The 230,686-nt window shown below is 38.1% G+C and carries 191 protein-coding genes and 9 pseudogenes (2 of these 200 cut by a window edge); 85 read left to right on the forward strand and 115 right to left on the reverse strand.

Annotated elements, in window-relative coordinates; all coding sequences use genetic code 11:
- Both ACU5DF_RS04495 and ACU5DF_RS04500 read left to right on the forward strand, forming a co-directional pair.
- A pseudogene (locus tag ACU5DF_RS04495) lies at positions 1-483 on the forward strand (IS3 family transposase); its annotated part reaches 396 nt to the left of the window's first position; the annotation flags it as partial.
- A gap of 205 nt (positions 484-688) precedes the next feature.
- A complete protein-coding gene (locus ACU5DF_RS04500; protein ID WP_446711945.1) occupies positions 689-1,348 on the forward strand; it encodes a nitroreductase family protein in 660 nt (219 codons plus the stop codon).
- A 64-nt stretch (positions 1,349-1,412) separates the two neighbouring features.
- Here the strand turns inward: ACU5DF_RS04500 and ACU5DF_RS04505 are convergent, their stop codons facing one another.
- From ACU5DF_RS04505 to ACU5DF_RS04525, 5 genes are all read right to left on the reverse strand, one after another.
- Positions 1,413-2,369, reverse strand: a complete 957-nt coding sequence (locus ACU5DF_RS04505) for a LysR family transcriptional regulator (RefSeq protein WP_446711946.1) — start codon at positions 2,367-2,369, stop codon at positions 1,413-1,415.
- Positions 2,370-2,462: 93 nt separating this feature from the next.
- Positions 2,463-3,290: a CPBP family intramembrane glutamic endopeptidase gene (locus ACU5DF_RS04510; protein WP_446711947.1), complete on the reverse strand. Its 828-nt coding sequence runs from the start codon at positions 3,288-3,290 to the stop codon at positions 2,463-2,465.
- A 137-nt stretch (positions 3,291-3,427) separates the two neighbouring features.
- On the reverse strand, positions 3,428-4,357 hold the full coding sequence (locus ACU5DF_RS04515) for a Gfo/Idh/MocA family protein (RefSeq protein ID WP_446711948.1): 930 nt from the start codon (positions 4,355-4,357) through the stop codon (positions 3,428-3,430).
- A 112-nt stretch (positions 4,358-4,469) separates the two neighbouring features.
- On the reverse strand, positions 4,470-5,006 hold the full coding sequence (locus ACU5DF_RS04520) for a GNAT family N-acetyltransferase (RefSeq protein WP_446711949.1): 537 nt from the start codon (positions 5,004-5,006) through the stop codon (positions 4,470-4,472).
- Positions 5,007-5,010: 4 nt separating this feature from the next.
- Positions 5,011-6,189: a MerR family transcriptional regulator gene (locus tag ACU5DF_RS04525; protein ID WP_446711950.1), complete on the reverse strand. Its 1,179-nt coding sequence runs from the start codon at positions 6,187-6,189 to the stop codon at positions 5,011-5,013.
- Between the two features lie 134 nt (positions 6,190-6,323).
- On the opposite strand from ACU5DF_RS04525, the pseudogene ACU5DF_RS04530 reads away from it, so the two are divergent.
- The 3 genes and pseudogenes from ACU5DF_RS04530 (at position 6,324) to ACU5DF_RS04540 (ending at position 11,162) form a co-directional block, all read left to right on the forward strand.
- A pseudogene (locus tag ACU5DF_RS04530) lies at positions 6,324-7,014 on the forward strand (DNA-3-methyladenine glycosylase I).
- 378 nt (positions 7,015-7,392) lie between these two features.
- Positions 7,393-9,174 (forward strand): methyl-accepting chemotaxis protein, encoded by a 1,782-nt coding sequence (locus tag ACU5DF_RS04535; protein WP_446711951.1) that lies wholly within the window; start codon positions 7,393-7,395, stop codon positions 9,172-9,174.
- A gap of 260 nt (positions 9,175-9,434) precedes the next feature.
- Entirely contained in the window at positions 9,435-11,162 is a 1,728-nt protein-coding gene (locus ACU5DF_RS04540) for a methyl-accepting chemotaxis protein (protein ID WP_446711952.1), read from the forward strand.
- 69 nt (positions 11,163-11,231) lie between these two features.
- On the opposite strand, the gene ACU5DF_RS04545 is transcribed toward ACU5DF_RS04540, so the two are convergent.
- The 8 genes and pseudogenes from ACU5DF_RS04545 to ACU5DF_RS04580 form a co-directional block, all read right to left on the reverse strand.
- Positions 11,232-11,354 carry a hypothetical protein gene (locus ACU5DF_RS04545; RefSeq protein WP_446711953.1) on the reverse strand — a complete coding sequence of 41 codons (123 nt, stop codon included), beginning with the start codon at positions 11,352-11,354 and terminating at the stop codon, positions 11,232-11,234.
- Between the two features lie 452 nt (positions 11,355-11,806).
- On the reverse strand, positions 11,807-12,241 hold the full coding sequence (locus ACU5DF_RS04550) for a hypothetical protein (protein ID WP_446711954.1): 435 nt from the start codon (positions 12,239-12,241) through the stop codon (positions 11,807-11,809).
- A gap of 13 nt (positions 12,242-12,254) precedes the next feature.
- Positions 12,255-12,539, reverse strand: coding sequence for a hypothetical protein (locus tag ACU5DF_RS04555; protein ID WP_446711955.1), 285 nt, complete (start codon positions 12,537-12,539; stop codon positions 12,255-12,257).
- Positions 12,540-12,808: 269 nt separating this feature from the next.
- Positions 12,809-14,692, reverse strand: coding sequence for a methyl-accepting chemotaxis protein (locus ACU5DF_RS04560; RefSeq protein ID WP_446711956.1), 1,884 nt, complete (start codon positions 14,690-14,692; stop codon positions 12,809-12,811).
- A gap of 220 nt (positions 14,693-14,912) precedes the next feature.
- Positions 14,913-15,089 (reverse strand): nucleotidyl cyclase domain-containing protein, encoded by a 177-nt coding sequence (locus ACU5DF_RS04565; RefSeq protein WP_446712478.1) that lies wholly within the window; start codon positions 15,087-15,089, stop codon positions 14,913-14,915.
- Positions 15,064-15,414: pseudogene (locus ACU5DF_RS04570) on the reverse strand (GGDEF domain-containing protein); the annotation flags it as partial. The gene ACU5DF_RS04565 and the pseudogene ACU5DF_RS04570, both read right to left, overlap by 26 nt.
- Positions 15,415-15,426: 12 nt before the next feature.
- Complete coding sequence (locus ACU5DF_RS04575) at positions 15,427-17,016, reverse strand: GAF domain-containing protein (RefSeq protein WP_446711957.1); 1,590 nt, start codon at positions 17,014-17,016, stop codon at positions 15,427-15,429.
- Positions 17,017-17,116: 100 nt separating this feature from the next.
- Positions 17,117-18,079, reverse strand: a complete 963-nt coding sequence (locus ACU5DF_RS04580; protein ID WP_446711958.1) for a DUF3187 family protein — start codon at positions 18,077-18,079, stop codon at positions 17,117-17,119.
- A 291-nt stretch (positions 18,080-18,370) separates the two neighbouring features.
- On the opposite strand from ACU5DF_RS04580, the gene ACU5DF_RS04585 reads away from it, so the two are divergent.
- On the forward strand, positions 18,371-19,927 hold the full coding sequence (locus ACU5DF_RS04585) for a methyl-accepting chemotaxis protein (protein WP_446711959.1): 1,557 nt from the start codon (positions 18,371-18,373) through the stop codon (positions 19,925-19,927).
- A 93-nt stretch (positions 19,928-20,020) separates the two neighbouring features.
- Here the strand turns inward: ACU5DF_RS04585 and ACU5DF_RS04590 are convergent, their stop codons facing one another.
- The gene (locus ACU5DF_RS04590) at positions 20,021-20,941 is read right to left on the reverse strand and encodes a LysR family transcriptional regulator (protein ID WP_446711960.1); all 921 of its coding nucleotides are present in this window, start codon (positions 20,939-20,941) and stop codon (positions 20,021-20,023) included.
- A gap of 142 nt (positions 20,942-21,083) precedes the next feature.
- Between ACU5DF_RS04590 and ACU5DF_RS04595 the strand changes: the two genes are divergently transcribed.
- The 4 genes from ACU5DF_RS04595 to ACU5DF_RS04610 all read left to right on the forward strand — a co-directional run bounded on the left by ACU5DF_RS04595 (position 21,084) and on the right by ACU5DF_RS04610 (position 24,742).
- Positions 21,084-21,773, forward strand: coding sequence for a type 1 glutamine amidotransferase domain-containing protein (locus tag ACU5DF_RS04595; RefSeq protein ID WP_182699162.1), 690 nt, complete (start codon positions 21,084-21,086; stop codon positions 21,771-21,773).
- A gap of 41 nt (positions 21,774-21,814) precedes the next feature.
- Positions 21,815-22,426 (forward strand): glutathione S-transferase family protein, encoded by a 612-nt coding sequence (locus ACU5DF_RS04600; protein ID WP_446711961.1) that lies wholly within the window; start codon positions 21,815-21,817, stop codon positions 22,424-22,426.
- Between the two features lie 194 nt (positions 22,427-22,620).
- Positions 22,621-22,764: a hypothetical protein gene (locus ACU5DF_RS04605; RefSeq protein ID WP_446711962.1), complete on the forward strand. Its 144-nt coding sequence runs from the start codon at positions 22,621-22,623 to the stop codon at positions 22,762-22,764.
- Between the two features lie 130 nt (positions 22,765-22,894).
- A complete protein-coding gene (locus ACU5DF_RS04610; protein ID WP_446711963.1) occupies positions 22,895-24,742 on the forward strand; it encodes a M3 family metallopeptidase in 1,848 nt (615 codons plus the stop codon).
- Between the two features lie 33 nt (positions 24,743-24,775).
- On the opposite strand, the gene ACU5DF_RS04615 is transcribed toward ACU5DF_RS04610, so the two are convergent.
- A complete protein-coding gene (locus tag ACU5DF_RS04615) occupies positions 24,776-25,777 on the reverse strand; it encodes an esterase/lipase family protein (RefSeq protein WP_446711964.1) in 1,002 nt (333 codons plus the stop codon).
- 679 nt (positions 25,778-26,456) lie between these two features.
- Between ACU5DF_RS04615 and ACU5DF_RS04620 the strand changes: the two genes are divergently transcribed.
- The 8 genes from ACU5DF_RS04620 to ACU5DF_RS04655 all read left to right on the forward strand — a co-directional run bounded on the left by ACU5DF_RS04620 (position 26,457) and on the right by ACU5DF_RS04655 (position 35,148).
- Positions 26,457-26,984 carry a prepilin-type N-terminal cleavage/methylation domain-containing protein gene (locus ACU5DF_RS04620; protein WP_446711965.1) on the forward strand — a complete coding sequence of 176 codons (528 nt, stop codon included), beginning with the start codon at positions 26,457-26,459 and terminating at the stop codon, positions 26,982-26,984.
- A complete protein-coding gene (locus ACU5DF_RS04625; RefSeq protein WP_446711966.1) occupies positions 26,974-27,510 on the forward strand; it encodes a type IV pilus modification PilV family protein in 537 nt (178 codons plus the stop codon). The genes ACU5DF_RS04620 and ACU5DF_RS04625 overlap by 11 nt, the downstream gene beginning before the upstream one ends.
- Complete coding sequence (locus ACU5DF_RS04630; RefSeq protein WP_446711967.1) at positions 27,510-28,313, forward strand: PulJ/GspJ family protein; 804 nt, start codon at positions 27,510-27,512, stop codon at positions 28,311-28,313. The genes ACU5DF_RS04625 and ACU5DF_RS04630 overlap by 1 nt, the downstream gene beginning before the upstream one ends.
- Entirely contained in the window at positions 28,285-28,713 is a 429-nt protein-coding gene (locus tag ACU5DF_RS04635) for an MSHA biogenesis protein MshP (protein ID WP_446711968.1), read from the forward strand. Before ACU5DF_RS04630 ends, ACU5DF_RS04635 begins: the two co-directional genes overlap by 29 nt.
- Positions 28,703-29,647, forward strand: a complete 945-nt coding sequence (locus tag ACU5DF_RS04640; protein ID WP_446711969.1) for a DUF7305 domain-containing protein — start codon at positions 28,703-28,705, stop codon at positions 29,645-29,647. Before ACU5DF_RS04635 ends, ACU5DF_RS04640 begins: the two co-directional genes overlap by 11 nt.
- Before the next feature lie 85 nt (positions 29,648-29,732).
- On the forward strand, positions 29,733-32,411 hold the full coding sequence (locus tag ACU5DF_RS04645; RefSeq protein ID WP_446711970.1) for a DUF8613 domain-containing protein: 2,679 nt from the start codon (positions 29,733-29,735) through the stop codon (positions 32,409-32,411).
- A 32-nt stretch (positions 32,412-32,443) separates the two neighbouring features.
- On the forward strand, positions 32,444-33,367 hold the full coding sequence (locus ACU5DF_RS04650; protein ID WP_446711971.1) for a M14 family metallopeptidase: 924 nt from the start codon (positions 32,444-32,446) through the stop codon (positions 33,365-33,367).
- A 305-nt stretch (positions 33,368-33,672) separates the two neighbouring features.
- Complete coding sequence (locus ACU5DF_RS04655) at positions 33,673-35,148, forward strand: peptide MFS transporter (RefSeq protein ID WP_446711972.1); 1,476 nt, start codon at positions 33,673-33,675, stop codon at positions 35,146-35,148.
- A gap of 131 nt (positions 35,149-35,279) precedes the next feature.
- On the opposite strand, the gene ACU5DF_RS04660 is transcribed toward ACU5DF_RS04655, so the two are convergent.
- The 5 genes from ACU5DF_RS04660 to ACU5DF_RS04680 all read right to left on the reverse strand — a co-directional run bounded on the left by ACU5DF_RS04660 (position 35,280) and on the right by ACU5DF_RS04680 (position 41,348).
- The gene (locus tag ACU5DF_RS04660) at positions 35,280-35,720 is read right to left on the reverse strand and encodes a serine protease external chaperone (RefSeq protein ID WP_446711973.1); all 441 of its coding nucleotides are present in this window, start codon (positions 35,718-35,720) and stop codon (positions 35,280-35,282) included.
- Between the two features lie 23 nt (positions 35,721-35,743).
- Complete coding sequence (locus ACU5DF_RS04665) at positions 35,744-37,624, reverse strand: S8 family serine peptidase (RefSeq protein ID WP_446711974.1); 1,881 nt, start codon at positions 37,622-37,624, stop codon at positions 35,744-35,746.
- A gap of 398 nt (positions 37,625-38,022) precedes the next feature.
- Positions 38,023-38,958, reverse strand: a complete 936-nt coding sequence (locus ACU5DF_RS04670) for a sensor domain-containing diguanylate cyclase (protein ID WP_446711975.1) — start codon at positions 38,956-38,958, stop codon at positions 38,023-38,025.
- Positions 38,959-39,062: 104 nt separating this feature from the next.
- Positions 39,063-40,799: an ATP-binding protein gene (locus ACU5DF_RS04675; RefSeq protein ID WP_446711976.1), complete on the reverse strand. Its 1,737-nt coding sequence runs from the start codon at positions 40,797-40,799 to the stop codon at positions 39,063-39,065.
- Between the two features lie 12 nt (positions 40,800-40,811).
- On the reverse strand, positions 40,812-41,348 hold the full coding sequence (locus tag ACU5DF_RS04680; protein ID WP_045103511.1) for a heme NO-binding domain-containing protein: 537 nt from the start codon (positions 41,346-41,348) through the stop codon (positions 40,812-40,814).
- Between the two features lie 217 nt (positions 41,349-41,565).
- On the opposite strand from ACU5DF_RS04680, the gene ACU5DF_RS04685 reads away from it, so the two are divergent.
- From ACU5DF_RS04685 to ACU5DF_RS04705, 5 genes are all read left to right on the forward strand, one after another.
- Positions 41,566-43,692 (forward strand): tetratricopeptide repeat-containing diguanylate cyclase, encoded by a 2,127-nt coding sequence (locus ACU5DF_RS04685; RefSeq protein ID WP_446711977.1) that lies wholly within the window; start codon positions 41,566-41,568, stop codon positions 43,690-43,692.
- Positions 43,693-43,841: 149 nt separating this feature from the next.
- Positions 43,842-44,300 carry a hypothetical protein gene (locus ACU5DF_RS04690; RefSeq protein ID WP_446711978.1) on the forward strand — a complete coding sequence of 153 codons (459 nt, stop codon included), beginning with the start codon at positions 43,842-43,844 and terminating at the stop codon, positions 44,298-44,300.
- Between the two features lie 153 nt (positions 44,301-44,453).
- A complete protein-coding gene (locus ACU5DF_RS04695) occupies positions 44,454-46,637 on the forward strand; it encodes a TonB-dependent receptor plug domain-containing protein (RefSeq protein WP_446711979.1) in 2,184 nt (727 codons plus the stop codon).
- Between the two features lie 2 nt (positions 46,638-46,639).
- On the forward strand, positions 46,640-47,236 hold the full coding sequence (locus ACU5DF_RS04700; RefSeq protein ID WP_446711980.1) for a YfiR family protein: 597 nt from the start codon (positions 46,640-46,642) through the stop codon (positions 47,234-47,236).
- A complete protein-coding gene (locus ACU5DF_RS04705; RefSeq protein WP_446711981.1) occupies positions 47,233-49,218 on the forward strand; it encodes a diguanylate cyclase domain-containing protein in 1,986 nt (661 codons plus the stop codon). Before ACU5DF_RS04700 ends, ACU5DF_RS04705 begins: the two co-directional genes overlap by 4 nt.
- On the opposite strand, the gene ACU5DF_RS04710 is transcribed toward ACU5DF_RS04705, so the two are convergent.
- Both ACU5DF_RS04710 and ACU5DF_RS04715 read right to left on the reverse strand, forming a co-directional pair.
- Positions 49,215-50,516, reverse strand: a complete 1,302-nt coding sequence (locus ACU5DF_RS04710; protein ID WP_446711982.1) for a CHASE3 domain-containing protein — start codon at positions 50,514-50,516, stop codon at positions 49,215-49,217. The genes ACU5DF_RS04705 and ACU5DF_RS04710 overlap by 4 nt on opposite strands.
- Before the next feature lie 108 nt (positions 50,517-50,624).
- Positions 50,625-51,518 (reverse strand): LysR family transcriptional regulator, encoded by an 894-nt coding sequence (locus ACU5DF_RS04715; protein ID WP_446711983.1) that lies wholly within the window; start codon positions 51,516-51,518, stop codon positions 50,625-50,627.
- A 164-nt stretch (positions 51,519-51,682) separates the two neighbouring features.
- On the opposite strand from ACU5DF_RS04715, the gene ACU5DF_RS04720 reads away from it, so the two are divergent.
- Positions 51,683-52,402, forward strand: a complete 720-nt coding sequence (locus tag ACU5DF_RS04720) for an SDR family oxidoreductase (RefSeq protein WP_446711984.1) — start codon at positions 51,683-51,685, stop codon at positions 52,400-52,402.
- Between the two features lie 150 nt (positions 52,403-52,552).
- Here ACU5DF_RS04720 and ACU5DF_RS04725 read toward each other — a convergent pair whose 3' ends face one another.
- The 5 genes from ACU5DF_RS04725 to ACU5DF_RS04745 form a co-directional block, all read right to left on the reverse strand.
- Complete coding sequence (locus ACU5DF_RS04725; RefSeq protein WP_446711985.1) at positions 52,553-52,966, reverse strand: VF530 family protein; 414 nt, start codon at positions 52,964-52,966, stop codon at positions 52,553-52,555.
- 177 nt (positions 52,967-53,143) lie between these two features.
- Positions 53,144-53,692: a DUF2799 domain-containing protein gene (locus tag ACU5DF_RS04730; protein WP_105063624.1), complete on the reverse strand. Its 549-nt coding sequence runs from the start codon at positions 53,690-53,692 to the stop codon at positions 53,144-53,146.
- 215 nt (positions 53,693-53,907) lie between these two features.
- Positions 53,908-56,970 carry an efflux RND transporter permease subunit gene (locus ACU5DF_RS04735; RefSeq protein WP_446711986.1) on the reverse strand — a complete coding sequence of 1,021 codons (3,063 nt, stop codon included), beginning with the start codon at positions 56,968-56,970 and terminating at the stop codon, positions 53,908-53,910.
- Positions 56,970-58,031, reverse strand: coding sequence for an efflux RND transporter periplasmic adaptor subunit (locus tag ACU5DF_RS04740; protein WP_446711987.1), 1,062 nt, complete (start codon positions 58,029-58,031; stop codon positions 56,970-56,972). The genes ACU5DF_RS04735 and ACU5DF_RS04740 overlap by 1 nt, the downstream gene beginning before the upstream one ends.
- Complete coding sequence (locus ACU5DF_RS04745) at positions 58,031-59,104, reverse strand: efflux RND transporter periplasmic adaptor subunit (protein ID WP_446711988.1); 1,074 nt, start codon at positions 59,102-59,104, stop codon at positions 58,031-58,033. Before ACU5DF_RS04745 ends, ACU5DF_RS04740 begins: the two co-directional genes overlap by 1 nt.
- A 245-nt stretch (positions 59,105-59,349) precedes the next feature.
- Here ACU5DF_RS04745 and ACU5DF_RS04750 point away from each other — a divergent pair, with 245 nt between their 5' ends.
- A complete protein-coding gene (locus tag ACU5DF_RS04750; RefSeq protein ID WP_446711989.1) occupies positions 59,350-60,090 on the forward strand; it encodes a TetR/AcrR family transcriptional regulator in 741 nt (246 codons plus the stop codon).
- Between the two features lie 60 nt (positions 60,091-60,150).
- Here ACU5DF_RS04750 and ACU5DF_RS04755 read toward each other — a convergent pair whose 3' ends face one another.
- Together ACU5DF_RS04755 and ACU5DF_RS04760 are read right to left on the reverse strand one after the other, a co-directional pair.
- Positions 60,151-60,315, reverse strand: coding sequence for a CCGSCS motif protein (locus ACU5DF_RS04755; RefSeq protein WP_446711990.1), 165 nt, complete (start codon positions 60,313-60,315; stop codon positions 60,151-60,153).
- A gap of 240 nt (positions 60,316-60,555) precedes the next feature.
- Positions 60,556-60,951: a VOC family protein gene (locus ACU5DF_RS04760; protein WP_045103497.1), complete on the reverse strand. Its 396-nt coding sequence runs from the start codon at positions 60,949-60,951 to the stop codon at positions 60,556-60,558.
- 290 nt (positions 60,952-61,241) lie between these two features.
- On the opposite strand from ACU5DF_RS04760, the gene ACU5DF_RS04765 reads away from it, so the two are divergent.
- Positions 61,242-62,165 carry a hypothetical protein gene (locus tag ACU5DF_RS04765; protein ID WP_446711991.1) on the forward strand — a complete coding sequence of 308 codons (924 nt, stop codon included), beginning with the start codon at positions 61,242-61,244 and terminating at the stop codon, positions 62,163-62,165.
- A gap of 54 nt (positions 62,166-62,219) precedes the next feature.
- Here ACU5DF_RS04765 and ACU5DF_RS04770 read toward each other — a convergent pair whose 3' ends face one another.
- Positions 62,220-62,510, reverse strand: a complete 291-nt coding sequence (locus ACU5DF_RS04770; RefSeq protein WP_045103495.1) for a putative quinol monooxygenase — start codon at positions 62,508-62,510, stop codon at positions 62,220-62,222.
- A gap of 170 nt (positions 62,511-62,680) precedes the next feature.
- Positions 62,681-62,989: a ribbon-helix-helix domain-containing protein gene (locus ACU5DF_RS04775; RefSeq protein ID WP_045103494.1), complete on the reverse strand. Its 309-nt coding sequence runs from the start codon at positions 62,987-62,989 to the stop codon at positions 62,681-62,683.
- A 355-nt stretch (positions 62,990-63,344) separates the two neighbouring features.
- Here ACU5DF_RS04775 and uhpT point away from each other — a divergent pair, with 355 nt between their 5' ends.
- The 5 genes and pseudogenes from uhpT to manA all read left to right on the forward strand — a co-directional run bounded on the left by uhpT (position 63,345) and on the right by manA (position 69,835).
- Positions 63,345-64,739 carry a hexose-6-phosphate:phosphate antiporter UhpT gene (gene uhpT, locus ACU5DF_RS04780; protein ID WP_446711992.1) on the forward strand — a complete coding sequence of 465 codons (1,395 nt, stop codon included), beginning with the start codon at positions 63,345-63,347 and terminating at the stop codon, positions 64,737-64,739.
- Between the two features lie 153 nt (positions 64,740-64,892).
- Positions 64,893-65,501 (forward strand): response regulator transcription factor UhpA, encoded by a 609-nt coding sequence (uhpA, locus tag ACU5DF_RS04785; RefSeq protein WP_446711993.1) that lies wholly within the window; start codon positions 64,893-64,895, stop codon positions 65,499-65,501.
- Positions 65,502-65,539: 38 nt separating this feature from the next.
- A pseudogene (uhpB, locus tag ACU5DF_RS04790) lies at positions 65,540-66,998 on the forward strand (signal transduction histidine-protein kinase/phosphatase UhpB).
- An 8-nt stretch (positions 66,999-67,006) separates the two neighbouring features.
- On the forward strand, positions 67,007-68,347 hold the full coding sequence (locus ACU5DF_RS04795; protein WP_446711994.1) for an MFS transporter: 1,341 nt from the start codon (positions 67,007-67,009) through the stop codon (positions 68,345-68,347).
- Positions 68,348-68,629: 282 nt separating this feature from the next.
- The gene (gene manA, locus ACU5DF_RS04800) at positions 68,630-69,835 is read left to right on the forward strand and encodes a mannose-6-phosphate isomerase, class I (RefSeq protein WP_446711995.1); all 1,206 of its coding nucleotides are present in this window, start codon (positions 68,630-68,632) and stop codon (positions 69,833-69,835) included.
- A 43-nt stretch (positions 69,836-69,878) separates the two neighbouring features.
- Here the strand turns inward: manA and ACU5DF_RS04805 are convergent, their stop codons facing one another.
- The gene (locus ACU5DF_RS04805) at positions 69,879-70,769 is read right to left on the reverse strand and encodes a helix-turn-helix transcriptional regulator (RefSeq protein WP_446711996.1); all 891 of its coding nucleotides are present in this window, start codon (positions 70,767-70,769) and stop codon (positions 69,879-69,881) included.
- 190 nt (positions 70,770-70,959) lie between these two features.
- Between ACU5DF_RS04805 and ACU5DF_RS04810 the strand changes: the two genes are divergently transcribed.
- Positions 70,960-72,165 (forward strand): sugar efflux transporter, encoded by a 1,206-nt coding sequence (locus tag ACU5DF_RS04810; RefSeq protein ID WP_446711997.1) that lies wholly within the window; start codon positions 70,960-70,962, stop codon positions 72,163-72,165.
- Positions 72,166-72,294: 129 nt separating this feature from the next.
- Here the strand turns inward: ACU5DF_RS04810 and ACU5DF_RS04815 are convergent, their stop codons facing one another.
- Complete coding sequence (locus ACU5DF_RS04815; RefSeq protein ID WP_446711998.1) at positions 72,295-72,621, reverse strand: winged helix-turn-helix transcriptional regulator; 327 nt, start codon at positions 72,619-72,621, stop codon at positions 72,295-72,297.
- A gap of 162 nt (positions 72,622-72,783) precedes the next feature.
- On the opposite strand from ACU5DF_RS04815, the gene ACU5DF_RS04820 reads away from it, so the two are divergent.
- Positions 72,784-73,197 (forward strand): YybH family protein, encoded by a 414-nt coding sequence (locus tag ACU5DF_RS04820; RefSeq protein ID WP_446711999.1) that lies wholly within the window; start codon positions 72,784-72,786, stop codon positions 73,195-73,197.
- A 49-nt stretch (positions 73,198-73,246) separates the two neighbouring features.
- On the forward strand, positions 73,247-74,221 hold the full coding sequence (locus ACU5DF_RS04825; protein ID WP_446712000.1) for a quinone oxidoreductase family protein: 975 nt from the start codon (positions 73,247-73,249) through the stop codon (positions 74,219-74,221).
- Between the two features lie 92 nt (positions 74,222-74,313).
- Here ACU5DF_RS04825 and ACU5DF_RS04830 read toward each other — a convergent pair.
- From ACU5DF_RS04830 to ACU5DF_RS04855, 6 genes and pseudogenes are all read right to left on the reverse strand, one after another.
- Positions 74,314-74,726 (reverse strand): annotated as a pseudogene (locus ACU5DF_RS04830) (alkyl sulfatase C-terminal domain-containing protein); the annotation flags it as partial.
- Between the two features lie 14 nt (positions 74,727-74,740).
- Complete coding sequence (gene ugpC, locus ACU5DF_RS04835; protein ID WP_446712001.1) at positions 74,741-75,823, reverse strand: sn-glycerol-3-phosphate ABC transporter ATP-binding protein UgpC; 1,083 nt, start codon at positions 75,821-75,823, stop codon at positions 74,741-74,743.
- A gap of 59 nt (positions 75,824-75,882) precedes the next feature.
- Positions 75,883-76,725, reverse strand: a complete 843-nt coding sequence (gene ugpE, locus ACU5DF_RS04840) for a sn-glycerol-3-phosphate ABC transporter permease UgpE (protein ID WP_446712002.1) — start codon at positions 76,723-76,725, stop codon at positions 75,883-75,885.
- Positions 76,726-76,770: 45 nt separating this feature from the next.
- Positions 76,771-77,652: an ABC transporter permease subunit gene (locus ACU5DF_RS04845; RefSeq protein ID WP_446712003.1), complete on the reverse strand. Its 882-nt coding sequence runs from the start codon at positions 77,650-77,652 to the stop codon at positions 76,771-76,773.
- Positions 77,653-77,724: 72 nt separating this feature from the next.
- Entirely contained in the window at positions 77,725-79,017 is a 1,293-nt protein-coding gene (locus ACU5DF_RS04850; RefSeq protein ID WP_446712004.1) for an extracellular solute-binding protein, read from the reverse strand.
- A 242-nt stretch (positions 79,018-79,259) separates the two neighbouring features.
- The gene (locus tag ACU5DF_RS04855) at positions 79,260-79,817 is read right to left on the reverse strand and encodes a hypothetical protein (RefSeq protein WP_446712005.1); all 558 of its coding nucleotides are present in this window, start codon (positions 79,815-79,817) and stop codon (positions 79,260-79,262) included.
- A gap of 267 nt (positions 79,818-80,084) precedes the next feature.
- Between ACU5DF_RS04855 and ACU5DF_RS04860 the strand changes: the two genes are divergently transcribed.
- Complete coding sequence (locus ACU5DF_RS04860) at positions 80,085-80,459, forward strand: hypothetical protein (protein ID WP_446702074.1); 375 nt, start codon at positions 80,085-80,087, stop codon at positions 80,457-80,459.
- Positions 80,460-80,581: 122 nt separating this feature from the next.
- On the opposite strand, the gene ACU5DF_RS04865 is transcribed toward ACU5DF_RS04860, so the two are convergent.
- Both ACU5DF_RS04865 and ACU5DF_RS04870 read right to left on the reverse strand, forming a co-directional pair.
- Positions 80,582-81,139 (reverse strand): PIN domain-containing protein, encoded by a 558-nt coding sequence (locus ACU5DF_RS04865; RefSeq protein WP_446712006.1) that lies wholly within the window; start codon positions 81,137-81,139, stop codon positions 80,582-80,584.
- Entirely contained in the window at positions 81,139-81,591 is a 453-nt protein-coding gene (locus ACU5DF_RS04870; protein WP_446712007.1) for a helix-turn-helix domain-containing protein, read from the reverse strand. Before ACU5DF_RS04870 ends, ACU5DF_RS04865 begins: the two co-directional genes overlap by 1 nt.
- A gap of 247 nt (positions 81,592-81,838) precedes the next feature.
- Between ACU5DF_RS04870 and ACU5DF_RS04875 the strand changes: the two are divergent.
- Positions 81,839-82,475: pseudogene (locus ACU5DF_RS04875) on the forward strand (CatB-related O-acetyltransferase).
- An 89-nt stretch (positions 82,476-82,564) separates the two neighbouring features.
- Here ACU5DF_RS04875 and ACU5DF_RS04880 read toward each other — a convergent pair.
- Positions 82,565-82,927 (reverse strand): DoxX family protein, encoded by a 363-nt coding sequence (locus ACU5DF_RS04880; protein ID WP_446712008.1) that lies wholly within the window; start codon positions 82,925-82,927, stop codon positions 82,565-82,567.
- Between the two features lie 99 nt (positions 82,928-83,026).
- Here ACU5DF_RS04880 and ACU5DF_RS04885 point away from each other — a divergent pair, with 99 nt between their 5' ends.
- Positions 83,027-83,905 carry a LysR family transcriptional regulator gene (locus tag ACU5DF_RS04885; protein WP_446712009.1) on the forward strand — a complete coding sequence of 293 codons (879 nt, stop codon included), beginning with the start codon at positions 83,027-83,029 and terminating at the stop codon, positions 83,903-83,905.
- A 222-nt stretch (positions 83,906-84,127) separates the two neighbouring features.
- Here ACU5DF_RS04885 and ACU5DF_RS04890 read toward each other — a convergent pair whose 3' ends face one another.
- From ACU5DF_RS04890 to ACU5DF_RS04905, 4 genes are all read right to left on the reverse strand, one after another.
- Complete coding sequence (locus ACU5DF_RS04890; RefSeq protein WP_446712010.1) at positions 84,128-85,165, reverse strand: type II toxin-antitoxin system HipA family toxin; 1,038 nt, start codon at positions 85,163-85,165, stop codon at positions 84,128-84,130.
- Positions 85,165-85,476, reverse strand: a complete 312-nt coding sequence (locus tag ACU5DF_RS04895) for a HipA N-terminal domain-containing protein (RefSeq protein WP_446712011.1) — start codon at positions 85,474-85,476, stop codon at positions 85,165-85,167. Before ACU5DF_RS04895 ends, ACU5DF_RS04890 begins: the two co-directional genes overlap by 1 nt.
- Positions 85,461-85,772 carry a helix-turn-helix domain-containing protein gene (locus tag ACU5DF_RS04900; protein WP_446712012.1) on the reverse strand — a complete coding sequence of 104 codons (312 nt, stop codon included), beginning with the start codon at positions 85,770-85,772 and terminating at the stop codon, positions 85,461-85,463. The genes ACU5DF_RS04895 and ACU5DF_RS04900 overlap by 16 nt, the downstream gene beginning before the upstream one ends.
- Positions 85,773-85,939: 167 nt before the next feature.
- On the reverse strand, positions 85,940-86,851 hold the full coding sequence (locus ACU5DF_RS04905) for a DMT family transporter (RefSeq protein WP_446712013.1): 912 nt from the start codon (positions 86,849-86,851) through the stop codon (positions 85,940-85,942).
- A gap of 298 nt (positions 86,852-87,149) precedes the next feature.
- Between ACU5DF_RS04905 and ACU5DF_RS04910 the strand changes: the two genes are divergently transcribed.
- The 3 genes from ACU5DF_RS04910 to ACU5DF_RS04920 all read left to right on the forward strand — a co-directional run bounded on the left by ACU5DF_RS04910 (position 87,150) and on the right by ACU5DF_RS04920 (position 90,543).
- Complete coding sequence (locus tag ACU5DF_RS04910; protein ID WP_446712014.1) at positions 87,150-88,259, forward strand: alkene reductase; 1,110 nt, start codon at positions 87,150-87,152, stop codon at positions 88,257-88,259.
- A gap of 104 nt (positions 88,260-88,363) precedes the next feature.
- Entirely contained in the window at positions 88,364-89,215 is an 852-nt protein-coding gene (locus tag ACU5DF_RS04915) for a DMT family transporter (RefSeq protein ID WP_446712015.1), read from the forward strand.
- 83 nt (positions 89,216-89,298) lie between these two features.
- Positions 89,299-90,543, forward strand: coding sequence for an NADH:flavin oxidoreductase/NADH oxidase family protein (locus ACU5DF_RS04920; RefSeq protein WP_446712016.1), 1,245 nt, complete (start codon positions 89,299-89,301; stop codon positions 90,541-90,543).
- A gap of 76 nt (positions 90,544-90,619) precedes the next feature.
- Here ACU5DF_RS04920 and ACU5DF_RS04925 read toward each other — a convergent pair whose 3' ends face one another.
- Entirely contained in the window at positions 90,620-90,958 is a 339-nt protein-coding gene (locus ACU5DF_RS04925) for a cytosolic protein (protein WP_446712017.1), read from the reverse strand.
- 192 nt (positions 90,959-91,150) lie between these two features.
- The gene (locus tag ACU5DF_RS04930) at positions 91,151-91,774 is read right to left on the reverse strand and encodes a TetR/AcrR family transcriptional regulator (protein WP_446712018.1); all 624 of its coding nucleotides are present in this window, start codon (positions 91,772-91,774) and stop codon (positions 91,151-91,153) included.
- Positions 91,775-91,906: 132 nt separating this feature from the next.
- On the opposite strand from ACU5DF_RS04930, the gene ACU5DF_RS04935 reads away from it, so the two are divergent.
- Positions 91,907-92,974 carry an MBL fold metallo-hydrolase gene (locus ACU5DF_RS04935; protein WP_446712019.1) on the forward strand — a complete coding sequence of 356 codons (1,068 nt, stop codon included), beginning with the start codon at positions 91,907-91,909 and terminating at the stop codon, positions 92,972-92,974.
- A 27-nt stretch (positions 92,975-93,001) separates the two neighbouring features.
- On the opposite strand, the gene ACU5DF_RS04940 is transcribed toward ACU5DF_RS04935, so the two are convergent.
- The 4 genes from ACU5DF_RS04940 to ACU5DF_RS04955 all read right to left on the reverse strand — a co-directional run bounded on the left by ACU5DF_RS04940 (position 93,002) and on the right by ACU5DF_RS04955 (position 95,543).
- Positions 93,002-93,607 (reverse strand): LysR substrate-binding domain-containing protein, encoded by a 606-nt coding sequence (locus ACU5DF_RS04940; protein ID WP_446712020.1) that lies wholly within the window; start codon positions 93,605-93,607, stop codon positions 93,002-93,004.
- Entirely contained in the window at positions 93,591-93,950 is a 360-nt protein-coding gene (locus ACU5DF_RS04945) for a LysR family transcriptional regulator (RefSeq protein ID WP_446712021.1), read from the reverse strand. The genes ACU5DF_RS04940 and ACU5DF_RS04945 overlap by 17 nt, the downstream gene beginning before the upstream one ends.
- A 21-nt stretch (positions 93,951-93,971) precedes the next feature.
- On the reverse strand, positions 93,972-94,454 hold the full coding sequence (locus ACU5DF_RS04950; RefSeq protein ID WP_105063585.1) for a GNAT family N-acetyltransferase: 483 nt from the start codon (positions 94,452-94,454) through the stop codon (positions 93,972-93,974).
- A gap of 138 nt (positions 94,455-94,592) precedes the next feature.
- Positions 94,593-95,543, reverse strand: a complete 951-nt coding sequence (locus tag ACU5DF_RS04955) for a LysR family transcriptional regulator (RefSeq protein ID WP_446712022.1) — start codon at positions 95,541-95,543, stop codon at positions 94,593-94,595.
- 177 nt (positions 95,544-95,720) lie between these two features.
- On the opposite strand from ACU5DF_RS04955, the gene ACU5DF_RS04960 reads away from it, so the two are divergent.
- Complete coding sequence (locus ACU5DF_RS04960) at positions 95,721-96,533, forward strand: enoyl-CoA hydratase/isomerase family protein (protein WP_446712023.1); 813 nt, start codon at positions 95,721-95,723, stop codon at positions 96,531-96,533.
- Between the two features lie 41 nt (positions 96,534-96,574).
- Here the strand turns inward: ACU5DF_RS04960 and ACU5DF_RS04965 are convergent, their stop codons facing one another.
- Entirely contained in the window at positions 96,575-97,462 is an 888-nt protein-coding gene (locus ACU5DF_RS04965) for a LysR family transcriptional regulator (protein WP_446712024.1), read from the reverse strand.
- A 160-nt stretch (positions 97,463-97,622) separates the two neighbouring features.
- On the opposite strand from ACU5DF_RS04965, the gene ACU5DF_RS04970 reads away from it, so the two are divergent.
- From ACU5DF_RS04970 to ACU5DF_RS04980, 3 genes are all read left to right on the forward strand, one after another.
- A complete protein-coding gene (locus ACU5DF_RS04970) occupies positions 97,623-98,537 on the forward strand; it encodes an aldo/keto reductase (RefSeq protein WP_105063583.1) in 915 nt (304 codons plus the stop codon).
- 290 nt (positions 98,538-98,827) lie between these two features.
- Positions 98,828-100,006, forward strand: a complete 1,179-nt coding sequence (locus ACU5DF_RS04975; RefSeq protein ID WP_446712025.1) for a polymorphic toxin type 15 domain-containing protein — start codon at positions 98,828-98,830, stop codon at positions 100,004-100,006.
- A gap of 1 nt (position 100,007) precedes the next feature.
- Positions 100,008-100,679, forward strand: coding sequence for a GAD-like domain-containing protein (locus tag ACU5DF_RS04980; RefSeq protein ID WP_446712026.1), 672 nt, complete (start codon positions 100,008-100,010; stop codon positions 100,677-100,679).
- A gap of 135 nt (positions 100,680-100,814) precedes the next feature.
- Here ACU5DF_RS04980 and ACU5DF_RS04985 read toward each other — a convergent pair whose 3' ends face one another.
- The 14 genes from ACU5DF_RS04985 to ACU5DF_RS05050 form a co-directional block, all read right to left on the reverse strand.
- Positions 100,815-101,627 carry an EAL domain-containing protein gene (locus tag ACU5DF_RS04985; RefSeq protein WP_446712027.1) on the reverse strand — a complete coding sequence of 271 codons (813 nt, stop codon included), beginning with the start codon at positions 101,625-101,627 and terminating at the stop codon, positions 100,815-100,817.
- Between the two features lie 315 nt (positions 101,628-101,942).
- Positions 101,943-102,242: a hypothetical protein gene (locus ACU5DF_RS04990; protein WP_446712028.1), complete on the reverse strand. Its 300-nt coding sequence runs from the start codon at positions 102,240-102,242 to the stop codon at positions 101,943-101,945.
- Positions 102,243-102,253: 11 nt separating this feature from the next.
- Positions 102,254-102,850, reverse strand: coding sequence for a hypothetical protein (locus ACU5DF_RS04995; protein ID WP_446712029.1), 597 nt, complete (start codon positions 102,848-102,850; stop codon positions 102,254-102,256).
- A 64-nt stretch (positions 102,851-102,914) separates the two neighbouring features.
- Complete coding sequence (locus ACU5DF_RS05000; protein WP_446712030.1) at positions 102,915-103,451, reverse strand: hypothetical protein; 537 nt, start codon at positions 103,449-103,451, stop codon at positions 102,915-102,917.
- An 11-nt stretch (positions 103,452-103,462) separates the two neighbouring features.
- Positions 103,463-104,068, reverse strand: coding sequence for a hypothetical protein (locus tag ACU5DF_RS05005; protein ID WP_446712031.1), 606 nt, complete (start codon positions 104,066-104,068; stop codon positions 103,463-103,465).
- A 64-nt stretch (positions 104,069-104,132) separates the two neighbouring features.
- Positions 104,133-104,669, reverse strand: a complete 537-nt coding sequence (locus ACU5DF_RS05010; RefSeq protein WP_446712032.1) for a hypothetical protein — start codon at positions 104,667-104,669, stop codon at positions 104,133-104,135.
- An 11-nt stretch (positions 104,670-104,680) separates the two neighbouring features.
- Positions 104,681-105,283 carry a hypothetical protein gene (locus ACU5DF_RS05015; RefSeq protein WP_446712033.1) on the reverse strand — a complete coding sequence of 201 codons (603 nt, stop codon included), beginning with the start codon at positions 105,281-105,283 and terminating at the stop codon, positions 104,681-104,683.
- Between the two features lie 64 nt (positions 105,284-105,347).
- The gene (locus ACU5DF_RS05020; RefSeq protein ID WP_446712034.1) at positions 105,348-105,614 is read right to left on the reverse strand and encodes a hypothetical protein; all 267 of its coding nucleotides are present in this window, start codon (positions 105,612-105,614) and stop codon (positions 105,348-105,350) included.
- Positions 105,571-105,885: a hypothetical protein gene (locus tag ACU5DF_RS05025; protein ID WP_446712035.1), complete on the reverse strand. Its 315-nt coding sequence runs from the start codon at positions 105,883-105,885 to the stop codon at positions 105,571-105,573. Before ACU5DF_RS05025 ends, ACU5DF_RS05020 begins: the two co-directional genes overlap by 44 nt.
- Positions 105,886-105,896: 11 nt before the next feature.
- Positions 105,897-106,502 (reverse strand): hypothetical protein, encoded by a 606-nt coding sequence (locus tag ACU5DF_RS05030; RefSeq protein WP_446712036.1) that lies wholly within the window; start codon positions 106,500-106,502, stop codon positions 105,897-105,899.
- A 64-nt stretch (positions 106,503-106,566) separates the two neighbouring features.
- Complete coding sequence (locus tag ACU5DF_RS05035; protein ID WP_446712037.1) at positions 106,567-107,103, reverse strand: hypothetical protein; 537 nt, start codon at positions 107,101-107,103, stop codon at positions 106,567-106,569.
- A gap of 11 nt (positions 107,104-107,114) precedes the next feature.
- Positions 107,115-107,705 (reverse strand): hypothetical protein, encoded by a 591-nt coding sequence (locus tag ACU5DF_RS05040; RefSeq protein WP_446712038.1) that lies wholly within the window; start codon positions 107,703-107,705, stop codon positions 107,115-107,117.
- A 2-nt stretch (positions 107,706-107,707) separates the two neighbouring features.
- Positions 107,708-109,912 carry a PAAR-like domain-containing protein gene (locus ACU5DF_RS05045; RefSeq protein WP_446712039.1) on the reverse strand — a complete coding sequence of 735 codons (2,205 nt, stop codon included), beginning with the start codon at positions 109,910-109,912 and terminating at the stop codon, positions 107,708-107,710.
- A gap of 249 nt (positions 109,913-110,161) precedes the next feature.
- The gene (locus tag ACU5DF_RS05050; protein WP_446712040.1) at positions 110,162-111,028 is read right to left on the reverse strand and encodes an MBL fold metallo-hydrolase; all 867 of its coding nucleotides are present in this window, start codon (positions 111,026-111,028) and stop codon (positions 110,162-110,164) included.
- A 112-nt stretch (positions 111,029-111,140) separates the two neighbouring features.
- Here ACU5DF_RS05050 and ACU5DF_RS05055 point away from each other — a divergent pair, with 112 nt between their 5' ends.
- Both ACU5DF_RS05055 and ACU5DF_RS05060 read left to right on the forward strand, forming a co-directional pair.
- Positions 111,141-112,034, forward strand: coding sequence for a LysR family transcriptional regulator (locus tag ACU5DF_RS05055; RefSeq protein ID WP_446712041.1), 894 nt, complete (start codon positions 111,141-111,143; stop codon positions 112,032-112,034).
- Between the two features lie 145 nt (positions 112,035-112,179).
- Entirely contained in the window at positions 112,180-112,641 is a 462-nt protein-coding gene (locus ACU5DF_RS05060) for a chemotaxis protein CheX (protein ID WP_045103423.1), read from the forward strand.
- Positions 112,642-112,896: 255 nt separating this feature from the next.
- On the opposite strand, the gene ACU5DF_RS05065 is transcribed toward ACU5DF_RS05060, so the two are convergent.
- Positions 112,897-114,426 (reverse strand): peptide MFS transporter, encoded by a 1,530-nt coding sequence (locus ACU5DF_RS05065; RefSeq protein WP_446712042.1) that lies wholly within the window; start codon positions 114,424-114,426, stop codon positions 112,897-112,899.
- Positions 114,427-115,191: 765 nt separating this feature from the next.
- On the opposite strand from ACU5DF_RS05065, the gene mepA reads away from it, so the two are divergent.
- Positions 115,192-115,998 carry a penicillin-insensitive murein endopeptidase gene (gene mepA / locus ACU5DF_RS05070; protein WP_446712043.1) on the forward strand — a complete coding sequence of 269 codons (807 nt, stop codon included), beginning with the start codon at positions 115,192-115,194 and terminating at the stop codon, positions 115,996-115,998.
- A 58-nt stretch (positions 115,999-116,056) separates the two neighbouring features.
- On the opposite strand, the gene ACU5DF_RS05075 is transcribed toward mepA, so the two are convergent.
- Complete coding sequence (locus ACU5DF_RS05075) at positions 116,057-116,242, reverse strand: hypothetical protein (RefSeq protein ID WP_446712044.1); 186 nt, start codon at positions 116,240-116,242, stop codon at positions 116,057-116,059.
- 254 nt (positions 116,243-116,496) lie between these two features.
- Positions 116,497-117,495, reverse strand: coding sequence for an NADP-dependent oxidoreductase (locus ACU5DF_RS05080; protein ID WP_446712045.1), 999 nt, complete (start codon positions 117,493-117,495; stop codon positions 116,497-116,499).
- A gap of 121 nt (positions 117,496-117,616) precedes the next feature.
- Here ACU5DF_RS05080 and ACU5DF_RS05085 point away from each other — a divergent pair, with 121 nt between their 5' ends.
- The gene (locus ACU5DF_RS05085; protein WP_446712046.1) at positions 117,617-118,540 is read left to right on the forward strand and encodes a LysR family transcriptional regulator; all 924 of its coding nucleotides are present in this window, start codon (positions 117,617-117,619) and stop codon (positions 118,538-118,540) included.
- A 21-nt stretch (positions 118,541-118,561) separates the two neighbouring features.
- Here the strand turns inward: ACU5DF_RS05085 and ACU5DF_RS05090 are convergent, their stop codons facing one another.
- Both ACU5DF_RS05090 and ACU5DF_RS05095 read right to left on the reverse strand, forming a co-directional pair.
- Complete coding sequence (locus ACU5DF_RS05090; RefSeq protein WP_446712047.1) at positions 118,562-120,367, reverse strand: thrombospondin type 3 repeat-containing protein; 1,806 nt, start codon at positions 120,365-120,367, stop codon at positions 118,562-118,564.
- A gap of 68 nt (positions 120,368-120,435) precedes the next feature.
- Positions 120,436-120,690, reverse strand: coding sequence for a hypothetical protein (locus tag ACU5DF_RS05095; protein WP_446712048.1), 255 nt, complete (start codon positions 120,688-120,690; stop codon positions 120,436-120,438).
- Positions 120,691-121,171: 481 nt separating this feature from the next.
- On the opposite strand from ACU5DF_RS05095, the gene ACU5DF_RS05100 reads away from it, so the two are divergent.
- The 3 genes from ACU5DF_RS05100 to ACU5DF_RS05110 all read left to right on the forward strand — a co-directional run bounded on the left by ACU5DF_RS05100 (position 121,172) and on the right by ACU5DF_RS05110 (position 126,276).
- Positions 121,172-124,009: a M66 family metalloprotease gene (locus tag ACU5DF_RS05100; protein ID WP_446712049.1), complete on the forward strand. Its 2,838-nt coding sequence runs from the start codon at positions 121,172-121,174 to the stop codon at positions 124,007-124,009.
- 488 nt (positions 124,010-124,497) lie between these two features.
- Entirely contained in the window at positions 124,498-125,619 is a 1,122-nt protein-coding gene (locus ACU5DF_RS05105; protein WP_446711344.1) for an ISAs1 family transposase, read from the forward strand.
- Between the two features lie 414 nt (positions 125,620-126,033).
- Complete coding sequence (locus tag ACU5DF_RS05110) at positions 126,034-126,276, forward strand: hypothetical protein (RefSeq protein WP_045103413.1); 243 nt, start codon at positions 126,034-126,036, stop codon at positions 126,274-126,276.
- Positions 126,277-126,388: 112 nt separating this feature from the next.
- Here the strand turns inward: ACU5DF_RS05110 and ACU5DF_RS05115 are convergent, their stop codons facing one another.
- The 15 genes from ACU5DF_RS05115 to ACU5DF_RS05185 form a co-directional block, all read right to left on the reverse strand.
- Positions 126,389-127,153, reverse strand: a complete 765-nt coding sequence (locus ACU5DF_RS05115; protein WP_446712050.1) for a transporter substrate-binding domain-containing protein — start codon at positions 127,151-127,153, stop codon at positions 126,389-126,391.
- 134 nt (positions 127,154-127,287) lie between these two features.
- Positions 127,288-128,184, reverse strand: a complete 897-nt coding sequence (locus ACU5DF_RS05120) for a substrate-binding periplasmic protein (RefSeq protein ID WP_446712051.1) — start codon at positions 128,182-128,184, stop codon at positions 127,288-127,290.
- Between the two features lie 344 nt (positions 128,185-128,528).
- The gene (locus tag ACU5DF_RS05125) at positions 128,529-128,780 is read right to left on the reverse strand and encodes a hypothetical protein (RefSeq protein ID WP_446712052.1); all 252 of its coding nucleotides are present in this window, start codon (positions 128,778-128,780) and stop codon (positions 128,529-128,531) included.
- Between the two features lie 97 nt (positions 128,781-128,877).
- Positions 128,878-130,062 carry a methyl-accepting chemotaxis protein gene (locus ACU5DF_RS05130; RefSeq protein ID WP_446712053.1) on the reverse strand — a complete coding sequence of 395 codons (1,185 nt, stop codon included), beginning with the start codon at positions 130,060-130,062 and terminating at the stop codon, positions 128,878-128,880.
- 291 nt (positions 130,063-130,353) lie between these two features.
- Positions 130,354-130,797: a redox-sensitive transcriptional activator SoxR gene (soxR, locus tag ACU5DF_RS05135; RefSeq protein WP_446712054.1), complete on the reverse strand. Its 444-nt coding sequence runs from the start codon at positions 130,795-130,797 to the stop codon at positions 130,354-130,356.
- Positions 130,798-130,924: 127 nt separating this feature from the next.
- On the reverse strand, positions 130,925-131,050 hold the full coding sequence (locus ACU5DF_RS05140; RefSeq protein ID WP_446712055.1) for a hypothetical protein: 126 nt from the start codon (positions 131,048-131,050) through the stop codon (positions 130,925-130,927).
- A 49-nt stretch (positions 131,051-131,099) separates the two neighbouring features.
- Positions 131,100-131,468: an outer membrane beta-barrel protein gene (locus tag ACU5DF_RS05145; RefSeq protein WP_446712056.1), complete on the reverse strand. Its 369-nt coding sequence runs from the start codon at positions 131,466-131,468 to the stop codon at positions 131,100-131,102.
- An 81-nt stretch (positions 131,469-131,549) separates the two neighbouring features.
- Positions 131,550-131,966: a YMGG-like glycine zipper-containing protein gene (locus tag ACU5DF_RS05150; protein ID WP_274417715.1), complete on the reverse strand. Its 417-nt coding sequence runs from the start codon at positions 131,964-131,966 to the stop codon at positions 131,550-131,552.
- Between the two features lie 192 nt (positions 131,967-132,158).
- Positions 132,159-133,220: a ribosome small subunit-dependent GTPase A gene (gene rsgA, locus ACU5DF_RS05155; protein WP_446712057.1), complete on the reverse strand. Its 1,062-nt coding sequence runs from the start codon at positions 133,218-133,220 to the stop codon at positions 132,159-132,161.
- Positions 133,221-133,690: 470 nt separating this feature from the next.
- A complete protein-coding gene (locus tag ACU5DF_RS05160; protein WP_446712058.1) occupies positions 133,691-134,869 on the reverse strand; it encodes a tetratricopeptide repeat protein in 1,179 nt (392 codons plus the stop codon).
- A gap of 3 nt (positions 134,870-134,872) precedes the next feature.
- Positions 134,873-135,532, reverse strand: coding sequence for an energy transducer TonB (locus tag ACU5DF_RS05165; RefSeq protein ID WP_446712059.1), 660 nt, complete (start codon positions 135,530-135,532; stop codon positions 134,873-134,875).
- Positions 135,504-135,893 carry an ExbD/TolR family protein gene (locus tag ACU5DF_RS05170; protein ID WP_446712060.1) on the reverse strand — a complete coding sequence of 130 codons (390 nt, stop codon included), beginning with the start codon at positions 135,891-135,893 and terminating at the stop codon, positions 135,504-135,506. Before ACU5DF_RS05170 ends, ACU5DF_RS05165 begins: the two co-directional genes overlap by 29 nt.
- A 7-nt stretch (positions 135,894-135,900) precedes the next feature.
- On the reverse strand, positions 135,901-136,410 hold the full coding sequence (locus tag ACU5DF_RS05175; protein WP_446712061.1) for a MotA/TolQ/ExbB proton channel family protein: 510 nt from the start codon (positions 136,408-136,410) through the stop codon (positions 135,901-135,903).
- Entirely contained in the window at positions 136,404-137,708 is a 1,305-nt protein-coding gene (locus tag ACU5DF_RS05180) for a MotA/TolQ/ExbB proton channel family protein (protein WP_446712062.1), read from the reverse strand. The genes ACU5DF_RS05175 and ACU5DF_RS05180 overlap by 7 nt, the downstream gene beginning before the upstream one ends.
- A gap of 5 nt (positions 137,709-137,713) precedes the next feature.
- On the reverse strand, positions 137,714-138,478 hold the full coding sequence (locus tag ACU5DF_RS05185; protein WP_446712063.1) for a DUF3450 domain-containing protein: 765 nt from the start codon (positions 138,476-138,478) through the stop codon (positions 137,714-137,716).
- Between the two features lie 486 nt (positions 138,479-138,964).
- Here ACU5DF_RS05185 and ACU5DF_RS05190 point away from each other — a divergent pair, with 486 nt between their 5' ends.
- From ACU5DF_RS05190 to ACU5DF_RS05205, 4 genes are all read left to right on the forward strand, one after another.
- Positions 138,965-141,319, forward strand: coding sequence for a TonB-dependent receptor plug domain-containing protein (locus ACU5DF_RS05190; protein WP_446712064.1), 2,355 nt, complete (start codon positions 138,965-138,967; stop codon positions 141,317-141,319).
- 109 nt (positions 141,320-141,428) lie between these two features.
- The gene (locus ACU5DF_RS05195) at positions 141,429-143,135 is read left to right on the forward strand and encodes an ABC transporter ATP-binding protein/permease (RefSeq protein WP_446712065.1); all 1,707 of its coding nucleotides are present in this window, start codon (positions 141,429-141,431) and stop codon (positions 143,133-143,135) included.
- On the forward strand, positions 143,132-145,912 hold the full coding sequence (locus tag ACU5DF_RS05200) for a M16 family metallopeptidase (protein ID WP_446712066.1): 2,781 nt from the start codon (positions 143,132-143,134) through the stop codon (positions 145,910-145,912). Before ACU5DF_RS05195 ends, ACU5DF_RS05200 begins: the two co-directional genes overlap by 4 nt.
- A gap of 82 nt (positions 145,913-145,994) precedes the next feature.
- Complete coding sequence (locus ACU5DF_RS05205) at positions 145,995-146,480, forward strand: hypothetical protein (RefSeq protein WP_446712067.1); 486 nt, start codon at positions 145,995-145,997, stop codon at positions 146,478-146,480.
- 87 nt (positions 146,481-146,567) lie between these two features.
- Here the strand turns inward: ACU5DF_RS05205 and ACU5DF_RS05210 are convergent, their stop codons facing one another.
- From ACU5DF_RS05210 to ACU5DF_RS05225, 4 genes are all read right to left on the reverse strand, one after another.
- Positions 146,568-148,535, reverse strand: coding sequence for an alkyl/aryl-sulfatase (locus ACU5DF_RS05210; RefSeq protein WP_446712068.1), 1,968 nt, complete (start codon positions 148,533-148,535; stop codon positions 146,568-146,570).
- 141 nt (positions 148,536-148,676) lie between these two features.
- Positions 148,677-149,588 carry a LysR family transcriptional regulator gene (locus ACU5DF_RS05215; protein WP_446712479.1) on the reverse strand — a complete coding sequence of 304 codons (912 nt, stop codon included), beginning with the start codon at positions 149,586-149,588 and terminating at the stop codon, positions 148,677-148,679.
- An 82-nt stretch (positions 149,589-149,670) separates the two neighbouring features.
- A complete protein-coding gene (locus ACU5DF_RS05220) occupies positions 149,671-150,309 on the reverse strand; it encodes a 3'-5' exonuclease (RefSeq protein WP_446712069.1) in 639 nt (212 codons plus the stop codon).
- Positions 150,310-150,456: 147 nt separating this feature from the next.
- Positions 150,457-152,070, reverse strand: coding sequence for an ABC-F family ATPase (locus ACU5DF_RS05225; protein ID WP_446712070.1), 1,614 nt, complete (start codon positions 152,068-152,070; stop codon positions 150,457-150,459).
- Between the two features lie 326 nt (positions 152,071-152,396).
- Here ACU5DF_RS05225 and ACU5DF_RS05230 point away from each other — a divergent pair, with 326 nt between their 5' ends.
- Positions 152,397-152,543 (forward strand): hypothetical protein, encoded by a 147-nt coding sequence (locus ACU5DF_RS05230; protein WP_446712071.1) that lies wholly within the window; start codon positions 152,397-152,399, stop codon positions 152,541-152,543.
- 150 nt (positions 152,544-152,693) lie between these two features.
- The gene (locus ACU5DF_RS05235; protein ID WP_446712072.1) at positions 152,694-154,334 is read left to right on the forward strand and encodes a methyl-accepting chemotaxis protein; all 1,641 of its coding nucleotides are present in this window, start codon (positions 152,694-152,696) and stop codon (positions 154,332-154,334) included.
- A gap of 104 nt (positions 154,335-154,438) precedes the next feature.
- On the opposite strand, the gene ACU5DF_RS05240 is transcribed toward ACU5DF_RS05235, so the two are convergent.
- The 7 genes from ACU5DF_RS05240 to ACU5DF_RS05270 form a co-directional block, all read right to left on the reverse strand.
- Complete coding sequence (locus ACU5DF_RS05240; RefSeq protein ID WP_446712073.1) at positions 154,439-154,882, reverse strand: TetR/AcrR family transcriptional regulator; 444 nt, start codon at positions 154,880-154,882, stop codon at positions 154,439-154,441.
- Positions 154,883-155,002: 120 nt separating this feature from the next.
- Entirely contained in the window at positions 155,003-155,983 is a 981-nt protein-coding gene (trhO, locus tag ACU5DF_RS05245; RefSeq protein WP_446712074.1) for an oxygen-dependent tRNA uridine(34) hydroxylase TrhO, read from the reverse strand.
- A gap of 202 nt (positions 155,984-156,185) precedes the next feature.
- A complete protein-coding gene (gene katE2, locus ACU5DF_RS05250; RefSeq protein ID WP_446712075.1) occupies positions 156,186-157,637 on the reverse strand; it encodes a catalase KatE2 in 1,452 nt (483 codons plus the stop codon).
- A gap of 62 nt (positions 157,638-157,699) precedes the next feature.
- A complete protein-coding gene (locus tag ACU5DF_RS05255) occupies positions 157,700-158,572 on the reverse strand; it encodes a patatin-like phospholipase family protein (protein ID WP_446712076.1) in 873 nt (290 codons plus the stop codon).
- A gap of 217 nt (positions 158,573-158,789) precedes the next feature.
- Positions 158,790-159,572 carry a substrate-binding periplasmic protein gene (locus tag ACU5DF_RS05260; RefSeq protein ID WP_446712077.1) on the reverse strand — a complete coding sequence of 261 codons (783 nt, stop codon included), beginning with the start codon at positions 159,570-159,572 and terminating at the stop codon, positions 158,790-158,792.
- Between the two features lie 326 nt (positions 159,573-159,898).
- Positions 159,899-160,438 carry a hypothetical protein gene (locus tag ACU5DF_RS05265; RefSeq protein WP_045103386.1) on the reverse strand — a complete coding sequence of 180 codons (540 nt, stop codon included), beginning with the start codon at positions 160,436-160,438 and terminating at the stop codon, positions 159,899-159,901.
- A gap of 225 nt (positions 160,439-160,663) precedes the next feature.
- The gene (locus ACU5DF_RS05270) at positions 160,664-160,795 is read right to left on the reverse strand and encodes a hypothetical protein (RefSeq protein ID WP_446712078.1); all 132 of its coding nucleotides are present in this window, start codon (positions 160,793-160,795) and stop codon (positions 160,664-160,666) included.
- Positions 160,796-160,836: 41 nt separating this feature from the next.
- Here ACU5DF_RS05270 and ACU5DF_RS05275 point away from each other — a divergent pair, with 41 nt between their 5' ends.
- Complete coding sequence (locus ACU5DF_RS05275) at positions 160,837-161,505, forward strand: Rossmann-fold NAD(P)-binding domain-containing protein (RefSeq protein WP_446712079.1); 669 nt, start codon at positions 160,837-160,839, stop codon at positions 161,503-161,505.
- A gap of 42 nt (positions 161,506-161,547) precedes the next feature.
- Here the strand turns inward: ACU5DF_RS05275 and ACU5DF_RS05280 are convergent, their stop codons facing one another.
- The 6 genes and pseudogenes from ACU5DF_RS05280 to msrB all read right to left on the reverse strand — a co-directional run bounded on the left by ACU5DF_RS05280 (position 161,548) and on the right by msrB (position 169,823).
- Positions 161,548-161,763 (reverse strand): hypothetical protein, encoded by a 216-nt coding sequence (locus ACU5DF_RS05280; RefSeq protein ID WP_045103384.1) that lies wholly within the window; start codon positions 161,761-161,763, stop codon positions 161,548-161,550.
- 214 nt (positions 161,764-161,977) lie between these two features.
- Positions 161,978-165,088 (reverse strand): annotated as a pseudogene (locus ACU5DF_RS05285) (efflux RND transporter permease subunit).
- A 3-nt stretch (positions 165,089-165,091) separates the two neighbouring features.
- A complete protein-coding gene (locus tag ACU5DF_RS05290) occupies positions 165,092-166,261 on the reverse strand; it encodes an efflux RND transporter periplasmic adaptor subunit (RefSeq protein ID WP_446712480.1) in 1,170 nt (389 codons plus the stop codon).
- 255 nt (positions 166,262-166,516) lie between these two features.
- Positions 166,517-167,800, reverse strand: coding sequence for a sensor histidine kinase (locus ACU5DF_RS05295; RefSeq protein ID WP_446712481.1), 1,284 nt, complete (start codon positions 167,798-167,800; stop codon positions 166,517-166,519).
- A 2-nt stretch (positions 167,801-167,802) separates the two neighbouring features.
- Complete coding sequence (locus tag ACU5DF_RS05300; protein WP_446712080.1) at positions 167,803-168,489, reverse strand: response regulator transcription factor; 687 nt, start codon at positions 168,487-168,489, stop codon at positions 167,803-167,805.
- 188 nt (positions 168,490-168,677) lie between these two features.
- Entirely contained in the window at positions 168,678-169,823 is a 1,146-nt protein-coding gene (gene msrB, locus ACU5DF_RS05305) for a peptide-methionine (R)-S-oxide reductase MsrB (RefSeq protein ID WP_446712081.1), read from the reverse strand.
- Between the two features lie 228 nt (positions 169,824-170,051).
- On the opposite strand from msrB, the gene ACU5DF_RS05310 reads away from it, so the two are divergent.
- The 3 genes from ACU5DF_RS05310 (at position 170,052) to gltS (ending at position 173,413) form a co-directional block, all read left to right on the forward strand.
- Entirely contained in the window at positions 170,052-171,158 is a 1,107-nt protein-coding gene (locus tag ACU5DF_RS05310) for a M20/M25/M40 family metallo-hydrolase (protein ID WP_446712082.1), read from the forward strand.
- A gap of 245 nt (positions 171,159-171,403) precedes the next feature.
- Positions 171,404-171,955, forward strand: a complete 552-nt coding sequence (locus ACU5DF_RS05315) for a prepilin-type N-terminal cleavage/methylation domain-containing protein (protein WP_446712083.1) — start codon at positions 171,404-171,406, stop codon at positions 171,953-171,955.
- A 234-nt stretch (positions 171,956-172,189) separates the two neighbouring features.
- Positions 172,190-173,413 carry a sodium/glutamate symporter gene (gltS, locus tag ACU5DF_RS05320; protein ID WP_446712084.1) on the forward strand — a complete coding sequence of 408 codons (1,224 nt, stop codon included), beginning with the start codon at positions 172,190-172,192 and terminating at the stop codon, positions 173,411-173,413.
- A gap of 79 nt (positions 173,414-173,492) precedes the next feature.
- On the opposite strand, the gene ACU5DF_RS05325 is transcribed toward gltS, so the two are convergent.
- A complete protein-coding gene (locus ACU5DF_RS05325; protein WP_045103380.1) occupies positions 173,493-174,014 on the reverse strand; it encodes a YqhA family protein in 522 nt (173 codons plus the stop codon).
- 221 nt (positions 174,015-174,235) lie between these two features.
- Here ACU5DF_RS05325 and ACU5DF_RS05330 point away from each other — a divergent pair, with 221 nt between their 5' ends.
- The 6 genes from ACU5DF_RS05330 (at position 174,236) to ACU5DF_RS05360 (ending at position 181,636) form a co-directional block, all read left to right on the forward strand.
- Positions 174,236-175,384 (forward strand): GGDEF domain-containing protein, encoded by a 1,149-nt coding sequence (locus ACU5DF_RS05330; RefSeq protein ID WP_446712085.1) that lies wholly within the window; start codon positions 174,236-174,238, stop codon positions 175,382-175,384.
- Between the two features lie 79 nt (positions 175,385-175,463).
- Positions 175,464-176,231 carry a DUF4344 domain-containing metallopeptidase gene (locus tag ACU5DF_RS05335; RefSeq protein WP_446712086.1) on the forward strand — a complete coding sequence of 256 codons (768 nt, stop codon included), beginning with the start codon at positions 175,464-175,466 and terminating at the stop codon, positions 176,229-176,231.
- Between the two features lie 77 nt (positions 176,232-176,308).
- Complete coding sequence (locus ACU5DF_RS05340) at positions 176,309-177,769, forward strand: ATP-binding protein (protein WP_446712087.1); 1,461 nt, start codon at positions 176,309-176,311, stop codon at positions 177,767-177,769.
- On the forward strand, positions 177,766-178,419 hold the full coding sequence (locus ACU5DF_RS05345; protein WP_045103378.1) for a response regulator transcription factor: 654 nt from the start codon (positions 177,766-177,768) through the stop codon (positions 178,417-178,419). The genes ACU5DF_RS05340 and ACU5DF_RS05345 overlap by 4 nt, the downstream gene beginning before the upstream one ends.
- Complete coding sequence (locus tag ACU5DF_RS05350) at positions 178,412-179,230, forward strand: DUF2861 family protein (RefSeq protein ID WP_446712088.1); 819 nt, start codon at positions 178,412-178,414, stop codon at positions 179,228-179,230. Before ACU5DF_RS05345 ends, ACU5DF_RS05350 begins: the two co-directional genes overlap by 8 nt.
- Before the next feature lie 105 nt (positions 179,231-179,335).
- A complete protein-coding gene (locus ACU5DF_RS05360; RefSeq protein ID WP_446712089.1) occupies positions 179,336-181,636 on the forward strand; it encodes a glycoside hydrolase in 2,301 nt (766 codons plus the stop codon).
- An 83-nt stretch (positions 181,637-181,719) separates the two neighbouring features.
- Here the strand turns inward: ACU5DF_RS05360 and ACU5DF_RS05365 are convergent, their stop codons facing one another.
- From ACU5DF_RS05365 to ACU5DF_RS05375, 3 genes are all read right to left on the reverse strand, one after another.
- Positions 181,720-183,045, reverse strand: a complete 1,326-nt coding sequence (locus ACU5DF_RS05365; RefSeq protein ID WP_446712090.1) for an alpha/beta fold hydrolase — start codon at positions 183,043-183,045, stop codon at positions 181,720-181,722.
- A gap of 114 nt (positions 183,046-183,159) precedes the next feature.
- Positions 183,160-183,507, reverse strand: a complete 348-nt coding sequence (locus ACU5DF_RS05370) for a RidA family protein (RefSeq protein WP_045103374.1) — start codon at positions 183,505-183,507, stop codon at positions 183,160-183,162.
- 354 nt (positions 183,508-183,861) lie between these two features.
- On the reverse strand, positions 183,862-185,847 hold the full coding sequence (locus tag ACU5DF_RS05375; protein WP_446712091.1) for a replication initiator protein RctB domain-containing protein: 1,986 nt from the start codon (positions 185,845-185,847) through the stop codon (positions 183,862-183,864).
- 1,081 nt (positions 185,848-186,928) lie between these two features.
- Here ACU5DF_RS05375 and ACU5DF_RS05380 point away from each other — a divergent pair.
- A complete protein-coding gene (locus ACU5DF_RS05380) occupies positions 186,929-188,152 on the forward strand; it encodes a ParA family protein (RefSeq protein ID WP_045104490.1) in 1,224 nt (407 codons plus the stop codon).
- A 3-nt stretch (positions 188,153-188,155) separates the two neighbouring features.
- Positions 188,156-189,131 (forward strand): annotated as a pseudogene (locus tag ACU5DF_RS05385) (ParB/RepB/Spo0J family partition protein).
- Between the two features lie 126 nt (positions 189,132-189,257).
- Here the strand turns inward: ACU5DF_RS05385 and ACU5DF_RS05390 are convergent.
- Positions 189,258-189,830 carry a nucleoside triphosphate pyrophosphohydrolase family protein gene (locus ACU5DF_RS05390; RefSeq protein WP_045104488.1) on the reverse strand — a complete coding sequence of 191 codons (573 nt, stop codon included), beginning with the start codon at positions 189,828-189,830 and terminating at the stop codon, positions 189,258-189,260.
- Positions 189,831-189,938: 108 nt separating this feature from the next.
- On the opposite strand from ACU5DF_RS05390, the gene ACU5DF_RS05395 reads away from it, so the two are divergent.
- The 5 genes from ACU5DF_RS05395 (at position 189,939) to ACU5DF_RS05415 (ending at position 198,485) form a co-directional block, all read left to right on the forward strand.
- Entirely contained in the window at positions 189,939-192,095 is a 2,157-nt protein-coding gene (locus ACU5DF_RS05395; protein WP_446712092.1) for a tRNA(Met) cytidine acetyltransferase TmcA domain-containing protein, read from the forward strand.
- Positions 192,096-192,348: 253 nt separating this feature from the next.
- Positions 192,349-193,740, forward strand: coding sequence for an HlyD family type I secretion periplasmic adaptor subunit (locus ACU5DF_RS05400; protein WP_446712093.1), 1,392 nt, complete (start codon positions 192,349-192,351; stop codon positions 193,738-193,740).
- A gap of 29 nt (positions 193,741-193,769) precedes the next feature.
- Positions 193,770-194,435: a transglutaminase-like cysteine peptidase gene (locus ACU5DF_RS05405; protein ID WP_045104485.1), complete on the forward strand. Its 666-nt coding sequence runs from the start codon at positions 193,770-193,772 to the stop codon at positions 194,433-194,435.
- 10 nt (positions 194,436-194,445) lie between these two features.
- Entirely contained in the window at positions 194,446-196,371 is a 1,926-nt protein-coding gene (locus ACU5DF_RS05410; RefSeq protein ID WP_045104484.1) for a bifunctional diguanylate cyclase/phosphodiesterase, read from the forward strand.
- Positions 196,371-198,485, forward strand: a complete 2,115-nt coding sequence (locus ACU5DF_RS05415) for a type I secretion system permease/ATPase (RefSeq protein WP_446712094.1) — start codon at positions 196,371-196,373, stop codon at positions 198,483-198,485. Before ACU5DF_RS05410 ends, ACU5DF_RS05415 begins: the two co-directional genes overlap by 1 nt.
- An 86-nt stretch (positions 198,486-198,571) precedes the next feature.
- On the opposite strand, the gene ACU5DF_RS05420 is transcribed toward ACU5DF_RS05415, so the two are convergent.
- Positions 198,572-199,177: an OmpA family protein gene (locus tag ACU5DF_RS05420; protein WP_045104482.1), complete on the reverse strand. Its 606-nt coding sequence runs from the start codon at positions 199,175-199,177 to the stop codon at positions 198,572-198,574.
- A 2-nt stretch (positions 199,178-199,179) separates the two neighbouring features.
- Positions 199,180-200,487: a TolC family outer membrane protein gene (locus ACU5DF_RS05425; protein WP_446712483.1), complete on the reverse strand. Its 1,308-nt coding sequence runs from the start codon at positions 200,485-200,487 to the stop codon at positions 199,180-199,182.
- 529 nt (positions 200,488-201,016) lie between these two features.
- On the opposite strand from ACU5DF_RS05425, the gene ACU5DF_RS05430 reads away from it, so the two are divergent.
- The 4 genes from ACU5DF_RS05430 to pdxH all read left to right on the forward strand — a co-directional run bounded on the left by ACU5DF_RS05430 (position 201,017) and on the right by pdxH (position 220,268).
- Positions 201,017-214,108: a cadherin domain-containing protein gene (locus tag ACU5DF_RS05430; protein WP_446712095.1), complete on the forward strand. Its 13,092-nt coding sequence runs from the start codon at positions 201,017-201,019 to the stop codon at positions 214,106-214,108.
- Positions 214,109-214,110: 2 nt separating this feature from the next.
- Entirely contained in the window at positions 214,111-215,619 is a 1,509-nt protein-coding gene (locus ACU5DF_RS05435; RefSeq protein ID WP_446712096.1) for a beta strand repeat-containing protein, read from the forward strand.
- A 40-nt stretch (positions 215,620-215,659) separates the two neighbouring features.
- Positions 215,660-219,499, forward strand: coding sequence for a cadherin-like domain-containing protein (locus ACU5DF_RS05440; protein ID WP_446712097.1), 3,840 nt, complete (start codon positions 215,660-215,662; stop codon positions 219,497-219,499).
- A gap of 133 nt (positions 219,500-219,632) precedes the next feature.
- Positions 219,633-220,268, forward strand: a complete 636-nt coding sequence (gene pdxH, locus ACU5DF_RS05445) for a pyridoxamine 5'-phosphate oxidase (protein WP_446712098.1) — start codon at positions 219,633-219,635, stop codon at positions 220,266-220,268.
- 57 nt (positions 220,269-220,325) lie between these two features.
- On the opposite strand, the gene punR is transcribed toward pdxH, so the two are convergent.
- On the reverse strand, positions 220,326-221,234 hold the full coding sequence (gene punR, locus ACU5DF_RS05450; protein WP_045104478.1) for a DNA-binding transcriptional activator PunR: 909 nt from the start codon (positions 221,232-221,234) through the stop codon (positions 220,326-220,328).
- Between the two features lie 132 nt (positions 221,235-221,366).
- Between punR and punC the strand changes: the two genes are divergently transcribed.
- From punC to ACU5DF_RS05465, 3 genes and pseudogenes are all read left to right on the forward strand, one after another.
- Positions 221,367-222,560 carry a purine nucleoside transporter PunC gene (punC, locus tag ACU5DF_RS05455; protein WP_446712099.1) on the forward strand — a complete coding sequence of 398 codons (1,194 nt, stop codon included), beginning with the start codon at positions 221,367-221,369 and terminating at the stop codon, positions 222,558-222,560.
- A gap of 911 nt (positions 222,561-223,471) precedes the next feature.
- Positions 223,472-223,724, forward strand: a pseudogene (locus ACU5DF_RS05460) (IS1595 family transposase); the annotation flags it as partial.
- A gap of 205 nt (positions 223,725-223,929) precedes the next feature.
- Positions 223,930-224,514, forward strand: a complete 585-nt coding sequence (locus ACU5DF_RS05465; protein WP_446712100.1) for a hypothetical protein — start codon at positions 223,930-223,932, stop codon at positions 224,512-224,514.
- A gap of 54 nt (positions 224,515-224,568) precedes the next feature.
- Here the strand turns inward: ACU5DF_RS05465 and ACU5DF_RS05470 are convergent, their stop codons facing one another.
- From ACU5DF_RS05470 to arfB, 3 genes are all read right to left on the reverse strand, one after another.
- Positions 224,569-226,212 (reverse strand): flagellar assembly protein A, encoded by a 1,644-nt coding sequence (locus ACU5DF_RS05470; RefSeq protein ID WP_446712101.1) that lies wholly within the window; start codon positions 226,210-226,212, stop codon positions 224,569-224,571.
- A gap of 113 nt (positions 226,213-226,325) precedes the next feature.
- Positions 226,326-228,245: a RecQ family ATP-dependent DNA helicase gene (locus ACU5DF_RS05475; protein WP_446712102.1), complete on the reverse strand. Its 1,920-nt coding sequence runs from the start codon at positions 228,243-228,245 to the stop codon at positions 226,326-226,328.
- Positions 228,245-228,658: an alternative ribosome rescue aminoacyl-tRNA hydrolase ArfB gene (arfB, locus tag ACU5DF_RS05480; protein ID WP_446712103.1), complete on the reverse strand. Its 414-nt coding sequence runs from the start codon at positions 228,656-228,658 to the stop codon at positions 228,245-228,247. The genes ACU5DF_RS05475 and arfB overlap by 1 nt, the downstream gene beginning before the upstream one ends.
- A gap of 86 nt (positions 228,659-228,744) precedes the next feature.
- Between arfB and ACU5DF_RS05485 the strand changes: the two genes are divergently transcribed.
- From ACU5DF_RS05485 to ACU5DF_RS05495, 3 genes are all read left to right on the forward strand, one after another.
- The gene (locus ACU5DF_RS05485) at positions 228,745-229,101 is read left to right on the forward strand and encodes a YibL family ribosome-associated protein (RefSeq protein ID WP_446712104.1); all 357 of its coding nucleotides are present in this window, start codon (positions 228,745-228,747) and stop codon (positions 229,099-229,101) included.
- A gap of 203 nt (positions 229,102-229,304) precedes the next feature.
- Entirely contained in the window at positions 229,305-229,583 is a 279-nt protein-coding gene (locus tag ACU5DF_RS05490) for a hypothetical protein (protein WP_446712105.1), read from the forward strand.
- A 102-nt stretch (positions 229,584-229,685) separates the two neighbouring features.
- Positions 229,686-230,686: the 5' portion of a sensor domain-containing diguanylate cyclase gene (locus tag ACU5DF_RS05495; RefSeq protein ID WP_446712106.1), read on the forward strand. Its footprint extends 103 nt past the window's final position; 1,001 of the gene's 1,104 nt are visible here — the first part of the coding sequence; the start codon lies at positions 229,686-229,688; the stop codon falls past the right edge of the window.

Genomic DNA, 230,686 nt, shown 5'->3' on the forward strand with positions numbered 1-230,686 from the left:
GAGAAATGGGTAACCGATGTAACAGAATTTAAAGTTAACGGACAAAAAGTTTACCTATCGCCAGTGGTTGATTTATTCAATCAAGAAGTTATCGCTTATAAAGTGACAAAGAATGCACGTTTACCGCTAGTCACGGATATGCTTAAAGAAGCAATAGGCAAACTAAGTAAGGGCTCGAAGCCAATTTTACACAGTGATCAAGGTTGGCAATATCGACATAAGACTTATCAACAGGAACTTGTAAAGCATAGGCTTCAACAAAGTATGTCTAGAAAAGGAAACTGCTTAGATAATGCAGTAGCTGAAAATTTCTTTGGTTTACTTAAAACTGAAATGTATCATGGATACATCTTCAAGGATGCAGATGAGTTAATAGAAAAGATCGAAGAATATATCGAGTATTACAATACGAAGCGGATTAAGGTAAAACTAAAAGGCCTGACTCCGATAGAATATCGAAACCAGGCCTTACAAGCCGCTTAACTAAAATGTCCAACTTAACGGGGTCACTTCAATCTCCTACCCTGATCTTGGCTTTTTTAATTTATTATTATGGACATTTTATTCCATAGTCATTGGCTATATCTGCTATTTCTCTTTCGAACGCTTTTGGTTATCTTACCCACATCAACAACGCACAGACAGGTATTCTCTCTGATGTTTTTGTTCTCTATATTAGGAAATTGATATGACTCACCCAATTATTGCCGATTTAAACACTCGTTACACAGCAAAAAAATACGATGCTACTAAACGTATCTCAACAGAAGATATGGATGTGATTAAAGAAGCAATCCGTCTATCTGCTTCTTCTATTAACTCTCAACCATGGAAATTCATTGTTCTTGAGAGTGATGAAGCAAAAGAGCGTTTCCACGGTACGTTTGCTAATATGTTCCAGTTTAATCAACCGCACGCAAAAGAAGCATCACATACAATTTTGTTTGCACATAACCCTAAATTTGATAAAGACCAATACCGTAAAGTGGTTGATGCAGAAGTAAGTTCTGGTCACCTTCCAGCTGAGCGTTACAACGACATGCTTGATGGTGCATTTGGTTTTGTTGAACTAAATACTGATGAATCTGGCTTTAACGGTAACTGGACTAAAGCTCAATCTTACATTGCACTAGGTAACACACTGCATACGCTTGCTCGTATGGGTATTGCTTCTACTTCTATGGAAGGCGTTGATGCTGCATTAATTGGCGAAGAGTTTAAAGATGAGCTTGATGGCTATGTTTGTGATTTTGCACTAGCGCTGGGCTACCACAAAGAAATTGAAGATTATAACCACGGTCTTCCAAAAGCACGTTTAGCAATGGAAGATGTGATTACGGTTCTTTAAGATCTAAATTTTAAAGTCCTATATTTGTTAAAGTAACCCTATTCTTTTTGAGTGGGGTTATTTTTTATTTATTGATTTGATACATACGTTCGAAGTTCGGAATATGTTGCTCCCAACGAGGTGACTCGCCTATATAATCCTGTACTGCTGCAATAAACTCTCTTACTAATGCAGTCTGTTTTCTGTGTGGATATAAGGCATAAAGCGCAAGCCCTTTATTACAAATGGCATAATTAGTAAGCAGTGGTTTTAATCCCATCTCTTCTATCGAACACGCCAAATTTGAGGAAGCAATTGCCGCATAACCTAAACCATCTTTTACACCTTCAAGTAGTGTCCTTACATCATTAATCTTATAGCTCCCCTTCATTTTGTAGTTTTTAAACTGCTTTGAATCAGGGGTTTCACTAAACCTAAGTGTATCAACCGTTATTGCTCCATTACTATAGATAACAGATGGCAGGCTAACCAGTTCCTCTGGTGTAACAGGCTCTCCATAGTGCTCAATAAACTCTTGTGACGCTAATACTACAGCTCGAATATCTGCTATTTTTTTAGCAATTAAGTTTGAATCATCCAACCGACCTAATCGAAAAGCGACATCAAAATGATCGGAAATAATATCTGTTCTTCTATCATCTAAAAATAATACAATTTCAACATCTGGATAAGTTTTCATGAATTTACTGATCACAGGCTGTAGGTATTGTTGTCCAATATGCACAGGAGCGGTAATTCGAATCCGGCCTTTTGGCTCTGCATGATAAGAATCAGCGATGGTTTGCACATGACCAATGGTATTAACCAGTTGATGAGCTTGCTCTAAGATCTCTTCACCGGCAGGAGTTAAAGAAAATGAGCGAGTGGAGCGATTGAGTAGTTGCACTCCAAGCTCAGTCTCTAATTTTTTAATCTGCTTGGAGAGGGTCGAATTATCCATATCATGCAGCGCAGCGGCTTTGGTAAACGAGCCTTGTTGTACAACATCAATAAAGAGTGAAAGCTGATTAACCAGTGACATGGCGGATCCTTTGTTTAAATAGAGAGGCGTTAACTAATGACATTATAAATCATTAACTAATGCCTATCATACTGGTCTAAATGTAAGATGATATCAACGCATTAATGGGTAAGTAAAAAATATCAAATGGAAAAAATTAAACAAGAAGTGGAAGATAATCGCGACCCATAAACGATTGCTGTAATGAAACGCTAAACCATACCCAACACCTGCTAAGGTAGCAAAAGCAACGAGTAACCAACCACCGCCAATATGGGCTAAGCCAAACAATACACTTGCTACTGCTATACCTAAAACCCAACCAAAACGTTTCCCTAACTCTTGTTGAATAAAACCACGGAAAAAGGCCTCTTCTGCAACACAAGTCAGTAATAAGTTATTTAATGCAAATACCCACCACCAACTTGGGATTGTAAACTCTGGCTTTAATGCTCCTAATCCCCACGCAAGAGGCAGCAAAGCAAATAGGGGAACAGCAATAAGCATTAATGCTTGTTTGTTGAAGGTGTCTTTTTTACCTAATAGAACAGGATAAGCCAGTAATAATCCAAAAAATATAAGCGGCTTATCTAAATTCAAATACATCGTAAATGGAATACTTAACGGTCCAGAAACGACAGAATCTAAAACTTTAGCATTATTAAAACCGGGGATAAAATGTAGGAATAACGCAATCGACCAAATAAAAATAAAAGCATAAGCGCCATATTGCCACTTACGATCTAAACTTGGTGTTTTATAAGCAATGACTAAGCCAGCTATCACCCCAGCTAATCCTATAAAATTTAATCTCTGCTCTATAATTGCACCGATTAAACTTATTCCTAGTAAAATAAAGCTCGCTTTCATTTGTTGGACAAAAGCCAGAACAATAGCTAAAGCAAGTGATATCCAAATCCACATCGAAAAATCAAAGACCAAAATAACTCCTATAACACAACAATAAAAATTGATGGAAATAATACAGGGTAATAGACTTCATATAAAGACAAATGAATATCATTATCATCAATGTATTTAACGGTTAATATATGTTTATAGTTATCTTTTTCTTTATGCTACTTATACTTACCAAGGATCTTTTGATAAATGCGTTCTGCCAATTGGTGACTGGCAATATTACGATCTACCGTTGCAGTGACTAACTTTCCTTTCTCTACAACACTAATCCAATCTTGGATCATATGGTCAAACCCTTTACTGGTAAGCATTGGAGTCCAATCTTTAAGGGAAAGCTTTTGCTCAGTACTGTTATGCCAAATTTTACCTTCAACAAAAGAACCAAACTCGAAAGCTTGATTCTTATAACTTGCAGACACTCGCTCTGTCGTAATACCAAAATGACGATCCATTGAGGCATGCAGTAAAGTTTCTCCAACTTGCCATTGCACATCTAATCTTGCTAGTTGATTGTCTTGCATTTGATGGGTGATATACAGATCATCTATCGTTGCCTGAGCGTTTAAGTTGATACTGTCTAATGGATGGATAAAATCATCAAAAATAAAGGTTCGAAGATCACCCGGTAAAGCATGGCGGTGTTTTTCCCAACGCAGTGAGCGTAGCTTGCCAGCTTCACCATTTGCCAATTCTGGTAAGTATTGGTTATACAGCGGTATGTGACGGCGATTAAAACCAACATAAAGTGGTTGATTATACTTGGCAGCAATCGCGTAAAGTTGCTCAACCTCTTCTGCTGAATCAGCCAACGGCTTATCTACAAAGGTAGGTACTCCGTTTTTAAGAAAGAAGGAGGCGATGTCAAAATGCACGCGAGTGGCCGCATGGATCATTACCGCGTCGACTCTCATCGTTAATAGCTCTTGGTAATCTTCACAATATTGATCCACACGATACTTCTGTGCCAATTGTTTAAGTACCTCTGGATTACGAGTGCAAAAAACAGGCTGAACATTCTCAAGCTGCGTGATGATAGGCAGGTACGCTTTTTGAGCAATATCACCCAAGCCAATGATTCCAATTTTCATGCTGATCCTTGTTTAAACACGATAGATATACTGCAACGCTATCACAACTTTATCGGCCTGCCATCATTTATCAAATAAGAAAATTAACGCTAACGAATAACAAAAACTACAATCACCAAAGTTCAGGTTTATTAAACGCAGGAACGCATGATGAATCACCATCAATCCCTACTAACTCTTGACCATTTAAAGACTGTGCTAACCATCCATGAGGATAACTAAGTGTAAGTGGCGCTTTAAATTGCGCTTCTGTTATTGGTTGGAAAGCCACTTTTGAGTAAAAGCTTGGATCACCATAAGTAAACGCTAATTCGACACCCTCTTTTTTCATTTCTTGAAGGCCAAAATTAATCAGTTCCTGACCAAACCCTTTACCTTGATAATCAGTATGAACAGCAACAGGCGCAAGTAAGAAGACGCAAATATCGGCCTCAAATGTCAGCCTAGTGAATAAAATACTGCCTATGATTTTCTCGTTTTCTGTTGCGACAAATACATACAAGTCTTCAGCTTTAGTGGTTCCAATAAGATCTTCTACTAACTGACCAATTAACTCACCTTCTTTCTCTCCTTCTGAGTCAGAAAAAGTTTTGGTAAATAGTGTTTTAATCTCGTTTGTTTGTGTTGCTGTATATAAAGAATATTTCATTGTCTTATCCTATCTTTGAATTTTTTAATATAAACATTTGGTAATCATACTCACCGGCTCTTTGGTGAAAGATTGCGATTTCGCGCTCGATATCAGCCAACACAGAAGAACCATATAATTCTTCTTTTAGCTCGTTTAATCTTGCTTCTAATGGACGGTAATAAGCTTGCCAAGCTTCTTCACTGAGTGAGAAAGTATCAATCAATTCATAACCCGCATCTTCTGCCTGCTTGATGCGTATTTCTACCGTCGTCATATCTGAATATTCGTTTTGCCAAAACGCTAACGTCTCTTTATGTGGGTTATCTACACTCCACACGGCATCACTTAACACAAGAACTCCATCTTCTTTCAATAACGGTTTCCACGCTTTTAGTGCCGCTTCAACTCCCATGATATAAGCACTGCCCTCTGACCAAATAAGATCAAAACTTGCAGGCTCACAAGGCAGGCTTGTCATGTTGGCGCAAAGAGTAGAAATTCTATTATCCAGCCCTTTTGCTTTCATTTTTTGCATTAACGCGTCTAGGGCAAACTCTTCATTATCTACCGCTGTAATTGTCGCTTGAGTATTCTCCGCTAATATCTGAGTCGCGATACCTTGCCCGCAACCAATTTCCAGTATGGTATCAATTTGGTTCGGTACTATATTTAATGCTTTCAACCTGTCAGCTTTACTGCCTGGCCCCCACGTTTCTAACGCTTCAAATACCAAGTTAAAATCTTGCATATAACGATCGTGTTCATTCATATCTTTTGATAACCACTTTAGTCTCATGGCTTGTTTTTCATCAAACCCTTGTTTTATTAGCCATTCTAAATGTGCTGAAGGCGCTTGTTGTTCAATGGTTTGATGCCACTCTCTCATTGAATTCATACCAAGCATTGAGGATAGAAGCTCTCTCGCTTTTTGTTTCTTTGCGATTTCATCATCTAGTACATCTAATCTATGCAGCAACTTCTCTCTGTCTATTTTGGCTTCTAAACAAGCCTGACACTCTTTTAGTGATAAGCCTCCTGCTTGTAGTTGCTGCAATAACACTAGACGCTGAAGATCGTTTTCTGAATAGCTGCGATAGCCATTGGCTTGTCGCTTGGCTGAAATCAGGCCTAGCTTTTCGTAATACAACAGGGTTGAACGGCTTAACCCTACGTGCTGCGCTAACTCAGAAATACGATACATAAACTCTTTCCTCTTGGTTGATAACAAATACTATAAACTATGAAGCTTTAGACAGGTCAAGCATTCACTCTTTTTAATACAAAAATAGATTAATTTATGTTTCAATTCCTTATGCTTTTAAATCAGAGACAATCATGACTATTGAAAAATTTGAATCCATTTATCAACGAGCGGCGCAGCGTAAAGGTGGAGAAGCACAATTAGAACAGCTATTACATAAACCTTTATCTTCACAAGAATTAGCCGCCATTCCTGATGACCGTTGGCTAGCAGTATTTACTGAAAAAGTTTTTCAGTGTGGCATTTCATGGAATGTAGTTCGTAAAAAATGGCCTGAATTTGAAGAGGTGTTCTTCCAATTTCGCATTCAGCCTCTATTACTCCAACCAGATGAAACTTGGGAAGAGAAAGCCAAAGAACCCACGTATTATCCGTCATTTAACTAAAGTTATGACCATTCCTGCTAATGCACTGATGATCAATATGGCAAGCTTAAGGTATGGCTCATTTGGCAAGATGGTAGCAAATTGGCCTAGTGATGATATTACGGGTTTATGGGGGTATCTTAAAAAACACGGAAAGCGCTTAGGTGGTAATACGGGAGCTTATGCACTACGCCAAATGGGAGTCGATACCTTTATTTTATCTTCTGATGTTGAATGGTATTTACGTCATTGCGATATTATTGACAGTGGCCGAGATACAAAGCGAGCCCTTCAAGCTGCAACTCAGGCATTTAATCACTGGAAAACAGAGTCAGGACGATCGTTGTCTGAAATTAGCCAAATAATTGCTTATAGCTGTGGAGATAACCGCACAATTTAAACATACGCCCAGCCTAACTAACATTCAATTGCTTTCATTTTCATACCAAATTCAGAAGCAATACCTGATAAGTGGATATCCGGTTCTTTTTATTCCCTGATGAAAATAAAATACCACAAGGGAAAAAATAATAAGCCATCCACTTTATCTTCTAAGAACTGTATAAGTTATATAATTAAATCGAATGATAATTTATATTCTTATATTTATCAGAGCTCAATGAGTAAATTTCATAAAATAAACGCCTCCTTTTTCTTGTATAAAACAAATAATCACAATTGATAAGGTTATTTTTACAATGTCTTAATTATGATATTGATAGTTAAAATAGTTAGGTCTATGTTTATAAAACAGGTGATATTATGGACATATATAATTATGAAAATTAAACACATACTATATACTTTATGCCTTGTTGGTGTACTCGGTATGCTACTTATTCTTGGCTATGCCTATAAAACAGCTCAAGACGCAGATCACTTAAACCAAGCCCGACTTGAGCTAGCACAATTAGAAATTAACCTACTTAATATGCGCCGTAATGAAAAAGATTTTATGGCACGAATGAACCTTAAGTACCTTACTACTTTTGAAGAAAATTCAAAAAAATTCATAAATAATAGTCAAAAAATCTCTCTTATTTTTGATGAATTTGGCATCGTTCTTGAACGAAAAGAGGTGATTAAGAGTGAGTTAAAAGAGTATTTAAACGTCTTCAATAACTTAGTTAATGCCTATAAAGAGCTAGGGCTCTCAGAAAAAGATGGCTTATTAGGTAGTTATTTCCAAACACGAGAATCTTTATTTACTCAAGCCTTTCGACAACATGACGTAACACTCCTTGAAGGAATTGTTACTTTTGATAATGGTATAGTAAAAGGTAAGCTAATACCTACTAATGACTATAATGGTGAGCTATTTGCTCTAGCAACTAAAGCCAATGCTGTTATTCAACAAAAATCTAAATTAGGATTAAAGTATAATCAAGGACTAAAAGGCGAAGCTCGCTTACAATCTTCTAGAGTAGAAAAGAACTTTTCTCTGTTAGCCAAAGAACTAGACGAAAAAGTACAGGAACATCTTGATTATTTAGATTTCCAAAAATATCTTGTCTCAGGTTTTTTAATCTTATCATTAGTAGCCTTATCTGTGACATTATCTGCACGAGTTGTACGACGTATTTCAGAGCAATCAGATGTGTTCACTGAGATTACACAAACCAATAATATTGCTTTGCGTACTCAGCATATTGGGACTGATGAGATCAGCCATATCGGATCCAGCTTTAATTTGCTTTTAGATAAGATCCAACACTTGGTTGGTGATTCACAACACAAATCAGTGCAATTAGCCGATAGTGCATCTGAAATGAGAACTCAATTAGAAGGCGTCCTTAGAGATTTTGATATGCAGTCACAGCATACGATGATGATGGCAACTGCTGTTAATGAAATGAGCCTTACTGTCGCTGAAATAGCGAACAATACAGAAGCTGCGGCTACCAATGCCACCAAGTCTCACCATAATGCTACCGAAGGACAAAAAACGCTACAAGCTGCCTCTGGCGAAATTTCACTACTATCAACCACATTAGCATCTAGTCAAACTGACATATCTTATCTAAGTGAACTTGTTGGGCAAGTTGGCAGCGTTGTTGAAATGATTCAAAGCATCGCAGAACAAACAAACCTATTAGCATTAAATGCTGCAATTGAAGCTGCTCGTGCCGGTGAGCAAGGACGTGGTTTTGCAGTTGTTGCTGATGAGGTGCGCTCACTGGCAACTCGTACTCAATCGTCAACAGAAGAAATCCGAGCCATTATTGAATCAATTCAAACGCAAACAAATAAAGTCGTTACCAATATTGAACAATGCAGCACCCAAGGGGGAAATGCGGTAAATAAAGCGAGTGATGCCGAAGTTATCCTCAATCAGATTATTATTGATATGGCCACTATCTCTGACTCTTCGACTCAAATAGCCTCTGCAATTGAAGAACAAAATACGACAACCAATGAAGTAAGCCAAACCATTACAGAATTAAATGACTTAACTGAAAGCAATATTAGTTCAGCTCAAGCATGTCTTAGTGAGATCCAACAAGTGACGGAGCAAGCCGAAGAGATGAAAATCCAAGTGTCGCAATTTAAAACCCATTGATACCTAATTATAAATAACGCATTTAAAACATCGAACTTTTTCAAGTCCCTTGTTATTACCATTAATTTATTATTTAAAGCTCTTTATTATTAAGTATTTTTATAAAAGTAAGTATCTGTCCAATAAATTAACAGAACTTAATCAATATATTGATAAGTATATTTAAACTAAGTATCGTTTATCTAGTTAATATTATGGACAAAAAACAAATGAAAATTAAACATTTACTTTATTTACTATGCCTTATAGGCGTACTGGGAATGACTTTCACTCTCGGTTATGCCTATAAAATAACCAAAGATTCAGATCAGCTAAATCAAGCCCGCCTCAATTTAGCCCAATTAGAAACTAGCTTATTGAATATGCGTCGTAATGAAAAAGATTTTATGGCAAGAATGGACTTAAAGTACTTAGATAAATTTAAGAACAACTCACAAAAATTCATCGATATAAGCCAAGATATCTCTCAAATTTTTGATAATTTCGACATTAAATTGAATCGTAAAGAGGTTATAAGAAAGGAACTAGAAGAGTACCAATCTACCTTTTCAAACTTAGTTTCAGCTTACCAACAGTTAGGATTAACTCAACAAGATGGCTTGCAAGGAAGTTATTATAACCTTCGAAAATTATTATTTTCTCTAGCATTTAATCAGCATGATGTAAAGCTATTAGAAGGGATCCTACTTTTTGATGAAAGCATTATAAAAGGTACCACTATCCCTACTGATAACTATACCAATGAGCTTTATACTCTAGTCTCTTATGCGAATGCTATCATTCAACAAAAAAGTATTTTAGGGCTAAAGTATAATGAGGGGCTAAAAGGGGAAACTCGTCAACAGTCTTCAGAAGTAGAACAAAATTTTTCATTGCTTGCCCAAGAGTTAGCTGAAAAAGTAGATGAATATATTTCCTACTTAACATGGCAGAAATACATTGTCTCTACGATCTTAATGATTTCATTAATCGCACTCTCTTTCTCTTTATCACTTATTATTGTTCGCCGGATCTCTAAACAAGCAAATGTCATTAAAGAGATCACTGATACAAATAACATCGCCCTGCGTACAGAAAATATTGAAAATGATGAGATCAGCCAAATTGGCTTAAGCTTTAATCAATTACTAGATAACATTCAATCTCTCGTTGGTGATTCACAAGATAAATCAATTCAACTGGCAGGTAGTGCATCAGAAATACGTAGCCAACTAGAAGATGTACTACGTGATTTTGACCTGCAATCACAACATACTCTGATGATGGCAACAGCAGTGAATGAAATGAGTTTAACGGTTGCAGAAATTGCAAGTAATACAGAAGCAGCAGCTAGTAATGCCACACTATCGCATCAACATGCGACTGAAGGACAAGAAACACTTCGCGCTGCCTCTCAAGAGATTTCTAATTTATCAAATACATTGACCTTAAGCCAAGAAGATATTTCTCATTTAAATGGGTTAGTCGGTAAAGTCGGTAGTGTAGTTGAAATGATCCAAGGCATTGCAGAGCAAACAAACCTGCTAGCACTTAATGCTGCGATTGAAGCTGCTCGAGCAGGTGAACAAGGTCGTGGGTTTGCCGTGGTTGCAGATGAAGTCCGCTCCCTTGCAACTAGAACTCAAACGTCAACAGAAGAAATTCGTTCAATTATTGAATCTATTCAAACTCAAACAAGCAAAGTCGTCACTAATATTGAAAAATGTAGTGAACAAGGAGAAAACTCAGTAGTAAAAGCAAACAGCGCAGAAGAGAGCCTAAATAAAATTATTGCTGATATCGCAACAATTTCTGACTCTTCAACTCAAATTGCCTCTGCCATTGAAGAGCAGAATACGACTACCAATGAAGTTAGCCAGGCCATTACAGAACTTAATGATTTAACTGACAGTAATGTAGCTGCCGCACAAGCTTGCCTAACAGAACTACAAAATGTAGCAGAGCAAGCTGAAGATATGAAAGAACAAGTATCACAATTTAAAACTTAATAACATCTTTCATAAAATCAACAAACGCATAAGCATCACTCGTAAGTTTACGTTCCTTATGCGTTTGTTTTATTCTTTTTTTGTAAATTCAATAAAAATACCAACGGCCATTACCGCAATGATAATCATCACAGCATAACTAATCCAAATTACTAACTCAGTTAACGGATTTAGTCCTTCATGTATAAACATTCCGACCTCCTAAAAAACATCAATTTCCTGTACTTCATACTAAACAGAACATTGTAAACATAACGTGATTCCAGTCAAAATAATGACCTTCTAGAGGCTGACAAGCCAAAAAAACATCGCCTTTGTTACTGTTAATTTTAACAATTACATTAAAACTCAATCCACCTCTAAATGAGACTAATAAGCTCAAATATTGGTTTGAAAATATTCATTTCAATTCCATACTAAATATGAATCTTATAATAATAATGAGGGTTTATGAATAAATTAACTTGCCCATGCTGTCAGCAACATCAAGAATGGTTTTATAGTGAAGTACGTTGTGTTTGGCTTTGTATTTGCGGTGAAGTGATTTTTATCGCTTAATGCTTAATACCAATTCCACTAACTATCTGATTGGTATATGCCTATACAGCCACACATTGAGAGTGCGCTGTATAGGCATAGATTCATTATTTTCTATGTTTTTTCGCTTGCACAAAAACGCTAAGCAACGCGTCAAATGTTGAACGTTGTATGCTTTTTCCTATAGTGCCTTTATTTCCACTAACGTGTTCTAATTCTAATGTGTAACCTTTGCGAGACAGGTAACCTACCACACTAAAAAAAATGAAAACGAGTGAAGTAATACCTTCAACTAAATAAGAAGGTATATTCCCATCACCACTCAATGCATCAAGCACTGGAAGTACTAAAAACCAGCTTATGGTATAAAACATAATGACGCTAAATACTCCTAGCCCCATACTATATTTAATGCGATCAGTCTTACTCCACTCAATAATATTTAAACTGGCTATATTGTCCAATTTCTCTTGATAACCTTGATAATGAAATGTCTCTTCTGTCAGAGTATATTCTTTAGATGTAAATAATACCTTATCCATCAAATTATCCTTTTTATGCTTTTTTCTTGAAGATCATTTTATAAATCGACTGAATAAATACAGCAAAGCCATAGCTAGCATCTGATTTACCATACTCATCAACAGCATAAATAAAATTGGATTTAAATTGATCTACAGCTTCTTCGGGATTATCTGCGTAGATAACATCATCTTCGACTTCAAAGCCTTGCTTTAAAATCGCGGATTTCTCTTGTAAAAACGAGGTTGATGCCATATCAAGAAAGGTATATTGCTTGCGATCACTATTAGGGATGCAAAAAAATTGGTATTTCGCCATATTGATTTCCTCTATTAAATAAAACGTCTCAAAAATGATTAAAAATTGGATGCGATATTTTATTACTAGAGGTAAGAGGCTTTATAAAACCTATGAATAAATCTATTTGTTTTTCATGAATCCATCAATGCTTTAAGTGAAAAGCTATGATTGAGATCACATTAGTGATAACAATTAGATACAAAAACACCTCTTTATCATCTTATATCTAACAAAAGTATAAGTAACAAAGAGGTGTTGGTTATATAGTAAGTTCTACTTGAGTATTTCTAGTATTTAAATAAGTTTACGTGAGTATTTAACTGAGTAGCGATTTCACGTAATTCCTCTGACAATTGTTGTGAATTACTCGCTTCATTTGACATCTGATCCGAGACATCACTTGCTGATTGAATGTTTTCACTGACTTCATCAGTTACTGTTCTCTGCTCTGCCGCCGCATTTGAAATTTGCATTGCCATGTCAGATATTTGCTGGATAGAGATTGAAATCTCTTCTAACGCAGTTGTCGCATTGTTAGCATCATCAACACTTGATTGAGCAAACTTCTTACTCTCATCCATGCTATGAACCGCACTGTTAGTATTGCGCTGTAGCGTTTCGATCATATTACGGATTTCATCTGTTGAGCTGTGCGTGCGTTGAGAAAGTACACGTACCTCATCAGCAACTACCGCAAAGCCTCGCCCTTGTTCACCTGCTCGTGCAGCCTCAATCGCTGCATTTAAAGCAAGTAAGTTAGTTTGCTCAGCAATATCACGAATAGTAGAGAGAATCATATTAATCTGCTGTGCGTTGTTTTCAAGCTCTTGAATGATACCTGAAGCATTATCAACTTGGTTTGCTAAATTGGTGATCGACTCCTGATTACGGATAATAACTTGCTTACCTTGCTCACAGTTCTCAGTAGAGCTAATTGCAGACTCTGCTGTTAGTTGAGCATTATTCGCAACTTCTTGTGCTGTTGCTGACATCTCATGAACTGCTGCTGCAATCTGAGTAATCTCATTTACTTGAATAGTTAAACCTTCACTGGTTTTACAAGCGACTTGAGTACTCACTTTAGATTGAGAATTTAGTTCTGATGACGATGCCGCAATGTCTTTAATAATGCTGTGTAATTTTTCAATAAACGCATTAACGTGACAAGCTAACTGGCCAATTTCATCAGTAGAATTAACTGCAATACGTTGGGTTAGGTCTCCCTCTCCTTTTGAAAGGTCTTCCATTGCTTTACTTAGAATATTTAATGGTGCTAATGCCTTTTTGATTAAGAACATAGCTAACCCTGCAATAATTACTAGCTGCAATAACACCATAAATGCAGAGTCTCGTACAACACTACGAACAGAAGTAAACGCAAGATCTTTATCAACCACAGCAATAAAGAACCAACCTGAGCGTTCTTCTTTTGCTGCTGTTATAAAGGCTTCTTTACCATTCACAATGCCTTCTGATTGCTCATGACGTTGAGCTAGTTGTTGAATCTTTGCAATATTAAAATCATCCCCTAATACAGAGACTGATTTTTGCAGCATATTACGATCTTGATGGGCAACAAATTTACCTTCACTATCAATTAAATATGCAGAAACACCATCTTGATTTATTGACAATATATCATCAATAATTGATTGAATGCTGATATCTGCACCAATTACACCAGAATATCCATTCGTATTAAATGCATCTGCAATTGTAACAACAAGATTACCCGTTCCTGCATCAACATAAGGGCTAGTTACTATTGCTTGGGAGCTGCTTTTTGCTTTGATATACCAATCACGAACTCGTGGATCATAACCATTAGGCACTGGTAGTTTTTTACTTTGATAAAATTCACCTGTCGATAATCCTGCGTAGGTGATATCAAATTTACCTGAATGCTCAGATTGAGAGAAATAGCTAACTGGCTCTGCTGAATAGTTAAAAGCTTGTTCGGTAGCTTGTAGTATTTGTACCTTCCCATCAATCCACTTTTCAACCCCCGATACACTTGATTTAGTAATCGCTGCTGAAAATTGGTTAACAGAACGGTAAGTTTCTTCCATTAACTGCTTACCTGTCATGTAAGTTTGAAGTGATGCCATGACCGATATGACAGCCACAAACATAATAGTCAGTTTATTTTTTATTGAAATATTTTTGTGCATGAGTAATCCAGTTATAATTTCTATTTACACTTCTTTTTATGACTATTTTCAGACTAAAAGTAAGTGTTCTATTAACAGCAAAATATAACAGAATATGATACTACTTAATTGGAACATATAGAATGGTATTTTGGAAATGATTTTAAAGATGCTATAAAATTACAATACTCGTCAAAATAATGAATTTACAACTTGAATTATATAAAAACCTTAATACTACTTACGAGCGATTGATAAATAAGCCATTTCGCCCTTTGTTTTTTATAGAATAAAGGGCTTCATCTGCTTTATGAATCAATTCATTTATACTTAAACCCATCATTTCACAAGGAAAAAATTGATACCCTCCTATAGATAATGTAATTACATCACTACATAGCGATCCTTTGTGGGCTATTTCTTGTTCCTGAACATGGAGATCGGAGTTGAATAAATAGCTCTACAAGTTTCATATGTTCTTCTCCATGAATAAGCACTAAAAACTCATCACCACCGTATCGAAATACTTTATGAGTATCTAAATAGAAATGAGATTTCAGCAATGCTGAAAAGCGAACTAAGATCTCATCTCCTTTAATGTGACCATATAAGTCATTAAATTGTTTATAATAATCAATATCAATCAATAGAATAGTAAGATTCTCAGATGAAGAGCTCCACTCTTTAATCGATGAAAATAACGACTTTCGATTCAATAATCCCGTCAATGGGTCAATATTAGCTAAACGATTTAGCTATTTTTTCTGCTCAATCAACTGTTGCTTCTGTTGTTTGTTTCTAATGTCTATTGCTAAATAGGAAGCAAGCTGCTTTACAAGAGAAAATTGATATCCTTGATAGGCATGATGTTTAAAAGTTTGAATCGAGAAAATACCAATGACCTCTCCTTCTAAAATCAGCGGTAACATCATAATAGATGGGTAAGATTCATCTGTATTTCCAACAAACGCTTGCTCCGTATGCTGCCCAAGCAGATCAATCAGTAGCTGAGAAGAAAAATCACCATGCAAAAATGGCTTTTTCTGCTGAATACAATATGAACTCAAGGTTATTTCATTATTACAATCAATGACAAATGGCTCCAGAGGTACGCCAAGATCAAGGAAATGGTCATAATGTAGTTGAGCTGTCTGGTTATCATATAAGCCTATGGATAGACAGTCTAATGGCATTACTTGTTTTAAATCATCATACAATTTAAAAGTTATTTCATCTAAGCTACTATGACTATTTAGGTACTCACCAAAAGAAGTCACTAATTCTAGGTTCTGCTCTAAGGATTTTGCATTTTCTAATTCAGGCCGCTCTGAATGCAATCGATATAACTCAGTAATTGAGCCTTGGTTATTGTTTGAGTGCAATTCAAGCGCACGACTTTGTAATTCATACGCTTGTTTCATCAGAATAACTTGCTGCTCTGTAGCTGCATATTTATCGCTTAAGTACATTAGTGTATCAGAAAAGTAGCTGATGCTTGATGGCGTGCCATAGTCTTTAATTAACAATAGAGCATCACTAACATACCCTATAACCTTATCATCTAAACCATACTTTATCGCACAAACACAATATTCTTTTAATGCATCTAATTGATAAAAATAGTCATTAAGTTCAATACTTAACTCAATTGCTTTATCAAAACTTGCTAGTGCTAACTTAGGCTCTTCTTGGAGATCATAGAATGAACCTTTAGAGTTATATAAAAAGAAACCTCCAAGAGTGCTTGGCTTATTCTTTAACTCATTCTCCATCTTACAATACAGCTCAGCAGCTTCTTCAAATTTCCCCACTAATGCGTTTGCATAGGCGTAGTTGGTTAAAAAAGGTGAACTCGATAGTACGGTATTATCCGTTATGTAATCACGTGCTAAGGTAAAATAGGCATAAGCTTGTTCGTGATCATTCGATAAAAGAAATACAATACCTATATTATTATAAGTACGAAAGATAATCTCTTCTTGTCTAGCGTAGTTTTTGATCTTTAGTGTTTTTGTCAATGAAGAAACTGCATCAGAAAATTGACTTAAGCGTATAAATACCACTCCCATACCATATTCAATATAATAACGGAGGTATCTTAATTGGTTATGCTTATTTAAATGACTTAAACTTTTTGAAAAAAACTCTAACGCCTCTTCATATCTTGACTCTTTTAACTTAATGTAGCCATACAAAAAGAACTTATAAGAGACAGGTACAGTAAGATTATCCTTTTTCGCTCTTTCTTCAATGAGCTTGACTGCATAATGAATATCACTACTAGTGGCAGCACTAATGACAACAACAAGCTGTTGTTCTAGAAATGAGTTAAAGCGTCTAGGCATAAAGAGTTCTTTAAATGAAATTTTATTGTATAGCAGCTTATATAAAATAAACACTGCCGTCGATAACTCTTTTTGATAAAATCGTCTAAAATTACGTCATTTAAAGCTGATAACGTAAACCAATAGTAAATCCAATATCTAAGCTATTATCCATGTTGATGTAATTTTCTATCATGGCAAGTTCAAGTGCCGCTTTCTCCATTAAATAACGGTAACCAAGCGTAAATTCGTAACTCAAATCACTAAATTGATCACTCGTTACTCCCTCATTTAATGCTCCTTCAAAAATGGAAGTCTCAACGATTAGACGATGATTCTTAGCAAGTGCATAATTATAGCCCGCTCCGAACATCCACCGAGTTTTACGGTAATCTTTTACATCAGTAAGAAAAGGCTCTTCATTAAAAGAGATACCTAATGAGGTATAAAATTGCTGCATACTATCCGCATAACCATAATTTAACTGGATTGCTTGTTCAAACACTTGCCGCTCAAACTCTCCTTCGTTCACCGAGTTATAATACAATGAAGCACCAATGGTTAAACTAGAGTGAGACCAAGCTAGCATCTGATAATCAGTATACAGGGTAATTGCTTGGCTTAAGGTTTCTCCTTCAAAGTCCTCAATATCACCATAAGGGGTATGGATATTAAACTCATCATATTCGACTTCATCACGGCCATTTTGTCCGATCCCAAATAGCTCATGAAAACCATAAGTTATAGGATCTAAATTATTATCGCTTGCATTTATTCCTTGATATTTTAGCTCTACATTTAAACGTGGATTAACTTGAAAAAGCCCACCGACTGTTGCTTGGTTTTGATAATAATCCATTTTATAGTTTGAACTTTCAATCCATGCACTACCGCTATTAAGGCTGGCAAAAAATTCAGTATTTCCACTGTATAAACCAGAACGTAATTTAGGTGTCAGGCTATTTGCTTGAAAAGGCGACTGGGCATTTACTTGCAGAGCACCAAAAGGATCGTTTGCTACGGCATAGAGCGGCATAGACCCTATAATCAAAAATGTGCTTAATTGTCTTATCGTTCGATTCATACTTTTACCTAAAGATCATACGTTTCTACTTACTTTATAGCATATTTAAAGCATGTGTTTTACAAAATATATATATAACACTGGTAACATTCTCATTTTGAAAAGATAAAAACAAAATATAAAAAAATCACACTGTAAATCATAAGTGAAAGTAATAATTAGAGCATAATTAATAAAACTTTATAAACTAATGATGTAAGTCAATCATTCAAATTATCAGTAATGATAGGTTCTCGCGTAACATTTTCTTACATTTAAGAAAGAAACTCACCTTTATTAAAAGATATATACATGAATACACCACAATCTAACAATAAAGAAGTTCTATTTCCTAAAGAATATAACTTACTCTCCATTACTTCTCCTTCAAGCTATATCACTTATGCAAGTAAAGAGTTTTGCGAAATCTCTGGATTTAATTCCAATGAATTGCTTTCTCAACCACATAATATTGTCCGCCATCAAGATATGCCAAGTGATGCATTTAAAAATATGTGGTCCCACTTACAAGATAAGAAATCTTGGATGGGGCTAGTAAAAAATCGTTGTAAGAATGGTAATTATTATTGGGTCGATGCCTTTGTGTCACCTATCATTAACGATAATAAAATCAAAGAATATCAATCTGTTCGTTTATGCCCGTCTCGTGAACACGTTAAAAATGCTGAGAACGTATATAAGCAAATAAAAAATGGGAAAAAACCATTAAAATTATCACTTCCAAGAACTCGTTTATGGCAACGTTTTATGTTAACCCTGCTTCCTACCTTTACTGTATCTGCAATAGTTAATCAGTTTTCACCATTACTTAGTTTAATCGCTATGTCAGGTCTATCTCTTATCAGTATTTTTGTTTTAACACGCCGTTTAGAAGCGTTATCAAAAAAAGCTAGAGACATATTTGATAATCCATTAATGGAGCTTGTTTATACCAATAATGTCGATGACCTAGCAGAAATCGAACTTGCTTTTAAAATGCGTCAATCTGAAATTAACGCCGTGGTGGGACGTATTCAAGACTCCAATAAAGAGATTGAATCCTTAGCGACCTCTTCTACTAATAATTGCCAAAATACAGTCAATAATATCAGTATTCAAAGTAAAGAAACTATTGAAGTCGCTAACGCAATACAAGAAATGAATGCCTCTGTCAGTGATATTGCAGCCAGCGTCCAAGCCACAGCATCAGTAACTGAAGAGGCCCATAAAATCACTTCAGAAGGAATGCTTGCAGTTACTGAGACCGTTACCTCTATTGAAGAATTGTCTGTGAAATTAACCAATGCTTCAGAGGTAATTAGTACTCTAGAAGAGCACGGGAATACAATTGGATCTGTACTAACCGTTATTCAATCTCTTGCAGAGCAAACAAATTTGCTAGCATTAAATGCGGCGATTGAAGCTGCTAGAGCTGGTGAACAAGGAAGAGGATTTGCTGTCGTTGCTGATGAGGTTAGAAATTTGGCTCAACGAAGCCAAGGCTCAACAAAAGAAATTCAAGAGATAATTTCATTAATCCAAGTAAGCACTCAAGATGCCGTTAGAGCCATGAATGATGGAAAAGAGTTATCAGAGGTATGCGTTAAGAACTCAAATCAATCAGGAAATAAACTGCGGGAATCATTAGATCAAGTCACTAATATTTCAGCGCAAAACACCCAGATTTCTGTTGCAGTAGAACAAATGGTAAAAGTAGCAGACGAGATGAATATCAATATTCAATTAATTAATAATGTCTGTTTAGAAACAAATAGTATTGCAAATGGAACAATGGAGCAATGCCAAACACTTTCAAAAACTATTCACTCTCAAGGTGATTTAGTATCTCAATTCAGGACGTTAAACTAAAGTAAGAGCCTCTACACAAAATCCGTTCATCATCATAACAATGATAAACGGATTGCTCTGCTGCGTATTTACAATTAAGGGACATGTGAAATATTACCCCAACAACATTGAACTTCTAGGGTGTGTACTATCAAAATATTGAATTAAGAAATCCAACAATAAACGCACTTTTTTAGAATCCGTAGCCCCCGGTGGATATACGCCATACACATCAATATCTGCCAGTTCATAATCATCTAACACCGTTTGTAGAGTACCCTCTTTAATTTTAGGCATCGCATCATACACGGGGATCCGTCCTAAGCCATGTCCACCTTCAACAAAAGCGGTTCGTGCTGCGGCATTATTAGTTGTAATGTCACCACTCATTTTAATGCGATACGATCTTGTCCCTTTCGTCAGATCTAGCGTTGGCGTTCCTAATTTATACATGACCCAATTGTGCTGTTCTAATTCAGCAGGAGTAAACGGTTTACCACAGCGAGTTAAATAACTTGGGGACGCACATAAGCAAGTAGGTAAAGAAGAGAGCTTACGTGCTTTTAAGCCAGAATCAGGCAATGCAGCTCCTCGAATCGCCAAATCAATGCCTTCTTGAATGATATTAACCACCTCATCAGACAACATGATATCTAACTCAATCTTAGGAAATTGGGTTTTAAACACGTTCAATGCAGGTACAATTACTTGCAATCCCATGTTCACCGGACAGGTAATTTTTAATACCCCTTCAGGCTCATTTTTATAGTTTTCCATTTTCTGATTCGCAAATTGCGCTTGATCTGAGATCAACCGACAGCTGCTGTAAAATTCAATTCCCGCATCAGTGAGTGACAAACTTCGCGTCGAGCGATTGATTAATGTCACTCCTAAGTTCGTTTCTAATTTCTTAATGTGATAACTGACCACCGTACGTGATAATTCCAACTGTTTTGCTGCCGCACTAAAGCTGCCCTGATCCACCACATGCGTGAATACCACCATGCTTTTTAGTTGTTCAAACGACAATTTCATTGTTATCTCACTTTATTAGTCGAATTATTGAATCAATGTAATCAAATTAATCTGCATTGTCTAACTGGGGTTTACACTCTATATTTTATCCATGCCTTGATTCATCTCTTCAAGGATCACTAATAATTAAAGGAATAGAATAATGACTACACCTAAAAAACGAATTTTAATGGTTCTTACTTCACATTCTGATCTTGGAAATACTGGCGAGAAAACAGGATTTTGGATTGAAGAGTTTGCGGCACCTTATTACGTATTTCTTGATGCAGGCATTGACATCACACTAGCCTCTCCGCTAGGTGGACAACCGCCTATCGATCCAAACAGTGAATTAGAAAATTTTCAAACGGACGCCACTCGTCGTTTTGATAATGATGAATCAGCACAACAGACGTTAGCAAGCACTCACACGCTAAGCGACATCAAGGCTGACGATTATGATGCTGTATTCTACCCAGGTGGTCACGGGCCATTATGGGATCTGGTTGATGATAAAAACTCAATCGCTCTTATTGAAACGCTATTAAATAGCAATAAACCCGTTGCTGCTGTCTGTCACGCCGGTGCGGTATTATTGAATGCAAAAGACACCGCAGGTCAATCAATAGTAAAAGATAAAGCAGTAACAGGGTTCAGTAACACAGAAGAAGCAGCCGTTGCCTTAACTGACATCGTGCCGTTCTTATTAGAAGATGAGCTTAAGAAACAAGGCGGTGACTATCAAAAAGTCAGTGATTGGGCACCCTTTGTTATTCAAGATGGCCTTATCATTACAGGACAAAACCCAGCAAGTTCTGAAAGCACGGCTGAAAAGTTGTTACTTGCTCTATAGAGTCCAATAATTACCACGATTAAAAAAGATAGGACATCCACATGATCACATTGCACCACCTGAATAAATCACGCTCAAAACGCATTATCTGGTTACTAGAAGAGTTGGCCATAGATTATCAGATTAAAGGCTATCAAAGAGATGAAGTCACTCAACTTGCACCACAGGAGTTGAAAGATATTCATCCACTTGGTAAGTCCCCTGTCATTGAAGATAATGGATTAATTATTGCGGAGTCGGGTGCCATTACTGAATATTTAATTAATAAATACAATACTCAGCTAGCACCAAAAGCAGGCAGTAATGACTATGTTGAATATTCACAATGGATGCACTTTGCTGAAAGCTCAGCCATGCTTCCACTGTTACTGACTCTTTTTGTAGAAAAAGACGGCGCTGAAATGAACTTCTTGCCGGCTTATGCCAGTGCAGAAACGAGTAAGGTGCTTAACTATTTTGAATCTTCACTCACCAATAAACGCTACCTTGTTGGTGATACCTTATCTGGTGCAGATATCATGATGTCGTTCATTGTTGATATTCTAAAGCAACGTGGACAGCTTGGTTCGTTTCCTAATATCAGAGCTTATTCTGAACAATTAGAGACACATCCCGCACTTAATAAAGCCGATCAATTAGAAGCACAATACTAGTCTTATTTTATGAAGCTCAATCTGTTATAGACTGAGCTTTCTAATTTAATCTTCTCATTTACATCATCACATCACATCCACATTAAAATCAAGAAATAAACTGCAAGAATCACTAGACCAAGTCAGTAGTATTTCAGAGCAAAACACCCAAATCTCGGTTGCTGTAGAACAAATGGTAAAACATAGCTGACGAAATGAACACCAACATTCAATTAATTAATAGTGTCTGTTTAGAAACAAATAGTATTGCAAATGGAACAATGGAAGAGTGCCAAACACTTTCAACCACCATTCATTCTCAAGGATCTTTAGTGGCTCAGTTCAGAACATTAAGCTAACTAACTCAATTATTAAGCCCAATCTATAAATGGTTAGGCTTTTGATATCAACGTCACTATCTCTCTTCAATTTATGTCATAATCCCAAGGTATGGGCTTTGCCCTAAGGACTTAATGTAAAGGGAAGAAAATGACTGCCACCACTTACCTAAATGATTTAAATCAACGCTATCTCTCTATTCATCGCACCAAAGAAAACTTCTTTTGGGATACCTATATGGGTTTAAGCGATGATCATCAAGGCTCTACTGAAGCTGAAACTGCATGGACTAATTTTTTAAGTAATGCAGAACAAATCTCTGCAATTAAAAAACAAATCACACTGGCTGAATCAATCACTGATAATGAAGAAAAAAAACAAACCTTGATTGGATTAAAAGGATGGTTAGCGACATTTGAATCTCATGCTATTGAATCAGAACAAGCTCAAAATTTAAAAACCGAGCTGATCAAATTTGAAGCCGGTTTATTTGAGAAAAAACAAAACCACACAATGACGTATGTAAACGAAGAAGGTGAAACGGTTGAAGGCTCTCTTCCTGTACTCGCTTCTATTGTTCGCACTAGTGCTAATGCCGCAACACGTCAATCAGCACACCAAGCGTTTCTTGGTTTAGAGCAATGGCTGCTGCAAAATGGGTTTATTGAATTAATCAAACTGCGTAATAAATTTGCCCGCTCTCAAGGGTTTGATACTTTCTTTGATTATTCAGTCACTAAAAAAGAGAAAATGAGCGCAGATGAGCTGTTTACTATTTTGGATGACTTTGAAAAACGCACACGCGATTGTCATCAAAACAGCTTAAACCAACTAGCTACGGACAAAGGCAATGAGTCACTACTCGCGCATAATTTTGTCTTCTCGTTTGCTGGCGATGTAATGCGAGAGTTAGATCCATACGTGCCGTTCTCAAAATCACTGCGCCGTTGGATTGAATCGTTCGGTCGTTTGAATATTGAATTCTCAGGCGCAGAGTTAACCCTTGATTTATTGGATCGTAAAGGCAAATACCCAAATGGTTTTTGTCATGGCCCTATTCCTTCTTTTTATAATCAAGACCAATGGGTTGCCGCTAAAGTTAACTTTACTAGCAACGCAAAACCAGACCAAGTTGGCAGTGGTTATGACGGTATGAACACCTTATTCCATGAAGGGGGCCACGCTGCGCATTTCTCCAATGTAAAAATGAACGCTCCGTGTTTCTCACAAGAGTTTGCACCAACATCAATGGCCTATGCTGAAACACAATCCATGTTTTGTGATAGCTTATTAACCGATGCCGATTGGCTAAAACAATACGCGTTAGACGCGGATGGAAAGCCAGTATCGGACGCTATTATCAAAGTGATGATCGACAGCAAACAACCATTTAAAGCCTACCAAGAGCGCAGTATTTTAGTCGTTCCGTATTTTGAACGCGCTTTATACCAATTAAATGATGACCAACTGACGCCAGAAAACATTACGGCATTAGCTCGTCAATCAGAGAAGAACATTCTTGGTTTAGAGTGTAGTCCTCGTCCATTAATGGCAATACCTCATCTTGTTTCTGATGAAGCCTCATGTGCTTATCATGGTTATTTATTGGCTCACATGGCGGTATACCAAACCCGTGCGTATTTCACTGAGAAATTTGGCTTCTTAGCAGATAACCCTAAAATCGGACCTCTACTTGCCAAACATTATTGGAATGCAGGCAACAGCGTAAATCACAATGATTCTATTGTTGCCCTAACAGGTGAAGGTTTTAATGCGAAATACTTAGCGGATGAATGTAATTTATCTGTAGAAGACGCTTGGAAAGCAGAGCAGCTAAAAATAGCTGAGATGAACGCCCGAACTCAAGCCGATGTCATGCCATTACAAGCAAAAATCACCATTATTGATGGACCAAAAACATTAGCAAGTAATGCAAAATCAAATGCTGATATGTGTGATGAGTTTGAAGCCTATATTATGGAGACTTACGGACGCTAAACTGATTTCAGGGTGGTATTTATGCCACCCTGTTTATTTTAATATAGATGAATTAGAATTCTCTTCTTGAAAATAAAGCAGTTCAATTAAACGCGCTTGCTCTAACTGGTCAATTTTTCCGTTATCAATCAGCAATTGTTGGTCTTTTAAAATATCAATCAAATCTGTTGGCACCGAATCACCATTGCCGACAATTTCAACATGGCCTGCTTTCACCGTTATTGGGTTCGCATTAACGATGTCATCCACTTCTTGATTTGACTGCTCATTAACACTAAAAACGTAATCATCTTCAACGCATATTCCGTCATCATTGGTTCTTCTGCATGTATTGCGTTCATCCGTTTTAATCACTAGATGCTGAGAAACAGCAGGAACAAGATCTCCAGGTTGTTCAATAAAATCCGCGTTCGGTGGGATCTGCTGGTATTTTTCTCCTGTCACGGCATAACAAATTAAATCTACAATGCCGAGTGAAAGAATACGTAAAGAAGTCATCCCACAATGTGACGATATTTCAATGCCATTAAATGGAGAAGAGACGGTGGTAAGTTGCAGTTGTTTTGTCGCGACTTTTTTCTCATCGTCTCTATTAGCCGTAAGTGCCCGACGAGCCACTAAACCACCTTGGCTATGGCCAATCACATGCAAAGATTGATTGGGGTTTTCATTTGATAATTTATTGAGCGCAGAAACAAGTTCGCCAGAGGTTTCTTCTAAACTTTTTCTGTCATCATATTCAAAGCAAATAGCTTGTTGATCATATAAACCATAAACATCCGCTAAGGTTTTAAATTGACCCGCAGAAGCGAAGCAGCCATGAACAATAATGGTTAATGGTTCATCTGGATTTAAATGAATACTACTATCATCGTAATTGTTGCAGTGCTTTAGCCCATCAATATTCAGGGTTTGCTTAGTCAACATCGTTGGATCTTCAACCTTATCAATATCATTGACAGAGTTTGACGAGCAGCCAACAAGACCGAAAAGTACTCCTACACTGGCACATCGCAAATAGTCCATTTGATTCATTAAGGTTCATCCATAAACACAATATAAAACCATCATAGAGTATTTCTTACACCATTATTACCCCGAAGTGGCAATCAAATGAATATATCAATGATTGCTCTAAGAAAATAAACTAGTATCCAATCATAAATCAGACAGTGATATGTGTGATGATTTTGAAGCCTATATTATGAATACTTACAGCCGGTAATTAAAAAACCTCAGTGATATAGATAATTATCATTATTTATATCACTGAAAAATCTTTAATAATTAAATACTTGCTGAATAAACATAATTTCTTCAATGGTTAAGTATTGATACCACTCTTCCATAATAACTCTCCGACAGGGTAACAAAGATATTTATAAAGTAATACTAGCAGCTTTTTTACAGGATGAGTACCTGTTACTGATATAAATCTTTTTTGTTCCCGTTTTTTTAACCATTTACCTTATTTTCCTTCCATACACAACATCGCTAGCTAATTTATACTAAGATGATCGAAAGAATAAATTATATAAATCACTAATTTGCCCTTTTTTTACTTCTAATAAAAACTTTTCGTCGTAGAATGAATTATCTTTACTTCAATGTGGGTAAATGATTTACCTGATAAATAGTTACTCTATATACATAATTTAACTCATAAGAATGAACAGGTAATAACTAGAATTAGTATTCATTGTAGGAAATTATTATGTCATCAGCTAGGCTACACGGATTTACTCTCATTGAGCTAATTACCGTGATTATACTCCTCTCTATTATCTCCTTAAGTGCGAGCAGCTATTTTTCTGGTGTTAGCAGTTTATCTACACAAACGTTACAAACGGAATTACTCCGTTCTTTACGACTCACTCAAATTAGAGCGATGAATAGAAATGGCTATTGTAATCGTTGGCTTATTGATAAACAAAGAGCTCAACAAGTTAGCTTAGAGCAACCTTCCGAAGCTTGTTCGACAGCATTTCCTACGACACAAACAAATAATGCCTATCTTGAAAATGAAGATACAAGCTATGTAGCTATATTATCAAATCAACAAGCCTCTTTTTCCTTAGTTGCTAATGTAACTAACATTGATCTTAGCACTCCTTACGCTTTTGATTTTGATGGTTTAGGTCGTATAGCACAATGTCGAACAGCCAAATGTGAAATTACTATTACTGGCCAATCACAAGAAAAGATATGCATTGAGAAAGAGGGGTATATTCATGCCTGTTAAGCATCGGCAAGGGTTTAGTTTGATTTCGATTGTACTATCAATCGTCTTAATTAGTTTCGCACTATTAACGGTAACGACCTCTTTAATCCCTAAATCTCAACATAATGTTGAACTTATCTACTCAACAAAAGCGGCTGAATTAGGCTCAGCAATTATGGATGAAATATTAGGCCGTCAATTTGATCAAAATAGCGGGCCAAATGGTGGCGTTCCTGAATGTAATAGCCCCACAGGGCTTCTTTGTACTCTTCCTAATGACTTAGGTCCAGATACCGATGAAACTGATCGAACGTTATATAATGATGTTGATGACTTTCACGGCTTAACCGGATCGGTTGGTGATGTACTTGGTAACGATTTAGCCACCATTTACCCTAACTTTTCCATTTCAATTCGTGTTTTTTATGATGCTAACTTAGATGGTGTTGCTGATCTCGTTGCAGGTAACAGCAAGCGGATTATTGTCGATGTGGTAGATCCTAGCGGCCAACACTACGTTTTCGCAGTGATAAGAGGTAATTTCTAATGCTATATAGAAAGAAATTAATAGGGTTTACCTTATTAGAAATGATCGTCTCTATCGTTTTGTTGGCTGTGGTTGGTCTCTCTCTTAGTGCTATCATTCAACATAGTATGACTATCTACACCGATACGACTACTCGTGAAGAATTATTGCTTCAAGGTCGATTTGTCACTGATAGAATGCATAAAGAAATACGCGATGCCGTCCCTAACAGTGTGCAAGTTAACGCCACTAGTCGCTGTATAGAATGGTTACCGATCACTAATACCGCGGTCTATGAGGCCTTGCCTTTAGCACCTGAAAAATCTAATACCATGAGTGTATTACCAGAACATGGTTTTACTCAATCAGAACGCGTGGTTATTATGCCAATCAATGCTCAAGACTTACTTGATGATATACCAAGCAACGGATTAGATCGTGTCGCTGAAATAAAAAAGAACATCGATTTTACACCAGGTCCCCTAGCCACCACTGTAGATATTGAGTTTACTCAAAACACCAGTTTTACAGCAAACTCTCCAGCCCATCGCTTATTTGCTTATAAAACGCCTGTTGCCTACTGCCTAGAGAACAACCAACTATATCGTTATTCTGATTATCCATTAACTCGTAACTCGCTTGCTCCCGCAGATTTAACTGCTGGCACCCGTGAATTAATGGCTGAAAAAATTAAAAGTCTCCAATTTGATATTGAACAGGCATCATTAGTGCGTAATGGCTTAGTGAAATTGCAATTCATCTTTACGGATAATAATGAAGAAGTGAGGTTGGATCATGATGTCCTTATCGTCAACACGCCCTAAACGCCAAGGTGGATCTGCACTTATACTTACAATATTCGTGATCATTGTCATTGGATTTCTTGCTCTAATGGCAAATAAAAACCAACAAAAAATGAGTACTCATGTGGTTACTTCTATCATGGGAACTCGTACTAATATGGCTGCTCAATCCGCTATCCAAATGCAGATCAGTGAGTTTTACATGCAAAATTCTGGTAGTTGTTATAACGCTGATAATCGTGCTAGTTATAATTTTAGTGGAGAAGGATTGTCTCAATGCACAGCCAGTGTTGAGTGTAAAATCATAGGAAAATTAGATTCCGGCCTTATTGTACGCCAGTTAATCAGTACCGCACAGTGTCAGTTTGGCACAACAACATTACAACGTATTATTGAAGTAGGTATTCGTCATGAAAATTAATCACTCTAATATTTACTTAGCCACTTTGGCTTTTCTACTGCCTTGTATCGTATTTGCGGAAACGCCTATTTATGAACGAAATACTTATTTTCCTGGCGTAGCGCAAGGACACTCAAGAAGCTGTACGCCACAAAGTTCACCTCAATTAACCATGTATAATAATACTAAAATTAAGGGAACAAATGGAACATCTTTACATTTTTGTGCTACCAATAAAAATGATTTTCCTATTGATGGCTGTGAGGATACTGATGGAAGTTATACTACATGCTCTATAACCAAAACTAACAGTTTAGATATTCCTTTACTGACTTTTAAAAAATCATCTTCAAAAAATTCATCTAAATGCAATAACGGTGGCAGTTATACTTTTAACAATTCATCTTATAAGGATATTTCATCAAATAAATCTAACTGTTCTTTTATCATGAATAACTCAGAGCAGCGTATTAAAAAACTCGCATTAAATGGTGGTACGCTCACCATTCACTCTGGTGACTATTGGGTTGAAAGTTTACACATAAACTCCACTTCTCAAATTTATATTGAAGGTGATGTTCGTTTATTTGTAAAAAATGGGTTAGGTATTTATAACAACTCATTTATTAAAAAAAATACAGGCTCAAGTTTTTCACTTTATTCTTATAATAATATTCATCTTTCATCAGATGCCTCAATTGAAGGTGATGTATATGCATCAAATAATCTTGTTTTAGATAATACTAGCCATATTATTGGCCGTACACTCAGTGAAGACTTACGATTAAATAGCAGTGCTTATATCGAAGACAGTGATTCAACCCCCTTACCTCCAGTAAGAGAGTGTAATAATGATGAATTTAATAATGCCGATTTAACTGGACGCTGGATAACATCAAGCAGTAGCGGAACCTTCAATACCACATGTTGTAAATGGGCGCTTACAATTAACTGAAGCTAAAAAAAATCAATCGACTGCATCGTCGTTTCAGTATCGTTTTCCTTCTGCAGGAAATAAGATTGAAATTGAATTTGATTATATGGCACATGGAGGCGGAACTACAGGCGCAGATGGCCTTGCCATTGTATTCTCTGATTTCAAAAAAACACCACAAGCCGGAGCCTTTGGTGGCCCGCTTGGCTATGGCTTTAAACAATACGAAAATAAACCAGGCTTCAATGGTGGGTGGTTAGGCGTCGGCTTAGATGAATACGGTAACTATTCTCGTGAAGGGGGAAGTAAAAATCATACTCCAGGCTCATCCACAGCCCAATCAATTGTTTTAAGAGGTTCTGGTGACCAATTCTCTGGGTTTAACTATATCGAAGGGAAAAAAGTTAACACTGACATTGACAATAATACAGGGAAAAATAAAGTACATCGCTATCGTATTACTATTGATTCTACAAAAAATAATAAAGCAAACGTCACCGTAGAAAGAAGTATAGTCAATAAAGGCAAAGACCCTGTATTTGCAAAAGTTATTGGTCCAATCAATGTATTGAAAAATCAATATAATCAAGCTGATGTACCTGAAAATTTCTTACTATCGTTAACTGGTTCAACAGGTAGCGCAACCAATATCCACGAAATAGATAACTTCAAAGTTTGTGCGCTTGAGATGAAGCCTGTTGGTAAGCAAATCGACCATTTTGAGTTTGATCATTCCGCTATTGGTTCTACTTGTAATACATCAGATATCACACTTAGAGCCTGTGCAGATCCTACTTGTAGCACCCTCTTCACTGATGACATTAGTGTCACTTTAAATAGTAACACTCTGGGAGGAGATGGCTTTTGGGAAGGCGGTAATCAAATCATGATGCGTAATGGTATTGCAGGCTTATCACTTGGAAAATCAACGGCAGGCACAGCTAACTTAGATGTATCTGGATCGATTCCTTCAACAAAACCATTCAGTCATACTTTATGCAGAATAAATGGAAAAAACCCGAGTGTAAATAACTGTACTATCGAATTTAAAGAAGACGGATTAACGTTAAAAATACCTGATAAATTAGCAAATAAACCAGTAACAGCAACACTTCAAGGCTGTTCCCAGTATAGCTATACTGGCTTTCGAGCTATTGAGGTCACATCCAATTACATTACACCTACAAAAGGGGAGTTAAAGAGTAATACCAATGGTGAAAAACCTCAAGTCACCGTATTTGATGGCTCTACATGGTTACCTATTGATGCAACAACCCCGGCAAAATTATCATTAAATTTTACAAATAATCAGGCTCAGTTTCAGGTGAACTACCCTGATGCGGGAAAACTTCAACTCAATGCCAAAGACACACAAAGCTACTCTCAACCTGTTGGCTTTGGTAGTTTTGTCAGTTTCCCAATAGGATTAAGTGTATCTGTAACCGATAGTTCTGGTTCAAGTTCAAACAGTTTATGTTCATCAGAAGACATTACTTGCTCTATCTTTGCCCGTGCTGGTGAAATCTTCTTACTGAATGTAAAAGCACACGCTTGGGTTAGTGATACCGATATCAATATATCAAATAACCTAGTCACCTCTAATTACGCACAAAATTCACTTACTCTTAATCATACTCTGGTTGCACCTTCTCAACGTCTTGGAGGTAACAGTGGTACTCTGCTTGCCAATACTTACAACCACAAAGCAATAAAAAGTAGCATTAATACAATTAATCAAAGTATTAGTGAGGTTGGTGTATTTAATGTTTCGGTAACCCCCCCATCAAATTATTTAGGCAGTAATACATTTCAAATTAAAGCTGCCAATACTGCCTCTATTGGTCGATTCATTCCTGCCTATTTTGGATTATCGGCACCACAACCGACGATCACTAATGCTTGTGGTTCATATACCTATATGGGACAAACCTTCGAATTTAATTCCAAACCGACACTAGAGCTAATTCCGCTTTCTTATACTGGTGAACAAATTAAAAACTACAGTATTGGCTCATGGTGGCGTTATAACAATACCTGGGATCTTAGAACATACTCAGCACTGCCTTCTAAAATAGATGTTATAGATGCAGATACCACTTCTATACTAGGGAAACGTTCAGGCTTTGCGGTTTCAGGCAATGTTGTGAAACTGACTGGGGAAAATAAAGTGCAATTACAAAATGCTGAATTACGCTACCGTAAACCATTTTCCCCAATATCACCAACCTCAGATACTATAACGTTGACACTAAATGCAGATGATTTAAAAGATCAGGATAATGTGTGTTACAAAACGAGTATCAATGGTAATTGTCTTCCATATCCTTTCCCTATCACGCCAGAACATCGCCAAGAGTGGGGCCGCATAACAATGGAAGATGCGTATGGTTCAGAGTTAAACTCCCTAACGTCTCGAATTCAGACTGAATCTTATATTGGTAGTCATTTCATCCGCAACACTGACTCTTGTACAACACTCGCCATGTCTAATTTCAGTTTTGATGTAGGAAATGACGCTTCTGAGTTACCCGTTGGAGAGCAAACTACAGCAGCGAGCTTAGCCGATACTTCAGTGAGTAATGGAGTAACAAGCATGGATTTCACTGCTCCGGGGACTGGTGGGCAAGGGCAAGTAGTTCCTACCTTGTCACTACTTAACCTACCTTGGCTACAACAAGACCAAGACAATAATAATTCTTTTGAAGATTCGATAAAAGCCACCATTCATTTTGGGATTTACCGAGGAAGTGATCGTATTATATGGAGCCACGAACAAAATAATTAAATTTGTGTTGGGCTAAAATAAAGGAAATTATAATGAAAAACGATTACAGCTACCCAATTGGAACAAAAGGTCAACCTTGGGGCGAAGCAGAAAAAGCGGCTTGGCTTGCTACCATGACAGTAAAACGCTCATACCAAGAAGAGGTTGTTAGTAAAATCCAAGCATTAGCTGGACGCTTTGATGTATCACAATATGGGGCGCTCTCTTATGACAAAGAACGTTTTCCTTTGTTATCAATTAAAACCAAACAGTGGGATAGCAATAAACCAACATTATTAGTCAGTGGTGGCGTCCATGGTTATGAGACCTCTGGCGTTCACGGTGCTCTTCAATTTGTAGAGACTAAGGCCGAACATTACAGCCAATGGTTTAATATTGTCGTAGCTCCTTGCGTCAGCCCTTGGGGCTATGAAGTCATTAATCGCTGGAATCCAACAGCAACGGACCCAAACCGTTCTTTTTATGCTGACAGTCCTGCTGAAGAATCGGCAGCATTAATGGCACTCGTCACCTCACTTAAGACACCTATTTTTGCACATATTGACCTACATGAAACGACAGACAGTGATGAAACCGAATTTCGTCCCGCACTCGCTGCTCGTGATGGGTTAGCCTATATTGAAGGCTATATTCCTGATGGCTTCTACACGGTTGGTGATACAGAGAAACCAGCAACGGCCTTTCAAAAAGCAATCATCGATTCAGTTCGCACGGTTACTCATATCGCACCACCCGATACAAACAACCAGATCATTGGCTCAGATGTAGTGCAAGAAGGTGTTATTGAATACCCAACTAAAAAACTAGGTCTATGTGCAGGTCTAACTAATGCCGATTTTGTATCGACAACAGAGGTATATCCAGATAGTGATAAAGTGATCTCTCAAGAATGTAATGATGCACAAGTTGCCGCCATTGTTGGTGCTCTAAATTACCTATTCGCGCAAACAAAATAAAAACAATACCGTACGCATAATTAAATTATGCGTACGTAATGCTACGAAAACGATTCCGTTCTAATTATGACTAAAAAGCAGAATCCGCTTTTTTGAAAGGTTACTCTGCTTTACCCTCTCTAAATCCATCATATAACCATACGCAATTAGAACATAAACCCAACAATAAATAAAAATTCGAAACAATTAACTAATAAATATCCACATATATAGAACTAAAGTACTGCTTTTTGATAAAAGTCGTACTTTGTTACATTCTTTTAATGTTAAAATCACTAATAGATAATCTAATTAAGAGAATTGTTATGTGGAATAAACTCAATAAGTCCATGATGTTTTGCCAAATGATGTTTGGCTTATCATTCTATGGTGTAATGATCATTTTAACTCGCTTCTTCCTTGAAGAATTAAACTACAGTGAAGCCGATACCATGATGGTGGTTGGTGCTTTTTCATCCATAGGCCCTCTATTTGCGATCGCTGGTGGTTTCATTGCCGATAAATTTTTAGGTGCTTACCGCTCATTAACCATTAGTTACCTTGGTTTCTCTGTTGGTTACGCTTTACTTGTCTTAGGCTCTTACACAACCAATGTTCCAATGGCACTATGCGGTATAGCTCTAGCAAGTTATGGTCGTGGTTTAATGTCACCATCTTACCCAAGCCTTTATAAACGAACTTTTGATACTCAAGAGCACTTTGAAAACTGCTACCCTGTAAACTATTCAATTAATAATATTGGGGCGTTATTAGGTCAATACCTATTCCCTATGTTTGTTCTGGTATTAGGTTTCCACGGCAGTTTCTTATTATCTTCAATACTTGCATTCTTTGCGTTAGCAACCTTGGTGATTTTCCGTAAATCACTATTAACTGTTGGTGCAGATATTGATAAAGAGCCTGTAAGTACTAAAAACTGGGCTGCATTTTTAGTTACTTCTGCTGCTATGATTGGGCTTGTATTCTTTATGTTCTCTAACATGGATATTGGTCAAAACATTGTTTACGCAATTGGTCTTGCTGCTATTGGTTACTTCATTTTCTTAATGATAAAATCTGAGAAGTCAGATGCATTAAAGATGGGAACTATTCTTATTGTTACAGCGCTAACCACTGCTTTCTTTGTGTACTACGGTCAGATGATGACATCAATGACAATGGTAACCATTAACACTATGCGTGGTGATCTGTTCAACCTTATCCCTATCGCACCAGAAGCATCAATGGCAATGAATCCATTATGGTGTATTGCAGCTGGTCCTATCATTGCAATGACATTCTCTGCACTTGAGAAGCGTAATATTCACTTCTCAACAGCAACAAAAATTGGATTTGCTTTCATTCTAACTGCAATTGCTTTTGGTATTTTAACCATGGCTGTGATGAGTGTGGGTGAAGATGTGATTATTCGTCCTGAAGTGTTCCTACTTATTCACTTCTTCCAAGCATTTGCTGAAGTTATTGTGGGTAGTTTAGTTGTTGCATTCATTTTGTCTGTTGCACCTAAACACATCGAGGGCTTCTCTGTTAGTTTGTTCTCTGTGGCAATGGCATTGAGTGGTATTATTGGTGCCGTGTTCTCAACGTCTATCGCTCAAGAAAAAGGCCAAGTGATTACACAAGAGTTTGTACAAACTGTTTACGGTGATTATTTCCAACTACTAACGATTCTTGCCGTTGTTATGGTTGCTGTAGCATTTATAGCGTCGTTCGTTATTCGTAAAATGCTTGAAAATAGTAAACAAACTGAAGTGGCAACACTAACAGAACAAAAAGCGTAATATATCTACCGTTTCACTTTTGTATAAAAGCCCTGCTTTAGTTTAAAGCAGGGCTTTTTATTTTAATCATAATTATTTAAATAAATTGCTAAAAACTCACTAAACTTAGCAAAATTTGAAGATAACTACGATTAATTAGGCATTATATTCTGAAGGTTTAACTCTACTCGTACCGGAGTATCTACCTTAGTATTTAACGCCTTTTCTAGCTCGATAATATCAGTGCCTTCTTCAGCATTAAGTAATGCTAAACCATCAATATAGCCGATAAATTCAAGATTGAATTGCTCTGCAATATCTTTAGCTTTTTGCTCAGATACTTCAACTTCAATAGAGCCTGTAATCATTAAAGCTCTGTCATCTTGACTACTTACGACCTTATCACCAACACGTACAGAAGAAGTATTAACCTCGCCACTCTGACCGTGCCCTGCCGATGAAGCTCTAACAACCTCTTTACTATTTAACACCTTATATGACTGACCGTTAAGAACTACATCCTCAGCCAATGCTGAGAAAGAGATCAATGAACCCATAGCTAGAGAAAACAGTACATTATTTATTTTTTTCATGTGATTATTCCTTTCAATTATGCTTAGTGACCAAAGATTCGAAGTGACCAATTTTCTAACTGTCCATTTTCACGATTATTTGCCATTGGTATATTGCTAGTTCCATTTTCGTCCGTTTTATACGTAAATGAACGTGATTCACCACTGGTATCCGTAATGTGTAATATCCAGTTACCATCGCTGTTCTCACCATAGAACTTATGAGTTAGCATTGGGTGATCTCTGAAACCTGAGGCACCCTGTCCGATCGCATGTCCAACCATCCCATTACGTGGAGACATCAGGATGCTCTTAGTCCCTGCTGGAGACTCTAATTCAATCAATAAATCAGACATGCGTTGATGATCAATATTCAATCTTACTTGAACAGACTCAACAGTTTTATTACCTTGCTTAATGATGGTGCTATTGGTTGCTGTCTCACCTGCGTCTTGAATGACTAATGGCTCAACAAGTCGACTAGAAACCCAATTACCAACATCTAAAGCAGGAAGTTGCTCATAAGTTTCTGCGGCTTTTAATGCGGCATTTACATTAATTAAGCCAAAGCCATAATATGGGCTAAACCATCGACCTACACCATTTTGCTGCCAGCCTTCTAACCCTGTAAGAGTTTTTGATTTTCGTTTATCTGTTGTATAAGTTAACGAAATATCACCATAATTTTCATCAACTTGGGTTGCTGTCGTTGCTAACAAGTGACGAATATCACGTTGGGTTAAATTAGGGTATGCAGACATAATTAATGCAAACGCACCTGACGTATTAGGAGCCGCTGACGAGGTTCCATTCATGGTGCTATTATAATCACAAGTAGGATCTAGCTCGGTTCTCCCATGCAACAGATGATTTGGATGAGGATCACCCCTAAATCGGCTATTGTAACCCATATCACAACCAGTTAAATCCGTTGTAATATGTGCAGGAGAGTTATTACCAAATTCACCGCCGAGCGCCGTTAAAAATACACTACTACCAACAGTAGAGTAAGATGAACGTTCACCATCAGCATTAAGCGCACTTACTACTATATTCCAATAGTTTGCATTATCTCCTGCTTGGTTACTGTTTTGCCAAGGTAAACCAAAATTATTCCCTCTAGGAGCAATGTAATCACTACCTCCCATACCAATGCTGTTATAGCCATTACCTGCTGATTTAATAAACGCAGCACCTAATCCATTGTTAGAATTCATCGACATATCACGATAAACTCTCTCATTAAAATTGTTACTATAATCTGAAGATGTGATCCCACCAATGCCATAACTTTGGTTAAAGATACGAACATCATCAGAAAGCCCAGGTCGACCATGGCTGATATACCAATTTGTACCTGTTTGAGCCCCTCGTCTTAGAAAATTAAAACCTCGTAATTGAGCTTCAGGTGCCACGCCTTGCCCACCCATACCATTATCTCTTACCGCAGCAATAATTCCGGCTACCGATGTACCATGAGCATCATTTCGTGAAGTTGGCGTAGGATCTCGATCTCGACCTATAAAATCATACGACGCATTCGGAGTTATATTCGCCGCAAGATCAGGATGGCCAATTTCCAAACCATCATCGACAACTGCAACGTTAACGCCTTCGCCATAAATACCTCGACGATGTGCCCACCATAAATTCAGATCATTACCTGCAACTCCACCCCTTAAAGCAAAGCCATCTTGACCTGTATTCATTAAATGCCATTGTTGATCGGTAAAAGGGTCATCACCGGTAAGGCAACGAGATGCACTATTTCTAGAGATATCAATTGATTCACTTCCATCTAAAACAGCACATTCTTGCACTGGAGCATTTTCCAATATGCTTGTCGAAACGCCTGCTTGTACGATGAAAGAACAAGAACCTAGTATTGCACTTATAGATAATGCAACTGATGTTGATTTAAACATAATTATATACATCCTTATTATTATTAGCCTGAGTAATATCAAGCAAATAAATAATAGAATAAAGACTCTAAAAATAAATGGCATACATTCTATTTTGTGACATTGTTTCACATAATAGATATACAAAATTATATTTTTAATTTAAAAACAACTGAAATTAAATATACAAACCATCATTGCATAAAATTTTAAATAAAAATAAAGATATACAAAACGATAGCTTAAAATTATTACAAAAATCAAAAGGTAATATAATACGCCATGCTAAATTAGATATTAAAAATTGAAATTAATATAACATGAAGTATCGATACCATATCCACAACAGTGGGAAGGGCTCAATCAATATAATAACTCTCAAATAATTATTATATTGAGAAATAAAATCAGGAAAGTTATTAGTGTATATTCAATTTAATCGTATTTCTGTTATTACTCTTGGCAGTAAATAATGCTTTATCTGCAAACTGTACTAAATCTTCCAACGTCCAGTGCATTTCAACTCTCTCTTTATATTCAATGCCAATAGTAATGGTAAGTTTCCCCTTTAAAGGCGAACGACTATTTTCTAATAATAATGCTGCAATCCCATTTTGTATTTCATTAGCAATCTGCTTTATTTCTTCTAGTGAAGAATGTGTAATAAACAATAAAAACTCATCACCTCCATATCGAAAGCATTTCCCTTTATTACCAATAATTGTCTTTAAACACTGAGAAACGGCAACTAATGCTTGATCACCATAAACATGACCATAGCAATCATTCAACTGTTTAAAGTAATCAATATCAATCATAAAAAGCGCTACGCTTGCATAATCTTGCTTTGCTATTAATAGTGCATTAGGTAGCTGTAACTCTAAAGCATAACGATTATAAACTTGAGTGAGGTGATCAAGATTCGTAAGTTTTTCTAATTGCTCAGCTTGTTCTTCTAACTTAATTAAATTTAATTTTAATTCAGTGATATTTCGTACTGACCACAACACTTTTTCTTCATCATTAAAAGGGGTTATAAAACTACTAAAATATTGCAATTCATTTGGGCCATCAGTACCTGAAAGCAAATAAACATCACTCGGGTTAATTGAGTACTCTATTGTTTGTGGTATTTTTGTTCTAGATACTTCTTTTATGACATCCATGAATCGATTTGCTAATTTTTCATCAAAAATGTCATAGTTAGTTAACCCAACCATACGTTGTAGATTATGATGAAGCTTGCGATCTTTTCCGCCCCATATTTGAATATACCGACCATTAATATCTAAGAGAAAGGACGGCTCAGGTAAAGAAGAAAGTGTCTGATTTACTAAGTAATAATCACAAATCATATTTTATCCAGTCCAATATCAATTTTACTTATAAAAACCTCAATAACAACAAAATAGCATACTAAAAAATGGAACTCTCTCGATTAGGAAAAGTTATCATACTGTTAATTTAATGATGCAGCTTGAGCGCCCCATACTTTTAACATTAACTCTAATTCTTCTGCTTTATAAGGTTTATTCAACGTATCATCCATTCCGGCATTAATACAGGCCTCCACCTCTATAGAGGTTGTCCCAGCAGTTAAGGCTAAAATCGGTTTACTATACCCTTTCTCTCGCAATCGCTTCGTTGTCTCAAAACCATCAAGAACCGGCATACGACAGTCCATTAAAATAATATCGACGGTGTTTCTTTCTAAATACTTCAAAGCTTGTAGCCCGTTTTCAGCAAAATCAGGACTAACTCCCAACTTTGCCAACATCATTTTTAAGATAACTCGATTCATTTTAATGTCTTCAACAGCAAGTACCGATAATTGCTCAATAGGAAAATCAATATAAGCATTTATTATTTCTTCGCTTTTCTTATACTCCGAGCTCAAAGGTATACAAACTGTAAATTCACAACCTTCCCCTTCTTCACTTTTAACACTTAACCTTCCTTGCATTTCTTTTACTAAAAACTTACAGATAGATAAACCTAGCCCTGTCCCTTCAAACTGCCTCTGGCTTGAATTATCAACTTGTACAAAAGGATCAAACAAGCTCGATTGTTTATCTATAGGGATCCCACACCCAGTATCAGAAACGACAAATTCTAGAGTGCTTTCTTTCCAAGAGGTCGTGAGCGTTATGCTTCCTTTCTCCGTAAACTTAATAGCATTGCCTATTAGGTTCACCAATATCTGCTGAATTCTATCTACATCTCCTTGTAACCGTAAGGGGATCGCATCATCAATATTAATAATAAACTCTAACTTTTTTTCCTCAACTTGAAGAAAGAAGATCTTCTCAATCATATTAAATAATAAACGTGGTTCAAAACTGTCTATTTTTAACTCCAACATTCCAGCACTCATTTTACTGAAATCCAATAAATCGTTAATAATCACTCTAAGCATTTCACCAGATTGATGAATCGTACTAAGCAATATTTGCTGATACTCTGTTATCTTTGTGTCTTCCATCAAGTCAGCTGAACCTAACAATCCATTTAATGGGGTTCTTAATTCATGATTAATCATTGCCACAAAGTCTCGGGTAGCTTGCTCAGATTTCTCTGCTCTCAATTTTTCTTTTAATGCATTTTCTAATAACTGCTGTTGCTTAAATGCGGCGCTGATCATTTCAGCAAATAATTGACATTGCTTTTCAATTGTCTCATGCCATTCCACATTAGGTGCGTAAGAAAAAACAAATTGTAAGATCCCACACTGCCGAGTATTTTGATGGAGATAAACAACAAGTTGAGTGCTATCAGAACTCCATTCCACGTTATTCTGTAGATTTTTAAAGTTGGAAAATACAACCTTATTTTTATCACAAAATATTTGAATATCTTGCTCTTGCGTAGCTACCGTTGAAGATAAATATATTGCCTGTATCGGCTCAATTTTGACTAAATCCTCTAATAATTTAGTCAAAAGCTGTTTACTGGGTTTTTCCTGTAATAAACGCTGACTATAATCCAATAAAATAGAATCAAGATAACTTTTAAACGTTAATAATACAGTGTCATTGTCAGCTTGTTCTTGCACCATCAATAACGTCTTTTCTACTAATTTTTTTGCGGTATAAAGCTCATGACTTTTTTTCTCAAGCAACTCTTCTGCTGCCCTACGTGCTGATTTTTCTCGCTGCACTTTACGGTTTAATAATTCAATCATCTTCTCATTGTCCATTTTATTTCCTCATCAATCCTTTTTAGTCAAAGTAAAGCGAACTTGAGAGCCATCTTGTTGAATTGGTATCATTTGAATATCAATACTCTCATTAAAGTGAGCAGCACAGCCTTGAATTAAGCCAAGACAAACATGAGAAAAACAACGAGCAGATAAATAATCCATGACCATTTCTGACTCTGTATTCGAAATGAATTTGAATTTTGGAGGGCTTGCTTCCGCATAAAGTTTTTTTACTTCAAGGTGGATATAACTTTCAACCTGCTTAATAAAATCAAATGTATCCGAACTTTTTCCTTCTAAACTAGGCATACTGCGATAGAGGGTTTGAAATACTGATTTGCCATAAACCTGCTGCAACTCCTCAATGCTTACCCCTGTTAATTTACTTAATGATACGATGAGCTTCACTAGATCTTTATGGTCATAGGTTCCAACTCTGGTATAAGCGCCTTCATCACCACTGTTATCTAGCATTTTCTGGCATACATCTAGACCAAAAGTATCTTCAACTAGATCTAAAAACTCTGAAAATATAATCCCTTTCATACTCATTCCTTTACTTACTTTCCCTAGACTTAAAGTTTAGGTAGAAAAAGCCAATAAAGACATTTTTACTACAGACTTTTTGCCATCAATTCGATAATAACGGTTATTGGTGAGAAAATACTCACCTTCATTTGCAAATTGCTCATATAGCAATGTGACCGTTTGATATCAGGTAGTTATCCCGCTAAAATAATGAGTCAATATCTGAGGGCGCTATATGAGTGATAACGTTTATTCTCAATTAATGGGAATAATAACTAGAATGCAAAACTATCCGGGTTTGTCTGGATTAGAAAAGGTAAAACAAAAAGTAGAACGCATCTGTCAAGATCATCACTACACTTGCCCTACATCTATTGAATTAATTTTAACCGCTTATACCTATGATCGTCATGATCTGATAGATAATGCGATCGAAGCCTATAAAGCTTGTTTATCATCTTTAACTCACGATGAAATACAATTACGGGTTTATACTAATGGGCTTTTAGCCTCTATCTATATTGATGCCGAGAACTACACCGCGGCCTATGCTCTTTATAAAGAAATATTAGAGAATATTCATTTACTTGATGACAATGTTCGATCTCTTATTTACTGTAATATCAGTGATATGTATTTATGCTTGGAGCGTTATAGCCAAGCAATTGAGTACGCATCTCAAGGGATTCAAGCCTCACAAAATGCCAATAATATACTTAATAAAGCTATCTCATTGCTCAATTTAGGTTATGCCTATGGCCACCTCTCGCAATTTAATGAGGCTATTTATCACATCCATCAAGCAAAAAACATAGCCAAAGAAAAAGGCAACGAACGTATTCTTGCCCTCTCATATGGTTATTTAGCTCAGGTCATGGCAAGACAACCAGACGCTAATAAAGAAAAGGTCATTAATTATTTTGAAAAGGCAGAAGTAATTTATGCCAATATTCATGATAAACATAACAGGCTAGAAAACTGTGTATTCCTTGCTAAATATCTTGAACATATTGATCACGATGATGAAGCATTAAGCTTATGTAAGCAGTTAGAGACTAAAGTAGATGCCGAAAACAATTACGGTTTTTATAGTACCTATGCACAAGTGCTTGCTAAGATATATGAAAAAAAACAACAATGGTCTTTACTTATTGCACATCAGAAACAACATCTACAAAAAGCAGAACGTTGCTTAAATGAATGCAAATTACAACAAAACAAAACCTTAATTCAGAATGTAGATGCGATTCAGGACAACCAGCAACAACAAGTCTTAAGCGATATACAAGAACATATGGACTCTATCACCGAAATTGGTCAATATATCGCAACAACAACCAATTTAGATGCCTCTCTTTGTGATATTTTAACCAAAATTAATACTATTTTACCTACATTTGAATTTGGTATTGCTTTATATGATAAAGAAACACACGACTTAAACTATCGCTATTTTGTTGATGCTAATGGACTCGTTCCTCATTTAACAATCAATTGCCAACAGCATAAAACGGTTGGTACTTATGTCATCAAGCACCGAGCCACGGTTCATCTTAATACAGTTAATAATGATGCTCTTGCTCCCTTTGTTGACAATGAACAACGTAAAGAGAAAGACTTAGTTATACGACAAAACAGTCGAGCAGTTCACTCAATTATTCTGACACCAATTATACTTAAAGATGATGTATTAGGCATGTTATCAGTTCAACATCACGCCGCTAATCAATATCAACAACACCATCGTCAATTAATTGAACACTTAGCCAGCTTTATTGCCGTTTCACTAGAAAATCAAAAGCAAAGACAACGGTTACAAAATGCTAATGATATTTTAGACCTCTTATCAAAAACAGAGCCTTTAACTGGTTTATATAACCGTTATCAGCTTGATAGTATTGCTCCAAAATTAATCGAACGAGCATCTAAAGAACATAAGCATCTCGCTATTCTAATGTTAGATCTTGATGATTATAAGATGTATAACGATGCACACGGCCACCTTCAAGGTGATGAGGCCTTAAAAACGATCAGCCGTTTAATGCAAATTGCGTTTTATCATACTAATGATTATTTATTTCGATATGGTGGCGATGAATTTTTAATTATCGCCTTTGCTCAAAATGATGAAGAAGTTGAAAAAAAGATTGTTCAATTACGTAATGAATTACACTCCTGTAATTTAAGTAGCCCTAAGTCACGCTACTCAGATCGCCTAAGCTTATCGATTGGAGGTGTTAATACTCGATTAGATGAAAACTCTATTATTACTGACTTTAATCAGCTTAATCACATTGCAGACGAACAACTGTATAAAGTAAAAGCTGCAGGACGCAATCACTACTCTTTAGTTAGCTCTTAATATCAACACGGAAACTAGGGTGTCTCAGCACTTTTCACTAAGAGTTTCCGTGATCTTTATTGCATTTTTATTAAAATAGAGACAACTTAAGCTAACTAAATCCTGTATAGTGAGAATTCTATCAATAAAGTTCAGCTAGAGCATACGTTATGAAAATCATACTTCCTTTACTATTATCTATAATTCTACTTGGAGGTTGCCAGATTGATAAAAACATAGAACCAACAGTATGCAATAGCCAACAATACCTACTTTCATTACCTAAAGATATTCCAAGTTATCGAAACTTGATGGCAAAATTCTCACAAGAGGGAGGGGAAAACCCTCTTAACACTGTTGAATTTGTGAGTAAGTGCATTGACAAATCTTCATTTAAAACTCTCGCAGAGCAAAGCGCTAAAGAAATATTACCGCCAAGCCATAAAACTTCAGGCAGAGTGACGCACTTTAAAATTAGAAAAAATGTTGCTTATGTTGAACTTGCGGCACACAAGAATGGATGGCCCGGAGTATCTGCATCATTAAGTGCAATTAACCCGATTATTATCAGAAATTTATTTTTAAATAGTAAAGTAGAAGATGTTGTCGTTGGTAAGATTGGTAACTAGAAAACACCGCGCGATAAAGAAGAAATAAACTACATAGAATCCATGCTATTTATCTAAACTAATTTCCAATAAATATCTTAAATACGAGAACTAGTACAAAATATCAATAATGGTTGTTTACTTTTAAATAAATTATATATTGAGCTAATTGTAATGTCACTTTCTTCTCGCTCTTCATTATTCTGTATTCTAGGTTCCTTGATCTCTCCTTTTGCAATTGCGGACATAGATGAAGGATTGGGGAATTTAGACCGCTTATTTAATATGCCACTTGACTCTTTAACAGAGACTAAAGTTGTTACAGCCACAAAAACATCTCTAAGCTTGTCAGATGTACCTGCTTCGGTTCATGTAATCACCTCTAAAGAGATTGAACGCTCTACTGCTCGCTCTATTGCCGATATCCTCATTCTTGCTCCTGGTCTACACGTCTCCAAATATTCAGATTATGATTGGACTGTTTCTGCACGCAGTAAAAATCAAGGTGAAAACAATACTCTGCTTGTGATGGTTGATGGACGAAGTGCTATTAACCCAATGTATTCGGGCATTAACTGGGACACCTTACCGGTGAGCTTAGATAATATTGACCGTATCGAAGTGGTTCTTGGTCCTGTTGGTACTATGTGGGGAGGAAACGCGGTAAATGGTGTTGTTAACATAATCACTAAAGATGCAGAAAGTGCTCCTAAAGCTCAAGTTAGTGCCTCAGCGGGTAATTATGATTATAAAGAGTTTAAAGCCCATCATAGCGGTCAACTCAATGAATATACCCACTTATCTGGCTACATTGAATCATTACAACATTCACCATTTACTGATGAAGATCCTCATTTTGATGAGCTTCGTCATTTAAAAGTATTAACCGAACGCTTTGGTATGCGTGCTGATTACCAAAACCAACAAAATACCCTCTCATTACAGTTTGGTGGTATCCGCTCGCGTGAAGACTATCAATGGTTGCAGTACACACCTGCTTTTTTAGATACGATATCACATCAAAATGATTATGATTCTTTTTTCACTGAAATGAACTCACAAGAGTTGTTTACTGGTATTCAATATTTACACGATAAATATGATGGCGACCAATGGGAAAGCCAAATATGGATAACTCATAGTGAATCAGACAGTACTAATGAACCAGCTAGTTTTACTCGCTTAGATTTAGATACTCGATACTCTTTTAACACTCAAGATTGGGGTAACTTAACTGTTGGCGCTAATGCTCGCATTATTGACGAAAAATACGCAACATTCACAAAAGAAGAACAGTATTTTTCTCCTTATATCCGCACAATCGAAGAACATGAATTCTTAAATCAAAGTTACGGTTTATATATAAATTGGGCAGTTCATGTTACTGACACCACAGAGATAACATTAGGTAATCGGATCCAATATGCGAATATAACTGAGAAATGGTACTCACAGCCACAAGTTCGCGCCTTACAAAAGCTAACAGAAAATCAACGTTTATGGATGGGATGGGGCCGTGCTGTCATTACCCCTTCTCGCTTAGAACTAGATACACAATTCCAAGAAAACAGTTATTGCAGTAGTTGTATTTATACTGAAGACGCTAACGGTAACCGTGATTACTATGACTATATGATGTCTTATCATTATTTAGGCAACCGCGATCTAAAAATGGAGTCAGTTGATACCTATGAAGTGGGTTACCGTTACTGGCAAGGTAATCAATTTCAACTTAGTTTGAGTTTATTCTACAGCCAACATGATAATGTTAGAGCTTATCAAGGTCTAGATGGCTACAGATACTTCGTACCTGATGGTTCAGAAGGCTCTAATGGCACTATCATTGATGATATATATGCCCAACTTATTGACCCTCTCTCTCAAGATACAATCGGAGGAGAGATCAGTGCTCAATGGAAGCCAATAAATACATTGCAAATTAATGCCAATTACAGCTATAAAACTATTAAAGGGGATTGTACTGGATCAATTTGTGGCTCTAATAAACTGCCAATTTTAGATTTAGAAAATACCCCAAACCATTATGCTACTTTACATATTATGTGGGATATCCACCCAACGGTTTGGGTATCATCTGTTGTTAACTATGTTTCAGCATCAGACCCTGATAAAGCGCTTATTGCAGCCTATAAAGACTATGGTAATGACTACCTTGTATCGCCCGAAATTGTGACCTTAGACATGTCGGTTAATTGGCAACATAAACCAACATGGCCAAATATCAAACTCAGTGCTGAAAACCTAAGCAATAACCAAGTAAAGGAATACTCAAAGCAATTTAATCCTTTTGCTAATGGGACTCAATACTATGCAGAACTAAGCTGGAGCTTCATATAGCTATGCTCAATTCCCATCTTGTTCACCCAGTTATATCGACTCAGACAATTTATGATTCATACCGTAAGTTGATTGAATGCTTTTCGCTCTTTATATTTTTATTAAGCCTCTGCTTTCCTCTAAATGCCAATGAAAACAGTATTCAGGATCATAATTTAAAAGCCGTTTATTTGTTCCGTTTTGTATTATTAACCAACTGGGGTGAATTCAAACCTCAAGATAATAAATACCATTTATGCACTCAAGGATCTCCTAAAGTCACAGAGGCCCTCAATCAACTTGTCATAAAACAGCCAAACCGTGCCAAAGTTATTTCCTTTAAATCAATAGAAAAGATAGCGGTATCCTCATGCCATCTTATTTATACCACAACTCAAAAGCCTAAATTACTCGCTCATCTTAAAACCTTATACCCACATGCACTATTGATCGGTGAAAGTGCGGCATTTATTCATGCGGGTGGAAGCATTGCATTTATTAAAGAGAATAATCGTATTAAACCTCTAATCAGTTTGAATAATTTAGTACCAACAGGGCTTTCTCTACGATCACAATTACTCTCGGTCTCAGCTCTTGCAGACAATAAGGTGGCTCAATGATTGCTCGTTGGTTTAGTGCATTACCGCTACGTAAAAAAGTGATTTACCCTATCTGGGTACTAATAACACTTAGCACCTTAATTTTAGGAGCAAGCATTGCTCACCTCTTTGGTATTACTCACAGCGCTAACTTGCACACGCGAACTTCTATTTTAACTCAAGGTATTGCAAGTAATTTATCAGGAGCCCTTATTTTCAATGATAAAATGACAGGTTTAGATCAAATGGAAGCTCTTTCATTTGACCCCGAAGTGATTGCTGCTTATGTTGAAAATATAGACAACAAATTATTTGCTAAACTAGATAACTTACCTGATAACTGCCAATGGACTAAGCGTACTATTCATTGCAGTGATTCTATTTTCTTTTCGGTTACGCATCCAATTACCTTAGGTAATGAATATTTAGGTGAACTAACGGTATGGACATCAAAAGATAATATGTTCAAACAGCGTAATCAGATCATCACTGTTTTCTTATTAACGACACTCGCGTTATCAATATTAGCGTTATTTTTTGCTCATCGTTTACATAAACTGATCGCAACGCCTTTATTATCTATTTTTAACTCAATGCAAAGCGTAATAAAAAAAGGTGTAACCAACCAACGCTTAGACATAATACATCCAGATGAACTAGGAATGGTGACTCGCTGCTTTAATGATATGCTCGATAACTTAAGTCATCGAGACAGCTTATTATCTCAAGTATTTCAACATTTAGAAGATAAAAATCACTATATAAACCAAGTACTTGATTCTCTTGAACAGGGTTTATTAGTCGTATCTTCAAATCAAGACCTGATTTATTATAATCCTGCAGCAAAACAACTATTACCACATATTAAGCCAAATAAATACGATAAAGCCTTAGGCAAAAGATCCCAAGTGATCGATGAAATATTAATAGACTTTGAACCTAGTAATCGAATGATTGCCTTACAAACACATATAGAACAGCATCAGCGCTTAGAGCCAATCATACTTCGCCATCAGGTAAGTGGGCAGCTATTTAAAGTTTCAGCCTATCCAATTGCGGATGATAGAAATGTATTAATCCATATAGAAGACATCAGTGAACGCTATCTTTCTGAACAACGACAACGTCTGGCTGAGATGATTTTTGACCAAAACCCAAGCTCTGTAATTGTATTAACTAGAGCATTAGAAATCGAGATTAAAAACAATGCATTTATACGCAATTTTGGAGAAATTAGCACTCTTAATGACCTTTATTTGCGTCAAGTGATTGAGTTTAATTTCACTCTATGTAGACAGCTACTTACTCATGGATTTCTTAAAATTCAAACCGATGTTTCCAGTGCTGAGTTATCAAACCAAAAAGAAGATAATGCGGCTTGGTTGCCATGTTTAGTCACTATCAAAACCATTAAAAACAGTGATAATAAAGTAGAATCGTTTATCGTATCAATTAGCGATCAAAGTCAGGAACGAGAGCTTAAACGATTACATTTTGAAGCTAACCATGATGCATTAACAGGTCTAGCCAATAGACAGAATGCATACAAATCACTATTACAAGCACACAAAAAAAATAAATCTATCCACCTTCTTTTTGTAGACCTAGATGGGTTTAAAGCGGTAAATGATAACTATGGACATCAATGTGGGGACGAACTTCTTAAAGTGATTGCTCAGAGATTAACACACAGCGTGTATCAACACGATTTAGTGGCACGATTATCTGGAGATGAGTTTTTACTTGGCGTATTTTTATCAAAAAATGAATCGGCCCAACACAATGATATCTACAAAATATTGCAACGTATTTTAGCCGCGATCAATCAACCAATTATGATTAACGGTAATACCCCAAGTGTCTCAGCCAGCATTGGGGTTTATTATTGGGAAGCTCAGAGTAAAACTTCGCTAGAAAGTGCGTTACAGAAAGCCGACAAAGCTATGTACCAAGCTAAACTTTCAGGAAAGAATCAATATCACTTAAATAAAAAATTCAATTAATCGCCGTCTCTTTTAAGAAGTGAGGGCTTAAATTCACAGCAGGTATTGCCTTGTTCTTTTTTCGCTTCATACATAGCAATATCTGCAAATTTAATCAATTCTTCACCATTCAAACTATCATTTGGATAGCTTGCAACCCCAATACTTAAAGAAATAGGTAATCTTTTCCCTTTTATCAGTATCGGTGAAGAGAATTTTTCGATAATCTTTAACGTTAGTCTATCGATACCAGATTGATGACTTATATCTTGAGCTATAATTAAAAATTCATCACCACCTAATCGAAATATATCATCTCTAGAACGAACGGTTTCTGTCAAAATACGAGCAGTTTGGATCAATACTTCATCACCAACATCGTGGCCTAAAGTATCATTAATATCCTTAAATTTATTTAAGTCTAAAAAATATACTGCAATCTTGGTTTCAACTTTTCCACTGCGATTAATGGCATCTTGTAACTCTGAATACACCATACTGCGATTTTTCAAACCAGTCAGTTCATCGTGATGAGCTTTGTAAGCAAGTACTTCTGTCTTTTCATGTACGATTTCATTCATTTTAAAAAAAGCGGTTAATAAATCACCCATTTCATTTTTCTCAACGACATCCGTGATATCTAACTTCTCTCCTTTTTGCATTTTTTTTGTACTAAGAAGTAAAAGGTTTAATGGATCAAATAAATTACGCTTCATAAAAAAGATTGTTGCAATAGCCAGAAATATCAACAGAGCAATTTGCATTTTGATCAAGGTGATTAGTTGGGTTCGATTTTCTTTAAAGTCACCTTTGCGTGCCTCTAATAAAAGAAGCTCTATATTTATGAATTCATTAAGATCCACTCTTAGATCATCCATATATGCTTTACCTCTATCTTCTTTTACCACTTTAAGTGCTTGAGATAAGTTATCATATTCAACAAGTTCAACAGTTAATGCAAGCTCATCAAATTTTGACTTCATCGCTTCATTAATATGATCTAATGCTGTTTGCTGCTCTCGGTTATCTTTAGTTAGCACTCTTAATTCTTTAAAAATCTGCTGTGCATTCGACATACCAGTATAATAAGGCTCTAAATAGGTAACTTCTTGAGTTAATAAATATCCTCTCTGGCCCGTTTCAGCGTCTTTCATACTGCTTAGTAATCGTTCTGAATTGGTAATCACATCATGAGTATGTATTACCCAGATTAGTTTCTCCTCACCATATGATTCTAATTTAAAAGAGAGGATAGAACTGGCAATTGAAATTGAAAATAATACCAATAAAAATAAAGCTAACTTAACCCGAACGCCCATACAACCCCAAAATATCCATTTAAAATACGTCTTTATTTATGTTAGCTTTTTTTTACTTAACTTCCACTTTTTATCTCTATACAGAGCTAAATATCAACATTTCTTACTTTATTTTTCTCTACAAGCTTGATTTATAAATTCAATGAAGGTTTTTAACCTTTTAGGTTGATATCGATCTCGATGATAAAGGGCTGAAAAATCAACACTAGGAATGGTCCATTTATCAAACACGGGTTCTAACTGTTTCGTCGTAATTTCTTGTTCACAATAAATCTTCGGCACTCGAATAATACCATTACCAGCAATGGCTCCTGCCACCAGTACTCGTCCATTTTTACACTGTAAATTACCTTTTACTGAAATATCAATTTGCTCATTATCTATAATTGATTGAAAGTGCCATTTACGAACCGAACCTGTTAAACAATGATGTAAAGCAAGCTCCTTAGGATGCAGGGGGCGTCCATACTTGGCTAAATAAGAGGGGCTCGCCAAGGTTTCCATTTCAATATCAAGCAGTTTTTTTGCGATAAATCCTGAGTCCTCTAACGCTCCCATACGGAACGCAATATCAAATTCCTCTTCAATTAAATCCACACGATTACTGCTAAAATCTAAACTCACAGAAATCTCTGGGTATTGCTGCATAAAAGCATTTACAATATCAGCAATAAATACCTCTCCTAAGTATCCCCCAACACAGTTTACCTTTATCTCGCCTTGTACCTTTTCTACATCATCAACCGCAGAGAGAAGCGCTTGGTCTATCGTATGAAGGGCTTGTTCACATTGTTGATAGAAATGCTTACCCGCTTCGGTCATTCTTAAAGTACGTGTTGTGCGGATTAATAGTGTTACGCCCATCTGCTTTTCTAAGCTGCTTATTTGACGCGAAACGTGCGAGCGCGAAACATCTAAGGTTTCAGCGGCCTTAGTAAAGTTGCCTAAACGAGCAATAAGCACAAAAGATCGGATATCGGTAAGGTTGATATGATTAATCATAAGTTATACACCATAAAATAAAGATCCCCTATTGTTGCAGTACGGCAACAGAGTTTCAAGTAAATGACTATATATCAACAATAAAGTTCTCAATAATATACCTCCATCGCAACGAAGCAGGGTTCTGGTTCGATTGTTTATTGAATTTATTGAGGAAATAGAAGATGAAAAAATTAGTTGTTATTACAGGTGCAAGTTCTGGTATTGGTGAAGCAATCGCACGTCGTTTAAGCGATGAAGGTCACCCTCTACTTCTTCTTGCTCGTCGTATTGACCGCCTTGAAGCCTTAAACCTTCCAAACTCTTTATCTGTAAAAGTAGACGTTACTGACAAGGCCTCTTTTGATGCTGCAATCGCTCAAGGTGAAGCGAAATTTGGTCCTGTTGATGCGCTAATCAACAATGCTGGCGCCATGCTTCTTGGTCAAATCGACACACAAGATGCACAAGAGTGGAAGACAATGTTTGATGTAAACGTTATTGGCCTTCTAAACGGTATGCAAGCGGTTCTAGCACCTATGATGGAACGCAACACGGGTACTATCATCAACATCAGCTCTATCGCTGGTAAGAAAACATTCCCAAGCCATGCGGCTTACTGTGGTACTAAGTTTGCGGTTCACGCTATCTCTGAAAACGTACGTGAAGAAGTGGCAGCATCAAACGTTCGCGTTACAACGATTGCACCTGGTGCAGTTGAAACTGAGCTTCTTTCTCATACCTCTTCTCAAGAAATCAAAGACGGTTACGGCGAATGGAAAGAAAGCATGGGTGGCGTACTAGCTGCTGATGATATTGCGCGTGCAGTTTCTTTTGCTTACCAACAGCCTCAAAACGTGTGTATCCGTGAGATTGCGCTTGCTCCAACTAAGCAACAGCCGTAGTAGGTACTGACTTACGTAACATCATAGGTGCAATAACGCATAAAATGAACAGCACAAAAAAGCCAAGCTTGGGTTACCTCGCTTGGCTTTTTTATATTAAACGATTAGATAAACGTTCAGTTAGTGACAATTCACTTAACGACGATTCTCTTAACGACGATAGTTACCACCACGGTTTTGAGAACGAGCTTGATGCGCTGACGCTGATTTCGCTTGAGAAAGCAAAATTGATTCAATCGTCAATTCCATTGGCTCACGAGGCTCAAGACCATGAGCGAATGTGCGTGAACGTGGAGGCATTTCATATTCAAGATCAGACGCTTTAGGCATACGTTTGAAACGGTATAAATAGAAGTTTTCAACCTTCTCTCTTGCCCATTGTGTTTTCTTTAAATATTTAACACTACTCGCCATTGACGGGTTTGTGTTGAAACAGTTTAAACGCATCGCGGTATCTAGAATTTCCCATCCGTAATGATCAACCAACTCTTGCAGTAAGATTTCTAACTTAAGACCGTGTAGTGGGTTGTTTTGTTGCAGTTCAATTCTTTCTTCTTCAGTCATAAGGAATTCCTAGGTATTGGTTATTCAAACAAGGTAAATAGGCGGCGGATTATACAGGGTTATCACGCAAAATATAGCTTTTACTCTTGAAATATTCTCACTCATCATGCTCATGATTTTATCATCATAAAGCACTATTCTAAAAAATACCGCTGATTTCAGCGGCATTGACTATACTTAGTAGAACTCAAATGAAAAGCCATATTGAGGCTTCGCTAGCCGAGTTTTTTCAAACATGAGTCCTATCCGCTTCATATCTAAACGCTTACGTTCTTCTTTTAACTGTTTGCGTTTATCTTTTTCTTTTGAATCAAGAGCATCTAACTGCCAATTTATCTGCTGGAGTTCTGATTCTACTTCAGAGATCTCTTTTTCAATTTGATACGTTTTATAACCAAGATTATATTGCTCTACAAATTCTCCATTTGCACAAACGCCATTATAGTGGTTTCCTGCAAGCCCGACACGATAGCCATTATCAGGTAAACAATAGAGCCTTAACCCTGATTTTTGGCCAACAAACCACTCTTTCTGATCGACACTAATTCCTGCTTCTTTGCACTCTTCTACATATGTTTGAAGTAGACTGTAATCAGAGCCATTCTTTCCATCTTGATAGCCAATGGCTTGCCAGTTTGCATTCTGACACTCTTCTGGTGTCATTGTAGTGCAACCTGTAACTAAAGTAGCACTTAGTAGTAGTGCTACTGTTAGGGTTTTATTCATAATATATATCCAAGCGGTTTTATAAAAATCTTAGTTATATTATCAATGGATAGCTTAGGAAGATACCCTTGCTTTAACACCGTCTTCTTAACGAATACCAATTCAAATAAAATAATATTCCTGTCATTGAGGAAAATTAGATATAAAAAAACCAACCACAATAAACTCTAAAGCCATTGTGGTTGGTGAGAAATATTACTCAAGGGCAGTATTTTCTATGTGTGACTTTGTGTTGGGTGCACTTTAAACAAAATCGCAAATATTACAGGTACTACAATCAGTGTCAGAATGGTCGCAAAACCTAAACCCGCCATGATAGTGATCGCCATTGAGCTAAAGAACGCATCAAACAATAATGGGATAAGCCCTAGTATTGTCGTTAACGCCGCCATACTCACTGGGCGCACACGGCTGATCGCACTGTCTACTATCGCTATGTATGGGTCTTTTCCTGATGCTAATTCAAGGTTGATTTGATCAAGCAATACAATGCCATTTTTCAAAATCATACCGCTCAAGCTTAATAAGCCTAAGAACGCGGTAAAGCTAAACGGCATATTAGTACTCAATAAACCAAACGAAACACCAATAATAGAAAGCGGAACTGTAAACCAAATCACTAGCGGCTTTTTAAAGGAGTTAAACAGCAACATTGTAATGATAAACATGAACAAGTAGCCCATCGGCAGCGAACCAAATAAAGACTCTTGTGCATCTTTTGATGATTCATATTCACCACCCCATGTGATCTCATACCCTTCAGGCAATGGCATTTCCATTACTTTCGGTTGAACTCGCGCGAATAAACTTGCAGGAGTGTCGTTACTTAATAAGTCATGATCAGCCATTACCGTAATAGTGCGTTTTCTGTCACGGCGCTGAATAAGAGGCTCACTCCAATCCAAGTTTACACCATCGATCACTTGATCAACTGGAATATAGGTTTGCAGTGACGGGCTCCAGATCTTCACATTTTGTAGTGATTCAAAGTCCACACGCTCTGATTCAGGTAAACGAGTTACAATCGGCAGTGTATGTGTACCGTCACGTAGCATACCTAGCGTTGAACCACCAAATGCCATTTGCAATGTGTTGGATAAATCTTCTTTTGAAATCCCTAAACGACGTGCTTTTGATTCGTTAAATTCAGGTGTTAGCTCTTTTGTTCGTTCACGCCAATCGTGTCGAATATTACGTGCACCAGAGTCGGTTAATAATATATCTTCAACATTCGTTGCTAGCTCACGCAGTATTTGTGGATCAGGCCCCGAGATGCGCACTTCTATTTTAGAAGCTGGCGATGGACCAAATTCCATCATTTTGAATTGGAATGTCGGCTTATCAAACGTTTTATCTAATGAGTTAGTCAGGCTTTCTAACAAGCTGAACATCGATTCACGATCAGTTGAACGGATCTGGAATTGCGCATAGGCTTCGTAGCTTTTTTCTGGCTGATACGTCAGAGCAAAACGCTGCATACCTTGGCCAATAGAGGCTGACACAAACTCAATATTACTTTCTTTATTGATATAGCTTTCGACGGCCTCTGCTTGCAGAATAGTTTCACGAATATCTGTACCTTCTGGCATCCACATATCTACATAAAACATTGGCGTGTTTGATGCGGGAAAGAATTGCTGCTTCACATTACCAAAAGCAATCACCGCAACCACAAGTAGACCAACCAATGACGCTACGGTTAACCAACGAAAGCGCAGAGCAAACTTCAGTGAAGAACCAAACACCGTGAATAAGAATCCTTTATATGCTTCCTCTTCTTCTCCAATATTTTTATCTTCTTCTTTCAGTAATAAATTAGCTAAGAATGGCGTAATTGTAATTGCTGTTACCCAACTTAAAAATAGCGAATAACACAGCACCCAATACAAATCGCCCATGAACTCGCCAGTGGCATCTTCAGACAGACCAATCGGAGCAAATGCCGCAATGGCAATCACGGTTGCACCTAATAAAGGCCACTGCGTTTGTTTTACAATATCTGCTGCTGCTTGAACTTTAGTACCTCCTTTTTTCAAGCCAACTAAAATACCTTCCACCACCACAATAGCGTTATCTACCAACATGCCTAATGCAATGATCAAAGCACCTAGTGAGATACGGTGAAGTTCAATATTGTTGTAACTCATTAAAATGAAGGTGCCAAAAACGGTGAGCAGCAAGACAACACCAATAATGAAGCCGCTTCGCATTCCCATTGCAAATAGTAAAACCACAATAACAATCGCTACAGCTTCCACGAGACTGATAATAAAATCACTAACCGAGGTATCAACTTCTTGCGCTTGATTATAGAAATAACTTAACTCAAGGCCCGCAGGTTTAATTGATTCTAAATAGGTAAGTTCTTCTTGAACACGTTGACCTACTTCAACCACATTAACACCAGATGCGAACGATAAACCGATATTTAGTGCATTTTTACCATTAAATCGAATAATATTATTTGGCTTTTCTTGCAGCTCACGAGTAATGGTCGCCACATCTTTTAAACGAATAAGATTACCAGTATCACGACCATGAATGATCAAATCTCCCAGAGATTCTACTGTCGTTAATGTTCCGCTAGGTCGAATGGTTAAGCTCTCACCATTCACCATCACTTCACCCGCTTTCACCACGTTATTCTGCTGGTTAAGTAAACCTGCGATCACATTCATATCTAAATTTAGAGCAGAGAGACGATCAAGTGATATTTCTACAAATAACATTTCTTGCTGATCACCAGCGATAGATACTTTACCAACACCTTCTATCAACTCTAACTCACGAGTTAAGGTATCTGCGTAACGCTTCAGCTCAACATAGTCATAATCGTCTCCTGTAAGCATCATCATTACACCAAATACATCACCAAAGTCATCCATAATCTGTAACGATTGGACACCTTGAGGCAACGTTGGTTTGAGATCATTAATCTTACGACGCATCTCATCCCAAATCTGTGGTAATTCATCTGGACCATAGTCCATCTTCATACTTACCATCATTTGAGACATACCGTTTGATGAAGTCGACGTTATTTTATCGATATACGGCAGCTTACGGATCGCTTTCTCTAACGGGTAGGTTAACTCTTCTTCTACTTCTTTTGAGGTTGCTCCCGGATAAGTAGATATGATCATGGCATCTTTAATAGTAAAAGCAGGATCTTCTAAACGACCTAAATCCAAAAATGAAGTGATGCCACCAACGGTTAAAATGACGATAAACAGCCAACTCATGACTTTGTTTTTTATTGAATATTCAGCAATGTTCATTATTTTTTGCTCTCCATAAGCACCACAGTTTTCCCATCACGTAACTTACGTAAATTTGAATTAGCAAGCACATCACCTTGAGTAATGCCCGAAGAAATAATTGCGCCCTCTCCATTTATTTGGCTAATTGCTACTGGTACTTTTGTTACCTGATTATCACGTATCGTCCAGACATAAAAATGCCCTTCTTTTTGCCCTGCTTGCAACGCTGTGACTGGTATTTGGTAGCCATCAATCGATGTGATCCCTGCCTTCACCATATCCACATTCACAGTGGCGCTAGTCCCTGGTAATATCTCATTGCTTAGCTGCGGCATAACTAGGTACATTTGATAAGTTTGGCTTTGTTCATTAGGTTCACTAGAATGTTCTAGATACTCCATTGAATATTCACCAGACAAGCCGACAAAAGTGGTGATTGGTTGATAAGCATCACGGTTATTTTCTGGATTTATCATGGCTAATACGTTGTCAGATAAATCGATTCGAACATACACTTTGTCATTTTGATATAAATTCAATATTGGCTCACCTGCTGCAGTACGCTCAAACACTTCTTTATTCACATCAAGTACTTTACCGTTAAATGGGGCAACAAGGCGCGTATAAGAAAGTTGGTTCTTAGCCGATTGATAAGATGCAAAAGTCAGCTCTTTATTAGCAAGCAATTCATCTAACTCTGATTGTGATACCATTTCGCGAGCATTTAACTCTTTACCACGTTGGTATTGTTTTAAGGCTAATGAATATTGTGCTTTTGCATCATTCACTGCTTGTTTGGCTTTATTATCATCTAATTTAGCCAGTAATTGGCCTTGTTTAACCTTATCACCCGCTCGAATCAATACTTCCCTAATTTCACCCGTAACTCGAAACGCCATTGGTACTTGCTCTGCTGGTATCACTTGTCCTTTAAATGAACGAAAAGCTTGTGTAACAGGAGCATCAATAACAAATGAAGAAATATACAGTGGAGATACTTTCGCAACCACTTCTTCTTTTTGGCAACCAAATAAAGCAAACATACTCAGCAATAACACTGAAAATAATGAACGACTCATTAAATACCTTCCTCACGTTGCCACGCTTTTACAGTTTGGCCTTCAACTAAACTCTCTACACCAGCAACAACAATGTAATCATTGGCATGTAGCCCCGATATCACATAACCTTTGTTATTAAGCGGTAAAGTCACTTTATTCACTGTATTTGTTTCATTATTAAGCAACCACACTTGCCCTTGTTTATCGGTTTTATTGACCCAAGCAGTTTGCGGTAATGCCATATATTCAGAAACATCCTGCTTTGGAATGAAGACTTGACCAGTCATGCCTGTGAGTAAATTCCGACCTTTTGGACGAGCTATAGTCACTATCGCTTCGTAACTATTGGTATCTAAATTCGGTTGCGTTGAGATCTCTTTAAATTGCCCTTTTATTTTATTGTTAGGCTCACTATCCATAGTGATCCACATTATGCTATTGGATAAAGAAGGAATAGAAATTGAATCCACATAGCTAATAGGCAGCGTCACAGACACATCTAAAGTAGAGTTATCAATCAGATTAATAATGTCTTGTTTTTCACCGACGATTTGATAAGGCTTTACATAGGTATAAGAAATCATTCCTGAAAATGGCGCATGAATCTCGGTATAACTCAGATCGGTTTTAGCTTGCTCATAGTTCGCTAATGCCGCCTTATATTGAGTCTCACGTTGATCGTACTCATTCGTACTAATCAATCTTTTCTTATATAAGCTTTCTGCACGGTTCCACTGTGTGTTTGCCAACGAAAACTTAGCCTTAGCTGCATCAACTGCAATTTGAAAATCTTGTGGATCCAATACTGCTAATAACTGACCTTTTTCAACTTCTTGTCCCATTCGAACTTTCATTTCAATCACTTCACCACCAACCTGAAATGATAAACTCGCTCGATATGTAGCATCAATCCTTGCTAAAAACGCATCAGAATCAGCATGTTCAAGATCTTTTACTGATAACAGTTTCACAGGCTTAACTGTCATATCTGCGGTTTCAGATATTGCTTTATTGCACCCTGTTAACATACCCGACAAGCCTAATATCACTACAGCTCCTAGGAATGTGCGCTTTATATTTAGTTTTCGCACAAGCATCTCCAATTCATAAATTTATTTATTACACACTTGTGCAGTATAGTTTCAATTTGAAAGAGATCAATATATTTTACACCTGTGCAGTAAAATAAGTGAAAAGCGTATTTTTAAGTTCGCGTTAGGCGCTGAACTTGGTATGCTTAGGCCATCAATACGCATTAAGCTGTTCAGAAATCAAAGGGATTAGCAATACTTAATCGTATATATTGGTAATTAAGAGCACAAACTAAGGGTGAATAATGACAGAGAAAAAGCAGGGAAAAAGAAGTACCGAAGCTGCTGAACAAACAAAATGTCAAATCTTAATGGTTGCGGCAACTATGTTTGGCGAGCTAGGTTACGAGCGTGTATCACTGCGTAATATCAGTGAAAAAGCGGGCGTTTCTCACAGTCTTATTCGTCATCACTTTGGTAGTAAAGATATGATTTGGAAGGAAATTAGTGATGCGTGCGATGCTCACATGCAAAACTACCTTCATGCTATTATTGCTTCTCTTCCCGAAGATAAAACACCAAGCTATCGCATCTATTTGTTTATCGTAAAATTGTCTGCATTTACATTAATTAATCCGCAGCCTATCCAAATGATAGCTGATGCAATTCGTCAAGATGACAATGCATTATTGGAATATTTTTTAAAAACAAAATGTGAATTTGAAGCTATCTTTGAAGGGCTATTTGAAGAGTACAATCAAGCAAACCCAGAGGTTAAGCTCGATATTTGGGAAACAAAATGGCAAATGCTGATCTTTGCTCATGGTGCATCAAGTCTAACACCAATGATGGCAGAAACTTGGCCACTATTTGCAGGAGATCATGAGAAGCTGTTACTACAACACTGGAATCTATTTAACCAGATCATGGCTGCTAAGTTTTCAATTGAAAAAGAAGAAACGCTAAACCCTAAGTATCTAAAAGACTTACTGATTGATGTAAAATGCCCTTTAGAGAATAAAAATATTCTAAATTCAGATAAGTAAAACAGAAACCCTTCTCGTAATCTTTTCTAATTGATATTACATGAAGGGTTTATTTTTATATTATGAGCATGAACCACAACAAACACCTGGTTCTCCGTGTTTTTTCTCTGCCTTTGCTTTACTATCAACAAGCTTCTGTTCATCTGACATTGGTTGCTGTACTAACTTCTCACCTGTTGATTCAGTCTCTTTTTTCTTAAAAATTTTGGTAAATGAAAGTGCCATGGGTATTCCTCAATTTAAGTAATTTATAACATGTATTTTTTATGCATGTTATAGCAGAGATCGTAAAGAGTCAATTATTACAATTGATGATATTCAGGATTTAATCGAGGTTAATTTACATTCAAGCGCTGAAATAGAGTACCGCTGTTCTTAATCAAGCAAAAATAAGGCACCTTATATTGAGTACTTTATTATTAAGTACTCATTTATGAATGCCAATTCTCCATTAAATTTACCTGACTAAATATATCGACCTCTGCGCTGAATAAATTCAATTTTATACCCATCAGGGTCGGTAATAAAAAAGAAAATCGCTAATGAAATATTATTGTGATTCAATGACTTAATATCTGATACATCAATTCCATGCTGAATCAAATTTTGATGCGTTTTTTCTATGCATTCAACACTTACCGCAAGATGTCCATACATATTACCATGAACATATGGTTCAGTTTGATTATGATTATAGGTCAATTCAAGTTCAAAACCAGTTTCAGAATTTGCAAGATAAGCAAGTGTAAAGTCATTAAACTGATACTGTTCAACCACTTCAATTTCTAGTGCTTTACGGTAGAAGTCAATTGAGTTCTGTAGATTAGTCACCCTTATCATACTGTGAATTAATTTAGCCATATATACTCCTTTATTATAATAAAAGGAGAATACCCTGAGAAATAAAACTAATGGTAGTACCTGAGTATGACAATAGTATTTGATAAAATACTTGCGGTATTGATTGCCTTTTTCGCCAAAAGAAATACTACATACCCTAGTTTCAAAGCATATAACAATTAATCCCACCAGAAGAATAGGAAATTACAGCATATATTCTTTTAAAAAATGGAACCATTGTAGAACTATCAACTACCGTCATATTTTGAACTCTGCTACTATTTTATAAAAACCAATTAGGGAAGATGAATATGAAATTACCATGGCAACTAGATGAAGCAACGGTCTGTTATGAAATGAACGGATGTACCTCAGACAAAAGAATGGGGATAGCGGTTCGAGGTTCACTACCAATTAGAAACTTACATAAACCGGCTTATGATGTGTCAGTAAAAGATATGTTTATGTCTGGTGTTATTGAATCTGTAATTGCAGAACTTAATCACATTGAAACTAAACAAGATAAGTATCTTTATGTCACAAATAGATATCAAAGCATTAAAATTTGGATCAATCGCAGTAGTAAGGAACTGAATAGTATTACAGCCTACCCTCTAGCTAATGCCGCAATAAATAATGTGGGTCATCTAGTAATGATAGGGGCAACCGCTGGTTTCGCAAATACGACTGTTCCAGTATTAAAGAATGCATTGAACGGGTCTATCGGTAGCAATAACGCTGAACTGTTTGGTAAAGCTGCAAATACTCTCTTAGAAAAAGGGGCAAGCCAATTCTCCCCACTTGCTAAAAATAAATCCGCAGCAACCAGTAGTGATGCTACAGGCTTTAGTTTAGTTAAAGGACTTACCACAGATGCTATTGCGTTGGGAAGCCACATAAAAGCGGCAACACAAAAGTCAGACTGTGATATTAGTTTTGTCAATGTACCAGTTCAAACCGCTATTTTTAGAGATAAAACCAAACGTAAAAATCAAGTCCGCTCATTATTACAACGTGTAAAGCAGCTTATTAGCCCTGATAAATTAATTATTCGAGTTGGTTCAGATTTTAATCGGCATCATGCTGGTTGCGTAATCGATTTAGGTGTAAGAGCTATTTCAATGCATGAACTTATTGATTTTCTCGTTGTTTATACTGAAAAAAATAAACTAATTAACTGTTTTCATGATCGTTCCAATGAACCTCAACTCTTGGGAAAAGTGAACGTTATTTAAATCGGTTTAATTTATGTATTAAATTAAGGCGCTCTATGTGAACGCCTTTGTCCTTTAAACTTCTATACTTTGATAGAAAGTAATACTAGGTTCTTCTTCAATCACCCCATTCAAGTTTTCAAGTAAGCTAATAAAATGCGCTTCTTTACAATGTTCATCAAAGGCTGCTTGGTCTGAAAATTGCTCTTGAAATAAAAATTTTCGATTATCCGCTTGATCTTGGAACAAGCAATAGCGAATACAACCAGTTTCATTTCGTGTTGGTATAAGCATTGCACTAAGTAATTGATGCAATTTTTCTTCTTGTCCTACTTTTGCATAAAATTGTGCTGTTAAATTGATCATTTTCTATTCTCTAAGAGTGTATCCATCAGGACAATTATAGAAAGAAAACTACCAACAAAATTGATACCAATCGGAGCTGATATCAACCGTAGTATTTCCTTCATGGGAGCTAAGGAGAATACCCTAAGAAAGAAACTAAATGGTAGTACCTGAGTACAACAATACACATTTTACAAAACACTCTGATTTCGTTGTTGCGCCGCCATATCCAATACATATTGTGGGTTACGAGAATAAAGTAAACAAGCACACCTAAGCAAAGAGGCGAAATTGGCTATTTCACCATTATGCTCTAAAGCTTCCTTATGTATTGTGGAAATAAAACGAGGAACGGTCAGATCTTGATAACGAGCAATCTCTTCAAGGATCAGCCAAAAACTTACTTCAAGCTTTACACTGGTTACATGTCCATCAAGTCGAATCGAACGAGTAACAAGCTGATAATTTTCTGTTGATTGTTGAGAAAAGATTGCGCACATAGAAGGTATATTGATAAATGGATAGTTAATGCATTTTGTCTGTGAATGTATTGAGAATCAATCTCAAAGTAAAAAACTTATACCTTTAGTCCAATATTTAACCTTATTATGAATAAATCAGCCAATTAACCTACTTCAATGACGTTAACAATGACTTTTTCCTATACAACTATTTACAATGTGACTCTTTTCACGCTTTCAATACACTTATCTTATATCTAGGAATTTTTCCTAGTCATTCTAAGACCCTCTCTCATGTGCCTTTTTCTTTAGAACTCTATTATTTCAATATAACAAGAGAGCATTATTGGTTAACCCCTCATGCATCCCCTCATACATTATAAGAGAGTTCACAATGTTAAAGTTCTTAGAGCAGGTTAGAAAACCGACGCTAGATCTTCCGGTAGAAGTCAGAAGAAAGATGTGGTTTAAACCTTTCCTACAATCTTACTTAGTCGTGTTTATTGGTTATCTAACCATGTATTTAATTCGTAAGAACTTCAATGTCGCACAAAACGACATGATTTCAACTTACGGTTTATCGATGACAGAACTTGGCTTAATTGGTCTTGGATTTTCAATCACTTACGGTATTGGTAAAACCGTTGTGTCCTATTATGCCGATGGTAAAAACACCAAACAATTCTTGCCTTTCATGCTTATTCTTTCTGGTTTAGCGATGCTAGGTTTCAGCTTCAGCATGGGCGGTGGCAGTGCCAGTTTATTCATGATGGTTGCCTTTTACGCTCTGAGCGGTTTCTTCCAAAGTACGGGTGGCCCATCAAGTTATTCCACCATCACTAAATGGACGCCACGTAATAAACGCGGTTCATATTTAGGCCTGTGGAACATGTCCCATAATGTCGGTGGTGCTGGTGCTGCTGGTGTCGCTCTATTTGGTGCTAACTACTTTTTTAATGGCAGCGTTGTTGGTATGTTCGTTTTTCCTTCTATTATCGCGATCATCGTTGGTTTTATTGGGATGCGCTTTGGTAATGATTCTCCAGAAGCTTACGGTTTAGGTACGGTAGAAGAGCTTTTTGACGAAGAAATCAGTGAAGAAGATACCATCGCTGAAGAAAACCACATGACGAAAAAAGAGATCTTTGTTGAGTACGTACTTAAAAACAAAGTGATCTGGTTACTCTGCTTCGCTAACATTTTCTTATACATTGTTCGTATCGGTATCGATCAATGGTCAACCGTGTACGCATACCAAGAACTTGGCCTATCAAAAGAAACCGCTATCACAGGCTTCACTTTGTTTGAAGTTGGAGCACTTGTTGGTACGCTAATGTGGGGCTATTTATCCGATCTCGCTAATGGCCGCCGTGCTTTGGTGGCTTGTGTCTCTCTTGGTCTTATCATTGTATCGCTTGAGTTCTATCAAAATGCGACGAGCGAATTCATGTACCTTGGTTCACTCTTTATTCTTGGTTTCTTAGTGTTTGGTCCTCAATTATTGATTGGTGTTGCTGCTGTTGGTTTTGTTCCTAAAAAAGCGATCAGTGTTGCTGATGGTGTTAAAGGCACCTTCGCTTACTTAATTGGTGACAGCTTTGCAAAACTAGGCCTTGGTATGATTGCCGATGGCACGCCTATCTTCGGCTTAACTGGCTGGGAAGGTACTTTCGCCGCATTAGATACCTCCGCCGCGATTTGTATTGTCTTACTTCTTTTCGTTGCTATCGCTGAAGAGAAAAAGATCCGTCACGCTAAAAAACTGCACTTAGCTGCACAACAAGCGTAATCAATTTTCGCGCGCTTAACTCACGTAAAGCGCGCGAGATCATACAAATCACCCTTTCAATTAAGTATCATTATTCTGTCTTAATATTGATTCTATTATCACTCCTATCGCTGGAGTTTATTTCGTTTCTCACTCTACACTCTGGTTAATATCATGATTAATGTTGCACTTGTTGATGACCACGTCATTGTCCGTTCTGGTTTCGCCCAATTACTCAGCCTAGAATCTGATATCTCTGTGGTTGGTGAATTCAGCTCTGCTGCAGAAGCTCGTTTCGGACTACCAAGTTGTCATCCAGACGTCGTTATCCTAGATATTTCAATGCAGGATGAAAGTGGTTTAAGCCTGCTCGAAGATATTCCCTCTGGCATCGCCAGTATTATGCTCAGTGTTCATGACTCTCCCGCTATGGTTGAAAAGTCTTTAGAACTGGGAGCAAAAGGCTATTTAAGTAAACGTTGCAGCCCTGATGAGCTAATCCAAGCGGTTCGAACAGGAGCAAACGGGGGATGTTATCTTACTCCTGACATTGCAATAAAACTCGCAACACCAGTAAAAAGAAACACATCACTCAGCCAGTTAACTCGTCGAGAAAACGAAGTATGTCAATTACTTGCTAATGGGTTAGATGTTAAGTCTATCGCAACAGAATTGGGGCTAAGCCATAAAACCGTCCATGTGCACCGTGCCAACGCGATGGATAAACTGAGCGTTAAAAACAACGTTGAGTTAGCCAAACTATTCTCTCAAGACGCTTACTAATGCGAACTTATTTAGCCACTTCTGTTTGTGGCATTTTTATGGCTGGTTGTTCATGGTTTTGCTTGTGGGTCATTGCCTACTATTTCATTAACGATCCTGAACTGGCTATTTTGTTGTTTCCTTTTTCTTTACGATTAGGGATGACACTGCACACACGAACAAGATACTGGCCTGCCATTTACATTGCGGAGTGGGGCCTGACGATTGCTCTCGCTCTTTTACTTAATGAGCCTCAGTGGTTAACCGTCCTCATTGCCAGTGCATTAAGTATCCCTGTGACCTTATTGGCCAAACGTTATTACTACGGTGATCAAAATCGCCATCTATTAGTCATGACAAGCGTTATCATTATCATGGCTTTTATTAATCTTTCTGCCGTTGGTTTCCATGTCTCTTCGATTTATATGGTGTGGTTAGTCAGTATCACTGGTGGTCTTATGTTAGTCCCTATGTGTTATTTAGTCTGGAATTACCTCTTCCAAAACAAATGGGTGCCACTAAGTTCTTACTTAATAAATACCGTTGTTGAATTTAAAATTCGTCATATTGCGCTGTATAGCCTGTTATTTATTGCCAGTATTGTTATACAGACGAGCTTGCCTGAAGAAGTTAAGACGCTTTGCTCCTTTTTGTATGGCGATCCCTATTATATTGCTTGCTGTTCGTTACGGTTGGCAAGGTGCATTATTAGCCACACTCTTCAATAGCGTCGCATTAATAGCAGCTCATAGTGGCGTATCTAAATTAGAAATTACCGACTTACTATTATCTCTTTCTGCACAAACCATTACAGGTATATTGCTTGGTTTAGCGGTGCAGAAACAAAAAGATTTAAACCATAAACTACGCAGTGAGCTTTCACGCAATCAAAACCTCTCTCGCCAATTAATTACCGCTGAAGAATCGGTACGTCGTGATATTGCTCGTGAATTACATGATGAAATTGGTCAGAATATTACCGCAATACGAACTCAGGCAAACATCATAAAACGTATTGATGCCGCCGAGATGAGTGTTCGTTGTGCTGATACGATAGAAACACTTTCCTTAAATGTATATGACACCACTAAACGATTATTAACGAAACTAAGACCAAAGATGTTGGATGATCTCGATCTCAAAGAATCTGTTGAGCAGCTTATTCGAGAAATGGAATTTTCTGATCATGGTATTGATATCAACTTGAATTGGCAGGGTGATTACATGTGTTTAAGTGACACACTCAAAGTCACCATTTTTCGTTTATGCCAAGAGTCATTAAACAACGCTTATAAATATGCAGAGGCCAGTGAGATCCATATTACGCTCACTCTTGATAATCAAGTCACGCTTTTAATTTCTGATAATGGCATTGGTTTTAAAGCACAAGACTTAATGAAAGGAATGGGCGTTCGCGGTATGCAAGAACGTGTTCAAGCTCTTGGAGGAAAAATGCTAATTAACTCAAACACCCCGCTTTCTGGTACTAAAATCAGTATTGCATTACCTAAAGTGTGAGTATAGATATGTTTGGATTTTTACGCTCAACCACCTCAAATACCGCACAACTAAGTGAAGAAAAGGTTAATCAAAGCTATCGTTACTGGCGTTTGCATATCATGCTAGGGATGTACGTTGGGTATGCCGGATTTTACTTTACCCGTAAAACCTTTAACTATGCCGCCCCTGCAATGATCACCGATCTAGGTTTAGATAAAGGGGATATAGGCTTAATTGGCACCCTTTTCTATATCACTTATGGTCTTTCAAAATTTATCTCTGGTACGATTTCTGATCGCTCAAACCCGCGCTATTTTATGGGTATCGGCTTAATAGCGACAGGGATAATTAATATCGCTTTTGGTTTTTCTAGCTCTTTAATGGCCTTTATCTCTCTTTGGATGCTGAATGCATGGTTTCAAGGCTGGGGATGGCCCTCATGTTCCAAACTTCTAACTACTTGGTATTCACGATCAGAGCGTGGGTTTCGCTGGGCAACATGGAACACTGCACATAATATTGGTGGTGCGCTTATCCCAATTTTGGTTGGTTATCTTACTTTGCACTATAGCTGGCGAGCGGGCTTTATTTGGCCCGGTATCATAGGCATTATTATTGGGTTAATTGTGTGTTGGCGTTTACGCGATAAACCAACAACGATGGGATTACCTAGCGTAGGAAAGTGGCGAAATGATCCTTTAGAATTAGCCCAAGAAAATCATGGGCAAGGGCTAAGTTATCGAGAAATATTAAAAACCTATGTATTTAGTAATAAGTACATTTGGTTACTCGCTTTTAGTTATGTGTTGGTTTATATCGTGAGAACTGCTGTTAATGATTGGGGAAATTTATATTTAACCGAAGAGCATAACTACAGTTTAATCAATGCTAACGCTGCGTTATCCCTATTTGAAATTGGTGGGTTTATTGGATCGCTCGTTGCGGGTTGGGGTTCTGACAAATTATTTGCAGGCAACCGTGGACCAATGAATATCTTGTTTGCAATTGGGATCTTCTTATCGGTGTCTGCGTTGTGGTTAATGCCTTTGACTAACTTTGTTTTTCAAGCCGCCGGACTTTTCTGTATAGGCTTTTTTGTCTTTGGACCTCAAATGTTAATTGGTATGGCGGCAGCAGAATGCTCGCACAAAGATTCCGCAGGAGCAGCGACTGGTTTTGTTGGTCTATTTGCTTATATGGGGGCAGCATTATCTGGTTATCCATTGGCTCTCATTTTAGAAACCTATGGCTGGACAGGCTTCTTCGTTACTATTTCGACGTGCGCTGCTGTAATAGGGCTTCTTCTTTTACCCTTCTTACAAGCTCAATCGCCCCAGAAAACAATGGATACAAAACCTCATTTATAAACACTCCATCACAATTACACCAACTTGAGTATATCGTTACAAACTTGCGATTTACTCAAGTTGGACAATAAGACATTACGCTCTTAATTCTACATCACATCAGCAATGTGACTCTTTTCACGCTTTTTATATCTCCACTCCATTTCTAAGAATTTTTCCTAACAATTCTAAGACCCTATCTCATGTGTAGGCTCTTTGTTTTCTCTAGTATTTCAGCTAACCCAATACCACTGAAATCACTTTCTTCCGAACCAATTCGAAGAATCAACTACGGGAAAATTCATGTCATCAAACCATTTATCACTTCATTCCTTCTTCCCGATGGAAAACAAAATTCAAAACTATGCATGGGGAAGTACATCTTCTATTCATGAGCTATTTGGTTTTGAAAATGAATCACAGCAACCACAAGCTGAAGTATGGATGGGAACTCACCCTCAAGGTTGTTCAATGGTGACATTTGATCAGCACCCAATACCTTTATCAGAGCTAATCAATTCCAATAAATCGGCTTATCTATCTTCTGATATTGCCCAAAAATTTGGTGACCTACCTTTTTTATTTAAAATTCTAGCGGCAGATAAAGCGTTATCAATTCAAGTTCATCCAAGCAAGAGCCAAGCAAAGAAGGGGTTCGAACAAGAAGAACAAGCAGGGATCCCGCTCACTGCCGATCATCGAAACTATAAAGATGATAATCATAAACCGGAATTGGTTTACGCACTCACTAACTATCAAGCAATGAATGGGTTTCGTGCATACGATGAGATTATAGAATTCTTCACTGACTTACATATTGTTGAGTTAGCAGATCTAGTGGATGATTTTAGTCACGCACTTACACCGCAAGGATTAAAGGCATTTTTTAATGGATTATTAACGCTAAGTGAACAGAGAAAACACAATGCTCTAGACCAGCTATTGAGCTATTCTAAAACTCATCAAGATCAAGCTGAGTTTGCCTTAATCACAGAGCTAAACCATCAATATCCTTATGATGTTGGACTTTTTTCACCGCTACTTCTTAATGTAATCACCTTACAATCAGGCGAAGCCATGTATTTAAGTGCGAATACACCACACGCTTATATAAAAGGAACTGGATTAGAGATAATGGCGAATTCTGATAATGTATTGCGAGCAGGATTAACGCCAAAACATATTGATGTTAATGAGCTTGTCGAATGTACTAATTTTGTGCCAATTGCCTTTGATGAACTGATTTTATCACCACAGAAAGATAACCTACACGATAACTACAACATTCCGGTTAATGACTTTAATTTCGCTATTATTCATTCACCCAAAGAAACCCAAATCGGAACCCACGGCGCTGAAATACTAATGGCGATAGACAGTGATTTAGAATTACACAGCCAAAATGGGGAAAAAATGGTATTGGCTAAGGGACAATCTGTTTTTATCCCAGCTTATATTAGTAGTTATATATTAAACAGTAATGGTCGCGTAGCCAGAGCCTATAATTGATAATTTCAGAAACTAATATAACGGCTTACTGGTAATATCAATACTAATTAAATCGACGTCGAAACTCTGTCGGCGTCATATTTTTTAACTCTTTAAATTGGCGATTAAAGTTAGAAATATTTTTAAATCCCGTTTTTTCTGCCACTAATGCGATAGGAAAGTTAGTACTCGCTAACAGCTCACACGCTTTACCAATACGATATTGCTTTAGATGATCAGAAAAACTCATTCCATAATGCTTCTCAAACATTCGATAAGCCGAGCTTTCACTCATGTGTAATTTCTTGCACAGATCAGCAATTTTAATTCCATCGCCATGATGATTTTCGATATAGCGAGACGCTCGCTCAATACGTTGATTTACTTCTGAATCTTCTGATACCTGCTTAATACGATAAGGTGTCGTTGATAACTTTTTTGCCGCAATATCATCTGAAAGACAGATCAACACTTCGATAATTTTTATCGCTTGATAGTGGCGATCTAATCCTTTTATTTCACTAAGCAATCTAGATATTTTTTTCGCAAGATCTAAGCTAAAAGAAAGACCATATGCCGAGTTATCCAACAATCGTTTAATGTTTCTCGCCTCTGGCAACACCGCCTGTAAACGCTCTACCCAATGATGTGCAAACCACACGATAACGGTATGGTGATTGTTCAAACGCTCTGATTTTATACTTCGCCCAGCCACCATGTGCGGTAATCCTGGACCGTAAAGTAACAGGGTATTGTGATTAATCTCCCCAATGGAATCTCCAGCAAAGTAATTACCTTGAAATTCTTCTTCAGGATCAAGATATAACACCAATTCATATTCAGAATGATAATGCCAAGAGCAGGTAAATTCACTCTCTTTAACACTGCAATGAAACTCCCTAAATAACCAATCAAAACTGGGCTGATCTTGGATATGCTCTTTAAACGGTTTCATTGCCACTCCTGAATATGGGTAAGATGTCAGGCTATCGCGATGAGTCTTGCCTGTCAAAGAGACCCTATAAAATGAATGAATAGTATTAGAGGTAGCTCGAATAACATCAATTACCTCCTCGATCATTGAGTAGACTACCCATAAATAAAACGTTCTAACCAACCCCTATTTCGTACACTGGAGTTTCACTATGCCTCAAAACAAGAAGACATTTTTGTTTATTTTCACCGCCTTTATTACTGGCCTTTGTAGTGCGTTTTTTTACCCACTATCAAGCTTATTTATTGTAGAGGAGTTAGGCGCATCACCAATGATGTTAAGTCTGTATATGACGCTAGCTGTCAGCAGTTCAGTGATCGTATCTCAGTTTATTGCCAAACGCTCAGACACGCATTGGAACCGTAAAACCATTCTGATTGTCTCTTTAGCAAGCTACTTAATTTTGGTTGCCAGTTTTACCGTTATTCGTGATTATTGGTTAGCAATTACGATGGCCGTGGTCTTTGGTAGCGTCAGTGGCGCTTCTTTTGGTCAACTGTTTGCTCTAGGTCGAGAATATGGTGACAGACACGTTGCCAACAGCACCAGTTTTTTAGCCAAGATGCGTGCGGGTCTTGCCATTGCGTGGGTATTTGGTCCGCCTGCGGCATTTATGCTTAAAGCACAATTTGGCTTTAGTGCCACGTTTGCGGTATCAGCCATTACGGTCTCTATCGCAATCCTCATCATCGCTAAATTCATTCCCGATAATGTCGTCACCAAAGAAGAGCGAACCGCTGCAATTGTTGAAAATAAACCGTTAGGACGCATGGTTATATTCTATTGCTTTATCATTGTTTGTGCTTTCTCTGCCAACAACTTGTATATCACCAGTATGCCTCTATATCTTTCAAAAGAGCTACAAGTCGATGTAAGTTGGCTAGGCTTAATGTTTGGTATGGCGGCAGCTTGCGAGATCCCTGTAATGCTTGGTGCAGGAAAAATGGCAGAGAGAATGGGCACAACCAGAGTAATGACACTTGGCGTGATATCTGGTGCTATGTTCTTTCTTGTTATGCTATCAACCACCAGCTTTACAGGCATGCTGATTGCCCAAATACTTAATGGCTTCTTCATTGGTGTATGTGCAACGTTAGGAATGGTCGCACTGCAAGACATGATGAAAGACCGATTAGGTACGGCCTCTACCCTGTTCTCTAACATGTTGAACATCAGTGTGTTGGTATCAAGTGTTTTGGTTGGTGTTGTGGGTGAGTTATATAACTACTACAGCGCGCTGTATTTGTGCTTTGTTGGTGCTGTTATAGCAGCTGTGTTGTTGATTGTGTTTGAAATACTAGAGAAGAAACAGAAGGTAATGATTGAAGGCCAATGCGCGGTGGCTGGAGAGGTGTAGGGTTAACATTATTTAAGCGCAGGGGTAATAGCTGATTTGCTATTGCCCCTTTCTAAGCTAGAGTATTTAATCTGTTATACTAGATGATGGACGTTTGACCGAGTTGCTCTCTACATTGTCTAGTGCAGATCACCTATCCCAGTCATCAGATTTTTTTACGATAATATCGATAATCTCTGCCAGTTCTTCTCCTTTTGGCGTCAACCCATAATACACCGTTACAGGAATCGTCTGTTCTTGTCTTCTCCAAACAAAACCTTCTCCTGTTAACAGTTTTAATCGCTCACTAAGTACTTTGCTAGACACCAAGGCGAGTTGCTTTTGTATTTGCCCAAACCGCATTTCTTTATGCTGACCAACTAACCAAACAATATGTGCAGTCCACTTTGTAGAGATCAACGTTAAGTATCGATCCACACTACAATAGCCCTCGGGTTGCTTACCTTGCTGGCTCATAGCCCACTCCTTTCATTTGTTCATATTGCATTTTAAAAAATTGGCGCACCTTCTTAGGTTACTTTAAGGTAATTAGTTACTTTTTAGTACCTAATTTCTTTTAGTAACTAACTCTAATAATATCACACTATCTTTACAGAACATTCAAATTAAGGAAACACTATGAAAGCCGCATGGTTGATTGCTTTAAGCGCTCTCTCTTTTTTATCTTACGGATCGACAGATTACACAAAACCGCAAACACCTAGTGAATTACACCAATTATTTGCAGAGTATTTTTCAAATAAAGATACGACTGGACTCGCGACATTATTCCACGAAGATGCCGTATTCATCTTAGATGCTGAAGGTAACCTTGCTAGAGGAAAAGATGCTATCGCACAGACTTTGAAAGGCTATATGCAAGGTGACGTCGAAATGCTCACACACGGCGTATCTATTCATATCAATGGCGACACCGCACTTATTCGTTCCGATTGGGAAATCCCTAATGTTCAAACAGGAATGGCTCTAGAAGTGATGAAATATTCTGATGGTGGTTGGCTTTATATCATCGACAACCCAAATGGCTTCTAAAGATTAGTCACCTATATCAGATCTTAAAAATTATCTAAGGAAATAGAAAATGAGAGCTCTACAAGTAACTGAATTTGGAAGCCCAGAAGTGTTGGCTATAAACTACTTTGAAAAGCCAAAAATAAATGATAACCAGCTATTAATTAAAGTGACTTATAGCGGAATTAACTTAGCAGATACGTACATTCGTAAAGGTGCTTTCCCTGGGTTACCCACACCTCCTTTCACCTTAGGGATGGAAGGTTCAGGTATTATTGAAGAGGTGGGGGCTAAAGTCAGTGGTTACGAAAAAGGACAACTTGTCGCATTTTCGGCCAGTCAATCCTACGCTGAGTACGTTGTTGTCGACACTACCAACTCATTAGAGTGGGAGCTAGCTGTCCCTGTATCGCTTTCACCTCTAGCAGCAAGCAGCATAAGTATGTCTGGTCGAACGGCTATTCTCTTGGCTCAGCGTTTGAGTAACTCAGTTCAAAAAGTACTTGTTCATGCTGGAGCAGGAAGCGTGGGAAGCACTCTAGTTCAACTTCTTAAAGCTCAACACCATAAAGTTATTGCTTTAGTGGGCTCTGATAAAAAGAAAAAATATGTATATTCATTGGGAGCCGATCGTGTTTTAAATTATAAGCACGACGATGTGCAAAGTATTATAAGAAGCGAATACCCAGATGGTTTAGATGCTATTTTCAATGCCACTGGCGGAAGTTCTATTGCAAGAGATATCGATCTTCTTGCAAATAATGGTCATTTGATTTGGTATGGATTCGCTGAAAGCAATCAAGCACCCGATATAGAAACAGCGCTGCAAAATGCATTTATGAAGTCAATAAAGTTCGAATTATTCAATGGTGGTACACATAACCAAAAAGACAATATCGCAGCGATAAAATCAATCGAAAACTTGATATTAGAGGGTAGGATTGAAATGCCAATTCACAATATCTATGCGCTAGAAGAAGGCGTAAATGCCCATCGAGATTTAGAAAGTGGTAATACGATTGGAAAGCTAGTTCTTCAACTTTAAGAGGCTTCCCTACTCCATCAAACTAAAAATGCCAGTCAACTTAACTGACTGGCATTGCATTATCCACTGAGGGGAGATTTTTTCATTAAATGTTATTTTCTTGGCATTGGTAGAATTTCAAACATGCCATCAAACTTATCTAGTGAACCCGCCAGTTGTTCTAACAGCGATGCATCGCCTTTCACACCCGCTTGACCAGATTTGAATAATGCCTCTAAGGTTGTCTCACCAAGAACGACTTTTGTGAAATCTGCTTTGTTGATGATTAATTCAAAATCCACTTTTGGTAGCTTATCGACTTCAATGTTAGCCATATTCGCATTAGACACGTCACCATAATAACGCTCTCCAAGATCTGGGTGGTAAACACCGACGTTGAAGCAAGGCCTGCGACTTCCGCTTTTGGTGCGTTCAGACTCACAGCAATAAAGTCTAAGAACATGCCCGTTGGAGTGTTCGCTATTACATCAGATGAAGCAAGTTTGATTGACTCTTGGTATTCGCCAGCATTAAAGTGAGCTAGCTTGCTTGCGCTAACACATTTGTATCAGCCAATAAGCGCTTCCCTGCCTCATCAAACAGATGCAAGTGCTGCCTTGCGACATTCAAAGTTAACGATTCTTGAGTTGCGAAATCTAACTCTGGGGTTAATGCTGTAAATATTTTTCCATTAACCAAGCCATGCACTAATTGATTCGGCCCTAAAGGTTCAACCGCTTGCACACTTAGTTGAAAGCTTAGTCCTGTATTTACTGACTCTAACAAGGCGTGTTCAGGTCTAATACCAAGTTGAATAATCTGAGCAGGTAAATGGGCATATTCAGCAAGAAACACACTTTGTTGATCAAACTTAATCACGCCATTTTTAATTTCTGCTTGATGGAAATTCATCGCAGGGCTACCAATAAAACTCGCCACAAACGTACTCGCTGGTTGGTGATACACCTCTGATGGCGTGCCTATTTGCTCAATCTCGCCTTGATTTAACACGATAATGCGATCAGCCAAGGTCATCGCTTCCACTTGATCATGAGTCACATACACACTGGTTACGCCTAACTCACGTTGCAGCTTTTTAATTTCTAAACGCATATGCGCACGTAAAGAAGCATCTAGATTCGATAACGGCTCATCAAATAAGAATAACTGCGGATCACGTACAATCGCACGTCCCATCGCAACACGTTGACGCTGCCCACCTGATAACTTTGCAGGCTTTCTATCTAGATAATCTGCGATCTTGAGGGTTTCTGCCACTTTTTCAATTTTTGATGTGATCGTAGCTTTATCAACACCACGATTTTTTAGGCCATAAGCCAAGTTGTCATACACCGTCATGTGTGGGTATAACGCATAGTTTTGAAACACCATCGCAATGTCACGGCTGGCAGGTTTTTCAGTATCAATACGACGATGATTTAGCTCAATTTCGCCACCAGTGATCGACTCTAATCCTGCGATAGAGCGCAAGATGGATGATTTACCACAGCCTGACGGGCCAACCAATACAATGAACTCACCTTGCTTAATATCAACAGAAACACCTTTTACCGCTTGGTGACCATTCTCATACGTTTTTACTAAATTTTTAAGTGCTAACATAGTCTATCTCTTCACAAATTGGGGATTGGCAATGCGGTTTCATCACCGCATCTGCACGGTTATTTCTCGGTTTCAACAAGGCCTTTCACAAACCAACGCTGAAAAATAATAACCACTAAAATCGGTGGCAACATGGCAAATATAACCAGAGCAAAGGCTTGGTCGTAACGCGGTTGACTACTTTGGCTTATGTCACTCAATAACTGTTTCACGCCCATCACGATAGTGTTGTAACTCTCATCTGTGGTCATCATGATTGGCCATAAATATTGGTTCCAACCCACGACAAACATAATGATGAAAATCGCAGCGATCATGGTTTTTGATAGTGGTAATAAAATATCGAGAAAAAAACGGATGGGTCCAGCATTATCAAGTTGAGCCGCTTCTAGTAATTCATTCGGGATGGTTCTAAAAAATTGGCGAAAGAAAAACGTCGCGGTTGCCGAAGCAATCAAAGGTAAAATGAGCCCAGAAAAACTATTTAACATTCCTAAATTCGCAACCACCTCATAAGAAGGAATGATACGAACTTCTAATGGCAAAAGAAGTGTGACAAAAATCAGCCAAAACCACAGTGACGCAAATGGCATACGAAAATAGACCAAGGCATAAGCTGCCATCATCGAAATAATGATCTTGCCAATCGCAAAACCAAGTCCCATTACCATTGAGTTAATGATCATTGATTTGGCATTCACATCCGTACTAAAGCCGATGCTCTTGTCCCACACCTCACCGTAAACCTCAAGGAAGTTACTGCCCGGCCACCACTGTAATCCATCACTAATAATGGTGTTTGGGTTGTGAGTCGAGCTAGCGAAAATTAGCCAAATAGGGATGACCATAAAAAGCGCCCCTAATATCAGGATGACATGATCGAACCATTGATTCTGTTTCATAATAAAATTCTCATCATTGCAGTTGTACGAATACATCTCTTTGAATTAATAGTGCACACGCTTTTCAATAAACTTAAATTGAACCCAAGTCAGCATTAGAACTAAAACCAGTAACACTACCGACTGCGCCGCACTGCCACCAATGTCTGTTCCTATGAAGCCATCACGATAAATTTTATACACCAATGAGGTAGTTCCCCCACCCGGACCGCCTGACGTTAAGGTGTCGATAACGCCGAAGGTCTCAAAAAAGGCATAAGTTAAGTTGATGACTAATAAGAAAAAGCCCGTAGGAGCAAGCAGTGGAAAAGTGATGGTCCAGAATCGACGGCGGTCACTTTCACAATCCAACATAGCCGCTTCATTCACTGCATAAGAAATAGACTGTAGCCCTGCAAGAAAGTAGATAAAGTTAACCGAGACTTGCTTCCACACCGAGACTAAAATTAAGGTCAGTGTGGCATCAAAAGGACTGGTGTATAAGCTAAAATCCCAACCAAGACTGGCAAAGATATCGGTAAATACACCAATATGAGGGTTAAAAATAAAGCCGCCCATAATACCAGCCACAGCAGGAGCAACCGCATAGACCCAAGTGAGCGTAATTTTATAAGCACTCTTACCATGCAAAATATTATTGGCTTTCACCGCCAGTAAAAGCGCGATGGCTAATGATAAAAATGACACCACAATGGCAAAGCCAACCGTAAAAAAGATCGATCTTAAATACTCTGCCGAGCTAAAAATAATGTCGTAATTCTCGAAACCAACAAAGGTTGATGACAACCCCCAAGGGTCTTCTAACATAAATGAGAGATAAACTGCTTCTGCTGCGGGATAGAAAAAGAACACAGCAATAATGGCGATTTGTGGTACTAAAAGAGCATAAGGCAACGCCGAGTGGGTAAATTGTTGTCGTTGTTCCACTGTTATAACCTACTACATTAAAAAGAAAAACGTCACTGTGGCTAACCTAAATCAGCCACAGTGAAACCTTGGTTATCGCACAGAACGCGCGAAACGGTTTAACATCACTTTGCTTTCTTTATCGATATTAGCGAGTGCTTTTTCTACCGTAATTCGATCAGCAAATACGTTATCAAATTCACGATGCATTACTTCTTGGATTTGAGAGTAGAAACCTAAACGGTAACCACGCGTCCATTCCCCACCCGGTAAGCTCAGTTGTTTTACACCCACTTCTGCATCAGGTTGATCTTGGTAATAGCCTGATTTCTTTGTTAGTTCATACGCGGCTTTAGTGACCGTTACATAACCCGTTGATTTATGCCAAAACATTTGTGTCTCAGGGCTTGTTAAATAACTAAAGAAGGCTGCTACCGCTTGCTGTTCTTTTTTAGGTTTTCCATCAATAGCAAACAGTGCAGCACCACCAATAAAGGTACGGCCTGCCTCTTCATTCACTGATTTCCAATATGGTAAATACGTTGTACCTAGTTCAAAATCAACACGGTTACGTAACCCACCAAATGAGCCTGACGATCCTAACCACATCGCCACTTTTTCTTTTTCAAATGGTTGTTGGTTTGCATCCCAATCTGAGCCGTAATACTTGTAATACCCTTTGTCTGACCACTCTTTTAGCTTGTTAAAGTGCATTGCCATGTCTGGCGTATTGATCATGATGTTGGTCGCAGGCGCATCAAAGCCATTGTTTTTATTGGCAACAGGAAGGTTGTGGCGAGACTTGAAGTTTTCGAACATGATCCAAGGCGTTAAAGATTGTGAGAAAGTAGCGTAGCCTTGCGCTTTTAATTTTTTCGCGACTTGTTCTAGCTCTTCGTAGGTTTTAGGCGCTTCAACCCCTGCTTTTGCAAGAATATCTTTGTTGTAATAAAGCACTGGGGTTGAGCTGTTGAATGGCATACCAATCATTTTGCCATTGCTGTCTGCGTAGAAGTTACGAACCCCTGCTATGTAGTCTTTGTTATTAAATGAATAGCCAGATTGAACGAGAATATCTTCGACAGGTTTTGCAACCCCAGGGGCATTGATGATGGTTGCAGCGCCCACATCGGCCACTTGCAGAATGTTCGGCGCTTGGTCGGCACGATAAGCGGCAATGCCTGCGGTAAGGGTTTCTACGTATGAGCCTTTAAACACTGGGGTAATTTTGTATTCATCTTGTGAAGCATTAAAATCACGAGCAATAGTATTGACTGTTTCGCCTAGCTGACCACTCATTGCATGCCACCACGTTATGTTCGTTTCTGCCATGGCTGTCGTTGAAAGTACTGACGCTAGAACACCTGTTATCAATTGCTTTTTCATCTTATTCCCTAATGATTTAGTTATGAGTAACCGTTAATGTGATGCTCATAGTAGGGATGAAAGATGACAGTTATGCTTCAGTTTTATTGTGTTCTTGTGATGATTTGTGGGGGAGGAGAAAACTTACCAATCGTATACTGTTAATAACAATTCACTACTGAAAATAATAAAGTCTTTACACCGTTCTTATAAGACGAAACATACCTAATTTATAATCTACAGTACTAGGATTAAATTAATAGTTAATGTTTCAGTACTAGCTTTTGGTAATTTTCTAACCACTCAAAATCACCAACAAAGGAGGCTTTTTCTACGCATCTTTTAGTAAAGTGAAACATGTTAATAGGTAATTCAGAGCTTTTATTTACGCTATAAGCGTAAAATAATACATCTCCGTGATCTTGATATATTATCCGTGCTACGTTTATCGCATCAGAACATGCCAGTTCAAGTAGTATTTCTTCATTACAACGATCTACTCTCAAGCACATTTCAAACTCTGTGTACATTTCTAACACATCAGATTCAATGGGACTATAGAACAAAGTTATCGCTCGATGATATGACTTTTTATCATAATCCAAAGGTACCGAGTGCCAGAATTCTCTTAAAGCTGAAATTGTGTTCTTATTACTTTTATATATGTCCCAGGACTCTGCACGTACATTATGATAGTTGTCGGTTTCTTTGCCCTTAAACTCATTTATTGCAAAGAATATACTAGCCACTATCACTATAGTTTGTATCATTGAAAACATAATAATTATCAGCTTTTCGTATCGGTCAATAAAATGAATCATAGAGTCCCTTAATCCGCTTCAATGTTTTTATACTACCAGCTATATAATTAAGTACGAGTTTACTATTTGCTTTAAGCATTCACAACTTTCGGTTTACAATACTTAAATGATTCACGGATTACTAAATTAGCAAGGTAACTAACTCGTTTCTATCCATTTACCTTTCCCCAAGACAGATTAGTTGCAGGATAGTAACCTAATTTAAGATAGTATTTTCCTCAAAAATACGCATAATCTTGCTATACAACACTCAAAGAGAAATTACCTATGACTAACTTTCAATATTACTTTCACAAACTGCCTTGTTTTGACTGTAAAAAAACCAAAGTAAACACTGATCTTGGTTGGTTAACAGCAACAATGAAAGACGATGTTCAAGCACAATTGACTGCAATTATCGAGCAAGGCAACGTTGAAGCTGATCTTTCAGTAAACGTGACTTGTACTAAAGCTGAAGCTCGTGATTACTTATTGCTGAATTTCTACGGTTACTCTGAAGAAGAGCTAGAAGGTCAAATTGAAGCAGACGATGAGAAAGAAGTTGCAGATGAAATCGCTGAGTTGCTAAAAGATGGTAGCGAGGTAGCGGTATTTGAGCACGAAATCGCTCTACAATGCTGTACTGATTGTGACGTTGAATAAGCGTTAATAACGCTCAATATACAAATTCTAGGCATTAGCAAAATCAAAGTTGCTAATGCCTTTTTTGTTTTGTCATTTTTAGTTAAACCCAAACAACGATCATTTAAAACTACAGCATTAACTTAAAGCTTTTTAACTTTGACACAAACACTTGGAAGCCTCTGTTTTTGCAAACAAATTAAAAACTCATCTTGGGTCATTGGTGGTTTTTTCAATGAGCTTCTTTGCTGTTGAGCAGCTTTAACACACGCACTATTATCTAATTCAAACATATCACACAGAAACTCATCAGGATGTATTGCAGATAATCCCAAAGGCTCAAGCTCCTTTGATGGAAAATCCTTTAGATTAAAAGTAATAATAGACTCTGCTTGCCCTTTAATTGCAGCAGCAACAACATGCCTATCATCCACATCCGGCAAAGTAAGTCCATCAATTAAAGGTTCATATCCCTCAACCAAACAATCAGGAACATTTGCATTCATTAGTGTTTTAATTCTTTCAAGACTGGCAGGGTTAACGTCAGGATTATTTATAAGTAGATTACGAATCCATTCATCATGTATCTGATCTGTCCACCGTGCTCTAAATAAACCAGTATTGGCTAAATACATTAGGTAACTACGAAGAGGAGCAGGATACATAACACACGCATCTAGTATTACTGTATATGATGACATTAATACCCCATATTCAGCTCTTGATCTAATGCTGACAATTCCGCAAGTGAAGCAAGCCTACGCTCTTCTAAACGATCCTTATATTCCATAATATCGGCAAACGCGACTTTTCTACGATTACCTGTACGGCTAAACGGAATTTCTTGCGAATCAAGAAGCTTAATAAATGTAGGCCGTGACATATTTAACATATCAGCCCCTTCTTGTGTTGTTAGTTCTGCATGAATAGGTGTAATGCTAACAGAGTTACCTTGCCCTAATTGAGTTAGTACCTCTATCATCATATTTAATGCGCTCGCAGGTATCGTTACTTCATGAGATTTACCTAATTTATCAACAACGTTGATCCTTTGAGCTTCCCCATTGGTTTCAATTACGGCTGATAGCTCCTGACTACCAAGCTTAGCCAATGCTATTTCTTCTGCGCTTGGCAACTTTATCGCTGCATTCATATTTATTCTCTCTATATTCATGTGTACAAATTGTACAATAGTTACAGTATCCGAAATATTCGAAATAAAGTCAATATTCGCAATATTCGAAACAACACAAGTAAATGTGAAAATGTGTTATTATCCACTCAAACTGTAAGGACAATAATCATGAAGCTTATCCCCCTACTGAAACAGCCTAGAATCCACTGACTTATTTTAAATTAATGCCAACCCCATTATTTTTATATAAGTTAAAAGGTTTATTATGCAAGAAAAGCACTGGTCAAAGTTTCAGTTACTTCATGAAGTTGTAACCAACAATAACATTCACATTAAAGGCACCCATAGCTATTACAGTGATTGCTGGGATAACGGTTTTGAAGACTCTGTTGTTCGGTATTTACACGGAGATAAAATCAGCCGTCAATGGGAGCCAAGATGGGAAATCGATAAACTTCATATTGGTGATTACGTCTGTATCGCCGCTGAAGTTATTATCTTAATGGGCGGAAACCATAACCACAGAACTGATTGGTTTTTGTTTATACCCATTTATGGACTTTATCGACGACTCTTATGCAAGCAAGGGCGACACTCACATTCATGACGGCGCTTGGTTAGGCATGAGAGCAATGATCATGCCCGGCGTAACCATTGGTGAAGGTGCTGTTATTGCCGCAAATAGCGTAGTAACCAAAGATGTTGAGCCATACAGCGTAGTTGCAGGCTCTCCAGCAAAACACGTGAAATATCGCTTTGAGCCTTCCATGATAGAAGAGCTGTTGTCTTTTAAAATTTACGAATGGTCTACTAATAAATTCAATGCTCTCAAACCGCATTTATGCAGCCCTGATTTTGAGCAACTAAAACAAGCCATAGCCTCTTACGATGGGCTTAATTAGAACTTAGCTATTACTGAATATCATCAGGTAGCTACTATCAAATACTTCAAATGGTGCGACAGTGTCGCACCATTTTTATTCAGAAATAATTAAATCAATCTCTCTAATAAAGGTAACGCAATAATAAGAGACAACACTAACGTCACCATTGATGGGACTGCGTCTTTCCAAGTATCAAATCGAAAATGAAAGAACATCGCCCCAATGGATGTTAGCGTAATCAAACTAGCACCCATCGCACTTAATAATGGGTTTATTGTAAACATCCCCACTAACATCACAACAGCACCTGTGGCTTCAATAACACCCACAGCAAACATTGCCGCACGGTTCAGGCCATAACGATAAAAGAAGGCAAGTTGTGGTTCAAATATCGCCTTTACCCAACCAAATATTTTGACTGAACTAGCAAACAAGAAAAACGCGATTAATACCCCTTGAATAAACAACATGATTTAACTCCTCTATAAACAATAGAGCCATTAAAGCATTCCAATTAGAATAGAAGAATACTAAGATTAGGCTTATTACTATTCCAAATAGGAATGACTATGGATAAGTTTGATTGTTTAAAAGTCTTTACTCGTGTTGCTAGCTTAGGCACATTTACTGCTGCTGCAAACGAACTCAATACAACCCAGAGCGCGGTCAGTAAAAAGATTGCATGGCTTGAACAACAAGTAGGCATTACTTTATTTCACCGTCATGCCCGTGCGATCAGTCTAACAACAGGTGGTAAACAATATTTAAGCTTAGCGCTGAAACTTACTGATGAAATGAACCTTGTTGAATCTCAATTACGACAGGAACAAACGTCCATCTCTGGTACTTTAAAGCTATCTGTTCCTAGTGCTTTTAGTGTTCAAAAACTCTCTGTACCACTCAATGAATTCCTAAATTTACATCCAGAGCTTTCTGTTGATGTATCGGTATCGGATAAATTTGTTGATTTGGTTGAGAGCGATATAGATATAGCTATTCGGGCGGCCTATCTCAAAGATTCAGGGCTAAAAGCAAGATGGATAATGGATAATGAACTCGTCTATTTTGCGTCTCCTGATTATTTAGAAAAACATCCTACTATCGAAATTGCAGAGGATTTAGCACAACACCAGTGCCTAACCTATTCGTTATCGACACCATCGAACCTATGGCGCTTCAATGATGGAAAAGAAACAAAAGTTAAGATAAAAGAAAAAGTACGAAGTGACAGCCCAGAGATGCTGGTTCAAATGGCAAAACTAGGTCAAGGCGTGGCGGCAATGCCAAAATGGATGGTAGAGCACGAGTTAACATCGGGCTCACTAACGCAAATATTAGACCAATATAAAACGGTGAAGTTACCTATGTATATGGTCTATAAAGATAGTGAGCACCAACCTCAACGCATTCGTGCATTTATTGATTTTATTTCAAATTACTTCTCTTAGGGGTAGCGTTACTCGCTGACAATAAAAATATTAATACCAATGTAACTAATTAGGTGATCTATTTATTACGCAGGAAAATCACTTAAGAGTAAGGCAAAAATTCTTATAAGTAGTTATTCTACAATAATAATTTTTAACGCAACTATTGAGTTATTTAACCAGGAATAATGATCAGATAATTAATAGAATTGGTATCACTTTCAAGATCACTGTATTGTTGAGTTAAGGAATATACTCATCACGGTCTTGTGCATAAAACGCTATCGAAATTATCCACTTCTCTATTGCACTATATTGCTCTTTAGACATAAAACTTTCTCGATATATATTTAAAATACGATCCTTATGTTTTAGTACGTCATCCATCAGCTTAATTGTCATCTTTTGGTTTAGACTCATGGCGTTACCAAACTGAATAAAATCATAGCCTGTATAGTGCGAGTGCTTCTCAAAGCCATTGCTTTGCACCTCTCCCCCTTCCTCTAATTTAAGCAGCGGCAATGCCATTCGATCACTGATGTATTCTTTATATGGCGCGACTGATACATAATCATAAATAGGGGCTAAACTATCTTCTGCAACTTCCGGTCGAAGTATCCCAAAGTTTCTAAGGTGTAAATCATTATTACCCAATAGATAAGCAACAAATACTCGGCGAAAAAAATCTTTTTTAAGTTTTAGCGTATTATCTAAGTTTTCAGAAAGGAAATCCCAAATTCGCTCATAGCTCACATAGTTCTCACCATCATCTTTGATTTTGCCGTACTTTTCCGCAATATTCATTGCCGCATCTAATTGCTCTTGATGGATCGGTTCTTTGTTTTCATTGCGATCAAAACGTTTAATGATAAATGCTTTCTCTTCATTACCTTGCTCATCTTTTTTAAATCGAACGAGCCCAAACTCTGGTATATCAAAGCCTAAATTTTTCATCACTAGCATGGTGGCGTGCTCATTTTCGGCTAAATGAGGAAACTCTTCTGGTGATGGCTTAAGGATGTACTGCGCTTCGTTTTCTACGACTTCAAATTTTTGTTCATTGATAACAAGTGATAGCTTGGGTTGATACCCTGAAATACTCATTCCTTTTTGTTTTTTAGGTTGATCCGTAATAAATCCGCTACGTGTAAAAGGTAGGCGCATTATTGTTGTTGGATCAGCCGTTAAGTATTTGATTCCCGCTTTGGTATACTCATCTTGAAACTGGTTCTTATCTGTTAAAGGAGTCAGGCTGATTAAACATTTATCTTCTGGATACATTATTCTTCAAACCTCTCTAAACGAACCGCCCCAATTAAGTTATTTCCATTTTGTATTAGCATGCCTAACGTATCGTTTTCATCTATTTTTTGAATTTCTGAATACCGTTTTTTTAACCAACCTTCAGGGGCTAGGCTTGCAAAAAATGGATGTAAGCACTCTTCTGTAAAGCTTTTCTCTTTTAGGGGAAAGCTTAAAGACAGTGGTTTTCCTCGATAACTCTCGCTATAAGTAAAAGTAAAGCAATTGTCTTTTTGAGTTAATATCCCTGCGAGTTGCTTATACAGATAGACATTTACTTTTCTATCCATAACTTCACTCCTAATTCATTACAAATGCTAAGAACATTAGATAACTTGGCATTATGAGGGTCTTTTAAGATCCGCTGTATCGTTGAAAACGAAATATCTGTTTGCAGTTCAAGATCTTCAATTGAAATGCCCAATTGCTTTCTTTTTTCTAGAAGTATTTTGTCTAGCTCTGCATGCTGATGATCAAGACGGAGTTTACTGCTTGGGTTTGTTTTTAATTCAGTGATCTCATCGATAAGCCCCTGCATTTCATTATATAGCGAAGTTAGCTTTACTTGAGCTTCATTAGTATCCATAACAGCAACCCTCTTATCAAAAATGAATATATGAATAAAAAAACTGATTGATTTATTCATATTTGGTAAAAACATAATAATGATACTATGTATTACGTCATATATGAATAAAAAAATAATTTACAGGGTAAAAAACCTCATATTTGACCAGTACGAATAACTTCCGTTTAGTTAAGTGAGTTATTTTTCTTAGGAATAAAGACTGACTGCTTACCAAATACATTAATTAGCGCACCGGTCACAATCAAACCACCACCGATATACGTCCAGATTGATGGCATTTCATTAAATACCCAAACACCTAATAACGCAGAAAAGACAATCTGAACATAAGAATAAGCAGAGGCTTTACCCGCCGCTTGGGTTTGCATTGCTTTAGTCAAACCATATTGTCCAATTTGCGTGAAGATGCCGATTAAAATCAGGATCATCGTAAGGAACAAACTTGGCCATACAAAGTCATTCCAAATAAGCACGCTTGAGATAGGTAACGCCACTAATGGGAAATAAAAGATAATTACTGAGCTGTCTTCTGTTTGACTGAGTTTTCTCACTATCACATAAGCAATCGAGCTTCCTAAAGCACCACATAACGCAATAATAATGCTCAATGTCGGTAATTCACTCGTACTGCCACTGTTCATACTTGGTTGAACCATAACAAATAAGCCAACAAGACAAAAAGCAATGCATATCATGGTTGATTTTTGAATGTGTTCTTTCAGAAAAAGTACACCAAGTAATGCGGTAAATATGGGATGAACGTATTGCAAGATAGTGGCTTCAGCCAAAGGTAAGGTTGTCACTGCATAATAAACACACATAAGCGCAGCCGTGCCTACTGAACCACGCGCAAGAAGTAAGGGTTTATTATTCCCCCATATCGAAATGCCTTTTCGCTTCACATCTACATAGCTAATGATCAAAGAAACGAGCGCCCTTGCTGCCACAATTTCAAAGACTGGAATGCCGTAATTACTCACGTATTTTACGCACGCCGACATGAGCGCAAATCCAAGCGCAGAAAGAAACATGAATCTAACCCCTGTAGGGATCAGTGAAAAAGAAAAGGTAGGCATAAGGACATCAATCAAATTTAAGGGGTAATGCATGATAGCCTAGTTTACTTACTGCACCCAAAGTTCTTGTCTTAATCATATCGACAGTCAAATTCTATTTCAAATGTCACCCTCCCTGTTAAAGATCATTACATTTTTTTATTAAAACAATAATAAATCATAATTTCATGAAACCCTCTTTTTTATATATCTTACTCCCATAAAAAATAACAACTGTCAGTTAGGCAAGGGTAGTACCCACATCACTTTAATTAATAAAATAATAATAACCTTCGCATAAGCAAAAAGAGGATTTACCATGACAAATGCACTATTTCAACCAATGCAACTGGGTAACCTTACGCTTAAAAACCGTATTGTAATGCCACCAATGACTCGTTCTCGTGCTACTCAACCGGGCAACGTTGCTAATGACATGATGGCGCAATATTACGCACAACGAGCAAGTGCGGGGCTTATCATTGCAGAGGGCACTCAGATCTCTGAAATGGGGCAAGGTTATGCATGGACTCCGGGTATCTACTCTCAAGAACAAATTGCAGGTTGGAAAAAAGTAACCGACGCAGTGCATGCAAAAGGCGGTGCTATTTTTGCTCAGCTTTGGCACGTTGGCCGTGTTACTCACCCTGATAATATCGGTGGTCAGCAGCCAATTTCATCGTCCGCATTAAAAGCAGAAAACGTAAAAGTGTTTATTGATAATGGCACTGATGCTCCGGGGTTTGTGGATGTGGTTGAACCTCGTGAAATGACAAAACAAGACATTGCTGATGTCGTTGAAGAGTATCGTCAAGCTGCACTTAATGCGATAGAGGCAGGTTTTGATGGCATTGAGCTTCATGCTGCAAATGGATATTTAATTAACCAATTCATTGATTCAGAAGCCAATAACCGTACCGATGAATATGGTGGTTCTATCGAGAATCGTCTGCGATTTTTAGGCGAAGTGACTGAGACAATGACTGATGCTATTGGTCATGATCGCGTTGGTGTTCGTCTTGCTCCGTTTACTTCATTAAATGGCACTGTCGATAAAACACCGATTGCAACTTACACTGAAGCAGCTGTATTACTGAACAAACTAAACGTGGTGTATATGCACATTGCTGAAGTGGATTGGGACGATGCACCAGATACACCTGCAGAATTTAAAGAAGCTATTCGTGATGCGTTCAAAGGCACTATTATCTACGCAGGTCGTTACAATACAGAAAAAGCAGAGCACGCATTATCAAGCGGTTTAGCAAATATGGTCAGCTTTGGTCGTCCATTTGTTGCTAACCCTGATTTACCAAATCGCCTTAAACATGGTTACCCTCTGGCAGAGCATGATCCAAATACGTTATTCGGTGGCGCAGAGCAAGGACTAACCGATTACCCAGAGTATCAAGCGCAATTGCCTTACTAGTTAGAGTCCAAAAATAAATCATATAACCCTGCTTATTTAAGTGGGGTTATTTTTTATATAACGTAATATTGGCTTTCTTCTTTTTATATTCAGAGTAAGCACCTATGCGTGGAATCCTTTATCTCGTCATCGCTACTATTCTTGCCGCTATTGGTTGGGGCGCATCAAAAATGGTTGTCATGACCATTCCCGGCGATATTTTTATTGGTACACGATTTCTGCTCGCAAGCTTAGTACTTCTTCCTTTTTGTTATAAACAACTTCGCAACTTAACCATCAAACAAGGCTTTGCGCTTACTGGCGTTGGTTTAGTGCTATCGCTTGCTCTGCAAGTCTGGGTGTATGCTGTTGCTATCACTTCGTCATTAGCAGAAGGCGCATTTATTATGAGTTTAGCCATGCTAATTGCCCCTCTGATTGCCTGGATTCTATTTCGTCAAAAACCCAACAAAGCCTTTTGGTTAGCCTTGCCTATTTCTATTTTTGGTATGATGTTATTAACCCTAGGAAATGGTTGGAAAATGGAACCAAGCCAACTTGGGTTTATGCTCTCTTCTCTTTTGTTGTCATTACACTTTGTATTAAACAAGCGCGTTATTGGTTCTATCACACCATTGTTATCCATTTGCGTTCAAATGTTTGTTGTGGGAATTAGTGGCTGTTTATATGCATCATTCAATTCACATACACCATTTGAACTCACAGAGCATGCTATCTTTTGGTTTTTAATCTCAACCATTGTGGCAACAGCCATTCGTTATCTTGCTCAAACCCTTGGGCAATTTTCGGTAGAGATAGAAACCGCCTCTCTGATTATGATCTTAGAGCCTATCTGGACATTACTGATCAGTGTAACCTTACTTAATGAAGTGCTAGAAACTCAAAAAATGCTAGGTGGTGCTACCATTATTTTATCTCTACTTTTTTATATCAAACTATCACAAAAGCTCAGATAGATACCGAAAATAAGGGTATTATTCTTCCCGAAAATAGAGTAGACCACTTACCAAATACAGCAAAATATAACCATAGAGCAAACATGAATTCAATTACTCTCAGTAAACCTTTCTCCCTTACTAATGGTCAAGTCATTAAAAATCGCCTATTTAAATCAGCAATGAGTGAACAGCTGGGCGATAAGCAGCACAACCCTACTTCTGGCTTGGCAACCCTATATCAACGTTGGACTAAAGGCGGCATTGGTTTATCGATTACTGGCAACGTAATGGTAGATAGAAGCGCACTTGGCGAGCCTAAAAATGTAGTTTTGGATGAGAAAAGTAACTTAGCATTATTTAGTGAATGGGCAAATGCTGGCAAGCAAAATGACTCACACATATGGATGCAGCTAAACCATCCAGGTAAACAAATCCCTAAGTTCTTATGTGCCGATCCTGTTGCCCCTTCTGCAATATCATTAGGTCGTGGATTAGAAAAAAGCTTTAATACCCCACGAGAACTCACTGATGGTGAAATCTACGAGATCATCAATAAATTCGTCACCAGTGCTAAATTAGCAAAACAAACTGGCTTTACCGGCGTGCAGATACATGGCGCTCACGGTTATCTTGTCAGCCAATTTTTATCATCGAGACATAACCAACGTGACGACAAATGGGGCGGTTCATTAGAAAACCGACTTCGTTTTGTACTGGAAGTATATCGTGCCATTCGTAAAGAAGTTGGCGATGATTTCCCAGTTGGAATTAAGCTTAATAGTGCTGATTTTATGAAAGGTGGCTTCACTGAAGAAGAGTCGATGCAAGTTGTGCAAACTCTGAGTGATAACGGTATCGATTTAATCGAAATCTCAGGTGGAACTTACGAGAGTCCATCAATGATGGGAGATAAAGATAAACAAGCGCCAGTAAAAGAAAGCACCATTAAACGTGAAGCTTATTTTATGGATTACATGGAAAAAGTGAGAAAGCTAGTTAACACACCGTTAGTTGTAACTGGTGGTTTTCGTTCTGCGCAAGCGATGAATGAGGCGTTAAATACCTCAGCGACTGACTTTATTGGCATAGCACGAACCATGGCAGTTGATCCTGATTTTCCGAATAAATTAATGGAAAATCCAAACCATGGAATGCCGCTAACCGTACCAACAACTGGCAAACCTGCGCTAGATAAAATCGGAATGGTTGGATTGGTGTGGTACGAACACCAAATGTGGCGTATTGCTGATGGAAAAGATTCCGATCCTAAATTAAGTGCGCTTGGTGTGGTATTTAAAACCATTTTAAGTGCAGGCTGGCACGCGTTTAAAAAGCGCAGAGTGTAAAGCCCATGAAATAACAGAATCCAAGTAACCCCGCTTTTTTAAGTGGGGTTATTTTTTATTAGCTCATAAAGAATATTCAGTCAATTCGGGTAATAAAGGTTTGCTCGTCATCCACAAAAGCCACAAAGCCGCCGTGATAGATAAATACACGACCACGCCCTTCAACTAGGCAGGCAAGCTGTGGGTTCAAATCTTCTTCGTTATCCTGACTTTGAAATGTGCCAGTATCAGTGATTACACCACTAAATGTAGGCAAATATCCATAAGTGCGCTTAGCTTGAGCAATTAGGCTCAATTCGCTGGCAACAGATAAACAAGAAGGGATAGCTCCTGCTTCTTCGATAAATAAAGTTTTCAGTTCTTCAAAAGCGGTAATAACTAGCCAGTCGATGTCGTTAACATGATGGATAAACATAGAGTTTCTCGGTTATTCTGGTGTGGAGATTTTATCACTATTAGGGAAGAACGTAGTAGAGATTTAGTTGCTAAAGTTATTTCTGGACATTTATTAGGTTAACTTGAAATACGTCTTTGTCCAAAAACGACTTACACATCCCCTTAAAAAATCTACAAAACCCAACTTGATTATTAATCTAAAAAACAAAACTTACCGACTTATACCCACGCCATAACGACTCAAAAACAGCATCGCGCTATCTTCTACTAGCTCTTGTTTTTCTTGTTCTGATAGCTCATTTCGCATGCCGACAAGCTGCGGCCAAAATGCACTTCCTTTAAGTAAGCTATGCAATTGAACACTCGCTTTATGCTTATCTTTAATTGATAGCTGTTGTGTGTCCATCATCACCTGCAACCAACGAGATAACGCAGTTTCTTGCTCTGACATTTTCTCAATCTGTTGCTGCAACGCTTCAGGTTTATAGAAAAAATGCCCAAAGGCAACCTTCGCTAAATCTAAATACGATTTATCACCAATCACATTTAATTCTGCAAATAGTAGTTGTTCTAGTTGATGTTGAATACTGATATCTTGGGAAAATTCAGTCTCCATTTCTCCCATCGAGTTTTTCCATAAATCCGACAAAAGCTCCATCACTAAGGCTTCTTTAGATTCAAAATGGTTATACACCGTTCGCTTTGATACCTGAGCCAATGCCGCAAGCTTATCCATACTGGTATTTTGCACTCCATCATCTTGAAATGCTTTTTTTGCCGCAGTAAGAATCGCTTCACGCTTTAATTCACTTCTGCTTTTTTTCTTTTCAATCATAAAAATACCTATGGAAAAACTATAATTTGTAGATAGCGGCCTACACTGCCTCTTTTTATTTTACACTAATCAGTTTACTTTTCACTTTTTAAATGTAAACTAGTCGGTGTAGTTTACTTATTGAGGGTAAATATGAACAACAAGTACACTTGGGTTAACAACAAAAAAATCACTTTAGTCGGAGTTTCCATCATGGCATTAACGTTTTCTTATTTTCAACAAAACAAAAGCAATGAGCCAATTCGATTTAAAAACAGTGAAATGGAATACACAACCAGCGCGAGTAATATTTTAGATATAGCAAAAGCGTATATCTCAACCACTCGTACCGAAGCAATCCCAAAAAATGCCGTACCTGTTCAACCTATTTCTGTTGATGAGTTAATGCAAGAGCAAGAAGCGGTGTTATATCGCCTTGGACATTCGAGTGTGTTGGTGAAGCTTGATGGGCACTTGATATTAACGGATCCTGTTTTTAGTGATCGTGCCTCTCCTGTTCAATGGGTCGGCCCTAAACGTTTTCATAATACGCCGATCTCTATTGCTGATCTTCCTGCTATTCAGGTGGTAGCTATTAGTCACGATCATTATGATCACCTTGATAAACACGCCGTTAAATTATTAAACGATAAAGTAGCGCATTTTGTGGTGCCTCTTCGTGTTGGTGCTTTATTGCAAAAATGGGGGGTCGCAGAGAATAAAATTACTGAGCTTGATTGGTGGCAATCTACAACCTTAAATGGTATTGAATTTTCATTAGCACCCACTCAACATTTCTCAGGCCGTGGTTTAACTGATAAAAACAGCACCTTATGGGGAAGCTGGGCAATAAAGGGCAAACAAGCGAATATCTTTTTCAGTGGCGATTCTGGCTACTTCTCTGGCTTTAAAGAGATTGGTGAAAAGTATGGTCCTTTTGATTTAACCATGATTGAAACTGGTGCGTATAACGAATTATGGTCAGATATTCATATGTTCCCTGCTCAAAGTGTGCAAGCGAATTTAGATCTTAACGGTAAGGTCATGATGCCGATTCATAACAGTACTTTTGATCTAGCACTGCATGATTGGAAAGATCCCCTAGAACAAGTATCAGCATTAAGCGAAGAAAAGAATGTATCACTGGTAACACCGATGATTGGGGAAAAACTTAACATTACAAAACCACAGAAAACCTCTGCTTGGTGGCGTGATCTTTAACGATAAGCCACGATGGCTAGTTAATCGTTATCCCTCACTATCATTTATTGCATGTAAATAACGATGGCCCGCTTCATACGTCTCTTTTAAATGCAGCTGTAACAGTAAGAAGCTTTGCTCTCTAAACCAACGATGAGCAGAGTCATTCTGGTATTTACTGTGCCAAAGTAAATAATAACTATGAAGTGGAAGCTCAAACGGCAACGGTTGAATTGTAATTGGTAGCTTATCGGCAAATTGACCTGCGATATGCAGAGGTGCCGTTACAAGCGCATCGGTTTGGCATACAAGTTCTATGGCAGAAGTAAATGATGGGGTCTTTGCGAGCACTTTTCTTTTTTTCTTATGCTGCTGAAATAACTCACCAACGTACTGCTTCATCTCTCGTAATCCATGAACTAATACATGTTTTGATTCAAAGTAAGCCTGTTGACTTAATGGCTGATTAGCTAAGGGATGTGAATCAGACATGATGATCACGTACTCATCATCGATCAATTTTTTTCCATAAATATTTTCAGGGAAATGATCCAACGTGGAGGCAACTAACTCAATTTTATTGTCAGAAAGCGCTTGTATGTGTTGTTCTTGCCAAAGCTGAGCATATAACGACGCATTAGGTGCGTGAGCCACTATTTTTTTTACATATAACTGGAACAATGGATTCAGAAAGAAAGGCGGTGTAAGCCAGTGAAAACTCTCGCGTACACTCTTTAGGGGAGAAGATCTCTACGTCATATAAGCCATCAAGAGTTGCCAATATTGAGGGCAGTTTTTTCAATAACGCCTCACCTTTTTCACTCACTACAAACTGGTTTCCCTCCCGAATCAAAATAGGATCATCAAAGGCGGATCTTATTTGAGTTAAGGTTCTACTCATTGCTGATTGCGTGACATTTAATTGCCTCGCAGATTCAGTCAAACTTCGCGTCTGTAACAATGTGTATAACGGGCGTAGCAGTTTGTAGTTATTCATACCTCATCCTTGAGTTCTTATTTACAGCTGTTTTAGCATCCAAACATCACACGCACCATGAAGAGTCTCTTCAAGTGGTTGTGGTAAATGTTCAAAGCCTAGTTTTTCATACAATCGCACCGCTGCGACCATATTAGAAAGTGTATCAAGATAACACTGAGTAAAGCCCTGCTCTTTGCCAAACGCTAAACACGCGGTAGCAAGTTGCTTTCCAAGGCCGAGTCCTCTGCTCTCTTCAAGCAAGAACAGTTTTTTCAATTCACAGGTATTTTGATCATTACCAAATGGGGCAAGCCCACAGCCACCAACGACTTTTCCATCCAATAGCGCGACCAAATAATGGCTGCGGTTTTCTTTAGTATAAGACAAACTCATCGCATCCACTTCGGCATCCGATGGACCAAAACCCTCACCGACGGCTCCGTATTCTTCGCCTACGCATTTAATAACACGGCTTAATTCTTTGTCATGCTCTGCTGACACTTCTACTATTTCAAGGCCCATAATTGCTCTCTTAGGATTCATCACATTCATCTTTGTATCACTCATTTTGTCTTTGATGAATTAACTATAAGATGACACAGTTATGATTAAAAATCACATTAAGTCATATTGGTCATGATTTAAAATCAGACCCATTATTTACTTATTACCGCCATACAACTTTGCAAAGTTCGGAATATTTTGATCCCACACCGGTGAAGCCTCTCCAATAATTGACTTTAAAACATCAATAAATAACTTAGTTTTAATAGGTGCATCTCGATGTGGGTACACAGCATAAAAGGTTCCGAAATCTTCAAGATTCAAATGCGTCATAATAGGAATAAGCTTACCTTCCATGATTTCATCCTCAATCATTTGAGCAGTAACAACTGCTAGCGTATTTCCTGCCACTGCACTTTTAACTACCATCTCGACATCATTCACTTTGTAAGCGGTATTAAGATGAAACTGCTGCTCGATATTGCTCTCATCAAGATAATTGAATTTATTAATGAGCAATCCAGGGACGGCATAAATCGTCGCAGGTAATGATTCTAGCTTTTCAATTGTCTTTATCTGACCGTGTTCCTGAATAAAATCAGGTGAAGCGACGATTAATAAACGGCTTCGGGCAATCTTACGAGAAATCAAACTGGAGTTCTTTGGTTTACCAATACGAAAGCCAATGTCAAAGCCCTCTTGCACGATATCAACCACTCTATCTTCTAATCTCAACTCACATTTCACATCAGGGTACTGCTTCTGAAAAACCGAAATAGCATCTTGAACGTACTGACGACCAAACATCATTGAGCTGGTAATTCGTAGTATCCCTCTTGGCTCAGAATGGTAATTCTGCGCTAAACGATGAGTGTTATTAAGCAAGTCACGTAATAATTTTGCTTGGCTCACCATTTCATTACCTGCTGCTGTTAATGATAGCGAGCGTGTGGTGCGGTTAAGTAAGCGAACGCCTAACTCTTCTTCTAAACGACTTATCTGCTTTGAGATAACAGAGCGATCAAGGTTCTTTTGCTCGGCAACATTAGTAAAAGAGCCAAGTTCAGTGACTTCTAGCAATAACAGTAAACGATTAGAAAAATCCATTTGAGCCTCATGAAAATAAATAAAAACAGTATTGGTGCAATATTAACATCAATCTTATGCCAGTAACGGTATTTTTCTCACCTAATGAGTTGCTTATAGTTATCTCACTGGCGGAGAGGACGCCCTCTCACGTAACTATATTTAACTAGCCGATAGGCGATTTAGAGGAAGTACATTATGAAAACATTATCAATCACTAACCAAAATGGTATCGCAACCGTTGCTATTAACAATCCACCAGTGAATGTATTGACCATTAATCTAATCAACGAAATTAATGAATATGTTCTTTCTTTAAAAGATGACCGAGATACAAAAGTGGTTGTGTTTAAGTCATTGCATGAAACCTTCTTTTTAGCGCACCTTGATCTTAATGTGATTAACGGCACCCAAGGCGGTCAAGCAGCGTCTATTGAGTTCAATCATATGATCATGAACATCAAGGCGATGAAACAAGTATCTGTTGCCTTAGTTGATGGCGTGGCTCGTGGGGGCGGTAATGAGTTTGTTATGGCGTGTGATCTTGCTTATGCCACTGAGAATGCTGCATTTGCTCAACCAGAAGTTCACGTAAATATCCCTACGGGTGGTCAAGGTGCTGTTCAGTTCGTAAGAAGAATGGGTAAAAACAAAGCATTACAGGCTCTACTATTAGGTAATGACTTTACAGCGCAACAAGCTGAGAATTTAAATATCATTACCCAATTTGTACCTAAAGCTGAAATGGATAACTTTTTAGCCATGACTCTTGGTGTAATTAGTAGCTTAGAAGTGCGTGATATCGTGATGTACAAAGAGATCATTGCCGCTTCAATTAAAGATGAAGACGCTGGTGCAGAGTTAGAATTACGTTACTTTTTAGAGCGAGCTAAAGAGCAAAAAACAGCTGCTATTATCTCTGCATTTCTAAAACATGGCGGACAAACAGAGCGCGAAGCAAAAGACATCCAAGGTATTTTTGTTGATACCGCGGCTGAACTGTCTAAATAAGATTAAATCACTCCATTATTAGCCGTCATATTGGCGGCTAATTATAGATGATACCTTCTATCCCTCAGCTTCTCTTGAACAAAAGCAATAAAGGTTGATAGTTTTTCTGGCGGATAAATAAGTTGTGGGTATAACAAATAGATATTTTGGCCTTGAACAAATTCATCTTCTAATACTTTTTGCAGCGTTCCATTTTCTAATTCTTGATCCACATAATAGTTAGCGACACGAATGATCCCCCTTCCATTTAAAGCTTGTTGTTTTAAAAGATGGTGATCATTAACAGTTAACCAACCTGAAATAACACTCTCTTTGGATTTTAATGGCCACAGTTGGGTTTCTACAGCAGACAAACATTGCTGCGCTGAAAGATCGTCAATTGTCTTTGGAATACCATTTTCCTCTAAATATTGAGGAGAGGCACATAAACAGTGCTGATAAGAGAATAATAATTTCGCGACCATATTTTCAGGTGGATGTAATGTGGCACGAAATGCCAAATCAAAATCATCATGGTGCAAGTCATAATTCACATAGCTCGAATCAATCACAAAATTGATGTCTGGATACAAACATTTAAACTCAAAACAAATATCCAGTAAAAATCGCTCTGTAAATAAGGTTGGTGCGGTAATGCGTAGTGTTCCTGAAATGCTGTTGTGCGTTTGATAAACATTTCGATCTAAATCTAGCATGGTCGCTTTGATCTTTTTTCCCTGCTCTAATATCTTTTCACCTTCCGCCGTTAAACGAACACTCCGAGTGGTTCTCACCAATAAAGCACATTGAAATTCCGCTTCTAGCTTTTTTATTTGATCGGATAAATACCCTTTAGATATTGATAAGTTTTTTGCCGCTTTAGTAAAACTAAGTTGCTGAGCAATCTCAACAAATAGCATTAAACACTCTATCTTTTTATGTTGCTGCATTTTTTATATCCATATCAAAAGGGCTTCATATTCTATGCTATAACAAAAAGAATGTTTGCATTGTTTTTTATAACGAACAATCATTTCATTTATGAATACTTAATCAATCTTCACTATTGTGGTTATAATTGAGGCCTACCCACATTAATGAGTGTTTGTTATGAGTCATGTTGAAAAAGTACTAATGGCACCAGAAGGCCCTACATTTTCTAATCTAATTCAAGGTTATTGGCGTTTAGAGTCATGGGAAATGAACGCACAAGAGCGTCTGTCTTTTCTAAAAACACATGTAGAAATGGGCATCACAACAGTTGACCATGCCGCAATTTACAGTGCTGGCAATTGTGAGGTCTTATTTGGTGAGGCACTAAAGCTTGATCCAACAATGCGTGATCAAATTGAGATCGTATCTAAATTTGGTATCAATGGTATTGCTACCGGAAATGGCGAAAAACGTGTTTCTCATTATGACAGCAGTAAGCAAGCGATTTTAGACTCAACAAACAACTCATTACAACGTTTAGGTGTAGAGCAGCTAGATACATTATTAGTGCATCGCCCTGATTTCTTAATGAATGCCGATCACGTTGCAGAAGCCTTCGCCGAGTTAAAACAAAGCGGTAAAGTTAAACACTTTGGTGTATCAAACTTCACTTCTTCTCAATTTGATTTACTGCAATCACGTTTAGATATGCCTTTGGTGACAAACCAAGTTGAAATTAACCCAATGAACTTTGATGTTCTAGAAAACGGTGTATGTGACAAGCTACAACAATACCGTGTTAGACCAATGGCATGGTCATGTTTAGCGGGCGGTAATATCTTTAGTGAACAAACCGAGCAAGCAATACGCTTACGTCATACATTAACTGAACTAGCTGAAGAGTTAGGTGCTACCTCAATTGAGCAAGTGATTTTCGCTTGGGTATTAAAACACCCATCAAATCCTGTTGCACTTATTGGTTCAGGGAAAATCGAAAGAGTAAAAGAAGCGGTTAACGCACTTGCATTGCAAATGAATACTGAGCAATGGTACCGCGTTTGGGTAGCATCAAAAGGTCATGGTGTCGCATAAGCGTTAAGTAGATTCTGTGTAACGACGATCCCGAGAGTATTTATGCACTCGGGTTTGTTTACCTATTTGAACCAATAAAGCCTACTCACTCTCACACCCTACACTTATTGTCTTTTTACTTGATCCTACAATTGATTCATTTTTATTAAAAAATAAAATCAGGCTTAAATAGAACATTTGGAACTGAAATCAACTATTTTCTTATTTAGGTATTATCACTAGTCTTTCAGTTAATTTGATTTTTAAAACTTTGATACGATTTATTCACGTTAAATTACGAATGAAATATAATGATTCATTATCAAATTAAAACATTATTTCAAGTAACATATGAGGATATTCCTAAGGTTGTTCACCCTTATTTATTAAGCGCTTATTATCAACAAACTAGACTGATGAGTCGTTTAGATGATTATGACATTTTACTTATAGATCAACTACCGTTTCACGATGGCATTCTAGATCCTTCAGGTAATATTAAATATGATGTGGATTTTACATTACGTGGTCATTTTAATAATCTCATTAAGCAACACCAATTAGGAGACAATAAAGTACGGCAAGTAGGCGGGGCTTATCGTCCAGTAGTAGAATCACCTAAGCCAGAGAAAATAGAAAAAGAATTATCAGAATATGAGAAACACGGAGTAAAAAGGGAAACGATTAATGCAACATCACCCACGATAGAGGAAATGCTCACTAATCCTGAGTTAGATGGTATTAGTTCTGTAAATATCGATCCTGTCTCAATCGCGGTGGAAACCGTTGTTGATTTAATTGATGGAGTTAAAGAGTTTGTTTCTAATCCGTCTTTGGGCGGGATGGCTGTAACTGCTATTCCTGGTAAATATGCGGACAAAATTTTAGATGAATTGCCTTTAAAAAAGTTAGACAAGGCAATGGCAAAAACACTACATACCATGAAGCGGTTTAAAGTACCTTGTTTTAAACCCGGTAAGACAATTAAAGGGAAATTCAAAGGAAGAGAGCGAGAGCTTGAAAGTCATTTTGCGAGACAGCTTAAAAGTCAAGAATCAGGTTTAAATGACTTAACTGTGGGTGAATACTTAGAAAATCGCAATCGCTATAAAGTGATGAAACGGAAAGGAACAGGATTAGCACAAGAGGAGTTTAGAAAAGATTTCTCTAATGATTTGAAAGAGTCATTGAAAAATAATTATAACAAAAAAATGTTGCCAAAAGAGGCTAAAACTAAAGCAGAGCAACGTACTCTTAATATAATGGATAATTTAGCAGCCTTGCATGATCCTGATATGATTGCTGGCGGTGGAGATAAAGTCAATCGTATGGGAAATAAGAGTGTGAACTCGTCGCTTGGCTCTCAATGGAGAAGAGAATCACGTTTAGCAAAAATGGATGCACAAGCTCAAAAAGCTCTAGAAACTGTTGGGTCGGATACGAAAATGAATGTGACATTAGAACGTTGTCCAGTACGAGGTAATAAATAAAATGATTGATGAATACTTTGATTTTTTCTTATCGGAATTTGGCAAACCAACCGATAAAATTAACGCGACTGTTCAACAAGTAGAAACCTATCGAGACGTATTACCTAACCAGTTACTTGAGTATTGGCAAGTAGTAGGTTTTTCTGGGTTTATGGATGGTTTGTTTTGGATAACAAATCCTGCGGATTTTGATGATGTACTAGATACATTTTTAGTCGGTACTGGTTTTGAAAAATACGATAACTATCATGTTATTGCACGTAGTGTATACGGTGAACTATATCTGTGGGGAGAAAGGACGGGATACTCCTTAGTAATAAAACCATCTTTTAATTGGATTAAGACAAAAAAATGCCACGCTTTAGATATAGAAAAAGGTCGTGCTGATTTAGTAATGCAACGATTTTTTGCGGTGCTTGAACCTAGTTCTGTAGATATGGAATTAAAATCAAAACCATTATTTCCTTCAGTTTTAAAAAAATACGGCTCAATAGATAAAGATGAAGTAATGGTATTTAACCCATATTTATTCATGGGAGGAAAAAAATCTGTAGATAACATGAGTAAAGAGAATCTTCATATCTTTTTACAAGTTATGGCGGAATTGGGTGGTGCTGAAATTATAGATATGGCCTCTATGGTAGGTAATGTTACTAAGCACTATGAAAAGTAAATCAACGTTACATTTTTAAATAAGATTAAAGCAAGAAAGCAACGATTAGGATATAACGCCGCTCACTTAAAAGTGAATGGCATTCTTATCTCTGGCACGACGACTCAAAAAAAGATAATGATGTGATTTATACTTTTAACCAACCTGTACGAACTCATTATTTATATCTACAAAAGATAATGGAATTCTATATTGAAAATCTTTTGTATATATTTCCGGTTTATGAATAACAAACCCTTGATAGAGATCTACTCCCATAGAAATAAGTTGATTAATATGTTTATGATTTTCTAACCCTTCAACGACTACTTTAACTCCATCTTTCTTAAATAGCGTTATTACATTTCTAAGTATTTCTATTGTAGATGGTGACTTAAATGATTCTAGATAAAACTCTCGGCTTATTTTAACAATTTTAGGATTTACTTCTTTATATCTTTCTATATTAGAGTTTTCCTCACCAAAATCATCTAAAGCAATAGCTACATTAATACTTTTAATAAATGAAATTCCTGCATTAAAATTAGGGTATTGTGATGATTCACTCTCAAGTATCTCTGCAATTAAAGATTCAGAACCAATTTCGGCCTCATTCATTAACTGACATACCATTGCCTGTACTTTTAAATTCCCTCCAAGACTATCAAAAAATGATGGTGTAATATTAACAAATAATTTTATGTTACTATTTGTTTTAATCAGTTTTTTAAAATTGAAAAGATGTAATTTATTTATAAGATAAAAAGCTTCAAGTGAATATGGATTACTAATTTCATCAATAAATACAGGTGGTGAGATATATTCTTTGGTGATGTCATCATAAACTCGGATTAAAGCTTCATATCCATAAATATCACCGTCTTTGCAGTAAATACCTTGAAATGCTGTTTTTATAGTATAGTTACTATAATACATGATAAATGAACCATCTTTATACTCTACTCTCATGTTAACTCCGGTTTAAATCCATCCTTGTTTTTAATGTTAGATACAGCAACCACTTCCCAAAATCACTACTTTAATTTTAAAATATAACTCACTCCTAGTGAATAAATACCATTCATGATTATTATCAAATAATAAAGGTATGTAACATTTAATTTAAGCCCATATTTCATGTTGGCTCTATGTTACAAAATAATTCACTAAAAGAAATTTATTATATATCAACACCATTGATAGATTCAATCAAATAAACTGAACAATACTTGCTATTTATTCAAACAAAATCGTAATATTAGTTTCCACTTTGTAAATGAATAGCTAATAAAAATAGGCATAAGAAATACCATCAATGATGTCAGTTTCCCTTTTTGTACCGATATCAATTTGAACTTCATCATCTAACTCAGGGCGGTACCTATTTTTAACTCTTTCGACTCCAATAGGCTCCATTGCCGATAGCATATCAGCAAATTTTTCAGCTAAAAATAAACGAGGGCACTGGGTAAAATCAACCACTAAATCTGGCTGTAACTCAAGCATACGCTCTACGTTGGCTTGAATAAGACGATTCGTCTGTTGATAATATTGACTGCGGTGAAATACTTGATAATTATTCATGTCATTGCTCATTATATTGTCATCCCAAAACCATTAGTCCACTCCATTACTGGAACTAAATGTAACCCACTGGCATTTAAGGCAATTAAAGGCTCTGCCACCGAGCGATGAACAATGTAAGTGCCACGCATTCCTGGCACTTGAAACATCAATCGCTTTTCTAAAGGAATAACCGACATTTTATCGGGATCTAGCCTGATGGTTTTTGCATTCACTTCATCATCTTCATCATATTCACTGGTGTAATAACTCCCCTGTTCAAAATCATATACATTAAGAGTGCTCTCTAATACACCGACCCAATAAAAATGCTCTGTATCGTCTGCATGAGTATAAATAGCAGGCTGTAATTGAAAGCGATAAAGATCAAAAAACTCCAATACCTGTTTGACCCGTTTAGAAAGCAGTGGGGCGCAACCCATCTCCATCGCTTCAATCAATGGAATATTATCTTTAGGCTCCCCTGATGATTCAACCAAAACCACCATTTTCATGGAAAGTGGCTCTCGATAAATAAAGTAATGGTCTTTGCTACACGCACAATAAGGAGAAGGCACTTTACGGCTGCCGCATTTTAAAATGTAATAATCATTGTTGTAATCGTTCATGGTTATCTATTCTTCAAAAAAGAAGACCACAACACCAGAGTGAGCATTATGGCCTTTGGTTTGATCAATCGCCCCAGCGAACCCAAATATCTTGCATCTTCGCATTCAGTAATTTATCGACCACACTATCGTGCATGAACAAATAAGAAGGGTCTTGATCTAATTTAAATAAAAGACGCGCTTGTAATGGGATCGCCTCTAACTTTACCTTATCCAGCACTTGCTTTTTTATCGCCCCAATGGAGGGGACGGTGCAATGCCATTCGGTTGTTGATGGGTCGATAACATCATAGCGATTGAAAATATAAAAATAGGCATAAGAAATACCATCAATGATTTCCATTTTTCTATGTGTACCGATATCAATTTGAACTTCATCATCTAACTCAGGGCGGTACCTATTTTTAACTCTTTCGACTCCAATAGGCTCCATTGCCGATAGCATATCAGCAAATTTTTCAGCTAAAAATAAACGGGGGCACTGGGTAAAATCAACCACTAAATCTGGCTGTAACTCAAGCATACGCTCTACGTTGGCTTGAATAAGACGATTCGTCTGTTGATAATATTGACTGCGGTGAAATACTTGATAATTATTCATGTCATTGCTCATTATATTGTCATCCCAAAACAATCATCCCATTCCATTACTGGAACTAAATGTAACCCACTGGCATTTAAGGCGATTAAAGGCTCTGCCACCGAGCGATGAACAATGTAAGTGCCACGCATTCCTGGCACTTCAAACATCAATCGCTTTTCTAAGGGAATAACCGACATTTTATCGGGATCTAGCCTGATGGTTTCAGCATTCACTTTCACTTCATCATTGAAATCATTTTTACCTATGCGATTAACACGCCCCTGTTCAAAGTCATACACATTAAGAGTGTTCTCTAATACACCTACCCAATAAAAATGCTCTGTATCGTCGGCATGAGTATAAATAGCAGGCTGTAATTGAAAGCGATAAAGATCAAAAAACTCCAATACCTGTTTGACCCGTTTAGAAAGCAGTGGATCACCATCCATCTCCATCGCTTCAATCAATGGAATATTATCTTTAGGCTCCCCTGATGATTCAGCCAAAACCACCATTTTCATGGAAAGTGGCTCTCGATAAATAAAGTAATGGTCTTTGCTACACGCACAATAAGGAGAAGGCACTTTACGGCTGCCGCATTTTAAAATGTAATAATCATTGTTGTAATCGTTCATGGTTATCTATTCTTCAAAAAAGAAGACCACAACACCAGAGTGAGCATTATGGCCTTTGGTTTGATCAATCGCCCCAGCGAACCCAAATATCTTGCATCTTCGCATTCAGTAATTTATCGACCACACTATCGTGCATGAACAAATAAGAAGGATCTTGATCTAATTTAAATAAAAGACGCGCTTGTAATGGAATGGCCTCTAACTTTACCTTATCCAGCACTGGCTTTTTTATCGCCCCAATGGAGGGGACGGTGCAATGCCATTCGGTTGTTGATGGGTCGATAACATCATAGCGATTGAAAATATAAAAATAGGCATAAGAAATACCATCAATGATTTCCATTTTTCTATGTGTACCAATATCAATTTGAACTTCATCATCTAACTCAGGGCGGTACCTATTTTTAACTCTTTCGACTCCAATAGGCTCCATTGCCGATAGCATATCAGCAAATTTTTCAGCTAAAAATAAACGGGGGCACTGGGTAAAATCAACCACTAAATCTGGCTGTAATTCAAGCATACGCTCTACGTTGGCTTGAATAAGACGATTCGTCTGTTGATAATATTGACTGCGGTGAAATACTTGATAATTATTCATGTCATTGCTCATTATATTGTCATCCCAAAACAATCATCCCACTCCATTACTGGAACTAAATGTAACCCACTGGCATTTAAGGCAATTAAAGGCTCTGCCACCGAGCGATGAACAATGTAAGTGCCACGCATCCCTGGCACTTGAAACATCAATCGCTTTTCTAAGGGAATAACCGACATTTTATCGGGATCTAGCCTGATGGTTTCAGCATCCACTTCTTCATCTTCATCTTCATCTTCATCTATAAAATTAACACGCCCCTGTTCAAAGTCATACACATTAAGAGTGTTCTCTAATACACCTACCCAATAAAAATGCTCTGTATCGTCGGCATGAGTATAAATAGCAGGCTGTAATTGAAAGCGATAAAGATCAAAAAACTCCAATACCTGTTTGACCCGTTTAGAAAGCAGTGGATCACCATCCATCTCCATCGCTTCAATCAATGGAATATTATCTTTAGGCTCCCCTGATGATTCAGCCAAAACCACCATTTTCATGGAAAGTGGCTCTCGATAAATAAAGTAATGGCTTTTGCTGCACGCACAATAAGGAGAAGGCACTTTACGGCTGCCACATTTTAAAATGTAATAATCATTGTTGTAATCGTTCATGGTTATCTATTCTTCAAAAAAGAAGACCACAACACCAGAGTGAGCATTATGGCCTTTGGTTTGATCAATCGCCCCAGCGAACCCAAATATCTTGCATCTTCGCATTCAGTAATTTATCAACCACACTATCGTGCATGAACAAATAAGAAGGATCTTGATCTAATTTAAATAAAAGACGCGCTTGTAATGGAATGGCCTCTAACTTTACCTTATCCAGCACTGGCTTTTTTATCGCCCCAATGAAGGGGACGGTGCAATGCCATTCGGTTTCTGATGGGTCGATAACATCATAGCGATTGAAAACATGAAAGTGAACGTAACCAATAACCATCAATGATGTCAGTTTCCCTTTTTGTACCAATATCAATCTGAGCTTCCAAATCTAAATGAGGGCGATCCCTATTTTTAATTCTTTCGACTCCAATAGGCTCCATTGCCGATAGCATATCAGCAAATTTTTCAGCTAAAAATAAACGGGGGCACTGGGTAAAATCAACCACTAAATCTGGCTGTAACTCAAGCATACGCTCTACGTTGGCTTGAATAAGACGATTCGTCTGTTGATAATATTGACTGCGGTGAAATACTTGATAATTATTCATGTCATTGCTCATTATATTGTCATCCCAAAACAATCATCCCATTCCATTACTGGAACTAAATGTAACCCACTGGCATTTAAGGCGATTAAAGGCTCTGCCACCGAGCGATGAACAATGTAAGTGCCACGCATTCCTGGCACTTCAAACATCAATCGTTTTTCTAAAGGAATAACTGACATTTTATCGGGATCTAGCCTGATGCTTTCAGCATCCACTTTATCATATCCATATGTATCATATCCATATATGCAATTAACACGCCCCTGCTCAAAGTCATACACATTAAGAGCATTATCTAATACACCGACCCAATAAAAATGCTCTGTATCGTCGGCATGAGTATAAATAGCAGGCTGTAATTGAAAGCAATAAAGATCAAAAAACTCCAATACCTGTTTGACCCGTTTAGAAAGCAGTGGATCACCATCCATCTCCATCGCTTCAATCAATGGAATATTATCTTCAAGCTCCCCTGATGATTCAGCCTGAACGGCCATTTTTAAAGACAGAGGGTTTTGGAAAATAAAGTAATGGTCTTTGCAACACGCACAATAAGGAGAAGGTACTTTACTGCTTCCGCATTTTAAAATGTAATAATCATTGTTGTAATCGTTCATGGTTATCTATTCTTCAAAAAAGAAGACCGCAACACCAGAGTGAGCATTATGGCCTTTGGTTTGATCAATCGCCCCAGCGAACCCAAATATCTTGCATCTTCGCATTCAGTAATTTATCAACCACACTATCGTGCATGAACAAATAAGAAGGATCTTGATCTAATTTAAATAAAAGACGCGCTTGTAATGGAATGGCCTCTAACTTTACCTTATCCAGCACTGGCTTTTTTATCGCCCCAATGGAGGGGACGGTGCAATGCCATTCGGTTGCTGATGGGTCGATAACATCATAACGATTGAAAATATAAAAATAGGCATAAGAAATACCATCAATGATTTCCATTTTTCTATGTGTACCGATATCAATTTGAACTTCATCATCTAACTCAGGGCGGTACCTATTTTTAACTCTTTCGACTCCAATAGGCTCCATTGCCGATAGCATATCAGCAAATTTTTCAGCTAAAAATAAACGGGGGCACTGGGTAAAATCAACCACTAAATCTGGCTGTAACTCAAGCATACGCTCTACGTTGGCTTGAATAAGACGATTCGTCTGTTGATAATATTGACTGCGGTGAAATACTTGATAATTATTCATGTCATTGCTCATTATATTGTCATCCCAAAACAATCATCCCACTCCATTACTGGAACTAAATGTAACCCACTGGCATTTAAGGTGATTAAAGGCTCTGCCACCGAGCGATGAACAATGTAAGTGCCACGCATTCCTGGCACTTCAAACATCAATCGCTTTTCTAAGGGAATAACCGACATTTTATCGGGATCTAGCCTGATGGTTTCAGCATCCACGTCATCATCTTCATCTATGTGATTAACACGCCCCTGTTCAAAATCATACACATTAAGAACATTATCTAACACACCGACCCAATAAAAATGCTCTGTATCGTCAGCATGAGTATAAATAGCAGGCTGTAATTGAAAGCGATAAAGATCAAAAAACTCCAATACCTGTTTGACCCGTTTAGAAAGCAGTGGATCACCATCCATCTCCATCGCTTCAATCAATAGAATATTATCTTTAGGCTCCCCTGATGATTCAGCCAAAACCACCATTTTCATGGAAAGTGGTTCTTGATAAATAAAGTAATGGCTTTTGCTGCACGCACAATAAGGAGAAGGCACTTTACGGCTGCCACATTTTAAAATGTAATAATCATTGTTGTAATCGTTCATGGTTATTGTCCAATTTTTAAATCATAATTTACAATCTGTTTCTGGGTTAATGTATTAATTAATATATGACTTGTAAAACAAGGAGTTGTCACTACTCCTTGTTTTATAATATTTATACTACCTTGGCAACCTTGGTAAGGATCCGATGTAGGGTCAAAATTAAAGCTGTCCGAACCGATCCGCCATTTAAAATTACGAATTTTCTTAAAAACTATAAAACTTGATTCATTAAATAAATGTATCAATGTGTGATTTGTAATTTCACTACAACTACTGTCCTTTTTATGCTTCTTTATTTTGTCTTTGAGAGTCTTATGCGCAGTGAATAGACATTCATTAGTGTAACTAAAATCACCAATATCATGCTGACCAGCGTGTTTTGGCTTTTCTAAAAAACATGCGGCATGACGACTAGATGGTAAAACAACGCTATTTTTAGGATGGTTAATATCATAATTACAATACCCACCAAGCCGTCTAAGTAAAATTTTTGTTCTAGTTTTCTCCCTACCATCAGTTAATCGTTTAATCTTAAATGCATTTATAGGTAAAAGGTGGTGAGCTTGTATGTTTCCATATGTCCCTGTTATGCCTGTATGATGCCAAGGATGATCCTCTATTGACCAATTATTTCTTTTTTCTAACTGATCCCATTGTGAGCGTCCAGCTCGACCAAACTCTGCTTTTTTCATTGAACCAACATTAGCACCTTCGCACTCATTCTTCTTTTTTCCTTTTTTTCGATGACATAATATACATTTATCTTTTTTCTTTACTGTTTTCTTACGGGTTTTTATGACCTCCGATTGTGTGCCTCCTTGCGCTGTCCCTGAAGTTATATTGAATGCACTGCTCGAAGTCATTAAAGGTGCTTCTGGTAGAATCATCTCAACTAGATCATCAAAATCACTTAATACCCTAGATATCGGGCCATCCGCTTTCTTAAAAAGCTCATCCAATTGCTCCAAACACGCCTTATATGCATCTGCAACTACGAAATAGCCTTTTAATCTACTTTGTTGTTCAAGCTCTTTCATTAACATAGTTGCGCGCTGTATTATCTTATCAAGTTGGCTATATATATCCGTCTTAAGGGCTAAGATATCCAACTTTCGCATCCATTTTACAACATCTCCTTTGGCATTATTACGAAGAAAAGCGGCTATTGAATCTAAACTTGCGACTTTACCAAGTAACTTTAGCTCCTTAAATAATCCTTTAAACAAACTACCCGTCGTTGGGAGAAATCCTACAATAGTAATGACTAAATCAATGTACTTATCGTTTTCATCACGGATATCATCTGCATTATAAAAGGCATATAGGTTAGCACTTAGATCACGACCATCTGCTGCCTGATCAATATAAGGAAAAGCCGTAATTACAGAGTCAAAAGCTATTTGTCCAGCGGTTCTATCTTGATTAAAATCACCCATAATTGCCCCCCAACTCCATTTTGAGTAATCACTTGGCCTCTCCATTTCATCCCAATAAAAGATTAGCCCTTTTACTGCAAAGGCAAGTAACTCAAATGCTCCGGGTGATTCTAGATAGTGTGGGTTCGGTTTAGGTTCATTGGATGGCATGATATCTCGTTGGTCTTCTCCTAAAAATAAATTAAGAGACCCAGGAGGAAGCTTACTTACTTCAGCTTTGCCGAATTTATCGAGCTTTCCTATATGTTCTTCACCATGGCTATCAATAAGCTTGTAGTCTGCCATGTACACTGGAGAGCCATCTGGGTATCGATACTCGATATCAACAGTGTATGTTCCTTCTTCATCAGGTGTAATGGTTATCGATTTCTCTTGAAGCCCTCCCAAACATAAAGTATTGCCGTTATTCATTGTCATTTGATCTGATAAACGACACACGCCTTTGCCTTCAATTTTAACTGTTGGTGAAGCTGAGATAAATTTTGCTTCAGCTTCTATTGTTCCAGAAGCAATGCCTTTTTTATCACCACCGCTATCTCCCGTACTTTTAGAAAATCGACATCCTTTAATTGCGATGCTATTTCCACCGTCAGCAAATACCGTTGTAGTACCATCAACTAAATCAGAAGACTTTGCACTGTTTCCATAAGGAATTGGAACAACCGCATTACCTACGGTTGTTAGACATACATCAGGTAAAGTCGCACTAGCTTCGCCACCAGAATCTTTGTGTACAATACTGAGTCCATTAGCACAAATCGTGATAGCCATTACATTTCCTTTATTACACTTCGATACCTAAATAATATCACGCAAGTAAGGTTGCTTTCTCACTATATGGCTAGTGAAAATGACTGATTTGATAGTGTTTTTATAGTGAGGACTGTTTATATATGATAAATCGTCGCATAACAGAAAATCGTTAAATGACGGTAGTATTAAAATACAAATATTTGCAGTGCCTTTTGACCACTGCAAACTTAAATTTATTGCTTAATATAAATAGCTAGGGTGCTACTTTTACCATGATACCTCACCCATATGCACCTTAGCACCAAGACTTAAAGTTGTTGATACTGTTGGAGATGGGTAATGAACCATCATTTTATCAATAAGTTGCTTACTGTTTTTACTTGACGATTTTGCTTGCTTAAAGGCATCTAGATATTCTTCGGTATAGTTGATTGCACTTAAATCTGTCTTCGAATTCGCTTTCATATGACCCGGAATAACAAGTACAGGGCTGAGTTCTTTCATCTCACTTAGTTGCACTGACCAAGCATCTAACTGTTCCTGCGTTTGTGAATCAGCCATCCAAACAGGCATATCATTGTAAATACCTACATTACCAACAATCGCTTTTTCTGATGGTATCCAAAGATATGGACGGTGACCCAATACACCTGTCGTGCCTTTAATTTCAACTTTATGCCCTTCAATAACAAAAGATGATTTAGAATAGGCCTGTGGAAGAATAGGAGACGTTGGGGCATTATCTCCCATTTTAGGAGCCCAAAATGTCATTTTTCTTGCCATTTTTTTCTCAATGGTTTCACGCACTTTTGGAGTGGCAAACACGTTAACTTCAGGGAAGAGTTGTTTAAGTGTTTCTGCACCAAAATAGTAATCAGGATCCGCTTGACTGATAAAAATTGTCGTTAATGTCTTCCCTGAATCTAATACATTTGCTGCAATTTTCAGGGCGTCTGATTTGGTAAACCCCGCGTCGATGACTACGGCTTCTTGCTCTCCATAAATTAGAGTCGAATTCACATTAAAACTATCAGAAGGTGCATTATATATTTTAAAAGTAAGTGGATTTTCATTAGAGGCAAATGCTGAAGTTGCTGCCATCATAGATAAAGTAAGTAACGCCAATTTTTTCATAATTAATTCCTTATTTCTGTATTTAGTAGAGACAAGAAAGAGTGTAGTTAGTTAAACTGTTCAAATATATAACCAATAATGAACATCATTATTTCAAATATCGAGCAAATGAATGGATAAAGTAACCGCAGCTAAAGTATTTATTGATGTCGCTCACTCTGAAAGTTTTACGGCAACAGCAGAACGTCTTGAGATGTCTCGTTCTATGGTGACTCGTTATGTTGAAGCAATGGAGGCTTGGCTTAATACCCGCCTATTACATAGAACAACCCGAAAAGTGTCACTAACCACTATCGGGGTGCAGTACTTAGCAGAAATACAGCAATGGGTAGAAACAGCTGATAACATCGTTAACCAAATACAACCTTTAGGTGAAATTCGCGGCAGTATTCGCCTCGCGGTAAGTATGTCTTTTGGGCATTCTCAGTTAATGGCAGCACTTACTGAGTTTATGGCTGTTCATTCCAAAGTTAGTATTGATGTCGATATACAAGATGTCGCGACTGATTTAATTAAAAATCGTATTGATCTCGCCATTCGAATTGCTTCTTCACCTGATCCTACTCTTATAGGGAAACCCATTGCAAAATGCCACTCAGTATTAGTCGCAAGTGAACATTATCTCACGACTAATTCTCAAATTCAGACACCAGAAGATCTATTAAATCATTCCTGCTTAGGGTATAAAAATTTTGAGCGTCATATTTGGCATCTAAGACAAGAAAAAGAGTATCACTCTGTTGAGATAAAGTGTCGTTTAACAGCAAATGAAGCAACAGCTTTAATGGAGGCAGCAGTGCATGGTGCTGGCATTACAATGCAGCCCACTTATTTAGTTCATTCTCTAATTCAAAACGGAACATTAAAACAAGTACTTCCGAGCTGGACACCTCAATCCATGGATATTTTTGTTTTATACCCCTCCCGAAGGCATCTCTCCCCTGCTGTAAGGGCTCTAATCGATTTTTTGGCTGATTATTTTGAAAATAAAATTTGGAATGAATAGGATTTATTTATTAAATATCAAAATTATAAGATTAATTTGAAAACCTTTCTCCTTTAAGTACTAATCATTTACAAAGTAGTTAGAGTACTGGATGTTAAAAAATGGTAAACTTTAAACCCTAATTCATAATAATGAAAATATAATAATGAAAGCTGAATTTATAAACCCTTTTCTAAGTGCATTGATTAATGTCTTAAGCACAATGTCAAGTATTCAATTAACACCTCAGAAGCCGATGTTAAAAAAAGGAGGCTTTGCAAAAGGTGATGTCTCTGGTCTTATCGGTATGACGACCCCTGACTTAAAAGGCTCATTGTCTGTTACTTTCGAGAAAAAATTAGCACTCATGACAATGAAGAAAATGGTTGGCGAGGTTCACCACGAAATTGATGTTGATGTAATTGATATGGTAGGTGAAATCACCAACATGGTTGCAGGTGGAGCAAAGCGAACTTTAAGCGAACAAGGTTTTGAGTTTGATATGGCAACACCTATGGTTGTTTCTGGTGAAAATCATACGATTAGCCATCAATCTAAAGATAAAATCGTTTTGATCCCTTTAAGCTCTGAGTATGGGATGGTATTTATTGAAGTTTCTTTTGAATAGAAAATTCAATTTGTGATACTAAAAAAGCAGCCTAATAAACCATTAGTGCTGCTTTTTTGTATTACTTATAACATTAATTAGCTTCTCTTATACCATTGCCATTAATTAAATGGTCTATTTATTACGCAGGAAAACCACTTAAGAGCAAGGCAAAAATTCTGATAAGTCGTTATTCTACTTAAATAATTTTTAACGAAGCTATTATGTGATTTAACCAGTAATAATGACTAGAGAATTACTGGAATTGGTATTAAACTAATTTTGAGCTTTTGGCTCCATAGGTACTTCATCTTTTGCTTGTAAGACTTCTTCTGCCTCTAACTCTTCTCCACGAGCAATTAATCTTTGAATTACTTTAGATAACCCTAAGGTCAATACCGCCATAAATGCAGCTACTTGCGCTAGCATATAAAAATAACTGGTATATACCGTCTCCACCACTTCTGGCGTAAATACGATATCTTTCGGTAAAGCGATTTTTGTTGCTATTACCGCCGCTAAAATACCACTTAATGAGATAGCGACAGCGCGTAAACCAATTGAAAATGCAGCAAGATAACGTGGTACCATTTCAAAAATAAACCCAGCGCCTAGTGCGCCAACAATCAGCTCTGCACCTGATTGGAAAAAGTGAACAAATAGAATCCAATCCGCTGAGATTTTTCCGTTTTCTCCCATCGTCCCAGCAGAGAACCCCAACAAACTAAACGCAATAGTAGTTAGCATAAATGCCCCTGCAATTTTAGTTGGAATAGTTGGTGAGTAACCTTTACGATCTAACCATGCGTAAAGTTGGATCATTGGCCCACCAAGCACAAAACACCATAGCGGGTTGAACGCCATATTTGATTCAGGGTGAATAGGAATAAAGCCAAGTAAGGTATCGTCCATTAAGTTAATTGCGTACATGTTCATTGACGTGAACATTTGACCATAGAAAAAATAGAACACAATTAAGATACAAACGGTGATCAACACTGCTACCATTTTGTATTGGAATGCACGCGTTGCTTTTGTGATTTCATAAATGAAGTAACCAATAGCACCAAAACCTAATGCATAAAGAATGTATTTACCCGTATCAAGGTTTGAGAAAATCCAAAATATTAAGCCAAGCATTGCCGCTGAGCCGGCAAAGAATGATACCCAAGTTTTTACTGATAATGGTGCTTTATCTAAATCATTACCCACACTTGCCAACTCTTTACGATACTTATAAAAGAGAATCAAGGTGAGCGCCATTAATAATGCAGATAAAAAGAAAACACCTTGGTATGCTAGATAAGTGATTAAAAAAGGAAAAAGGTATTTAGCAGAAAAAGAACCAAGATTATTAATTGAATAGTTAACCGTAAGACCTTGTTGGAAAGCTTCGCGGTTAGTTTCAGAGTATGAATTACCAAACAACACAGTTGGGCATGTCGCAGACAAACCACGAGCAAAACCAATCAATGCAATAGCCAAAATACTCATCGGCACATTAAGCTGACTTGCGCCAATACCTAACAATAAAAAACCGACTAGATAGGTCGCATAACCAATATATACAGCACGGAACGCACCGATAAATTTATCCGCTAAAAAGCCACCCACCGCTGAAAATACAGGACCTACGGCACCAAAAGCCCCCATCATCATAATCGTATCAGCTTCGCTATAATTAAGATCATTAAGGAAAAACTTAGTTAAAAGTACAAAGGCACCATAGAAGGCTGCGCCCCATAAAAATTGTCTAAGAATGAGAATTTTAGCTATCGTGGGAAATCGTGCATTACTGTCTTGCATACTACTACTCCAGAATCATAATGACATTATTACACCTACTTTTTGCAAGTGTATTTTGTGCATTTATATCATCTGGTTATGTCACTATTTGATACATAAGTCTCAAACCTAACAGTCAAGGGTTCCTCTATTTATATAATGAGACCCGACTCTTAATTTAATTTATTTTCAACTGATATTTATGTTATTTAAATTGTGATATAACTACCATTTAAACAAATAATAGACTTATAATTCAAATTAATATTATTCCTTAGTGATTTATTTCTTTGATTTATTCTTGTAATAAAAACCTTGGCATACAAAAACCAAGATCCCAAAACTACATACTATGTACTTGTTAAGAATAAAGAAGCCTTCTGGGCTTGGGTTTAATAGTAACAATAAACAAAATGGTGCTAAAAAGAACGAACGTTGTGACTTTTCTTTATTATTTAAATTCCACCAAAAAAGCTTCATCTTTTTCTTCTCTTAATCAATCATAATTATTATATCGGCCTGAAAACACGAACTTACCTGAATTTAATCCCTCAGAATGAGAAACAGATGCCATATTAAGTATGTAATCTTAAATTTATTTATAAAATCAGGATTTCGTACTTAACAAATCCGTATATTTACCGTTATTATTTATAGGGGCAAGTATTACCATATACTCATTTTTCCGTTATTATCATTGCTGTTTATCACAAGAATACAAAGGATGATTTCATGCTTTTGTATCACAAAAACACTAGTTAAATATTATAATAGCGAGTCTTATTAATGCGTTATCATCTCATTGCTTTATATCTTAGCTGTTCTAGTTTAGCGGTTAATGCTACTCCTTGGGAATCAATGCAAGTTCCAACGGAACAATCAATTGAATCTATTGGTAGTTATGCCAATGGCTGCCTTGAAGGTGCAGATGCATTACCTTTAACGGGAATTGGCTATCAGGTGGTTAGAAGTGAACGAAAGCGTTATTTTGCACACTCTGAGACCATTAATTTTATTCAAGATCTTGCTCGTATCTCTAAAAAAGATTTTAACAAACAACTCTTAATTGCTGATGTATCTTTGCCAAAAGGGGGACGTTTCTCTCACGGTCACTCAAGTCATCAAACAGGCCTAGATGTTGATATTTGGTTACGACTATTAGACCAACCACTAACAGAGTCAGAACTTAAACAGCCCTACTCTATTAGCCTTGTTGATAAACCTACTGATTCAATCCGCAATGAATTTTGGCAGTCTGAACACTTTGATTTAATTAAAGCCGCAGCGCAAGATGAAAGAGTGGCACGCATTTTTGTGAACTCTATTATCAAAGAAAAATTGTGTGGACAAGAGACAAACGATAGCCAATGGCTGCGTAAAGTTCGTCCTTGGTGGGGGCACAGTTCGCATATGCATGTGCGCCTTAATTGCCCACAAGATGACAAAAATTGCATTAACCAAGCAGAGCCACCAGAAGGAGATGGTTGTGGTCATGAGGCAAAGAGTTGGCGATTAAATCCAACACCACAGAAAAAAAGAGCATCCGCTCCCATTATGCCAAAGCAATGTTCTGAGATGCTAAATGCCCTTTAAATTAGCCAGTAACTATAAAACCATTGTTACTGAGTATTCAATTTATGCTCGTATAATTTTACTCTACGGGCATCAATTCAATAAAGTCCTGAGTTAAAGACTGTCTAAAGAAATCCGGCATCGAATCCATAGAAAATACCGCGGCATCTTCTAAAATGGTGGTAGAACCACTAAGTGTCCAGTAAGAGCTTCCTTTATGCGTGTTCACTTTGACTTTAAAATACGTTGGAATTGTCGTAACCATTTTTCTATTCCTAAAATAACATACCAGTTCATGCTACCACTTCCATTTTATGAAACCAGCATTTACCCTATGAATTACAAGGTTTTTTCCATTTGTAATGGTGGTGTAAAAATGGTCACATTAAGTTGTTGCACTATTGTCTTTTAGTTGTATTAGATCTCATTTGTTCTTTTATTAGTTATATTTACGCAGTTATAAAAAATCCGAGAGCATAAATACTCTCGGATTTTTTATTCAAGAAAGATAAGTTGAGATTACAACTTAACTAGCAACTTGCCTTTGTTTTCGCCTGTGAAGAACATATTAAGGCCAGACATCGCACTTTCTAATCCATCCAATTGGTGAGTTCGGTACTTCACTTTACCTTGCATCACATACGGCGTTAACTTGGCTAATAATGCAGGCACATCTCCGAAATGATCTGGCATTGCGAAACCTTGGATCATTACACGCTTCTTAATTAAGTTAATCCAATTCGGGCCTAATGCCGGTTCTACGGCAGTGTAATCGGCAATCATGCCACACACAACAATGCGTCCGTGCGTGTTCATGCGATTAAAGATAAGGTGTTGAATTGGACCGCCCGTATTTTCAAAAAATACATCGACCCCATCTGGAGTTAGCTCGACCAATTTCGCTTCTAAATCGTCAGTTTTGTAATTGATAGCGCCATCAAAACCCAGCTCATTGACTATCCAATCGGCTTTTTCATCACTGCCGACAACACCAATCACTCGTAAACCATCGGCTTTTGCTAGTTGCCCAACAATAGAGCCAACTGACCCCGCAGCGCCAGTAACAACCAGTGTTTCACCTGCTTTTGGTTTACCAATATTAAACAAACCTTGAGTTGCGGTTAAACCCGGAAGTGCGAATACAGCCAATGCCATTTCTGCACTTACGCCAGCTTGAACTTTATTGATGCCTTGGCCATTAGTGACGAGATATTCTGTCCAACCCATCATGCCCATCACTGAGTCACCAACGGTAAAATCAGGATGGTTCGATTCCACCACTTCACCAAAACCACTTGAGCGCATTACTTGGCCCAATTCCACACGTGGAATGTAGCTATTGGTATCTGGGCTCATCCAACCAATCATCGCAGGATCAAGTGACATATAGGTTTGCTTGATAAGAATTTGTCCCGGACCTGCGGTTGGAATGTCTTTTTTAACCGCTGTAAATAGCTGTGGACCGATTGGGTTTTCATCAGGACGTTGGCTTAATTGGATTTCAGTGTATTGGCTCATGATCTTTCCTTTTTATTGTTAATCATTGTTTGTGGAAGTGATTACAGTATTACTTCTATTTTATACAAGATATAGAGGGTAATATGGGAAACTCTATTGTTAAAAAGGCAATAATAAAATTATGGATCAATTACGAGCGTTAAAATATTTTACAGCAACGGTAGAGGCTGGAAACTTCTCAGCGGCAGCAAAAAAGTTTGATGTACCTGCTTCTTCTATCTCTCGTCGCATTGCCGATCTTGAAGCCTCACTCGGCGCACAATTACTAAAACGAACCACTAGAACGGTTTCGTTAACTGAGGTTGGTTTACAATATTACTCTCAAGTAACGTCGCTTATTCAACAATTAGAGCAGTGTGATAAAGCAGTCAAAGATTATCAAACCACACCAACAGGCACGCTAAAAATTAGCTCGATGGTTGGTTTTGGGGAACGTATTCTTGCGCCAATTTTGGATGAATTTTCACTTCATTACCCAGATATTGTATTGGATGTAGAACTTAACGATCAAATATCAAAGCTTGATAGAGATGATGTGGATATCGCTATTCGTGGTGGCTTTGCGCCTGATGAGCGAGTCGTTGCGATTCATCTAATGGATAATCAGTTTATTCCTGCCGCCTCACCTGCTTATCTTGAACAATACGGGCACCCTAAAAGCACAAAAGACTTACCCAACCATAAGGGGTTATTCTTTAAAACGCCCCACGGCCCAACCCCTTGGCTCAGTGAAATTAATGGAGAATGGCAAGATGTATCAGCCCCGAGTTTGCTCACTACCAATAATGGTCAATGGTTAGCAGATAAAGCCGTTCAAGGTAATGGCATAATAATGATGCCACGATGGGTTTTACAACCGTATTTTGAACGTGATGAACTCGTTGAATTGCATTTTGATGAGCCTTTAAATATTACTCAAAACCAAACTCTCGGTGTGTATATGTTGTATCAAAAATTGGCTTATGCGACACCAAAAGTGAAGGCTGCGGTGGATTTTATTGTGGCGAGGATTAAAGGAAAGGGTGATCCAAAGATCACCCTTTAATAGAATTTTAAATATACTGACTTATTTTCCTTTCTTTTTATGTCCACAGCTAGATTCGCCAGCTTCAGTAACTACAGCATCGTGTTCAATATCACTCATTAAACCTGCTGCAACAAAATCGTTTGCGGCATGAGCTACACATCGAACATAGGCACCATGGTTTTTCCAATTGTTATCGCATTCACACAATTGAACAATCGCACAACCATTAGCATCCGCTACTTCACCAAAAGGTGTATCTGGGCAAATGTCATCACCACCAATAAGGCTATCGCCATCAGGATCGTCATCACAAAGATTACCATATCCATCTTGGTCTAAATCTGATTGATCTGGATTACCTGGGCCTCCCCCTTCTCCAAGGGTCATTGGACAATTATCAAGGCTATCAATTAATCCATCATTATCATCATCAGGATCACACACATCACCTATACCATCGCCATCAATATCAGATTGGTTAGAGTTTGAATCAACAGGACAATTATCGTAACTTTCACAAATACCGTCACCATCAGCATCATTCTCAGGATCTATAGGACACACATCACAAACACTACCGATACCATCACTATCTTCATCAATTTGAGCAGGATTAAAGATTGCAGGGCAATTATCAAATTCAGTGATCCAGAAATCATTATCAAGGTCTTCACCTACAATACATAAATTACCAACGCCATTACCATCGCTATCTGCTTGATCTGAATTAGCAACACTTGGGCAGTTATCACTACTTTCACAAATACCATCGCCATCTGCATCATTTTCTATATCAATAGGACAGACATCACAAGCATCACCGATACCATCATTATCCCCATCAATTTGATTAGGGTTAACAATTACTGGGCAATTATCAATATTATCAACTATACCGTCATTATCTGTATCAGGGAGAGCTGCCGCAAGTGACTCAATAGTCACGCTACCGTGATCAATACCAAAACCCATTAATGCAACAGGGTTTGAACCACCATTGTATGAGCCACCACCACCAGCAACTCGTCCTCCATCACCACCTGAATAACCGCCGCCGCCGCCGCCGCCCCAGCAACCGTTACCATCACCACCACTACCAAAACCACCGTAACCATAACCTCCACAGTCATAAATTGGTTGCCCACCTTCAGCCCCATTTATAAACGCAGAGCCACCTACGCCACCCCATGAAGAGCCGCTGCCATCACCTTGGCCATCGCTATTGAAACCACCACCACCAGAGCCCCAACTTAAAGATGACACGATACCACCTTCTCCAATGCCTCCGGCTTTAGCGCCACAACTACTCGTACTAGCCCCTCCACTACCGAACCCAGCAGCTTCTGAGATACGTCCATCACAGCCATTTTGGGAAACGGCAGCACGAGTACCACCACCACCACCAGCAACGACTAAAGGAGTTATAGATGCATTATCAACAATAAAACTCCCACCACCACCACCGCCATTACCTTGGTTAGAGCTATCACCTAGCCCTGCAACCCCTTTTTGGCCTACAACAATTTGTAAAACTTGTCCTCCAACCAACTCAAACTCGCCACTCACTTTTGCCCCTTTACCACCAACGAGGCCAACATTAGGGTTTGCCCCTTGAGCACCAACACCATCAATACGATAAGTACCAGAAATAGGGACTGTCCAATATTGAATACCTCCTAGAATAGTAACTTGACCATTAAGATTAGAGGTACTATAAGCGCCATCACAAAGTACCTGGGTAGGGCCTATCGGGCCTGTCGCTCCGCATGTGTTAAATTGATATGTTTCTCCTGCTTGGGCTCCAAATGTACAAGCCATAAGCACAGCTAAAATATTTATCTTCATTAGAATTTCCTCAAATAAAGAAAAGCCTGTGTTAAACCCACTAGGTTATTCTTTTATTTAAATAATTATCAATCGAGATTAAGTAGTGGGTTAATATTTTCCAAAATAGAAATAACGTCCTCTAACGTAGCTCCTTGATTACATTCAACCATCAGTTTATTGAAATAAACTCCAGCCTCTTCGATATTAGTTTGACTAACATCCACTGGCGGTGAATCAAAGATCACTTGAATTTCATTAACTTTATCGTCACATGCCTGATCAGCAAAGGCGAAGAAAGAAAAGCAATATAAAGTACAATATATCAATAACTTAACATTCATAAACAATATGCCTCTTTCATAAATTTAATTTAATCTCATAAGTGAGATTAGCCAATAACAATTCCATTTATATATGTCTTTATTTACATTGTCTGTTCAAGATTAGACTACTAATAAATCTATCACTATCTTAAATTTAAGACATTTGTCACTAAAATTTTAAGATTATGTTTTTAATAACAATAATTATTATCATCTATATTTGCATTTTTTAAATTATAGAAATCCTTGCAAAGTTGTATCTATTACACCAAATGAGGGAGCCGCCGCTGATTTTATTATGGAGAATCTTAAAGGATAAAAGAGAGATATTGCTTCCTATATTTTTTATATTCACTCTACATTATGGAATAAGTATCTGATTTTAAAATTAATTAAATATCTTATTTTTAACTTTGATTTATAAGGTTCGCGAATAATAAGAGGCGACCAAACCACTCTTACTTATTAACCTACAATAATCAAAAAAAGCGAGAGTTCTATGAAAAAGACAATTTTAGGTATGCTTATTGGCGCTACATTAGCGACTAACGTTTATGCGGCCAACTACCCACTGAACGACGCTAACGTTCACATTATGAATAAGATGGCCGAATTAGCTGTACTTGCTAGCGATCCCGCAAATGTCTCTCAAGTAGGAGAACAAAAATACCTTGAATACAAAGGCAAGAAACTAAGAATAAACTTTGATGGCAATGTAATGTTTGGCCTAATGGACTTCGAGTCAGAGTTTGAAACCGTATTCGATTTTCTTCCGACTAAATGGGAAAAATATTGGTACGACGGCGGTTTTGATATTTACCCAGAAACCTTTGATGTTGCAGAGAAATGTATCTTCAGTCTTTATGCTGCTGCAAGAGGTTCTAAAGACAACGAAGGCAATTACATTTGGGAACGCGATATGTCAACCGAGATCGACACTTCAGAATGTGCCTCTGTTATTGAAAAACCAGCGATGTTCTTCAACACCAATCAATTAGAAAATGCATTAGTTGGCGATCTTTCTGGTGGTGTATTATTTGCTCAGGCACATATCATTCCAGCAAAAGCGACTGAACAAGAAAAACGCATGCACCTCGTTGCTCAACGTGCAACAAAAGTTATGTTTAAGCCAACAGAAGCCTTTGCTTCATACGCAGAAGTTGCTCTAACAGCAATGGATAGTAATGGTAAAACATTAGGTACGTTAGAGATGAAACGTCCTGATGCGTTGGCTCAAAATGTAATGGCGATCCCTGAAATCACCGATCCTAATATTGATTTTAGCTACAATGACGCTACTGCATTCAATGTGCGTGAAGTATCAAGTGAAGCCATTTCTGCGGCACTAGCTGATCACAATGTAGTAAAACTAAGTACATGGAATGGTCATTGGATCCGAGACATTGTACTTGAGCAAAATAACCCTAAATTAGATGGCAAAACCTTCGTATTTACTTCAAGCGCAGGTTATAACTCAAACGTAAGTTACTATCCTGAACGTTCTAAAACAATTGTTAGCGGCACAACTACCGTGTTTAAAAACGTTAATGGAGCATGGGTACTAGAAGACGATTTGATTTTTAATGAAATCGGCTATGCGGATGGTTTTTGGTCTGCTGAGCTACCAAAAGAGTGGCTTAATACAGGTCTTCAATTGTCATTTGAAAACCAAGGTAAAAAAGGCACATTAGCTCAAATTAAAGTAGGCGCTCCAACTGAGCTACTGCTTCATACCATTGATGTAGGTATGCTTGTTGAGCCTCGTGGTGCTTTCCATTTCCAAGCCGACAAAACGGCACAGCGCGAATATTTCGAAACCGCCCCAATCAGCAAAATGGTAGTAAGTGAATATGAACCGGTACACTTTACTGAAGTAATGCTACCAGATGGTACTTTATTAACGGATATTGACCCAAGTGACGGTGGTTGGCACTCAGGCACGATGCGCCAACGTATTGGTAAAGAGTTAATCTCTATTGGTATCAACAACGCAAACTACGGTATTAACTCAAGCGTAGGTGTTGGTGAAAGCGAAAATCCTTATGTAGCAGGTCAATTAACTGCTCATAACACTCGTGGTAACTACAACAATGGCGTACAAACTCACGGTGGCTCTGGTGGCGCAGGGATGGTGACACTTGATAGCTCTATCGGTAATGAGTTTAGTCATGAAGTGGGTCATAATTACGGTTTAGGCCACTACCCTGGTGGATTTGAAGGGTCTATTCATAAACCAGCCAACATGACTAATTCTACATGGGGTTGGGATTCTTCACGTGATGTATTTATTCCAAACTTTTCACCATCAAACAATGGTGGTCAAAGCTGTCTTGATGGTCAATGTGTTGAACCATTTAAGGGCATGTTCAGCTTTGGTTCTGATTCTATGGCGGGTGGCTGGGCAATGTATGGCGCACAACGATTTACGCTGTACACGCCGTATTCAATGCACTTTATCCAGAAGAATTTAGAAAGCAAAATTGTATTTGATGAAACCTCATCAACCGGCTTTAAAAAGTGGGATGAAGCAACAGAGAGCATGGTTGAGTACACACATTCAATCGATGATTTAGAAACAACATCAGTTAACCCATGGGACGCTAATGCAAGCCATATCGCTACGCTATTAACTGATTTCGATAAAGTAGACCTTTCAACTTGGAATGGTCATTGGGCACGAGACATGTCTGTTCCTGCTGCATCAGCAATAAACAAAGGTAAAGTATTCACCTTTAACTCTGATGCTGGTTACAACTCTAATCTTGAAATAAATGGTGAACATATTACCGTTAACTACGGTAGTCGTTTAACGTTTGTATCTGATGGTCAAACATGGATTCAAGATGGCGAATATAAGCAAAACAGAGTGATCCGCCCAACGTCATTTGGTATTCCTGTTACAACATTAGTGGGTTACTACGATCCTCAAGGAAAACTGGATAGCTATATCTTCCCTGCACTACACGGCTCTTATGGTTATGTTTATCCTGATGATTCAGCAAACTTAACAGTAAGTGAATGTGCATTAGAAGTCAGCATGAAAAATGGCGATGTTCAGAAGTTTGCACTGAAGAATAACCGTCGTAACGCGGATAATATGAACAAGTTCCATGTAAACGTGGCACGTTCTGAAAATCCAACATCAGCCTCTGTTATCTGTGATGGAAAAGTACTGAATTCAACGGTAATTAGCAGTCCAAAACTTGAACCTGTATATACAGTACAAGGGGGCAATGAAGCAGTACGTTCAGTATCAATGCCAACAAATAACACGCCAAGAGTTCTAGCTGAACGCTATGAGCCTCAAAACTGTGATAACGCTGATCACAACCATTAATTAATATTCTAAAGACGTCATTAACGGCGTCTTATTAGAGATTAAAATCAAAAGGGTTAAGTGCTTTCTTTATATTAAGCATCTTCTTATTGAAAGCACCTTAACCCTTTTTAATGAACATATTGAGCTGTAATGGCTAACTAATTCAGGTCATACATTCAACACGCTTCTGCCAATACCTTGCTCTCTGCAAGCAAGCGTTTTCCCTCTTCATCAAACAGACTCAAGTACTTCTTTGCGACAATGGTTAAGTAAAAAATAATCTTATAGCTTCATATGATTGTCATCAAATACTGAGAACATTAGATAACTTCGCATTATGTGGATAAGACTCTACCAATAGAACAAAAAATAGTAGTCAAAAATTTAAATTTATGGTGACAAACAAGACCAGGGCAAGATCACGAATGTTTTTTAATCAATTAAACGATCGATTTGACGATCAGATTTACCTGTGATCATATACCTCCTTTAACGAGGAGAATTCGATGCACATTGACCATTTTAAAGAACACTTTCATGAAATAACAGACCAAAGACAAGGTGCAAAAGTAACCTATTGCCTTTTTGAAGTTCTATTCGGCTCAATGTGTGCTGTTATTGCAGGAGCAAAAGGCTGGTTTGATATTAGAGAATACATTCTTGGTCATCACGCTTGGTTTGAACGTAATGGTATGTTTTTAAATGACATTCCTGTCGATGATACGATTGCTAGGATTGTTTCAAATATTGAACCAGAGCAATTTCATCAATGCTTCGTCTCTTGGATGTCTTCAGTGCATTCTTTAACTCAAGGCCAAGTCGTTGCTATTGATGGCAAGACACTTCGTGGCTCTTATGATCGAGACGACCGCTCAAGTACTATCCATATGGTGAGTGCTTACGCCTCTTCAAACAAATTGGTTTTAGGGCAGTTAAAAACAGAGCAAAAAAGTAATGAAATAACAGCTATTCCAGAGCTTATTAAGATGCTTGATATTAAAGGCGCATTAGTGACTATTGATGCCATGGCATGCCAAACGGCAATAGCCAAAGTCATAATAGATAAGGGCGCAGACTACTTATTAGCAGTAAAAAACAATCAAGGCTCGCTACGCAAATCTGTTGAAAAAGCATTTTCAAATCAACGCTCTACAGTAAACAAACTCATTAACCTTGAGCAAGGTCATGGCCGTATTGAATCACGTCAAAGTTATGTATTACCAAGTACAGCTCTAGAAGGTAACTTTTCTCGTTGGAAAGGCTTAAAAAGTATCATCATGATTGAAAGCTTTCGTGCCATTAAAGGAAAACAGCCCAGTCTAGAATATCGTTATTACATTAGCTCAAAAGAATTAAGTGCAGAGCAAGCAGCAGTGGCGGTCAGAGAGCATTGGGGGATCGAATCAATGCACTGGGTACTCGATGTCAGCATGAATGAAGATGCTTGCTCTATATTCAAAGATAATGGTGCCGAAAACCTTTCCTGCTTACGACACATGAGCTTGAACATGCTCAGAGCTGAGCCCACAAAACTGAGTATCGTGGGTAAACAAAAGCGATGCATGATGAATACTTCAATGCTTGAATCTGTTTTAACGGCAGGTTTTTTCTCAGAGGTTAAAATTTAACCACTCATGCGGTTGCCCTGCAAACAAGACTACTTGATATTTAATAGAACAATATACCAATTGGAGTTTATAATGATTAACTTTAAAAAATTTAAAATATTTACACTAAGCCTAGGATTATTAGGCTGTACTTTACTGCTTACATCTGAGAATTATTACCTTAGCCTATAAAAAACAGCAACGGATATTTCGTTGCTTTTTTATACCTATAATCTACTTTATTCCCTATACTCTCTAGCATGAATATTATTGCAATAAACAGTGAATTTATATTGCTATTCATGATATTTCTTTAATTATCAAATAGTAAATCTTACTTTCCACGTTCAAAAACCAAAATTTGATATACCTCAAAAAAGTATCTAAAGATTAGGAGTAAGTTAAATTGAATTTAACGTTTTTGAGGGAATAAAAATGACTGTATCGAAAGGGCTTCTAAGAGATATTCTTGGTTTAGCTTTAATTATTTCAATTGTTTTAGCTACACTGGATGTTCTGTTAGATATGCTAGCTTTGTTTGCTTATATAAATCATGAGGATAAAATTGCGTCGGTATTCTTCCATGAATCTTTCTATCTTTTAGTATTTTTCATCCCACCCTATTTTATCAGTAAATACATCAGCTCTCAGGACAAGGTAGAAGTTATAGAGAGATAAAGATCATGGAACCAAAAATACTAGCTTAAAGTCCTTTTTCCTTATATCGCCCGCTCTATAAAGCGGGCAGGTTTTACTGCTTAAATGCCAAATTTAGTATTACAACTGCCCCTCATTGATTGCTATTCAACATGTCGGCAATAAATTGATCCCGGATCTTATTTATTAATCCTTCACTTTGCATTCCTTTAAGTACCTCAGTAAGTTCGGGGACAAGATGCTCATTCTTCTTATGAAGGTAATGAAAAAGTGGGTAGGTTTGTAAAACGCTTTGGTAGAGCGGCTCTTTTGTTGTTGCAATAAATTTCATAGTAAGAGGTATACTAGTTATGCGAGCAATCACAATAATTTCGCATCTATCCTTTTCTAACATGTCAAAAAGCTGTGTGTTTGAGTTGACAGCAGTGGCTGTAATATTACTTAAACCAACCTCAGAGAACTTGACTCCATTGCGAAAGCAAACTTTGTGGTTATTTAGGCTCTCCCATGTATTCGGAGATAGATTTTTATCTTTAGTAATCGCGATACCCTCCATTTTTCCAATGGGTATAGGGATCATTATTAAATTATTGTATGTAGAATGAATATTTTTAATTCTATAAAGCTCTCCGTCTACCGTACCTGAGTTTGCCACAACTATCGCCCTCTCAGCAGGAAGGCTTATAATCGACATATCAACCCCCAACTGACTATATGCATCTCGCATTACATATTCACTAATTTTTGCATAAGATGATTTTTCAATAGTGGTAAATTCAATATAATTTTTAGCTTCTAAAGTTGTAGAGCTTAAATATAATATGAACATAATTAGTTTAATAAAGGTTAGATTTATCTTGTTTAGATAAATGATAAGAAGACCGTATTTTTTCATCACGCTACCTCTCCTATCTTTTTATTGGAGTGTTTATTCAGTTTTTCAACAAAACCGCTACACACTGTTCGGCGAAAAAACCTACTTTTCTTAATGAACACTTATGCGTATCTATCGGGTTTCTAATTAGTCATGCTTCAGTTAAAATTAAGCATCTCATTGATAATGTCGTCCATTTCCCCGCTTTTTTTCAACTGATATAGCCCTATATCAAATTGAATAGAGAAGTCTTTTTTAAATGGGAATGTCTGCTTAGAGTTAATATCAGTATAGGCTAAATGCCCATAGTTAGTTGCAATCACCGTGACTTTTCTTAGATATATCATTTTTCCATCCAAATTAACCGTAATATACCTATCATTCAACTCATAGCTTTTTACTTCTTGTAATTTACCTAAGTACCAATAAAAAGGATATTGGGATGAAACAATACAGTCCACATTACGATGTAGAAAAAACAAGATAGCGGACTCTATAGTATCCAATTGATTTAAATTTATTTTTTTTGCCTTTACTAAATTAACAAAAGCGGACCCCGCTCGTCCATCACCGCGCATAGAAGCGAAACTTAGGTCTGTAAAGTCCTGTGGAAACGAGGCGTTATCAGCCAGCTTCACATTGTCCTTACAAATAACTACATCTGTTTGCGCGAAAATCGGCTGAGAGTATGGCCATAAATAAGATCTGTGAGGTTTGGACTTGGTTAACCAATCATGAGCATGATAATACGGAGGCAAGATAGCAAAGGCTTGTCCTTGTTCTGCTAGTGCTTTGGCTCTGCTCCAAGGTACAACCTTAAAACTGATGTCGTAGTTTGGCATCCCTTCCGCAATTTTTTTAACTGCTTCAATATAAATACCGGTTAGGTTGTTATTCTCATCTCGAAATGAAAAAGGGGGGAGAGAATCATACGTATAAATTTCTACTTTCTGAACAGCTTGTACTGAGAAGGAAAGCAACAATATACTACTTATCAAGATTAAGGTTTGTTTTTTTATGTAAATGAATAAATTAAAGGCGAGTGGCTTATCCATAGATTACTTCCCCTACCTATATAAACTTAACACTCTAAATATTAGGCGCTAATAGCAAAGAAGCCAATTATTTATATAGATCTCAATCGATATATATCCTTGTTGATTTTTAAAATTTTCTCGTTTAATGGGCACTGTTTTCACTATCTTTCAGATGGTACTTCATTCCTACTCGTCACTTCCGATAATCGAATAAAAAGCTATACGGCAACAGAGCAAAACCAAGTATTTATATCTATTGCTTCTAAAGAATTTAATTAAAAACAATAGAGCTAGGGCTTGATGGCTTTTTATGTGACATCTTATTCAATCATAAGAAGCGCAACACGCCCTAACACATTGAACTAGTGAGTTGTACGGCTTGGACCATTACGCACTAAATCTTGACCCGTTTGGAATACCTCTTCGGTTACCCAACGTGACAATAGTAGTTGATGCTTATCATCTAATACTGCTACAAAACGACGACCATCTTTATTGCTGGTAGCCATTGCAATACCAGCAACGTTAGTTAAGCCCAAACCACCGCTTTCTACTGCGATTAAAAACGTCTCTAAATCTTCTAGGTTAGTGATGATATCTGTGTCGTTATTCATAAATATATTCTCTTACTGTTGTTGACTGTGCCATTGCTATCGGCGTTACTTTAGCGAGATCCATCGAAAATTGGAACTGATATTCTAATATCGTCATTTATCCGGCTTGAGTTTTAAACGTCGCCAATTGAGCTACAATATTATCTGATACATCATTTAGAAGTTTTCCTTGATTTTTTAGCTCATTACAGTCGTTAGCATTTGAGGTTGATAACTCTTTTAATATTTGAATCTCATGAGAAACTTCAACAACTAATCTATGAATATAGCGAATATCAACGTTATCAGTCGCTTGGAGTTTACCCTCTTTCTGCCCAATTAAATTCAATATATTATCAATGTTATCGCAGGCTGTGCTGATCTCTTTTTGACTATTTCTTGAATAGAACGATAACGTATTTAAATTTTTCGATTGAAGATCTATCTGCTCACCAGCTTGAGATATCGCTGTAGATATTCCATGAATAATGCTATTAATTTGCTCTAAACTGTTTTGTGTTGATGTTGCTAATTGCCTAACTTCATCAGCAACAACAGCAAAACCTCGCCCATGCTCTCCCGCTCTAGCTGCTTCAATAGCGGCATTTAATGCCAATAAATTTGTTTGACCTGCTAAGTTATTTATCACAGATACAACACCACCAATAGAATTTGCTTGTTCTGATAATAATTCAAACTTATGGCTCAAATTCTCACTGCTAGTCACATAGGTTGCTATCATATCAACCATATCGTTCATTGCTTTGTTTGACTGCACTAACCCTTCTTTAGTGTTACTTACTTGCTCTTGAGTTTGCTCCGCTTTTGTTTGCAATTCTAAAGAATGAGTATCTAAAATTTCAAATTGTTGAGCTACATTATCCACTCTCTGATCTTGGTTTTGAATACGGTGAGCAATGTCATCTGTTTTTTTAGCTAGTGTATTAACAATCTCATCTGACACAGTGGCTTGCTTTTGAATATCTATTAATGTGTTTTTAACATTCAATCTAAATGAGTTGATCACCGTTAATATTTTACTCATTTCACTGTTGTAATCACTATTAACTTTGCACTCAACCGAAAGATCTTTTTTCTCAAATGATCGCATGTAGTCTGTAATTTTATTTAAAGGGTCAACGCCCCAAAACTTTTCATCAAGATCATGAATTATAAGTACAACAACAATAACATATTGCAATATCTGAGAATAAATCTGGTCCGTAAAAAATATGGCATTTACAAGTAATAAAATAGCACCTAGCCAATGAATAAATCTCATTCTTAAAAAAAGTGAATGCATAAAAGCTCCATGAAAATGGTCTATATAGGATTTATCGATATAATCATTTGTTAATATAAACAATATCGATAATTTTAGGCCCGCTTTACAAGCAAGTTGGTCTAATCCCATTACTCATTAAGTAATGAAACATTAGATACAAATCAGTTTAAACTTACGTAGCTGGCCCTTGATATTTCTGCATATTACATAAGATGCATTATAGATGCAACTTATGTAATATGCCTGACGGCCTACTGATTTAAAGAGGTATCATTGAAATACGAACAATATTGTTCAAGTTGGCAATGACTAAGATACTATTCGTTGAGCTCCACAGCCCTCTTCGTGCAAAATATCATCGGGATTTAATAACTGACACTTATCCATACTTAAACAGCCACAACCAATGCAACCTGTAAGGTTCTCTTTCAAGGATTGGATCTGGTGTAATTTAGCATCGAGATCTTTTTGCCATTTACTCGCTACCTTTTCCCAATCACGTTTAGTGGCCGCCTTTTTCATTGGTAAATCTTCAAGCTCTTTGGCTATTTCTTCTAATGTGAAACCAACAAGTTGCGCTACTTGAATCAAAGCAATTCGACGTAGCATTGAAGGGTGATAACGGCGTTGATTACCAGAAGTACGAATAGATGCGATCAGCTCCTTTGTCTCATAAAAACGCAATGCAGAATGCGCGACCCCGCTACGCTCAGAAAGCATACCTATTGTCAGTAACGTTTTTTCATTTAGCATTTGTCACTCCCTGACTTGCCATAAAGATAATGTTAACTTCACCTTTATACATGCTATTACAGATAAAAAAACAGCCCTTACTAAAAAGTAAGAGCTGCTTCTAATCAAAAATGAGGGGGAGAACTAATTAAAAACGGTAACCCACAGTAAGAGATAGCTGATCTTGGTCTTGGTTATCAACATTGAAAAAATCATAGCGTAAATCAGTATATAGCCCCATATCTAAATTTGCGCGGACCCCCATACCTCCCATAAGTGAAATTTCTTTAAAAGAATCACTATCTCCATCATATGAAAGTTTTTCATTCGACTCTTGCTAGGCCAACCGCACCATATGGTTTTACTGACCACTCTTCAAACTTAAACGTGTAACCAATATCAGAATCTACTTTAAAAGTACTGCCATCTAAATTAACACCATGTTTGTTACCGTTATTATTTTGGTATGATGCATTGATACCAACAATTTGGTTGATGTCATAGCCATACTCTAGCTTGATACCGTCACCCCAATCAGCACCTCGATTATCAAAAACTAATTCTGTATTAGAATAACCACCACCAACACGGTGACCACTAAACTCATTATCGTCAAAAATAGAAGCAGAAACTGATGGTGTTAGTGCTAAAGTAAATAAACTTGCTAGTAAAAATTTTGGTGTATTGTTCATAATAAATCTCGCTTAATTGGTCATCGAATCCATTCAATAAATTGGTTTAAATTAATTATTTTCAAATTGGATAAGATAAAATTAGCTATCTTCATTATCTTGTTTGTTCTGTTCTTCTAGATCCGCAAGTTGTTGCTCTAACTCACGAATTTTAATTTCAGCTTCAAGCTCTGCTAGGCGTTTTTCAGCATCACTACGATTATCTTGAGAATGTCCATCCGCTAAAACTTGAGTATCTTTACTGTTACGGGAATCTTCCAGATCTTTCATTGAGCCTGCAACTCCGCCCGTTACACCACCAACAGCTGCGCCTTTCGCTGCAAGTCTTGCATCACCTGTTAATGCACCTAAGGTTACACCAACTAACGCTCCGCCAACTGCACCTCGGTTTCTTGCTGCATTTTCATTTTCTGCATCCATCGCTGGTGACGCACATCCTGTGACAACAAATGTAGAGGCAATCAGTACTGCTTTTAATTTATTGTTGAGGAAGAACATAAATAAACTCTCTCTGTTTTGTGGGGACAGGAGAATAATAAGAGAGATCGAGATGATTGAGAATTGAACATTAGTTATAGCGCTGATAACCACCGTTTATCACGCAATGATCTTTACCAAAAAATAAACACAAAAAAACCGCCAATCAAAGACGGGCGGTTTATTAGATAAACTTGATGTTATATCGCCAAATTAGTAGGCGTTTGACTCATAGTCTTTTTTACGAGAACGAGCATCAGCAATAGCGCCATGCACCATTTTGCCAAATGCTTTGTCTTTTGCACGTTGTTCAGCCAGAGTTGCCCCATTAATCGCCTGCTCACGCATCAATTTTTGGTAGCTCACTAAACGACGTTCTTCAAGTTCCCCTGACTCAACCGCTTTTAGTACGGCACAACCAGGCTCTGAAATATGAGTACAATCACCAAAACGACACTTTTCAGCAAGATCAGTAATTTCACTGAATGTCGCACTTACACCTTGCTCGCAATCACTTAACTGAAGCTCACGCATCCCCGGAGTATCCATCAATAGGCCACCCTGTGGCATCAATTTAAGAGCTCGGTATGTCGTAGTATGACGACCTTTACTGTCGTCTTCACGGATATCACCCGTTTCTTGTGCTTCAAAGCCAAGAAGTCCGTTCACAAGCGTTGATTTACCTACACCTGATGAACCTAAGAAAGCGATAGTTTGGCCATTTTTACAATAGCTATGTAGAGCAACTAAATCATTTGTATCAAGTGCATTTACACTGTAAACACTCATCATTCGATTCAATTTCTGAACTTGATCTTGCTTATCATCTGCATCATCACATAAATCCGCTTTAGTTAGCACCACAACTGGCTCAACTTCAGCTTCTTTTGCAATAGCAAGATAGCGCTCAATACGACTTAAATTAAAGTCATTATTTAATGAACACACAATCATGACATTATCTACGTTCGCTGCAATTAATTGCGTGGCGACTTTTGACCCAGGAGCTTTTCGATCAAACAGAGACTGTCTATCTAAAACACGTTGAATTCGTAGATTTTCATCAAACAATACCCAATCACCTACACAAACACGATCATCGCCAGATGGTGGTAATAAGCTTACTTGGCCCTGTTCACTCAAAACAATAATACTGCTTCGGTGCTGCTCGATAATTCGACCTGTTTGTAAATCAGTCAAATCATCTAGAGTCAGTTGTTGTTGAAAATAAGGACGCCAGCCTAGTTGTGATAGTGTGAGAATTTGCTCACTCATTTGTTGCTCCATACATATGGTAGATTGTTTACCATTGATGAGGTCATTCTATACAATGACGTCACTTACGTGCCACTACACATCAATGGTAAACACTCTTTACATAACTGAATTTATTGCATTTTAGTTTCTAACTAAAGTGCGATAATACTAGCATTTTCTATTAGATAACTAGCCATAATATTTTTAAATTTGAGATAATTTTTATCGTTTTAAGATCTCAGTAACAATTATTTGAGTCCAACCTTACCGTAATAAAGACGTTTACAAATCACAGCAACTCAAACGTATAAAATAGGCCTCACTTTTATTCATGTAAAACAAGTTAGTCTTATCATTACGATAAAAAAAATTTATTAAAACCATAAAAAGAGATCCTGATATCTAGCAATATAGAGGTGTTTACTCATACTAAAATGAAATTAAAGCCTTTAAATAGCAATCAATTATGCTGACCTTATTGGCACTATTTATATTGAATGAGAACCAGAAAGATATTGAGATTGAGATAACCACTGTTGTGCTGCGTTTTTATATTTACCTTTTTGTAAGGATTGAAATTCAGTAATCGCGAGTGAATATTGTTGCAACTCAAAATACGCAATACCTTTAAGTAATCGCCATTTTTCTTGCTTAGGCTCAAGATCTATTTGTTGCTGTAATAAAGACACCGCCAATGGCCATTTGCCTTCTGCATACGCAAGTTGTGATTTTGTCGCAAGATAACTGGGTTGTGAAAACGTCTCTAGTAATTGCAGAGCTTTTTCTCTCTGCCTTGATAGTAACAAGGTCTGAAGCTTTAGATTATTAACCTTCATTTGATTTTTCTTAGATACACGCAATTCTTCAAGCGTTTTATAAGCCGCCACTGGGGAGTTTTCTTGCAACTGTAATTGAGCCAGTAAAATCACTTGTTTTTCTTCAAGTTGATCCTGTGCTTTAAGTACCGAAAGTGCAGCTATCGCCATTTTTGGTTGCTGAGTCATTAGCCTATTTTGAGCTAGTCTTAGCCAGAACATGGATTCTTCAGGATAAAGCCCTGTTAACTTAACCAACAAGGCAATTTCTTTAGACATCGCTTGTGTCTGCTGGTAAATACCGAGTAAGAATTGATATCGATTTTTTGTCGCTACAGTATCTAACGCGTCTTTAATATAGCGCTCAGATAAATGCCAATGATTTAGATAAGACGCACTGTAAGCTGCAATGGTGTAAATCTCTGCGACTTCACTTGCTGAGGGTTTTTGTTTTAGTTCAAGCAAACCGACACTATGTTTCCATTGTTGTGTTGCCTTTAACGCACGATCGTATTTTTTCACTTGAAAACTAAGTTGAACAGCAAGCGTAATCAGCTGATATGTTTTTTCTTGCGTCAGGGTTAGCGTTAATAGTTCATCAACACGGTTCAACGCACATTGGTAGTTCTGAAATTTTATACACGCTTGTAAATAAAGCCCCGCGGCAATCTCTTGGGTATCTTGTCCTTTCCCTTGTTGTTGATTGTAAAAGCGAATAATGGGTTCTAGATCTGCATTCTCTGTTTCTAACCAACGGGATAATTGCTGATAACGTTCGACCACATCAGTATCAACTTCAGCGAAAACAGAATGACAAAAAAAGCATAGAAGAATGAGGAATTTTGCACGCACAGATCATTTCTCCAAGCTGTAGTTAAGCGTTACTTGTTGCCATTGTTGACCAGTTTTAGGCGGAACAAATTTCCAGCGCATCACCGACCGTAGTGACGAGCGTAAAAAAACGCCTTCTGGTTTTTCTTCAATAACTCTGTGTTGCATAGGAATGCCTTTTTCGTTAACTAACAACTCAAGAATGACATGCCCTTCAATCCCATTACGTTTGGCTTTATTCGGATATTTAGGCGGGACTTGATAAGTGGGTTTAGCAAACACAACCTGAGATTGAATATTGCTTCCATTCTTGGTTCCAATCGCCCTAACATCAAACTCAAAGGTGGGGTTAATACTTAATTCTATATCTGGAGAAAACACAATATCTGGCAACACCACTGCACTGTCCATCTCTGGAATAGAGAAGTTCACAATAGTCGGCTTCGCTGGTGCTGAATTTGGCGCGTTAGCGGCTACAATTAATTCAACTTTTTTAGGTTTTGGCCTCTCTTTTGGCTGCACAGTACGAACCGTATAAGCAGGAACATTATTTAATGCCGTGACAGAATGAGAAGGTGTGATCATTAAATATAACATATACGTTAGACCGATATTTACCGCGATAGATAGCCCGACAACCATAAATAATTGAGACTTACTGCTCTTGGGTAGCGATAGCAACATTACTAATTCCTGATAGGCGAATGGCATCAATAATTTGTACGAGAGTGCCAGTATCCACACTTTTATCGGCGTTAATAATGGTGTTGATTTTCTCTTTTTTTGATACGACCGATTTCATTTGAAATTGCAGCTGAGTTAAGTTCACAACACTGTCTTTAAACCAAATTTGCTTATTACTGTCGACAGAAACCGTCAGTGTTTTTGATTCTTCTTTTACGGTACTTGAACTCGCACTTGGCCTATCTACCATAATGCTCGATTCTTTTTGAAAATTGGCAGACAAAATGAAGAATATCAATAAGATAAATACCACATCAATTAAGGGAGTAAGATCTACTTGTGGGGATTCTTCTGTGGTCATAAAGGGCTTAATTTTCATAGTGGTCTAACTCATATTTCAATTTAAGAAGCATTTTTTGTTGTCTTCGATTCAGGTTATAAGCTAAATACATCCCAGAAAGCGCTGCTAATAATCCAGCTAATGTGGTGAACATCGCTTGGCTAATTCCTTTAGATATGGCATTTAACACCTCGTTGTTATTTAGGTTAGCAAAGCAATCTATCATTCCATCTACCGTGCCAAGTAAACCCAACATCGGTAATAAACGGATGAACAAACGCACTTCTGAACTTCCTTTTTTTAGATACAGCTTGACCTCGCTTTGCCAACCAATAAATAAAGACTTAGTCTCTGATTTTGTTAACGAGGAATACCCTTCAAGGCGTGAATTTAATTGCGTGATATAGCCTGATGTTCGTAATTTATTAATCCGCCAATAACCTTGAATTAGATTTACCCACATACAGAAAGAAACAAACAAAATTGCCCACATAATGGCACTTGGCAGTGGTGGTGAATACCCAAGAAAGCTTAGCATTTAGCACCTTCTCGGTAACGCATATCCACCACTAAACTAGATATTTGGTATTCAATAACCTCTGCCAACACTTGAGCTTTACTGCGAATAACACAGTGAAGAATAAGCAGTGGGATAGCCACTAATAAGCCTAATTTTGTGGTAAGTAATGCCTCCGCAATACCCCCTGATAATAAATCACTGTTTGTCGCGCCTTGGCTAGTAATGGCTGTAAATGTTTCGATAATGCCGCCAACAGTACCTAATAATCCCATTAAAGGGGAAATAGCAGCAAGAACCGCCAACGTGCCAATACCTTTATTTAACCAAGGGAGTTCTCGGCTAATACTCGCATCTACAATGTCTTCCATTTGCTGATTGGTTTTGCTTGTTTGTAGCTCAGACACCACTCGACCTAACATATTATTGCTATTCAATGTATCTAACTGCGTAGCTTGGTTATCAACCGCGCGTTTTTCTTTGGTTAATACAAAGAGCCTTACCACACCAATAGAAAAACCGACAATCGCAAGTAACGTAATTAACACACCAATAATTCCAGCGGGTTTATATTTTGCAAACCAACCATCACGCTGAGAAAAAGAGTCAAAAGCATAACCAAAAGACGGGTCTACAACCCACGAAGACGTCGATAATTCAATCTCTGGTTGTGGTTGTATTTGAAACCAACTTTGTCTGCTAGGTTCAAATTTTAGCCAACCGTAATCAATCGAATATTGGCTAAACGGGCCAGTATGGACAATCTCACTATTAACCACCTTACCGCTTGGCAAAACCACTTCACCGGTAGTTTTTATTACTTGGCCAGAGATAACAAACTGCTCTGCCATTTCAAGCCAAAATTGACGTAGATCGCCAATAGTAAACTCTGATTCAACAATAAGTTGATGTGCTTGACCCAAGCTCCAGCCACTAAACTGCTCTCCATTAGTGATGAAGTTCTTTTGTTGTGCGACAGTCAGCGCAATGATGTCATCAATCGCTTGTTTGTTTTTCTCAACTTGCTGCTGCTTAGTATGCAGCGCGTTTTGAACACTTAGGATCTGCTCTTCTAACTCTCTGTTATTTTGATTAATTCGAGCCAATTGTTGACTACTCAATGTGACTATTTTCTTAATCTCATCTAATCCTATGGCTTTGTCATTTTCTATTTTTTTATACGCAGAAATATCACTTTTACCCGATAATTTTAGATCATTAAGTACCTGCTCTAACGTGCCCGCATGACAAAAAATAGAGATAAATAAACTGCACATGAACACCCATGTTAGAGACACATATTTTGCTGAATTCTTCATGTTGATTAAATCGCTTTTGGAATGGTTAATAAAGAAGGCGTTACCGTATTTTTTGCTTTTGCAATTGCTAACGAAAGTTGCTTGGTCTGAGGCTTATTTAGATGCTTCCATCCTAAATTCTCTTTCCACACCGCCCCCATCGAACCATCAAGAGACAAGTAGTAATAACCAATACGACCAACACTTAAAAAGATCACTTCTTGTTTTTCATTCAACCTGTCTTGCCATACTGAAACTCGATTCCCAAAGGAAATTTCTGTTTGATAAGCAATAAGTAGACGTTCTAATTTATGGGCATCTGATAATGCCGAATTCATAAGCATTTCGTGCAAGCTATCTAGCCGTTGTTTTCTTTTTTGTATTTGAAATGGAAGGTCTGCATTCACTAGGTCTTGTAAACCATTAAACATCTCTAGCAACAAAGGTTGCAGATTAATTTTTATTTGCCTAATGCTATCAAGCTCATCATCAAGTTCGATAAATGACCTCTGTAATTGTGCAAGTTGGTTTTCTAGTTGCTGATGATATTTGGATTGCAAACGGATCTCATGACTCAATTGCCTTGCTTCACCATTCATCTGTTGAAGAGTGTCATCTAGTGACTCAATCGTAACTTGAGTCGCAATACCTTGCGAAAGAGTTTCGATCTCACGATCAACAACCTCTTTAGAATTTATAGCTGCAAAAGATCTATTTTGAAGAGTAAAAAATAAAACAATGACCACTAACAGAACATTTTTATTTATTGATATGGCGAATACTTTAAGCATAAATAGTACGTCGAATTACACACATTTACCGTAATGATAATTGTTTCCATTTATAAATAAAACTACAATTTTATCAGAACACCAAAAAATAACACCTAAACCACTGAATATTAAGTGAAATAATTTAATTGCCTGAATAAAAATAATTATTTAATCTAAATTTCAATCAATATTCATTTTTCCAATACAATCGTTTGCGTAAAAATAAATTAATTTTTTTAACATTTATTTTGTTTAACCATTGTTATAAAAACAACAAAATCAGAATATAACTCCAAATGATAATTAATATCAATTAAGCCTTTCTGTGCCTAGGTCTCGAATAAATTAATCACTATTAACTCTTACTTAATTTTACAAAATAATAACTTTAATGGCCGTATAAATGATAACAACAGTACTTATTCATTGATTTTATGGGATTTACTCTATGAATATTTTACTGATACCATAGATGGTAATGATTATCACTTAGATTGAATAATAATGTGCCCATTTAAAAAAACCATTCTTGCTACTACGATTACATCGCTCTGTATCGTGTCTAATGTTTACGCAGATCCACAACCTAACTCTGAAAAAAACTCTTCGGATCTGACCATTACTATCACCGCTGCACAAGATGAGGATTTATCTTCTAAGCAAAGTCTTGATTCGGAAGATATCAAAAACACGCCATCTTCAAATGGTAATTTGACTGATTATTTAAAAGATAATCCAAATGTTCGTTTTTCAGATTCTGATCAAAGCGGCTTTACCGGGGGTGAAATTAAGCCGACCTCTGTATCTATCAATGGTGCGGATACCAATCAAACGGCTTACATGATAGACGGAATTAATGTAAACAATGACATTGACCCTTCAGGTGAATTGTTTGATGGCAGCATGTCAGTAAACCCAAGCCAAAGTTCAGAACAAGCCTACTTCTTTGATGCAAATATGCTTTCTGGTGTAACGGTTTATAGCAGTGATGTTCCTGCTAAATTAGGAGGATTTACTGGCGGTGCTGTCTCTGCTGAAACTCGTCAATACAGTGGTGAAAACCGAGTTAAATTGCGTTATCGCACCACTCAATCTGACTGGTCATCAATGCAAGTAGACGAAAATGCAAAAAGTATTGTTGATAACGCCACCCCAAATGGTTCAGATGCAGTTTATCAACCTGAATACAAAAAGAACTTTTTCAGCGTAATGGCTGAGCAAGAAATTACTGATGATATTGGCATGGTTGTTGGTTTTAGTCGCCGAGAATCTGATATTCAACAATCTCGAATGATAAATCCTGAAGGAGACATAGATAAACAAGCTCATACCCGTCTTTCTGATAATTTCTTAGCGAATTTTAATTGGACTCCAACTGTAGATCACAGCCTTGAATGGGGCTTACGTTTATCTGATTATCAGGAAGGTAAGTATTACGCTGATAACATTAATGGCAACGTAACAGACTCACATCAAGCTTATGGTAGTACCCTTAGATGGAAACAATATTTAGGTAATGGCACGTTAACAGCCACAGCAGCCTACGATAAATTTACAGATGAACGTGAATCATCTTCAAACGATGCCGTTGTAACCATTGACTTAGATACTAACGCTAACTACGAACAAGGCGGCTATGGCGATAGTCAAATGACACAAGAAAATACCAATTTAATGCTCGATTATGTATTTGATAGCTTTTCGTTAGCCGATACCAACCATGTATTTTCATTAGGTACCTCTTATCGAAAAACTAAATATAAATTTAATCGTGATAACAATGTAACCCAGCAAACCATTATGACCATGGGTGGGTGGGAAATGATGAATGAAACCAAAACTGTCCGTAAAGGGACTGTTGGCACTCAATATCAAGATTATGCTTTTTATGCTGAAGATGTTATCCAGTGGAATAATGTCACTATTCGTCCAGGTGTGCGTGTTGATCGCGATGATTATCTTGAAAATACAAATGTTGCCCCTCGCTTTGTTACCCACTGGCAAGCACTGCAAGACACTCGTCTTAACTTTGGTTTAAACCGTTATTATGGTCGCTCATTTGCCTCAATGAAGTTAGCTGGTGAAGTTCTAAAATTAAACGATGATCAAACACGCCGCTACGAAACTATCGACAGTTTAGATACTCCTTATGCAGATGAACTCAGTGTAGGTGTAAACCAAAACATCGGTAACTTTATGCTAACCGCTCAATATGTACTTCGTGATAATCAACAACGAATTACAGTAGACCGAGAAAAAATTGCCGGCGAGAATGTCGATTCTTACTCTAATGGCAGTAACTACAAAGTCGATGTTTATACTCTACAAGTCAGCAATATGACTCCTTGGGTTGTTGGTCCTACACAATGGAATGCGACGCTTGGTGCTGATTGGCTACAAACCGACCGAGCAGCTCTCAATAAAGGAACCGATCCAAATCAAGCCGTTTATCTTGACGGAAAATTAATGAGTCGCTCTCAAATGGAGCAAGCTGTTAATAGCAGTGAAGAAGAATGGATTGTGCGATTAGGTTCAGACATGAGTATCCCTGCTATTGATGTTGTTTGGTCTAACAAAGTGTATATCAAAGCGCCAGTTCAAGGTTATGACTACATTACAGATGCTCCTGATGGCACTGAAATGCACACCAGTTATGACTTTGGTACACATACGCAATGGGATACTCGTATGCGCTGGCAACCAAATTTAGTTGGTACACACAACGCTTATGTTCAACTAGATGTCCTTAATGTACTCAACAAGGTACGTAAAAAAGCGACAATGGGAACATCGAGTGGTGATTACGGTATCTACTCCCCAGGCCGTGAATTCTGGCTAGAACTAGGCTATGAGTTCTAAATTTCTTCTCTCTATTATGTCTTTTAATTACTAATTTTTTAATAACAAACAACAATATCAACCAGTAACTTTCGTTCGTTACTGGTTGCCTTGTTGTCTTTGGTGATCTATGTCTAATCAAGCTAATTTAACCTTACGGAATAAACCTTTTCTCTCTCAAGTGTGGTCACTTGCTAAACCTTATTGGCAAAGTGATGAAAAGCTGATTGCTTGGCTTTTACTCGGCTTTGTTGTCGGTCTTAATTATTTAATCGTAGAAGTTGCTGTGTTTTACAGTAATTGGAACCGTGACTTCTTTAACTTAATGCAAAATAAAGAATGGCATAATTTTTGGTCAATGCTAGGCCAATTTGTGCTTATCATGGGCATATACACCCTTGTCGATCTTGCAGAAGAATACCTTAGACGAACCTTACGTATTCGATGGCGTCGTTGGTTAACACATGCTTTTCTACAACAATGGCTTGGTGATAAACGTCTCTACCGTCATCAACTGGCTTACCCTACAAGTGATAACCCTGACCAACGTATCTCACAAGATGTGAAGGATTTTTGTGACAACACCCTATCAATGGGATTAGGTCTGTTAAGGACAGTCACTAGCTTATTTTCGTTCATCGTGATCTTATGGAATTTATCAGGCAGTTTCACTTTTGAATTTGCAGGCAGCGAGTGGGTAATTTCTGGCTATATGGTGTGGGTAGCGATTGTGTACTCAATCATTGGCACTTGGTTAACGCATAAAATTGCAAAACGATTAGTGCCCTTAAACTTTGAACAAGAAAAAAGTGAAGCCGATTTTCGTTTTCATTTAATGCGAGTTCGTGAGCACGCAGAATCTATCGCATTACAGCGTGGCGAATCCGCAGAAGAGAAACGTACCCACCACTTATTTAGTAAAGTATGGGATAACTGGCAGCAACTCACAGGTATGAAACTAAAATACAATGCCTTTACCAGTGGTTACAACGAAGGAGCGCGTATTTTCCCTTACCTTGTAGCCTCTCCGAGATTAATGAGTGGCGCTTTGCAATTGGGCGATATGATGCAAACCGCAACGGGTTTTTATCGAGTTCAAGAAGCCTTTAGCTGGTTTGTCGATTCTTATGAATCTGTCGCTGATTGGCGCGCAGTTACTGATCGATTAATCGCCTTTCATACTCAACTTGAAACATTACCAAGCAGCTCTCCGTTACAGCAATCAGATCAACCCACTTGGCGCGATCTAGATGTTTATTCTCCATCACAACAACCATTAGTAACGGCACAAACCGGTGAAATTTTACAAGCAATCACAATTAAGGGCGCATCAGGTTCAGGAAAAAGTACTTTCTTACGAACCTTAGCTGGTTTATGGCCATACCATAATGGCCAAATCTCAATGCCAAATGATGCGATTTGTATGTTTGTGCCTCAACGCCCTTACTTACCTAACGCGACATTGCGTGAAATTTTACTTTATCCAACCAATGATCAATCAACCTCAGACAGTGTGCTTATTACGGCATTAGAAAAGGCAGGGATCAATAAATTTACAGCACAACTAGATGAAAAAGCCAATTGGCAGCAAAACGTCTCTGGTGGAGAGCTTCAAAAGATAATGTTAGCTCGTGCCCTTATAGAAAAACCAACGTGGCTATTTTTAGACGAAGCACTATCAGCGCTTGATCCAGAAAGCTACAACTCAATAAAAAAAGTAATGGCATCATCACTGTCTAGCACTCATGTTGTTGAGATTTCTCACCGCGAAGAAGGTAAAGAAGAAACTCAAGAACTGATTTTATGTCCTCACACTCAATCGTTGAAATTTTCATGAAACTAAAAAATATATTACTTTTAGGCAGCGCCTTATTACTCAGTGCCTGCCAACTGATCTCATCTTCTAATGAGTCTACCCAATTACGCTTTAATCCAGCAGTGTCTGTTGGCGTACTTGATAATGGATTTACCTACTATATTGCAGAAAATCAACGCCCAGAGTCTCGCGTATACATTCGCTTGGTGGTGAATGCAGGATCAATGAATGAAGACGACGATCAGCGTGGTGTTGCTCATATTGTTGAGCACATGGCGTTCAATGGCACAAAAAACTACCCTGAAAATCAGGTAATTACTGAACTTGAAAAAGTAGGTATGAAGTTTGGGGTTGATATTAATGCCTTTACTGATTTTGAGAATACCGTTTACACCCTAAACCTGCCTAATAACAACAAGGAAACACTCGCTCTAACACTGGATATTGTTTCTGATTGGGCAAGTAATGTGACTATGTTAAAAGGCGATCTGGACGCCGAACGTGGCATTGTTTTAGAAGAATGGCGCGCTCGATTAGGGCCAATGCTTAGATTAGGCGATAAAAAAAGTGCGATTGAAATGGCAGGGTCCCGCTATGTTACCCGTGATCCTATTGGTGATGCTAAAACCATAAAAACCGTGTCTAAATATCGCGTTGCTGATTTTTATAACAAATGGTACCGCCCAGATAATATGTCTATTGTGGTTGTAGGCGATATTAATACTCAAGAAGTAAAACAGCTTATTGAGCAAAAATTGGGGGATAAGAAAACACCGACAACCCCAGTAGAGTCGATTGATTATAGTATCCCTCTAAATAACAAATGGCGCAGTGCTACGGTATCAGAAGAAGGCATGTCATCACCTTCTGTTGAGCTGAGTTTTTTCTCCCGTTACCAGTCAGAAAACAGTTACGCTCGTTATAAACAAGACTTAACCAAACAAGTCGCTACCCGTTTATTAAACGTGCGTTTACAACGATGGGAACAACAAGAATCAACCGCGATTAATTCTGCTAATTTCTACAGCTCAAATATAGGCAGAGAAACCACTCAATCGGTCTTTTCTCTACAACTGTTTGATGAAAATTACGATGAAGCAACTCAAGAGCTGATCGCCTTTATTGCACAAATAACGCAATACGGCTTTAGTTCTGAAGAGGTTAATGGTGAGATATCACGCTTACATAAAATCAACGAATCGATAAAAGAGCAAACAACTTACAGTATTGATCTTGCAGGTGATTTAATGGTTTCAGCTGCCAGTGAACAATTATTAATTGGTGATAATGATAAATACCAATTAAATAAACGCTTCCTTACTGAGATCACCCTTACTGAAGTTAATAATGTGCTTAGCACTATTGTTGCTCAACAATCTAAGTTACTACTTACCACGCAGCCAATCACTAAACAAAAAGTAGTTCTGTCTACTTCACAACTAGAAAAAATATGGCAACAAACAATGATAGAAACTCAGCCACGTTGGCTAGTTGATAATAACCAAGCGGTTTTACCTGAAATCACAGTAAAAAAAGGAACCATTAAACAAGAAAAAAAATGGGCAGAATATAACTTAACCGAATACCGCCTAAGTAATGGCAGCAAATTAATTTATCGCTACAGTGACAATAATCCAGGACAAGTGCATTTTAAAGCACTGACTTCTGGTGGGTTACGATCTGTACCAAAAAGTGATTACCATGCATTAAGGATCGCCACCAGTTTGGTGGATGAAACGGGCGTTGGTGACGTACCTCAAGCGGATATTCAAACGATATTTCGTGGCAACCCTGTAGTCATGTCTACAATGTTAGATGAATATCAACAAGGCTATTCTGGTTGGGCAAAAACAGACAGCTTAGATAAGATGTTTCAACTGTTTCATTTAAAACTCCAAGCAAGTCCAATCTCTGACAAGGTATTAAAACAGTACCAAATTGAAACAGCTCAACGCAGTAATGAGCTTAATAGTGCCGATAGATTTGTTCGTAAAGTCTCAACCTTACGCTACCCAGATGTAGAAACCGTTTACAGTGAAAACAGCGCTGAAGTTGCAAACCTTACCACTGAAAAACTAAGTGCTATCTATCAACACTATATCTCAAGTAAAACCGATTATACGTATTTTGTTGTCGGTGATATTTCGTCCAAAGAAATAGAAAAACTGGCAGCGACTTACCTTTCTTCAATACGTTTTGAAAAAGCAATAAGACAGCCATATCAAGTGATTGCACACTCACCAAAACAACGCTATACCGCGCATGATTCAAAAGAGCCCCGTGCAGAGGTAGAACTTTATTTAACGCAGCCATCACAGTGGCGACCAGATAATTCCTACTATTTAGAATTATCAGGTGAGCTTGTTCAAGAGCAATTACGCTTAAAACTCAGAGAGCAAGCCTCTGGTATTTATAGTGTGACAAGCTGGTTCTGGCAAAACCCAGACAGCATACAAGCCGAAGGTAGAATTCAATTTACTTGCGATCCCGACAGAGTAGACGAGCTACTTGCATTAACACATCAGGTACTAGAAGAAATAGTCACTAAAGGGGCTGATGTGCAAGTTTTACAGAATAAGTTATTACAACGCAGCGACCAAATTGACCGTTATTTACGTTCTGATTTAGGCATGTTAAACGCAATTGAATACAGTTATATGCTTACAGAAAGCCCTACTCTCATTAAGGCCCAGAAAAGAGCGAATGATGAGGCAACAAAGCAAAAAGTAGACACCATAATGCGAAATTTCTTAATCGAAGCTAAGCAATTTGAAGCGGTATTGCTTCCTAAAAAGTAATCTCTATCGGGTGATCAGGTGTTCAAAGAATGTCTGATCACAATTTCTACTTATATATTTAGATTTAAAGGCACCTCTTCCAATGAAACGATTTTTACAAATACTCACCTTATGCATGATTTCTTACCAATCCCATGCGTCATTAGAGTTAAAGCACACCTATCAAGATTGGCAACATTATCAATCACAAGATATTGAAACTGGCGAACCTATCATCTTAGGAGTCAGTGATGTCAGCAGTGATCATGCCGTTAATACCGTAGTTCTTCGTTGTACTACTGAGGGCGTAAATCTGCTCTTTTTAAAATCACTATCTTATGAAGAACGAGGGTATTCGGCAAAAACTTCTGTGGATTCTGGCTCAACGTTTGGAATGGATGTATGGGTAAAAGGCCGTACCCATTGGGCAACCATCCCACTAGAGAAAACTAAAGAGCTTGTTAAGGGAAATTCTTTATCCGTCACCTTACTTGGTGATGCTAACAGTAGAGAGAAAATAATCATTTCACTAAAAGGATTTAAAACAATGTATGAAACAATTCTGCCTAGCTGTAATCCCCTAAATTAATGGCTTTTAAACTAAAAGAAAAAGCCCCATTGAATCCCTTCATTCAATAGGGCTTGGTCATATCATTTATATTATATTATCTTTTTACTATGGCGTTACTACACCGAACCATAAATTAAATTGGTCAAATATCGACATTAGTTGCTGGAACTTAGCTTGATCTGAAACACTAAATTCACCCGTTTTCATCTCATCTTTCAATGTCGCTTTCTTCGTCATCATGTTTTCAAATGCCTGACGAGACAACGTAATGTTTAAATCTGCATTTTCAAATTGAGTATCTGTGTAAGACTTCAATACTGAATTACTTAGATCCATTGAGTATTTACCATCACCTTTCACATTGATATTCACCTTCATGTTCATCCCTTTCGCAACATCGGGCTTCACTGTCACTCCCAGGTACTTCATGAATTGATTGAATGGCATATTCACTGCAATCGCTGCAGTATTTGGTGTAGCTACCGGTTTAATACCATTACGTAGCTCTTTAGCACCGCCTAAGTAGTAGTTTCTCCAAGGACCCGATTCTGATTGATAGCCAAGTTGCTCCATCGCATCCGCTTCTAAATAGCGCGCATCCATATTTTTAGGATTAGAGAAAGTAACGTTATTAAGCAGGGTTACAGCCCAGCGGTACTCGCCTTTTTTAATCGCGGTTTCTGCAAGCTCAATTACTTTTTTCTCGCCGCCCATTGCCTCAACGTATTTAGTGCCTTCTTCTGTTGGTGTTAATGGGTTTAAGTTTGCAGGGTTACCATCCCACCACGCGCCAAAGTAATAGTCATAAGTTGCACGAGCATTATGCGAAACGGTGCCGTAATAACCACGGTTGTACCACTCTTTACCTAATGAATCTGGCAGTTTAATAGTCGCTGAGATCTCATTAGGCGTATAACCTTTGTTTGCTAAACGTAACGTTTGATCGTGTACATACTTATACATATCACGCGTTTTCGCTAGCTGACCTTTGATGTTCTCTTGGCCCCATGTTGGCCAATGGTGGGAAGCGATCATGGTATCGGCTTTATCACCATAAGTATGCAGAGCTTGATCTACATAGGTCGCCCATGAAGAAGCATCACGAGTTTTTGCACCGCGTAATGTAGAGATATTGTGAATCGTATGAGTCATCACCTCTGCAGCCATCATGGTCTTATATTGAGGGAAGTAGAACATAAACTCAGAGGGCGCTTCTGACTCTTGGGCCATCATAACTTCTAAATCAACACCATCAATTGTCATCTCTTGACCAGTGTAGTTTGCAATTTCTGTTGGTTTCACAATACCTGGTGAGCCAGATGAGGTTGTTTTACCTAAACCACCATCAACCATACCTTTATTATTAGCATCTAGAAGATTGCCATACATATAAGATGAACGACGAGACATGGTTGTGCCTGCCATTAAGTTCTCTGCAATTGAGTGCGTAAAGAAGCCTTCTGGAGCAGCAATAGTTACATCACCGTTATTAATGTCTTTTTGCGTTGTTACCCCTAAGATCCCACCAAAATGGTCGACGTGCGAGTGAGTGAAAATAACCCCTGTCACTGGCACATCTTCCACTTTTTCTTTTAATAGCTTAAGACCTGCCGCAGCGGTTTCTGGTGAAATAAGTGGATCAATAACAATCCAACCATCATCACCACGAATAAACGACATGACGGATAAATCAAACCCACGAACTTGATATACCCCGTCTTTTACTTTAAATAATCCATTGATATTATTTAATTTAGCTTGACGAAGAAGTGATGGGTTAATGGTTTCGACACCGTTATCTTGATTAATAAAATCAAACTTAGAGAAGTCCCAAATCACGTTGCCTTGTGCATCTTTAATGGTTTTTTCTGGCCAAGTAGCAATAAAACCACGAGAGGCATTTTCAAAATCGGCTTTATTATCAAAATCTAAATAGTTTTTTAGTTGATCGTTTTTTTGAACGGTGAATTCCGTTGCATCTTTTGGTTGGTTGGTTGTTGGTGCAGCAAATACAAGCGCTGGAGCCAATGTTGTAATGACCGCAAGTGATACTATGGTTTTTTTAAATAACATAATTCATCTCTCTATAAGTGCGAACAACTCATCTTGTTCGTCGATAGAGAAATAATAGGGCGAGCCAGTTAAACGATCGATAGCGTCACTTTTAAAAGTGGATTTAGTTTTATTTAATCCATATTTGAATTGGATTTATTTTTATAGTTCTAAGTCAGTTAAGTTTTGTGTTACCTGTTCAAAAACAGTTTTGAGCCATTGGTGTCCAGTATCTGATTGCTGAGAATGATGCCAGGTCATATAAACCGGAAATGGGTGTGATTCAAAAGGTAATGGTAGAATGTTTAAAGGAGACATTTGAGATAGCATCTTAGCGTGCCAAACACTGGTTACACATAACCAATCTGTTTGAGATGCCATAATTATCGAGTTACAGATTGAATCGGTGGTGTAGGCTTCTTTTCGTTTTGGCAGCTTTTCTTTTACCAAAGAGTCCATGATGTATTTATTCATTCTTTGGGTTTGCCACAATAAGTGCTGCTCTGCAAAGAATTGCTCTTGAGTAATACTGTCTTTAATTCTTGGATGATCTTTTCTACACACGACCACCAACTGTTGTTCAAATAACAATTGATTATGATAGCCGTGATCTTCTAATGGCACGGTCGCAAGAATCAAATCAACCTTACGCATTCTCAAATCAGTTTGTCTATCTTGTTCATTCAAATGTTCAATATCTGCTTTAAATTTCACATTAGGTGCGTGTTGATCTCGATAAACAATAAGAGGAGGCACAACCATCAAATCTAAATCTTTGTGACTGGATATACGGAAGGTTCGTTTGCTAGTTCTTGGATCAAACGCTTGGCGAGATTTAGCTCCATTTAACAATCGATTAAGTGGTTCTTGAATTTCAGCATGTAGCTCTGTCGCAAAGTTAGTAGGAGCTATTCCTCTTCCTTGACGCACAAATAATGGATCCTGATACTGCTCACGTAAACGATTTAAGGTGTGACTCACAGCAGGAGCCGTAACTCCTAAGGTTTCCGCCGCTTCATTAACACTGAGCGTGTTCATCACTACATCAAAGGTTTTGAGTAAATTTAAATCCATTATTTTACCACTCAGTGAATTACGATCCATTTATCACACAATTGTAAGCTGTCTATTTTTAAAAAGAACGTTAATCTTCTTATTAACGACTCTTTTTCAAGAAATTCTCAATAGATGCTTTTGGCGTTTTTCCTATTTTCATCATTAAATCAAAACTTGGGTTTATAATGCCATGATCACGCTCTAACGCCTCTAATTGCACTAACCATAGTGAAGCGGTCACTTCAGCATCGGCTAATGCTCGGTGAAATACTCCATCATTTTCAATTTGATGATACGCGACTAAGTCACCCAATTTATGTGATGATGCTTCTTGAGTTAATCGTCTTGATACCAGTAATGAACAAGCAAAATCGCCGTCATAACCACGCTGAATTAATTCTAACTCACCATCTAAAAAACGCTTATCAAATGAGGCATTGTGAGCAACTAAATTACAGCCTTGGATAAAGTCAGCAAAATCATGCATGACGACATCACAGCTCGAAGCATCAACTAGCATTCGATTTGAAATACCAGTGTAATTCTCAATAAATGAGCTCACTCTAAAGCCCGGATTCATTAGACCTTGAAAACGATCAACCACTACGCCGTTTTCTAATTTAACCGCACCTATTTCTATTGCACGATCGCCTTGGTTTGGTGATAAACCTGTGGTTTCGAAATCGAGTACGACGACGGTATTTGCTGGGGCTGTTTTGTTAGATCGAATTACTGACACAAATGATTTCCAAATAAATAGTAAGAATTGAGTTACGTTAATAGTAATGATGACGTTGAAGCATATAGAATTAGATCAAAAAACGCGAGCTGATAACCAGTCTCGCGTTTTTAATTTGTTTAATACTTTCTTAACTTAGAGGTAAGCTTATTTAGTAATATTAACCTGTAGAATTTTAGTCTGGTGATCTAAGTACTCTTCATAAGTACCTTGAAAGTTCACTATTTTCTTATCTTTAACATCAATAATTTGTGTCGCTAGAGAAGAAACAAACTCACGGTCATGGCTTACGAAGATTAATGTACCAGTGTACACTTTTAATGCTTCGTTCAATGCTTCAATCGCTTCCATATCCATGTGGTTCGTTGGTTCATCCATAACAAGTACATTGATGTCTTGCATCATTAACTTGCCAAATAACAGACGGTTTTTCTCACCACCAGAACAGTTTTTAGCTTGTTTATTTGTATCATCAGCAGTAAATAGTAGACGACCCAGAATACCACGAACCATCAAGTCATCATGCTTAACTGTACGCCACTGAGAAATCCAATCAAAGATGCTTAGATCGTTATCAAAATCAGCGGTGCTATCTTGTGGGCAGTAACCAAAAGATGCATTTTCAGACCATTTAACAATACCTTCGTTTTGCTCTAGGTCATTCACTAAACAACGTAAGAATGTCGTTTTACCCACACCATTCTCGCCGATTACCGCTAGACGAGTGCCCGCTTCTAGTAATAAGTTACCGCCTTCAAACAGTACCCCATCATCAAAGCCGTGGCCTAAGTTTTCAAGCTCTAGTGCTTGACGATGCAGTTTTTTGCCTTCACCAAAATTAATTGATGGGCTCATACGACTTGATGATTTCACTTCATCTAGTGAAATTTTGTCCATTTTCTTTGCACGTGAACTTGCTTGTTTCGCTTTAGATGCATTAGCACCAAAACGGTTTACGAAGTCTTGTAGCTCACTAATCTCAGCTTCTTTTTTCGCGTTGCCGGCTAATAGTTGATCACGGATCAGGCTTGATGCTTCTAAGAAGTACTCATAGTTACCAGGGTAAATACGCAATTCACCGTAGTCGATATCAGCCATGTGTGTACATACAGAATTTAGGAAGTGTCTGTCGTGCGAAATGATGATCATTGTACATTTACGCTTGTTTAGCTCTTCTGCTAACCAGTTAATCGTATTAATGTCCAAGTTGTTGGTTGGTTCATCAAGTAGCAAGATATCTGGGTTTGCAAACAATGCTTGTGCTAATAACACACGCAGCTTCCAACCTGGAGCAACTTGCTGCATTAAACCAAAATGAAGTGATTCATCAATACCCGCTTGAATTAAGATATCACCAGCACGGCTTTCTGCACTGTAACCATCCATTTCAGCGAATTCACTTTCAAGTTCAGCTACTTTCATGCCATCGTCTTCACTCATTTCTGGTAGTGAATAGATGCGATCACGCTCTTGTTTGATTTCCCATAGTTTTTTATCACCCATGATAACAACATCAACTACGTTGTATTTTTCAAACGCAAACTGGTCTTGACTCAATACGCCTAACTTCTGTCCTGGCGTCATTGATACGTTGCCTGAACTAGGAGTCAATGCACCACTTAGAATCTTCATGAACGTTGATTTTCCGCAACCATTCGCACCGATCAAACCATAACGGTTACCGTTGCCAAATTTTGCTGAAATGTTTTCAAATAAAGGCTCTGCGCCAAATTGCATTGTGATGTTGTTTGATTGTATCAACGAAATAATTCCTAGGGTTTACTGACAAGTCATGATTGGGCTATAGAGAGCCACAAGATGAAAGACGAAAGTATGATAAATGAGAAAATCTAGCCGCGGATTATACAGAGATCTTGATCACATTGTCGAGAGATATGACGTTTTAATACACAATTAAAAAGCCCTTAATTATCACTAGTCGCTTTTTAAAACGCTTAAGTCTAATTATTCGCCAATAAATAATAGACGACGTCCATAAAAATTGTGTAATATCCTCTCAACAAAAAGTACAGGTACCATAAACAAACTGTTTATTGATGTAATAAATACCAATTAGGTTCAATGATATGAAAAAAATTTATACACAATCTTCTCTTACCTTTAAAGAAAAGGACCTGTTAGTAAAAGGATTTAAAGATACATACAAATTGAAAAAAAAAGCTAAAGATATCAACGCTGCTAAAAAACTTTCAAATGAAAAAGTCATTGTATAAAGTAAAAATATGAGTCAACCAAAAAGTTATTTTAATAACAGAGTGTTACTCCTATTAGTTTCATCAATTGGGTTATAACAATATTTTTTTGCCACAAAAAAGGACATCGTCCTCTATTTGGCTTGCATGCAATTAGGAGAGATAATAAAAATGTTAAAAACAATAAAAAATAAAATACTAGGATTATCGGTTTTACCACTTATCGGGATTAGTGTTCTAAGTATTTTTTTATCCTATGTGATCATTGATGAAATAACCGATAACGTTATTGATGTCATAAACAAAACAGAAATAGAGAGCCAAAAAAATAACTTACAAGATAACTGGGAAATCTTTGCTTCCTTCATTGAATTAGATATGACTATTGAAGATATCTTACCAACCGTAAATAATTCAAACTATGGCGATCATAGTTACTTTTTTATGGTTGATACAAGAGGAATTGTACTTGCCCATGGTGGAGATAGTAGCGCTATAGGTAAACCTGTAAGTAGTGGTGGACAATCAGCCGTCGCTATCGTTGCGAATTGTCGTTCAAAAGAAGGGTGCTATAACACCGTCCCTTTTAAAGATCCAAGTACAGGTAAATTAACCGATAAAATATACTTCTCTGTCTATATTGACCGATTAAATTCAGTGTTTATTACTGGAATAATCATGAACGACATTAAACAAAAAATTAATGCCATTGACGAGATAATGCTAAAAGTTAAAGATGAAAATCTTCTTACACTTCAATTACAAATGCTTGGTCTTACTCTTTTTGTTGCCGTTATTGCTTATATTATGTCGAACAAGCTATCAAGTCGCTTAACTGCACTAGTTAAAGAAGTTGATATGATCGCAGAAGGCGATGGGGATTTAACAAAAGAAATTGTTATTCAATCTAATGATGAAATTGGCGATCTTGGTCGTGCATTCAATAAAATGATCGCCTCTCTTCGTATTATGGTAGTTGACATTAAGAGTGCAGCAGAAACCATTGAAGACACAACATCAGAGCTTGATAGCCAAACTCAAAAAATTGCTGACAGTATGAACAACCAAATGCAAGAAACCGACATGGTCGCAACTGCAATTAACGAAATGAGTTCAAGCGCTCACAGTGTTGCTGAAACCGCATTAGATACAGCAAAAACAACAGAAGAAACCAATGGTAAAGCAAACCAAGCCATCACCATTGTTGAAAGTGCGAGTCAAAATATCTCTCAGATGATTGAAGATTTTGAGATAGCCAATAAACACATTATTGATCTGTGTAAAGAGGCTGAAAATATTGGTCAAGTAACCACTGTTATTGGGGATATAGCCGCTCAAACTAACCTTCTTGCTTTAAATGCTGCCATTGAAGCAGCTAGAGCAGGTGAACAAGGCCGTGGTTTTGCAGTAGTTGCGGATGAAGTTCGAGCACTGGCAGCCAGAACAGCAAGCAGCACAAAAGAAATTAACGATATGCTCAATCATCTTAATGCATTGGTTAACAGCTCTGTTCAAGCAATGAATGTGAGTAAAGAGCAGTGTTATAAAACAGAGAAAGATACTATTATGATCAGCCAAAATTTGACTGAAATTGTTCAATCAATGGCAAATATTAATGAGTTAAATTTATCTATATCTACCGCCTCTAATGAGCAAAGTACGGTATCCGAAGAAATAAACATTAACCTCTCTAAGTTACAAGATATTGCATCAAACTTAACCAATGGTTGTGTTGATACCACCACGAAAGTTCATGAATTACATTCAGAAAGTATCAATATCGTAAAACTAGTTGAGCGTTTTACCGTTTAATTAAAAATTAGTTAACTACTATATAAAACCCGAAATATCTCTTTTCGGGTTTTATATTATTGCCCAAAGCACAAAGAATGATTCACAACAAAAAATATACGGCTTTACAAATCGTTAAACTTACCACCATAGGTTGCATACCCTATCGCATAAAAAACAGTTTTTTCAACTTCTTCTCTATCACCCTGGATAAGATTCATTAATCCAGTCATACCTTCTCTACCATCAACCATAGCGCTGTGATTATGTATCATACGTCTTGCTTCAATATTAGTATCAATCACGCTCTTCCAAGATTCTAAGAATGCTTCAGGGCTTTCATAACAAAATAAAGCTCCTATTTTTTGACCAATAATCGGTTTGATAGCTTCGACGATATCTTCTTTACGTTTAAAATGAACATTAGTACCAGAGCGACTAATTCCCGCTCGAAGAGCAATATTAGAAAAGGTTAACTGATCATAACCGTCTTCTAAGACGATATCGATAGACACCTTAATTATCTTTTGCTTTGTACGTTCTGATTCTTCTCTACTTACTCTAGGCATTTAAATTCCTTACATCAAAAACATACTATACACACATCTTCTATTTTTTATCTAAGCTTTGTAAAAACGTAAATAAGGAAAATATTCATCTTTTTCTTTAGTCAAATAGATATCACTAAATTACTTAGAGGCTCTCTGTTGCTGCTTTCTCTCTTTCTTTTCTTGTTTACGTTGTTCAATCAACTTTGCAGCATCACCACCAACGTGAGTTTCCCCTCTTTCATTAGCCAACTGCACTTGTTTTTCACGCTCACGGAAACGAGATTTTTGCTCATCGCTGTGTTGATCAATACATTTAGGGCAACTTACGCCTTTTTCAAACGCATCAGATTGTTTGTCTTCATCTGTGATTGGCAAACGACACGCATTACACACATCGTAATGGCTTTTTTCTAGTTGATGATTTACAGCAACTCGACCATCAAACACATAACAATCGCCTTCCCATAAGCTGTTTTCTTCTGGCACTTCTTCAAGGTATTTTAGTATTCCACCTTCAAGATGGTACACCTCATCAAATCCTTGCTCTTTCATGTAAGCCGTCGACTTTTCACAACGAATACCACCGGTACAGAACATCGCTACTTTTTTATGCTTTGCCGGATCTAAATTCTCAGCCACATATTGGGGAAAATCACGGAATGTCTCTGTCTTTGGGTTAACTGCATGTTTGAATGTGCCGATATCCACTTCATAATCATTTCGAGTATCAACCAATAGCACTTCTGGATCAGAAATAAGTGCGTTCCAATCAGCTGGTTTTACATACGTGCCTACCACATGAAGAGGATCGATCCCCTCAACGCCCATAGTAACGATTTCTTTTTTTAACTTTACTTTGGTACGGTTAAAAGGCTGTACGTCATTAATTGATTCTTTATAAACCACATCCGCCAATCGGTCGTCTTTTTTAAACCAGGCTAATAAAGTATCAATGGCTTGGCGAGATCCCGCAACCGTCCCATTAATGCCTTCACTGGCTAAAAGTAGCGTTCCTCGGATCTGGTTATCTTCCATCACTTGAGTTAGAGGCTGACGTATTTCGGTGTAATCTTCTAATGAAACAAATTTGTATAACGCACAAACAATATATTGAGACATGGTAACTTTCCTTTTTTGCGAAGCTAGATCGTAAATCCAGAGCAATGAATATTTGCCTTAGCGGCTTATAATAGTTCGGGGAGTATAGCGGAGGTCTATCGATACAAATACAGACAGTTTTTGTGGTTTTTTAATCAAAAGAAATAAAAAACGCTAAGAAAAACTCTCAACGCTTTGATCTTTATTTAATTAGCTAAATAAATTACGAGTTAAATTCACTCACATCAATATCAAGTAATTTACCGATACCTTCGCCATAAGCAGGGTCTGCTTTGTAGCAATGTCTTAGGTGACGAAGTTGAATTTCTTTTGGCACGCCGTTTAAGTTACGCGCTGTGTTATCAAACAAAATATCTTGCTTTTCAGCCGTCATTAGACGGAATAGATCGCCCGGTTGTGAGAAGTAATCTTCATCTTCACGGTGATCCCAATGTGCTGCTGCGCCATCTAAGTTTAGTGGTGGCTCAGAAAAATCTGGTTGCTCTGCCCATTGGCCTTCGTTATTTGGTTCATAACCTAATGTACTACCGAAGTTACCATCAACACGCATTGCACCATCACGGTGGTAACTATGAACAGGACAACGAGGTGCGTTCACAGGAATGTGTTGGTGGTTTACACCTAAACGGTAACGTTGTGCATCGCCATACGCAAATAAACGGCCTTGTAACATCTTATCTGGAGAGAAGCTGATGCCCGGAACCACGTTTGCAGGGTTAAATGCCGACTGCTCTACTTCTGCAAAGAAGTTTTGAGGGTTACGGTTTAGTTCAAATTCACCCACTTCAATTAATGGATAATCTTTGTGTGGCCATACTTTAGTTAAATCGAACGGGTTGTAAGAAACCGTCGCCGCTTCTGCCTCAGGCATGATCTGCACTTTCAATGTCCATTTAGGGAAATCTTGATTATCAATACTTTCAAGCAAGTCACGTTGATGACTTTCACGATCATTACCAATCACGGCACCCGCTTCTGCATCAGACAAGTTTTTAATGCCTTGTTGAGAAACAAAGTGGAATTTCACCCAATAACGCTCGTTATCACTGTTGATAAAGCTAAATGTGTGGCTACCAAAACCATGCATATGACGGTAAGTCGCAGGAATACCACGATCACTCATCACGATAGTCACTTGGTGAAGCGCTTCAGGTAATGATGTCCAGAAATCCCAATTGTTTTTCGCGCTTCGCATATTTGTGCGAGGGTCACGTTTAACTGCATGATTTAAATCAGGGAATTTTAGAGGATCACGCAGGAAGAATACTGGCGTGTTGTTACCCACTAAATCCCAGTTACCTTCTTCGGTGTAGAATTTTAGCGCAAAGCCACGGATATCACGCTCGGCATCTGCTGCACCACGCTCACCAGCAACGGTAGTGAAACGTGCGAACATTTCAGTTTGTTTACCGATCTCAGAGAACAATTTTGCTTTTGTATATTTAGTAATATCATGAGTCACGGTGAATGTGCCGTAAGCGCCTGACCCTTTTGCATGCATACGACGCTCAGGAATAACTTCACGATCAAAATGCGCCAATTTTTCTAAAAACCATACGTCTTGAAGTAATTGAGGGCCACGTTTACCCGCAGTTTGAACATTTTGATTATGTGCGACAGGACAACCTGCTGCTGTAGTGAGTTTTTTAGTCATTTTTATCAATCCTTTAGTGCAATGGTTAAGCTATAAAATTTAAATACAAACCGTTAAAAGTATTAAACGCAAAAATGGCAGTTTTCAGTATTTAATCCAAATGTCCCATCACGACTAGACAAATGATTTAAGCCCGAGGATACACCCATTTTGTAACCTTCAATGAGTGTAGTAGATTTCATTGTAAGTCGTTTTACCGCAAATTCTTCTGGTGGGGCGATCACTCGAATCGTCGTACCTTCAGGAGGGTTTCGAATAAATTCCAATGATTGATTATAGTTTTCAGCCCGAACAAGCATTGCTTGCGCTATTTGAGGATAACGAACTAGTAGTTTAGTAATTAACCAAGAGGCTTTCGGTGCTTTCATTTGATAACTAAGCGGGTGAGACAAGACAACTGTAATGTCTCTTGCTCCTCGACGATAAGCTTCTTTTACTGGGATAGAATCAGCAACTCCTCCATCGGTATAACAACCACCAGAGAAGCAAGGTGTTGATCTATAAGCAATAGGAAGGGCCGTTGTAGCTTCAATAACATCATCTATATTATTTTCATTTACTTGATAATAATCAGCATTACCATTGTCTATATTAGTTACTGCGGCATACATAGGAATAGATGAAAATAATCGATTAAAGTTTAATGGTTGTCTTTTATTTGATTCATCAATCAACCATTTAACATCAATAAGATCACCACCACGAGCAAATCGAGTAAGATTAAAAAAACGTTTATGGGTAGCCAATTTAGTAATAACATCGAAACTGCGCAATGGAGACTCTGAAAGATATCCTAATAAATTCGATGCGCCTGCTGATACTCCTATAGCAAAATCATAAGGCATAAATTTATTTTTCATGAAAATATCAAGCACACCGCTAGCAAAAATGCCACGCATTGCTCCACCTTCAACTACTAATGCACTCTTCGCCATCTCTTTACCCTTCAATAAACTATGGGAATAGAGTAAACCTCCCAAAGAGTAAGAGATAATCGCTTGTACTTATAGCTGTGATTTATAAAACCTATCAAGTGTAATAATAGGTATTTCTAGGTTTACTAATAAATCATCATTTAAATGATAAAAGTCTACTGTATCTAAGCAGTATCTAAGTAGATTAATTCTTCTTAGAAAATGGATAGCATTAGGCCTATTTATCGTACAACTCTCTTTTTTGAGAAATAACCGACTCTCGTGTTTTGTCTATCGTTGTCCAAATCTGATCCACTAACTCAGGGTTAGATTGAGCAAATTCATGACTAAAAACTAAATAGTAATCTTTATTCATAATTGGCGGTTGTATCTGCTCAACATCATCCCATTTATTTTTTTTAATAAACTCGTCAGCCATGCTATCTTGCATTGCAATCGCTGATAAACGCTCAGTTCTCAACATACCAAAAAGTTGTGCTGTTGAATTTATTTCTTCAACCTCAAGAGCTTTCTTTTTTAGCTCGTTAACAATAGAAAAGCCCAAATTAGCACCAATTATTTTCTGATAATTTCCATTTACTTCACTTCCATCCCACATAAAAGGCTTCCCTTTAATTTTATAAAAATAATAGGCTAACGTTGCTATTCTTTTACTATTATCTGGTTGACCTTGGTGCATAGGATAAACTGCATACCGTGCTCGTTGTGAGTTATAGGAAAAAATAAAGGCACCATCGACTTTCCCTTCTTTTACATACTGTAAAACTCTCTTTCCTGGTAAGCGCATATAATCGATATCAATATTAAGTTGATTAGCAGCATTATTAATTACATCGACAGAAAGTCCCGGAGGATTTGCTATTTGATGTCCATTACCAGCTTGAAAAGGATAAGATTCAACATCAGAATAAGCGAGTTTAATTGTATCGGATGCCGATAAATAAGAAGAAAATAAAACAGTGATGGTAAAAAAATAACGGTGATTTAGAACTCTATACATACACAACTCCCTCTGTAACTTACTTGCTCACCTATAAAATAGAAAGGCTAATTTTAGTGTATGTTATGATTATAATTTATGCGAATAGAGAGACTAAAAATAAGAAGAAAATCATTAAGGCAATAGTAGTAAATGATCTATTTATTAAGCAGGAAAATCACTCAATAATAATGATCAGATAGTTAGTGGAATTGGTATTATTACTGGAGTTAGTATGAGTTTAGATTAATGTGAAAATTTACATTATAGATTCAAACAGCTTATTGCTAATGATACAAAAAAAGCGGCGAGCCTTATGCACCTTCACCGCTCATCATACCTATGACTTAAACCCAATTATCAGCGGTGATCTTATTTTCAAATAACCTTGAAAACAGTATGCCACGAATGTAATTATTAAATAAATCAAATTTAAAATCACATGCATCGATATGACTTAATTCAGAGTTAATTACTTTTTTTACATCTTCTTGATTTACCATACTCATGATGAAAGCTGGTATAGAGAAAGTATGAGTTACTGTTTTTCCACATTGGAAAATCAAATTTTCAAAACAAATATTAACCGCTTGATGTGCCTCTAATGGGATCGGCGATACATTCAGTAACGTTGAGCTCATTAAGTTAACTACATAGTCTGTGCGAGATTCTTTAATGTCTGAGCTTTGGCGTGCTTTTTCAATAAATGCTTTATTTTCAGCAATTAATAGCGATAGTAACTCTTGTGCCTCAGATGAGTTTTCACTGTATTTTAAAATATAGTCATAAATAACTTGGTCAATCATAACGTCTTGTTCATCATCACCATAGCTAATTGGTGTTGTTTGATTAAATGTATCTTTAGGAAATTTAATGTATGCACTCATGGGTAGTTCTCCAGTTCATTTTCTATCTTTGACTATATGCCTCTAAGCCAAAAATAAAATAAACACCGCCTTTCTCTTTACTCTATTGAACACTCACTCTCATTTTCAACACAAAAAGACCATATTAAAACAAAGGTTATATTAATTAAAATAAACTACATTTAAATCAATAAGATGCAAAAAATATAACCCTTCATTCACCTTTAACACTAACTATACAAATCTTTAGCTAAAGTCATTCATTTTAGGAGCAAACAATTTACCTATTACTTCACCATAAGTAGTAATTTCTCTTATCGCGGTATTATCAAACTTAAGATCAGATTTTTTACGCGGCTTAATGGTGTTAATATTCATTTAATCCTCTTTTCTTTAATTAACCAAAAAGTGAATATCTTATGTCTGATTCTTCATCCATTATTATTGCGGGCTCCACCGGATTAATTGGTCATTCATTATTATCACAAGCTTTAAAAAATGAAGCTTTTGATCATGTTTATAGTCTTAGTCGTAAGCCACTTGAAGAAAAAAGTAAGAAATTAACTCAATTAATCAGCCCTAATTTAGCCATACTCCCTGATAAAATGACGGCCTCTTTGCCTAACGTAGGCTTCATCACATTAGGAACGACGTTAAAACAAGCAGGGAGTAAAGAGGCATTACGAGCAGTAGATGTTTCTTTAGTGGTCGATGTCGCGCAAGCAATGAGTATTATTGGCGTTAAACACATTTATATTGTGTCATGTATTGGTGCATCCAATAAAGCATTATCACATTACTTGAAATATAAAGGAGAAATGGAGATGGCTGTTTCTACAATGAATTTTGAAAGTATCTCTTTTATACAGCCGGGGCCTCTATCGGGCTATCGTTCAAAAGAAAGAAGCGATGAGAAATTATTACAAACTGTAATGCAATTTTTTAATCCTATAATTAAAGGTTATCTATTAAATTACAAACCTATTGAAGGAGAGGTGGTAGCTAATTTCATGCTAAATATGGCTTTACATCATAAGAGTTCAGGAGTTCATAGGTACACTTCTAAAACCATCTTTGAAAGCCTATAAAATACAGATAATAAAGGGGATCGTATTAATTTTATGCAGCGTTTACTTATCACCTAAAAAAAATACCCTTAGATTTCCTTGCTTAGTTTCATTCACTGTTTGCTTTTCTGCAATCTCTACGCTGTCATCGATAATTTGTGGCTCATTGGCTATCTCTGCCTTTGAAAAATCGCTATGTATAGTAAAAAAAATAAATGCAATCCCAAAAAATACAATAATAAAAATTAAACTCAGTAATGTTAAGCCTCTAGCCTTCATAAAATATCCATTTATAGACTCAATTCAACGAGAAGATATTATCATTATCACTAATATTAAACGTATGATGCTTATCACTCTTTAATGCTACAACTTTATCAATAACCATAATTATAGAATAAGTATCATTTTTGATGCACAAAAATGGTCTCCAACATAGATACATCGAAGACCATTTACTAATCATCAGGTTATCGGTAAATCTAATCTATGATTAATTATCTGTACTATTTTTTGTTGATTTGAAAACCTTCAGAATTAAAACAAAAAACAATGGTGCGAAGTAAATAACAAGAAGCGTCGCAGCTATCATTCCTCCCATAACGGAAGTACCAATCGCATTACGTGCATTTGCCCCTGCGCCAGTACTTATAACCAGAGGCAGTACCCCTAATACAAATGCAAGTGACGTCATTATTATTGGGCGCAAACGCATTTCACACGCTTGAATCGTCGCATCTATTAAGTTCATGCCTTTTTCATATAACTCTTTCGCAAATTCAACAATAAGAATCGCATTTTTTGCAGTTAAACCGATAGTGGTAAGTACCCCAACTTGAAAGTACACATCGTTCTCAAGTCCTCTCATCATAATAGCGGCTAATGCCCCAAGAATACCCAGTGGTACCACTAAAATAATAGAAACTGGAATTGTCCAACTCTCATATAACGCAGCAAGACAAAGAAATACCATCAATATTGAGATCCCATATAAAATAGGCGCTTGGTTACCTGCTTCTAATTCCTGATATGACATCCCCGTCCAACTCACCTGAACATCACTAGATAACTCGGCGGCAAGTTTGTCTATCTCAGCCATGGCATCACCCGTGCTGTAGCCTGCGGCTGCTTCACCTAATATTTCGACGGCAGGATTACCGTTATAACGCATTAACTGTGGTGAGCCCTGCCCCCAATGTGATGAACTAAAAGCAGACAAAGGAACCATTTCATCTTTGTTATTACGCACAAACCATAGATTGAGATCTTCCGGTGTCATGCGATACTCTGAGTCTGCTTGAATGTATACTTTTTTAGAGCGACCTCGATCAATAAAGTCGTTTACATAAGAAGATGCCCACGCTATCGACAAGGATTTATTAATATCGGCGATCTCAATACCAAGCACTTTGGCTTTCTCATAATCAATATCAAAGAAAAACTGAGCATTATCTTCTAAGCCATTCGACCTTACTTTTTGTAATATTCTACTTTTGGCAGCTTTCTCTAATAATTGATTACGAACTTCAATTAAACCGTCATGACCAAGATTGCCAATGTCTTCAAGATAGAAATCAAACCCAGAAGCTTGGCCTAATTCTCGAATAGCAGGGCTACTAAACGCGAATATAGACGCTTTTTTATAGCCAGAGAAATGTCCCATCGTACGTTAAATAATCGAATCAACATCCGTTCCCGCTTCCGTTCTTTCTGACCAATCTTTTAAGCCAATGAAGCCCATCCCTGCATTTTGGCCTTTACCTGAGAAATTAAAACCAGCAATAGTAAATACCGATTTAACCGTATCCACTTCATTTTCTTCAAAATAGTTTTTTACATCGCCCATTACTTCGTTCGTTTCTTGTAATGTTGATCCCGTTGGTAATTGCACCATCACCATAAAATCACCTTGATCTTCACTCGGTAAAAAAGAACTAGGTAAGACATTATATAAGTAAGCAGTACCTGCAAATAACAATCCATAAATACATAGAAAACGAATCGGACGTAGCAATACATGATGAATTGACGCACGGTATTTCGCTAATAATTTATCAAACAGGCGATTAAATACCATGAACACTTTAATGTTCGATTCTTTATCAGCCGGTTTAAGTAAGGTGGCACAAAGTACAGGAGTTAGCACCAAGGCAACCAATACAGACAACACCATCGCAGATACAATCGTTAAGGAGAACTGTTGATATATAACCCCTGTAGATCCCGACATAAAGGCCATAGGAATAAACACAACCGCCAACACCATAGTAATACCAATCAACGCACTAGTGATCTGTTCCATCGATTTTTTAGTAGCTTCCAGCGGAGACAGATTTTCTTCATGCATGATCCGTTCTACGTTTTCGACCACCACAATAGCATCATCCACTAGCAATCCAATCGCGAGAACCATACCAAACATGGTTAACGTATTAATGGAAAAGCCAAGTACAGACATTATTCCAAAAGTACCCAATAACACCACAGGAACAGCAATGGTAGGAATTAACGTTGCACGCCAATTCTGTAAGAACAATAGAATAACAACAAATACCAGAGCGACGGCTTCAAAGAGTGTTTTTATAACTTCAGAAATAGACAAACGAATAAATTCATTATTATCTGTCGATTTAGCAAGAGATAATCCATCAGGAAATCCTTTTGATAATTGCGCGAGTTTTGCATCAACCGCCGCTTGTGTATCTAATGAATTGGCACCTGAGGCTAGTGTGATCGCAATACCAGAAGAGTCATAACCATTAAAAGTAGGGATAACACTTGTATCTTCACCAGCCAGCTCGACACGAGCAACATCTTCTAATCGAACCTGAGATCCATCTTCATCAACTTTAATTAATATATTTTTAAACTCATCAACCGTTGTTAATAGACTTTGTGCTGTTATGGTTGCATTGATTAATTGTGATGCTGTTGCTGGAGTTCCACCTAGTTGTCCTACAGTTACTTGGCTGTTTTGTACCGATACAGCAGCAGAGACATCTACTGGAGTTAAGTTATAACTGTATAATTTAGCAGGGTCTAACCAAATACGCATGGCATAAGATGGACCAAAGATAGTCACACTACCAACCCCACTCACTCGGCTAACAATGTCTTTAATGCTCGAGTTCGCATAATCTTGAATATCCGCAGCGCTCATACTTCCATCTGGTGAATAAATATTAGTCACAGACATAAATCCAGACGTACTTTTGGTTACCGATGTGCCTTGATTTTGTACCTCAGCTGGTAAACGATTACTCGCTTGTTGTAGGTTATTTTGCACTTGTACTTGTGCGGTATCAGGATCGGTATCGGCACTAAAAGTTAGGGTAATAGATGCACTGCCAGAAGAATCACTGATCGATGACATATAAAGTAGGTTATCCAGCCCAGTCATGCTTTGTTCAATAACCTGAGTTACACTGTCTTCAATCGTTTTTGCCGATGCCCCAGGATAAGATGCTGAAATAGTGATCGCCGGTGGTGCAATAGTAGGATATTGAGCAATAGGCAAATTTAAAATTGAAGCGATACCAGAGAGCATAATGATAATCGCGAGCACCCAAGCAAAAATGGGTCTATTAATAAAGAAATTAGACATGAATTAATCCTGCTCTAGTGAGTTAGGTACACTGCTATTGGATTTAATGCTGTCTTCTGTGTGGCTTTGTTGATTAGAGCTTTTATCACTATCAATAATGACGGATAAACTATTTTTCACTTTCATTAGGTTGTTAAGCACCACTTTATCTCCCGCTTCAAGTCCTTCTTTTACAACCCAACCATTGCCAACTTCATGACTTAACACGATTGTTTTTTTTACGATAATATTATCTTGATTCACAATATAAACAGAAGGAATACCCGATTGACTTCTAACAACCGATGATTGAGGAATAACAAGATAGTCACGCGCTTCTGGCATAGAAATATGAGCACGCACATACATCCCAGCTAACAATGCATTATCAGGATTTGGAATAATGGCACGTAACGTTACCGTACCAGTAGATCCTTCAACTTGAGTATCTGAAAATTCTAATTGGCCTTGCTCGCTATAAGTTGTGCCATCTTCTAGGGTAATGGAAACAGGAACGATAGGTCTTTGATTAATCATTGTTCGAAACTCTTGTTGCAGTTTATACAGTGAGACTGACGATTGTTTCATGTCTACGTAGACATTATCCGTTTGAATAATCGTAGTAATATAATCTGCTTGCCCTGCCGTTAATAAAGACCCTTCAGAAACCAGAGAAAAACCAGCATGACCTGAAATCGGCGCTTTAATTTGCGTATAAGAGAGTTCAATATTTGCATAATCTAACTCTGCTTGGCGAATCGCTACTTCTGCTTTTGCCTGTAAATAAGTAGAATCAGCTTCATCATAGAGTTGTTGGCTCGTCAGCTTTTTCTTTAATAAATTCGCATAACGCTTCACTTCTTTTTGAGCGATTTGTTGACTTGATAACGCTTTATTGAATTGAGCTTCAGCACTATTAACCGTTGATTGATATGTCGTAGGATCAATTTGAAAAAGAACATCTCCCGCCTCAACATAACCCCCTTCTTGATATAAACGACTTTGAATAATACCCGTTATTTGAGGACGAACTTCCGCTTTTTTAAAAGCAGTAATACGACCGGGTAGCTCCGTGGTTAATCTTAACGTAGAAGTCTCAAGAGTGAGGGTGTCAACATGAATGCTTTGAGTGGGTCTGGTGTTAAATTCTGCTTGCTCACTGCACCCAAATACAGTTAAAGAAAGTAAAAAAATGAAGGGGTTAACTCATTAGATAATTAGTAAGCACTTACCATTTAAAGTAAGAAAATGCCTATCTCTTTAAACATTTAATATGCAAGGTGAAGTGTAGTAGCGATATCGGGGGGGGTGACCAATTTGACGTCTTAAATGAGTCTGCAAATTTACTGACGATTCCTTAGAAATTTCATAAACATGGTACCCAAAACGCCACTAGCATAACGTCATTATCTTGATATAACGTTATGCTAGTGGCACTCTCATTATGACTTATCGGACGATCTTATGCTTGAGCGATACGTGATTAAATTCAACGCTAACATAGTAACCATTATCGGTTTTATTATTCTTGTATTTCCAACGTTGGTGTTTTATCAATCTCTCGGTCAATTCCAATCCTAGCCCAAAACCAAGATCTTCTTGAACAGTGTCATCGGCTTTGTTTTCATTAGTAATACACAAGTGGTGAGTCGATTGCTCAATGAGCACAATACCATCAAATGTATGCTGGAATGCATTACGAATAAGGTTAGTAATGATGATCCGACACAAGGCTTCTGGGAGCTCGTGCTCCGTATCATCAATCTTGATCATCACTTCGACTTCTTTACCAGTAAGAAGGTAATTAAGATCGCTGGCTAATTGCTGACTTAACTCTCCAGTTTTCACTGTTTTAAGTGGCAGTGGTTTACCTTGTTGCCTATTAAGCCACAATAAGGTTTCAGTGAGATCGGTCATGGTTAAACTTGCTCGTTCAATCCGGTCTAATACTATTAATTGTTTCTCACTAGTTACGCCTTTTTGGACCATTTTTTGCAGTAATTCAGTATTCGTACGAGTCACAGCTATCGGTGTTCGTAACTCATGGCTCGCATAACCTAAGAATCGCATTTCTCGCTCTAAGCTTTCTTGCACAGATCGTAAACTGGATTGAATAATCAAAGCCAAACTATCCAACTCATAATAGTGAAAATGAGGTATAGGCTGTGACAACTCTTCACTGTCTAATTGTTTTGCCCATATAATCAGCTTTTCAATTGGTGTCGCTACGTATCGTAAAATAAAAAAAGGCACCAATGAAAAAAAACCAATAGCGATGAGTGCGATAATAAAAATATACGAAAAGCTAGAATTAGAAATCGGTTTCTGTACCTTATCAAGTTCAGAATTGAACATGGATGAAATATAACGCGTTTCACCATTTCTTTTTATCATCATGACAAAGTACCCTTCAGTAGGCGGACCAAAGAGCGGAATACCAACAATATGCTTTAGTAATTCATTTTCGACTAATTCATTCTGATTAAAATGAGTTTGAATTTCGTTTGGAAGATCTTGCCAACGAGTTGTAACGATAAAATCGTTTATTTTATTAACCTTACCACTTTCTACTTTTTCTTTATACGCACTTACTGCCATCGCATTACTTTTAGAAAAATCGATACCTGCAACATAAAAATTAACACTCACTATCGACATCGCAATCACAGTTATCACCCCCGTAAGAACCATTGAGATTAAAAAGTACATTCTGAGGCTTGGACGTATCTTCATCATTAATCGATCTCTCTTCTTAATACAAACCCTCTTCCCACCAGGGTATGAATTAACTTATTTTCATATTCACTATCAACCACTTTACGTAACTTAAACATATGCACTTTGAGGCTATTACTATCTGGTTGATCATCCCCCCAAACACTCTGCATTAATTTCTCTCTAGAAAGCGGATTAGGACTTGCTCGCATTAAGGCGTCTAAAATTTTAAATTCGATTGGAGACACCTTGAGTGAAATCGTCTTTCTCTGTACCGTTTTTTCATCCACATTAAGTTCTAAATCAGCTACGATGAGTTTATTTATTTGTCCACTACGGCGACGAGATAATACTTGAGTCCGAACAATAAGTTCTTCCATTGCAAAAGGCTTAATTAAATAATCATCCGCACCTTTTGCAAATCCAGCAAGTTTATCCTCTAGTGTGTCTCTTGCTGTCAACATCAACACTGGTGTATCAATACCTTCTGAACGCATTGCTTCACACACCTTTAATCCACTCATTTTGGGTAAGTTAAGATCGAGAATTATCGCATCATACTTATTATTTTGAATCAAAGAGAAACCTGAAACTCCGTTCGCGGCATGATCACAATGAATATCTTCAAGTTCAAGATAGTCAATAATAGCTGTCGCTAAATCAATATCATCCTCAACTAATAAAAGCTGCAATTTATTTAATCCCATTTAATTAATCCTTAGATACTCTTATATGGCTTAACGTTCATAACGCTGACATTACCCAATTTACGTTGATACTGAATGATACTCAATGGTGGGTTAATTTTCGGTTAACAGGACCGTACTAAAAAAGCCCTCATGACATTCATCATAAGGGCTTTGTTTTTATCTCTATAAAGTTAACACATATCTAATTACGACGATTGATTAAACAGATACAAATACTCTCCATAACCTTCTTTTTTTAAATCTGCTTTAGCAACAAAGCGCATGGCAGCTGAGTTCATACAGTAACGTAGCCCTGTAGGTTTAGGTCCATCACTAAAAACATGCCCTAAATGGGAGTCAGCAAATTTACTGCGGATCTCGGTACGTTTACTGAATAATGCAAAATCATCTTCTTCGGTTATGTACGCTTTATTGATTGGTTTAGTAAAACTTGGCCAACCTGTACCAGATTTGTATTTATCTGTTGATGAGAACAAAGGCTCACCACTGACGATATCAACATAAATACCTTCCGCTTTATTATCCCAGTACGCATTATCAAACGGGCGTTCTGTTCCTTCTTTTTGTGTCACATAGTATTGTTTATCCGTCAGCATTTTCTTAATTTCTGATTCTGACGGTTTACTGTATTGCTTTACATTTTGAGCCATTTTGTGTTCATCAATATACTGACGTAATGTTTTCGGGTTATCTTCTCTATCGTCTCCAAATACAGAATCTAGGTATTTGTCACGACCTGACGCATTACGATAGTACTTATAACGAATAGGATTACGTTTGTAATAATCTTGATGGTAATCTTCTGCTAACCAAAACTTTTTAAACTCAATTAACTCTGTCGCTAATGGTTTTGGATAGACTTTCACGGTATCAATCGCATTCATAAACTCTTGAGCAATCACTTGTTGATCTTCATTATGGAAGAAAATAGCGGGACGATACTGTGGACCTCTATCAACAAATGAGCCTTTATTGTCTGTTGGGTCCATATGTCTAAATAGCTGATCAAGCACTTGCTCATAGCTAACAATTTTTGGATCAAACGTCACTTGGATTACTTCAATATGACCAGACTTTCCAGAAGACACCTGTTTGTAAGTTGGGTTTTCTAATGAGCCTCCGGCATAACCTGAGACAACATCCACCACCCCGTCTAACTTTTCTAAATCAGATTCAGTACACCAGAAACAACCTCCAGCAAGTGTGGCAACCTCATAGTCCCCTTTCATTGGCAGAGTCATATCTTCAGCGGTAGAAAAAAAACTTGTCATAGCAGCAAAAAATGAAGCAAACAGTAGAGCAACTGTTGTAATTTTTAATCGTGATTTCATATCAACCTCTTTATGGTTTCTTATTAATATAGTTATCAGAGTGATGTGAATCGAAAAAGTTGCAAAATATTATCAATTATTAATTCTGTGTTATAGCTTTTGGTTATTAAGATATAGCGCACGGATATGGTAGATAAGTCGGACGATTTATTGATTCAGTGCATCTTTTTCTGCGCTTTCTTTGGTTAGAGTAATCCTATTATTCCCTAGCAATAAAGAAGAAAAGTCATGACTCAAGTGAATCAAGAACGTTTAGTAAATCACTTCCTAGATATTGTTCAAATCGACAGTGAATCAAAAAATGAAAAAGCGATTGCAGAAGCACTTGCAGAACAACTAGGTGAACTAGGCTTTACCGTTACTAAATTACCCGTGCCTGAGCACGTATCAAATGGCTTTAATATTTACGCAAAATTAGAAGGCGAACTAGAGGGCAGCATTGTATTTAGCTCTCACATGGATACGGTTACTCCGGGCAATGGCATTGAACCTATCATTGAAGATGGCGTGATCCGCTCTAAAGGCAACACTGTTCTTGGTGGCGATGATAAATCAGGTATCTCTGCGGTAATGGAAGCGGTACGTGTAATTAAAGAAAATAACTACGCCCACAAAACGATTGAGTTAGCGTTTACTGTCTATGAAGAAGGCGGTTTACACGGCTCTAAAAACTTTGATATGAGCTATATTCAATCTAATCACGCTATCGTGTTAGATTCAGGCGGTCCTATTGGAACTATCATTACTTCTGCTCCTGGCCAACAAAACCTAAAAGTAACCATTACTGGCCGTCCAGCACACGCAGGTTTAGCGCCAGAAGAAGGTATCAATGCCCTAACAGTTGCCGCTGATGCTATTATGAATATGACACTTGCGCGTATTGACGAAGAAACAACAGCCAACATTGGTGTGGTTCATGGTGGCCAAGCAACCAACATCGTTATGCCAGAGCTGTACATTGAAGGCGAAGCTCGTTCTCTTGATGATGTGAAGCTAGCTAAACAAGTTGAGCACATGGAATCAACATTTAAAGCAGCGGCTGATAAGCATGGTGCTGAAATTGAGATTATCTCAACACGAGCTTATAACGCATATAAAATTGCTGACGAAAACCCACACGTAGCTAGCATTAAAGAAGCGTTTGAAAGCATTAACATCGAACCATTCACTAAACCAACAGGTGGTGGCTCAGATGCAAACGTATTTAATGAAAAAGGCCTAACAACGGTTAACCTTTCTACTGGTATGGCTAAAGTGCATACGACTGAAGAGTTTATTAAAGTCTCTGATATGGTTGATATTACTCGTTTCTTAACCGCGTATTTAACTCGTTAATATTTTTCGCTGTAATTTAAAGTAAACAAAAGAGCCACCCGAATGAAGGTGGCTCTTTTTTGTAAATGATGCTGGTGATTTTATTTTCCGATCATTATTTGTTGAAACAACAAACTGGTTTCACAAATAAAAAATAATGATGATGATGATGATGATGAAAGTATTAACAAATTGCCCCTGACACCCTATATTTATTTTATGAGTGGAACATATCTCATCAAGAAATGGATGTTAAGGAACGATATTTGAAAAATAAAGGATTTACGTTACTAGAGTTAATCATCACCCTCGTGATTTTGGGGATTCTTGCTGTTATTGCGTTACCTAAATTCATCAATTATAAAAGCAATGCTAACCAATCCCTCATACAAGGTGTTGGAGCGGCCATCAAAACAGGGCTAGATTTAGCAAACGCTCGAATTCAAATAGACAATGCTGATTCAAGTATTGATTACTTAGGTAATACGATTCAATTAACCGCAGGACAACCAACAGCAAGTGCGGGGACATTGCGTGCCCTTTTAGATATTGAAGTCCCAACCTCTTGGACAAGACTTTGGAAAACAGTTCCTTGTGCAGAACTTGAATTTTGTATTTTAGGCAATATGTATCCTGGAAAATCAAATTATGTGCCCGTTCCCGGTTATGATTTAACGGGGAGCTTTGTTGGCGAAAATAGAGTTGCCTATATTTGGCCAAAAGGTTACTTATTAGAAACCGATGGCTGCTATAGCTTTTACATTAACAACGCTTCCACTAACTCTGTTTATTCAGGCTCAATAACCGATGGCTGTTAGTACCATTACCCTATTTCCTTTATTCCTTCAACTCTCTGAAAAGAAGATCTCTTTAATTATTGTAATTAAACCATTTTTTATTGGCTGTTCATTTTCAGATCTATGCAATGAAACAGCAATTAATTAACAAATAAAAATAAGAAGCAGTTCACGAAATAACCTTATAGAAAAAAAGCCGTTATCAAACCCAGTTATGATGAGTTTTTACGATATTTTCATATTAAAGGATTATTTATGAACTTCGTTGACGGTGTATTACACATCGAGTCGTTTCTTGCTATTACACTTGGGATAATTGTTCTTTTCTTAGGTCGTCGATTAACACAGATGAGCTATTGGCTAAAAGAATTCAGTATTCCAGAACCTGTCTCTGGCGGTATTCTTGTTTCTATTCTTTTCGCCATTCTCCACTACGTAACACAGATTGATGTCTCTTTTGATTTAGCTACTCGAGATCTTCTACTGGTTTACTTCTTCACTACTATTGGCATTAACGCCAGTCTGAAAGATCTCTTTAAAGGTGGCAAACCTCTCATTATTTTATTAACCATCACCATCGGGTACATGTTTATTCAAAACCTCACAGGGATAGGGTTTGCTTTGATGCTTGATCAACCCGCTGTTTTTGGTTTATTAAGTGGATCTGTTTCTTTAATTGGTGGGCATGGAACCGCTATCGCATGGGCGCCAAAAATTGGAGAGCAGTTCGATTTAAATACAGCTATGGAGATAGGTATAGCAAGTGCAACCTTTGGACTTATTCTTGCCAGTTTAATGGGTGGGCCAATCGCAAAATACTTAATTAATAAACACAACTTAAAAGCTGATGAGGGTGAGAAAGTTGATGTCGGTATTCAACAAGACTCCAAACAAACCCGCATTACCTCTTATGACTTTTTAGACGCTATGCTCGCTATCCATATCTGTATTATATTAGGGGCAATCTTAAATGAAGTGGTGTCTGGGCTTGGATTAGATCTTCCTTTGTTCGTGAGTTGCTTATTTGCCGGTATTTTAATTTCTAATTTAATACCAGCCTCTTACCCTCGCTTAACGGGTACTCGTTGGCCAGCTCGTAAGCCAGCTGTCGCTCTGATTGCAGATATGGCATTAGGTGCGTTTTTATCAATGTCTCTAATGAGTATGCAGTTGTGGGCTTTGATAGATTTAGCTGGCCCTATCTTTGTCATTTTGGCTGCTCAGTTCTTTATTGCGATATGTATTGCCATCTTTGTTGTCTTCCCTCTTATGGGAAAAACGTACGATGCAGCGGTGGTTTGTGCAGGATTTGGAGGGATATCTCTGGGCTCAACCCCAACAGCGATGGCAAATATGTCAGCAGTAGCGCAGAAGTATGGTAATTCACATCAAGCTTTTATTATAGTGCCTTTGGTTTGTGCCTTTTTTATCGATCTCGCTAACGCTCTTATTATTCCTTATTTTATTAAAATGGTTTAATAATGCAAAAGACCCTTAATTCATCATGAACAAGGGTCTTTTATCTATTTACTTTTATTACCCATAGCTAACTCAGATCTTACTCTTTAGCTGATGTATCTTCTTCATGACCAAGACCTAAAAATTTCAGACCTAAACTTAATAGCAAAATTGATATTGGTAATACCATGATATCCCAAGATAAATTATTAATATTTACTAAGACGACCTCTAAAAATTTCACAAATAAAATAACAATAATTACTTCCGCCAAGACATTTTTCAAATGACCAATATTAGGTGTTTTAATCCACTTTAGTACGTATGTTGACGTATCTTTAGGGTTCTTATTTGAGATAAATAGAGTAAAAACACCATGTGAGAAAATAAACAGTACAAACGCGATTAAAAAGGTATCAAGAGATTTTATTAAATAGGAAATCGCGATATCTGATGTATCCATGTGAGCCAAGCTTTCATGAGGCACTTCATTAAATAAAAACACAGCAAAAGCGGTATAGGTTTTTACGGCTCCCATCACAAACAGTAGCAATGAACTTAATAAAGAGCAGATGATTGCAATCCACCCCATGTGACGAAACACATTAAACGCTTTCTTCATTATTTTTCTCCCTAATTGATGAATACAGTTTATCTGTTTTGTATACAGTAACAATATATTAAAATTGAATATTACTTTTACGTATTTGTAATAGTAATACTTAGATATGACTTATTTTTCTACACCCAAACTAAATTAACATTGAGCTAACATTTCTTTAGGTGGCATTAATCAGTATATGATACAGTTTGTTGAGCATTTACACTATTAATGGCCTTAGAATGGAAAAATCAGAGCTAAAGCAGCATATATTTCAATCAAAATTAAAAAAAAGCCTTGATGCCTTTCCATTTATTGCACTAAACCACTCTCTGATTGCCATTGCCTGCTTTTTTGTCTCTCAAGCCTATTTTTATCCTTCTTTAAACGCCTTTTATTGGTTTATCACTCTCTGCTCTGTCATTGCTTTACGCTTGCTGCAATTACAAATAATGAAAAAGCAATTAACAACGATAACTCAACAATCTTGCCTCAGCATTTTTTATTCTCTCTCTTCTTCAATGCTTGGGTTTGTCTGGTCTGGTGGGACGATTCTGGCAATGATGAAAGGCAACACCCATGTTGATATATCGGTAATTCTGATCTGTTGCGGTTTAGCTTTTGGTGGTGTGACCTACCATCTTAATAACCTGTTAGCTTTCAATGCCTACTTTTGGTCTGTTTTTATGCCCATCATTATCTATTTTATTTTTTGGGATAATCGACCTTTTGAAGCAGGTGTCCTTTTTACTACTGGGATTATCTATAGTGGCTTTTATGCCCGAAAGCTAAGTATTCAATCGCACCAATGGTTAGCTGAAAGCATTAAAAATGAGGAGTTGGTAAAACAGCTTTCAGAAGCGAATGAAAAGATCCAGTTACTGTCTGAAACCGACGCATTAACAGGGCTAAAAAACAGAACCTATTTTAACTCTCACAGTCAGACGCTATGGTATCAATGCATTAAAGAACACCGGTCTTTCTCTGTTATTTTAATTGATATTGACTACTTCAAGCCATATAACGACAATTATGGTCATATTTCCGGTGATGTAACCTTAAAAAAAGTAGCTGATGCACTAAAATCTATTGAACAAGAACATGATTCCGCCTTGCTAGCTCGTATCGGGGGTGAGGAATTTATTGTTTTGTTACCCAATTGCGATATTGATAGTGCGGTAACTTATGCTGAGAACTTACGTCTTAACGTCAGTAAATGTTGCATTCCTCATGTTTACTCACAATGTAATGATCACATAACGGTTAGTCTTGGTGTATCGACAACAATACCAAATATTGAAAAGAAGCTTATTACATTTATAGATATTGCCGACAATCAATTGTATAGAGCAAAAAAGTCTGGCCGTGATCGTGTCATGTATGAAGCATGATCAAGGAAGCATATTTTTGGATCCTTAACCTTTCCGTTACTATAATTGAATTATCTTCTACTTGTATAATGGATTAAATATGAAATCACAAATTAAATCACTTTCTCTTGCAACCTTATTATTAACAAGCATATATGTTAACGCGGCTCCCATATCCATTCAGTATTTACCACCAAGCACTCCCGAAGACGCAGTAACAGAAAAGTTCATTAAAGAAAGTAAAATAAACAATACGCTTAGCCAACTCTCTGAACATTATTTTTCATTCAATAGTGCTTTAACCATCCAATATGGAACCAAAGAAGGTCCTCTATACGATCCTGAAATTCATACCATTCAGATCCCTTATTCTTTCTATCAAGAGTCATTAAGCTATTTCTCTAAAAATAAATATCAAGAACGTTTTAATAAATCGCCACAATTAGGAGCCATTGATACCTTGCTGCACACGCTATTACATGAAGCAGGGCATGCTTATATTGCCGACCACAATATTCCAGTTTTAGGAAAAGAAGAAGATGCGGTCGATAATTTTGCAACCATATTATTATTAAATTATGTAGATAATGGTGATGATATTGCGATAAGTGCGGCAGATATGTTTGCATTTGAGTCTGAGGATAGACCTGATTACTACGATTTCGGAGAGTATATTGATGAACATAGTTTTGATTTACAGCGCTATTTTTCTACCTTATGCCTTGTTTATGGTAGTGATCCTGAAAAGCAAAGTAATTTACTGGATGAAGTCGAAAACGATTATTTGAAAGATAGAAAGGAGTTTTGCGAGTTTCAATTTGAATCATTAAGTCAAAATTGGGATCATTATTTTAAGTCCGCTAAGTAGTACCAATGGTTACATAGAGGTGACAATAGTGATTAGGTTCGGTTTATAATCAACAGCAAAAAGCAGAGAGATAAACCGTGATAAAACAATTATATCAAAACATATTATTCATAATGTTAGGAGGAGGTTCTCTGCTTTCTTCATTGCCTCTGTATGCTGATGAATCACTTAATATCCCAACACAGTGGAAAATTTTTTTACAGCAAGCGACCTCTTTGCCTTATGAACAAAGAATCCCGCTAGAAGAACTAAACCAATATCCAACTTCTCTATTACTGAGTAAAAATCAATACCCTAATTTTGAACGTTACTCATGGGATGATTTATCGGCATTAAAAACCATACAGCAGCACTGCACTGTCCCTACTGCCTGGCAAATAAATACAGTGACCTTAGATTCGAACTTAGATAAAGCAAGTCAGTTTGAATTAGCCTTGTGTCGTCATGAACCTCTTTCTCATGCTTGGTTCTCTCATGGCAAACTATTTCACCCTGCCGGTGGCACTTATGCGGATCGCTATCTTAAAACCTTATCTACTAGTGAAAAAGCAACGTTTATCAAACAGTATGCAATGCAATTAACCCTAGCGACACCAGAGCACCCTCTGTTTGCTGCCTTTTCCTTAATTTCAACTCAAGGTAGAGATGCTCTTTTATCCCAATATAGGGCTTATTTAATGCCTAATGGAATACTTTGGTTAAATACTCAATTTGGTATTATTTCAATAACCCCTGAAACTTGGCGTTCATTACTGAAAGCGCTAAATATATCTATAGAACCAAAAATAAAAAATACGCAAAGCTGTTCTTTTGAATACAGTAATTTATGTATTCAACCGGCTAGTAATAGTAATCAATGGATTATAATGTCACTTGCCATTCTTTTTTTAGGCTCGGTTTTTATCGCCATTCGCCAACGCCGTATTGAGGCTCAAGAGAGAAAATTTATTTTACAATTTCTCACTCATGAATTAAGAACCCCCATTACTAGTCTAGGTTTAACGGTTGAGCAATTTCGTCAACAATTCGATTTTTTAAACGAGGATACGCAAGAATCATTTTGGCGATTACTCGCAGATCAGCAACGTTTGTCGCAACTAGCAGAAACCAGTAAAGGCTTTTTAAGCGTAGATCCAAACGCACAATTTCAACCTCAAACCGCTTATCTATCAGACTGGCTAGATCATTGTTTAGAAAAGCATCATCTGACTTATCAGTTAGATCATGATCAAGAACTAACTTTACCTTATTATTGGTTAGGGATTTGTTTAGATAACTTAATTAAAAATGCCCTACAACATGGTAAAGGAAACGCTCGCATTTCTGTTAGTGTAGCTTCACAACTTCGTATTGAAGTAAGAGATGAAGGAGAGTACCCAAACGTATTTCAGCGTTTTTTTAAAAGCAATGCCCAACCTAAAAGTCACCACAATATGGGTATAGGTTTAACTGTTGTTGCCCAGTTAATGAAAAAAATGGGAGGTAAATACTACTATTATCGCCACCCAACCCGTTGTATTTTGGAGCTACCTTTATGACTCGTGTATTACTTATTGAAGATGATTATTTATTAGGAGAAGGACTGAAAGATGTCTTATCAAAAGAAGGGATTGAATGCACTTGGCTTACCGATATACAACAAGTTCATACTCACTGGATACAATCTGATTTAGTTATTCTTGATAGACAACTTCCCGAAGGAGATAGCCTTATTTGGCTCCCCGAATGGTTAATGATAAAAGCGCTCCCTGTCATTATCCTCACTGCAAAGGTTGATGTTGAACAACGTATTGAAGGACTAATGTCTGGGGCTAAAGATTATATGATTAAGCCTTTTTCACATCAGGAGCTGATTGCGCGTATCCATGCACACCTACGCCCTTTAGGTCAAAGTACATTACATTATCACCATTTAGAGATCTGTCTTTCACAACGAACCGTTCGCAATAGTACTAATATTATAAATTTAAAACCTAAAGAATTTCAATTACTTCTATTATTGTTACAACATCAAGGACGTGTTTTTCATCGTGATGAGTTATTAAATCAAGTATGGGGATTTCAAGCATTCCCCTCAACCCGTACAGTAGATAATCATATTTTACATTTAAGACAAAAATTGCCTGAGTTAAATATTGAAACACTGAGAGGAGTAGGTTATCGCTTACTTAAGGCTCACCATGAATAAAATAATCTTAAGCTGTTTGATTGCTCTTAATACCCAGCAAGCACTAGCAGATAATTGGTTTCAAGATACACCGTTACAAGCTACTTATTCAGCCTTAATGGCTAAGAATACGCCCTTAGCTTGGCAAGAACTGCAATTAGCGCTAAATCAAAACAACCTTGATGAGCGCTATTGGTCGCAAATAAAAAAGCAAATACTTCTTCAGTCACATTGCGGTAAAACACTATCTGAAACACCAAGCACGGCTGCACAATCTCATATACGTTTAACAATACAAAAAAAGAGCAATTTATTGCAGCAAGGCTACCAATTCAAAATATCATTAGATGATACTCAAGAAAAAGTCTTTATTTCATTCTCTGATAATCAAGGGACAGTACTATTTTCAGGTTACTCTTCTTCTCTTGATAATAGCTACAGTGAATTAGAAGGTGGAGATATGATCTCAGCCCCTACGCCTGGTTTATATCAATTAAGAATTAATAAAAAAAACTATCCCGTAATTCTTTCTTCACATAGATCAGTAAATTGGATTAATTTAGAAAACACACATTCACTTCATCAAATACAAATATCACCACCACAGCAACAACAAGATTGCCCATTAACCTCACCGCAATGGCAATGGTTTGATAAAAATTACACTCTGCTAGGAAGCATTGAACCCATGTCGTATATTGAACCCTATATCATCTCACTCTACTCAACAAAGCACTGCCGTTGTAGATCTTCCTTATGCACCTTCAATCGGTGCAAAATGGATAAGCGCTGTAATCTCACGATCAGAATACCAAGGACAAGTTCGAGTTAACTATTCTCAACGATTAACCCTACCAACAGTAATGAAGACAAATAGGTGACAAAAGAAAATATCAATTAAGGCTTAATAACTCTCTTTGTTACGAGAGATATTCTTATGCCACCATTATTATTTGCCTTTTGTTTATTTTTGTTTTCAACCAATTCAAGTCAGGCTGAAAACCTGACTAATATCCAACCAAACTCCACGATTAAACTAACTAACAAAACAGCATCAATACTCATTAATCCAGCGTCACTAAAAACCGATTGGCTATTAGCATCACACTCAATCCCAGTGATTGACTCAGGGCTACGAGTAGAAAAAAAAACACAACTTGCGACAGATATAACACAGCTTTCACCTTCATCAGCCTCTTGGGTATTGAGCCCTAGTGGGATCAAAATCAATGCGATATTTAATGACGTATTAACACTCTCTTTTTCTACGACAGCTAACTTAAAAATAGATCGCAATAATCCAATCGCTTTAACCTGGTTTTCTCTTCCTGCTAAGGCGGTAAATACTTTATTACTGCCATTTAATGAGGGAATGCGTATTCCGATAAATCACCCAACCCTTATAAATTATATTGCAAAGACCTATTCAGGTTCGAATACCACTCAAGACTTAAAAATGCCATTTTGGAGCGCAAAAATATCAAATAATAAAGAACTGAAATCAGCTGATGTAGTTAGTTACCAAATGATTACAGCAACCAATAACCGCTTACTATTTTCCGTGGTGGATAAGCGCCTACACATGCAAGCATCGCATGAATTCACACCATTAAATCGTAATGAGCATTTTTCAGTACAGATCAGTCTTGGAGACTCAGAGCTCTCAGGCGCTAAACAATACCGTCAATGGCGTCAACATCAGAAACTTGCAGTACCACTTAGTGAAAAACGCCAACAGCAACCTGAATTAGAGCGATTAATTGGTGCAAGTCATGTTTATTTATTTGGGCAAGATTTACTAGCAGTCGAAGACGTTAGTGATTGGTGGGGACTTAAGAATTGGTACTTTACCCAAGATGATCTACTACCTTCAAAAGAAGCGATAAAACAACTAGCTTTATTGAAACAAGGAAAAAACTGGTTTTCTGCTTATGAAAAACGTTTTTTAATTGAAAATATCAACTCCTCTCTAAATCAATACTTCCCTGTTAAACAGAATAATATTAAGAATCAATTTGATGTGGCCCAACAACGAAAAGCCTGGTTACAAACTCAAGCAGGAGCTTATCTAATCAATCCAAAACGATGGGGACAAGGCTTATCTGAAGATATGATAGATACGTTAATTGAAGCAAAATTAACTAAACTATGGCTTGGTCTAGACAACTGGATGCCCGCATTTTATCAACCTAATATCGTCGACAAAGCCAAAGCAGCAGGATATTTAATAGGAACTTACGATTCATACAATACCGCAATAAAAAAAGGTATTAATGATAATTGGTTAACCGCTCAACTCCCTGATGATATGCGAAAGAATTGTGCGATTGAGAATGCCAATGGAAAACAACAAAAAGGGTTTAGAGGTAATGGATTTTATCTACACCCATCATGTCAATTAGAGTACGTAGAACAGCGTATTAACGATATTATTTTATATGGACGTTTTAACAGCCTGTTTTTAGACGTTGATGCAACAGCAATGGCACGAGAAGATTATTCAGCACAAAGGCAATCTAACGAAACTGAAATGCTCGAAGCATTCAATCATCGAATGTCTTCTATTACCAAAAAACATAACATTATACTTGGTTCAGAAGATGGCAACGGATTGACCACTCAAGGAATTGCCTTTGCCCATGGAATGGAAACCGTGGGTTTCGGTTGGACAGATAAAGAAATGAAAACAGATCGTACCTCACCCTATTTTTTAGGTGCGTGGTACCCAGACAACAAACCTGATTTCTTTTTTAAATCGAGTGAAGTAAAAGAACCTTACAAAACGGTTTATTTTTCCCCGCAATATTCCATACCTTTATATCAAACGGTATTTCACGATGAGCTAATTAATAGTCATCATTGGCATACTGACAGCGTTAAATTTAGTAACGTACAAGTAGAACGTGATCTCACGATGATGCTTTACAATACTCCCGCGATGATTCACTTAAACCGCGAGGAATCAAATAATACGAGCAAACAAAGGATCAAAACATTACAACATTACCAAACAGGATTTCTACCGATTCATTCAGTATTATGGAACACCTCGTTAATCGATTTTTCTTGGTTAGATAGTAGCGGAAAGGTACAACAAACCACTTATAGCGACGGTAGTATTATCATTGCTAATTTTAGTAACGAGGATCACTCCTTATCAGCAGGAATGATGATCCCCTCTCAATCAATTCTTGCGATACTAAGTAATAACACGAAGATTAAGTGGGCACCTCAATAACTTAAGATGAAAAAATAAAATATAGTAAGCATGATCAAGGGATCGAATTCTACTTGATCATGCTTCTGGATCAATAAAAACGCTTATTGAATAGCTTTAATATCTTCAGCCATAGATATTAGAGTAGATAAGATCTTCTCCCCATCGACTCGCAAGCCATTGTGCTCATATTCACTCGTCATCCATGCTTTTGAATTAGGGATTGCTCTCAATGTTTCACGAGAGAAATCAAACTCAACAAACATATCATTGACATACGTTGCCGCAGCTATGGGAACCGTATTCTTTGTTAATTGCTCAGCATTGTATAAATTTGGCCAATCAGACTTTGCAGCCAAAAGCTCTGCAGCTTCTTTTAAGGGCTTTAAGGTTTCAAGCTGGTCAAAGAACCATGGGTAGACCATTTCACCGGTAAAATGCAGTGGAGCGCCTTTCTGATGGTTAAATTGAGGATAACTCTCTCTAATACGATGTGCTGACCAATTTGAGGCACTGTGCTGACAATAAATTGATTCATGTAATATGGCATACAATGGATTGGTTAAATGTGCTTGTTGCCCTAACACGTAGTTCAAGAAGCCATAACTCAATTCTGGTTGGCCATTTACTTCAACAAAAGCGGTTTCTAGTTGGAAATATAACTCTTCTTGTCCACCAGCTATGCCAAAACAGATCCCCATTTGTTGGAACTGCTCAACCGTAAAAATCTGACCATTAGGTAATACTGTTTTATTATCAAGCAGCGCGTCTGCAATACGATCACACAAATCTTGTGCTCGTGGGAATCGAGAAAAGAATTCACTATTTTTATCTAGCGTACGTTGATAAGTCGCATGGTACACATCATCAATATGACGAGTTATCGATGGGATCCCACCAGTAATATAAGAAGCAAGTAGGCTATCAGGAAACATAGATAAATATGTTAGAGAGCAGAAACCACCAAAACTTTGACCAATAATCGCCCATTTATCAATATTTAAGTGCTTTCTGATCTCTTCAGCATCACGAACAATGTTATCAGCTCGGAAGTGACTTAAATATTCAGCCTGTTGTTCAGGATCTAAATGTTGGATCGTTTGAGTGGTGATCGGCGAACTCAAGCCAGTCCCTCGTTGATCCAATAAGATCACTCGATACTGATCCAACGCACACTTCAACCAACCTGTATTGCTTGATGGACGCATCGCTGGAAACCCAGGGCCGCCTTGAAAATACACTAGGTAAGGTAGATCACGATCTTTATTTTCATCTTTTACTAATTCTCTAACATAGACGGAAACATGATCAAGTAGATGCTTGTGATCATCGCAATTAATATGATCATTATAATTAAGAGGCAGTGAAAAATGATGTGACTGATATTTTATCCCATCAAGGTAAAAATTAGCTTCAGAATGCGTGAGCATGACATATCCTTATATCGTATAAGTAACCGGCCTTTAATTAGAAGGTCAAGTTACTTACTTTAATTAAGCCCGTTTCATTAATTTGTTGATTTTCTTATTGAAACTGGCGGTTTACTACTTTTCAGCAGCAATCACTGAAATCTCAACCAATAAGGCTTCGCGCGCCATACTTGCTTCTACACAGGCACGAGCTGGTGCATAGCCTTCAGGAACCCAGCTATCCCACACATCATTCATTTCTGAAAAATCTTTCATATCTTTAATATAGATCGTTGCTGAAAGTATATGTTTACGAGAACTACCCGCTTGATCTAGCAATAAATCGACTTTATCTAGCATCGTTTGTGTTTGTTCTTTAATACCTTGAGTTGCATCTGCACATACTTGGCCACATAAATAGACGGTTCCATTATGCTTTACAATACGGCTCATACGTTGCTTTGTTTCTTGACGTTCAATCATGCTCTACTCTATTTCAAAATAGTAAGGGGAATTTTGCAGCCTAGAGTAATAAAAAATGAAGCTAAATACGAGAGTTCTTCTCGATAAAGCCTTATTTCATAATGGAAGAATGATCATGGTCTCATAAGATACGGGAAGTGCAGAAAGGATTATTGATAGACAAAAAAACGGCGAGCACTAAGCTCGCCAATACAATTACTGAAAACAATAAAAGTTAAGATATGTAACAATATGAGCCAATTTCTCAATTGGTAAAGGACAAAGGTTGTCTATTCGTTTGTAATAATAGCGTCCTTAGATTGTATTTTGTCATCGTCTTGTCAGAATAAGGCTATAATGATGTCAACTGACTAGTTATCCAGCCATCTCATCCAAAGCACGTAAAACATCTTGATCATAGTTCTGAGAAAATACTAATTTACAGATCTTTCTTCGAACAGCTAATCCTGCGATCAAGTTCTCTATTGATAAATGCTTACCATTATCTTGGCTATTATAAAACTCGATCGTTTTACTTAAAGTTTCATAAGGAAGAGTTTCACCTGCAACTTTTAAATAATCAAGTTTGTCTAATAACTCCTTACACTCATCTGATATTGAAGAAGAGCTGTGCCCAGTCATTGCTGATAAAGCCGTGATACTTCTCTCTAGTGCCTGCTCAGAGGTATATTTTGTTAATGTTATCGTTAATTCATCCGCATTAATTTCAGCAGAGTGTTTACGAAGTTTTACTCTACGACCTAATCGGCCTGATTTATTTGGGCTATTACGCTTGATTGGTTCAAATTCGCCATCAATGATCGTGGAAAGCTGATCAAGCTCTTGCTTAGGCATGATCTCATTACGTAATGGATTTGGCATTGTTGGGGCCATATTACGTTTTCCTGCGTTTGTGGTTCTTGCCCGTGAATATCGGATTACTTCTTCAGGATCACAGCGAATATCAACTTGATAATCTGGTAACTTTTCATTGCTATCAAGCATTGAGATCGTCAGATGATAACCCCAAAGATTCACAATAAATAATTCATCAGTCACTTTATCTTTAGCTAACTTTTTTAATTCTCGGATAAGATCTAAAGAAAAACGTCTCCAATCGACATTACGAGCGAGTTTTTGATTAATCTCGCTTAGGAGTAGGTTATCAGTCATTCGACGTGCTAAGCGGCTTCTGAAGAAGCTATAGAGCTGAAATACCAACGTGTGTTGCTTTAAAATCTCAGGTGGAAAGAGAAAGAAGTAATCTTTGGTTAACAATTCATCATAAAATGAAGGTTCCCAAACCAATATATACAAGTTTGGTTTAATTTTGATCTCACCATCTTTGCCTTCTTTTGGAGCCTCATCAGAAGCGGTAATCGTCCTAGCTAAAAAACGGAAACGATCACTCTTGAAGCCTTTAGGCATATTCTCACTTAACCAACGACCTGTTAACTCATGCAGCTGAAAATCTGTAAATTCAATACGATCAATGCTTTCACGAATTGAATCTCGCGCTGGGCCTGAATCCTTCTTACCCCGTAATGTAAGAATGTCAGTGATATAAATTGGGGTTTTATTGCCCATGATCTTTGTTTGAATATGATAATCATCTTGATGATGATCGTGATATTGAACTGTTAAGGTGAATAGGGCAAATAATGTCATTAGATCATCAACGGTCATAATGTTTTTTGATGATCTTGTTTCAATGATCGCTTTAGTTCCTGAAATGGCAACCATTGCTTTTTGATAGTTCTTACGAGTCCGTGGTGGCGCTAAAGCTTGATCTATGATCCCTGCCCAATTGGTTGGAGATACGACAAATTGATCAGCTTCATCTCTCATACTTGGTGGGATGCCTAAGCCATGTTCAGTAAGAAATTGTCGATTTACTTGAGTTTGAGCAAGTGCTTTAGAGCGTTTTTGTTTTTCTTGTTCATGACTTTGCTCTGATTTTAAGCTCGTAATACCTAATGTTGAGATTAACAATGATGGATTAATAAACCTATGAAGCATTGTTTTTCCAGCTAATCCTTGCTCAAATCTCACAGGATATTGTTCAAATAATCCGATACTTACCGCAGTTCGTAATCGTTGTTGGATAGCTGCTCGTGTTAGATGTCCATCTGTTGTTGCGATAACTTCAGTTGTTGAAACTAAACCATCAGGTGAAGAGAATCCTTTTAATGAAATTAAATTCATTAATTCTAAAATACTTTTTGTAACACCTTTAAAATGTTGATATTGAGTGATCCAATCAACGAGATTTGTTGGTATTTCAAATAAATGACCTCCCTTGTGATCTCTTGGTAATGGGATATAGATCTTTTCGTTATCTGTGGTTTTTATATGATTCATTTTCAACTGACATTCATTGTATTTTAATCATTCTTTCGCATAGATTAAATGAATTGGATCTTTAAATAAAGAAAAAAATTATTATTCTTTTAAACTGATCTTTATGATTAATACTGATCTATATGATTATAATGATCTATGATCTGATTGATTTTTTGCTTGTAGGTTACTGATATATAAGCATTTAATTTATTGCGCAATGAAAGCATGATCAAGACTTTTTCAAAAGCATGATCATTATAGTTTCGGATCCATGATCAACATAGTTACAAAAGAATGATCATAATGAATTTGAATCGATGATCATGTAATCCATAGAAGAATGATCATGACATGAACACAGGTTATCCACAGGCAAGATTGTTTTTACTACTATTTTTGAGACAATGGGTTGTTTATGATCTATTTTTTTAACAGAACTCACTATGTTTTCTATTTATTAAGGTTTTACTCTAAATATGGTTAGAAAACGTGGTCAAACTTAGATCTTGATGTTGTTGTTTATAGTTCAGAAGAATGATCAAGTGGTTTAATTTACAGATCCATTGGTTACAATGTTTAAAGGATCATCTAGAAAGCCTTATGTAATATACATTCACTGTAATTTATCTTCCTTCTTTCATGCTTCCGAATACAACTTACTCTTGATCATGCTTCCTTTTATTTAAGATCAATTTACACTGTATATTCCTTTTATAGCTTGAAATACTACCCTTGATCATGCTTCATTTTCATGATTTTTCTAATATCTTACAACATCTCTGTTGTTCAATTATTTAAATATATTTTCTGTTTTTTAATTGAAAATACACAGGCCGTAAAATATAGGTTTTGTTTCACGCTTCCGTAAAAATTTACACTGTAAATCACCATCAGTGACAGTGTAACACTTTAATTTATGGCCACTTGACCTATATACTTACGTTTAATTTTTAGTGATATTTAACATAATTTACAGCTTTATGAGTATTTTTGTCTTTTTAATGAATATCACATTATTAAATTCTCGTTCACCAATTTGTTGAAATTGATATGATTTGCTGTACAATCTCATCCAATAGTTATATTACCGGCGAATATTATGAATAGAGAAAAAACCATTGCTAACCTGGCTGCATTGGCAGAACAGACTCAACAAGTACAGTCAGATCGTATTGAATTGGTTCTTGAAGAAAGAAATAACGAACACTTTCCTCCAATGTCTAAAGCAATGATGGAAACTCGTTCTGGTTTAACAAGAAGAAAATTGGATGAAGCAATTAGTCGTTTAGAGTCAGAAGGGCATCTATTTACAAAGAATAATGCCAACCATTATTCAATTTCATTAACTGAAGCCCATATGTTGATGGATGCTGCTGGTATGCCTGCTTTTCATGAACAGAAGAAAAGTGCGAATAATAAACCTTGGGTTGTAAATGTTCAAAACCAAAAAGGTGGAACAGGTAAATCAATGTCAGCGGTTCATTTAGCGGCTTGTTTAGCGTTAAATTTAGAAAAGCGTTATCGTATTTGTTTAATCGATTTAGATCCACAAGGGTCACTTCGTCTATTTTTAAACCCTCAAATTAGTGTATCAGAGCAAGATACTATTTATTCTGCCGTTGATATTATGCTGGATAATGTGCCTGAAGATGAGGTTATTGATGGTCAATTTATGGCTAAGAATGTCTTATTAAATACGCAGTATCCAAATTTGAAGACAATTTCTGCCTTTCCTGAAGATGCGATGTTTAATGCTGAGGCATGGCAAGATCTTTCTACTAATGGCTCTTTAGATATAGTTAAGTTACTGAAAGAAAAAGTTATCGATCCTATTGCTGACCAATTTGATGTAATCATGATAGATACCGGCCCACACGTTGATCCATTAGTATGGAATGCGATGTATGCGTCTAATTCATTATTGATTCCATGTGCAGCTAAACGCTTGGATTGGGCATCAACTGTAAATTTCTTCCAACATTTACCAACAGTATATGAAATGTTTCCTGAAGATTGGCATGGATTGGAGTTTGTCCGTTTAATGCCGACAATGTTTGAAGATGATAATAAAAAGCAAGTATCAGTATTAACTGAAATGAATTATTTATTGGCAGATCAAGTTATGATGGCAACGATACCGCGAAGTCGTGCATTTGAGATTTGTGCTGATACTTATAGTACTGTTTTTGATTTAACTGCTGCTGATTTTGAAGGTGGTAAAAAGACATTAGCAGTAGCGCAAGACGCTGTTAAGAAAAGTGCATTAGAATTTGAGCGTGTACTTCATAGTCATTGGAATTCGTTAAATAAAGGGGAGTACTAATCCATGGCAATTAAAACTTCTGATTTAAATGCAAAGTTATTTGGTAAAACAAATAAGCGTAGAGCTACTACACCTGTTGAAGCGCAGAAAGCTGCAAAATCTCAAGCTCAAGTTATTGAATTAGCAGTTGCAGGGGAGGACATGGTTACGTTTGAATTACGTAAAATCCCTGCAAATGAAATAAAGAATTCTACGGTTGTTTTTGCTGAAAATGCTCGTGAACAGTCTTTTTTAACTGAACATGCTCTATCTGATATTTTAACTACTCTACGTGATCGTGGTCAGCAATATCCTGCTGTTGGTCGTATTGTTGATGGCGGAAAAATTGAAGTATTAGACGGTAGTCGTCGTCGTATGTCATGTATATTGGCAGAACAAGACTTTTTAATTTATGTTGCTGAAGGCATAAATACTACACATGCCAAATTTCTTTCAGATGTTGCCAATGCGTCATAAACCATTATCGTTGTATGAACGTGGTAAAGAAATGCATGCTATGCTTGCTCGTGGTGATGTAGCAGATCAAAAAGAATTAGCAAAAGTATGTCAGTGTAGTGAAGCATTGGTTAGCGGGGCATTAAAAGCTGCCACATTGCCTTTAGAGTTATTACAAGCATATCCAAGTGTAAGTGAAATTGGTCGTCCTACTGTTGTTAAGCTTCATAAGCTCTATAACACGCTTTCAGGAGGAGAACAGAAAATCTTACTTGGGCAATGTGCTGGTGAACAAGGTGCCGTTTGGACGCGTTCTACAGCTCTTGGTGTAAGCCGAATGACTAAAGAAGTAACAGAACTTATTGAGGTTTGGGTTGAAGACTTGTTACCAAAAAAAGAAGTATCTAAACCTCTAAGTACTGAACTGGTAAAAGGTCGAGCTTCATATAAACGTAAAGGTTCGGCTTTGACGTTAAATTTGAAGAAAGTAGATGATGCATTAATGGAAGATATTCTTGCGTACATTAGTGAGAAAGTGTCTTAACTTAGTTTTATCTTAATATATTAAATAAAAAGAGCCAGATTTAGTTAACTAAGTCTGGCTCTTTTTTTTACTGATATACAATATAAATAAGTATTCAATTATTTATATTGACTCAAAAATTTAATACTAAACTAATGGTGCAAGATCAGCAGGACGGTAGTTTACTGATTTCAATACTTTACCTTGTTTGATCACTTTGTTCTCTAATTCAACATTTTTAGCGCATTTTGCAATAATGAATCCGCCTTTTTCTGTCGACATCAGCTCGATACCTTGCTCTGAATAGAATGCCTTTGTTGCTTGGTATTCTTCTTCTGTTTTGCATACTTTACTCATGTTGCTTGAATGAACTTCATTCCAACAAGGTAAAAATTCAATATCTAAGTTTTTGGCAACGTTTAATAGAAGGTCAATTAAGTATGAGATACTTAAATTATCTTCTAAATTCTTAGTGCCTAAATGTACCGCACGTCCCATTAAAACGTAAACAGTATCTATAATTGCATCTGCTTGTTCAATTTTACTGTCTGCTTCTGCTAACTCAGTTAGTTCTTCAATTGCTAATGAGGTGTGTAGTAAGTCATTCTTTTCATCTAATGATTCTGGAGCTTCTACTGCTAAGTCAAAAGTACTTCTGAATTGCTCGATATCTTGATATAACTTTTGGTAAATAGGCTGAGTAAGTTGACTTAAATACATGGTGCTTCCTAAATAAATAATGAGGTCTTGAATGTAGCGTTCATTATACTTCTCTCTATTTATTCCGTCATATTTTCTTTGCTTAGATTGAAAGAAAATATTCATCTCATGCTACACTTTATCCTTAATTTACTCCTTTTCTTAATGGACTTTTCTTCAATGCATTCTGTGCTGTCGTTTTTAAATACTCTTTCTTCTTACGCTGCTAGTGGTTACATTCGTTATCCAATACTACTTGAAGGCTCTAAATCTTGGTGTGAGTCGTTGATCGAAGCATTTTTAGTTAAGCAATCTTCTCGTTTTATTCATATTGAGCTTTATGGTGATTTAACTATCCCTGGTTTTTCGACTTTTCCGATGAAGTCTGCATTAAAAAAACTAGGCCAAGAAACGGATTGTTTAGTTATCGATATATCTCATGAGTTTAATGCAAACGCGATTAATGCGGTTTGTGGAACAGTTGTTGGCGGTGGGTTAGTTTTCTTTATTCAATCGAGTGATTCTGCTTTACCTTTATTTGTTAGGCAATGGTTATCTCTATTTACTCAACAGATGGTTCATTTAGTCGAATCTGACAGTAACTTATTATTACCTTCAAAGCCGATTTTAAATACGAATGATTTTTCTGAACTTAAATCTGGTTATCGATCTTTAGATCAGGAACAAGCTGTAGCAGCAATAAAGAAAACAGTAACAGGGCATTCAAAAAGGCCATTAGTGATGACAGCTGATCGAGGAAGAGGTAAATCTTCTGCTATTGGTATATCTATTGCTGAGTTAGCTATGACACGAAATATTACAATAGGGATAACAGCACCACTACGCGTTAGTGTTGATGAAATATTTGCTCATGCAGAGCGTGTGGCTTTAATTAATGGAGCTGAGGTTAGTAGCAGTAAACATCAATTAACGATTAATAAAGCTCATATTATTTATATTTCACCAGATGAATTACTTAGAAATCCTCAAAACTTGGATTTACTATGTGTCGATGAAGCTGCTGCAATTCCTGCTCCAATGCTACTTTCTTTAGCTAAGCAATATTCACGAATGATTTTCTCTACCACGATTAATGGCTATGAAGGAACTGGGCGTGGATTTGAAATTAAATTTAAACAGCAGCTTTTACAAATCAGACCAAACTATCGTTCAATAGAAATGAAGCAACCAATTAGGTGGAACATAAATGATCCGTTAGAAAGCTGGTTATCATCTGTATTTTTGTTAGAGCACAAATCGAAATCAGCACTTATTCCTACTAATAAGTCATTATCTCCTCTTACGTTTCAATGCTTATCAACGATTGAGTTAATCAATAATGTAACCTTAGCTCAGTCTGTATTCTCATTATTAGTATCTGCTCACTATCAGACATCACCGAATGATTGGTTATCGTTACTTACAGATCCTTCGCTTTGTTGCTGGGTTGGAATAGATATAGAGACTGAGGAGCTTGTAAGTTGTGCGTTATTATCAAAAGAAGGAGAGCTTGATATTGAGCTTATTAATGATGTTCAATATGGCAAACGTCGTCCAAAAGGTCATTTAGCTGCAGTATCTTTGTCTCAAACATTATGTATTGATGAACCTGGCACACAATCAACAATGCGTATAATGAGGGTAGCTGTTGAACCTAGTTACCAACAGTGCAGTATAGGATCTCAATTTATTAAAGCTATTGAGCAATATTATGAAAAAAATAATGTTGACTATCTGAGTACTAGCTTTGGTTCAACGGCTGAACTTAACTATTTTTGGAATAGTTTAGACTTTCAATTTGTACGGTTAGGGATAAGCAAAGATAAATCTAGTGGTACGCACTCATTGCTAGCAATAAAGCCACTTAGTAAAAAATCAACGGTTTGGTTATCTATTGCTGAATCGTATTTTAATACCGAATTTCCTGAGCAATTATTATCTACATTTTCTGAACTTGCGTATAGAGATGTAATTAGTTTAGTTCATGGTATTTCTAAGACAGAAGTCATCACACCGTTAATGGAAAAGCGATTGCTTATTTTTATATCTGGTGGTTTAGGTTTCGAGTTAATTCAATATGAACTTCGTTGGTTTATCTTATCCAACATAAGAAAACTTTCTATTTTATCTGAACTTCAACAGCAGATGGTGATATCTAAAATCATTCAAGCAAAAGAGTGGAAGGAGGTTATTCAAGAGTGTAACTTGATAGGGAGAAAGAATGCAGAAGCTAGTGTTCGAGAATCAATTCAATTTATGCTCAAGAATTTACAGTGTAAATCATAAATATGCCTCTACCCTAACATTGTAATTTACAGTGTAAATCGAACAGTTTCATTTCTCTATATTTTAATTTACAGTGTAAATCGTTATCCAACGCGGATTTTCAATTTACACTGTAAATCCTATCTGATATCAATACTTCCTATATAGTGGTACGTCTCAAATTATAACTAATTAATCTAGTGAGAATTACTGAAGTACGGTACTCTTAATGTAATGAAAATGTTATTCATTCACTGCAGTTAGGGATATTGAAATGAATAAAAAAGGACTTAGTAAACTAAGTAAAGATGAACTTGAATTTGTTGATGATAATACAGCAGCGTTACTATTAAATACGCCAACTAATGCCAAAATTTTATTATGGATAATATTGGTTTTTATTGGTATTGCGATTGCGTGGGCTTCATGGGCTGAAATTGATAAGGTTACTGTCGGCCAAGGTAAGGTTATTCCATCGTCACAGTTACAAGTTGTACAAAACTTGGAGGGAGGCTTAGTAAAAAAGGTTCTAGTGAAAGAAGGGGAACAAGTAAAACAAAATCAACAATTACTTTTAATTGATGACACTCGTTTTCGTTCTGATTTTAGAGAGCGAAAAAAACAGCTTATCAATTTAACCGCAAGTGCGACACAATTGTCAGCATCAATTGATAGCATCCTCATTCAAGATATTAATAGCAGAAAACGTTGGAAAGATTCGGTAATTATATCTAATGATAAATTAGTATTTGATGCTGAGTTCATAGAAGAGAATCCAATTGTTATTCAACGTCAACTTGCAGAATATGAAGCTGATATGAATAATTTAAAAAATCGTATTTATGTTTTTGATCAGCAAGTCAGCCAAAAGCAACAAGACCTCATTGAAATTAAATCCCGAATTAAGAATTTAAGAGCAAGCTATGGTTTAGCTAGAAAAGAGTTAGATATAACTAAGCCACTTGCTGATGAAGGTGTTGTACCGCGAATTGAATTATTAAAACTTCAACGGCAAGTTAATGATACAAAGCGTGAATTAACGTCGACAGAATTAAAAATTCCAATTTTAACGTCTACAATTCAAGAGGCGGTATTAAATCGAATTGATGCAGCCCTTAAATTTCGTTCTGAACAGCAAGAGAAATTAAACAATGTTCAAGATAAGTTATCAGCTCTTACGGAATCTCAAGTAGGTTTAAGAGATAAAGTAAATCGAACGGTTGTTGTCTCTCCTGTCACAGGAACGATTCAAAAAATTTATATAAATACAGTTGGTGGTGTAATTCAACCTGGAATGGATCTTATTGAAATTGTTCCAACGGAAGATACATTACTTATTGAAGCAAAAATAGCACCTCAAGATATTGCTTTTCTTAAACCTGGGTTACCTGCAATCGTTAAATTTAGCGCGTATGACTTTACTCGTTATGGTGGTTTGAAAGGAACTCTAGAACATATAAGTGCCGATACAATTCAAGATGAAGAAGGAAACAGTTTTTATTTGGTTCGAGTGCGTACATCACAAGAAGATCTTGCTGACAAAACTCAGTTCCATATTATTTCAGGTATGACAACTTCTGTAGATATTATTACTGGTAAACGAACAGTTTTAGATTATCTAATTAGGCCGATCATGAATACAAAGAACTCAGCACTACGAGAGTAATTTAAATCAAATTGGGAGCGTAAGATAAAATGAGAGTGAAATGGTTAGCCATTCCAGTAATCATATTTTCATTAGCTTCTATTGCTTTAACAAAACAAGAGAATGTTTGGATAAAAGCAGTACAAGATGAGTATGGAGAAAGAGCAGGGAAAAGGGTAATAACGTGGCGTAAATTGATTTCTGAATTGGATTCTAAAAAAGAGAAAGAGCAGCTAGAAAGAGTTAATCAATTTTTTAATCAACTTTATTTTGTTGATGATATTAGGCTGTGGGGCAAGAAAGATTATTGGGCTACACCACTAGAATTCCTTGGAAGTAACGCAGGTGATTGTGAAGACTTTACTATAGCTAAGTACTTCTCTTTGTTAGAGCTTGGTGTTTCGGATAAAAAGTTACGATTAATTTACCTTAAAGCGTTAGAGCTAAATCAATTTCATATGGTGTTAGCTTATTATCCAACCCCTGGTTCAGTTCCCTTAATTTTGGATAATATTGATAAAGAAATTAAACCAGCAACAAGACGTAAAGATTTATTACCTATCTACAGCTTCAATGGTAAACACTTATGGTTAATGAAGGGTAAAGGTAACGGGAAACAAGCAGGTAAATCTTCACGGCTTAGCTTGTGGAATGATTTACGAGCAAGGAATAAAGACCTGCGATTAAAGCAACCAATTTTAAACTATGATCAATGAGTAATTAGAGATGACATTATATAAACAGTTAGTATCATGGATGACAGTCGTTTTTTTAATATTAATGATCTCTGTCTTCGCAATTGAATTTAAAAATACACAGATATTTTTAGAGAACCAACAACGGTCAGAAGTAAACAATACAATTAACACTGTGGGGTTAGCATTAGCTCCGTATTTAGAAAATGAAGATAAAGTTGCTGCTGAATCTGTTATCAATGCATTATTTGATGGCAGTTACTATTCAGCAGTTAGATTGACATTATTTAATACTAACGATGAGATTGTACGTGTCTATCCTATAGTTATTGATACTGTCCCTAAGTGGTTTTCAGATCTACATCTATTTCGGACTATATCAGAAAGTCGTATCATCACTAGCGGGTGGTTACAATTAGCTGAAGTTGAGATTGTTACGCACCCAGGCTATGCATATCAGCAGTTATGGGGCGCTCTAACGCAGCTAGCAACGACTTTCTTTATTGTGATAGGTTTAGGTATAATTACTATCTCATTTGTTGTTAAACGAGCTCTATCACCGTTACAGCAAATGATTGTAAAAATGCAAGAAGTCGCTGATAACAATTTTGATAATGAATTACCAAAACCCAAAACGAAAGATCTTGAAGCGGTAATTTCAGGCATTAATTCTATGTCAGCACAAATTGCTAAGAGTTTTAAATCTCAAGCAAAAGAAGCTGAAAAATTAAGAGATAAAGTTTATCTTGATCCTGTTTCTGGGCTAGGAAATCGTTCATTTTTTCTTGGGCAGTTAACTACATGGTTATCTGATTCTGCTAAAGGTGGGATAGCCATATTTAAAATTAATTTTATAAATAAAGTATATGAACAAGAAGGTTATGAAGCTGGGGATCAGTTAGTTCGAGAATTAGCCGACCTATTAAAAGCAACATTACCAATGAATAATGTCATTCTAACTCGGATTAATTCATCAGAATTTGGATTTATCTTTCCAAATATAGAAGAAGAAGAATTAAAAACAACAGCTGAGAACATTGTTGCATATGCACAGGACATTAAAGGTGATCCAACAGCAACTGCCCCAATTGATGCCACATTGGGGGTAGTATTCAGTGAATCTAGAAAGACAACAACAGAAATATTATCATTAGCAGATAATGCGTTAACTCAAGCACTTTCAAATCCTGAATTGCACTTTGGTTTTATTGCTGATGAAAGTGCTCATGAGTTGATGGGTAAGCAACAATGGAAGCAATTTGTTGATGAAGCTATTAGTGATAATTTATTTACTTTTACCTTACAGTTAGCGACAACTCGTATAGGTACAGTTTTTCATCAAGAAGTTTTTTCTGCTATTGAAAAAAATAATGAACGTTACTCTGCGAACCAATATTTATTTGCACTAGAGCAGTTGAATGAAACGATGTTATTTGACCAATATGTTATCCGCACCATGATTGAACGCATCTGTTCAGATGAAATAACTCAACCAGTGGCAATTAACTTAGCTACTCGTAGTGTTGAAAATCCAAGCTTTGTTCGTTGGTTAACAAATACATTGAAAAAACATAGTTCGATAGCTTCATTACTTCATTTTGAGATCCAAGAATCAGCCTTTATTGAAAGTGAAGATCATACCGCTTTGTTGTGTAATGTGATCCGATCTTCCGGTGCTGAGTTCGGTGTTGATAATTTTGGTAGAAACTTTGAATCACTAGAATATATTAAAACGTTTAGACCTAAATATGTGAAATTAGATTATTTATTTACTCATCAGTTAAGTGATGAAAAACAACGTTATATTTTGGCTTCAATCTCTAGGACAGCACAAAATCTAGGTGTGACAACGATAGCGTCACGAGTAGAAAACCAAGAGCAATTAAAACTATTAGCAGAGCATAATGTTGATGTTTTCCAAGGTTTTTTTGTTAATGAAACAGTGAAGGGTGCATAATGAAAGATTCACTATTACACTCCCTTTGTTACGTCAGTCGTTATTATGGAAAAGTTAATTCACCAGAAGTCCTGATTAATGGCTTACCACTACAGGAAGGTAAATTAACACCTTTTTTATTCCCTAGAGCGGCAGAAAAAGCAGGTTTGATAGCAAAAGAGAATCAAGCTCAATTACTTACGATCCCGACGTTGATCTTACCTGTTGTGTTATTGCTTAATAATGGAGAATCTTGTGTTTTAACTGGATTTGATAATGAACAGAAAGAAGCTGAAATTATTACTCAAAGTTCAGGAACTCTCCCTATCTCAATTACAATTGAAGACTTAGACAGTCAATATATTGGGCGATATTTTTTACTTAAAAAACAGTTTAGATACGATGACCGCTCTCCAGAAATTCTTAAGAAAAGAGAAGGTCATTGGTTTTGGAGTACATTATTTGAATCAAAGCATATCTATCGTGATGTATTTATTGCATCGATATTAATTAATATGTTTGCAATTGCTACTCCTATGTTTACCCGTTTAGTATATGACAAAGTAGTACCGAATTTAGCATTTGAGTCATTATGGGTACTTTCATCAGGTATCTTTGTTATTTTTGTATTTGATTTTATTTTAAAATATTTACGAAGTTATTTTATTGATATAGCAGGAAAAAAATCAGATGTACTAATTTCCTCAAAGTTATTTCAGAAGGTATTAGGTATTAGGATGGAGGCTAGACCTCCTTCGGTAGGTGCTTTCGCACGACATTTGCAAGAGTTTGAATCAATAAGAGAGTTTTTTACATCAGCGACAATTGCTTCATTAATTGATCTCCCTTTTGCATTATTATTTTTGTTTATTATTTATTTGGTTGCCGGCCCTATTGTTTTAGTACCCATTGTGGGGATTGCATTGTTACTTATTCATGCCGCAATTATCCAAGCACCGCTTAAAAAAACCATTGAAGAAGGTTCGCGGTTATCATCTCAAAAATATGCAAATCTTATTGAAAGTTTGGTTGGTTTAGAGACATTAAAATTATTTAATGCTCAAAGCCAGTTTCAATATCGCTGGGAAGAAGCGGTTACGCATATATCAAATTGGAGTATTAAAAGCCGACGAATAACCGATTCTATTCAAAATATGGCAGGTTTTGTACAACAAGCGGTAAATATTGGGATGATTATTGTAGGTGTTTATTTGATCGCGAATGGAGATCTAACCATGGGAGGTCTTATTGCATCAACTATGCTTAGCGGGAAAGCAATAGGTCCTTTGGTACAAATTTCTTTGTTGTCTAGTCGATATAATCAAGCTAAGTCGTCGCTGACGATAATTGAACAGTTAATGGAAATGCCTGACGAGCAAGAAGAAGATAAGCGTTATATACACCGTCCAATCCTTCAAGGAAAAATCGAGTTTGAAAAGGTCTGCTTTAATTATCCAGAGTCGAAAATATCCGCAGTTCGTGATATTAGCTTTACCATTAATCCAGGAGAAAAAGTTGCTATTATAGGGCGCATAGGTTCGGGTAAAACGACCTTAGAAAGGCTTATTATGGGGTTATATCAACCGGTGCTTGGTTCTGTGCGCATTGATGATACTGATATATCTCAATTACATCATGTCGATGTGCGTCGTAATATAGGCTGCGTTCCACAAGATATTACGTTATTTTATGGTTCTATTCGTGAAAACATTACGTTAGGTCGAGACCTATCTGACGACTCTGAAGTCATGGATGCTGCTAATCGTGCTGGTGTTACGGCATTTACACAGCAAGATCCTGCTGGTTTAGAACGTCAAGTTGGTGAGGGAGGCTTACTACTTTCTGGAGGACAGCGTCAATCAGTGGCTATTGCTAGAGCATTAATCGGGCGTCCACCTGTCTTATTATTAGATGAGCCAACAAGTAGTATGGATAATCGTTCGGAGTTATTATTCAAAAATCAGTTATCTCAACTAAAGCCATCAGAAACACTCATTTTAATAACGCATAAAACATCAATGTTGGACGTAGTTGATCGAATTATCGTGATGGAGAAAGGTCATATTATTGCGGATGGTCCAAAACATCAGGTATTAAATGAATTGAAAACAGGGAAGGTAAGAGCAGCCAGTTAATTTGAAAGAAATTAAAAAATGGGCAGCGAATTAATCACTGCCCATTTTTATTACATGGTTGAAAGGATAACTTACACTAGGTAATATTATTTTTTCTTACGAGTAAAAATAGTCCATTCATTAATTACTTCACCTTTGTAGCCAACAACAGTTGCTATGACTCGTCGATTCAGTGCATGACTGACAGCTGAATCCCCTTCATCAATTAACAAAGTATCCCCAAAACCAATGGTTTTAATTCGACTCGGTTTAACTCCTGATTCAATAAGAGCTGTACGTACTGCTGTTGCTCTAAATTCTGATAATTGAATATTATACTCAGCATCACCTTGTTGACTGGCAAAGCCTTGGAGCTGAATTGAAGTTTCTGGATATTCGATTAAAAACTCTGCCATTGTATTGATCTCTTCTTGAAACATTGATGAGATCTCTGAAGAGTCATTGGCAAATAGGATCTTAAGATCTTTTTCATTTGAGTATTCTACATATTCAGCACAGCCATCATTGTCTATTTCAGCCCCCCTCGGTGTGCTTGGGCAAACATCACGAGCATCAATAACACCATCATAATCTTGATCTGTTAATTCTGAAGCTTGATTTGGCTTGGGTGTTTCGATGTAATCTCTCTCTCCGGACACGCAGGCAGTTAAGAAGAAACTAGCAATAATTACGGGATAAATTGTTTTGTTCATGCTTATTTCTCCTCTTCCTTAGATTGTGAAGAATTCCATTCTGTTGGTGTATCAATGAGTAGTGAAGGTAACAATGTTCCTGTCGCATGCAAAACTCGAAATTTTGCAAACTGCTCTGCATAGTGAGCGTCAAGATATGATTTACGCGCTTCAAAAAGTTCATTTTCAGTATTTAATAGATCAAGTAATGTTCGCTTTCCAATTCGGTATTGCTTTTCATATGCAACAACAGTATCAGAGGCTGCATCTACATGATCCGCTAAAAACTCTTTCTGTTGTAATGTTAAATCTAATGCGCTCCATGAAAGACGAAAGCCTTCTTCTACATTACGATAAGCACTATCACGAAGATCTTTTGCCATATTAAGCTGGTAGGCACTCTTTTCAGATAAAGCACTATCACTACCACCATTGTATAAGTTGTAGCGCATACGGATCATTGCTGAAAATTCATCACTGCTCCCTTCGATACCTCCAGCATCATCACGCCAAGTTTGTGCGGCTTCTAAAGAGAAAGTTGGATAATTGTTACTTTTAGATTGTGCATATTGATATTTTGCCGCCTGAATATCGGCTTGTGTTGTTAATAATACAGGGTGATATTGGTAAGCACGATCGAGACCGTCTTGAAGACTTAGAGGTAGTGTATTTGCATCTGCACGTGGGTAAATAAGACCTTGAGGTCGAGAGCCTACAATTTGAGTGAATACGGTGTGCGTATCAAATAAATTGTTTTGTGCTGCTAGTAAATTACCATGAGCTCGAGCAATACGAGCTTCGATTTGCGAGACGTCAGCTGTAGAACCAATACCGGATGTCGCTCTTCTTTTTATATCCTTATAGATCTTTTTATGAATAGCTAAGTTACTTTCAGAAAGAGCTAGTATTTCAGTGGCTTTTACTGCATCAAGGTAGATTTGTGAAACATCTAAGGCTTTAGTTTCTGCTAAAGATATTAATTGCAAGCGAGCAGCTTCTGATTCGGCTTTAGTTCTATCCATATTATTTATAGTGCTAGAACCATCCCAAATTAACTGAGTTAAAGAAAGAGTAGCATCCTTTCGTGTTAAGTCTGTTGAACTATCATTTACTGGATTTATCTGCTCGTATCCGATCCCTGCATCTAAATCAATTGATGGCAAATAATTACCATAAACACTATTACTATCTTCAATAAAACTTAAATAAGAATTATATGATTTTTTAACTTCGGGGCTAGTTGTTAGTGTTTGAGAAATTGCCTGCTCTAAAGTTTGAGCTTGAGTTGATACACTCAAAACAAGCAGACTGCTATAAGTCGCAAATTTCATCCATTTCAAAATGCTTCTCCTAAAGTCATTATATTCTTTTTAAGTAACACAATGAGCATTGTATTTATAAACTAATAATGACAAAAGATGTCATTATTTTGTTTGAATTGTTATTTATATATTAAGCGAAATGCTACGTTATCTATATTTAAAAAGCAAAAATGTAAATGTTGAAGGAGTAAATTATTAAGGTCTTATATGATTTTCACCTTAAGTATTTATTGAATCTTGTAATTAAAAATGAAAAGTTGTGTCAATAATGAGACTTTTTGAAATAAATTATTCCTATAATAAGTTTAATGCTAATTCTGTTTCACTTTAGTTACAAACTTAATGGAACTGATTTCACGTTTTGTGATGAGCTTAATGAAATTGAGCTATTTATTGATTTTTATCAATCAAAATATAATTTATTACATTTGCAGCTATGTAGTGACAATGTTAATGGTGTGATAAAATAATATATATTGTGATTGTTCAGCTTGTGATTTATAGCAGGCGTAAATAAATGGATTTGGGAAGTAATATCATGGCTTTGAAAACTACTGAAAATGAAAAACAAATTATAGTTATTGATGTGAATGGTAACCTTAAACTTGCTAGTCCAGGAGACTCTATATTTCCTGGAGAGGTTTCTTTGAATAAAGAATTAGGCGAGCTACTCGTTGAAGTTGTTGATTTGCCAGAAGAATCTGATGATATTACTGCTATTTTAGATGCTATTTTAGATGGACAGGATCCAAGTTTAATTACAGAAGCTCCTGCAGCAGGGGAATCTGGAGGTTCAAGCTTAACTGCTTCTACAGAGATTGAACGTGTAGGTAGAAGTTCGATAGCGGAAACTAATTTTGATACATCCTCCTTGCAATCTATTGGTTTGTCAGAAACCCAAAGTTTAACATTATTAGAACAATATAAGGTATATAGAGAAACTGGCGAATTGGTAGTTCCTGAGAAAAATAACGTTATTGGAAGTCTTTCTGATGTCAATGTTTTAGATAATACCATTTCAGAAAATGCAGTCGTAGGTGATGTGGTTAATATCACAGGCCAAGCGCTCGATCCGGATGGCGATGAAGTTACTTATAGCTTGAGTGACGACGCGAACGGCTTATTCCAAATTGATCCAATCACAGGCGTTGTGACTGTTGCCAGAGATGGACTGGATTTTGAAAATGCAACCAGTCACGAGATTGTGATTGTCGCGACTTCAACCGATGGTTCAAGCAGCGAAGAAACTTTCATCATTGGCGTTGAAAATGCAGATGGTACAACTCCAGGTCAAGGTGATACCGATAATGACATTGGTGCAGTCACAGACAGCGATGGTGGTGCCAATACGGTTTCAGAAAATGCAGCCGTGGGAGATGTGGTTAATATCACAGGCCAAGCAGTAGATCCTGATGGTGATGAAGTTACCTATAGCTTGAGTGACGATGCGGATGGGTTATTCCAAATTGATCCAATCACAGGCGTTGTTACTGTTGCTAGAGATGGACTGGATTTTGAAAGTGCAACCAGTCATGAGATCGTGATTGTCGCAACTTCAACTGATGGCTCCAGCAGCGAAGAAACTTTTGTCATTGGCGTTGAAAATGCGGATGACACTACTACCCCACCAGAGCCAGAAAATAATGATGTTGGTGCAGTCACAGACAGCGATGGTGGTGCCAATACGGTTTCAGAAAATGCAGCCGTGGGAGATGTGGTTAATATCACAGGCCAAGCAGTAGATCCTGATGGTGATGAAGTTACCTATAGCTTGAGTGATGATGCGAATGGCTTATTCCAAATTGATCCAATCACTGGTGTTGTGACTGTTGCCAGAGATGGATTGGATTTTGAAAGTGAAACCAGTCATGAGATCGTGATTGTCGCAACTTCAACCGATGGTTCAAGCAGCGAAGAAACTTTCATCATTGGCGTTGAAAATGCAGATGGTACAACTCCAGGTCAAGGTGATACCGATAACGACATTGGTGCAGTCACAGACAGCGATGGTAGTGAAAATACCATTTCAGAAAATGCAGTCGTAGGTGATGTGGTTAATATCACAGGCCAAGCGCTCGATCCGGATGGCGATGAAGTTACTTATAGCTTGAGTGACGACGCGAACGGCTTATTCCAAATTGATCCAATCACAGGCGTTGTTACTGTTGCTAGAGATGGACTGGATTTTGAAAATGCAACCAGTCATGAGATCGTGATTGTCGCGACTTCAACTGATGGTTCAAGCAGCGAAGAAACTTTCATCATTGGCGTTGAAAATGCAGATGGTACAACTCCAGGTCAAGGCGATACTGATAATGACATTGGCGCAGTCACAGACAGCGATGGTGGTGCCAATACGGTTTCAGAAAATGCAGCCGTGGGGGATGTGGTTAATATCACAGGCCAAGCAGTAGATCCTGATGGTGATGAAGTTAGCTATAGCTTGAGTGACGATGCGAATGGCTTATTCCAAATTGATCCAATCACTGGTGTTGTGACTGTTGCCAGAGATGGATTGGATTTTGAAAATGCAACCAGTCATGAGATCGTGATTGTCGCGACTTCAACCGATGGTTCAAGCAGCGAAGAAACTTTTGTCATTGGCGTTGAAGATGAAGACGACACTACGACCCCACCAGAGCCAGAAAACAATGATGTTGGCGCAGTCACAGACCGCGATGGTGGTGCTAATACGGTTTCAGAAAATGCAGCCGTGGGAGATGTGGTTAATATCACAGGCCAAGCAGTAGATCCTGATGGTGATGAAGTTACCTATAGCTTGAGTGACGATGCGGATGGGTTATTCCAAATTGATCCAATCACCGGTGTTGTGACTGTGGCTAGAGATGGACTGGATTTTGAAAGTGCAACCAGTCACGAGATTGTGATTGTCGCGACTTCAACCGATGGTTCAAGCAGCGAAGAAACTTTTGTCATTGGCGTTGAAAATGCGGATGACACTACTACCCCACCAGAGCCAGAAAATAATGATGTTGGCGCAGTCACAGACAGCGATGGTAGTGAAAATACCATTTCAGAAAATGCAGTCGTAGGTGATGTGGTTAATATCACAGGCCAAGCGCTCGATCCGGATGGCGATGAAGTTACTTATAGCTTGAGTGACGACGCGGACGGCTTATTCCAAATTGATCCAATCACCGGTGTTGTGACTGTGGCTAGAGATGGACTGGATTTTGAAAGTGCAACCAGTCACGAGATTGTGATTGTCGCGACTTCAACCGATGGTTCAAGTAGCGAAGAAACTTTTGTCATTGGTGTTGAAAATGCGGATGACACTACTACCCCACCAGAGCCAGAAAATAATGATGTTGGCGCAGTCACAGACAGCGATGGTGGTGCCAATAAGGTTTCAGAAAATGCAGCCGTGGGGGATGTGGTTAATATCACAGGCCAAGCGATCGATCTGGATGGCGATGAAGTTACCTATAGCTTGAGTGACGATGCGGATGGATTATTCCAAATTGATCCAATCACAGGCGTTGTGACTGTGGCTAGAGATGGACTGGATTTTGAAAGTGCAACCAGTCACGAGATTGTGATTGTCGCGACTTCAACCGATGGTTCAAGCAGCGAAGAAACCTTTGTTATTGGCGTGAAAGATAAGACTTATGGTGAAGAGACAGACGAGCCAGCCGATGGCATCACGCCAGCAAGCGTGAGCATCACGGATAATACGGGTGATGGCGCGGAAGTCATCAGTGGTACAGAAAAAGCAGACATCACAGTGAGCTTCGGTGAAGGCGTGAGCTCAGGCACAGCGCAAGTGGTCATCAGCGACAGCGATGGTGACACAGCAGACATCACGTTGAACGTGACGTTGAACAGTGATGGCAGCGCCACGGTTGATGGTGGTTATACGGTGACCAATAACAACGATGGCACTTACACCATTAATGACGTAGACGTGAAAACGCTGGCGGATGGCACCTTAACGGCAAATGCGACGTTCATAGACCAAGATGGCAACACCGCGGGTGATAGCGATAGTGAGAGTGATACGGCTATCAGCGACACGGTAGCGAAAGACATCACTTATGGTGAAGAGACAGACGAGCCAGCCGATGGCATCACGCCAGCAAGCGTGAGCATCACGGATAATACGGGTGATGGCGCGGAAGTCATCAGTGGTACAGAAAAAGCAGACATCACAGTGAGCTTCGGTGAAGGCGTGAGCTCAGGCACAGCGCAAGTGGTCATCAGCGACAGCGATGGTGACACAGCAGACATCACGTTGAACGTGACGTTGAACAGTGATGGCAGCGCCACGGTTGATGGTGGTTATACGGTGACCAATAACAACGATGGCACTTACACCATTAATGACGTAGACGTGAAAACGCTGGCGGATGGCACCTTAACGGCAAATGCGACGTTCATAGACCAAGATGGCAACACCGCGGGTGATAGCGATAGTGAGAGTGATACGGCTATCAGCGACACGGTAGCGAAAGACATCACTTATGGTGAAGAGACAGACGAGCCAGCCGATGGCATCACGCCAGCAAGCGTGAGCATCACGGATAATACGGGTGATGGCGCGGAAGTCATCAGTGGTACAGAAAAAGCAGACATCACAGTGAGCTTCGGTGAAGGCGTGAGCTCAGGCACAGCGCAAGTGGTCATCAGCGACAGCGATGGTGACACAGCAGACATCACGTTGAACGTGACGTTGAACAGTGATGGCAGCGCCACGGTTGATGGTGGTTATACGGTGACCAATAACAACGATGGCACTTACACCATTAATGACGTAGACGTGAAAACGCTGGCGGATGGCACCTTAACGGCAAATGCGACGTTCATAGACCAAGATGGCAACACCGCGGGTGATAGCGATAGTGAGAGTGATACGGCTATCAGCGACACGGTAGCGAAAGACATCACTTATGGTGAAGAGACAGACGAGCCAGCCGATGGCATCACGCCAGCAAGCGTGAGCATCACGGATAATACGGGTGATGGCGCGGAAGTCATCAGTGGTACAGAAAAAGCAGACATCACAGTGAGCTTCGGTGAAGGCGTGAGCTCAGGCACAGCGCAAGTGGTCATCAGCGACAGCGATGGTGACACAGCAGACATCACGTTGAACGTGACGTTGAACAGTGATGGCAGCGCCACGGTTGATGGTGGTTATACGGTGACCAATAACAACGATGGCACTTACACCATTAATGACGTAGACGTGAAAACGCTGGCGGATGGCACCTTAACGGCAAATGCGACGTTCATAGACCAAGATGGCAACACCGCGGGTGATAGCGATAGTGAGAGTGATACGGCTATCAGCGACACGGTAGCGAAAGACATCACTTATGGTGAAGAGACAGACGAGCCAGCCGATGGCATCACGCCAGCAAGCGTGAGCATCACGGATAATACGGGTGATGGCGCGGAAGTCATCAGTGGTACAGAAAAAGCAGACATCACAGTGAGCTTCGGTGAAGGCGTGAGCTCAGGCACAGCGCAAGTGGTCATCAGCGACAGCGATGGTGACACAGCAGACATCACGTTGAACGTGACGTTGAACAGTGATGGCAGCGCCACGGTTGATGGTGGTTATACGGTGACCAATAACAACGATGGCACTTACACCATTAATGACGTAGACGTGAAAACGCTGGCGGATGGCACCTTAACGGCAAATGCGACGTTCATAGACCAAGATGGCAACACCGCGGGTGATAGCGATAGTGAGAGTGATACGGCTATCAGCGACACGGTAGCGAAAGACATCACTTATGGTGAAGAGACAGACGAGCCAGCCGATGGCATCACGCCAGCAAGCGTGAGCATCACGGATAATACGGGTGATGGCGCGGAAGTCATCAGTGGTACAGAAAAAGCAGACATCACAGTGAGCTTCGGTGAAGGCGTGAGCTCAGGCACAGCGCAAGTGGTCATCAGCGACAGCGATGGTGACACAGCAGACATCACGTTGAACGTGACGTTGAACAGTGATGGCAGCGCCACGGTTGATGGTGGTTATACGGTGACCAATAACAACGATGGCACTTACACCATTAATGACGTAGACGTGAAAACGCTGGCGGATGGCACCTTAACGGCAAATGCGACGTTCATAGACCAAGATGGCAACACCGCGGGTGATAGCGATAGTGAGAGTGATACGGCTATCAGCGACACGGTAGCGAAAGACATCACTTATGGTGAAGAGACAGACGAGCCAGCCGATGGCATCACGCCAGCAAGCGTGAGCATCACGGATAATACGGGTGATGGCGCGGAAGTCATCAGTGGTACAGAAAAAGCAGACATCACAGTGAGCTTCGGTGAAGGCGTGAGCTCAGGCACAGCGCAAGTGGTCATCAGCGACAGCGATGGTGACACAGCAGACATCACGTTGAACGTGACGTTGAACAGTGATGGCAGCGCCACGGTTGATGGTGGTTATACGGTGACCAATAACAACGATGGCACTTACACCATTAATGACGTAGACGTGAAAACGCTGGCGGATGGCACCTTAACGGCAAATGCGACGTTCATAGACCAAGATGGCAACACCGCGGGTGATAGCGATAGTGAGAGTGATACGGCTATCAGCGACACGGTAGCGAAAGACATCACTTATGGTGAAGAGACAGACGAGCCAGCCGATGGCATCACGCCAGCAAGCGTGAGCATCACGGATAATACGGGTGATGGCGCGGAAGTCATCAGTGGTACAGAAAAAGCAGACATCACAGTGAGCTTCGGTGAAGGCGTGAGCTCAGGCACAGCGCAAGTGGTCATCAGCGACAGCGATGGTGACACAGCAGACATCACGTTGAACGTGACGTTGAACAGTGATGGCAGCGCCACGGTTGATGGTGGTTATACGGTGACCAATAACAACGATGGCACTTACACCATTAATGACGTAGACGTGAAAACGCTGGCGGATGGCACCTTAACGGCAAATGCGACGTTCATAGACCAAGATGGCAACACCGCGGGTGATAGCGATAGTGAGAGTGATACGGCTATCAGCGACACGGTAGCGAAAGACATCACTTATGGTGAAGAGACAGACGAGCCAGCCGATGGCATCACGCCAGCAAGCGTGAGCATCACGGATAATACGGGTGATGGCGCGGAAGTCATCAGTGGTACAGAAAAAGCAGACATCACAGTGAGCTTCGGTGAAGGCGTGAGCTCAGGCACAGCGCAAGTGGTCATCAGCGACAGCGATGGTGACACAGCAGACATCACGTTGAACGTGACGTTGAACAGTGATGGCAGCGCCACGGTTGATGGTGGTTATACGGTGACCAATAACAACGATGGCACTTACACCATTAATGACGTAGACGTGAAAACGCTGGCGGATGGCACCTTAACGGCAAATGCGACGTTCATAGACCAAGATGGCAACACCGCGGGTGATAGCGATAGTGAGAGTGATACGGCTATCAGCGACACGGTAGCGAAAGACATCACTTATGGTGAAGAGACAGACGAGCCAGCCGATGGCATCACGCCAGCAAGCGTGAGCATCACGGATAATACGGGTGATGGCGCGGAAGTCATCAGTGGTACAGAAAAAGCAGACATCACAGTGAGCTTCGGTGAAGGCGTGAGCTCAGGCACAGCGCAAGTGGTCATCAGCGACAGCGATGGTGACACAGCAGACATCACGTTGAACGTGACGTTGAACAGTGATGGCAGCGCCACGGTTGATGGTGGTTATACGGTGACCAATAACAACGATGGCACTTACACCATTAATGACGTAGACGTGAAAACGCTGGCGGATGGCACCTTAACGGCAAATGCGACGTTCATAGACCAAGATGGCAACACCGCGGGTGATAGCGATAGTGAGAGTGATACGGCTATCAGCGACACGGTAGCGAAAGACATCACTTATGGTGAAGAGACAGACGAGCCAGCCGATGGCATCACGCCAGCAAGCGTGAGCATCACGGATAATACGGGTGATGGCGCGGAAGTCATCAGTGGTACAGAAAAAGCAGACATCACAGTGAGCTTCGGTGAAGGCGTGAGCTCAGGCACAGCGCAAGTGGTCATCAGCGACAGCGATGGTGACACAGCAGACATCACGTTGAACGTGACGTTGAACAGTGATGGCAGCGCCACGGTTGATGGTGGTTATACGGTGACCAATAACAACGATGGCACTTACACCATTAATGACGTAGACGTGAAAACGCTGGCGGATGGCACCTTAACGGCAAATGCGACGTTCATAGACCAAGATGGCAACACCGCGGGTGATAGCGATAGTGAGAGTGATACGGCTATCAGCGACACGGTAGCGAAAGACATCACTTATGGTGAAGAGACAGACGAGCCAGCCGATGGCATCACGCCAGCAAGCGTGAGCATCACGGATAATACGGGTGATGGCGCGGAAGTCATCAGTGGTACAGAAAAAGCAGACATCACAGTGAGCTTCGGTGAAGGCGTGAGCTCAGGCACAGCGCAAGTGGTCATCAGCGACAGCGATGGTGACACAGCAGACATCACGTTGAACGTGACGTTGAACAGTGATGGCAGCGCCACGGTTGATGGTGGTTATACGGTGACCAATAACAACGATGGCACTTACACCATTAATGACGTAGACGTGAAAACGCTGGCGGATGGCACCTTAACGGCAAATGCGACGTTCATAGACCAAGATGGCAACACCGCGGGTGATAGCGATAGTGAGAGTGATACGGCTATCAGCGACACGGTAGCGAAAGACATCACTTATGGTGAAGAGACAGACGAGCCAGCCGATGGCATCACGCCAGCAAGCGTGAGCATCACGGATAATACGGGTGATGGCGCGGAAGTCATCAGTGGTACAGAAAAAGCAGACATCACAGTGAGCTTCGGTGAAGGCGTGAGCTCAGGCACAGCGCAAGTGGTCATCAGCGACAGCGATGGTGACACAGCAGACATCACGTTGAACGTGACGTTGAACAGTGATGGCAGCGCCACGGTTGATGGTGGTTATACGGTGACCAATAACAACGATGGCACTTACACCATTAATGACGTAGACGTGAAAACGCTGGCGGATGGCACCTTAACGGCAAATGCGACGTTCATAGACCAAGATGGCAACACCGCGGGTGATAGCGATAGTGAGAGTGATACGGCTATCAGCGACACGGTAGCGAAAGACATCACTTATGGTGAAGAGACAGACGAGCCAGCCGATGGCATCACGCCAGCAAGCGTGAGCATCACGGATAATACGGGTGATGGCGCGGAAGTCATCAGTGGTACAGAAAAAGCAGACATCACAGTGAGCTTCGGTGAAGGCGTGAGCTCAGGCACAGCGCAAGTGGTCATCAGCGACAGCGATGGTGACACAGCAGACATCACGTTGAACGTGACGTTGAACAGTGATGGCAGCGCCACGGTTGATGGTGGTTATACGGTGACCAATAACAACGATGGCACTTACACCATTAATGACGTAGACGTGAAAACGCTGGCGGATGGCACCTTAACGGCAAATGCGACGTTCATAGACCAAGATGGCAACACCGCGGGTGATAGCGATAGTGAGAGTGATACGGCTATCAGCGACACGGTAGCGAAAGACATCACTTATGGTGAAGAGACAGACGAGCCAGCCGATGGCATCACGCCAGCAAGCGTGAGCATCACGGATAATACGGGTGATGGCGCGGAAGTCATCAGTGGTACAGAAAAAGCAGACATCACAGTGAGCTTCGGTGAAGGCGTGAGCTCAGGCACAGCGCAAGTGGTCATCAGCGACAGCGATGGTGACACAGCAGACATCACGTTGAACGTGACGTTGAACAGTGATGGCAGCGCCACGGTTGATGGTGGTTATACGGTGACCAATAACAACGATGGCACTTACACCATTAATGACGTAGACGTGAAAACGCTGGCGGATGGCACCTTAACGGCAAATGCGACGTTCATAGACCAAGATGGCAACACCGCGGGTGATAGCGATAGTGAGAGTGATACGGCTATCAGCGACACGGTAGCGAAAGACATCACTTATGGTGAAGAGACAGACGAGCCAGCCGATGGCATCACGCCAGCAAGCGTGAGCATCACGGATAATACGGGTGATGGCGCGGAAGTCATCAGTGGTACAGAAAAAGCAGACATCACAGTGAGCTTCGGTGAAGGCGTGAGCTCAGGCACAGCGCAAGTGGTCATCAGCGACAGCGATGGTGACACAGCAGACATCACGTTGAACGTGACGTTGAACAGTGATGGCAGCGCCACGGTTGATGGTGGTTATACGGTGACCAATAACAACGATGGCACTTACACCATTAATGACGTAGACGTGAAAACGCTGGCGGATGGCACCTTAACGGCAAATGCGACGTTCATAGACCAAGATGGCAACACCGCGGGTGATAGCGATAGTGAGAGTGATACGGCTATCAGCGACACGGTAGCGAAAGACATCACTTATGGTGAAGAGACAGACGAGCCAGCCGATGGCATCACGCCAGCAAGCGTGAGCATCACGGATAATACGGGTGATGGCGCGGAAGTCATCAGTGGTACAGAAAAAGCAGACATCACAGTGAGCTTCGGTGAAGGCGTGAGCTCAGGCACAGCGCAAGTGGTCATCAGCGACAGCGATGGTGACACAGCAGACATCACGTTGAACGTGACGTTGAACAGTGATGGCAGCGCCACGGTTGATGGTGGTTATACGGTGACCAATAACAACGATGGCACTTACACCATTAATGACGTAGACGTGAAAACGCTGGCGGATGGCACCTTAACGGCAAATGCGACGTTCATAGACCAAGATGGCAACACCGCGGGTGATAGCGATAGTGAGAGTGATACGGCTATCAGCGACACGGTAGCGAAAGACATCACTTATGGTGAAGAGACAGACGAGCCAGCCGATGGCATCACGCCAGCAAGCGTGAGCATCACGGATAATACGGGTGATGGCGCGGAAGTCATCAGTGGTACAGAAAAAGCAGACATCACAGTGAGCTTCGGTGAAGGCGTGAGCTCAGGCACAGCGCAAGTGGTCATCAGCGACAGCGATGGTGACACAGCAGACATCACGTTGAACGTGACGTTGAACAGTGATGGCAGCGCCACGGTTGATGGTGGTTATACGGTGACCAATAACAACGATGGCACTTACACCATTAATGACGTAGACGTGAAAACGCTGGCGGATGGCACCTTAACGGCAAATGCGACGTTCATAGACCAAGATGGCAACACCGCGGGTGATAGCGATAGTGAGAGTGATACGGCTATCAGCGACACGGTAGCGAAAGACATCACTTATGGTGAAGAGACAGACGAGCCAGCCGATGGCATCACGCCAGCAAGCGTGAGCATCACGGATAATACGGGTGATGGCGCGGAAGTCATCAGTGGTACAGAAAAAGCAGACATCACAGTGAGCTTCGGTGAAGGCGTGAGCTCAGGCACAGCGCAAGTGGTCATCAGCGACAGCGATGGTGACACAGCAGACATCACGTTGAACGTGACGTTGAACAGTGATGGCAGCGCCACGGTTGATGGTGGTTATACGGTGACCAATAACAACGATGGCACTTACACCATTAATGACGTAGACGTGAAAACGCTGGCGGATGGCACCTTAACGGCAAATGCGACGTTCATAGACCAAGATGGCAACACCGCGGGTGATAGCGATAGTGAGAGTGATACGGCTATCAGCGACACGGTAGCGAAAGACATCACTTATGGTGAAGAGACAGACGAGCCAGCCGATGGCATCACGCCAGCAAGCGTGAGCATCACGGATAATACGGGTGATGGCGCGGAAGTCATCAGTGGTACAGAAAAAGCAGACATCACAGTGAGCTTCGGTGAAGGCGTGAGCTCAGGCACAGCGCAAGTGGTCATCAGCGACAGCGATGGTGACACAGCAGACATCACGTTGAACGTGACGTTGAACAGTGATGGCAGCGCCACGGTTGATGGTGGTTATACGGTGACCAATAACAACGATGGCACTTACACCATTAATGACGTAGACGTGAAAACGCTGGCGGATGGCACCTTAACGGCAAATGCGACGTTCATAGACCAAGATGGCAACACCGCGGGTGATAGCGATAGTGAGAGTGATACGGCTATCAGCGACACGGTAGCGAAAGACATCACTTATGGTGAAGAGACAGACGAGCCAGCCGATGGCATCACGCCAGCAAGCGTGAGCATCACGGATAATACGGGTGATGGCGCGGAAGTCATCAGTGGTACAGAAAAAGCAGACATCACAGTGAGCTTCGGTGAAGGCGTGAGCTCAGGCACAGCGCAAGTGGTCATCAGCGACAGCGATGGTGACACAGCAGACATCACGTTGAACGTGACGTTGAACAGTGATGGCAGCGCCACGGTTGATGGTGGTTATACGGTGACCAATAACAACGATGGCACTTACACCATTAATGACGTAGACGTGAAAACGCTGGCGGATGGCACCTTAACGGCAAATGCGACGTTCATAGACCAAGATGGCAACACCGCGGGTGATAGCGATAGTGAGAGTGATACGGCTATCAGCGACACGGTAGCGAAAGACATCACTTATGGTGAAGAGACAGACGAGCCAGCCGATGGCATCACGCCAGCAAGCGTGAGCATCACGGATAATACGGGTGATGGCGCGGAAGTCATCAGTGGTACAGAAAAAGCAGACATCACAGTGAGCTTCGGTGAAGGCGTGAGCTCAGGCACAGCGCAAGTGGTCATCAGCGACAGCGATGGTGACACAGCAGACATCACGTTGAACGTGACGTTGAACAGTGATGGCAGCGCCACGGTTGATGGTGGTTATACGGTGACCAATAACAACGATGGCACTTACACCATTAATGACGTAGACGTGAAAACGCTGGCGGATGGCACCTTAACGGCAAATGCGACGTTCATAGACCAAGATGGCAACACCGCGGGTGATAGCGATAGTGAGAGTGATACGGCTATCAGCGACACGGTAGCGAAAGACATCACTTATGGTGAAGAGACAGACGAGCCAGCCGATGGCATCACGCCAGCAAGCGTGAGCATCACGGATAATACGGGTGATGGCGCGGAAGTCATCAGTGGTACAGAAAAAGCAGACATCACAGTGAGCTTCGGTGAAGGCGTGAGCTCAGGCACAGCGCAAGTGGTCATCAGCGACAGCGATGGTGACACAGCAGACATCACGTTGAACGTGACGTTGAACAGTGATGGCAGCGCCACGGTTGATGGTGGTTATACGGTGACCAATAACAACGATGGCACTTACACCATTAATGACGTAGACGTGAAAACGCTGGCGGATGGCACCTTAACGGCAAATGCGACGTTCATAGACCAAGATGGCAACACCGCGGGTGATAGCGATAGTGAGAGTGATACGGCTATCAGCGACACGGTAGCGAAAGACATCACTTATGGTGAAGAGACAGACGAGCCAGCCGATGGCATCACGCCAGCAAGCGTGAGCATCACGGATAATACGGGTGATGGCGCGGAAGTCATCAGTGGTACAGAAAAAGCAGACATCACAGTGAGCTTCGGTGAAGGCGTGAGCTCAGGCACAGCGCAAGTGGTCATCAGCGACAGCGATGGTGACACAGCAGACATGCCACGTTGAACGTGACGTTGAACAGTGATGGCAGCGCCACGGTTGATGGTGGTTATACGGTGACCAATAACAACGATGGCACTTACACCATTAATGACGTAGACGTGAAAACGCTGGCGGATGGCACCTTAACGGCAAATGCGACGTTCATAGACCAAGATGGCAACACCGCGGGTGATAGCGATAGTGAGAGTGATACGGCTATCAGCGACACGGTAGCGAAAGACATCACTTATGGTGAAGAGACAGACGAGCCAGCCGATGGCATCACGCCAGCAAGCGTGAGCATCACGGATAATACGGGTGATGGCGCGGAAGTCATCAGTGGTACAGAAAAAGCAGACATCACAGTGAGCTTCGGTGAAGGCGTGAGCTCAGGCACAGCGCAAGTGGTCATCAGCGACAGCGATGGTGACACAGCAGACATCACGTTGAACGTGACGTTGAACAGTGATGGCAGCGCCACGGTTGATGGTGGTTATACGGTGACCAATAACAACGATGGCACTTACACCATTAATGACGTAGACGTGAAAACGCTGGCGGATGGCACCTTAACGGCAAATGCGACGTTCATAGACCAAGATGGCAACACCGCGGGTGATAGCGATAGTGAGAGTGATACGGCTATCAGCGACACGGTAGCGAAAGACATCACTTATGGTGAAGAGACAGACGAGCCAGCCGATGGCATCACGCCAGCAAGCGTGAGCATCACGGATAATACGGGTGATGGCGCGGAAGTCATCAGTGGTACAGAAAAAGCAGACATCACAGTGAGCTTCGGTGAAGGCGTGAGCTCAGGCACAGCGCAAGTGGTCATCAGCGACAGCGATGGTGACACAGCAGACATCACGTTGAACGTGACGTTGAACAGTGATGGCAGCGCCACGGTTGATGGTGGTTATACGGTGACCAATAACAACGATGGCACTTACACCATTAATGACGTAGACGTGAAAACGCTGGCGGATGGCACCTTAACGGCAAATGCGACGTTCATAGACCAAGATGGCAACACCGCGGGTGATAGCGATAGTGAGAGTGATACGGCTATCAGCGACACGGTAGCGAAAGACATCACTTATGGTGAAGAGACAGACGAGCCAGCCGATGGCATCACGCCAGCAAGCGTGAGCATCACGGATAATACGGGTGATGGCGCGGAAGTCATCAGTGGTACAGAAAAAGCAGACATCACAGTGAGCTTCGGTGAAGGCGTGAGCTCAGGCACAGCGCAAGTGGTCATCAGCGACAGCGATGGTGACACAGCAGACATCACGTTGAACGTGACGTTGAACAGTGATGGCAGCGCCACGGTTGATGGTGGTTATACGGTGACCAATAACAACGATGGCACTTACACCATTAATGACGTAGACGTGAAAACGCTGGCGGATGGCACCTTAACGGCAAATGCGACGTTCATAGACCAAGATGGCAACACCGCGGGTGATAGCGATAGTGAGAGTGATACGGCTATCAGCGACACGGTAGCGAACAGACATCACTTATGGTGAAGAGACAGACGAGCCAGCCGATGGCATCACGCCAGCAAGCGTGAGCATCACGGATAATACGGGTGATGGCGCGGAAGTCATCAGTGGTACAGAAAAAGCAGACATCACAGTGAGCTTCGGTGAAGGCGTGAGCTCAGGCACAGCGCAAGTGGTCATCAGCGACAGCGATGGTGACACAGCAGACATCACGTTGAACGTGACGTTGAACAGTGATGGCAGCGCCACGGTTGATGGTGGTTATACGGTGACCAATAACAACGATGGCACTTACACCATTAATGACGTAGACGTGAAAACGCTGGCGGATGGCACCTTAACGGCAAATGCGACGTTCATAGACCAAGATGGCAACACCGCGGGTGATAGCGATAGTGAGAGTGATACGGCTATCAGCGACACGGTAGCGAAAGACATCACTTATGGTGAAGAGACAGACGAGCCAGCCGATGGCATCACGCCAGCAAGCGTGAGCATCACGGATAATACGGGTGATGGCGCGGAAGTCATCAGTGGTACAGAAAAAGCAGACATCACAGTGAGCTTCGGTGAAGGCGTGAGCTCAGGCACAGCGCAAGTGGTCATCAGCGACAGCGATGGTGACACAGCAGACATCACGTTGAACGTGACGTTGAACAGTGATGGCAGCGCCACGGTTGATGGTGGTTATACGGTGACCAATAACAACGATGGCACTTACACCATTAATGACGTAGACGTGAAAACGCTGGCGGATGGCACCTTAACGGCAAATGCGACGTTCATAGACCAAGATGGCAACACCGCGGGTGATAGCGATAGTGAGAGTGATACGGCTATCAGCGACACGGTAGCGAAAGACATCACTTATGGTGAAGAGACAGACGAGCCAGCCGATGGCATCACGCCAGCAAGCGTGAGCATCACGGATAATACGGGTGATGGCGCGGAAGTCATCAGTGGTACAGAAAAAGCAGACATCACAGTGAGCTTCGGTGAAGGCGTGAGCTCAGGCACAGCGCAAGTGGTCATCAGCGACAGCGATGGTGACACAGCAGACATCACGTTGAACGTGACGTTGAACAGTGATGGCAGCGCCACGGTTGATGGTGGTTATACGGTGACCAATAACAACGATGGCACTTACACCATTAATGACGTAGACGTGAAAACGCTGGCGGATGGCACCTTAACGGCAAATGCGACGTTCATAGACCAAGATGGCAACACCGCGGGTGATAGCGATAGTGAGAGTGATACGGCTATCAGCGACACGGTAGCGAAAGATAAGGTTGTACCTGATGCACCAAAAATCACAAACATAACCGACGACTCAGCAGAGAGTGATTACTCAACGGTGACATTACACGGTACTGGTGAGCCTGGAGCAACAATTACTATTTATGATGAAGATAATAACGTTGTCAATTCTTCTACAGTTATAACCGTAGATAATGATGGCAACTGGACATTTGATATTTCTGATTTATCAGAAACACCTGTCGGTGATAATGAGTTCTTTAGCGTCACGCAAACTGATGATAATGGAAATGTAAGTTCATCCTCTGATTCAACTCATTATTCCCATGGTGAATTTAGCAGTACAGATGAGTTTGATGATTATGCGTTACTTGGAAAAGGTAATGACAAATTTTCATTGAATGATGACGACCTAAATAATTTTGTAACTGTTGATGGTGGTGCTGGGAACGATACAGCTAAATTCGATTTTAATTTATCAAGCTCTACGGTAGCATTAAATACAGATGGTTCTATTACTATTGTAGAAAGTAATGGAGATGTAAATACACTGATTGAATTTGAGAACTTTGAATTTAAATCGAAGGATAAACAGTCTTTAAAAGAGTTATTCGAACTGGATGTTACTATTGTTAGTGATGTTAATGATAATGAAATTCTGGAAAGATCTGAACAAGATTCAGAGATATCAATAAAAATCGATTTTCCTGATTATTTAGCAGAAGGAACTAAGTTAGATCTAGTTATAAATGGAGAATTATCAACTTATGAATTATTACAAAGCGATCTTGATAAAGGTTATTTAGAGCTTACAGAGCCATTATTAGATGCAGGAGATAGTCTTGATGTTAAAGCTAAGGTATCTGGCCTAGATGATTCGCATTATAAATCCGATAAAGTACTAATTGTTGGAAATAATGCACCGACTGCTAATGATGATCCGGGCGATTATACTTTAGTGCAAGGTAAGGAGCATACCGAGTTAAGCTGGGATGACATTGAAGTTAGTGCTATTGGTGCAGATGGACAGCCCGCAACTGTTATAGTGAAAGATGATGGTAACTTGGGTGTCGTTGGGGATGGAGTAGCTGGTGGACCTGCTGATCAAATTCAATTTAATGTAAATTCTAGTGAATCAGAAAAACTCATATTTAATCTTGATATTCCTGCAACGAAAGCAGAATTTTTTGTTGAAAGATTATATGCAAACGAAGGTGGCACTGGTAATCATGAACAGGGGCGTTGGACTGCTTTACTAAATGGTGTAGTTGTTGCGAGTGACATTTTTTATAATAATTCAGGGAACACAGGTAATAGTATTATAGAGATCGATGGCTTTGCATTTGATGAAATTATTTTTGAATCCACTGATTATTCTTCTTCAGGAGCAACTTCGTCTGACTCGTCTGATTACTTCGTTTCTGGGATCAAAATTGAATCTAATGTGAAATACGCCCAAAATACTGGTGAGACACTATTTACTATCCCAATTAATGAATTGTTAGCGAATGATGTAGACATTGATGGTGATACATTATCTGTTATTGGTGTAGAAACTGATATTATTGGGGCAACGATAAGCATTGTTGGTGGAAATATAGTTTTTGATCTTCCTTCTTCATATACGGGTAAAGCTGATTTTACTTACACAGTGTCTGATGGTCATGGAGGTGAAGATACTGCGAAGGTTAGTGTTCTCATTAACCCTGAAAGTGAGTTTGATAATGAAATTAATTCAGAAGGAGATATTGTGGACTCTGTGCAAGCGATTTTTGCAGGTACAGAACATGAATACGTACGATGGTCCCCATCAGGTAACGAACCTGTTGATTTTGATAAAGCAACAAGTCAGGGGGGGTTAATTGTTGATGTAGGAGCTGCAGGAGATGACGTTCTCTTAGGTAGAGGAAATGATACTATTTATTTAGGTGATAGTCATGCAAGTGATTATGATGGAGATCCAAATGATCCTAAAATTGCAGCAGCTCAAACGTTACTTGAAGATGTATTTAGCTCTGGAAGTGATTTAAGTCATCTGCAAGGAGGAGTTGAAACTGGGGGCTTCACTACATTAGCAGGCTCAAGTAATGCGTATGTCGATCTTGGTCATGGCGGCGGAGGTAAAGATAAGATCTTTGGTCAAGGTGGTGTAGATTTAATCTTTGGTGGTTCAGGTAATGACTATCTTGATGGAGGTGATGGTAATGATGGTCTTCGTGGCGGTACAGGCCAAGATATTTTAATCGGAGGCTCAGGCAACGATATCCTAATTGGTGGACTTGGAAATGATATTCTTACCGGAGGTTCAGGTGAAGATATCTTTAAGTGGGTTGATCAAGGTGCTGATAGTGGTCTTGATACCATCAAAGATTTTACAAAAGGTGAAGACTTAATTGATCTTACTGAGATCTTAACTGATGATGTTAACCAAACAAATGTTGATGCTCTTCTTGCTCATATTGAGTTATCAGGAAGTGGCAATGACTTGACCCTATTAATAACGGATGATGCAGGTAATAAACATACAATTACTGTAGAAGGCGGGATTAATTCCTTTGGACTTGAGAGTGCAGACTTTAATAGCAACCAATCTGAGATTTTAACTCAGTTATTAGAGAATCAAATGTTTAAAGTTGATGTTTAAACTGATGTAGTTACTTAACTAACATCAGTTTAAATACTAAGGGCCTAATTTAGGCCCTTTTTATTTATTTTTGACTTGTTTAAGGTATTTTAAAAGAGCACAATTTCAACAAACCAGTCGAAGTGAGATTTACATGGAATTAGAAGATATTCGTCGAGATTATAGCCTTGGGGGCTTGCGTAGAGCAGATTTACCACAAGAACCTGTTGATTTATTTGAGCTATGGCTTAAACAAGCGGTAGAAGCAAAACTGACAGATCCAACAGCCATGACAGTGGCAACAGTTGATGAGAACGGTCAACCTTTCCAGCGTATTGTACTGTTAAAACATTTTGAACAATCTGGATTTGTGTTTTATACCAATTTAGCTTCTCGAAAGGCACAGCAGTTAGAGCATCATAGTAAGATCTCTCTTCATTTTCCTTGGCACCCTTTAGAGCGTCAAGTTCATATAACAGGAACTGCTGAAAAGCTAAGTGCACTTGAAAATATGAAATACTTCAGTTCAAGGCCTAAGGAAAGCCAAATTGCAGCGTGGGCAAGTAAACAAAGTAGTCGATTAACAGCTCGTGCCGCACTTGAAGGAAAATACTTAGAGCTTAAGCAAAAATTTGCACAAGGTGAGATCCCAATACCAAAGTTCTGGGGCGGCTTTAGAGTTAAAATTGATTCAATTGAGTTTTGGCAAGGAGGGGATCATCGACTTCATGATCGGTTTCTCTATAGTAAAGATCAAGACAAATGGATGATCGACCGTTTAGCGCCATGATCTTGTCGCTTTTCAATTGAAAATAGATAACATAAACGATGATCATAGGATCATCGTTTATGTTTCTTTGAGCCACTCTGAATTTAGTTTCTCTGTATCTCCTAAATAATCAAGTAGCCATTGGATTGCAACCGATTGATTTTTATTATTCCAAGCTAGGCAGCATGGACTTGCTTCAATATGATTTTCAATTTTTTTACTGATTACTTGTTCTGTAGCTAGTAGCCTTTTAGCTCTATGGCTTGGCATAACACCGACACCTAATCCATCAATAAAACATTGCTCTGCACTATGCCAATTAGGAACGATCAAACGACGTTGATTATCTAATTGCCAAGTGGATCTTTTTGGTAAGATCTGAGAAGTATCTTCTAAACAGATTACAGGATATTTAATTAGCTCATGATGAGGGATCTCACCATCATACATTGCCAATGGGTGATTTAGGCCTACAACAAATTCCCAAGCTAGTTCTCCCATTGGACGATAAGAAAAGTCGCCACCGATAGGTATCGTTGCTGTGGCACCAATACCAATATCAGCACGGCCCGTCATCAAGGCATCCCAAACACCATTAAAGACTTCCATAGTTAATTGAAGTTCAATATCAGGAAAGGTCGCATAAAAGTCACGAACGAGTTGGTTGACCCCATTTTCGCGGACTACGTTATCTAGTGCGACTGAAACACTTTGTTGCCACCCATTTGCAACCCTTTGAGTATTAAAGCGAATATCTTCCATCTCTTTGAGCAACTTTCTAGTTTGTTCTACGAAATAACTCCCAGCAGCAGTCAGTTCTACTTTACGATGTAAACGAGTAAACAATGTGACGTTTAATCGTTCTTCAACGGATTTAATTGTATAGCTAATAGCACTTGGAACTTTATGTAACTCATCTGCTGCATGGCTAAAGCTGCCTAGTCTAGCCACTGATTCTATAGCAATTAGTTCATTATAAGAAAACATAACCCTCCTGATGCATGATTAATCACATCAAATTATTTGATGTAAAGTGCAAATTATATCGTTTCACAAGAGTAGCAATTAACTAATAGAATGCAATGGATATTAATAATATGTTCACGTTTGGAGAAGAACATGGAAAATAAAAAACAATCTATTCCATATATTTGGTTAGCTGGCTTAAGTATGCTGGGCTTTTTAGCAACTGATATGTATTTACCTGCTTTTGATATCATTCGTGGTGATCTAGCAACAACAGAAAGTATGATTGGTTTAACCCTAAGTATCTTCTTGTTAGGTATGGCTATTGGTCAACTTTTTTATGGGCGTTTAACTCAAAGTTTAGGTACAAAAAAGTCATTAATTATCGGTTTAAGTATCTTTGCAATCAGTAGTTTAGTTGCCTCATTTTCGACCAGTGTAGAAATGTTACTTGTTGCTCGTTTCTTTCAGGCATTAGGTGCATGTAGTGCCAATGTAATTTGGCAAGCAATGGTTATTCAGCGTTATGATGCAAAAACATCACAACGTATTTTTGCAACTATTATGCCTTTGGTTGCTTTATCTCCTGCATTAGCCCCTTTATTAGGAGCCGCGATTGAAAAGTTCTACGGTTGGTCAATGATCTTCGTAACATTAACGATTATTGGTGTTGGCTTAGCAGTAAGAACTGTTGCAGATAAAGAACCAAAACAAGAGAAAGCAACATCAGGAAAAACCATTACTTTTCGTGATGTTATCAAGTCAAAAAAATTCACAGGAAATATGCTCATCTATGCAGCAAGCTCTGCGATCTTTTTTGCTTGGTTAACTGGTTCTCCGTTTGTTATGACTCAAATGGGTTATTCAGGCGCTGATATCGGCTTAAGCTATGTACCACAAACAATCGCATTTATTGTAGGTGGTTATGGTTGTCGCTGGGCCTTAGAACGTTTTGATGGACAGCAAGTACTACCTTGGTTATTAAAACTTTCTACAGCGAGTGTAGTAACGGTATTTTTAGTGTCATGGAGAATGGATGTTTCATCAATCATTCCGATGTTAATCCCATTTTGTTTCTTAGCTGCGGCAAATGGTGCTATTTATCCAATCGTTGTTAATAATGCTTTAATAGATTTTAAAGAAGGAAGTGCAGTTGCTTCTGGATTACTTAATTTCTTACAAATGCTGTTTTGTGTTGCAGCAAGTGCAATGGTATCAAGTATTAGTTATTTAGGTGGCATCTCAATGGGTGGTATTATGTTATTACAGTTAGTTTTCTTGTTCATTGGTGCTGTTATGGTATTTAAAGCACATCAAGAAGAGAAAATGGTTTTAGCTGAACAATAAATTCCTTCTTAATACATAGCCCTAAAATACATTAATGGTTTTTATTAAGTCAGTAGTGCCAACTGCTGGCTTTTTTAGTGGTCGAGCATGACGTTGTTCTAGGAGGTGAAAGCTTTCTACGGTTTCAGTCGAAGAAAGGTGTCACTGTGAGATGCAATCTGAAGGAAGTAAATGGCAAAACATGTGGTGACACATCGTTACAAAGTACCCATCTCTACCATAGATAGTATCTCCTTGAAAGGAAGTATATGTTCACAACTAAATGTGGTCGTCAAATAGATCCTTTAATTGATTAAAAAATGCTACCCACGAACCTTGGATGGTAGATAGGTGATATTCCATGTAAATACTTGGTTTGGCTCTGTTGTTGTATAGCTAATCGGTCTAGCTTTCTTTTGGCTATTTTTCTAAGCATTAGTAATGCTGCTGTTTCAGCCAGTACCTTTTCTTTATATCGAAGCTTTTTTTTAGCTCTTTTATTTCAAGTGCCTGCTTTTTTGTTTCGGCTTCAATTTCTTTTTTAGACTTGAATTCCTGTATGCATTCACTTTGCCAAGTTTGAATCTACTAAGGGAATAACCCTTTTTCTCGGCAGTACTGGCTAAGTTCATTCTCAGTCATGGAATATGTTTCAGTAATGACGGCAAGCTTGGTTTGAGCAGACTATAGCTCTGATGTTGTATGAATATTTGGCACAGTGGTTCCCGATTCTCTGAGTTGTTTTCGCCAATAATACAGGGTTACTTTACTAATGCCTTCTTCTTTCGAAAGTTCAGTTACTGACATAGAGTGTGGCGGTCATAACTTCTTTAATACAGCATCTTTTTTTCAACAGAATAATAAGTCAGATGATCCTTACGCCGCCCTAAACTGGTTAAATTTTAACAGTAATAACTATTCTGCCAGAGGGGGAAGCTGATACCTTTCATCATGCTATCGTTACAGGTGGCGGAACTAATTGTGTTAAATTATGGGTCAACACAATGCATGGGACTTACCATGCAATAAACAAGTAACATCTTCCTTGTTCTTTGGGAGAGTTTTGTTTTAAGTTCGATAGACAATTCAATCCTTAAAAAGATGTTTGAAAAGCTTATTTGCTCAAGTATTCAAACTGCACCGATGCCAGAGCGGGTGTTTAAATTGGCTGAGTCTCGGAGATAATCAGGAGCATTATTGATAATAATGCCATTTCTATTGTCTTAATTATCAATACCTTACAAGTGTTCGTCATTTTTGCTAGTAATTATTATTTATAAGGATTAAAGCGTGAAGTCTATTCCATTTTCTAATTATTTAATATTATTTAATATTATTTTAGTTATTCTCAAACGAGATTTTAAAACTAATTAATTTTTGGAATATTACTATGTTGAAAAAAACTCTTGCTATAACAACTATATCACTTATATTTTCGTCAAATGTATTTGCTAAAGTAGATACTTATCCAGCTGGTTCATTTTGTAAGGAAAGTATTTTAAAAAAAAATACCGCAGTTAATAAATTTATAACGTCAAACAGTAATTTTGATAATGCTATGAAGCGTGTAGTTACAGAGCAAGTAGGTGCAGATATTCAAGGTTATGGTTTTTTATATAATCCATCATTTGAAAGAAGCTCACGTGAATTTGTGTGTAATATTCCATTAAATGATGATGTTGGTAAATTTAAGCTTAACCTGCATGCTGAGCTTAATAATATGAAACCAGGTCGTCCTGGGGGATGTTCTTTCGCAAAAATTCGACGTGTTAATGATGGCGCAGGTTGGAAAGTTTTTTCTTACGGACTTTCTGGTGGTTTTACTTGGACTGATTTAACTCAAAATGGAGGTTTTGTTCATTATTCACAATATATTGATAATAAATATGAACGTTCTACTTCTCTTCAAGTAAAATGTCGTACGACTTCAGATCAAGGTTCAATTTTATTACACCATATTGAATTAGAATATTAATTACAAATGAATGATAGATGAATTAGTTATCATTATTAATTCATCTATTGTTATTTACTTTACTCTTTTTTTAATAACCGGTTCAATATCAATGTCATAACCCGTGAATGTTATTTTACTTGGACTATACTCACGCTTAGTCACTAAGTGTTCATTATTAAACTTAATTTCTACTCTTGGAAACATTTTGTTAGTAACAAAAATATGATTCTGTTTTAGTCCTGAATCAAACGCATGTTCTTCAAGCTCTAATAGTGCCCTTACCTTTACTAACTCTTGCTCTGTTTTCGTCTTAGAGTGAAGAATTTTTTCGGCAATTTCGCTTGGTTGCTTATCGATATTAATTTGAGTAATCTTATCAATAGTATCATTTAATGATTGGTACTGTTTTTTTAATTGGTGTATGTTTTTTTTGTCTACTGAGAAGTTTTGAAAAGCTTGAACTTTAGTATAAGCGCCGCCTTCAATACCTAAATTTGCTGTTTTTATATAATGGCTAGCAATTACACTACCACCGCTAATTGTTCCATTCTTTCCTGCTTTGTCTGTAACGGCAATAAAAGTACGAGAATTTAAAGAACAATGATTGGCAAGTAGCAATAGATTGATTTCTTTATCTGCAGTTAAGCATGAATGCTGTGCTAATTTAGCGCTAATAGAACCTTTTGCCATAATAGTACAACTTAATTCACCATCGTCATGAGGCTGATGGCCAATAATACCATTAGCAACAGAAATGTCTTCATGAGCAATAACTTCAGCATTTTCAATAAAACCACCGACAGTTATACTGCCTGTTGCCTGCACTTTCATACCTGCTTCGATGTCATTTTCAACAAAGATACTACCTTCAAATGAGATATGACCGGTAGTGACATCGATAGCTTTTAGTTTTAAAAGATTATCAACACCGACACCATCTTTATGAATGATAGGCATTCCATCAATACTGGATAGTAATACATTACAATCATGTTCTGAAATAATAGAACCAGCATATACTTTTAGTGGGATCTCTTCCCCTGGTATTGCAGGAATTGACTTACCTGTAATCGTTAGACCATCAGCCCCTTTTGTTGCAGGAATGCGTTTTATTAAAGGCACGCCTTTTTTTACGGTTATAAAGTCACCTAAATCACGCATATCAACAAGACCATCATCTTGTATTTTTGGTTGTAAAATGCGTTTTTTTACATCAGGAACAAGCGGTAAGAAATTTGCATTATTACCTGGAACGGGAGCTTTGCCAATAGCTATGGTAGCGGTATAAGATTCACCTGGCTTAAGATCTCTATTTGTTAATAAAAGGGATTTAAGTGTTTCTTTTTGAACCCCTTTTATTATCGAATGTTCTGTTAATGCTGCAATGATCGCTGGGCCTCGTAAATGAGAACCACCATAAGCCCCTGTTATTATCATAGTGGCTGATAATTCAGATTCATCGATTTCGATTGAAAGTTGAGTATCTAAACGTTGAGCAATAATGGTTTCATTTAGTTTTAAAAAATCACCAGAACTAATAGCAGTAATTACCGCTTCTATATCTAGATCATATAAATAAAAATCTTGAGCCCCTAGAGTATGTAGCGCATCAATAAGGTCTTGCTTATTTAGTGGCTGAGTAATAATAATATCGCCAGTAGCAATAAATTTGACAATAGATTGGTCTTCTGATAATGACAAACATTTATCAATCATCACGGCTCCCTAAATAAACATATGAATGGCATTTTTACAATCACCTTACCACTTATATGGTATGCGGTACATAGTGTAATGCTCATATTGTAAATAAGATCACTATTTATAAATTACCCATTGAGCTTCCCTATTAATTCTAATACCTCAAAATAAGGCTGAGATTCAAATTTAGCGAAGCCTTGCATCTTATTTGCTTTAATTTTTGTGGTTAATGGTGTTGGAATACCACATAAAAAACGAGCAAAAACGGCATTAGCTAATGGTTCTTTACTGTTGTTTTGTAACTCTTGACACCAGAGTTTCACTTGCTCGTCATCAGTAATAAAATGAGTATTATTTCTTGGTAATACAGCGGCTTCTGAACGACATGCAGAGCAGTGGTCACACTTTTCAGGAGCATTAAAATCTGCAAAATAACGAGCTAATTCATAGCTTAAACAGGTAGTTGTTCCAAAAAAATCAAGCATAGAATGAATTCGGTTTATTTCATTCTGTTCTTTATTTTTAAATAATAAATGCAACTCTTGAGATAACACATGTATACTCTCCATTTTATTAATAACTTGATAAACTTCAGTAACTTGTTTACTTTCAAGCTCAATCCAACCCTGTTCGTGAAAATAATCTAATGCTGAAACGACGCGTTTACGTTCACCTCGATAGCCTATCCACAACGCATCGAAATCAACCGTGTGCCAGGTTTTTGCTTTTGGAGAGCATTGAAAAATTGTTGAGACAAACTGTTGACGTTCTGTTTGGAATTTTCCAATAATATCATTGATTGGAATTAAGCTTTTGAAGCGATAATCTGCATAATAGCTGTATTTAGCTTGAATGATCTTTTTGAGTTCTAAATAGACGAATAAGGTTTTTAGTGGCAATTGACGGACATTGCTCTCTTTAGATAAGCGTAATAATTGGGTTTCCCATGTATCTGAAGATTTGTAAATATCATCCAGTACATATTGAATCGCTTCTCTATCAGGTGTATCACCATAAATAAAGTTTTCTAAGACATTAAGCCCTGATGTATTAGCAAGGACAGTACAAAATGAAGGAGCACCATCGCGGCCGGCTCGGCCTATTTCTTGAGAGTAGTTTTCAATAGATTTAGGTAAATCAAAATGGATGACTTGACGAATATCTGATTTATCGACTCCCATACCAAATGCAATGGTGGCAACAATACAATTAATTTCACCATTCATGAATTGATTTTGGATAGATTCTCTGATGTCGTGTTTTAATCCGGCATGATAGGCTTTTGCTTGGATACCATTACCTTGTAGCCATTGAGCCACATTTTCAGCTGTTTGTTGCAAGGTGACATAAATAATACTTGGTTGTTCTGGTTTTTGTTTTAGTGTCGCAAACAGTGCTGACCGTTTTTGTTCTTCTTCTACAGGGATAATTGAAATATCCAAATTAGGGCGATAGAAGCCAGTAATTACAATATCGTCTTTTTCGATTTTGAATTTTTTACTCATGTCTTCAATAACGGCTGGGGTTGCTGTTGCTGTCAAAAGTAAAACATGAGGAATGTTTAATGCTTCTCTATCTTGAGGAAGCTTAAGATAATCGGGTCTAAAGTTATGACCCCATTCAGAGATACAGTGTGCTTCATCCACCACTAATAGAGAGATATTAATTTGAGCGATGAATTGTCGAAAACGTTCATTCTTCAAACGCTCAACAGAGATCATTAAAATCTTAATTTCCCCGCTTCTAACGCCTTGTAAGATGGCTTGGGTCTCTTCACGGGTTTGAGTCGAGTCAATTGATGCGGCGGCAATGCCTTTGCTTTTTAAAAATGAAATCTGATCTTTCATCAAAGCAAGTAAAGGAGAGATAACCAAAGTAAGGTTTGGTAATAAAAGTGCTGGTAATTGATAGCATAAAGACTTTCCAGAACCGGTTGGAAAGATGGCAGCAGACGAATGACCATTAAGTACTTTTTCAATAACTTGTTGCTGACCTCCTCTAAGGGAATCAAAACCAAATATGTCTTTTAATGTCTGCTGATATGTCATTAGTAATCTACCTTTTTTCTCATACTTTTAGTTTGGCCGCGTTGTGTTTTATTATCGACGCGTTTGCGTTGAGAGTTGCGTGTTGGTTTCGTCTCTCGACGTGCTTTTTGAGTCTCTGCTGCCGATTGAATTAATTCTTTTAAGCGTTCAAGTGCATTCTCACGATTTTTTTCTTGAGTTCTAAATTGCTGTGCCTTGATAACAATAACCCCTTCTTTTGTGATACGACTATCTTTCATTTTTAATAGACGCTCTTTATAGAATGCAGGTAACGTTGATCGTGCAATATCAAATCGTAGATGAATAGCGCTTGAGACCTTATTCACATTCTGACCACCAGCTCCTTGTGCTCGGATTGCCGTTAATTCAATTTCCCAATCTGCTAATTGAACCTGATTTGAAATGGTTAACATATAATAAACCTATGCTCGTTGTTCTAATAGAGGGTATACTATCAGTTAGCGTCAATGCGCACCATTTTCAATACAAAGGTAACTTCATGAGTGTAAAAGAAGAACTGCAAAAAATTCATAACCGTCTAGATCGTTGTAAGCACCGTTTAGATGCTGCACAAAAGCGTGACGATCAACCAGTCGTTAAACAGTTTTTGCATGAAATCCAAACGCTAGAAAAGAAAATCGTAAAATTAAATGGTAAAAAGCAGTTTGAGACAGGTAACAAAGGAACAGAAGTTCGTAATCTTGAGTTCAAACGTGCGATTACTAAAGCAGAACAAGCTGATATGGGTAAACTGAAAAAATCGGTTCGCGGTTTAGTTGTTATTCACCCAATGACGGCACTTGGTAAAGAATTAGGCCTGAAAGAAATGACGGGCTATGCACCACAAGCGTTCTAATTAGCGATTAATTTCTAAATTAACAGAAAGCATCAAATGTTATTCATTTGGTGTTTTTTTTTTGATAATTTGTTTTTTAAATTAGTTTATTACATGCAATACGATAAAAAGTGTTTTGGCGCTCTTATTATGTGGTTCTTCACTTTACTCGGTATGACATTCTGTTAGTATGAAATGTCATTGTAATTGAATAAGTAATAATTATGAAAGCGAATACACTTATAGATAGTAAGCATGCAACTCGTACCTGTTGTTTTCTTTTTCTTGTTTTTTTTGTTGTCATTTTTTGGAGTTTCGCTCAAGAAAATAAAAGATTATTTATCCAAGATAAAATGCTCGTTGGACGTTCACTTGAAGAGCTAACTAACATTTTAAAGTCACTTGATTATAACATTTCAGCGTTATACGAACTCGATCGTGACTTTGAGATGACTAACATATCGAAAGTAGTTAATGATACTTGTTATTTTGTAAATGACTGAAGTAAGAGTAGTCCAGATCTGATTAAAAATGATTTTGTTTTTGCCGGTCCAATCGGCATGTGTGATCCAAATAGCAAATTAAATCATGAGGCATTGGCACGTATGAAAATTGCTCCCTCAATGGCGTACTTTGCTGGAAAAGTAGACAACATTGCCAGTGTGTATTTTATCTCAACAGAAAAATATTTAATCTCATCGCCTGCTGATTACGCCTATAGTGTGCAAGCAAATGCATTTGATGAAGTAATATATAATCGCCCTTATTGGTCAAATACGCTTAAATATGGTGAAGAAGGGTTAAATGATCGCATTGTTTACACTGGTGAGTATCAAGATATTTTAACAGGGAAGCCTGTTTTTACATTAACTACTGGACTCTATATTAAAGGTGAATTTAAAGGAATTTTAGGTATTGATATATTGGTCGATACCTTATTAGATGTAAGTAAAGAAGGTTACCAAATTACTAATGAGATAGGCCAGAATAAATTAGGGTTACTTACTTTTAGTAAATCTAAACCGATATTAGTTAATAATTCCGAAACAGGATTGTTTTTAACCATTAATGAGTCTAGACCTGAGCATTTATTGCATATTTTTGAAAACAGTTATGTGGGGATTATTGTATTTATCTCTAGCTTTGTTGTTTCTATTTTATTGATCCATTTTCAATATCTTAGAGCAGATAACAGCGCACTTATACTAACGTCGATGACAGATTTGTTAACAGGTTTACTAAATCGCCGTGGATTTGTGCACCAAATGGAGCATGTTGTTTCTGATAACTATGTTGGGATTGCTATTTTTGATATTGATAACTTCAAATCAATCAATGACATTTATGGTCATGAAGCGGGTGATGAAGCGCTTATCCATCTTGCTCGTATAATGAAAAATTCATTGAGAGGTAAAGATATGGTATCTCGATTTGGTGGTGAAGAATTTGTACTGATGATTAACGCAAATACGGAAGACCAAATAAGAGCAGTATTAGAGCGAATTCGCCGAGCGATAGAGTCTGCACCTTGTACATTAAAAAATGGTGGTGATATCCATATGACGGTCTCTTGTGGAGCAATTGTAATGTCTACAATGAATGGGAC

This window comes from Aliivibrio wodanis (assembly GCF_052920805.1).

Coding starts and splice junctions, on each gene's coding strand:
- soxR (WP_446712054.1), bottom strand. CDS start 130,797: ATGCTAAATGAAAAAACGTTACTGACAATAGGTATGCTTTCTGAGCGT.
- ACU5DF_RS04885 (WP_446712009.1), top strand. CDS start 83,027: ATGGATAAGTTTGATTGTTTAAAAGTCTTTACTCGTGTTGCTAGCTTA.
- ACU5DF_RS04855 (WP_446712005.1), bottom strand. CDS start 79,817: ATGATTCATTTTATTGACCGATACGAAAAGCTGATAATTATTATGTTT.
- ACU5DF_RS04705 (WP_446711981.1), top strand. CDS start 47,233: ATGATTGCTCGTTGGTTTAGTGCATTACCGCTACGTAAAAAAGTGATT.
- ACU5DF_RS04545 (WP_446711953.1), bottom strand. CDS start 11,354: ATGTTTATACATGAAGGACTAAATCCGTTAACTGAGTTAGTAATTTGG.
- ACU5DF_RS05400 (WP_446712093.1), top strand. CDS start 192,349: ATGAATAAAAAAGGACTTAGTAAACTAAGTAAAGATGAACTTGAATTT.
- ACU5DF_RS05200 (WP_446712066.1), top strand. CDS start 143,132: ATGAAACTAAAAAATATATTACTTTTAGGCAGCGCCTTATTACTCAGT.
- ACU5DF_RS04685 (WP_446711977.1), top strand. CDS start 41,566: ATGAGTGATAACGTTTATTCTCAATTAATGGGAATAATAACTAGAATG.
- ACU5DF_RS04525 (WP_446711950.1), bottom strand. CDS start 6,189: ATGTATCGTATTTCTGAGTTAGCGCAGCACGTAGGGTTAAGCCGTTCA.
- ACU5DF_RS05235 (WP_446712072.1), top strand. CDS start 152,694: ATGTTAAAAACAATAAAAAATAAAATACTAGGATTATCGGTTTTACCA.
- ACU5DF_RS04520 (WP_446711949.1), bottom strand. CDS start 5,006: ATGAAATATTCTTTATATACAGCAACACAAACAAACGAGATTAAAACA.
- ACU5DF_RS04640 (WP_446711969.1), top strand. CDS start 28,703: ATGAAAATTAATCACTCTAATATTTACTTAGCCACTTTGGCTTTTCTA.
- ugpC (WP_446712001.1), bottom strand. CDS start 75,823: ATGTTAGCACTTAAAAATTTAGTAAAAACGTATGAGAATGGTCACCAA.
- punC (WP_446712099.1), top strand. CDS start 221,367: ATGGAAAATAAAAAACAATCTATTCCATATATTTGGTTAGCTGGCTTA.
- ACU5DF_RS04890 (WP_446712010.1), bottom strand. CDS start 85,165: ATGTATCCAGAAGATAAATGTTTAATCAGCCTGACTCCTTTAACAGAT.
- ACU5DF_RS05465 (WP_446712100.1), top strand. CDS start 223,930: ATGTTGAAAAAAACTCTTGCTATAACAACTATATCACTTATATTTTCG.
- ACU5DF_RS05050 (WP_446712040.1), bottom strand. CDS start 111,028: ATGAAAAAATTGGCGTTACTTACTTTATCTATGATGGCAGCAACTTCA.
- ACU5DF_RS05485 (WP_446712104.1), top strand. CDS start 228,745: ATGAGTGTAAAAGAAGAACTGCAAAAAATTCATAACCGTCTAGATCGT.
- ACU5DF_RS05170 (WP_446712060.1), bottom strand. CDS start 135,893: ATGACCACAGAAGAATCCCCACAAGTAGATCTTACTCCCTTAATTGAT.
- ACU5DF_RS05000 (WP_446712030.1), bottom strand. CDS start 103,451: ATGAATAATTATCAAGTATTTCACCGCAGTCAATATTATCAACAGACG.
- ACU5DF_RS05180 (WP_446712062.1), bottom strand. CDS start 137,708: ATGAAGAATTCAGCAAAATATGTGTCTCTAACATGGGTGTTCATGTGC.
- ACU5DF_RS05090 (WP_446712047.1), bottom strand. CDS start 120,367: ATGAAGATAAATATTTTAGCTGTGCTTATGGCTTGTACATTTGGAGCC.
- ACU5DF_RS05205 (WP_446712067.1), top strand. CDS start 145,995: ATGAAACGATTTTTACAAATACTCACCTTATGCATGATTTCTTACCAA.
- ACU5DF_RS04795 (WP_446711994.1), top strand. CDS start 67,007: ATGTTTGGATTTTTACGCTCAACCACCTCAAATACCGCACAACTAAGT.
- ACU5DF_RS05275 (WP_446712079.1), top strand. CDS start 160,837: ATGTCTGATTCTTCATCCATTATTATTGCGGGCTCCACCGGATTAATT.
- ACU5DF_RS05430 (WP_446712095.1), top strand. CDS start 201,017: ATGGCTTTGAAAACTACTGAAAATGAAAAACAAATTATAGTTATTGAT.
- ACU5DF_RS05095 (WP_446712048.1), bottom strand. CDS start 120,690: ATGAATGTTAAGTTATTGATATATTGTACTTTATATTGCTTTTCTTTC.
- ACU5DF_RS04655 (WP_446711972.1), top strand. CDS start 33,673: ATGTGGAATAAACTCAATAAGTCCATGATGTTTTGCCAAATGATGTTT.
- uhpA (WP_446711993.1), top strand. CDS start 64,893: ATGATTAATGTTGCACTTGTTGATGACCACGTCATTGTCCGTTCTGGT.
- ACU5DF_RS05260 (WP_446712077.1), bottom strand. CDS start 159,572: ATGTATAGAGTTCTAAATCACCGTTATTTTTTTACCATCACTGTTTTA.
- ACU5DF_RS04725 (WP_446711985.1), bottom strand. CDS start 52,966: ATGACTGAAGAAGAAAGAATTGAACTGCAACAAAACAACCCACTACAC.
- ACU5DF_RS05475 (WP_446712102.1), bottom strand. CDS start 228,245: ATGACATATCAGCAGACATTAAAAGACATATTTGGTTTTGATTCCCTT.
- ACU5DF_RS04755 (WP_446711990.1), bottom strand. CDS start 60,315: ATGGCACTTTCATTTACCAAAATTTTTAAGAAAAAAGAGACTGAATCA.
- pdxH (WP_446712098.1), top strand. CDS start 219,633: ATGGAATTAGAAGATATTCGTCGAGATTATAGCCTTGGGGGCTTGCGT.
- ACU5DF_RS05175 (WP_446712061.1), bottom strand. CDS start 136,410: ATGCTAAGCTTTCTTGGGTATTCACCACCACTGCCAAGTGCCATTATG.
- ACU5DF_RS05055 (WP_446712041.1), top strand. CDS start 111,141: ATGGATAAAGTAACCGCAGCTAAAGTATTTATTGATGTCGCTCACTCT.
- ACU5DF_RS05325 (WP_045103380.1), bottom strand. CDS start 174,014: ATGAAGAAAGCGTTTAATGTGTTTCGTCACATGGGGTGGATTGCAATC.
- ACU5DF_RS04610 (WP_446711963.1), top strand. CDS start 22,895: ATGACTGCCACCACTTACCTAAATGATTTAAATCAACGCTATCTCTCT.
- ACU5DF_RS04985 (WP_446712027.1), bottom strand. CDS start 101,627: ATGAGAGTAGAGTATAAAGATGGTTCATTTATCATGTATTATAGTAAC.
- ACU5DF_RS05215 (WP_446712479.1), bottom strand. CDS start 149,588: ATGGATTTAAATTTACTCAAAACCTTTGATGTAGTGATGAACACGCTC.
- ACU5DF_RS04630 (WP_446711967.1), top strand. CDS start 27,510: ATGCTATATAGAAAGAAATTAATAGGGTTTACCTTATTAGAAATGATC.
- ACU5DF_RS04665 (WP_446711974.1), bottom strand. CDS start 37,624: ATGTTTAAATCAACATCAGTTGCATTATCTATAAGTGCAATACTAGGT.
- ACU5DF_RS05005 (WP_446712031.1), bottom strand. CDS start 104,068: ATGAACGATTACAACAATGATTATTACATTTTAAAATGCGGCAGCCGT.
- ACU5DF_RS04740 (WP_446711987.1), bottom strand. CDS start 58,031: ATGAGTCGTTCATTATTTTCAGTGTTATTGCTGAGTATGTTTGCTTTA.
- ACU5DF_RS05210 (WP_446712068.1), bottom strand. CDS start 148,535: ATGTTATTTAAAAAAACCATAGTATCACTTGCGGTCATTACAACATTG.
- ACU5DF_RS05230 (WP_446712071.1), top strand. CDS start 152,397: ATGAAAAAAATTTATACACAATCTTCTCTTACCTTTAAAGAAAAGGAC.
- ACU5DF_RS05060 (WP_045103423.1), top strand. CDS start 112,180: ATGAAAGCTGAATTTATAAACCCTTTTCTAAGTGCATTGATTAATGTC.
- ACU5DF_RS04680 (WP_045103511.1), bottom strand. CDS start 41,348: ATGAAAGGGATTATATTTTCAGAGTTTTTAGATCTAGTTGAAGATACT.
- ACU5DF_RS04950 (WP_105063585.1), bottom strand. CDS start 94,454: ATGGGCCTTGAAATAGTAGAAGTGTCAGCAGAGCATGACAAAGAATTA.
- ACU5DF_RS04575 (WP_446711957.1), bottom strand. CDS start 17,016: ATGCCTAGACGCTTTAACTCATTTCTAGAACAACAGCTTGTTGTTGTC.
- ACU5DF_RS05010 (WP_446712032.1), bottom strand. CDS start 104,669: ATGAATAATTATCAAGTATTTCACCGCAGTCAATATTATCAACAGACG.
- ACU5DF_RS04865 (WP_446712006.1), bottom strand. CDS start 81,139: ATGTCATCATATACAGTAATACTAGATGCGTGTGTTATGTATCCTGCT.
- ACU5DF_RS05255 (WP_446712076.1), bottom strand. CDS start 158,572: ATGGCGAAGAGTGCATTAGTAGTTGAAGGTGGAGCAATGCGTGGCATT.
- ACU5DF_RS05190 (WP_446712064.1), top strand. CDS start 138,965: ATGTGCCCATTTAAAAAAACCATTCTTGCTACTACGATTACATCGCTC.
- ACU5DF_RS05370 (WP_045103374.1), bottom strand. CDS start 183,507: ATGATTGAACGTCAAGAAACAAAGCAACGTATGAGCCGTATTGTAAAG.
- ACU5DF_RS04880 (WP_446712008.1), bottom strand. CDS start 82,927: ATGTTGTTTATTCAAGGGGTATTAATCGCGTTTTTCTTGTTTGCTAGT.
- ACU5DF_RS05300 (WP_446712080.1), bottom strand. CDS start 168,489: ATGGGATTAAATAAATTGCAGCTTTTATTAGTTGAGGATGATATTGAT.
- ACU5DF_RS05420 (WP_045104482.1), bottom strand. CDS start 199,177: ATGAACAAAACAATTTATCCCGTAATTATTGCTAGTTTCTTCTTAACT.
- ACU5DF_RS05145 (WP_446712056.1), bottom strand. CDS start 131,468: ATGAACAATACACCAAAATTTTTACTAGCAAGTTTATTTACTTTAGCA.
- manA (WP_446711995.1), top strand. CDS start 68,630: ATGTCATCAAACCATTTATCACTTCATTCCTTCTTCCCGATGGAAAAC.
- ACU5DF_RS04715 (WP_446711983.1), bottom strand. CDS start 51,518: ATGATTAATCATATCAACCTTACCGATATCCGATCTTTTGTGCTTATT.
- ACU5DF_RS04635 (WP_446711968.1), top strand. CDS start 28,285: ATGATGTCCTTATCGTCAACACGCCCTAAACGCCAAGGTGGATCTGCA.
- ACU5DF_RS05365 (WP_446712090.1), bottom strand. CDS start 183,045: ATGCTCACGCATTCTGAAGCTAATTTTTACCTTGATGGGATAAAATAT.
- ACU5DF_RS05025 (WP_446712035.1), bottom strand. CDS start 105,885: ATGAATAATTATCAAGTATTTCACCGCAGTCAATATTATCAACAGACG.
- ACU5DF_RS04760 (WP_045103497.1), bottom strand. CDS start 60,951: ATGGCTAAATTAATTCACAGTATGATAAGGGTGACTAATCTACAGAAC.
- ACU5DF_RS05240 (WP_446712073.1), bottom strand. CDS start 154,882: ATGCCTAGAGTAAGTAGAGAAGAATCAGAACGTACAAAGCAAAAGATA.
- ACU5DF_RS04895 (WP_446712011.1), bottom strand. CDS start 85,476: ATGGATAGAAAAGTAAATGTCTATCTGTATAAGCAACTCGCAGGGATA.
- ACU5DF_RS04960 (WP_446712023.1), top strand. CDS start 95,721: ATGAAAACATTATCAATCACTAACCAAAATGGTATCGCAACCGTTGCT.
- ACU5DF_RS04695 (WP_446711979.1), top strand. CDS start 44,454: ATGTCACTTTCTTCTCGCTCTTCATTATTCTGTATTCTAGGTTCCTTG.
- ACU5DF_RS04825 (WP_446712000.1), top strand. CDS start 73,247: ATGAGAGCTCTACAAGTAACTGAATTTGGAAGCCCAGAAGTGTTGGCT.
- ACU5DF_RS05295 (WP_446712481.1), bottom strand. CDS start 167,800: ATGAAGATACGTCCAAGCCTCAGAATGTACTTTTTAATCTCAATGGTT.
- ACU5DF_RS04700 (WP_446711980.1), top strand. CDS start 46,640: ATGCTCAATTCCCATCTTGTTCACCCAGTTATATCGACTCAGACAATT.
- ACU5DF_RS05405 (WP_045104485.1), top strand. CDS start 193,770: ATGAGAGTGAAATGGTTAGCCATTCCAGTAATCATATTTTCATTAGCT.
- ACU5DF_RS04995 (WP_446712029.1), bottom strand. CDS start 102,850: ATGAACGATTACAACAATGATTATTACATTTTAAAATGCGGCAGCCGT.
- ACU5DF_RS04990 (WP_446712028.1), bottom strand. CDS start 102,242: ATGAATAATTATCAAGTATTTCACCGCAGTCAATATTATCAACAGACG.
- ACU5DF_RS04815 (WP_446711998.1), bottom strand. CDS start 72,621: ATGAGCCAGCAAGGTAAGCAACCCGAGGGCTATTGTAGTGTGGATCGA.
- ACU5DF_RS04975 (WP_446712025.1), top strand. CDS start 98,828: ATGATTCATTATCAAATTAAAACATTATTTCAAGTAACATATGAGGAT.
- ACU5DF_RS05265 (WP_045103386.1), bottom strand. CDS start 160,438: ATGAGTGCATACATTAAATTTCCTAAAGATACATTTAATCAAACAACA.
- ACU5DF_RS05470 (WP_446712101.1), bottom strand. CDS start 226,212: ATGATTGATAAATGTTTGTCATTATCAGAAGACCAATCTATTGTCAAA.
- ACU5DF_RS05105 (WP_446711344.1), top strand. CDS start 124,498: ATGCACATTGACCATTTTAAAGAACACTTTCATGAAATAACAGACCAA.
- ACU5DF_RS04675 (WP_446711976.1), bottom strand. CDS start 40,799: ATGGACAATGAGAAGATGATTGAATTATTAAACCGTAAAGTGCAGCGA.
- ACU5DF_RS04935 (WP_446712019.1), top strand. CDS start 91,907: ATGAACAACAAGTACACTTGGGTTAACAACAAAAAAATCACTTTAGTC.
- ACU5DF_RS04660 (WP_446711973.1), bottom strand. CDS start 35,720: ATGAAAAAAATAAATAATGTACTGTTTTCTCTAGCTATGGGTTCATTG.
- ACU5DF_RS04620 (WP_446711965.1), top strand. CDS start 26,457: ATGTCATCAGCTAGGCTACACGGATTTACTCTCATTGAGCTAATTACC.
- ACU5DF_RS04590 (WP_446711960.1), bottom strand. CDS start 20,941: ATGAAATTGTCGTTTGAACAACTAAAAAGCATGGTGGTATTCACGCAT.
- ACU5DF_RS04930 (WP_446712018.1), bottom strand. CDS start 91,774: ATGATTGAAAAGAAAAAAAGCAGAAGTGAATTAAAGCGTGAAGCGATT.
- ACU5DF_RS04860 (WP_446702074.1), top strand. CDS start 80,085: ATGACTAACTTTCAATATTACTTTCACAAACTGCCTTGTTTTGACTGT.
- arfB (WP_446712103.1), bottom strand. CDS start 228,658: ATGTTAACCATTTCAAATCAGGTTCAATTAGCAGATTGGGAAATTGAA.
- ACU5DF_RS05280 (WP_045103384.1), bottom strand. CDS start 161,763: ATGAAGGCTAGAGGCTTAACATTACTGAGTTTAATTTTTATTATTGTA.
- ACU5DF_RS05085 (WP_446712046.1), top strand. CDS start 117,617: ATGGATCAATTACGAGCGTTAAAATATTTTACAGCAACGGTAGAGGCT.
- ACU5DF_RS04615 (WP_446711964.1), bottom strand. CDS start 25,777: ATGAATCAAATGGACTATTTGCGATGTGCCAGTGTAGGAGTACTTTTC.
- ACU5DF_RS04915 (WP_446712015.1), top strand. CDS start 88,364: ATGCGTGGAATCCTTTATCTCGTCATCGCTACTATTCTTGCCGCTATT.
- ACU5DF_RS04945 (WP_446712021.1), bottom strand. CDS start 93,950: ATGAATAACTACAAACTGCTACGCCCGTTATACACATTGTTACAGACG.
- ACU5DF_RS04955 (WP_446712022.1), bottom strand. CDS start 95,543: ATGGATTTTTCTAATCGTTTACTGTTATTGCTAGAAGTCACTGAACTT.
- ACU5DF_RS05075 (WP_446712044.1), bottom strand. CDS start 116,242: ATGGTTACGACAATTCCAACGTATTTTAAAGTCAAAGTGAACACGCAT.
- ACU5DF_RS04775 (WP_045103494.1), bottom strand. CDS start 62,989: ATGTGCGCAATCTTTTCTCAACAATCAACAGAAAATTATCAGCTTGTT.
- ACU5DF_RS04540 (WP_446711952.1), top strand. CDS start 9,435: ATGACTTTCACTCTCGGTTATGCCTATAAAATAACCAAAGATTCAGAT.
- ACU5DF_RS04765 (WP_446711991.1), top strand. CDS start 61,242: ATGAAATTACCATGGCAACTAGATGAAGCAACGGTCTGTTATGAAATG.
- ACU5DF_RS05335 (WP_446712086.1), top strand. CDS start 175,464: ATGAAATCACAAATTAAATCACTTTCTCTTGCAACCTTATTATTAACA.
- ACU5DF_RS04505 (WP_446711946.1), bottom strand. CDS start 2,369: ATGTCACTGGTTAATCAGCTTTCACTCTTTATTGATGTTGTACAACAA.
- ACU5DF_RS05035 (WP_446712037.1), bottom strand. CDS start 107,103: ATGAATAATTATCAAGTATTTCACCGCAGTCAATATTATCAACAGACG.
- ACU5DF_RS05395 (WP_446712092.1), top strand. CDS start 189,939: ATGCTACACTTTATCCTTAATTTACTCCTTTTCTTAATGGACTTTTCT.
- ACU5DF_RS04735 (WP_446711986.1), bottom strand. CDS start 56,970: ATGAACATTGCTGAATATTCAATAAAAAACAAAGTCATGAGTTGGCTG.
- ACU5DF_RS05100 (WP_446712049.1), top strand. CDS start 121,172: ATGAAAAAGACAATTTTAGGTATGCTTATTGGCGCTACATTAGCGACT.
- ACU5DF_RS05410 (WP_045104484.1), top strand. CDS start 194,446: ATGACATTATATAAACAGTTAGTATCATGGATGACAGTCGTTTTTTTA.
- msrB (WP_446712081.1), bottom strand. CDS start 169,823: ATGAAATCACGATTAAAAATTACAACAGTTGCTCTACTGTTTGCTTCA.
- ugpE (WP_446712002.1), bottom strand. CDS start 76,725: ATGAAACAGAATCAATGGTTCGATCATGTCATCCTGATATTAGGGGCG.
- ACU5DF_RS05375 (WP_446712091.1), bottom strand. CDS start 185,847: ATGAATCATATAAAAACCACAGATAACGAAAAGATCTATATCCCATTA.
- gltS (WP_446712084.1), top strand. CDS start 172,190: ATGAACTTCGTTGACGGTGTATTACACATCGAGTCGTTTCTTGCTATT.
- katE2 (WP_446712075.1), bottom strand. CDS start 157,637: ATGACTAAAAAACTCACTACAGCAGCAGGTTGTCCTGTCGCACATAAT.
- rsgA (WP_446712057.1), bottom strand. CDS start 133,220: ATGAGTGAGCAAATTCTCACACTATCACAACTAGGCTGGCGTCCTTAT.
- ACU5DF_RS05165 (WP_446712059.1), bottom strand. CDS start 135,532: ATGTTGCTATCGCTACCCAAGAGCAGTAAGTCTCAATTATTTATGGTT.
- ACU5DF_RS05130 (WP_446712053.1), bottom strand. CDS start 130,062: ATGCATTCACTTTTTTTAAGAATGAGATTTATTCATTGGCTAGGTGCT.
- ACU5DF_RS04500 (WP_446711945.1), top strand. CDS start 689: ATGACTCACCCAATTATTGCCGATTTAAACACTCGTTACACAGCAAAA.
- ACU5DF_RS05080 (WP_446712045.1), bottom strand. CDS start 117,495: ATGAGCCAATACACTGAAATCCAATTAAGCCAACGTCCTGATGAAAAC.
- ACU5DF_RS04965 (WP_446712024.1), bottom strand. CDS start 97,462: ATGCAGCAACATAAAAAGATAGAGTGTTTAATGCTATTTGTTGAGATT.
- ACU5DF_RS04810 (WP_446711997.1), top strand. CDS start 70,960: ATGCCTCAAAACAAGAAGACATTTTTGTTTATTTTCACCGCCTTTATT.
- ACU5DF_RS04690 (WP_446711978.1), top strand. CDS start 43,842: ATGAAAATCATACTTCCTTTACTATTATCTATAATTCTACTTGGAGGT.
- ACU5DF_RS04580 (WP_446711958.1), bottom strand. CDS start 18,079: ATGAATCGAACGATAAGACAATTAAGCACATTTTTGATTATAGGGTCT.
- ACU5DF_RS04605 (WP_446711962.1), top strand. CDS start 22,621: ATGAACACCAACATTCAATTAATTAATAGTGTCTGTTTAGAAACAAAT.
- ACU5DF_RS05380 (WP_045104490.1), top strand. CDS start 186,929: ATGAATAGAGAAAAAACCATTGCTAACCTGGCTGCATTGGCAGAACAG.
- ACU5DF_RS04555 (WP_446711955.1), bottom strand. CDS start 12,539: ATGGCGAAATACCAATTTTTTTGCATCCCTAATAGTGATCGCAAGCAA.
- ACU5DF_RS04805 (WP_446711996.1), bottom strand. CDS start 70,769: ATGAAACCGTTTAAAGAGCATATCCAAGATCAGCCCAGTTTTGATTGG.
- uhpT (WP_446711992.1), top strand. CDS start 63,345: ATGTTAAAGTTCTTAGAGCAGGTTAGAAAACCGACGCTAGATCTTCCG.
- ACU5DF_RS04980 (WP_446712026.1), top strand. CDS start 100,008: ATGATTGATGAATACTTTGATTTTTTCTTATCGGAATTTGGCAAACCA.
- ACU5DF_RS04515 (WP_446711948.1), bottom strand. CDS start 4,357: ATGAAAATTGGAATCATTGGCTTGGGTGATATTGCTCAAAAAGCGTAC.
- ACU5DF_RS04900 (WP_446712012.1), bottom strand. CDS start 85,772: ATGGATACTAATGAAGCTCAAGTAAAGCTAACTTCGCTATATAATGAA.
- ACU5DF_RS05310 (WP_446712082.1), top strand. CDS start 170,052: ATGACTCAAGTGAATCAAGAACGTTTAGTAAATCACTTCCTAGATATT.
- ACU5DF_RS05020 (WP_446712034.1), bottom strand. CDS start 105,614: ATGGTTATTGGTTACGTTCACTTTCATGTTTTCAATCGCTATGATGTT.
- ACU5DF_RS05490 (WP_446712105.1), top strand. CDS start 229,305: ATGAAAGCGAATACACTTATAGATAGTAAGCATGCAACTCGTACCTGT.
- ACU5DF_RS04560 (WP_446711956.1), bottom strand. CDS start 14,692: ATGCACAAAAATATTTCAATAAAAAATAAACTGACTATTATGTTTGTG.
- ACU5DF_RS05390 (WP_045104488.1), bottom strand. CDS start 189,830: ATGTATTTAAGTCAACTTACTCAGCCTATTTACCAAAAGTTATATCAA.
- ACU5DF_RS04595 (WP_182699162.1), top strand. CDS start 21,084: ATGACTACACCTAAAAAACGAATTTTAATGGTTCTTACTTCACATTCT.
- ACU5DF_RS04730 (WP_105063624.1), bottom strand. CDS start 53,692: ATGAATAAAACCCTAACAGTAGCACTACTACTAAGTGCTACTTTAGTT.
- ACU5DF_RS05065 (WP_446712042.1), bottom strand. CDS start 114,426: ATGCAAGACAGTAATGCACGATTTCCCACGATAGCTAAAATTCTCATT.
- ACU5DF_RS05120 (WP_446712051.1), bottom strand. CDS start 128,184: ATGGATAAGCCACTCGCCTTTAATTTATTCATTTACATAAAAAAACAA.
- ACU5DF_RS04770 (WP_045103495.1), bottom strand. CDS start 62,510: ATGATCAATTTAACAGCACAATTTTATGCAAAAGTAGGACAAGAAGAA.
- ACU5DF_RS04920 (WP_446712016.1), top strand. CDS start 89,299: ATGAATTCAATTACTCTCAGTAAACCTTTCTCCCTTACTAATGGTCAA.
- ACU5DF_RS05425 (WP_446712483.1), bottom strand. CDS start 200,487: ATGAAATTTGCGACTTATAGCAGTCTGCTTGTTTTGAGTGTATCAACT.
- ACU5DF_RS05330 (WP_446712085.1), top strand. CDS start 174,236: ATGGAAAAATCAGAGCTAAAGCAGCATATATTTCAATCAAAATTAAAA.
- ACU5DF_RS05140 (WP_446712055.1), bottom strand. CDS start 131,050: ATGGGAGGTATGGGGGTCCGCGCAAATTTAGATATGGGGCTATATACT.
- ACU5DF_RS05185 (WP_446712063.1), bottom strand. CDS start 138,478: ATGCTTAAAGTATTCGCCATATCAATAAATAAAAATGTTCTGTTAGTG.
- ACU5DF_RS05110 (WP_045103413.1), top strand. CDS start 126,034: ATGACTGTATCGAAAGGGCTTCTAAGAGATATTCTTGGTTTAGCTTTA.
- ACU5DF_RS05125 (WP_446712052.1), bottom strand. CDS start 128,780: ATGAATAACGACACAGATATCATCACTAACCTAGAAGATTTAGAGACG.
- ACU5DF_RS04925 (WP_446712017.1), bottom strand. CDS start 90,958: ATGTTTATCCATCATGTTAACGACATCGACTGGCTAGTTATTACCGCT.
- ACU5DF_RS04820 (WP_446711999.1), top strand. CDS start 72,784: ATGAAAGCCGCATGGTTGATTGCTTTAAGCGCTCTCTCTTTTTTATCT.
- ACU5DF_RS04905 (WP_446712013.1), bottom strand. CDS start 86,851: ATGCCTACCTTTTCTTTTTCACTGATCCCTACAGGGGTTAGATTCATG.
- ACU5DF_RS05030 (WP_446712036.1), bottom strand. CDS start 106,502: ATGAACGATTACAACAATGATTATTACATTTTAAAATGCGGAAGCAGT.
- ACU5DF_RS05345 (WP_045103378.1), top strand. CDS start 177,766: ATGACTCGTGTATTACTTATTGAAGATGATTATTTATTAGGAGAAGGA.
- ACU5DF_RS04910 (WP_446712014.1), top strand. CDS start 87,150: ATGACAAATGCACTATTTCAACCAATGCAACTGGGTAACCTTACGCTT.
- ACU5DF_RS04710 (WP_446711982.1), bottom strand. CDS start 50,516: ATGGGCGTTCGGGTTAAGTTAGCTTTATTTTTATTGGTATTATTTTCA.
- ACU5DF_RS05150 (WP_274417715.1), bottom strand. CDS start 131,966: ATGTTCTTCCTCAACAATAAATTAAAAGCAGTACTGATTGCCTCTACA.
- ACU5DF_RS04720 (WP_446711984.1), top strand. CDS start 51,683: ATGAAAAAATTAGTTGTTATTACAGGTGCAAGTTCTGGTATTGGTGAA.
- ACU5DF_RS04585 (WP_446711959.1), top strand. CDS start 18,371: ATGAATACACCACAATCTAACAATAAAGAAGTTCTATTTCCTAAAGAA.
- ACU5DF_RS04625 (WP_446711966.1), top strand. CDS start 26,974: ATGCCTGTTAAGCATCGGCAAGGGTTTAGTTTGATTTCGATTGTACTA.
- ACU5DF_RS04970 (WP_105063583.1), top strand. CDS start 97,623: ATGAGTCATGTTGAAAAAGTACTAATGGCACCAGAAGGCCCTACATTT.
- ACU5DF_RS05195 (WP_446712065.1), top strand. CDS start 141,429: ATGTCTAATCAAGCTAATTTAACCTTACGGAATAAACCTTTTCTCTCT.
- ACU5DF_RS04670 (WP_446711975.1), bottom strand. CDS start 38,958: ATGATTTGTGATTATTACTTAGTAAATCAGACACTTTCTTCTTTACCT.
- trhO (WP_446712074.1), bottom strand. CDS start 155,983: ATGTCTCAATATATTGTTTGTGCGTTATACAAATTTGTTTCATTAGAA.
- ACU5DF_RS04850 (WP_446712004.1), bottom strand. CDS start 79,017: ATGAAAAAGCAATTGATAACAGGTGTTCTAGCGTCAGTACTTTCAACG.
- ACU5DF_RS05415 (WP_446712094.1), top strand. CDS start 196,371: ATGAAAGATTCACTATTACACTCCCTTTGTTACGTCAGTCGTTATTAT.
- mepA (WP_446712043.1), top strand. CDS start 115,192: ATGCGTTATCATCTCATTGCTTTATATCTTAGCTGTTCTAGTTTAGCG.
- ACU5DF_RS04870 (WP_446712007.1), bottom strand. CDS start 81,591: ATGAATGCAGCGATAAAGTTGCCAAGCGCAGAAGAAATAGCATTGGCT.
- ACU5DF_RS04600 (WP_446711961.1), top strand. CDS start 21,815: ATGATCACATTGCACCACCTGAATAAATCACGCTCAAAACGCATTATC.
- ACU5DF_RS05015 (WP_446712033.1), bottom strand. CDS start 105,283: ATGAACGATTACAACAATGATTATTACATTTTAAAATGTGGCAGCCGT.
- ACU5DF_RS04650 (WP_446711971.1), top strand. CDS start 32,444: ATGAAAAACGATTACAGCTACCCAATTGGAACAAAAGGTCAACCTTGG.
- ACU5DF_RS04550 (WP_446711954.1), bottom strand. CDS start 12,241: ATGGATAAGGTATTATTTACATCTAAAGAATATACTCTGACAGAAGAG.
- ACU5DF_RS04750 (WP_446711989.1), top strand. CDS start 59,350: ATGACAGAGAAAAAGCAGGGAAAAAGAAGTACCGAAGCTGCTGAACAA.
- ACU5DF_RS05045 (WP_446712039.1), bottom strand. CDS start 109,912: ATGGCTATCACGATTTGTGCTAATGGACTCAGTATTGTACACAAAGAT.
- ACU5DF_RS04535 (WP_446711951.1), top strand. CDS start 7,393: ATGAAAATTAAACACATACTATATACTTTATGCCTTGTTGGTGTACTC.
- ACU5DF_RS05360 (WP_446712089.1), top strand. CDS start 179,336: ATGCCACCATTATTATTTGCCTTTTGTTTATTTTTGTTTTCAACCAAT.
- punR (WP_045104478.1), bottom strand. CDS start 221,234: ATGTTTTCTTATAATGAACTAATTGCTATAGAATCAGTGGCTAGACTA.
- ACU5DF_RS05270 (WP_446712078.1), bottom strand. CDS start 160,795: ATGAATATTAACACCATTAAGCCGCGTAAAAAATCTGATCTTAAGTTT.
- ACU5DF_RS04645 (WP_446711970.1), top strand. CDS start 29,733: ATGGCACATGGAGGCGGAACTACAGGCGCAGATGGCCTTGCCATTGTA.
- ACU5DF_RS05350 (WP_446712088.1), top strand. CDS start 178,412: ATGAATAAAATAATCTTAAGCTGTTTGATTGCTCTTAATACCCAGCAA.
- ACU5DF_RS05040 (WP_446712038.1), bottom strand. CDS start 107,705: ATGAACGATTACAACAATGATTATTACATTTTAAAATGTGGCAGCCGT.